Genomic DNA, 230,686 nt, shown 5'->3' with positions numbered 1-230,686 from the left:
GAAAATAGCGTTGTGCCATCGGCAAAACGTTTGCCGGTTCGCTGGTAATCAGTTCGCCATCAATACGCACCTCGTAGGTCTGAGCATCGACGGTGATATTGGGTTGCAGGTCGTTGTGGATCATGTTGGCCTTTTTCACTGTTCTGCAGCCTTTAACGACGGCGATGGCGCTTTGCAGGTTGAGCTGCTGCGCGATGTTTTGCGCATCAGCGGCCTGCGAAATAAAGGTCAGCCGGGTGTGATGCCGCGCTGCGCCAAGTGCGCCGAACATCATGCGGTAATGCACCGGCTGTGGGGTGGGAATCGAGGCATTGATGTCGCCCATCGGCGCACAGACGATCATCCCGCCTTTAACGATCGTCGCCGGTTTTACGCCAAAGAATGCCGGTGACCACAACACCAGATCGGCCAGTTTGCCAGGTTCAACGGAGCCGACTTCATGGGCGATACCGTGGGTTAGCGCCGGATTGATGGTGTATTTGGCGACGTAACGTTTAACGCGCAGGTTGTCGTTGTCACCGGTTTCTTCTGCCAACGGGCCACGCTGAACCTTCATGCGGTGCGCCACCTGCCAGGTACGCAGGATCACTTCGCCCACGCGCCCCATTGCCTGCGAATCGGACGAGGTCAGGGAAAAGGCGCCAATGTCATGCAGCACATCTTCGGCAGCGATCGTTTCCCGGCGAATGCGTGATTCGGCAAAGGCTACGTCTTCGGCGATATCTGGATCGAGATGGTGGCAAACCATCAGCATATCGAGATGCTCGTCGATGGTGTTGATGGTATAGGGCAGCGTCGGGTTCGTAGAGGAGGGCAGGATATTCGGATGTGCGCAGGCGGTGATGATATCCGGCGCATGACCGCCGCCCGCGCCTTCGGTGTGAAAAGTATGAATGGTGCGATCGCCAATCGCCGCCAGCGTATCTTCCACGAAACCGGACTCATTGAGCGTGTCGCTGTGCAGCGCTACCTGGATGTCCATTTCGTCGGCCACGGTCAGCGCGCAGTCGATAGCGGCGGGTGTGGCGCCCCAGTCTTCATGGATTTTCAGGCCAATTGCGCCTGCAGTGATTTGCTCGCGCAAGGCGTCAGGATTTGAGCCGTTACCTTTGCCCAGTAAACCGATGTTAACCGGTAACGTGTCTGCCGCCTGCAGCATGCGTGCGATGTACCACGGACCCGGCGTACAGGTGGTGGCGTGAGTGCCCGCGGCCGGACCGGTACCGCCGCCGATCATCGTCGTCACGCCGGAAACCAGCGCCTCTTGCGCCTGCTGTGGGCAGATCCAGTGAATATGCGTATCCACGCCGCCTGCGGTGACGATCTTGCCTTCCCCGGCGATGACTTCAGTTCCCACGCCTATCGGGATCGTAACGTTGGGCTGAATATCGGGATTACCTGCCTTTCCGATGGCGAAGATCCTGCCGGCTTTGATACCAATATCCGCTTTCACGATCCCCCAGTGATCGACGATCAGCGCGTTGGTTATCACCAGATCCACACATGCATCGGCGCGCATTTGCCCCTGGCCCATGCCGTCGCGGATCACTTTTCCGCCGCCGAATTTGACCTCTTCGCCGTAGGTGGTGAAGTCTTTTTCCACTTCGATCCACAGGTCGGTATCCGCCAGGCGCACTTTATCGCCAGTGGTTGGGCCAAACATGTCGGCGTACGCCTGCCGGGAAATGTCACTCATTATCTGCCTCCAGCGCGCCCATCACTTCGCTACGAAAACCCACGATCCTTTGTGCGCCAGCAACGCGCACCAGTTCGACTTCGCGTTTTTGTCCTGGCTCAAAACGCACCGCTGTGCCCGCAGCAATGTTCAGACGAAAGCCGCGTGCGGCCAGCCTGTCAAAGCGCAGCGCCGGGTTCACTTCGAAAAAGTGATAGTGCGATCCCACCTGGATGGGCCTGTCGCCATGATTTTCCACCACGATCGTGCAGATCTCTCGCCCCTGATTAAGTGCGATACTGCCTTTTTCGATCTGATATTCACCTGGGATCATTGTCGCTCCTTAGACGATCGGGTTGTGGACAGTGACCAGCTTCGATCCGTCCGGAAACGTGGCTTCAACCTGAATATCCGGGATCATTTCCGGTACGCCTTCCATCACCTGATCGCGGCGCAGGACGTGACGCCCGTCCTCCATCAGCGCGGCTACAGTTTGCCCGTCGCGCGCCCCTTCCATGATGAAAGCGCTAATCAGCGCCACCGATTCCGGGTAGTTCAGCTTCAGCCCGCGGGCCAGGCGACGTTCCGCCACCAGCGCGGCGGTAAACAGCAACAACTTATCTTTTTCTCTGGGGGTCAGTTCCATAAGGGTTCTCTTAGGTTTGCCAGATTCTCGGTAGTACAGGCGTTTTATGTGTCAGCAGCGGGCGCAAAAATTGCCAGATGTCACGCATAACGCGCTGAACAACCAGGTTGTCGTTAGCAAGAAAACGGATTGTCAGCAGCGAGTCGTTAAGTGTTGCCCCGGCGTAATCGCCAAGCGCCATAAGCCGCTCCCGCGTGCCCTCCAGCATGTGTTCGTTGGCCGGATAACACAGCAACGTGCCGACCCAGGGATGATGCGCGACGCCGCTCAGATTCCCCTCCTGCAATATCAAGCGTTCTATCAGCAGCGGCTGCCCATCTCGCCACACTTCCAGGCGATTTTGCAGCATGCCGTGGCTGAAAGTTTCCTGCATAACCGGTCGGCCAAGACACAGCAGATCCCAGGCCAGCAGGCGACTTGCGGATGTCAGATGAAAGACGGTCTGAATAGCGGCGTTGGCGCCGGGAAAGAGGATCGTATCCTGCGGCAGCCACTCCAGCGTGGCGTGCGAGGCGAGGGTAAAATGCTGGCGCAGCAGCGCTTGTGGCCCTCGGCTGCGATAAAACTTGCCCGCGCCGGGCTGGGTGATTAACGCATGGCTGTTTTCGTCGAGTGTGACGGCAATATGAAGCTCATCCCCGCCAACGATCCCCGCAGGTGGATGCAGCAAATAGAGGTGGCAGACGTCCTCTTCCGGGTAAAACGGGCGCTGAACCGTCAATGGACCATGATGACGCGCCGAGGCGAGCACCGTTTTGTGCCCGGTACAGGAAAAATGCAGTTCCAGTTCGGCCTGCCAGCCTCGTGTGAGTGTCTCGTGCGCAACCGTGTCCAGAGCGTTTCCCCTATCAGCATGAGGGTGTTTGCATACAAAAAAGTATGCCTCAGCGCATCGGGAAATCGATCATATGAGAAGCTTATGGATTAAGGGGCGACAATATGCCGCCCAAGGGAGATTACAGTAAAACGAGGGGCATCCAGATCAGACCGGTGATCACCAGCAGCACGAGGAAAATCAGGCCAAAAATAGCGCCGAGTCGCCAGTAATCCACCGTTGGCAAATAACCGCTGCCGTAGTAGATAGGGCTAGGACCGGTGGCGTACGGGGTCAGAATGCTGCCCAGACCAATGGCGGCGCCGACCATCAGGCAGAAGACCGGTAGCGGGATTTCCGGCATTGCCAGCGCGGCGGCAATCATCATCGGCGCGAGGGCAGAGGTATACGCCGTGGCGCTGGCAAAGAAGTAGCGCAGCAGATAGAACACCACGATCAGCGCCACCATCACCATCATCGGCGAATAGCCGCTCAGTCCTCCCGCCAGCAGCTTGCCGAACCAGGTAATAAAACCGGTGTTATTGAGCCCGGTGGCGAGCGTTATCAGCGAGGCCAGCCAGAAAAAGACGTTCCATGCGGCTTTATTGCTGACGATGTCATCCCAGCTAATGATGCGTAGTACCAGCATCAACGCCACCACGCTGTATCCGACCATTGCGGCGTCAATGTAGTCGCCGCCGAAGATCCACAGCACTAACGCGCCGACCATCAGTACCAGCATCTTTTTCTCGCGAGCGCAGAGCGGTCCCATCGCTTTTAGCTCTGTATCCGCCCAACGTGGAACCTGATCGCCGGATTTCAGTACCGGTGGATACAGCAGGTACGCCAGCCACGGCACGATCAGCACCAGTAAAATGCTCAGCGGCAGCATGCCTAAGAACCAGTCGCCCCAGCTCAGCGCGGTGTGGGACGCGCCTTTCATCAGGCCGATCAACAGCAGATTCGGTGCCATCGCCGTTAAGAAAATAGCGCTGGTAACGCAGTCAGCGACAATGCCCATCCACATGATGTACGAGCCAATGGAGCGTGAACTGGCGCTATTGGGCTGCGAGTTATACAGCGGCGGCAGGTTGCGGATAATCGGGTAGATTATTCCGGCTCCGCGCGCGGAGTTGGAAGGCGTGACGGGAGCGAGGATAAGTTCGGAGAACATCACCGCATAGCCGAGAAATAACGTCCGGTGCCCCATCTTTTTCACCAGCATCAGCGCGATTCGCCGACCAAGGCCGGTTTTCTCATAGCCAGTACCAAACATAAAGGCCGCGAAGATCAGCCAGATGACCGAGTTTGAGAATCCAGATACCGCCCACGACAGCGATTTGGCGGTAAATTTAAAACCGTCCTGCGCGAGTTGCTCCGGACTGAACAGCAGCCACGGTGAAAGGACGGCGATGATCGAAATGCCAATCATCGCCACCACCGCGCCCGGTACAGGTTCCAGAATAAGCCCGACAATCACACCGGTAAAGACGGCAAAATAGAGCCAGGTGTGACTCTCAAGACCGGTGGGGACGGGCAGAACAGCAATAATGGCGATGACCACCAGCGGAGCCAGGTATCGCCACCAACCAGCTAAAGGTGCCATTGTTGTATCCCTGCGAAGAGGGAGAGGCGTTACGCCCCTCCGGGAGGGTTATTTGATGTAGTGCACGTGCTCGCAGATTTCTTCGACGATAGGATCGCGACGTTCAGCGAACAGCTTTTTGTTTTCGGCAATCAGGTTATTACCGTGAGTATCGATGGACACAATCAGCGGGCCGAACTCTTTTACCCGGCATACCCACAGAGATTCCGGCATGCCGAGTTCGGTCCAGTGTACCTCTTCAATTTCTTCAACCTGAGTAGCCGCCACGACCGCACAGCCAGCCGGGAAGATGACGTGCAGCGCTTTGAACTGTTTGCAGCCTTCTTCCGTCAGCGGCCCCATGCCGCCTTTGCCGACCACCAGCTTGACGCCCGTCTGCTCGATAAAGTCTTTCTCAAACGCTTCCATACGCATGCTGGTAGTTGGGCCGACGGAGACCATCTCCCATTTTTCACCGTTCTTACGGACGATCGGGCCCGCATGGAAAATGGCTTTGCCGTTCAGGTCATAAGGAATCGGGCGCTTCAGTTCGATCAGGCGACGGTGGCAAACGTCGCGGCAGGTCACCAGCGTGCCGGTCAGGTAAATGACATCGCCAACGCGAATGTCTGCCAGATCTTCGGCTTTGATCGGGGTTGTGAGGATCTTTTTCATAACGCGCTCCGGGTGTGAGACAGGTTTTCGAAGGAGAGGTCGGCATGAACCAACAGCGTGCCGCGACGATGCGCCCAGCAGCCGGTAGAGACTGCAACGCCGATAGTCGACGGGTGGCGCGCGGCGGATTCGATATGTACGCCCATCACTGAGCTATTCCCGGTCAACCCTTGCGGCCCAATGCCCAGACGGTTAAGTCCTTCTTCCAGGCGCAGTTCCAGTTCTGCCGCTTTTGGGTTTGGATGGCGTGATCCGATTGGGCGCAGCACCGCTTTACGAGAAAGCACGGCAGCGGTTTCGACAGAGGTGGCAATACCCACGCCCACCAGCACCGGAGGACAGGCGTTAACTGCCAGCGTGGAGATATTTTCGAAGACAAATTTCACCACGCCTTCATAGCCTTCAGAAGGCATTAACACTTTCGAGCGCCCCGGCAGCGTACAGCCGCCGCCTGCCATGTAGACTTCGATTTCCGCGTCATCGTTATCAGGGATGATGTCCCAGGTGACCCACGGCACACCGGTACCGGTATTTTTTCCGGTATTCACTTCGTCAAAAATCTCAACCGCGTTATGGCGCAGCGGCGCTTTTACCGTGGCATCTTCAACAGCCTGCTTCAGAATGCTTTGCAGTTCGCCAAGTAGCGGAAAACGGGAACCGACCTTCACGAAGAACATAATCTCCCCGGTGTCCTGACAGGCAGGGCGGTTCAGGTCGATAGCTTTCTGCATGTTGTCAAACATGGTGTGGTAGATGATTTTACCCATCGGCGAGGTTTCGCCTTCACGCAGCTGTTTTAATTTATCCACAACATCGTCAGGCATGCGGGTAGAAATCATGGCGGTAAAGTCGGCGACAATGTTCGTCAGCGTAGTTATCGCATGTTGGTTATTTTGATTGCTCATCTTATTAACTCCAGTTCTTTTATTTGTCTGGAAATAAATTCTCCGCCACAAACTACCACTAAAAATGTGGTTTTATATTATTTGGCACTGTGAATATCTAATTAACAGTTCGTGAATGATGTCCAGATAAGGCAATAAAAATTGCGCCAGGGCAGGGTTTAATACGTATGGGAGAATTACACTGCGGTTAATCACATTACGGATTACCGATCATGCTGAATACGTATCCCCTGGCGAAAGACCTACAGGTGCTGGTTGAAATTGTTCATAGCGGCAGCTTTAGCGCCGCCGCTGCGACGCTGGGTCAGACGCCCGCGTTTGTGACGAAGCGCATTCAGATCCTCGAGTCCACGCTAGGGGCTACGTTGCTAAGCCGCTCGGCGCGTGGCGTGGCGCTAACGGAGAGTGGTCAACGTTGCTATGAACACGCGCAGGCGATCCTCGCAGGTTATCAACATCTGGTCGATGACGTTACGCAACTCAAAACGCGTCCGGCAGGGATGATTCGTATCGGCTGTAGCTTTGGTTTTGGGCGCAGTTATATTGCACCGGCAATTACAGAATTGATGCACAGCTATCCTGAATTACAGGTACATTTTGAACTTTACGATCGGCAAATTGATTTGGCGCAGGATAATATCGATTTGGATATTCGTATCAATGATGAAATTCCTGATTATTATATTGCTCATTTGTTAACGAAAAATAAAAGGATATTATGCGCAGCACCGACGTATTTAAAAAAATACGGTGAGCCGACGACGTTACAGGAATTAATTCGGCATGATTGTCTGGTCACCAAAGAACGGGATATGACTCACGGGGTGTGGGAACTGGATAACGGTCAGGAGAAAAAGTCGGTTAAGGTGGCGGGACATCTTTCTTCTAACAGCGGTGAGATTGTGCTGCAGTGGGCGCTACAGGGAAAAGGGATCATGCTGCGTTCTGAATGGGACGTACAACCGTTTCTGGCCAGCGGTGAACTGGAGCGGGTGCTGCCGGACTATGCGCAGAGCGCTAATATCTGGGCGGTTTATCAGGAGCCGCTGTATCGCAGCGTGAAGCTTCGCGTGTGCGTGGAGTTTCTGGCGACGTGGTGTCAGAACCGATTAGGCAAACCGGTGGAGGGGTATCACATCCCCCAAGCCGGATAAGACGCCGACGCGTCGCTATCCGACAATAAAATCACTCGGGGTCTTTTTCGCGTTTTTTCTTTAGCTTGGTCCAGATCTTCGGCTCCTGACGACGCCACAGACGCTGAATGTTGTCATGGTGACGAAGCAGAATTAAGCACGACAACATGGACACCGGGAAAGTGAACTGGGGATTGAACCACCAGACGTAAAAAGGGGCGATCAGCGCACTGACGATAGCGCCTAACGATGAATAGCCGCTTAACAGGACGGTTAGTAGCCAGGTTCCGGCCATCACGCCGGTTAAGTCCCAGCCAATCGGCGCAATTGCGCCAAAGGCGGTGGCAACGCCTTTTCCACCTTTAAAGCCGAAAAATACCGGCCAAATGTGTCCCAGACAGGCGGCGATTGCGATCAATCCCAGCCAGAAGGGGCTGACGCCTAGCGCATAGGCACCCCAGACGGGTAACATACCTTTCAGGACGTCGAAAATCAGTACCGCGACGGCGGCTCCCTTGCCACCGATGCGCAGCACGTTTGTCGCGCCCGGATTCCCAGAGCCGCTGTCGCGCGGGTCCGGCAATCCAGCAAGGCGGCATACCAGAATAGCACTGGAAATTGAGCCACAGAGGTACGCGAAGATAATCATTCCAGGCGCGATTGCACTCATAAGCTGTTCCGTTTTGAAAATGTCGTGTAAAACGCTACTTCTGTGGATAATACGCATATTTCGCCGGAAGTGGTATCCGGGTTAGCCAAAAAGCAGGCAGGTCGTGATGGATATTGTATTTATAGAGCAACTTTCTGTAATCACCACTATTGGTGTTTACGACTGGGAACAAACGATCGAACAACGGTTGGTGTTCGATATCGAAATGGCATGGGATAACCGCAAATCAGCTAAAAGCGATGATGTGGCTGATTGCCTGAGCTATGCTGATATTGCTCAAACGGTTGTTAATCATGTGGAAGGTGGGCGTTTTGCGCTGGTAGAACGTGTAGCGGAAGAGGTGGCGGATTTGCTACTTAACCGCTTTAATTCACCGTGGGTGCGGATCAAACTCAGCAAACCTGGCGCGGTAGCCCGTGCGGCAAACGTCGGGGTCGTCATTGAGCGTGGCAATAATCTGAAAGAAAATAATTAATTTAATAATTTCTAAATCAAACGGGTATAAAAGAGTCCTTTCGTCGGCTCTTTTTTGCCGTGTTTTCTCTATCTAGGGGTTTATTAATGAGTGATATGCACTCGCTGCTGGTGGCGGCAATTTTGGGTGTGGTCGAAGGATTGACGGAATTTTTACCCGTTTCCAGTACCGGCCATATGATTATTGTTGGCCACCTGTTGGGTTTTGAGGGTGATACCGCAAAAACATTCGAGGTGGTGATCCAATTGGGGTCTATTCTGGCAGTGGTGGTGATGTTCTGGCGACGTTTGTTTGGCCTGATAGGCATTCACTTCGGCAAGGCTCCGCATGAAGGTACTGGCAAAGGTCGGCTGACGCTGGGGCATATCCTGTTGGGGATGATTCCGGCGGTTGTACTGGGACTGGTGTTCCACGACACCATCAAGTCGCTGTTTAACCCGATCAACGTGATGTATGCGCTAGTGGTGGGTGGTGTACTGCTGATTGCCGCAGAATGCCTGAAGCCGAAAGAGCCGCGCGCGCCGGGTCTGGATGATATGACCTATCGCCAGGCATTTATGATTGGCTGTTTCCAGTGTCTGGCGCTGTGGCCGGGTTTTTCTCGCTCAGGGGCGACGATTTCTGGCGGCATGCTGATGGGCGTGAGCCGTTATGCGGCTTCTGAGTTTTCATTCCTGCTGGCGGTGCCGATGATGATGGGCGCGACGGCGCTGGATCTCTACAAGAGCTGGTCGTTCCTTAGCGCATCAGATTTACCGATGTTTGCAGTCGGTTTTGTGACGGCGTTTATCGTGGCGCTGGTCGCGATCAAAACCTTCCTGCAGCTGATTAAGCGTATCTCGTTCATTCCGTTTGCGATTTACCGCTTTGTTGTGGCGGCTGCCGTCTATGTGGTTTTTTTCTGATCGCCACTAAATGCCGGATGGCGCTGCGCTTATCCGGCCTACGGGCGTAATATGTAGGCCGGATAAGGCATTTATGCCGCCATCCGGCAACGTCAGTTTAATGGGCAGGTTTAGGACACCGCTTCTCCTTCCAGTTGGCCACCGCCGCAATGCGACGCCGGGTCAGTTCTTCACGAATTGCCTGACCTTTGAATCCCGCTTCCACGACATCTTTCGTGGGAACCGCCTGTGCAACCAGCCAGGCTTCACGCAACAGCCTGCCTTGCGGGTAATCCGCCGCTTCAAAACCGGTTCGCCCACGCACGTCGGCCTCGCTGGTGAGGGCGATTTGCTCCACGCGCTGCGGTTTGCGCCATGCATCGATGGAATCAAACAGCTTAACGATGGTTTTCGGTTGCAGGATCGGGAAGGTATGAATCAGGTCGTGGAACTCGGCCACCAGTTTGGCTAAATCACGGATGTCATTCGGCACGCGCAGGCGCTGACACAGTTGCTCGACCAGCTTAACGCCCGCCGGACCGTGGCCATGATGGCGCGGCCATAGCGCTTTAGGCGTTAATGCTTTGCCAAGATCGTGGCACAGCGTGGCGAAACGCACGTCGACCTCCGGGCTTAACATGGCTGCCATCGACAGCGTCATCAGCGTGTGAATACCGGTATCAATTTCCGGGTGCCACTGCGCGGGCGCGGGAACGCCGAACAGAGCATCCACTTCAGGAAACAGAACGTGCAGTGCGCCGCAGTCGCGCAGGACCTGAAAAAATACCTGTGGGTTGCGGGTGGTTAAGGCGCCTTCCGTTTCTTTCCACACGCGCTCTGGCGTCAAGTGTTCCAGTTCGCCAGCGGCGTTCATATCGCGCATCAGCGTCATGGTTTCGTCGGCAATACGAAAGCCAAGGTGCGCATAGCGGGCAGCAAAGCGTGCTACGCGCAGCACGCGCAGTGGATCTTCGCTAAAAGCCGGGGAAACATGACGCAGCAGGCGGTTTTCCAGATCATCGCGTCCGTTATACGGGTCGATAATCTCCCCGTTGTCATCGCGGGCCATTGCGTTGATGGTCAGGTCGCGCCGCTGAAGATCGGCCTCCAGCGTCACATCTGGCGCGGCGTAGCAGGTGAATCCGGTATATCCCGAACCTGATTTGCGTTCAGTACGCGCCAACGCATACTCTTCCCGGGTTTGCGGATGCAGAAACACGGGAAAATCGCGGCCTACCTGTTGGTAACCCGCGTCGAGCATTCCTTGCGGCGTGGCGCCGACAACGACCCAATCTTTATCTTTAATCGGTAGCCCTAATAACGCATCCCGAACAGCACCACCGACCAGATAAATCTTCACGCCACTTTCCTTTTGAAAAAAATATCCCTTAATCATATGTCAGTGTGGCGGAGAAGGCGATTCAGTTCATCCAGCGATCTTTGCGTTTACGGCTTGGGATCATGTGTGGCAGAACCAGACCGAGCAGCAGACCAAGACCCAGCACGCCGCCGCCATACATAAACCATTGCATGATGATAGTACGCTGCTTGTCATCAAGCTGAAGGTTGGCTGCGCTCACCTTCTTTTGCGCCACGATAAGTTCGTTCTTCAGCTTCTGGTTTTCTTGTTTCAGCCCGTCAATAACGCTGTCGCTCTGCGCTACCTTTTGCTGCATGTCGGCGGTACGCTGATTCCATGTGGTATCGATATTATTGAGCTTATCGGTCAAGATCTTAACCTGGTTTTCCAGGTCGGGAACGCGGGTACGCAGGCTCGGCGTACTGTTCAGCTCTTTCAGTGGGATCCAGGCGGTACGTCCGGTGCTGTCTTTCACCTGGGCGTAATTAGTATTGGCATCGGTCTGTAATAGCGTGACTTCCTCGCCGGCGTTAACCGTACCCACGAGGCGATAATTATCTCCCGGACCGCTGCGGACCCAGGTGTTCAGTTCGTCAGAGACATAGCGCTTTTCTTCGGCATGAGAGACTGCAGTGGCGCTAAGTGCGAGTAAAGTTAATCCAATCAGGCGTAATTTTGGCATCAGGCTGTCGTTATTGTCATAGAAAGTGGAACGATAGTAGTGGCATCAGTGTCTCTACGCAAAGCATTCGACATCAATCGGAATCATCTGTGTCCTTTTTGCCACCACTCGAAACTTTTACGCCCGTCAAATTGCTCGTTGCATGGCAATTTGGCGCAAAATACTATCTACTGACCATAAAGAACGAACTTAGTTCGCAGTCAGTTTTCTCAACTGTGACATAACCCATAAGTACAAGACCATGGCCCAGGAAATCGAATTAAAATTTATCGTTAATAGTGACGCTGTCGATGCGCTACGTGAACGTCTGAATACGCTGGGGGGAGAGCATCATGCGCCCAGCCAGTTGCTGAATATTTACTACGAAACGCCGGATGCGTGGTTGCGTGGTCACGATATGGGGCTGCGTATTCGCGGTGAAAACGGTCATTACGAAATGACCATGAAAATTGCCGGACGCGTGACGGGCGGCCTGCATCAGCGACCGGAATTTAACGTTGCGCTGGACGCGCCTGAGCTGGATCTCGCCTTGTTCCCAACGGAAGCCTGGCCTGATGGCAAACTGCCCGCTGAACTTGCTTCTCAAGTGCAGCCGTTGTTCAGCACCGATTTTTTCCGTGAGAAATGGTTGGTTGATGTTGATGGCAGCCGGATTGAAATGGCCCTCGATGTGGGGGAAGTGAAAGCGGGCGAGTTTGCAGAACCTATCTGTGAGCTTGAACTTGAACTGCTAAGCGGCGATACCCGTGCGGTACTGAAGCTGGCAAACCAGCTGGTTTCGCAAACCGGTTTACGCCAGGGCAGTTTGAGCAAAGCCGCGCGCGGTTATCATTTGGCCCTGGGGAATGCGCCGCGCGAACTCAAACCGACGCGGATTTTGAAGGTTCCGGCGAAGGCAAGCATTGAGCAGGGGTTGGAAGCGGCGCTGGAGCTGGCATTATCACAGTGGCAGTACCACGAAGAACTGTGGGTACGCGGCGTTAAAGGGGCGAAAGCCGAGGTGCTGGCGGCAATGGGGCTGGTGCGTCACATTCTGATGTTGTTTGGCGGTAATGTGCCACGAAAAGCGAGCGCTCACTTACGTGATTTGCTGACCCAATCGGAAGCGATCATTGCGTCGGACGTTTCTGCTATTTCGGCGGTTTACAGTACGCAAACGGCAATGGCCAAGCTGGCGCTGACCGAATGGCTGGTGACCAAAGGATGGCAGCCATTCCTGGATGCGAAGGCGCAGGGCAAAATTGCCGACTCCTTTAAGCGCTTCTCTGATACCCATCTTTCACGCCATGCCGCTGAGCTGAAAACCGCTTTTGCGCAGCCGTTGGGCGATCAGTACGCCGATCAGCTTCCACGTTTGACGCGCAACATTGATAGCATGCTGATGCTGGCGGGATACTACGACGAAAATGTCGCATCGGAATGGATCGCTACTTGGCAGGGCTTACGTCGCGCCATTGCGGCCAACCAATATATTGAAATTGAACACTTCCGTAACGAGGCGATTGCACTGGAACCGTTCTGGCTGCACAGCGGAAAACGATAATCAGGGCCGAGGCCGGGATGCCTGATGGCGCTGCGCTTATCAGGCCTACGCGATGTGTGTAACTGTCATGTAGGTCGGATAAAGCGAAAAGACGCATCCGGCACCATTCAAAGGATAACCCGTAAATGAAGCAGCTCTCTTCACCGTTACAGCAGTACTGGCCGACCGTTGTTGAGCGGCTGCCAGCAGCAATATCTGAGTCCTCACTTAGCGTTCAGGCGAAGTCAGTACTTACATTCAGTGATTTTGTCCGTGACAGCATTATTGCCCATCCCGAATGGCTGGCTGAGCTGGAAAGCGCTCCACCCCTGGCGGATGAATGGCAACACTATGCCAACTGGTTACAGCAAGCATTGGCTGATGTTAGTGACGAAAACACACTGATGCGTGAGTTACGCCTGTTTCGCCGTCGCATTATGGTGCGTATCGCCTGGGCACAGACGCTGTCGCTGGTGACGGAAGAGAGTATTTTGCAGCAGTTAAGCCATCTGGCTGAAACGCTGATTATTGCCGCTCGAGACTGGTTGTATGACGCCTGCTGTCGTGAGTGGGGAACGCCGTGTAATCCTGAAGGTGTTGCGCAGCCGCTGCTGATTTTAGGCATGGGGAAACTGGGCGGTGGCGAGCTGAATTTTTCCTCCGATATCGACCTGATTTTTGCCTGGCCGGAACACGGCAGCACACAGGGTGGGCGCCGCGAGCTGGATAACGCCCAGTTCTTTACCCGTATGGGCCAGCGGCTTATCAAAGTGCTGGATCAGCCCACAATGGATGGGTTTGTCTATCGGGTGGATATGCGTTTACGCCCGTTTGGCGACAGCGGCCCGCTGGTGCTGAGCTTCTCCGCGCTGGAGGATTATTACCAGGAACAAGGGCGCGACTGGGAACGCTATGCGATGGTTAAAGCCCGCATTATGGGCGATGCCGACGGCACTTACGTCAATGAACTCCGTGCCATGCTGCGGCCTTTTGTCTTCCGTCGCTATATTGATTTCAGCGTGATCCAGTCGCTGCGTAACATGAAAGGGATGATTGCGCGTGAAGTGCGCCGTCGTGGCCTGAAAGACAACATCAAGCTGGGGGCGGGCGGCATTCGTGAAATCGAATTTATCGTGCAGGTATTCCAGCTGATTCGCGGTGGGCGCGAGCCATCGCTGCAATCCCGCTCGCTGTTACCGACGCTTAGCTCCATCAATGCGCTGCACTTGCTGTCTGATACCGACGCGGAACAACTGCGCGCAGCCTATCTCTATTTACGCCGCCTGGAAAACCTGCTGCAAAGCATCAATGATGAGCAGACCCAAACGCTGCCAGGCGATGAACTGAATCGCGCGCGGCTGGCGTGGGGGATGAACGTTGATGACTGGCAGCAGTTAACCGATGTGCTGACCAATCATATGGACAACGTACGCCGGGTATTTAACGAGCTGATTGGCGATGACGAGGCCGAAACCCAGGAAGAGTCGCTCTCAGAACAGTGGCGCGAATTGTGGCAGGATGCCTTACAGGAAGATGACACCACGCCAGTGCTGACACATCTGGCGGATGAAGATCGGCGGCGCGTGCTGTCTCTGATTGCTGATTTCCGCAAAGAGCTGGATAAACGCACCATTGGCCCACGCGGACGACAGGTGCTGGATCATTTAATGCCGCATCTGTTGAGCGATGTCTGTACGCGTGACGATGCCTCAGTCCCGCTGTCACGCATTACACCGCTGCTGGTGGGTATTGTGACTCGCACGACCTATCTGGAACTGCTGAGCGAATTCCCCGGGGCGCTGAAGCATTTGATTTCGCTCTGTGCGGCCTCGCCGATGGTCGCCAGCCAGCTGGCGCGGTATCCGTTGTTGCTTGATGAACTGTTGGATCCGAATACCCTGTATCAACCTACCGCGACGGACGCCTACCGTGATGAGCTGCGCCAGTATTTGCTGCGCGTGCCGGAAGATGACGAAGAGCAGCAACTGGAGGCACTGCGCCAGTTTAAGCAAACGCAGCTACTGCGTATTGCCGCGGCTGATATCGCCGGTACGCTGCCGGTGATGAAGGTGAGCGACCATTTAACCTGGCTGGCGGAAGCGATTATTGATGCGGTAGTCCAGCAGGCGTGGACGCAGATGGTTGCTCGCTACGGGCAACCTACCCATCTTGGCGAACGTGAGGGGCGCGGTTTTGCCGTCGTCGGCTATGGCAAACTGGGTGGCTGGGAACTGGGTTACAGTTCGGATCTTGATTTGATCTTCCTGCATGATTGCCCGATGGATGTGATGACGGACGGTGAGCGTGAGATTGACGGGCGACAGTTCTATCTGCGTCTGTCGCAGCGCATTATGCACCTTTTCAGCACCCGCACCTCGTCCGGTATTTTGTACGAAGTGGATGCGCGGCTGCGTCCATCCGGCGCGGCGGGAATGCTGGTGACATCAACCGACGCTTTCGCCGATTACCAGCGCAACGAAGCCTGGACGTGGGAGCATCAGGCGCTGGTGCGTGCTCGTGTGGTATATGGTGACCCGCAGTTGACCTCTCAGTTTGATGCGATTCGTCGCGATATCATGACCCTCGTCCGTGATGGGAAAACCTTGCAGACCGATGTGCGTGAAATGCGTGAGAAAATGCGCGCCCATTTGGGCAATAAGCATCGGGATCGTTTTGATATTAAAGCGGATGAGGGTGGCATCACAGACATTGAGTTTATTACGCAGTATCTGGTGTTGCGCTATGCGCATGAAAAACCGAAGCTGACGCGCTGGTCGGATAATGTGCGCATTCTGGAATTACTGGCGCAAAACGACATTATGGACGAGCAGGAAGCGCTGGCACTTACCCGTGCTTATACGACGTTGCGTGATGAACTTCACCATCTTGCGTTGCAGGAACTTCCGGGCCATGTGGCGCTGGAGCACTTTGACGCTGAACGTACGCTAGTGCGTGACAGCTGGCAGAAGTGGCTGGTTGCCGAGTGAAGTGTGCTATTATCGCGCGCAAATTTTAAGACCCTCAGAGAATCTCTCAGGAGACAGGAATGAAAGTAACGCTGCCAGAGTTTGAACGTGCAGGAGTCATGGTTGTCGGTGATGTGATGCTGGATCGCTACTGGTACGGCCCTACCAGCCGTATTTCACCTGAAGCGCCGGTTCCGGTGGTGAAGGTCGATACCATCGAAGAACGTCCCGGTGGCGCAGCAAACGTGGCGATGAACATTGCCTCTCTGGGCGCAAATTCCCGTCTGGTGGGTTTGACCGGTATCGACGACGCGGCGCGTGCGCTGAGCAAAACGCTGGCGGATGTGAACGTAAAATGCGACTTCGTTTCCGTGCCGACGCATCCGACAATCACCAAACTGCGCGTGCTTTCCCGCAACCAGCAGTTGATTCGTCTGGATTTTGAAGAAGGTTTTGAAGGCGTGGATCCGCAGCCGCTGCACGAGCGTATTAATCAGGCGCTGGGTTCTATTGGCGCTCTGGTGCTTTCCGACTACGCCAAAGGCGCGCTGGCAAGCGTGCAGCAGATGATTGCGTTGGCGCGTAAGGCTGGCGTGCCGGTACTTATCGATCCGAAAGGGACCGATTTTGAACGTTACCGCGGCGCAACGCTGCTAACGCCGAACTTGTCTGAGTTTGAAGCGGTAGTGGGTAAATGCAAAAGCGAAGATGAACTGGTTGAGCGCGGCATGAAATTGATTGCTGATTTCGACCTTTCCGCACTGCTGATTACCCGTTCAGAACAGGGGATGACGTTGCTGCAACCGGGCAAATCGCCACTGCATATGCCGACGCAGGCGCAGGAAGTGTATGACGTGACCGGTGCGGGCGATACGGTAATTGGCGTGCTGGCGGCGACGCTGGCGGCGGGTAACACACTGGAAGAGGCGTGCTATTTTGCCAACGCTGCAGCCGGTGTTGTGGTTGGTAAACTGGGAACCTCCACCGTTTCTCCGATTGAACTGGAAAACGCGGTGCGTGGTCGGGCTGATACTGGTTTTGGCGTGATGAGCGAATCTGAGCTGAAACAGGCCGTTGCCAGCGCCCGCAAGCGCGGTGAGAAAGTGGTGATGACTAACGGCGTGTTCGACATCCTGCATGCGGGCCACGTTTCCTATCTGGCAAATGCGCGCAAGCTGGGCGATCGCCTGATCGTGGCGGTAAACAGCGATGCGTCGACCAAACGTCTGAAAGGCGAAACGCGTCCGGTCAACCCGCTGGAACAGCGCATGATCGTGCTGGGCGCGCTGGAATCCGTCGACTGGGTGGTCTCTTTTGAAGAAGATACACCGCAGCGTCTGATCGCCGGCATCCTGCCGGATCTGCTGGTCAAAGGCGGTGACTATAAGCCAGAAGATATTGCGGGTAGCAAAGAGGTATGGGCGAACGGCGGTGAAGTGCTGGTGCTGAACTTCGAAGATGGCTGCTCAACGACCAATATCATCAAGAAGATCCAGAAAGACAGCGATAAATAACAATTGGAATGTTTGTCGGATGGCGGTGTCCGGCCTACGAGGTTGTAGGCCGGATAAAACGCGTAAGCGTTGCCATCCGGCATTTCTGTTTCTTATTCTTCAGTCGTTTTCTCAACAGGCTGTGGACTGTTTTTCAGCGGATCGGCCAGTGCCGACAGCGAACCGCCGGACAAACCAATTTCATTTAACAGCGAGTCAATCAGCGGCGCTTGTGTACGATAGGCAAGGGCGGCGGATAATGCCTGCTCAGCCAGATTCCCTCCGGTTACGTTACCTGCGGTCACTTCACCGACGGCGCCGCCACGATTCAGACCATCAACCTGGATAATCTTGATCCCATCGATAGATTTCATTGGCTCAACGGATTTCTCAATGACTGCTGGCAGGGACTGCAGCAGGGCCAGCTTAAATTTCAGACTGGTCTGTTCGTCGGAAAGCACGTTGATGGCATCGTTCAGCGCACGCTGGGCTTCGGCTTCCGCCAGACCTTTTTTCCGCGTGGCTTCGGCCAGTTCCACAATTGCCGCCGCCTGCAATTCTGCGGCTTCTTTTTCCGCTTTTGCCCGGACGGTCAGTTCAACCGCCTGGGTTTCTGCATCCTGAGCTGCGGCAATCAACGCCACCTGTTTGGCACGATCCGCTTCTGCGGTCTGGCGGGTGGTTTCTACGTTCTGCTGAGCGCGAACCGCTTCGGCCAGCGCATCGTTAGCGCGTGCTTCAGCCTGAGACTGCTGTTCGGACTTGGCGGCAATGGCGATAGATTTTGTCTGATTAGCAATCTCCGTTACCTGCTGTTGTTCGATTTCTTTAATGCGAACTTCACGCTCGGCCTCGACTTTTCTGGATCGCACCGCCTGTTCGCGCTCGATTTCTGTTTCCTGAATCTGGCGTTCTGCAAGAATGCGCGTCTGCTCAGCTTCACGATGACGTTCGGCTTCGAAGGCGGCAATTTTGGCGTTTTGCTCGGCCGTGCGGGTCTTCACCTGCTGCTCCTGCTCGAGAGTCATGAAGGCTTCCTGCTGTTCGATTTCCAGCTTGCGTGCCAGCGCATCACGGTTTTTCTCACGAACGGCAACTTCTACGTCCTGCTCGACTTCGTTACGTTCGCGACGACGGCGTTCTGTTTCCTGGGTCAGCTTGGTCAGACCCTCGGCATCAAAGGCGTTATTCGGGTTGAAATGGACTTTTTCGGTCTGGTTAAAGTTGGTGAGTGAAACGCTCTCCAGTTCCAGGCCGTTTTTGGACAGGTCTTCCGCGACGGTATTTTGTACGCCCTGAACGAAGTTTTCACGCGTATCCTGCAGTTCATGCATGGTCATCTGCGACGCAGTGGCACGTAGGGCATCAACAAACTTATCTTCTATTAGCACACGTAAATCCTCTGGTGACAGCGTCCGCTGTCCCAGCGTCTGTGCGGCGGTAGCAATCCCTTCAACAGACGGTTTTACACGTACGAAAAAGGCAACGACGACATCCACGCGCATACGGTCTTTGGTGATGAGACTGTCGACAGTTGAACGGCTCACCTCAAGTTTGAGGGTGTTCATGTTGATAGGAATAATTTCGTGGAAGATAGGCATGACAATTGCGCCGCCGCTCATCACCACTTTTTGTCCGCCAAGGCCGGTACGCACAAACGCCTGTTCAGCAGATGCGCGGCGATACAGGCGGGCAAAAATAATCCCGATAATTACTAAGACGACCACCGCCACAATGGCGGTAAACATCCATGAAGGTAACATGCCAAAAACATCATCCATCTATAAGATCCCTCTGTATAAAATTATAAAACAGTCGGCCAGGGGTTTAGCTCGGCCAGGTAACGCGTTGCGGAGAGTCGGCAGATAATCAGCACCTTGTCTCCTTTTTTGAATTCTTTGCCCGCTTCAGGCTCCAGCAGCACATAGTGAGTCTGCCCGAACTTATCGGTAAATTTGCCTTCGCAGGGGGTTCCGGCACTTGCGGAATGTCCGGTAATAATCGCCATGCTGCCGATAAATTCATCTTCAGCGAGGGCGGTGGTTTCATCCCGCGGCAGCCAGGGAGCAATGATTTTTCCGCTGTAATGCACGGCGAAGACGGCAAGAATAAAACTCACCGGAGCAAGCAGCAGGTTGCTGAGCGGTGCTTGCCACAGCGTGACCCAGCCATGCTGAAGGAGGATGCCGAAGAGTCCAAAGAAGCCAGCGAGTAAGCACAGTACGATCAGTGCCGGGATCCGCCCGATATTGAGATAGTGAAGCGCCTGGCCGATATTGCCGGAAGTCAGGGCATCGTAATGTTCGAGGTGAGCATCAAGCGCACCTGAAAGAAAATGGCCAAAAATAAGAGAGATGATTTCCAGTAGGCCAATCAACAGTACAAATGAAATAGCAAACAGGTAGGGGCTGTTGTAATCCGTGAATAATACCAAGTTGTTTCCTCCTGTTACTGCGTTCCCTGTCCGTGTCAAAAGTAATGGTTTTACCTCTTACTTTTACATGACGTTACAATAACATGCGTTACCCTGGTCTTTAATCCGAAAAGGGGCTCATCCCCCTCTTAGATTTCGTAGGAAACTGTGAAGCAGGCGGTTTTTTTGCGCACAATATGTACAGAATAACTTCGTATCCAGGGAAATACTGAAATTAGAAAAAGCATATGGCCTTAGCAGATATTCAATAACTGGAGGGTATGCTCATGAACAGCAACATGTATTCAATGAACAATTTCGATTTCCTGGCCCGTAGTTTTGCCAGAATGCAGGCTGAGGGCCATCCCGTTGATATCCAGGCGATAACCGGGAACATGGATGAAGAACATCGTAGCTGGTTTTGCAAACGCTATGCGCTGTACTGCCAGCAGGCGACGGAAGCCAGGAAGCTAGAACTGGAACACTAACAGAAAAACGGGCCTTGCGGCCCGTTGTCGTTTTACTCTTGCGGATCGACTGACGGGATCGCGGGGGCAGGTTTAACTTCTGCCGTTTTTTCACGCGATTCCAGCTCAGTCAGACGTTGCTCAAGCAGCGCCAGCTTTTCACGTGTGCGCAATAAAACCTGAGTCTGTACATCGAATTCTTCACGGCTTACCAGATCCAGACGGGTCAGCTGTGACTGCAGCGTTTGACGAATTTTCTTCTCGACGTCTTCGCCAAACTCGCGGATCCCTTTCGGCATCGACTCGTGAACCTGACGAGCAATCTGCTCAATTTTTTTCGGGTCAATCATTGTGGTTTCCCTGAACTGGTACGTGTTGCTGCCTATTGTAGTGCGAACTGGCACAGGCATAAACCAGAATTGTGTGAAGCTAAGACGAGTAAAGGCGTTGATGAAGGTAATCAATAGCGTTATAGTTAACCCGCTTATTCTCAGGGCGGGGCGAAATTCCCCACCGGCGGTAAATCAACTGATGTTGAAAGCCCGCGAGCGCTTTTTGTTACGGCAAAAAGGTCAGCAGATCCGGTGTAATTCCGGGGCCGACGGTTAGAGTCCGGATGGGAGAGAGTAACGATCCAGTCGGGCATGGACCCGCTCACGTTATTTTTTTGCCGCTTAGACGGTACTCCTAAGACTGCCCTGATTCTGGTAACCATAATTTTAGTGAGGTTTTTTTACCATGAATCAGACGCTACTTTCCTCTTTTGGTACGCCTTTCGAACGTGTTGAACATGCGCTGTCTGCGCTGCGTGAAGGACGCGGTGTGATGGTGCTTGACGATGAAGATCGCGAAAACGAAGGCGATATGATTTTCCCGGCAGAGACCATGACCGTAGAACAGATGGCGCTGACCATCCGTCACGGTAGCGGTATTGTATGCCTGTGCATCACTGAAGACCGACGCAAACAGCTCGATCTGCCAATGATGGTGGAAAATAATACCAGCGCTTACGGCACCGGTTTTACCGTGACCATTGAAGCAGCAGAGGGCGTGACCACCGGTGTTTCCGCTGCGGACCGTGTGACTACGGTGCGTGCGGCAATTAAGGATGGCGCCAAACCTTCCGATCTTAACCGTCCGGGGCACGTTTTCCCGCTGCGTGCTCAGGCTGGCGGCGTGTTGACCCGCGGTGGTCATACTGAAGCGACCATCGACCTGATGACGCTGGCAGGGTTTAAACCGGCAGGCGTGCTGTGCGAACTGACCAACGACGATGGCACCATGGCGCGAGCGCCAGAGTGCATCGAATTTGCCGGCAAGCATAATATGGCGGTGGTGACTATCGAAGACCTGGTGGCTTACCGTCAGGCGCACGAGCGCAAAGCCAGCTAATCGTACAGTGCCATGGTGAAGAAAAGCCGATGCAATGCCATCGGCTTTTTTTGTTTAGTTGTAGTTAATTTTAAATAACACTACCGTTTCAAATGGTCCGGTCTGAACGGCCTCGCCAGCGACTTGACTTAACTCTGCTTGATAACTTTTCTCTCTGGTCAATAATTCCGTATCAAATTCGGCATACTCTGCGTACGCGTTGTAGGTGGAGAGTGTATTATCTTCCATATTACGGATTTTTAATTGCAAGCCATTCCCTATTCTCAGTGAAGTATCATCTTCTGCTAATTCTTCAGTAGTATAGAATGAAGATGAAACTTTGAATGTATCAGTACATCCACTGTCTGCATTTAAATTCTTTATAGTCTTGATGGAGAAACTTTTGGTCATGGTTTTGGCATTGATTTCCATATTATTAAAGGTGCCAAAGTCAATGGTCTGATTTTCCGGATAAATGTTGAATTTTACGCTACAGTCCAGTACTCGAATTTGATCTAATCCAGTGACATGATATTTCAGGTTAGCGGCATCCGGGCTGACGTTGATACCACCAACACCATCAAACTGCACAAGAATATAATCACCGATGCTACTGGCGTAGTCGTGGGGGGGCATCGAAATCACTTTTACGTACAGGCGCATGCGGGCAATAAACGTTCTTGAATAGTGCGTATCTTCTGCATTACCTGAACAGAGATAATGTTCCCAACCGCTGGCTTTGATTTGCGCGGGGGTATAGATCTTAAGCTTCTGATTATCAATGCACTGATGTGTATCAATATTGACCGCACCTTGCGTGGCGTCATAATCAACGCCTTCATAGGTGACGCCCAGTTGATAATAGGTATCGTTGACTGAGGTGTAGGGGTTGACCCATGCGTAGACGTTTTCGCTGCTATAAGCATTTTCGGAGGTTGCGTTATCGCAGTAGACGGGGATTTTTATATCGTTGCTTTCCCAGATTTTGTCCCCGGGTTTGGCGTTGTTAGGGACTGCAAACGGCTCGATAGCGGTATAACCTTCAACAGGACCTCCGGTGGCTCCCAGATAGCAGTGAACCGCCAGCGCTGAACGAAAAGGGAGCGCGATGAATATTAACAGCAGAAATAACCGTAGCGTGCGGATCATTTTCTGGCCTCCGGCACGATAAGATCGCATTGACCATGGCATTTCACGTTCAGCATGCGCAGTCCGCCATAATCATCCATATATCCTAGTGCGAACGCATTTCCGTTATAACCGCCGGCATTTAATGTGACAGAGGAAAAAGGGGCAATCATCTTACTGCTAAAGCCTGACAATTGGCTTTTGCTGTCTTTGCCAAAAAAAGCCAACGTAATGTAGTAGGCGGTAGGATTATTAACCAACAGCGTATTTCCCTGTTGGCTAACTTTGAGCTGAAGTTCAACTTCAGTACCCGGCTTTTTCTTCAAAGCCGCTGGACGCCAGAACAATTTCAATCGAGATTGCAGGGCCATCTGCACAATGGCATTGCTTCCCTTATTTTCTGGCGCAGGCGGAATTTCACGGACATTAAAATAGAACAGCGTTTCCCGATCCTGAGGTAGTGAGCGAGCTTTATCCTGCTTAACGATCCTCACTTGTGAAATTGCGCTGGGATTTAAGCGTTGGATTGGAGGCAGGGCAACCAGAAAGGTGTCGTCCTTATTACCTTTTTCATCTTCAATCCATGAATAGGCCAGATAGGGCAGCTGCTTGCTTTGGTTTTCGATTTTCAGGCTGCTGGCCTTTTCGTTGCCGTTAAATATTATCCGCGTTCTGTCAGGTTGAATTGCCGCCTGAGAGGTGAGTGATAAGGCGAGTAGTACTATTGGCATTTTTTTAAATAATGTCATTTTTCATCCTTAATTAATGACAAGGTAAAATAAGGTTTTGCGTGGTGATATCCAATGTGTCTGGTAATGCGAAGGTGCATGTCTTTTTATCACCCCATTGAACTGTAAAGTGTTGCCCACTGTCGACACCACCAAGCCAGGCATGACCTTCTTCACTGACCATTCCTACTTCGGTATTGCTGGCAATATGCCGAACGATCGCGCCAAGTGGCGGGTAGTCTCCATTTTCCATTCTGATGGTGACGGTAATATTTTTGCCTGCACGGGATATCAGCGCTTTGTAACCGATAGCTCCTTCCGTCCAGGTTTGGCGGGTGATCGTTTCATCAACGGTAACGCCGTCAGGGAGATCGTTCATATTGACGGCGATGGTTGAGGGCTGATAACTGGATATCATCGGCACAACCGCAAAGCCGAAACTGTTGGTGCGGTTGATGTCACCCTGAACAGGGATATCGGCAATGCCATCGGCACCGATCATGACTCTGGGTTCATTGCCAAAGCTGCGACGGTGCAACGCTATACCGTTACGTGTTGCAGTCATTGAACCGCTCCAACTGGCGCTGACAGAGGTGTAGTCGCTGGCAGCATAGCTTCCGGAGAACTGTAGTTCGCCCGCAGGGGTAGTATGCTGGTAGTTGCCCCTGAATTGCGCGCCGTTATCTGGCTTGTCGGTGGCGGTTCCTGCGGAAACGTCCCAGGTATTACGGGGATCGGAGGAATCATTCCATGAGAGAGTGTTAGTGGTGTTGCTGCTATTGCGCATGTCGTAATTCAACCGCCGACCAAAGTCGAAGGGAACGGAGAACGAAACGTAAATCTGCTTATCGTTATCACTCTCTTCGTAATGCGTTGTGCTGAAGGATGTCGATAGCGATAAACCTTTCCAGTCACCGATATCGAAATTAAATCCGGCAGTTACGGATGCGGTAGTAGAGCTGTCGCCATCCCACCATTGCTGGCGTAGTGCGCTGACGTACAAATTCATCCGCAAAGGATCGATCGGCTGGTTGAAGGCGATGCTTACGGTCTGCTTTTCGTCCTGCGTATCAGCATTGTTGTACTGATGGGCGATAAAGTTGGCATAGCTATGAAATTCACGTTCGGAGAAACGATATGCCGCAAGTGAAATCTGGCTGTTTGTCGCATCAAAGCGTTTGCTGTAGTTCAGTCGGTAACTGAGACCGTTTTCTTGATGACCATCATCGAAAGTGCTGCTGGCACGTGTAACGTCAAATGAAAGTGCGCCCAGCCATAGCATATTCTGCCCAATGCCGAGTGCCGCAGAGCGATAATCGCTGCCTCCTGCGAGGATCCCGCCATACAGCGAGGTATTGGACAATACTCCCCACGAGGCTTCTCCACTGGCAAAGGTCTCATCGATCACATGATGCGAGATGTCCGGACGTGCACGGCCTGCCGCGATTTTGTAACGGACCTGCCCCTCGCGGGTCAAGAAGGGCGTGGATGCTGCAGAAACCTGAAATGTATTGGTTCTGCCATCTTCCTCGGTGATTTTAACATCTAGCGTACCCTGTACCGATTGGTTGAGATCGGTAATGACAAAGGGGCCAGGGGCAACCTTTGTTTGATAAATAACGCGACCGGAGTGGCTGACGGTGACGGTCGCATTGGTTTGTGCGATACCGCTGATTTGTGGGGCATAGCCACGTAATTCCCACGGCAGCATGCGATCGTCGCTTGCCAGTGCAGCGCCATTATAGGAAAAACCGTCGAAGATATTGGAACTTAGATCAGTTTCTCCCAGTGTGAGTTTGGCGCCCAGAGAAGGGAGAGGGCGAAAAAGATAGGTACGCGAAATGCTCCGTGTCGTTTGGGTGTTTTTTTCATTGCGGTTCTGACTGATTTGGTAATCGCTACGTAAGCGCCACGCGCCCATATTCAGACCCGAAGTACCGTATGAGTTTATATTTTCTGTACTTGCGCCCTGATCGGGGCGATAAGTGCTGGCAAATAAGTTGTAGTCGAAGAGCAAGCCATTTACGCCGTGATCCCAGGTGGATGGCGGCATCCAGCTCTCTGATTTCCATGCCATTAATACTTGCGGAATACTAATATCCAGGTGTTGATTCGCAATGTCTAGCGTAAACGCAATGTCGGCGTATGCGGTGAAATCTACGCAATTGTTCTGCATTGGCAGGGAACGTAAAATTTTCTCTTTTAACCCCAATTGCTCGGCAAGATCGGTAGGAATACAGACTGCAACACCTTCACCTTTTTTCCCCCAGCTCAGTTGGCGGCCAGAGGAGATTTGGTTTTTATTCACAGCAATTGTGACAAAGTAGTTCCCAGGGGCAATTGAGAGATCATCTTTTAGTAGTGAGAGATCCACACTGCTACGCATGGATTTATCCAGTACATTCAGGTTGAATTCGACGGCCAGAGTGGAAAATGACAACAGTAGCCCACATCCATAGGCCACGACCTTGCAGGTATTCATGGCAATCCTTACCTATACCCAAGCGTTGCAAGTGTTATAGGGTGGCCATCCGGCCACCATAATGTGACTACTTATAGGTAAGTCTGTAGGTTGCCGTCGCGGCGACAGCGCCCACGGTGACATCCGTTGCGCCAATTTTTTCCATATAGGCTTGGAATGGAAGGATTTGAGTCGCTGATCCTGCACTTAGATCAATGGTTTTTGCGGTCCCCAGAGTAATCTTCGTGCTTGTTTTGTCCAGAAGGCGTACGCCAACATTTGTTGCACCACTGGCAAAAGTATTGCTAAGCAGGCTGGTATCTTCAGCTGTAACGCTGTCACTGTTAAATGTGACATCAACTTTGGACACAGGTACATCGCTGCCATTATTTGAGTGTGGCAGATCGCAATTGACTAAGTGAAGGCTGGAGTCAACCGCATCAGAATGTCCGTTAGTATTGATATAGCTGGCAGGAACTTCACCCAGCTCAACCTGCTTGTCAATATCGTCAGGTTCAATGGCGCAAGGGGCATTAATAATGGTACCCGTGAAGGTTATTTTGCCGCTACCACCGTCAACATCGGCGAAGGCACTGGTGGTAGTTAATGTGGCGATAGCCACGGCTAATAACGTTTCTTTGCCTAGTTTCATACAATCATTCCTTTAGTAATATACAATATCCTTTATGCTTAAGTCGAAATAATAGGTTTTTTAAAATATTATATCACCAGGATATTTTGTTTTTGCGTGATATTCGGAATTTGACCCGGTATTGATTAAGTTTGGTGTATATATATTTCGATGTTGCAATTTGCATTGCATTTGATGAGAGAATGAATGGTGTTTTATTATTATTTTTCGTGGTGTTGACTCTAAGGTGATTATTGTAAAGCTGTGATTTAGATGAGGTTTTTTTCTGAAAATCAGAATATATAAATATTGATTTATTATTGTTTGCGCCAAATAATTTGCGTTTTGTATGATTTTAACCGAAGGGAAGCAAGCAGCAGGATTGTATAACCATCGTAAAAAAAGCAGAAATCTGAATACAGACTTCTGCTTTGGTTTTTCCATTCAGGTTATTTGGCCCTGGCCAGTTTCAATGCCCATGCGCCGCTCATTATCACCAACAGCAATAAACATAAGCCAAAGGCTAGCAGGCATGCCTGCGCCATGTTCATAAATTGCCACGGTGGAAGCAGATACCAGCCTTCAGACTGTTGGTATAGATCGATAAACCACTTTTGCGTACTGCTGAGTGCCACGCCATCAGGCACTATGGGGGCATCATAGCCGCAATCTCCAGTGGGTTTAAACCACTCCGGAGCCCAGTTTGCCAGCGGCAAATTGAAAGGGAATGTCGGATCGGTGGAACACCCCTGGACGCCAAACAGCGAATCCGGGCTATGTACCGCATGATGAATATCATTGAGTTTGAGCGAGAACTTAATGCCCATGATGCTGCCGTAAAATGCCGCAATGCAGCCAATAAGCTTCAGAACAACATTTTTAGGGTTTATTGCCGCGATCAATCCACCGAAAACCATCACAAACATGGCAAAGCGAATGTAGACACACTGCTCGCAGGGGGCCATATAGAGATAGATTTGGAAAAACGAGTGGGCCAATATTATTAACCCGCCCATCGCGCAGGCCATCAGTAGCCACAGAAAGCGCCGTTCCTGCCATCTCACCAGCGTATCAACCGGCGTGGTACGTAAGTCCCGCCACAATCCTTTTATGAAAACCATAGCCTCGTCCCTGTTTATTTTGTTGCCAGCTCTCTGACAAGCTCAGCCATGGAGTCAATGGATTTGATACTCTTGGTGTAGATCAGGTATTTACCGTTAACGACGTAAGCCGGAACCCCCTGAATTTTGGCGACGTTGTATGCCGCTTTCCATTTCTCCAGCGTTTGCTGAACGGTGGGATCTTGCAGCGCGGCGTCAAAATCTGCCTGGCTCATGCCTGCAGCATCCAGGCCTGTTTTAATGAATGCGGCCGGATCTTTACCATCTGACCAGCGCTCTTTCTTGTCGTGGTAAGCAGCGTAATAAGCGAATTTCGCTTTTTTGAACTGTGATTTGGCATCAAATAATGAAATCCCTGCTGCCTGATCTTTAGCAATCATTACTGCAAAAACTTCACTGGCCTGTTTACCATATTCCCCTTTGGTTTCCAGATGAAATGGTGTGAAGGTGACGAGATCGGCAACTTTTTCAGAAACCGGGCCAGTCACGGCTTTATCATATTTGTAACAGAACGGACAGGCGTAGCTGAATACTTTTATTAACGTCTTATCAGCATTAGGAATCGGTTTCTCTAAAACCATATAATCAGTGCCTTCTGTAAAAGCGGAGGCGGCAAACGACGAGGCAAGTGCGGCGGTTAATATCACGCTTTTAAATAATGAAGTAATCCATTTAGATGACATAATTAATCCTTAATCTAACGCGATTATTTAAACATGTGTTGTGGGCGGACCAGTAATGCACGGTAGTGCGTTTGGTTCGGCTTATCTGAAAGAACATCAATCTCAACTTTGACTTCTTTGGTCTTATAATCAATTTCGTTGATCTTGCCGATGGTTGGTTGTCCAACGTCAAATAAATTAATTGAGCCACCAAAGCCAAACATGGTGTCACGGTCTTTCTGATATTCGATAACCGAGGTGATGGGACTATAGAAATCGTAGCCGCGTTCTTTTCCGTATTCCCAAATTTGCTGAACGGTTCCTTTTTTCTCGTCAACTTTATATTCGACGAAACGGGAATATTTCATCGTCGGCAATGCCGGTTGTTCGAGCCCACGACCATCGCCGTTGTCAAAGATGGTTAATGTCCCTTTGCTCGAGAGCCATGCGGTGTGTTGGGTGTAGGTAAAATCGAAATCAGTATTCTCGCACTTACCGTTTTCGTCACATTTTAGCGCGTTGCCCTTATCATCAACCGGTTTTAACAGCTTGCTTGCCAGCGCCTTATTCCAGCCTTTCGACGGTGCCAGAATCCACTTCACCTGTTTATCGCGACCGATTTTGACAACACCCTGATGGCGGGAAGAGATAATAATGGAGTCATCTTTGGCATCATAGGCAATGGAGTTAACGTGCGCCCAGTTACGACCAGCACCCACTCCGAGGGCGTCACCGTAAGGAGTATCTGGCTCCAGTTTCGCCTGTTGACCGGCATGAGCGAGGTCAACGTTGACGCATACCGCGCCTGCGTCCAGTGCACCCAAAAGCGCATCACGCATCGGATCGAGTATCTTTGTCAGATCCCACACATCAACCACACGACCGGACTTGTCTACTTCAATTATCTGATCGCGGATGGTTTGCACATGGATGCCATCTTCTTTGCGATAATCGCGTTTGCCCACGCGAAGCAACACGGTGTCGTTGATTGTTTCGATCGATTCATGCGACGCGTCGAGGAAGCCGCGCGGTAGCTTATGATCGGCCAGAATCTGCCCCATCATATCGAATTCGTACCAATGCTGACCCTGAACGGCTGTGAAGGTGCCGCGCGGCGTTTCCCGGATACCCATCAAGTAACCGCGCTTATTGATATCCATGTCATGGCCATCGTAAAAGGTATCTTGATCCAGCCACCAACGATATTCACCTTCCGTATCGACGACAAAGGTAAAGGGTGCGATATCAAAAGGTAATGCGCCACCGGCTGGACCTGCATCCAGGATGCCGGCATTTTTGTCTTTTTCACCATGCCAGTGGAATTCTGCTCCCTGTGGGGTGAAAGTATGGGTATTCACCAGATAGAGACGGTCTTCAAAGCCAGGCGCTACCTTAATAACTTTCGTTTGCTGTAAATCGGAAATAGAACGGTTATCCATGTAGTGATTAACGATGGCGGACGTTTGCACCACATAATCATCCTTCATGGCTTTGCCATTTTCTTTATATTCAACGGTGACCTTATTGGCAAACTTTTGATAAAGGCCAAAAATAGGTATGCCATCGTAGGTAGCGAGTGACTCTTTGCCCACGGCATATGTCACAGGAATCCCTTTTTCACCTTTACCATGAACGGTGACTTTGACATCTGAAATAACGTGACTATCTAATTCAACCAGTGCGGTAAGCGGGGCGTTTCCGTATGGGTCAACCACTATTGCCCCCAGTTTTCCCGCAGGTTGAGCGGGTTGAAAACCTGCGGCAAACGAATTTCCAGCGGTTAATCCAAACGTCAGTGCGAGTGTGCCAGCGAGAAGTGTTTTTCGGTATTGTCTAAACATGGATATATCTCCTTATATTAACTTTAAATATAATTTCACTGAATATATTATGTTTTTACGATATGGCTAAAAATGAAAATGGTACTACTGATGTCACTTTTATTGTGGGTATATAAATATTGATGAAGTGTATTATTCTACAAAATCTAATTTTTATTGTTTTCTGGATAGTATGAGTGAGGTATTTTAAGGACAATGTTTATTATTGCTTAGTGTGATCTCGTCGACAGAGTTTTATTTTTTTATAACTGTTTTAGCTATTGGCATAGCTGCTGGTTTATATGATCGAAATCATATATTTGTTTCTGAAATATGCCACTATAGGGGTATGTCAGAATAAGTTTATGTAAAATTTTAACGTTAAATGTTTAATGATGTTAAATGTTAAGGGTAAAAGAATGTTTATTGCCTGGTATTGGATCGTATTAATTGCACTCGTTGCATTGGGTTATTATTGCCATATGAAGCGTTATTGTCGGGCATTCCGACAAGACAGAGACGCATTGCTTGAGGCGCGAAACAAACTCTTCCGACGTTCTGGTGAAGATAACAGCGTGATTAAGGAACAGGAATAGTCCTTCACGTTCTGCTATGGATGAGCGGATGCTGTAAAATAGCAGGGTGGCATCCGCCCTCTGGATTATCCGATTCCCATGGACTGGAGGATGACGAGACTTAACCCCATCATCGACATTCCGCACAGGACCCCATAGCTGGGATTATTATTTGGGTCGATCTCTTTTGCCAGTGGCATCAATTCATCGACTGACAGCGCCACCATAATACCCGCGACTGCCGCCATTATTGCCGCCATCACCACAGGCGAGATGAGACTCCCCAGAATTAACCACGCCAGTACGCCGCCCAGTATTTCTGCCATGCCCGAGATCCCGGCCCAGAATATCGCCGTACGTTTGGAGCCCGTTGCTGCATAGACCGGACCTGCAACGGCTAATCCTTCAGGAATATTGTGTAATGCGACGGCAAGCGCAATACCAAAGCCCAGCTCGAGGTTGCTGCTGGCGGTAACAAACGTCGCAATCCCTTCCGGAAAATTGTGCAGGCTGATGCCGAGCGTTAATAAGATCGCGGTACGTTTAATGGATCCGGGTAGAGGCTGCGTTGTTTTTTGTACCAGATCCTGAGGGTGCGCGTGCGGCAATAGACGGTCCAGGCCAAAGTAGCCCAGCAAGCCGACGATAAACATTCCGTAGCCCAGAACTGGCGACATGCCTTCAGCGGCCAGCGCAGCAGGTAGCATTTCCATTAGAGAGATCAGTAGCATAATCCCGGCAGCGAAGCCTAAAGAAAAGGCGAGAACGCGGTTGGAAGGCTTTTGCCCTAACACGCCGAGAAATGCGCCGATAAACGTGGCGGCACCTGCCAGTAAAGTCAGAAGTAAAGGTACTGACATCGACAAATAAAACTCCTTATCAATCTGCTTTCCGGACTGGATCGTCAAAATAACTGATGATCTTCATCATGGTTATCTGAGTTCTTCATCAACCGAATAAGCGTATTGTAATGGTATCAAAATGACTCCCTCAGTAAGGATATCATCATGTCTTCAACTCGTATGCCAGCATTGTTTTTGGGCCACGGTAGCCCGATGAATGTTCTGGAAGATAACGTTTATACCCGTGCCTGGCAGCAACTGGGGGAAACGTTGCCGCGTCCGAAAGCCATTGTGGTGGTCTCGGCGCACTGGTTCACCCGTGGAACGGGTGTGACAGCGATGGAAGCGCCTAAAACGATCCACGATTTCGGCGGTTTTCCGCAAGCGCTGTATGACACCCATTACCCAGCGCCCGGTTCGCCTGAACTGGCGCAGCACCTGGTTGATTTACTTGCTCCTGTACCCGTCGCGTTAGACAAAGAGGCGTGGGGTTTTGACCACGGTTCCTGGGGCGTACTGATCAAGATGTACCCGAATGCCGACATCCCGATGGTGCAGTTAAGCATCGATAGTACAAAACCGGCGGCCTGGCATTTTGAGATGGGCCGCAAGCTGGCGGCACTGCGTGATGAGGGTATTATGCTGGTGGCCAGTGGTAACGTGGTGCATAACCTGCGTACTGCGCGTTGGCACGGTGAGAACACGCCATATCCGTGGGCAACCTCATTCAATGATTATGTTAAGGCTAACCTGACCTGGCAGGGACCGGTTGAGCAGCACCCGCTGGTGAACTATCTCGATCATGAAGGTGGATCGTTGTCGAACCCGACGCCAGATCACTATCTGCCGCTGCTGTATGTTCTCGGGGCATGGGATGGTAAAGAGTCTGTTACGATCCCTGTAGATGGTATCGAGATGGGAAGTTTAAGTATGTTGTCGGTGCAGGTTGGGTGATGAACGCCCGATGGCGCTACGCTTATCGGGCATTAAGTTCGTGCCGTAGGCCGGGTAAGGCGGAGCCGCCACCCGGCACTCTCAATCATTCGACAAAAATATGCGGATAGAAACGTGACAGATCCTGCGTGATCAACGCACGGTCTTCACGAATGCCGATCCCGGCTGGTTGATCGTTGATCAGCCAGCTGCCGATCAGCATGTAGCTGTCGCCAAACTTCGGCAGCTGATGGAACTGCTGCACGATCATGCCTTCTTCACCGTACGGGCCTTCCACCGCTTCGATCGTTTTACCGTTCTCAACGATCGACACGTTAGCGCCTTCACGCGAGAAGATCGGTTTGACAACGAATTTATCCATCTGTGGGTAGTCGTCTTCGGCGAAATACGCTGGCAGCAGGTTCGGATGATTCGGGAACATTTCCCATAACAGCGGTAACAGTGCTTTATTGGAAATAATGCTCTTCCAGGCGGGTTCCAGCCAGCGAACGCCAGCGTCTTCCAGCTTGGTGGAGAACATTTCACGCAGCATGAATTCCCACGGATAGAGCTTGAACAGGTTAGCGATCACCTGATCCTGCATATCGGTGAATTGGCCTTTTTCACCAAGACCAATATCTTCTACATAGAGGAATTCTGTAGCGATCTCAGCTTCGGCCGCGCAATCCTGCAGATACTGGATCGTACCGCGATCTTCCACCGTATCACGACAGCAGGTCAGATGTAGCAGTTGAAAACCATACTGTTCACGCAGCTCGGTGAAACGCTCGATAAGCTTTTCCTGCAGACTGTTGAACTGATCGCTGCCTTCCGGCAGGTTGCCCGCATTGAGCTGATCTTCCAGCCAGATCCACTGGAAAAACGCGGCTTCGTACAGCGAGGTTGGCGTATCAGCGTTATTTTCCAGCAGTTTGGGTTCACCGGTTCCATCCCACGCCAGATCGAGACGTGAATAGAGCGACGGTTGCTGTGTCAGCCAGGACTGGCGGACAAAACCCCAGGTATGCTTCGGAATGCGAAACTTGGTCATCAGCTCATCGCTGGCAATGACCTTTTCCACCACTTTGAGGCACATCTGATGCAGCTCTGCGGTGACCTCTTCCAGCTTTTCAACCTGAGCAAGGGTGAGTTTGTAGTACGCGTCTTCACACCAGTACGGCTCGCCGTACATAGTGTGAAAATTAAAACCGTATTCGGTGGCTTTATCGCGCCAGTCCGGGCGCTCAACAATACTGACTCTTTCCATGACGATCAGCCACCCATTGAACGTGTGGTGGTGCCGCTTGCGCTACGCTGCATGGTGCTCTGTTTGGCCACAGACTCACCAAATCCGCCGCGGGTTACGGTAGAGGTGGTGGCTGGTTTCGGTGCCATAGCGGTTTTCGGTACGGTCATGGTGCGACCCGGCGTTGCTGCGCCGTAGTTTTTACCGCTGGCATCTGTGTATTTGCCGTAAGCCGGGCTGGCTGGGTTTTTCGAGCTAAACAGCGGTTGCTGAGCGCCCATTCCGCCACCCATCAGTCGGCCCATCATGTAGCCTGCCATCAGTGGCATCCAGAAGCTGCCGCTGCTTTGATTCTGCGCCTGAGCCTGACCTTCACCGGTCGGCGCCATACCTGCTTGCGCAGGAGCCTGCTGGCACTGGCCTTCGCCGAATTCAGCGATACAGTCTTCACGAGTGGCGTATTTTGGCGCGGTACGTTCAGCTTCTTTCAGCGCATTGTTAAACGCGGTAGTACATTCGGCGCTTTTACCTGGATTCGCTGCAGAGCAGTCGTCAGCGTTCTGATAAAGCGAAACCGTTTCGTCACTCTTTTCACAGCCCGCGAGCATAAACACTGCGGTAACTGCCAGGGCGACAGGAGTCAGATGGCGCGCGCTCCAGCTTTTGCGGAACGAGGCGTGATGTATAGATTTTGTCCGTTTCATTTTTGTCTTCCAGGACCCAGTGGTAAACACAGTAAATAATGCTCAGGATAGAGGATGACTGGTCGAAATTGAAGCGGGAAGAGGCGAGAATGCGCAGGAAGGGGCGGATCTTTACGTTGTCTTACGTTCAGACGGGGCCGAAGCCCCGTCATCAGCATCAGTTACGGAACGGGTTGTTGCCGTTGCTGCTGGTTGAACGTGCTGCTGTCGGCTGAGCCGCAGGCAAATTGCCAGTGCCGTTAAAGTCATTCACGGCGGCATCTTGTTGTGGATTTTGCGGTGCTACGGTATCCGGCGTTGTGGATACCGGTTTACCCAGCGTATTGTTCAGTGCCACCAAATCCTGCTCGTTCAGCGTACCGAGCGCAGATTTGACGTTTAACTGATTGATAAGATAGGTATAACGCGCATTTGCCAGTTGCTGTTTGGCGTTGTACAGCGTGGTGGTGGCATCCAACACATCCACAATGGTACGTGTACCTACGGAATAACCGGCTTCCATCGCATCCAATGAGCTTTGAGCAGAGACAACCGCTTGTTTGTACGCGTTAATGCTACTAATAGAAGCATTAATGTTGTTGAATGAAGAACGAACGGTCTGCACCACGCTACGGTGTGCGCTTTCCAGTTGTTCACTCGCGCCAACAAAGTTGTACTGCGCTTGTTTCACCTGCGAGTTAACCATCCCGCCCTGGTACAGCGGCAGCGAGAAGCTCAGACCGATTTTGTTCTGGCCCATGTTGCTGTCGTCATACTGGGAGCTGTTGGTTTTAGATCCGCTGTACGAGGTGTCAGATACCCCGGTAGAGGCGGTTAAATCCAGCGTTGGTAAGTGACCATCCTGTGCCTGACGAATCTGCTCACGCGCCAGATCCTGGCTTAAACGCGCCTGCAACAAAGTCAGGTTGCGGTTTTCCGCTTCTTTCAGTAGCGCATTCACCGCCTGCGGTTTGTTGGTTTTGAAACCATCAACATTCAGCGAAGCCAGTTCCGGGTAATAGTTACCGGTCACCTGACGCAGCTGTTCTACCGCGTTATCCAGATTGTTACGCGCGGTCACTTCGTTCGCCAGCACGGTGTCGTATTGTGAACGGGCGTTCTGCACGTCAGTGATGGCGACCAGACCAACGTTAAAACGCTGAGTGGTCTGATCTAACTGACGATAAACCGCATCTTTCTGTGCCTGGGTGTAAGACAGCACATCAATCGCGTTCAGTACGTTAAAATAGGCCGTAGCGGTATTCAGGATCAGCGTTTGCTGATCGGTCTGATACGTTACGTCCTGGATGCCCGCTGATTTTTCTTGCAGCGTCAGGGCACGCCATTTAGACATGTCGAACAGCGTCTGAGTCAATTGTAATGACGCGCTGGTGGCATTGGAGTTGACGCCGTTTGCATCACGGTAGCCATTGCTGTAGGTGTAATCGGCACCTAAACCCAGTTGCGGCAGTAATGGACTACGCGCTTCGTTAATTTTTTCGAATGCAGCATCGCGATCGGCGGCGGATTTACGCAATTCCGGGTTGCTCAGGCGTGCTTGCTGATAAACCTGCATCAGGTTTTCTGCCTGGCTCAAAGTACTGAACCCCGACAGGCTCAGGCCGATAAGGATGGGGAGCAATTTCTTCATTTGCATTCCTTGTTGTGAAGCAGTATTTAGCGCTGATCAAATTGTAAAAATATTTGCTGATTCTAGCAGAATCCGCCACTGCAAAAAGTTGGCGTTACGTGCCATACGGCGTTAATTTGCATCAATTTAACACAAGGGCGTTCAAACATCAGTCAAACGACCTTGAAATTCACATTTTAATCACTATTGGTTTCAGGACAGCACAATGCGTAAACCAGACAACTTGCCAATGACTTTCACTAAAAATGATGTAGAAATTATTGCACGAGAAACGCTATACCGCGGTTTTTTTTCACTGGATCTTTATCGGTTCCGCCATCGCCTGTTTAACGGTGGTATGAGCGGTGAGGTAAAGCGCGAAATTTTTGAGCGCGGACACGCGGCAGTCTTGCTACCCTTTGACCCTGAGCGGGACGAAGTTGTACTGGTCGAGCAGATCCGTATCGCGGCGTTTGATACCAGCGAAAGCCCGTGGCTACTGGAAATGGTAGCCGGAATGATCGAAGAGGGCGAAACCGTTGAAGATGTGGCCCGTCGTGAAGCGATGGAAGAAGCCGGACTGGACGTTAAACGTACGAAACCCGTTCTGAGCTATCTGGCAAGCCCTGGCGGCACCAGTGAGCGCCTGTCTATTTTAGTTGGCGAAGTGGACGCTACGACCGCGAGCGGAATTCATGGTCTGGCTGATGAAAACGAAGATATTCGTGTTCATGTGGTGAGCCGGGAGCAGGCTTATCAATGGGTAGAAGAGGGGAAAATCGACAACGCGGCTTCTGTCATCGCCTTGCAATGGTTACAGCTGCACTATCAAGAGTTAAAAACTGAGTGGAAAAAATGAAGCGTTACACACCTGACTTCCCTGAAATGATGCGCCTGTGCGAAACCAACTATTCGCAATTGCGCCGCCTGCTGCCACGTAATGATGCAGCCGGTGAAACAGTGAGCTATCAGGTAGCAAACGCACAATATCGGTTAACGATCGTTGAATCGACCCGATACACTACGCTTGTCGCGATCGAACAAACGGCGCCGGCTGTCACATACTGGAGCCTGCCGTCATTGACCGTGCGCCTGTATCATGACGCGAGGGTGGCTGAAGTGTGTTCAAGTCAGCAGATCTTTCGCTTCAAAGCGCGGTATGATTATCCAAATAAAAAGTTGCATCAACGCGACGAAAAGCATCAAATTAATCAGTTTCTGGCCGACTGGCTACGGTACTGTTTAGCACATGGAGCGATGGCGATTCCGGTTTATTAGCGTCGTGAAACCTAAGGACACCATTTGGAAAGCCTGTTAACCCTTCCTTTGGCTGGTGAGGCCAGAGTCAGGATCTTACAAATTACAGACACTCACCTGTTTGCCGAAAAGCATGAAACGCTGCTGGGTGTGAATACCTGGGACAGTTATCAATCCGTACTGGATGCCATACATGCAGAGTCGCCTGAGTACGATCTGATCGTCGCGACGGGTGATTTGGCGCAGGATCAATCCGCTGCGGCCTATCAGCATTTTGCTGAGGGCATCGCAAGCTTTCGTGCGCCCTGCGTTTGGCTACCGGGCAATCACGATTTTCAGCCGGCAATGTACAGCGCGCTGCAGGATGCGGGAATTTCCCCTGCCAAGCGTGTTTTCATCGGCGAACAGTGGCAAATTTTGCTGCTCGACAGCCAGGTGTTCGGCGTTCCCCACGGTGAATTAAGTGAATTCCAGCTCGAATGGCTGGAGCGTAAACTTGCTGATGCACCAGAGCGTAATACCTTGCTGCTTCTGCATCATCATCCTCTGCCTGCGGGTTGTAGCTGGCTCGATCAGCATAGCCTGCGCAATGCCGCTGAGCTGGATAACGTGCTGGTGAACTATCCACGCGTGAAGTATCTGCTGTGCGGGCATATTCATCAGGAACTGGATCTGGACTGGAACGGACGCCGCCTGCTGGCGACGCCGTCGACCTGCGTGCAGTTTAAGCCGCACTGTTCCAACTTCACATTGGATACCATCAGCCCCGGCTGGCGGACGCTGGAGCTTTTTGCTGACGGGACGTTGCAGACTCAGGTACGTCGTCTGCAGGGTAATCGGTTCCACCCTGATACCGCTTCAGAAGGCTACTGATGTCTACGCTTCTCTATCTTCACGGATTTAATAGCTCTCCTCGTTCGGCGAAGGCGTGTTTGCTGAAAAGCTGGCTGGCGGAGCACCATCCGCACGTTGAGATGATCGTACCGCAGCTGCCGCCGTATCCGGCCCAGGCCGCAGAGATGCTGGAATCGATCATTCTTGAACATGGCGGAGAGTCGTTGGGGATTGTCGGATCCTCATTAGGTGGTTATTACGCCACCTGGCTGTCGCAATGTTTTATGCTGCCGGCAGTGGTGGTGAACCCTGCTGTACGGCCTTATGAACTGCTGGTCGACTATCTCGGTCAAAACGAGAACCCCTACACGGGGCAGCAATATGTGCTAGAGTCACGCCATATTTACGATCTTAAAGTCATGCAGATTGACCCGCTGGAAGCGCCGGATTTGATCTGGCTGCTCCAACAAACGGGCGATGAAGTGTTGGACTACCGCCAGGCGGTGGCGTATTACGCCTCCTGCCGTCAGACAGTTATTGAGGGCGGAAACCACGCATTCACGGGCTTCGAAGATTATTTCAACCCGATTGTCGATTTCCTTGGACTGCACAGTTTCTGACGATCAATTCGAATTGCTTATTTAAACCATGACGCAAACTTATAACGCTGATGCCATTGAGGTACTCACTGGGCTTGAGCCGGTACGCCGTCGCCCTGGGATGTACACCGATACGACCCGTCCGAACCATCTTGGACAGGAAGTGATTGATAACAGTGTGGATGAAGCACTGGCGGGCCACGCGAAACGCGTGGACGTGATCTTACATGCCGACCAGTCTCTGGAAGTCATTGATGACGGACGCGGCATGCCAGTAGACATTCACCCTGAAGAGGGCGTTCCGGCGGTTGAGCTGATCCTCTGTCGTCTGCACGCGGGCGGCAAGTTCTCCAACAAGAACTACCAGTTCTCCGGTGGTCTGCACGGTGTGGGGATCTCCGTTGTTAACGCCCTGTCCAAACGTGTGGAAGTGAACGTACGCCGCGATGGGCAGGTATACAACATCGCGTTTGAGAATGGCGATAAAGTGCAGGATTTACAGGTTGTCGGTACCTGCGGCAAACGCAACACCGGGACCAGCGTGCACTTCTGGCCGGATGAAAGCTTCTTTGACAGCCCGCGTTTTTCTGTTTCGCGCTTAACGCACGTACTGAAAGCCAAAGCGGTACTGTGCCCGGGCGTTGAAATCACCTTCAAGGATGAGGTTAACAACAGCGAACAGCGTTGGTGCTACCAGGATGGTCTGAATGACTATCTGAGCGAAGCGGTGAATGGCCTACCGACGCTGCCGGAAAAACCGTTTATCGGTAATTTCAGCGGTGAGACGGAGACGGTGGACTGGGCGCTGCTCTGGCTGCCGGAAGGCGGTGAGCTGCTGACCGAAAGCTATGTGAACCTGATCCCAACTATGCAGGGCGGGACGCACGTCAACGGTCTGCGTCAGGGTCTGCTGGACGCGATGCGCGAGTTCTGCGAATACCGCAATATTTTGCCGCGCGGCGTGAAGCTGTCGGCGGAAGATATCTGGGATCGCTGTGCTTACGTGCTGTCGGTAAAAATGCAGGATCCGCAGTTTGCCGGACAAACCAAAGAACGCCTCTCTTCGCGTCAGTGTGCGGCGTTTGTTTCTGGCGTGGTGAAAGATGCCTTCAGCCTGTGGCTGAACCAGAACGTACAGTCAGCTGAACTGCTGGCTGAGATGGCAATTTCCAGCGCCCAGCGTCGTCTGCGTGCGGCGAAAAAAGTGGTGCGTAAAAAGCTGACCAGCGGTCCGGCGCTGCCGGGTAAACTGGCGGACTGTACTGCACAGGATCTTAACCGCACCGAACTGTTTCTCGTCGAAGGTGACTCCGCAGGTGGTTCCGCCAAACAGGCGCGCGATCGTGAATATCAGGCGATCATGCCGCTCAAAGGTAAGATCCTCAATACCTGGGAAGTCTCTTCCGATGAAGTGCTGGCTTCGCAGGAAGTGCACGATATTTCGGTGGCGATCGGTATCGATCCGGACAGCGACGATCTGAGCCAGTTGCGTTACGGTAAGATCTGTATCCTGGCGGATGCGGACTCCGATGGTCTGCACATCGCCACGCTGCTGTGCGCACTGTTTGTGAAACACTTCCGCACGCTGGTGAAACACGGTCACGTGTACGTGGCGCTGCCGCCGTTATACCGTATCGACCTCGGTAAAGAGGTGTATTACGCGCTGACGGAAGAAGAGAAAGCGGGCGTACTGGAGCAGTTAAAGCGCAAGAAAGGTAAGCCGAACGTGCAGCGCTTTAAAGGACTGGGTGAAATGAACCCGATGCAGCTTCGTGAAACCACGCTGGATCCGAACACCCGTCGCCTGGTGCAGCTCATTATCGATGATGAAGACGATCAGCGTACCAACGCAATGATGGATATGCTGCTGGCCAAGAAGCGTTCTGAAGACCGTCGTAACTGGTTGCAAGAGAAAGGCGACCTGGCGGATCTCGAAGGGTAAGCATGATGTTAAATGCCGGATGGCGCTTCGCTTATCCGGCCTACATTCGCATTGTGCCCGTAGGCCTGATAAGACGCATCAGCGTCGCCATCAGGCGTTACAGCTTATGCCGCTTGCGATACTGCAACGGCGTCTCGCCAATGCCTTTACCGAAGGCGCTGATGAAGTATGTTACCTCTGAAAATCCCACCTTTTGAGCAATCTCCCGCACGCTGATTTCACTGTGTAACAGCGCTTCACAGGCTTTGCGTAACCGCAGCGTATTGAGATAGTCGAGAATGCTCTCGCCCGTTTCCATCTGGAAGCGGCGGGATACATAGCTTTTGGATTTATCCAGTTCCTGCGCCAGCGCCGCCAGACTAAATTTGTGGGTGTAATGCTCATCCAGCCAGAACATCACCTGACTGGCAATTCCGCTGCTAATTTCCGGCATATTGCCATTATCGTCAGGTAACAGGCTGAATAAATTGACTAACAGACAGGCAACCTGCTCAGTGCTCAGCGGTTTCTGAGCGGCCATTTTTTCATAACGGCTGAAGAGAAAATCAACATGTGGATGAACATTCGCCGCGTCGACGACCCATGCTTCACTGCCGCGAATGCTCAGATTTTGCAGATGCTGTTGAGTATGCGGCAAGTCGCGCAACACCTTCAGTACCGCATGTTGATCGAGATGAATAATGGTACGTCGATAACCATCCCGCGCCTGCTCATCGACCCAGATCTTGTGTAGGGTAAACGGTGGGAAAAAGAACATTCGTCCCGGTCGCATGGTGTATTGCTTATGGTCAACCGTAACCACGCCAAAGCCTTCTTCCACATACAGCACTTCCAGACACTGATGCCAGTGGTGATAACGCACCGTATTGGCGAATAAACGGCTGAACGATGCAACCGCATCATTAAGGGCGATCAGCTCCAGACGTTCTTGCGGTGAGGATAAAGTCATAGTGCAATAGATTTAAATTTTTGCCGCCGAATGGTAATTTATAAACCCTATTTTTAAATTTTCTCAATCACTGTTTTACTTTAATTCTGGTGCTGTGATTGACGTAACATTTCTGCTGCTCTGCGATTCACTATTCTTTAGCCACTTAATTCAGAGGGGCAGATTATGTGGTCAGCAACTGAAGAAAAATCAAATCCATTGTCATCACGCGAAGACGTAACGTGTGCGGTTAACGCCATTTTACGTGCGCTGGATCGGCAGTTTCCGGCGGGACAGGCTCAGTTTTCTCTTGGCAATACCTGTGCTCACTACAGCGCGGATATTGCCTGTATGGAAGGGCTTTCCCGGGCGTTGTGGGGGCTATTTCCTCTGATGGCAGGCGGGGCTAAAGTGCCGTTTGCCGAAAAGTACATTCAGGCGATAAAACTCGGTACTGACCCACAAAGCCCACATTACTGGGGAGACACCGGTCCTTACGATCAGCGTCTGGTTGAGATGGCTGCTTATGGCCTGGGTCTGGCATTGTTACAGACGCAATTAACGCAGCATTTCTCCCTGAGCGAACGCGAGAATCTGCACCGCTGGCTGAATCAGATAACCGACTCGCAAATGCCGGACAGCAACTGGAACTACTTTGCGATTATCGTTCAGCTTGGTTTCAAGCGTGCGGGTCTGCCTTACGATCAGGCGGCTATCGATCGCCGCTTTGAGCTGATGGAAGCCTACTATCTTGGTGACGGTTGGTATTCCGATGGTCCCGGTCGACCGAAAGATTACTACATCTCAATGGCTTTTCACTTCTACGGCCTGTTGTATGCCACCCTCAGCCCGGATGACACCGAACGCGCTGTCGTTCTGCGTGAACGTTCGCGCTTGTTTGCCGAAGATTTTATTTACCTGTCCGCCGCTGACGGCGCATCGGTGCCGTTTGGCCGCAGCCTGACCTACCGCTTTGCCATGGTTGCCTTCTGGAGCGCGGTGGCGTTTGCCGAACTGGATGTTCTTTCGCCAGGCATAATCAAAGGGGTGATTCTGCGTCATTTGCGCTGGTGGCAGAAGCAGCCGATTTTCGATCGTGATGGCATTCTGACGCTGGGGTTTGCCTACCCGAATCTGGCGATGTGTGAAGACTACAACTCGCCGGGATCGCCTTATTGGGCATTGAAGGTTTTTTTGATTCTTGCACTGCCGGAGGATCATCCATTCTGGCAGGCTGAAGAGCTGGCGCTACCGCAACTGGTTGAAAAACGTGTTATCCCCCATGCTGCGCAGATCCTGCAGCATAGTGAGCATTCTGAGCATGTCATGATGTTGACCTCAGGCCAGCTTGAACTGAACAACTACGTTAATACCGAAGCCAAATACACCAAATTTGCCTACTCCAGCCGCTTTGGTTTCACCATTGAGCGCGGCCGTTACGGCATCAAACATGCAGCCTGTGACTCTATGCTGCTGTTGGCGGACGGCGATGGCTACTATCGTGGCCGTCGTCAGTGCGACGAGGTTCGGGTCGATGAGAATTTTATCTGGTCCCGCTGGGCTCCCTGGCATGACGTGATGATTGAGACCTGGCTTGTCCCGTTTGGCGAATGGCATCTTCGCCTGCACCGTATTAACAGTGCGCGAACGCTGCAAACGGTGGAAGGGGGATTTGCGGTGATGAAAGCCGAGCCTCGGTTATGTGAGTGTGGATGCCTCCTTGCGGCATGCAACGGAACCAGCGTTATCGTTGATCTGTCGCCGTCCATAGTTCGCCAGCCAGACAGCGTGGTCACGCCGCCGAACAGTAGCATCATGTTCCCTGAATGTGCGTCGATTCCTGTGTTGACCAGCGAAATCCCGCAGGGCGAAAGCTGGCTTTGCTGCGCCGTGAGTGCCAGCGGGCAGCAAAGACAGTACTCCGCCGTTCCGCAGCTATCTATCAACAATAACCAGGTTGTTATTCAGCAACCTGAAAGTGCACGCCAGTTGTCGTTCTTTTTATAGCGAGGGTGGTATGAAAAATAATTCAACGGGAAATCGGACTGAATATTATAAAATAAGCAGTTTTATATTCCTTTATTTCTTTACCTGGTCCGCAAGTATTGGTTTGTTGGCTATCTGGTTGGGGCAAAAAGCGCAGTTGAGCGGTACAGTGATTGGCACCGTATTTGCTGTGAATGGTATTTTCTCGGTTATTCTGAAGCCTATTTATGGTTATATCCTCGATAAAATAGGTATGAGCAAATATCTGCTCTATTTCGTCGTAGTGATGTCAGCGTTAATGGCACCGTTTTTTATTTATATCTATCAGCCATTATTACTCTCCAATACCATGCTGGGTATTATAGTTGGCGCGATTTACTTGAGCTTTGCGTGGTATGCCGGGGTGGCGGCCTGTGAATCTTATTCTGACCGCTACAGCCGTCTGAACGGCATGGAGTTTGGGCAGATCCGTATGTGGGGGTCGCTTGGCTGGGCGGTGGCGTCATCGTTCTCTGGCCTGCTGTTTAACCTCTCACCGGCCTATAACTTTATGCTCGGCAGCCTGACGTCAGTGGTGATGCTGGTTGTTCTGGTGAGTCTGAAAGTCAATGTCAATGCGGCCAACGCCTCGGAGGTGATAACTAAAGAGAAAATCTCCCCGACGGATGTTTACGCCCTGCTGCGTAATCGCAAATTTTGGGCATTCTGCCTGTACGTTGCGGGCGTGGCGTGGATGATGTTTATCGCGGAGCAGCAGTTCTCCCGCTACTTCGTCACTTTCTTTGCCGATGTACATGAAGGGAACGCCGTCTTTGGTTATCTGGGCACCGTGCAGTCGGGAATGGAATTTGTCATGTACATGGTCATTCCGCTATTCGTCAATTATATTGGCGCGAAGCGTGGTCTGCTGATTGTTGGGGCGCTGGTGGGCGCGCGATTGGTGATATCTGGGCTATGTGACTCTCATTTATTAATTTCTGTGCTGAAGCCGCTATACGGTCTGGAGATCTGTTTATTACTGGTTTCCGTCTTCAAATATATTGCCGAGCATTTTGATAAACGTGTCAATGCGACCATGTATTTACTGGGTTATCAGGCGATGCTGTATGTCGGTAACGTGGTGGTTTCCTCTCCTGCCGGATTAATGTACGACCGGATAGGCTTTGAGAAGACATATATCATTATGGGCATTGTGGCGCTGACCTTTACATTGATATCGGCATTTACTTTATCAGCCTGTCAGAGCAAACGTGGCAAAAATATCGCTCTCGATATTGCTGAAAATACCCCTGCAAAATAATTTACGTCATAAGGAACCGAAATATGTTAAATCATATCGTTGAGGAATCGTTGCGCGTATTTCCTGGCAGTCCGGTTAATCCCGGCAGTTTTCAGGATCAAATAAGTTGCGCCCGAGAAGATGTCCTCGAATTGATTAGCCGTCATTTAACGGAATTCGGTGAACAATTTCCTGCCGAAACCTGTGTGCAAGGTTATTACCCACTGACAGAGAATGTGGAATGGACGACCAGCTTCTGGACCGGGCAATTATGGCTGGCGTGGGAAATGAGTGGTGAGAGCAAATTTCGTGAGATGGCGGAGAAGCATGTGCGTTCGTTTGGCATGCGTATTGCCGGACGCCACGATACCAACACCCACGACCTGGGATTCCTCTACACGCTTTCCTGTGTGGCGGCCTGGCGATTGACCGGCAATCGCGATGCTCGAGTTTTTTCCCTGATGGCGGCAGAAGCGCTGTTGGAGCGTTTTCATGAAAAGGCGCAGATCATCCAGGCGTGGGGCGATCTTCGCGATCCCGATCAGGCAGGACGGATGATCATTGACTGCAATATGAATCTGCCGCTGCTGTACTGGGCTAGCGAGCAAACGGGCGATCCGCGTTTTGCGAATGCGGCGAAGGCCCACGTTGCGCAGGCAGCCAAATATCTGATCCGCCAGGATGCGTCGACCTTCCACACCTACTATATGGACGTGCAAACCGGCGCACCGCGTTACGGTAATACGCAGCAGGGCTATGCTGATGATTCTTGCTGGTCGCGTGGGCAGGCATGGGGGATTTATGGTTTTCTGCTGAGCTATATTTACACTGGCGATACACAAATGGTGCAGCTGTCGAAAAAGCTGGCCAACTACTTTCTTAATCGCCTGCCGGAAGATGCCGTTTGCCACTGGGATCTGGCATTAGTCGGAACCGATGTGCTGCGCGATTCATCTTCGGCGGCGATTGCCGTCTGTGGTCTGCTGGAGCTGATTAAACATCTGCCGGTGACCGATCCGGATCGCGAGTGCTACCAGCAGTGGGCGATGGGGATCATGTCTTCGCTGACCAGGCATTATCTGATGGGTAAAGATGAACAGGGGAACGGGCTACTGAAACACTCGGTGTATCACCTGTCGAGCAACAAAGGGGTCGATGAGTGTGCAAGTTGGGGGGATTATTTCTACGTTGAAGCGTTAATGCGCTTCACTCAGAGCTGGAAGCTCTACTGGTAAGGAGTGCCCGGTGGCGCTGCGGTTGAATGCCGGATGGTGGCCTAAAACGCCTCATCCGGCAAATCGACAACCTTAAATACCCGACTCCAGAATTCGAATATTCATGTCCAGCACGTCACCTTTCACGGCTTCGCTGTAGGCTTTCATATGCGGGGTCTGCAAATGCGCTTCAAGATGCGCGATGCTTTCCCACTGCTCAACCATCACGATTGAATCTGGCGCTGTGGTCTGAAAACTCACACCTGCGGCATGATCCACCATCGGCGCATAGCCGTGGCAGCCTTCTTCTTTCAGTACGGTCGGAACGATTTTAGCAAACTGATCCAGTACCGCCTGGCGGTGATGTTGACCTGGACGTGTACGGATTTCTGCAATAACGGTAAGCATGGTTAACTCCTTCTAATTCCAGGTTACCAGTTAACCAAAAATTTCGGTCAGATGCTTGCGATATTCTGCGATATAGCGCGGGACGTCCGGCATTTTAATCACATCATTGGTGATAAAGGTCGGCAGCGCTTCCATTCCCAGGAACTGGTTTGCTTTATGGAACGGGAGATAGACGCCATCAACACCAACGCCATGGAAGAACTGGTCTTTTTCAGTGAAGGCTTCCATCGGTGCGTTCCAGGTCAGGGACAGCATGTATTTTTTGCCCTGAATCAGCCCGCCGGAGCCATATTTTTTAGAGGCATCTGAACGTGTGCGGCCATCGCTGGCGTACAGCGTGCCGTGACCTTCGGTAAACACGTCATCGATGTATTTTTTCACGGTCCACGGTGCGCCCATCCACCAGCCTGGCATCTGCCAGATAACCGCATCGGCCCAGACGAAATTCTGCACTTCTGTTTTTACGTCATAATCGCTGTCCGCGCGTACGACTTTAACATCATGCCCGAGGTCGCGCAGGATACCGTCCGCGACCTCGGTCAGGGTGTCATTCAGTTGGCCATTAGAATGGCCGAATTTTTTCGCCCCGTTGATAATCAGAATGTTGCTCATTTTGTGTCCTCAAGGAAATACGTTTGAGGACGATTTTACCCCCACCAGCGGTGCGGTGAAATTAGCAAAATGTGCAAAGTCTTTTGCGTTTATAGCAATAATTTTTTGCGAGCCAAGAGTGATTAGCTGAGTATAAGGCTAAATGAATTCTGAAATGTGTGTAACTGATAGGGGGAGAGATTTTTTATCCTAGTGAAGGAATAAAATGCTGTGGCTAGTTTTCCAAAAACATCAACATACTGGGGGATAACAATGGCCAATATTATATATGCGACTGTTACCGGTGAAAAGCAGGGCATGATTTCTGCTGGTTGTGGAACATCTGCTTCTATTGGTAATAAATACCAAATAAATCACACTGATGAAATTTTTGTCCTTCAATTCGATCATTCTATTAGTCGAGAGCATAATGTTTTACATCATCCTGTGAAATTTTATAAACCGATAGATAAGTCATCACCCTTGTTAAGTGCTGCGATATCTGAAAATGAAAAATTATCGGTTGTATTTGACTTTTATAGAACCGCCTCCGGTGGTGGTATTGAAAGATTTTACTCTATTGAGTTACAGGAAGTTTATTTGTCTAACATCTCATCCTGCTATCCTCATGGGCTAACTCATGTTGGTAATCAACCAGAGGAAATTGTTATGCTGAGTTATAAAAATATTACATGGAAACATCTTATTGCCGGTACTGAATCATATAGCTTATGGGATGAAAGGATTTTTTGACAATGAAAACTGATTTTGTGTTGAAAAACCGTTTCTGTACTATCCCACAGACAAAATTTCGGAAATGGGATGAAATTGATGTTTTATTTTGGAAGTTGGGTAGAAATGATGCGCGTGGTCGTTCAGGAGTTTTTTATTTGAATGCCTATAAAGATGCATATGTACAATACAACAGAGATAAAATCATTAATCATGCTAATGCTGCGGGGATACGCTCTGACCTGCTTGGTGCAGTAGCATGGATTGAATCAGGCGGAATGCCTGAAAATTTTAAATTTCAAGTTTTTGAAGCTAAAAGAATGATCGGGTTGGCGAATAAGCCTATAGATAAAACATCATTTGGTTCGGTAGCAGCACAGATACGCGTTGCGGCTGTTACATTTGGTCTTGATCCTTCGGAACTGACTACCAGGGATCAGTTGGAGTTAGCAACTTGTCTCATGGAGGATGATTTTAACTTGCGTGTTACAGCAAATTATTTGAGAGATCTTATTCTCTATGATTATCCTGATGTAGCAACACTTTATATGACCGATGAGCAATACATAATGGCAGGTGTGAGGTATAATCGGGGAGTTCAAAGGCGTTTAGACGATTTCATCCGATTAATAAGAAATCTACCCAAACGAGGTACAGAAGACTATAACTATATATCCTATGGTATGAGATTGCTGGAAATAAGAGAACATATCAGAACATTACTTAGAGAGTAATTATATATGTTAAAAGAAAAAATAATATCCATACTTGAAGTGTTTATATACATAGTCCTTGCATATTGGTTAACCGACACATTTTTTGCCTTCAATAAATACAGTTGGATGTTTGAACTGGATGACTCAATTTGTAGTATACCTGTCGTGTCAAACGATAACCGCAGTTTGCAGGCTGCCGTTGCAGCCTTTTTTTTGCTTACACCGCTTATCATTATCCTCATCAGAAAACTCTATGTCCGAAGAATGTTTGATTTCTGGTTATCTTGTCTCGCGATAGCCACCTGCCTTTTCTTCGGCTGGTGGCTTTTTTGGGGGCGTTATTTAAATTGCCACTAAGTCTGGTCTACCAACTGATCTTAGCTTCAAACCCGCCTTCCGGTGCGTTGCCAAACGAGGCTGACATTCCATGCAGTGTTGCGATACGGCGGACAATTGACAGGCCGAGACCGCTGCCGGTCACGCTTTGTCCCGGTGGACGATAAAAACGTTCACCGATGTGTGTAAGTACCTCCGGCGCAACGCCAGGACCATTATCTTTGACGCTGAAATTGCGGGCGTTGAGCGTCACTTCCACAATGCTCCCCTGCGGACTGTAGCGAATGGCATTATCCAGCAGATTTCGTACCATCAGGCTCAGCAACAGCGGCTGTCCTGTGCGCATAATATTGTGTGCGTTAATCTGCAAACGTACGTCAATGTGCGCCTGCTGGGCCGGGTGGTAGATATCCATCACCGCGGATTGCAGTAGCTCCTCCAATGAAATTTCCGCCACATCCTGAAGATTATCGAGGGAGTCGAGGCGCGAAAGCGTCAGGAGCTGATCGACCAGTCGGGTGGCGCGTTCAATTCCCGCATGTAGCTGCGCCAGCGCTTTTTCCCGCGTTTGCGGGTCGTCGTCTGACAGTTGCACCACTTCGGTTTGCACCTTCAGCGCGGTCAACGGACTGCGCAGCTCATGGGCGGCATCAGAAGTGAAGCGGCGTTCACGCACCATCATTGAGTGGATGCGGGTAAACAGCTGATTTAGCGATTCAACCAGCGGGCGCACTTCGCTTGGCACACCTTTCGGGTCGAGCGGCTCTTCTGATTCCGGGGCGCGCCAGCGCAGAGCTTGCGCCAGTTTTTTTAGCGGCTTGAGTTCGCGACTCAGCATGACCACCAGGATCAGCAACATCAGCGGCAGCGCAACCAGCCACGGGGTTAATTGTGCAGTAAGGATCGACAGCGCCATATCCTCCCGATATTCCCACTCCTGGCCCACCACAATGCGATATTTTCCATCAGCGGAATTCAGCCACAGGAAGCGCCAGGAATCGCTGTCGCCCCTGAGTTGGCCGTCGCTAAACCCTTCCCGGCTGTAGGTGTAGGGAATATCCTGGCCATTATCGCCATCGTGTAGCACCATTTTGCCGTCGGTGGAGTAGATGGCAAACGCCAGTGCGTCGTCATCAATATGGCCATGCTTCAGTTTCTTTGGCGTGCGGGCCATATTGCTTGAGGTGGTGACATCGCTGATATCCAGCGTGCTAAGCCGCTTGGCGAACAGCATCAGTTGGGTATCAAACAGCTCATCGACATTATCGGTAGTCTGCCTCCAGGCCACAAAACTGGATACGGCCCAGGTGGCTGATGCCAGAATCAGAAAAATAAGCGTTAGCCTGACGCGCAGGCTGAGGCGTTGTGTGAGTTTCATGCGTCACCCAGGGTGTAGCCAATGCCATGCACGGTACGGATAAAGTCGCTGCCGAGCTTACGGCGTAAGTGATGAACGTGGACCTCAACCGCATTGCTGGAGACATTTTCGTCCCAGGTATACAGTTTTTCTTCAATCAGTTTGCGGGGCAGGACGCGACCTTTGTTGCGCATCAGCAGTTCCAGCAGCGCGAACTCTTTAGGTTTGAGTGACAAAGGTTCACCCGCCGCCGTGGCGACCAATGCGCCAGGATCGAGCGTTACCTGGCCATGGCGCAATGTGTTGCTGGCCTGGCCGCTGGCACGACGCACCAGCGCCTCCAGTCTGGCAGCAACTTCGATTAGCGCAAAGGGTTTACACAGATAGTCATCTGCGCCCAGGCGCAGGCCTTCAACGCGTTCCGCCAGCGCGTCGCGAGCGGTCAGAATCAGTACCGGCTCCTGCTTCCCGTTAGCTCGCCATTCGCGCAAAATGTCCCGTCCGTCTATGCCTGGCAGTGTCAGGTCGAGGATTACCGCATCATAAGGTGCGCTGTAGAGTGCTTCTTTCCCCTGGCGGCCTTCGGTAAACCAGTCAATGCTGAAACCCATTTTACTCAGACCTGTTTTCAGGCCATCGCCAATCAACGTGTCATCTTCGATCAGTAAAATACGCATATGTTCTTCCCTGCGATAACTCATTTGCAGTCAGTAAACCTGTGGCTACAGTCTCTGTACAGTAAAAAAAGTATCTTTTTTTGCCTTAAGAACTTGTTAAGGATTAACTTATTTAATAGTCGTAAACCAACATGAAAGGGAGACATGACGATGAAAAAATTAGCTGCAATGGTTGCCGTAATGGCACTGTGTTCCGCACCTGTTCTGGCAGCTCAGCAGGGCGGCTTCTCTGGGCCAACGACAACCACTACGCAGAGCCAAAACGGCGGATTTGTCGGCCCTAACGGTAGCAGCACGACAGTAGAAAGCGCCAAATCACTGCGTGATGACACCTGGGTTACCCTGCGCGGGAACATCGTTGAGCGTATTTCCGACGACCTGTATGTGTTTAAAGATGCGACCGGCACAGTGAATGTGGATATCGACCACAAGCGCTGGAACGGCGTAACCGTCACACCGCAGGATGTGGTTGAAATCCAGGGTGAAGTGGATAAAGACTGGAACTCCGTTGAAATCGACGTGAAACAGATTACCAAAGTTGCTAAGTAATCCCCATCAGGGCCGCATTCGCGGCCCTTTTCTTTGTGACTCAACACGCCAGATAGGGTAGTATCTGCGGCAATATTGCCCTTCAATAGAGGGGTACAAAGTTGAGGAACCACGATTAATGAGCGATATGGCAGAGCGCCTGGCGCTGCATGAATTCACGGAAAACGCCTATCTGAACTATTCCATGTACGTCATCATGGATAGGGCGTTGCCGTTTATTGGCGATGGTTTGAAACCCGTTCAGCGTCGCATCGTGTACGCGATGTCCGAACTGGGGCTGAATGCCAGCGCCAAATTTAAAAAATCCGCCCGTACCGTCGGTGACGTGCTGGGTAAATACCATCCGCACGGCGACAGCGCCTGCTATGAAGCGATGGTGCTGATGGCGCAGCCGTTCTCTTACCGTTATCCGCTGGTTGACGGGCAGGGGAACTGGGGGGCGCCGGACGATCCGAAATCCTTCGCGGCGATGCGTTATACCGAATCCCGCCTGTCTAAATATGCGGAAGTCCTGCTGGGTGAGCTTGGTCAGGGCACGTCGGACTGGGTGCCTAACTTCGACGGCACCATGCAGGAGCCGAAGATGCTGCCTGCGCGTCTGCCAAATATTCTGCTCAACGGTACGACCGGTATTGCCGTTGGTATGGCAACGGACATTCCGCCGCACAACCTGCGTGAAGTGGCAAAAGCAGCGATTACTCTGATTGAGCAGCCGAAAACGACGCTGGATCAGTTGCTGGATATCGTGCAGGGGCCGGATTACCCGACCGAAGCGGAGATCATTACCTCGCGCGCGGAGATTCGTAAGATTTACGAAAACGGACGCGGCTCCGTACGTATGCGTGCGGTATGGACGAAAGAAGACGGCGCGGTGGTGATTTCCGCGCTGCCACATCAGGTTTCCGGGGCAAAAGTGCTGGAGCAGATCGCTGCTCAAATGCGCAATAAAAAGCTGCCGATGGTAGACGACCTGCGCGACGAATCGGATCACGAAAACCCGACTCGTCTGGTGATTGTCCCGCGCTCCAATCGCGTGGATATGGAGCAGGTGATGAACCACCTGTTTGCCACCACCGATCTGGAAAAAAGTTACCGCATCAACCTGAACATGATCGGTCTTGATGGTCGTCCGGCGGTGAAAAACCTGCTGGAGATCCTCACCGAATGGCTGGCGTTCCGCCGCGATACCGTGCGCCGCCGCCTGAATTATCGTCTGGAAAAAGTGCTCAAGCGCCTGCACATCCTTGAAGGCTTGCTGGTGGCGTTCCTCAATATTGACGAAGTAATCGAAATTATTCGTCATGAAGATGAACCTAAGCCAGAGCTGATGTCGCGGTTTGGTATTTCTGAAACCCAGGCTGAAGCCATCCTTGAGCTGAAATTGCGCCATCTTGCCAAACTCGAAGAGATGAAAATCCGCGGCGAGCAGGATGAACTGGCGAAAGAGCGCGATCAGTTGCAGGCCATTCTGGCATCTGAACGTAAAATGAATAACCTGCTGAAGAAAGAGCTGCAGGCTGACGCTGAGGCCTATGGCGACGATCGTCGTTCTCCGCTGCAGGAGCGCGAAGAAGCGAAGGCGATGAGCGAGCACGACATGCTGCCGTCTGAGCCGGTGACTATTGTGTTGTCCCAGAGCGGCTGGGTGCGTAGCGCGAAAGGCCACGACATCGATGCGCCGGGATTAAGCTATAAAGCGGGCGACAGCTTTAAGTCGGCAGTGAAGGGTAAGAGCAATCAGCCGGTGGTGTTCGTGGACTCGACCGGCCGCAGCTATGCCATCGATCCGATTACGCTGCCGTCGGCGCGCGGTCAGGGTGAACCGCTGACCGGGAAGCTCACTCTGCCGCCGGGCGCGACGGTTGAGCACATGCTGATGGAAGGCGATGATCAGAAACTGCTGATGGCATCGGATGCGGGCTACGGTTTTGTCTGCACCTTCAATGACCTGGTTGCACGTAACCGTGCAGGTAAGGCATTGATTACGCTGCCAGAGAATGCGCGCGTCATGCAGCCGGTGGTGATTGAAGATGAAACCGATATGCTGCTGGCGATTACTCAGGCTGGTCGCATGTTGATGTTCCCGGTGAGCGATTTACCGCAGTTGTCGAAAGGCAAAGGGAACAAGATCATTAATATCCCTTCAGCGGAAGCGGCGAAAGGCGAGGATGGTCTGGCGCAACTTTACGTGCTGCCGCCGCAGAGCACGCTGACTATCCACGTCGGTAAGCGCAAAATCAAACTGCGTCCCGAAGAGTTGCAGAAAGTGACCGGCGAGCGTGGCCGTCGCGGCACGCTAATGCGTGGTCTGCAGCGTATCGACAGCATTGAGATTGACTCGCCTCGACGCGCCAGTCACGGCGACAGCGAAGAATAACGCTACCGTCCGGCTCTCCCTGTTAAAGCCCAGGGAGAGCCAACGTTAAAAATTCCCGTGAAACCGTTGTTTATTCGTGCGTTGCGATTAACAATACGCTTTTCCAGAGAGCCGCCCTTAACAAAGCCCTAACCTGATACCGCGTGATGAATCAGGTGACGTAAAATGCCAGGCTCTTAGGCCTTAGAGGTTGTTATGCTATATATTTTTCGTTTAATTATTACTGTTATTTACTGCGTTCTGGTCTGTATTTTCGGTTGCATATACTGTCTGTTCAGCCCGCGAAATCCAAAACACGTTGCAACGTTCGGTCATATGTTTGGCCGCCTGGCTCCCCTTTATGGTCTGAAGGTCGAGTGCCGCATGCCGGCAGACGCGCAGAACTATGGTAATGCTATCTATATTTGTAACCATCAGAACAACTATGACATGGTTACTGCTGCGAATATCGTTCAACCGCCGACGGTGACGGTAGGTAAAAAAAGCCTGCTGTGGATCCCTTTCTTCGGGCAGCTGTACTGGTTAACCGGTAACCTGCTGATTGACAGAAATAACCGCGCAAAAGCACACAGCACCATTGCTGCCGTGGTGAATCATTTCAAAAAACGCCGCATTTCTATCTGGATGTTCCCGGAAGGAACGCGTAGCCGCGGTCGCGGTCTGCTTCCGTTTAAAACCGGCGCGTTCCATGCAGCGATTGCTGCTGGTGTCCCGGTCATTCCGGTGTGCGTTTCCACAACCTCGAACAAGATAAAATTAAACAGACTCAATAATGGTCTGGCGATTGTCGAGATGTTGCCGCCGGTGGATATTAGCCACTTTGGCAAAGATCAGGTTCGTGAACTGGCAGCACATTGCCGCACGCTGATGGAACAAAAAATCGCAGAGCTCGATAAAGAAGTTGCTGAGCGGGAAGCCGCCGGTAAGGTTTAATCCGCGCAATTCGGGTTTTTTACAGGAAATGACTTCCTGCGTGTTAATAGCCAGTTTTTTATGGAGTTTATATGTCATTCAGTCGGCGTCAGTTCATTCAGGCATCGGGGATCGCACTGTGTGCAGGTGCTGTTCCGCTGAAGGCTAATGCTGCCGGTCAGCAACAACCGTTACCTGTGCCTCCGCTGCTGGAATCCCGCCGGGGGCAGCCGCTATTTATGACGCTGCAACGTGCGCACTGGTCCTTTACACAAGGCACGCGCGCACCTGTCTGGGGAATTAACGGCCGCTACCTGGGACCGACAATTCGCGTCTGGAAAGGGGATGACGTCAAGCTTATCTACAGCAACCGTCTGACTGAGAATGTCTCGATGACCGTCGCCGGGTTACAGGTACCAGGCCCACTGATGGGCGGCCCGGCGCGCATGATGTCCCCGAATGCTGACTGGGCGCCGGTGCTACCGATTCGCCAGAATGCCGCCACGTTGTGGTATCACGCCAATACGCCAAATCGTACTGCTCAGCAGGTCTATAACGGCCTTGCCGGGATGTGGCTGGTTGAAGATGAAGTGAGTAAATCACTGTCTATTCCCAACCACTATGGCGTGGATGATTTTCCGGTCATTATCCAGGACAAGCGGCTGGACAACTTTGGCACGCCGGAATACAGCGAGCCCGGCAGCGGTGGCTTTGTCGGTGATACGCTGCTGGTCAATGGGGCGCAAAGCCCGTATGTCGAAGTCTCCCGCGGCTGGGTGCGCTTGCGTTTACTGAACGCTTCAAACTCGCGTCGTTACCAGCTGCAAATGAGCGATGGCCGTGCACTGCATGTGATTTCCAGCGATCAGGGTTTTTTACCTGCACCCGTTTCGGTGAAGCAGCTCTCGCTGGCGCCTGGCGAGCGTCGTGAGATCCTGGTGGATATGACGAACGGTAATGAGGTCTCTATCACCTGTGGCGAGGCAGCCAGTATTGTCGACAGAATCCGCGGGTTCTTTGAGCCTTCCAGTATTCTCATCTCCACGCTGGTGCTGACTCTGCGTCCAACGGGGCTTCTGCCGCTGGTGACTGACAGCCTGCCAATGCGCCTGCTGCCAACGGAAATCCTCAGCGGTTCGCCGATTCGCAGCCGTGATATCAGCCTGGACGATGACCCTGGCATCAACGGTCAGCTGTGGGACGTCAATCGTATGGATATTACCGCGCAGCAGGGCTCCTGGGAGCGCTGGACGGTGCGGGCGGATATGCCCCAGTCCTTCCATATTGAAGGCGTCTCGTTCCTAATCCGTAATGTGAATGGCGCGATGCCGTTCCCGGAAGACAGAGGCTGGAAAGATACCGTCTGGGTTGACGGCCAGGTTGAATTACTGGTTTATTACGGACAGCCTTCCTGGGCCCATTTCCCGTTCTACTTTAATAGCCAGACGCTGGAAATGGCAGATCGTGGCTCAATCGGACAGATGTTGGTGAACCCGGCGCCGTAATGCGCCGGGATTTCCGTTATGCCCGCCAGAACATGCGCGAGAACAGGATCAGAATGGGGTAAATCTCCAGACGCCCCATGATCATGGCCGCGCACATCAGTAGCTTTGCTTCCTCATTTAAGGTGCCAAATGTCGTGGCGGTGACGCCAAATCCTAGCCCCATATTGTTGATGCAGGCGGCGACGGTGGCAAAAGAGGAGAAGAGATCGTAGCCCATCAGATTGAGCGCCCAGATAAAAAAGCTGGTGAACAAAACGTAGAGAAAGAAAAAGCTCCATACCGAACGCACCACCCGGTCGCTTACCACGCTATTGCCCACTTTAATGTTCAGCAGGGCACGGGGATGCGCGAGCTGGTGTAACTCCTGACGGCACTGCTTGAACATAATCAAAAAACGCAGCACCTTAATCCCCCCGCAGGTCGATCCCACACAACCGCCGAAGAAACTGGCGCTGAGCAGCATGAAGATCGTGTGCGAAGGCCACTGCGCATAATCCGCCGTCGACAGGCCATTATCTGTCAGCATCGAACTTGCCAGAAAAAAAGCATGCACCAGGCTGTCCGTTAATCCATACATGCCTGCCCGCCAAACTTGCCAGGTGGCGATCAGAGTGACAACCAACGCAATAAGCAAAAAGAAACGCAGTTCGGCATTACGACGAAAGGGTTTGAAGGTACGTTTCGCGATAGCCACGTACCAGAGGGTGAAGTTAAACGCAGACAACAGGGAAAATACCCCAGCGACCAGCTCGATCGCATGGCTGTTATAGAAGCCGATGCTTTCACTGCGAGTGGAAAATCCGCCGAGAGAAACCGTCGACAGCCCGTGGCATAAGGCATCGAAGAACGACATCCCGGCAGCCCAGTAGGCCAGAGTACAGATTAGACCCAGAATGACATAGGTCAGCCACAGCGTACGTGCAGTATCGGCAAGCCTTGGAGTGAGCCGTTCTTCTTTGAAGGGACCCGGCATTTCAGACTGATACAGCTTCATGCCGCCGATACCCAAAAGCGGTAATACCGCCACGGCGAGGACAATAACACCCAGGCCACCAATAAAATTGAGCTGAGCCCGATAGTAGAGATACGACTTCGGCATGGCGCTGACGTCGCCAATTACCGTTGCGCCCGTGGTGGTAATCCCGGAAACCCCTTCAAACAGGGCATCCGCAAAGGAGAGGTTTAAGCCATCGTCCATCCACATCGGCATCGCGCTGATAAACGAAAACAACAGCCAGAACAGGACGATAATAACGAAACCATCCCGTGTTCGCAGTTGAATACCCGCATGTTTGGTTGCCAGCCACGCCCCGCCGCCGAGGGTGAAGAAAGTCATAAATGTGCTGAAAAAAGCGAACAAGCTCCGCTCTTTGTTTAACAAAGCGATGGTCATCGGTGGCAGCATAGAAAAGCTGTAGAGAAGAACCAGAAACCCACACAGGTGAACAACAACCCGTAGCTGGGAAATATGCAGTGAATCGTTGAGTCGCAATGAAAAATCCCCCGCCGAAAAAGAGTTATCTCAGCTGGCCGGCATGGTGTTAATTATGATTGATAAAAATGAGCGTCGTAAAATTTAACAATTTATATAACTTTCTACTGCCCTGGTTCAGACTCCACTTCATTTCTTGTCGACATACAGCGTATAATCCCCGGCCTTTGATTATTTTTTTACCATTTTTGGAAGCATTATGAGCGCAATATCCCTGATCCAGCCGGACAGAGACCTTTTCTCCTGGCCGCAGTACTGGGCTGCCTGTTTTGGCCCGGCACCGTTTTTGCCGATGTCACGCGACGAAATGGACCAACTAGGCTGGGATAGCTGCGACATCATTCTGGTTACCGGCGATGCATACGTCGATCATCCCAGCTTTGGCATGGCAATATGCGGCCGTATGCTGGAAGCGCAGGGCTTTCGTGTAGGGATTATCGCCCAGCCGGAGTGGAACAACAAAGACGATTTTATGCGTTTGGGTAAACCGAACCTGTTCTTTGGTGTGACCGCAGGCAACATGGACTCGATGATCAACCGTTATACCGCCGATCGCCGACTGCGCCATGACGATGCCTACACACCAGACAACGTAGCAGGTAAACGCCCGGACCGCGCCACGCTGGTCTATACCCAGCGTTGTAAAGAAGCATGGAAAGATGTGCCAGTTATTCTCGGCGGCATTGAGGCCAGCCTGCGCCGTACCGCGCACTATGACTACTGGTCTGATACCGTTCGTCGCTCTGTTCTGGTGGATTCCAAAGCCGACATGCTGATGTTCGGCAACGGCGAACGTCCGCTGGTAGAAGTGGCGCATCGTCTGGCGATGGGCGAAACCATCGATCAGATCCGCGACGTGCGTAACACCGCGATTATGGTTAAAGAAGCGCTGCCGGGCTGGAGTGGGGTGGATTCCACGCGTCTCGACACGCCGGGCAAGATTGATCCGATCCCGCATCCGTACGGCGAAGATCTGCCGTGTGCCGACAACAAACCGGTCGCCCCGAAAAAGCAGGAAGCGAAAGCGGTAACCGTACAGCCGCCGCGTCCGAAACCGTGGGAAAAAACCTACGTGCTGCTGCCGTCCTTTGAAAAAGTGAAGGGCGATAAAGTGCTGTATGCGCATGCGTCGCGTATCCTGCACCACGAAACCAACCCTGGATGCGCGCGTGCGCTGATGCAAAAGCACGGCGATCGCTACATCTGGATCAACCCGCCAGCTATTCCGCTGTCTACCGAAGAGATGGATAGCGTCTTTGCGCTGCCGTACAAGCGCGTGCCGCACCCGGCGTATGGCGACAGCCGCATTCCGGCCTATGAGATGATCCGTTTCTCGATCAACATTATGCGTGGCTGCTTTGGCGGCTGTTCGTTCTGTTCGATCACCGAGCACGAAGGCCGCATCATCCAGAGCCGCTCTGAAGACTCGATCATCAATGAAATCGAAGCCATTCGCGACACCGTTCCGGGCTTTACCGGCGTGATTTCCGACCTCGGCGGCCCAACGGCGAACATGTATATGCTGCGCTGTAAGTCACCGCGTGCGGAGCAGACCTGCCGTCGTCTGTCATGCGTCTACCCGGATATCTGTCCGCATATGGACACCAACCACGAACCGACGATTAACCTTTATCGCCGGGCGCGTGATTTGAAAGGCATTAAAAAGATCCTCATTGCTTCCGGTGTGCGCTATGACATCGCGGTTGAAGATCCGCGCTATATCAAAGAGCTGGCGACCCACCACGTTGGCGGCTATCTGAAGATTGCGCCAGAGCATACTGAAGAAGGCCCGCTGTCGAAGATGATGAAGCCGGGGATGGGCAGCTACGATCGCTTTAAGGAGTTGTTCGATACCTACTCTAAACAGGCGGGTAAAGAACAGTACCTGATCCCGTACTTCATCTCCGCGCACCCGGGTACGCGTGACGAGGATATGGTGAATCTGGCGCTGTGGCTGAAACAACGTCGTTTCCGTCTGGATCAGGTACAGAACTTTTATCCATCGCCGCTGGCGAACTCCACAACCATGTATTACACCGGGAAAAACCCGCTGGGTAAAATTGGTTATAAGAGTGAAGACGTGGTGGTGCCGAAAGGTGATAAGCAGCGCCGTTTGCATAAAGCCCTGCTGCGTTACCACGATCCAGCTAACTGGCCGTTAATCCGCCAGGCGCTGGAAGACATGGGTAAAAAGCATCTGATCGGCGGTCGTCGTGAATGTCTGGTTCCGGCGCCTACGCTGGAAGAGATGCGCGAAGCACGTCGCCAGAACCGTCATACCCGTCCGGCGTTGACCAAGCACACCCCGGTGGCGCACCAGCGCCAGACCCCTGCCGCAAACAAAAAACGCGGGAAAGTAGCGGGACGTTAATTTGCTTTGCCCGGTGGTGAAATGCTTATCAGGCCTACGAGCAGCACAGTTTTGTAGGCCGGATAAGGTGCTTGCACCGCCATCCGGCAGAAGTGCTCAGTATTTATGCCTCACGAATTCTGGCCGCTAATGCGGCCAGTTTTGCATCATCCGCCCGTTCATGATCGTGTGATGACAGATACCCTTCATATTGCTCGAAAAATTTGGTCTGCCGCGACTCAATCGGTTTCCAGTGAGTTAGATCGCCAGTGCCGTGCATGGGGCTTAATTTGCTGTGCACATGGTCTACGCCGAAACCTTCGAAGAACATCCCCGTACGACTGACATCCGGGAAAGCCTTATCCAGTTTCTTAGCCACTTTTTGGGTTGCCATCATCAGGTCAGCCAACGCCTGCGGCGGCATATCGAAGGCATAGCTGGGGTAATGCTTTTTCGGGATCACCACGGTAAAACCGTCGGTGTTCGGGAAAATCGATAGAAAAGCCAGATGGTGCTCGTCTTCCCAGACCTTATGGCAGGGTGCTTTACCTTCAACAATTTGACAGAAAATACAGGTCATTCCTTTTCTCCGCAGGTAAGGTGATTCGTCAGGGCGCAGTTAGTTTAGTACAGACCCAACACCTTCCACCACATCAGACCTACGGTGATAAACACCGCCTGGTTAAACAAGCTAATGATAAATCCTGTGCGCCACCAGACGCCCGTTGGAACGTACCCGGCACCAAACAGGATTGGACCGCGAGCGTGGGTGTACTGGGTGAGCGAGCAGTACAAACTGCTGGTGAAGGCCAGCATTAACGCCGTGGGGGCTGCGGGGATATTCAGATGCAGTCCGACGCCGAGGAAAACGGCGTACAGCGCGGCAATCTGTGCATTACCGCTGGCAAAAAAGTAGTGGGTATAGAAGTAGGCGGCATTCAGCAGCAACAGGACGATCACCCAACTGGTACCGTGCATAGTACTGCTCAGGCTATCGCCGATCAGATTGCCAAACCAGGTAGTGAAACCTAGTTTTTTCAGCTGGTTCGCCATCATCAGCAGTGCGGCAAACCAAATCAGCGTGTCCCATGCGCCTTTCTCGCTTTTCACATCTTCCCAGCTCAGAACGCCGCTTAGCAATAAAATGGACAGTCCCACGAACGAGGCTGTAGTGGCGTCGACGCCTAACGTATCGCCAAAAATCCACAGCACCAGCAGTACGCCGACGGTAACCAGCATCAGCCATTCGCCGCGAGACATACTGCCCATTTCCGCCAGCTCTTTGCGCGCCAGGTTCGGGGCATCCGGCGTGTGCTTTATTTCCGGGCGCACGATCCAGTAGACCAGCAGTGGAACCAGCAGTAAGGACACAAGGCATGGCAGCAGCGCCGCCATAAACCAACTGCCCCAGGTCAGCGTGACGCCCGCATTGGCCGCCAACTTCACCGCCAACAAGTTGCCGGTATAGCCGGTCATAAAGAGCGCGGCGGTGACGTCGTTGACGTTGCCAATGCAGGTGATAAGAAAGGTACCGATTTTACTGCGGGACTCATCTTCCGGGTTCGAATGGAAACTGCGTGCCAGAGAGTCGGCAATCGGATAGATGACACCGCCGCAGCGTGCCGTATTACTCGGCATTGCCGGGGAGAGGATCAGATCGGCAAAGGCCAGACCGTAGGCGAGTCCGAGTGTGCGCTTGCCAAGCAGACGGATCATCTGCAGCGCAATGCGTCGTCCGAGGCCAGTTTTGATAAACCCACGGGCAATCATAAAAGCCACGACGATAAGCCAGATAAGCGAACTGTTCAGCTCGCTTAGCGCCGTGGTGATAGCGCCGCTGGCGGTTTTATCCCCGGCCGCATAGGCGAGTGCAAAAACCGTAATCCCAATAATGCCGACCGCGCCGATGGGTAAAACTTTTGCCACGATAGAAGCAATCGTCGCAACGAAGATAATTGCTGAATGCCAGGCTGGCGCACTTAACCCGGATGGAGGGGGAAGTTGCCACAGCCCGGCAGAAATGAATGTTATAAGAATTAATGGGAGCCATTTGACTCCGCTACCTTTTTTCTCAGTCACGGTTACGCACCTATGGATATGGTGAATATATTCATCAAATAAATATATTTATATGATAATTAACAGGTTATGTTGCGCAATGCTGCTCCAGTGACTGCAAGAAATACAACAATATATGTGCGTGAATTGTTTCCTGATATTTCAAATCAGTAAAGGCCCGACGAGAGTGTCGGGCTGGAGGGAAGGGGTTAACCGCCGAACTGGTCCGGGTCTGGCCCCAGACGCTTGCCCTGATCGAGTTTCGCGATTTCGCCTAATTCATCTTTATCCAGGCGGAAGTCCCAGACGTTAAAGTTTTCTGCGATACGCGCAGGGGTGACCGATTTCGGAATCACCACCAGGCCGCTATCCAGATGCCAGCGGATGACAATCTGCGCCGGTGATTTGCCATATTTCTCTGCGAGGTCACGGATTATCTTTTGATCGAAGACGTCTTTGCCGCCCTGCGCCAGCGGGCTCCAGGATTCGGTCTGGATTTTATGTGTGGCGTTCCAGGCGTGCAGCTGGCGCTGCTGCATGAGCGGGTGAAGTTCTATCTGATTAATCACCGGAGGTACGCCGGTTTCATCCATCAGCCGCTGGAGATGGTTGATCTGAAAGTTGCACACGCCGATGCTCTTAATCAGCCCTTCTTTTTGCAGGTTGATCATGTTTTCCCACGCTTCAACGTAGTGGTCGATCGCCGGAACTGGCCAGTGCATCAGGTACAGATCGAGGTAATCAAGCTGGAGTTTCTCCATGCTTTCGAGCAAGGCTTCCCGGGGGCGTTTCTGGTCATCATTCCACAGCTTGGTGGTAATGAATAACTCTTCCCGTGGCACGCCTGCGTCACGTATTGCTTTGCCGACACCTTCTTCGTTTTTGTACGCTGCTGCGGTATCAATTGAGCGATACCCCACTTCCAGCGCTTTATGAATGGCAGTGATGACTTCTTCGTTGCTTGCCTTCCAGACCCCCAGGCCCAGTTGCGGCATGACGTTACCATCCTGTAGTTTGATAATGGTTGGAGTGGTCATAATTCCTCCCCTTAATTACTGTCACCGGAACATACTCCGGTGACATAGGTGTGACTTAAGTCTGGTATAAATACCCAAAAACGAAAGGCGGAGGTTAAAAAACCTTAGCGAGCAGCTTCGTAAATCCGACGGCTGACCTCAAGCGTAATGTCCTGATGTTCGCCCAGTTTCGTACCGCCATGCGCTTGCAGTTTTTCCAGCAGCGCCGGGATGGAGCTACCGTCCAGACCGTAGTCAGAGAGGCGAGTCGGTACGCCCATTTGTTCGAAGAAAGCGCGGGTTGCGGCAATGGCGGCGTCGATGCGCTGGTCATCGCTTCCTTCGGTGATATTCCAGATACGCTCTGCGTATTGCAGCAGTTTGGCACGCTTGGTATCACGTTTTTCATTCCACAGCGCTGGCAGAACGATGGCCAGTGTTTGAGCATGATCCAGACCGTGCATTGCAGTCAGTTCATGGCCCAGCATATGCGTTGCCCAGTCCTGCGGTACCCCTGCGCCAATCAGACCGTTCAGCGCCTGGGTTGCCGCCCACATGACGTTCGCACGCACGTTGTAGTTTTCCGGTTCCTGCAAGGCTTTCGGACCTTCTTCTACCAGTGTGAGCAGAATGCCTTCGGCAAAGCGATCCTGAATTTTCCCGTCGACCGGATAAGTCACATACTGCTCAACGGTATGAACGAACGCATCCACGACGCCGTTTGCAACCTGACGTGGCGGCAGGGTGTAGGTGTAAACCGGATCCAGTACGGCAAATACTGGCTGCACAAACGGGGTCATAAAGGCCAGTTTATCGCCGGTGGTTTTACGCGAAATTACCGCGCCGGAGTTAGATTCAGAGCCGGTTGCGGGCAGGGTTAATACGGAGCCCATCGGGATGGCGCTTGTTACGTCGTTGCCGTGGGTTTCCAGAATGCGCCATGGATCGATGCCGTCAGCGTACTGTGCAGCAGCCGCGATGAATTTGGTGCCGTCCAGCACGGAACCGCCGCCTACTGCCAGCAGAAACGTCACTTTCTCATCACGCACGATTTTTACCGCGTTCATCAGCGTTTCATAAGATGGGTTTGGCTCGATACCGCCAAACTCCAGCACGTCCAGACCTTTCAGCGCGTCCTGAACTTGTGCCAGGACACCTGTTTTTTTCACGCTGCCGCCGCCGTAAGTAACCAGTACGCGAGCGTCCTGAGGAATTTGATCGCGCAGCTCAGCAATCGCGCCTTTACCAAACAAAATACGTGTTGGGGTATGGAGATTAAAGTTGTTCATTGCTCGTTCCCTTTGGTGGGTAATAAAAGAGGGCAGGAGAGTGTCTGCCGGATGATGAACATTGTGGTCGCCCGCCGCGCTGCTCTCAATGCTCATTTCTGCCGATGTCTTGCCCATTTCTACAGACTGCTGGAGAAAACGGATAAATCTGCGCATTATGTCAGGGTCGAAAAACGATAATGAAATGGTGCCCCATGAACCGTGATGAGATCTGCCTTCTGCTGACAGATAAAATTAAGCATCTGAAAAACAATGAAAATAAACTTAGCGAACTGCTGCCAGATGTCCGCCTGCTACACGGTACGGAGCCGGCGGCGCGTACACCAGTCATGTATCAGCCAGGCATCATATTTCTCTTTTCGGGACATAAAATTGGTTACATTAATGAGCGCGTATTTCGCTATGACGCCAACGAATACCTGCTGCTAACCGTACCTTTACCCTTCGAATGTGAAACGTATGCGACGCCGGAGGTTCCTCTGGCCGGTATTTACCTGAATGTCGATATCCTGCAATTGCAGGAGCTGTTGATGGACATTGGGGAAGACGAGCTGTTCCAGCCCGCTATGGCTGCCAGTGGGATTAACTCTGCGATGCTCTCAGACGAAATTCTCTGTGCTGCTGAGCGCCTGCTGGATGTGATGGAGCGACCGCTGGATGCGCGTATTCTGGGTAAACAGATCATTCGCGAAATCCTCTACCATGTGCTGACCGGGCCGCGTGGTGGCGCGTTACTTGCGCTGGTAAGTCGCCAGACGCATTTCAGTTTGATAAGCCGGGTACTCAAGCGGATTGAAACCAAATACACCGAAAACCTCAATGTAGAACAGCTGGCGGCAGAGGCGAACATGAGCGTATCGGCGTTTCATCATAATTTTAAAGCGGTGACCAGTACCTCGCCGCTGCAATATCTGAAGAGCTATCGCCTGCATAAAGCACGGATGATGATGATCCACGATGGAATGAAGGCCAGTGCGGCTGCAATGCGCGTCGGCTATGAGAGCGCATCGCAATTCAGTCGGGAGTTCAAACGTTTCTTTGGCGTAACGCCGGGGGAAGATGCGGCAAGAATTCGTATGATGCAGGGGAGTTGATTTCTTGTCGGCTTTAAAGCTAGCTGTGCGCCATCAATGAAATGCCGGAGTGACTCCGGCATACGGCTAATACTCAGGCGCTACAGTATTTTTTTTTAATCACCACGAACAGCGTTCCCAACAGACCTGCGGTTAACAGGGCAATTGGCAGGATCATTAAAAAGGTCATCACCTGATCTTCATGACGTTTGACGAACGGGATCATACTCAGCGCATAGCCGAAACTGGTAACGACGGTGACCCACAGCAGTCCGCTCAGCCAGTTAAAAAACTGGAACCGACGGTTAGGAAGCCCTGAAATGCCCGCCATCGTTGGCAGCAAGGTACGGACGAACGCCAGGAAACGCCCGGCAAGCAGCGCCATCAACCCGTGTTGGTCAAACATGCAGGTAGCGCGTTGATGGTATTTTTCAGGTAATTGCGCCAGCCAGCCTTTCACCGTGCGCGTGTTGCCCAGCCAGCGTCCCTGAATGTAGCTCAGCCAGCAGCCCAGACTGGCTGCGGCAGTCAGAATAGCTATGGTAGGTAAAAAACTCATCACGTCCTGAGCGATCAGCGCTCCTGCCAGTAATAACAGGCTGTCTCCGGGTAAAAAGGAGGCGGGCAGCAGGCCATTTTCTAAAAACAGTGTGGCGAACATGACGAAGTACACCACGCTCACAACGTGCGGATCCGCCAGTGCGGCAAAATCGTGTTGCCAGAGCGCGGAGACAATATCTTGAATGACTACCATGGACTTTCCTGTGGAACAGCGTTTATATGTGGATTGTACTCCTGAATTGCCCGGGATGCCTTGATCCCGGACGCAACAATTGCAGACTTTTCCACCAGAAGTGTCTGCATATATGTCCATCTGTGGCAATTTTACTCGATTCGGGCAAATCCTGCGGCCAAATCGGCAATCAGATCGTCAACATTCTCTAAACCAATATGCAAACGGATGAGCGTTCCGCTGAAGTCCACCTCGCCTTGCGGACGGATTGCCGCAATGTGTTCCGGTTGGTTGGCGAGAATCAGCGACTCAAAACCGCCCCAGGAGTAGGCCATGCTGAACAGGCTGAAGTGATCCAGATACGCGGCCAGCTCCTCATTATTGAGTTTCTTATTCAATACAAAGGAGAACAGGCCGCTGCTGCCGGTGAAATCACGCTTCCAGAATTCATGCCCTTTACTGCCGGGCAGTGCCGGGTGGTTCACGCGGGCGACCTGCGGATGGCTGGCCAGCCACTCGGCGACCTTTAAGCTGCTTTCATGGTGCTGACGCAGGCGTACACTCAGCGTACGCAGCCCACGACTGGTCATATAGGCGGTATCGGCGTCCAGCATTTGCCCCATCAGATACGCATTTTCGCGAAGTTGATCCCAGCAGCGGGCATTAGATACCGCCGTTCCGACCATGCCGTCGGAATGGCCAATCAGATATTTGGTGCCTGCCTGAATAGAAATATCGATGCCAAAATCCAGCGCTTTGAACAGCACTCCGGCAGCCCAGGTGTTATCAATCATGATGATTGCGTCAGGTGCTACGCTTCTGACGGCGGCAACAATTGCCGGAACATCATGCACTTCCATGGTGACAGAGCCGGGCGACTCCAGAAATACGACTTTGGTGTTCGGCTGCATGTGCTTCACAATATCGGCGCCAATCAGCGGATCGAACCAGCCGGTGGACACGCCAAGCTTGCCGAGAATTTTGGTGCAGAAATCCTGACTGGGTTCATAGGCGGTGTTGGTCATCAGCACATGATCCCCTTGCTCGACAAAAGCGAGGATGGTGTTGGCAACGGCAGCCGCACCGCAAGGGAACAAGGCGCAACCCGCGCCGCCTTCCAGTTCGCACATCGCTTCCTGCAGAGAGAAATGCGTCAGGGTTCCGCGACGTCCATAGAAAAGCGCACCGTTGGCACGGTTGTGTGTGGCCTGCTTTTTGGCCTCCACGGTGTCAAACACCAGCGAAGAAGCGCGCTGGATCACGCTATTTACCGAGCCCAGCGTGTATTTTTTACTGCGTCCTGCGTGAACGAGCTTGGTTTCAAGTTGCTTATCTGCCATGTTGTCTTACCTGTTTTTATACGTCTGGATGTCTAAACTACCATGAATCAAAGATGACGCATCCTGCAGAACGGTCATACAGTAGAAAATAATCTCAAAATGCTTCTGGTGACTTTTTTACTGCGTAAGCGCAAGGAAAAGAAACCAAAGGTGCGGCAATATGTAAATAGTAATGAGAACGACTATCAATTCGACGTCTTTTTGATATCATTACGCTCAGATTTTGTGATTTGCGTCCTGGAGATACAGAGTGGGTAATAATTTGATGCAGACGGATCTTTCCGTCTGGGGTATGTATCAGCACGCCGATATCGTGGTTAAGTGCGTGATGATTGGGCTGATTTTGGCGTCAGTGGTCACCTGGGCTATCTTCTTTAGTAAGAGCCTTGAGTTCTTTACTCAGAAACGCCGCCTTAAGCGTGAACAGCAACTGCTGGCGGAAGCCCGCTCTTTAGATCAGGCAAGTGAGATTGCCGCAGGATTCGATGGCAAAAGCCTGGGCGCACAGTTGATTAACGAAGCGCAAAACGAGCTGGAACTGTCAGAAGGCAGTGACGATAACGAAGGCATTAAAGAGCGTACCGGCTTCCGTCTGGAGCGTCGTGTGGCGGCGGTAGGTCGTCATATGGGACGTGGTAACGGATACCTGGCCACCATCGGGGCTATCTCTCCATTCGTCGGTCTGTTCGGTACCGTATGGGGCATCATGAATAGCTTCATCGGGATTGCACAAACTCAAACGACCAACCTGGCCGTTGTTGCGCCGGGTATCGCAGAAGCGCTGTTAGCGACCGCAATTGGTCTGGTCGCAGCAATTCCAGCGGTTGTTATCTACAACATTTTCGCACGTCAGATTGGCAGCTATAAAGCGATGCTGGGTGATGTCGCGGCACAGGTGCTGTTACTGCAAAGTCGCGATCTGGACCTGAACGCAAGCGCATCCGCGCATCCGGTACGTGCAGCGCAGAAATTACGTGTAGGATAATGTTCCATGGCAATGAGCTTTAATGAAAACCTGGACGATAACGGTGAAATGCATGAAATCAACGTGACGCCGTTTATCGACGTTATGTTGGTTTTATTGATCATTTTTATGGTGGCCGCACCGTTGGCAACGGTGGATGTGAAAGTGAATCTTCCTGCCTCCACCAGCACGCCGCAGCCGCGTCCGGAAAAGCCGGTATACCTATCTGTTAAAGCCGATAAAAGTATGTTTATTGGCAACAATCAGGTGACGGATGACACCATGATTAGCGAGTTAAATGCACTGACAGATGGGAAGAAAGACACCACCATTTTCTTCAGGGCAGATAAAACCGTTGATTATGAGACCATGATGAAGGTTATGGATACGCTGCATCAGGCGGGCTTCCTGAAGATTGGTCTGGTTGGCGAAGAGACTGTGAAAGCGAAGTAATCCTCCTCATTGCCGGGTAATGGTTGCCGCCTTACCCGGCGTGCATCTCCTGATTCAACTCCCTCGCATACCTGTTCTTATCTGTTCTCGTCTAACGCGACCGTGGTTATCCTGGTGGGTTCGTAGTTCCCTTCAGACAGCTTTCGTGTCAGGCGTAAGGTGGCCGTTTCCCGTGCGAGTATATGCTGGTAGGTGCTTTCCAGTCGGGCCATGATTTTGTCCCGCAGTTCTGGTTGCTGCTCCATAATGGCTTCGATCGCGGCACCGTAGATCTCTTCTTTAGCCTGTAGCGTGTAAATTTCACGCCGATTTTGCCATTTCATCCGCACCAGTGCAGCGGGAATAGAGACTATCTCCTGAGCAACGCTTTCCAGCGTCGCGTTTTTATTGGCAATCAACACGGCTAAATTTTGCTTTAAGACAAACTCATCGCTTTTATGGTTATCTAAAGCCAAATAAACATTGTTATCCTCAACATCTTTCATTTTATTTCTCTTCCAGAGAATAAAAAATAGGGTCGCTGGTTTCACGCGTAATTAAATTAAGCCAAATTTTGTTGCCCTGTTCATTTATGATGGCTGTTTTTTGAGTCAAAATTTTACTTAATTCTTGTGCGTTAATATCGCCTTCTGCTTGTAGTGAATTGAGCAGGCGAGAGAATGACTCAATTTTTGCTGCACGAAACAGACGCTCTTTTAAATGACGGTCGCACTCTTCAAATAGCATATTTCGTGATTGACCGGTAGCCGTTGAGCTAATCAAAATATCAGATTCGTAATCGCTTAATGTTCTCTTTCCCTGAGTCAAATTTTCACTATTATCTACGGGATTGGTATTGGTAGCGGGGCTGGATAAGTGAAAGTGCGAGGGAACAAGATGCTCGGGAAGCATGTTGAAATATCCTTTGATGCCAATGATATGTTGTTTTAAATAAACCAGGCCGCGTTGACAATAGCATGGCGTAATTTTAAAATCAAAAAAAATGGAGCCAGTATATGAACAGTATATTTTATTCTGTTATTACCCTGCTATTGCTGACCTGCGGGGTACTTTTGTTAATGCGCAGTGCAAATAAAAACCGACATGCCGAAAATGGGCACTCTGAAAACCAGCCGGAAATGCTGAGTAAAGAAGAAGGCGAGGACCATTTCTCGGTATTGATGAATTCGATTACGCCGGTCTGGTATTGGCGCGTTAATCACGAATATATCGATTTTATCCACTCCACGATCAAGCGGATGACAATGGTGGAGTTGAATGAGACACCTGGATTATTTGATGCGCAGCGGCGTTGTAGCGATCTCAACTCTGCGGTGTATAAATATTACGACAATATTAAAAAGCGCTGTTTGAGCGGTGAGAAGGTCCCGCATGCCGACCTGGACGTGCTCAACCTGCGTCAGTGTTTCAGGGAGTTCAGTCTGGAGGCTTATCCCGCGCTTGTCGCGCTGGTGTGGCCGGAGTATCAACGCCCGGAGATCAAAGCGGAAGAGGTGTGAAGGGGACTGTTTGGCCCGTATTACGTGCCGGGGAGGCTAACGCTGTCACCCGGCACGATGTTACATACGGCTATTTGTCAGATGAGGCCTGCCACAGGTTCAGCTTACCGTCCGCGACGTGCTTATCGATCTGCGCCAGTTCTTCGGTGCTGAACGTCAGGTTCGCCAACGCCTGAACGTTTTCCTCCAGTTGCTCCGGTCGACTGGCGCCAATTAATACCGAAGTCACCCGGTTGTCTTTTAGCAGCCAGCTTAAGGCCATTTGTGCCATCGACTGTCCACGCTGTTGCGCCATCTCATTGAGCAACCGCAGGCTGTTAAGATTTTCTTCCGTCAGCATATTTTCCGTCAGCCCACGAACTTTTTTCCCTTCACGCTGCATGCGTGAACCTTCCGGAATGCCGTTGAGGTATTTCCCCGTCAGCAGTCCCTGAGCCAGTGGCGTAAAGGCGATGCAGCCCATGCCATTGGATTCCAGCGTATCCAGCAGGCCGCTGCTGTCTACCCAGCGGTTAAGCAGGTTGTAAGACGGTTGGTGGATCAGCAGGGGAATTTTCCATTCCCGCATCAGCTCGGCCATTTTCTGCGTACGCTCTGGCGAATAGGATGAGATGCCGACATACAGCGCTTTGCCGCTCTGTACGGCGTGGGCCAGGGCTGAGGCGGTCTCTTCCATTGGCGTATTTTCGTCGACGCGGTGCGAGTAGAAGATATCGACATAGTCGAGGCCCATGCGTTTCAGGCTCTGATCGAGGCTGGCGAGCAGGTATTTGCGCGAACCGCCAGAACCGTATGGCCCTGGCCACATGTCATAGCCTGCCTTGGTGGAGATAATCAGTTCATCGCGATAGTGTGCAAAATCCTCGCGCAGTAATCGGCCAAAATTCTCTTCTGCGCTGCCTGGTGGCGGCCCATAGTTATTGGCTAAATCAAAATGCGTGATGCCTAAATCAAATGCTTTACGCAACAGGGCTCGCTGTGAATCCAGCGCCTGAACGTGCCCAAAACTGTGCCATAAACCCAGCGATAGAGCGGGTAAGCGCAAACCGCTGCGCCCACAGTAGCGATAGAGCATCTGTTCGTAACGTTCAGGATTGGCAAACCAGGCCATGAGATCTCCTTAGTGCAGGTGAATTTCGAAACAACGTTTCTATTCTAGCGGGTTCACGGTGAATATCCCGTTCACCAGGTCACACTGAGATGAAAAACTGGGCAAAAACAGGTCACTGTGCTTTGCTTAAAAAAACATCAATCAGGAGTGCGACGATGCCGCGTTTGACTGCCAAAGATTTTCCGCAAGAACTGCTCGACTACTATGACTATTACGCTCATGGCAAAATAACGAAACGCGAGTTTCTCAATATGGCAGCGAAATATGCAGTGGGTGGCATGACGGCATTGGCCTTATTCAATTTATTGAAACCCAACTACGCTCTCGCAATGCAGGTAGAATTTACCGATCCCGATATTCTGGCGGAATATATTACCTATCCCTCGCCTGAAGGTCATGGTGATGTGCGGGGGTATTTGGTTAAACCAACGAAGGTGACGCGGAAAGTTCCGGCGGTGGTGGTAGTGCATGAGAATCGTGGGCTGAATCCGTATATTGAAGATGTGGCGCGACGGGTGGCGAAGGCGGGCTTTATGGCACTCGCGCCTGATGGGTTAAGTTCGGTAGGGGGATACCCAGGCAATGATGATAAAGGTCGGGAATTGCAGCAGCAGGTTGACCCCGTAAAGTTAATGAACGACTTTTTTGCCGCCATTGAATTTATGCAGCATTATTCAGGGACGACGGGAAAGGTAGGTATCACCGGATTTTGCTATGGTGGTGGTGTGTCGAATGCCGCAGCTGTGGCTTTCCCTGAACTGGCCTGCGCGGTGCCTTTTTATGGGCGTCAGGTTCCTGCATCAGATGTCCCTAAAATAAGCGCGCCTTTATTACTGCACTATGCGCAATTAGATACCCGAATTAATGAGGGATGGCCTGCATATGAAGCGGCGCTAAAGGCGAATAAGAAAGTCTATGAAGCATATATCTACCCCGGTGTTAATCATGGCTTTCACAATGATTCTACCCCTCGTTATGATAAAGCTACCGCTGAATTAGCCTGGGAACGTACCCTTGCGTGGTTTGATAAATATTTGCGATAGAAAACAATAGATTATTTAATGCTTTTAATTAATTACCTGAATAATAATGCTACCTAATTTCATTAGCATTCATATTGATATAGGGTGGAGAGATAGTGGATGTACTTAAGAAAGTAAAAAAATAAAGAACGCATTATATCTTCTCTACTGCCTGCCGATAACAAGGATAAGTATCGCCTGATGGCGAATTCCTCATCAACGGCAAGGAAATTATTATGCGTTTGCTGAAAAACTTCACTATTCGTATTGTCATGTTGGCAATACTGGGACTTTTCTGCCTGCTCTGGTCGGGCGTGGGTTTATTCAGTCTTCATTCGTTATCAAAAATATCTGAAGGCAATGATATTGACCGCCATCTTGTCCATCAGATGACGGTTCTCAGTCAGGGTAACGATCAGTACTTTCGCTTCGTAACGCGCTTAAGTCGCGCCATGGATGTCAAAATGAGCGGCGGAACGCCTGATTTTGCGCCGGCGCAGCAGTCCCTGGAGAATATGAGTAAAAAACTCCAGGAGATGAAAACATTGTCTCCAGGCCCCATGGATCCGGAAGTTGCCGCGGCGGTACTGACGAAGTGGCAGGCGCTGCTGGACAATGGCGTGATCCCGCAAATGCAGTTGGCAAAGCAGGGCACGCTCACGGCCTTTGCGGAACATGCCAGTACCGTTACGCCAGCGTTGAGCCGTGAATTTGGCGCCAGTGCCGAGCGTTTTAACGCCACGGCAGGAGAGCGGCTTGATACCACCCGCGTGATGGTCGATGGCAAAACGTCTATCATCCGAACGTTAATTATTACTGCTGTTATCCTCGGTATTGCCCTACTGTTCTTTACCGACCGTTACCTCGTCGCCATGATGGTGAAACCTCTGGGACGCATCCGTCAGCAGTTCCAGCAGATTGCGCAGGGCGATCTCAGCCATCCCATTGAAGATTTTGGTCGTAACTGTGTGGGTCAACTGGTGCCGTTACTGTGCGCGATGCAGGACAGCCTGCGCGAAGCCGTCAGTACCATCCGTTCAGGTAGTGACAACATCTGGCGAGGGGCGACGGAAATTTCCACCGGTAATAACGATCTCTCCTCACGTACTGAAGAGCAGGCCGCGGCGCTGGAAGAGACCGCTGCCAGCATGGAGCAACTGACCGCAACGGTAAAACTGAACGCTGAAAATGCGCGTGAAGCCAGCCAGCTTGCCGATACGGCCACAGAAACGGCAGGTAAAGGGAGCACGCTGGTTTCAGAAGTGGTTGAGACGATGGATGGTATTGCCGCCAGCTCTAAACAGATCGCGGAAATCACGTCAGTTATTAATAGTATTGCTTTCCAGACCAATATTCTGGCGCTGAACGCCGCAGTTGAAGCTGCCAGGGCAGGCGAGCAGGGGCGCGGTTTTGCCGTCGTTGCCGGTGAAGTACGCAACCTTGCCAGTCGCAGCGCCGGAGCGGCGAAAGAGATTGAGACGCTAATTGGCGAGTCATCGCGTCGTGTCGACCAGGGGGCTCGTCTGGTTAAAGAAACGGGATTAACCATGGAGGCAATTCTGCGCGGTGCCACCGAAGTGACGGTCATCATGAAGCAAATTGCCTCAGCCTCGGAAGAACAAAATAAGGGCATCTCGCAGGTGAGCGTCGCGATCACACAGATGGACAGCGTAACGCAACAGAACGCTGCATTGGTAGAGCAAGTCTCCGCCGCTGCCGTGGCGTTGGAACGACAAACAGAGGAATTGCAACGCTCGGTGCAACAGTTCCGCCTCTCAGCGAATGATGTGCAATACGCCGCTGCTAATACTGCTTCCCCTTCAGCAGACAACAAAACGTCTGCGGCAGCTAAAACGGATGAATGGGTGTCCTTTTAAGCTGGCATAAAAAGTTCGTGATACCTCTGGTCTTTGCTTAAAAAATCGCTATATAATTTATTATATAGCGATTGGAGGTTATGCATGGACAACCATTTTGGAAAAGGCCTGATGGCCGGATTAAACGCCTCAAGTGCGGACAGCGCACGCTCAGTGGCGAATTTTTGTGCGGATTATAAGCGTGGTTTTGTGTTGGGATTTTCACATCGCATGTTTGAAAAAACGGGCGATCGACAGCTTAGCGCGTGGGAAGCGGGCATCCTCACGCGTCGCTATGGACTGGATAAAGAGATGGTTATGGATTTCTTTAGAGAGAATCAATCCAGTACAACAATTCGTTTTTTCATGGCTGGCTATCGACTCGAAGCTTGATCCGAAAGGGGTATTATCTTGCTTTAATTAATTACACTATTGACCTACGCCTTCGTTTTGTTGCTCCGTCGAAGTATTATAATGCACATAACCATATAAAAAGTGTGGTAATGGCGCGCCGATCGCAATATGCAACATGCGAATGGTGCAAAATAAAAGCCAGGTCTTCGCAACGGAATAACTATAAAATGACTGGAGATAACTCTCTCATCAATTCGAGCGGCATTAATCGCCGTGATTTCATGAAGCTTTGTGCAGCACTGGCCGCTACCATGGGGCTCAGTAGCAAAGCCGCCGCAGAAATGGCCGAATCAGTTTCTCGTCCTCAGCGCCCACCGGTTATCTGGATTGGTGCCCAGGAGTGTACGGGTTGTACTGAATCGCTGCTTCGCGCGACACACCCTACAGTGGAAAACCTCGTTCTGGAGACAATCTCTCTGGAATACCATGAGGTGCTCTCTGCCGCCTTCGGCCATCAGGTTGAAGAGAACAAACATAACGCTCTGGAGAAGTACAAAGGGCAATATGTTCTGGTAGTAGATGGATCTATCCCACTGAAAGATAATGGTATTTACTGCATGGTTGCCGGTGAGCCGATCGTGGATCACATCCGCCGGGCCGCAGAGGGCGCAGCCGCTATCATTGCCATCGGCTCTTGCGCCGCGTGGGGTGGTGTTGCTGCCGCTGGCGTTAACCCAACGGGTGCCGTCGGCCTGCAAGAAGTTCTGCCAGGCAAAACCATCATCAACATCCCCGGCTGTCCGCCGAACCCGCATAACTTCCTCGCAACGGTCGCGCATATCATCACTTACGGTAAGCCGCCGAAGCTGGATACCAAAAACCGTCCGACATTCGCCTATGGCCGTTTGATTCACGAGCACTGCGAACGTCGCCCGCACTTCGATGCTGGTCGTTTTGCGAAAGAGTTTGGCGATGAAGGCCACCGTGAAGGTTGGTGCCTCTACCATCTGGGCTGTAAAGGGCCAGAAACCTACGGCAACTGTTCAACGCTGCAATTCTGCGACGTTGGCGGCGTGTGGCCGGTGGCTATTGGTCACCCTTGCTACGGCTGTAACGAAGAAGGCGTCGGTTTCCATAAAGGTATTCACCAGCTTGCTCATGTGGAAAACCAAACGCCGCGTTCCGAGAAGCCTGACGTCAATATGAAAGAAGGCGGTAATGTATCTGCCGGAGCGATTGGACTGCTGGGTGGCGTAGTAGGACTGGTTGCCGGCGTCAGCGTGATGGCGGTACGTGAACTGGGGCGTCAGCAAAAGAAAGATAACGCTGACTCACGGGGAGAATAACCGTGAACAGACGTAACTTTATTAAAGCAGCCTCCAGCGGGGCATTGCTGTTGGGCGCAGCGCCGTCCATCAGTCATGCGGCTGCAGAAAACCGTCCGCCGATCCCGGGTTCTCTTGGGATGCTCTATGACTCGACGCTGTGCGTAGGCTGCCAGGCCTGTGTCACCAAGTGTCAGGATATCAACTTCCCGGCCCGTAACCCGGAAGGCGAGCAAACCTGGTCGAACAACGACAAACTGTCTCCGTATACCAATAACATCATCCAGGTGTGGCGTAGCGGAACAGGCGTGAACAAAGACCAGGAAGAAAATGGCTACGCATACATCAAGAAACAGTGCATGCACTGTGTTGATCCGAACTGCGTTTCCGTTTGCCCGGTCTCCGCGCTGAAGAAAGATCCGAAAACCGGCATCGTCCATTATGACAAAGACGTCTGCACGGGCTGTCGTTACTGCATGGTCGCCTGCCCGTACAACGTGCCTAAGTACGACTACAACAACCCGTTTGGTGCGCTTCACAAATGTGAACTGTGTAACCAGAAAGGCGTTGAGCGTCTGGACAAAGGCGGTTTGCCGGGTTGTGTTGAAGTGTGCCCAGCCGGTGCGGTGATTTTTGGTACCCGTGAAGAGTTGATGGCTGAGGCGAAAAAACGTCTCGCGCTGAAGCCTGGCAGCGAATACCACTATCCGCGTCAAACGGTGAAAGCAGGCGATACCTATCTGCATACGGTACCGAAGTACTACCCACACCTGTACGGTGAGAAAGAAGGTGGTGGTACACAGGTTATGGTGCTGACGGGTGTTCCTTACGAGGATTTGGATCTGCCGAAGCTGGATGATCTTTCAACTGGTGCGCGTTCCGAACATGTTCAACATTCCCTGTACAAGGGCATGATATTACCCCTGGCTGCGCTGGCGGGCTTAACCGTGCTGGTTCGTCGTAACACGAAAAACGACCATCACGATGGAGGAGACGATCATGAGTCATGATCCTAAACCGTTGGGCGGAAAAATAATCAGCAAACCGGTCATTATTTTTGGGCCGCTTATCGTCCTGTGTATGCTCCTGATCGTGAAACGTCTGGTCTTCGGATTGGGCTCAGTCTCCGATCTGAACGGCGGTTTCCCATGGGGTGTATGGATCGCGTTTGACCTGTTGATTGGTACTGGCTTTGCGTGCGGCGGTTGGGCGCTGGCGTGGGCGGTGTATGTTTTCAACAGAGGACAATACCATCCGCTGGTACGTCCGGCGCTGTTGGCGAGCCTGTTTGGCTACTCGCTGGGTGGTCTGTCAATCACCATCGACGTCGGTCGTTACTGGAACCTGCCGTATTTCTACATTCCGGGTCACTTCAACGTGAATTCGGTACTGTTCGAAACGGCGGTCTGTATGACCATCTATATCGGCATCATGGCGCTGGAATTTGCTCCGGCTCTGTTTGAACGTCTGGGGTGGAAAGTTTCTCTCAAGCGTTTGAATAAAGTGATGTTCTTTGTTATTGCCCTCGGCGCGCTGCTGCCAACCATGCACCAGTCTTCAATGGGTTCATTGATGATTTCTGCGGGTTATAAGGTGCATCCGCTTTGGCAAGCTTATGAAATGTTGCCGCTTTTCTCGGTATTAACCGCCTTTATTATGGGCTTCTCGATCGTCATCTTTGAAGGCTCACTGGTACAAGCGGGTCTGAAAGGTAACGGTCCGGACGAGAAAAGTTTGTTCATCAAGCTGACGAACACCATCAGCGTGCTGCTGGCGATTTTCGTGATTCTGCGCTTTGGCGAACTGATCTATCGCGACAAGCTGTCGTATGCGTTTGCAGGCGATTTCTACTCAGCCATGTTCTGGCTTGAGGTCGTGCTGATGGTCTTCCCGCTGGTGGTGCTGCGCGTCACTAAGCTGCGTAATGATTCGCGCATGCTGTATCTGTCTGCGCTGAGCGCATTGCTGGGTTGTGCAACATGGCGTCTGTCCTATTCGCTGGTGGCGTTCAATCCTGGTGGTGGCTACCACTACTTCCCGACCTGGGAAGAACTGTTGATTTCTATTGGTTTTGTGGCTATTGAGATTTGTGCATACATCGTACTCATTCGTCTACTGCCGATACTTCCTCCTTTAAAACAAAACGATCAAAATCGTCATGAGGCGAGCAAAGCATGAGCCAGAGAATTACTATTGATCCGGTAACCCGTATTGAGGGTCATTTACGCATCGACTGCGAAATCGAAAATGGCGTGGTATCTAAAGCATGGGCTTCCGGTACCATGTGGCGCGGCATGGAAGAGATCGTGAAAAACCGCGATCCGCGCGATGCCTGGATGATTGTGCAGCGTATCTGTGGCGTTTGTACGACCACTCACGCTATCTCTTCCGTTCGTGCAGCAGAAAGTGCGCTGAATATTGATGTTCCGGTGAACGCACAGTATATCCGTAACATCATTCTGGCCGCGCACACCACGCATGACCACATTGTTCACTTCTATCAGCTGTCTGCGCTGGACTGGGTGGATATCACCTCTGCCCTGAAAGCTGACCCAGCGAAAGCATCTGCCATGTTGAACAGCGTGTCCTCCTGGCACCTGAACAGCGCAGAAGAGTTCACCAAGGTTCAGAACAAGATCAAAGATCTTGTTGCCAGCGGTCAGTTAGGCATTTTTGCTAACGGTTGCTGGGGGCACCCGGCAATGCAGCTGCCGCCGGAAGTGAACCTGATTGCGGTCGCTCACTATCTGCAGGCGCTGGAATGCCAGCGTGATGCCAACCGCGTTGTGGCGCTGTTGGGTGGTAAAACGCCGCACATCCAGAACCTGGCGGTAGGTGGGGTTGCTAACCCGATTAACCTCGACGGTCTTGGCGTGCTGAACCTTGAGCGTCTGATGTACATCAAGTCATTCATTGATAAGCTGAGCGACTTCGTTGAGCAGGTTTACAAGGTTGATACCGCGGTCATTGCTGCGTTCTACCCTGAATGGCTGGAACGTGGTCAGGGCGCGGTTAACTACCTGAGCGCGCCGGAATTCCCTACTGACGGTAAAAACGGCAGCTTCCTGTTCCCGGGTGGTTACATTACTAATGAAGATCTGTCGACCTATCGTCCGATCACCTCTCACTCCGATGAGTACCTGATCAAAGGGATTCAGGAGAGCGCGAAACACGCGTGGTACAAAGACGAAGCGCCGCAGGCTCCGTGGGAAGGCACAACGGTTCCTGATTACACCGGTTGGTCAGATGACGGCAAGTACTCCTGGGTTAAAGCACCGACCTTCTACGGTAAAACGGTTGAAGTGGGTCCGCTGGCCAACATGCTGTGTAAACTGGCGGCCAAACGCGAGTCTACTCATGCCAAGCTGAATGAAATCATCGCGATTTACACCAAGCTGACCGGTAAAACTATCGAAGTGTCTCAGCTGCACTCTACGCTGGGTCGTATTATTGGCCGTACCGTTCACTGCTGTGAACTGCAGAACGTTCTGCAGGATCAGTACAACGCGCTGATCGTGAACATCGGTAAAGGCGACCATACCACCTTCGTGAAACCGGATATTCCGGCAACGGGCGAATTCAAAGGTGTTGGTTTCCTCGAAGCGCCGCGCGGTATGCTGTCTCACTGGATGGTGATTAAAGATGGCATTATCAGCAACTACCAGGCGGTTGTACCGTCAACCTGGAACTCTGGCCCACGTAACTTTAATGATGAAGTGGGACCGTATGAGCGCTCGCTGGTAGGAACGCCGATTGCCGATCCAAACAAACCGCTGGAAGTGGTTCGTACCATTCACTCCTTCGATCCTTGTATGTCATGTGCGGTGCATGTGGTGGACGTTGACGGGAACGAAGTGGTCTCAGTTAAGGTTCTGTAATGCGGATATTAGTCTTAGGGGTCGGCAATATTTTGCTGACCGACGAAGCCATCGGAGTACGTATCGTTGAGGCATTAGAGCAACGGTACATCCTGCCAGACTTTGTTGATGTTCTGGACGGTGGTACGGCTGGGATGGAGCTTCTCGGCGATATGGCGAACAGAGATCATCTGATCATTGCTGACGCCATTGTGTCGAAGAAAAACACGCCAGGAACGATGATGGTCCTGCGGGATGAAGAGATCCCGGCGCTGTTTACCAACAAAATCTCACCGCACCAGCTTGGCCTGGCCGACGTTTTGTCGGCCCTGCGTTTCACCGGAGAGTTTCCGAAAAAGCTGACGTTAGTCGGCATTATTCCGGAATCACTGGAGCCGCATATCGGGCTAACGCCAACGGTCGAAGCGATGATTGAACCTGCGCTTGAGCAGGTTCTTGCTGCGCTTCGCGAATCAGGTGTTGAAGCGATCCCTCGGGAGGCGGCTCATGTCTGAGGAGTTTGTCGGTTTTCAGACGGCCCCGAAGATGCAGATTCAGGCAGCGTTTGAAGAGGTTGCCCGGCGTTCGATGCACGATCTCTCTTTCTTGCATCCGAATATGCCGGTATATATCTCTGATTTTACGCTGTTTGAAGGGCAGTGGACGGGGTGTGTTATCACACCCTGGATGCTCAGCGCACTGATTTTCCCTGGACCAGACCAGGTCTGGCCGGTACGTAAAGTCAGCGAAAAAATCGGGCTGCGTCTGCCGTATGGCGAGATGACCTTTACCGTTGGTGAACTGGAGGGCGTATCACAATACCTTTCCTGTTCACTGATGTCGCCGCTTTCGCACAATATGTCGGCGCAAGAAGGTGTGCGCCTGACTGACGATTGTGCGCGAATGCTGTTATCGCTGCCGGTGAGCGATCCAAATGCGCCGCAGCTCAATCGCCGCGCGCTGCTGCTGGGTCGTCGGAACTGCGAAAATGCATGAGCTGTCCCTTTGTCAGAGCGCGGTTGAGATTGTTCAACAGCAGGCAGAGCAGCACGGTGTCAAACGTGTAACCGGCGTTTGGCTGGAAATCGGGGCGCTCTCCTGCGTTGAAGAGAGCGCCGTGCGTTTCAGTTTCGACATCGTCTGTCAGGGGACGCTGGCGCAAGGGTGTGAGCTGCATATTGATTACAAGCCAGCCCAGGCATGGTGCTGGGATTGCAGTCAGGTTGTGGAAATCACCCAGCATGATGCGCAGTGTCCACATTGTCAGGGGGATCGTCTGCGAGTTGATGCGGGCGATTCACTGAAAGTGAAAAGTATTGAAGTCGAATAACCCATAGGTTGCTATGGGGCGGAGTCAGATATGTGTATTGGAGTCCCTGGTCAGGTTCTGGCCGTTGGTGAAGATATTCACCAGCTTGCGCAGGTTGAAGTGTGCGGCATCAAACGTGATGTCAATATTGCCCTGATTTGTGAAGGTGATACGGCTGAGCTGGTCGGGCAATGGGTGCTGGTGCACGTAGGGTTCGCCATGAGCATCATTGATGAAGATGAAGCTAAAGCCACGTTAGACGCACTTCGCCGTATGGAGTACGACGTCACCAGCGCGTGATTTTGTGCCGGATGGCGGCGCAAACGCCTTATCCGACCTACGGCATGACATCTTTGTAGGCCTGATAAGACGCCCCGGCGTCGCCATCAGGCATTTTAAGCCTGGCGCTTATCTTCGGTATTGGTATCGAAGTCGCTGGCGTCATGGCGTTCATGAAGCTGCTCGTTCAGCGGTCCGTTGGTACGGTTAACAATACGACCACGCTTAACCGCCGGACGCGACGCAATCTCTTTTGCCCAGCGCTGCACGTGCTTGTAGCTTCCTGCATCAAGGAACTCTGCCGCGTCGTACACGTTACCCAGAACCACATTGCCAAACCACGGCCAGACTGCCATATCGGCAATGGTGTATTCATCTCCGGCGACAAACTGATGCTGCGCTAACTGTTTATCCAACACGTCAAGTAAACGCTTGGCTTCCATGGTGAAGCGATTAATCGCGTATTCAATTTTAACCGGCGCATAATTATAGAAGTGACCAAAGCCACCGCCAAGGAACGGGGCAGCACCCTGTAACCAGAACAACCAGTTTAGCGTTTCAGTACGTTTTGCCAAATCCTGCGGCAAGAAATAACCATATTTTTCCGCCAGATAGAGTAGGATTGCGCCAGATTCAAATACGCGAACCGGTGGGTTTTGCGAGTGGTCACGCAGTGCCGGGATCTTCGAGTTCGGATTCACCTCAACAAAGCCGCTGGAAAACTGATCTCCATCGCCGATGCGGATAATCCAGGCATCGTATTCCGCGCCCTTCACGCCCTGCGCCAGCAACTCCTCCAGCATAATCGTCACTTTCTGCCCGTTTGGCGTACCCAGCGAATAGAGCTGCAGCGGATGCTTGCCAACCGGCAGCGTTTTCTCGTGTGTAGCGCCGGAAACAGGGCGGTTGATATTGGCGAATGCGCCGCTGTTCGATTTTTCCCACGTCCAGACTTTCGCGGGCTGATAGGTATTGTCTGACATAGTGACCTGCCTTCTGAGTGGTTGTTTGATGCAGTGTAGCAGCCAGGTAGAACTGAATTTAACAGATTGGGACTTTATGCCGTTTTGTGCTGAAAGGGGAAGATAAATCTAACCCGTTCATTGTACCTGGCCCGTACTCCATGAAGAGGAAATCATTGTTGCACGGAAATTGCTACCGTATTCGCCATCAAAAATTGGCGGTGAATAAGCAGTAATAATGAAAAAGGGTGTTCCAGGAGTAAGCGGTTATCAGGGCCCGGCGGGTGGGTGGGGCGCGGTAAAAGCCGTCACTGCTTCGCTGTTTTCGCAAAAGGCTGTCGCCCGCGACATTATCGCGATGTTTAAAATGAACCAGGTGAAAGGATTCGACTGTCCGGGCTGTGCATGGCCGGATCCTGGCCATCGGGCACCGATGGAGCTGTGCGAAAATGGCGTTAAGGCGGTCTCCTGGGAGACAACCAACAAGAAAGCGTCACCGGAATTTTTCAGCCGTCATCCGGTTTCTACACTCTGGCATTACAGCGATTATGAACTGGAAAACATTGGTCGTTTGACGCATCCAATGAAATACGATGCCGCATCAGATACCTGGCAGGCGGTGGATTGGGATATCGCCTTCCAGGAAATCGGGGAGCGTCTGCGCAGTTATGATTCAGCCCAGCAGGTTGAGTTTTACACCTCCGGCAGAACGTCAAATGAGGCAGCGTTCCTGTATCAGCTGTTTGCCCGCGAATATGGCAGCAGCAACTTCCCTGATTGCTCAAACATGTGTCACGGACCGACCAGCGCAGGGCTAACGCCGGCCATTGGCCTTGGAAAAGGAACCGTTGAACTTGAGGACTTTGACCACTGCGATCTGGTGATTTGTATCGGGCATAACCCTGGCACTAACCATCCGCGCATGCTGACCACCTTACGCGACGTTGCCAAACGCGGGGCTAAAATTATCTCCATTAATCCGCTGAACGAAAGGGGGCTTGAGCGCTTTAGCTTCCCGCAAAGCGCGAAAGAGATGTTCACCGGTCAGGCGACGGCGCTGAGCAACGACTACTACCAGGTAAAAATGGGCGGTGACGCTTCGCTGCTCAAAGGCATCATGAAAGCGCTAATCGAAATGGACGAAGCGCGGATCTTATTGGATCAGCAGCCGACGCTCGATCATGCGTTTATCGAAGAGCATACCGCTGGATATGCCGCGTTGTATGATGACTTACGCCAGCGTAGCTGGGCGGAGCTGGAACAGGACTCGGGTCTGACGCGCAGTCAGATGGAAGATCTGGCGCACAGCTACAGTAAATCCCGCGCCACGATTGTTTGTTACGGCCTGGGCATCACCCAGCATAAAAACGGCACTGAGAACGTCCAGCAACTGGTAAACCTGCTGCTGCTGAAAGGCAATATAGGTAAGCCTGGGGCGGGGATCTGCCCGTTGCGCGGTCATTCTAATGTGCAGGGCGATCGTTCTGTGGGAATCAACGAAGCGGCGTCCGAAGATTTCCTGCAACGCCTTGAGACGTATTTTTCTATCCGTGTTCCGCGCAAACATGGTCGTTCCAGCGTGGAGAGTATTCGGGCCATCGAGCGGGGCGATGCAAAAGCACTCATCTGCATGGGTGGCAATCTGGCGGTGGCGATGCCCCAGCCGCAGCGTACCTTTGCGGCGATGAAAAATCTGGATCTGCAGGTCCATGTGGCGACCAAACTGAACAGATCGCACCTGCTGCTGGCAAAACACAACTATTTGCTCCCCGCGTTGGGTAGAACCGAGCGCGATCTGCAAGCTACGGGCATTCAGTCTGTGACCGTCGAAGACTCAATGTCGATGGTTCACGCGTCCTGTGGCGCGCTGAAACCGGCTTCCCGCTGGCTAAAATCAGAGCCCGCGATTGTGGCGGGCATGGCGCGCGCCACGCTGCCGCTTTCGCCGGTAAACTGGGAAGCGTTGACCGGGGACTACGCGCTGATCCGTAATGCCATTGAAGCCGTGATCCCGGCGTTCCACGACTACAACGCCCGTATTGCTGAACCGGGCGGGTTTCGTATGGATACGCCTGCTTCGCGCCGTGAATGGCGAACGGAGAATGGCAAAGCCAACTTTATCGTCAGCCATCAGCGGGCGGTAGAGCGGGAAAATCAGCCTGCCGATACGCTGATATTGGCGACGCTACGCAGCCACGATCAGTACAACACCACGATTTATGGTATGAACGATCGCTATCGTGGCATTACCGGTCGTCGGGATGTGGTGTTTTTAAGCGTCGAAGAAGCGATGAGCCGCGGTCTGAGCCAGGGTGATGTGGTCAACGTTCAGGCGCTGGACGACAACGGTCAGCCCTGCGCGGATCGCATCATGTACGGCTTAACGGTGGTGATTTACAACATGGCGGCGGGCTCAATTGGCGCGTATCTACCTGAAGCGAATGTCCTGCTCTCGTTGGACGCGGTGGATACACAAAGTTTGACTCCGGCCTATAAAAGCGTACCGGTAATCCTTACCCAGGTGTAGTTCCTGTTGTGAATTTTTCGCCTCTGAGCGCCAGTCGCTGCGTTGAGGTGTATGATGATGTCGACCTCTGTCCGGTTAGTGTCGCAGAGCAGGCAATCAGAGCGAAAAATTCACGCCAACCTGCTCAGGCTGTATTGTTTTGAGGTAAGGTGCATGAGCAAAGGAACGACCAGTCAGGATGCCCCATTCGGGACATTATTGGGCTACGCCCCAGGTGGCGTAGCAATCTACTCTTCAGATTACAGCTCCCTCGACCCACGGGACTACGACGATGATGCGGCATTTCGCAGCTATATCGACGACGAATACATGGGCCACAAATGGCAGTGCGTGGAATTCGCACGCCGCTTTCTGTTCCTTAACTATGGTGTGGTCTTCACCGATGTAGGCATGGCCTGGGAGATCTTCTCCTTACGCTTCCTGCGTGAAGTGGTGAATGACAATATCCTGCCGTTACAGGCATTTCCCAATGGTTCACCCCGCGCACCGGTAGCAGGCGCGTTGCTTATCTGGCAAAAAGGCGGCGAATTTAAAGATACCGGGCATGTGGCGGTCGTTACCCAGTTGCTGGAAAACAAAATCCGTATTGCCGAACAGAACGTGCTCCATACGCCGCTGCCTCCCGGACAGCAGTGGACCCGCGAGCTGGAGATGGTGGTTGAAAACGGTTGCTACACCCTGCAGGATACCTTTGACGACACCACCATCCTTGGCTGGATGATCCAGACCGAGGATACTCGTTACAGCCTGCCGCAGCCGGAGATCGCCAGTGACTCGCTGAAAATTGGCGGCGCGCGACTGGAAGATAACGGGCAGTTTGACGGTAAATGGCTGGATGAACAGGATCCGCTGCAAAAAGCCTACGTGCTGGCGAATGGGCATGTGATTAATCAGGATCCGCATCAGTACTTCACCATTACCGAAAGTGCCGAGCAGGAGCTGATCAAAGCCACTAACGAGCTGCACCTGATGTACTTGCACGCGACCGACAAGGTGCTGAAAGACGATAACTTGCTGGCACTGTTCGATATTCCGAAAATCCTCTGGCCGCGCTTGCGCCTTTCCTGGCAGCGTCGTCGGCATCATATGATTACGGGTCGTATGGATTTCTGTATGGATGAACGTGGACTGAAGGTGTATGAGTACAACGCCGATTCCGCCTCGTGCCATACCGAAGCTGGCTTGATTCTCGAAAGATGGGCCGAGCGTGGCTACACAGGGCAGGGACACAACCCGGCTGAAGGGTTGATCAACGAACTGGCGGGTGCCTGGAAGCACAGCCGCGCACGTCCGTTTGTCCACATCATGCAGGATAAGGATATCGAAGAAAACTATCACGCGCAGTTTATGCAGCAGGCGCTGCGTCAGGCCGGGTTTGACAGCAAAATTCTGCGTGGCCTCGATGAGCTATGTTGGGATGATGCCGGTCAACTGATTGACGGTGACGGCCGCCTGGTGAACTGTGTCTGGAAAACCTGGGCGTGGGAAACCGCGATTGAGCAGGTGCGAGAGGTCAGCGAAACAGAGTACGCCGCGGTACCAATTCGTACCGGGCATACGAATCAGGAAGTGCGTTTAATCGACGTGTTGCTGCGCCCGGAAGTGCTGGTCTTCGAACCTCTGTGGACGGTGATCCCAGGCAACAAAGCGATATTGCCAATCCTCTGGCAGCTTTTCCCGCACCACCGCTATCTGCTTGATACCGATTTCACTGTTAATGAAGAGCTGGCACAAACCGGTTATGCGGTGAAACCCATTGCAGGACGTTGTGGCAGCAACATCGATCTGGTGAGTCATCAGGAAGAGCTACTGGATAAAACCAGCGGTAAGTTTGCCGAGCAGAAGAACATTTATCAGCAGCTTTGGTGTCTGCCAAACATTGCCGGTAAATATATTCAGGTTTGTACCTTCACCGTAGGCGGTAACTACGGCGGTACCTGCCTGCGCGGCGATGAATCACTGGTGATTAAAAAAGAGAGCGATATCGAACCGCTGATTGTGGTGAAGGAATAATCGCAACCCCCTGTGGTGGTGATGTTGCTATCACGGGGTTATTTGATGGGAATAATTTTAGAAATACTCCAAAGCAAAAACCCGCCTTTTGGGCGGGTTCTTTTAATAGTGGTGCCCGGACTCGGAATCGAACCAAGGACACGGGGATTTTCAATCCCCTGCTCTACCGACTGAGCTATCCGGGCAACGAGGCGCATTAAACCCGATTCACTTCGTTTCGTCAACGAAATTTCTTCAAATCAATGCAGACTGCACAATCTATCACCACATTGTTGCTATTGCACGCATTCTCAGGCAAAAAAAGCCGTCCACGCTGCGGAAAGCGGCATTGCCAGTAGAAGGGCAGGAAGCATATTCACCACCGCAAACATTTTAATGCCGCAAATCCGCAAACCGGTTGCAAGTAGCAACAGTCCGCCTACAGCGCTGAAATCGGCCATCATGGCTGGGGTTGTCAGCGGTAAAATCAGAGCCGCACAGGTGGCAAGCGTCAACTGAATTGCCAGCATCGGTATGAAAATGGCAGACACGGCGATCCCTAGCGAGCAGACGAAGATAATAGCGGTGAAGAAATCGAGAAATGACTTGGCGATTAAAATATTAGGATCGCCGGTCATCCCTTCATGGATCGCCCCAAATATCCCGGTCCCGCTGGCGCAAAACAACACGATGATCGCCACATAGCTTTGGATAAAGGATTCGTGTGTTGCATTGACATCCGATTTGGTGAAAAGCTGTTGCGCTTTGGCAACCGCGGCATTGATTCCTTTTTCCAGATGGCAGAATTCGCCAATTAATGCACCGATCAGTGTCGCCAGAACCATCACCGGCAAGTTAACGCATTTGATAACCAACAAGATACCAATTCCCAACGAGCACAACCCGAATATTGAGGTCATTGAGATCCGAATACGTTCGGGTAAGTGCTGACTGAGCAGCGCGCCGAGAACACCGCCTAATAAAATGGCGCTGGCATTAATAAAGGGTCCGATTACCACGTTTGCTCCTGCATACCCATTATCGTCTTGATGTTAAAGGCAACTGTTTGGGTGAAATTATGTTTCAGATTGCATTATTATGCCGCTATTTTCAGACGAAATGCTTGTTTATCTGTGAGGTTTAAGCACAGGATTTTATCTTGCGCCTATAGGTGAAAGGTGCCATGATTGCGCGAATTTTCTCCTGTCTGAATGAGGCTGCCTGGGATGATCTTACTCCCCCTACATCGCCTTCAATATCGCCTTTTTGCGCGACGTTCGCCCCTTCCTGCGACTTATCTTCACGCTCCCACCATGCGGTGAGGGCAGCGTACGCTCACTGCAGGATAACAGTAAGATCAGAGGCTATCTGCTTTTACTGATGTCTGGCGGTCGGGGCTGGTAACCAGTTTGACCCGTCATTTCGTGGGCAAAGCAATGCGGCTTTGCCCGGGACTTTTGATTTTCCCGAAACGGGTTATTGTGCTTATGAAATCAATGAAAATTGCCGCCAGTGGTGAACTGGCTTCTCGTCTTTCCAGCCATCGCCAGGTGGTTGCGCTGGACAGCACCGATTTTACTGACGTCGCGGCAGTCGTCATTACCGTTGCGGACAGCCGCAGTGGGATCCTGGCTTTGCTGAAACGCACTGGTTTTCATATACCGGTGTTTTTGTTCGCAGAGTCTGATGTCGATGTACCTGCGGGCGTTAACGCGGTGATTTGCGGTCAGGCTCAGGACTGGCTGGAGCTGGAGTCTGCTGCCTGCCAGTATGAGGAAGAGTTGCTGCCGCCGTTCTATGACACCCTTACCCAGTATGTCGAAATGGGGAACAGCACGTTTGCCTGCCCGGGGCACCAGCACGGTGAGTTTTTTAAGAAGCATCCGGCGGGCCGACATTTCTATGAGTTCTTTGGCGAGAACCTGTTCCGCGCGGATATGTGCAACGCTGACGTTAAGCTGGGCGATCTGCTGATTCATGAGGGATCAGCGAAACATGCGCAGAAATTTGCCGCGAAAGTTTTTCACGCGGATAAAACCTACTTTGTGCTGAACGGAACCTCTGCGGCGAATAAAGTGGTCACCAACGCGCTGCTGACGCGCGGCGATCTGGTGCTGTTTGACCGCAACAACCATAAGTCCAACCACCACGGTGCGCTGATCCAGGCAGGCGCGACGCCGGTTTATCTGGAAGCGGCGCGTAATCCGTTTGGCTTTATTGGCGGTATTGACGAGCACTGCTTTGATGAGGCGTATCTGCGCCAGCAACTGCGTGACGTTGCGCCGCACAAGGCTGACCAGCCGCGCCCGTTCCGTCTTGCAATCATTCAGCTTGGTACCTATGACGGTACGATCTACAACGCCCGGCAGGTGATCGACAAGATCGGTAGCCTGTGCGATTACATCCTGTTTGATTCTGCCTGGGTTGGCTACGAGCAATTTATTCCGATGATGGCCGATGGGTCACCGCTGCTACTGGAGCTCAATGCTGACGATCCGGGGATCTTTGTCACCCAGTCGGTACACAAACAGCAGGCCGGATTCTCGCAAACCTCGCAGATCCACAAAAAGGATAACCATATTCGCGGTCAGGCGCGGTTCTGTCCGCATAAGCGTCTGAACAATGCATTTATGCTGCATGCTTCCACTAGTCCGTTTTACCCGCTGTTTGCGGCGCTGGATGTTAACGCCAAAATCCATGAAGGCGAGAGTGGGCGTCGGCTATGGGCGGAGTGTGTAGCGCTGGGCATTGAGGCCCGTAAAGCGATTCTTACCCACTGTAAGATGATTCAGCCGTTTATTCCTCCGGTAGTTGATGGTAAGCCGTGGGAAAGCTATCCGACGCAGGTGATTGCCAGCGAGCGCCGCTTCTTTAGCTTTGAACCGGGTGCTAAATGGCATGGTTTTTCCGGCTACGCGCGCGACCAGTACTTCGTTGATCCCTGCAAGCTGTTGTTAACTACTCCGGGCATTGATGCGCAAACCGGGCAATATACTGAGTTTGGTATTCCGGCGACGATTCTGGCGCATTACCTGCGTGAAAACGGCATTGTTCCGGAGAAATGCGACCTTAACTCGATTCTGTTCCTGCTGACCCCGGCAGAAAGCACCGAGAAACTGGCGCAACTGGTGGCGATGCTGGCGCAGTTTGAGCAGCATATTGAGGACGATACGCCGCTGGCAGATGTGCTGCCCACCATCTTCAACAAGTATCCGGTACGCTATCGGGATTACACGCTGCGTGAACTGTGTCAGGAGATGCACGATTTATACGTCAGCTTTGATGTGAAGGATCTGCAAAAAGCGATGTTCCGACAGGAGAGTTTGCCTGCCGTGGCGATGAACCCGCAGGATGCCAACAGCGCCTTTATCCGTGGTGATGTCGAACTGGTGCGTATTTGTGATGCCGCAGGTCGCGTTGCGGCAGAAGGTGCGCTGCCTTATCCTCCGGGCGTGCTGTGCGTGGTACCGGGTGAAATCTGGGGCGGGGCGGTGCAACGTTATTTCCTGGCGCTGGAAGAGGGTGTAAATCTGCTGCCGGGCTTTTCGCCGGAGTTGCAAGGTGTTTACAGCGAAACGGATGCAGATGGTATTAAGCGTCTGTATGGATATGTTGTGAAGTAAGCGCAAAAAAAGCGGGTTACCTTTTGGCAACCCGCTTTTCTCTGCGTAAACGTTAGTGCGCGATAGTCTGGGTTCCTGCCGGAACGCGTACGTGTTTATATTTAAACAGCGCCACGAAGGCAAAAGCCAGAACCAGCGAGTAACCTGCGAAGATCAGCCACACGGTCTGCCAGTCGGTAATACCGTTCAGCGTATAGTGTTCAACTACTTTACCGCTCACCAGTCCGCCCAGAATACAACCGAAGCCGTTGGTCATCATCAGGAACATACCCTGTGCGCTAGCGCGGATTTCAGGGCGAACTTCTTTCTCCACGAATACCGAGCCAGAGATGTTGAAGAAGTCGAAGGCGCAGCCGTAAACAATCATCGACAGAACCAGCAGCACGGTACCGAACGGTGTCGGATCGCCGTAGGCAAACAGGCCGAAACGCAGCATCCACGCCACAATACTGATAAGCATTACATTCTTAATACCGTAACGGCTCAAGAAGAACGGGATGGTCAGGATAAACAGCGTCTCGGAAATCTGCGAGATCGACATCATCACCGAGGCGTGTTCAACGATGAAGCTACCGGAGAACAGCGGGTTGTTATCGAAACTGTGCAGGAAGGTATTACCGAACATATTGGTAATCTGCAGTTCCGCGCCCAGCATCATTGAGAAGATGAAGAAAATCGCCATGCGCTTGTTTTTAAACAGCGCGAAAGCATCCAGGCCCAGCATGGACGACCAGCTCTGGTTTTTCTGCTGGTTAGCCACCGGAATATGCGGCAGCGTCAGCGTGAACAGCGCCAAAACAACGGACAGCGTTGCACCGATATACAGCTGCATATGACTCAGCTCGAAGCCGGAGAAGCTCACGCCCCACATCGCCATGATAAAGCCGATAGTGCCCCAGATACGGATTGGCGGGAAGTCCGTTACGATATCCATCCCGGCTGACTGCAGGCGATAGTAAGAAATGGTGTTGATTAACCCCAGCGTTGGCATATAGGCCAAAGAGTTAAGCAAGATCACAAAGAACATCGCGCCTGGGGTGGTGACTTCGGCTGCGGCGAACAGCGTTGCTGCACCGACCAGGTGACAAATGGCGTACACCCATTTCGCACTGATCCATTTGTCGGCCACGATCCCTAACAGCGTAGGCATAAACACGGCGGCGATCCCCAGCGAGCTATACACTGCGCCAATGGATGCACCATCGAATTTTAGGGTGACAAACATATAGGAGCCGAGGGTAGTGAGCCAACTACCCCATAAGCAGAACTGCAGAAACGAGAGCACTTTCAGCTGCAGCTTAAGATTCATGTTAATTTCCTCACACCGTAATGCGGATGAATGTTTTAAAAGGCACATTTGCCGGGGCTTGATGATGTGATTCTATCAACGAGGGACACTCTTTTTTTGTTACCTGTGACAAATATTTGCAAACAATTTCTGATTGCAAAGCAAAAGAGTGATGGAGTTAACACTTTACCCTCTTCCGGGCCCCGTTTACCGGGGCAGAAGAGGGGATATATTAGCGGCGTCGATATGATTTTTGTGCGGAATTGACCTTGTAAAGGTATCGGCGTGATTCAGCCGACGGATGTCGGGTAGTCAGCGTTTGATAAACGTCCCCCGGGGTCATGCTGTTGATAATATTCGCTGCCTGGATTTTATCGTTCGAGAAAACGCGCAGCACGCTGCCCGCACCGCCGTTATATGCCGTGATCACCGCGTAGCGACGGGACGTTGGATTATCAATGCCGCCTAAATAGACATTGTTGAGCATAGCCAGATAGGCGGTACCGGTATCAATGTTGCTGGCCGGGTCAAACAGGAAGCTACGGCTCGGTGTGCCGGAGCGCCCTTGCGAGCGAAACACATCTTTCCCGGCGCTGTGCTGTACCACCTGCATCAGTCCCAGCGCATCGGCATGGCTGACCGCATATGGGTTAAATGAGGATTCGGTTTGCATGATGGCCAGAATCAGCGACTCATCGACGCCATACTTACGCGAAGCCTGACGCACCATGCCGACGTATTTATGCGCGCGCTTATCAAGGTGGTTCGGTACCAGGTTGATCGTCACGCTATAGATGATGCGAATACCATTGCTGCGGCTTTTCAGGCGTGTTTTCAGCAGATAGTCAGCGAAATTGGTGGCACGCCCCTCCCAACGAATGGGCTGGCCGGTATTATCGACCACCTGCCCGTACAGGAACGGCTCTTTGGAAATCTTAATGTCGTCGACATCGGAATAGAGATCGATAGAACCCGGATCATCGCCCATCAGCAATGTCTTGATAATCGCCCGACGCAGGTGTCCGGCGGGATCTGTCCCGGCAATGGTCTCGACGGTTATCGTACCGTCATCAAAGTTGATATGGCTGCGGGTTTGATACTGATCGGTATACTTTACGTAGTCCTTTGGACCCGCAATCAGCACTTCCTTAAATCCCCACAAATTCTCAATGTTATGGGCAAATTGCCCCATCAGAATATCAAAACCGTTGGTATCCTTGACCCAGGCTTCGTTATAGGAATCGCCTTTTTTGGTCGAACTGGAACAGGAGATGAGCAACGGCGCAATAACGGCAAGCGCGAGAAATTTTTTCATCATTCCGGGAGTGCGTGTTGTGTTTGTTATTTGCAAGGACCAGAGTAAATCGTAGGCCGGATAAGCGCAGCGCCATCCGGCAACGGTTCTTAAGACTCTGGTGTATAGCCTTCAATATGCACGTCTTTGCCTTCAAACAGGAAGTTGATCATCTCCTGCTCAAGCAGTTTACGATGCTCAACGTTCATCATATTGAGCTTCTTCTCGTTAATCAGCATGGTTTGCTTATGCTGCCATTGCGCCCATGCTTCTTTAGAAATCTCGTTGTAGATGCGTTTCCCCAGATCGCCCGGGTACAGCTGAAAATCCTGGCCTTCTGCTTCGCGTTGCAGGAAAGTGCAAAAAATCGTTCTGCTCATAAAAAATCCTCTCTATCGACCGGTACGTTAAACGTGTGTACCGGCACGTAATTGCTGTAACAAACGCTCCACGGGAGCCGCCAGTCCGACCGACGGCGGTTGCGCTAAGTTATACCAGAGCGCGTTGCCTTCATCCATGCATGAGCCGAATGAAGACACAGGAAGCCACATAGGCACAATGTCTAAGTGGAAATGGCTAAAGGTATGGCGAAACGCATTAAGTTGGGTCAGATTATCTGCGTTAATTTGCCGTTGCGCCAGCCAGTTGCGCAGTCCATCTTCGTCGTCAAACTGTGGAAAACAGTATAAACCACCCCATAAGCCGCTGGGCGGTCGCTGTGCGAGCAGCACTTCGTCATCATGCTGCATCAGTAAAAAATAGCCCGTTCGTTCCGGCAGCGTTTGCTTGGGTTTTTTACCCGGGTACAACGCCCAGCTTGCATTGGCGCTGGCCACACAGCCATTTTCCAACGGACACAGCGAACATTTAGGTTTTGAGCGCGTACAGACCATGGCGCCTAAATCCATCATCGCCTGATTAAAACGCTCAACGCCATGGGCGGGCGTCACCTGCTCGCTCAACTCCCACAGCTTCTTTTCGACCTCTTTTTTACCCGGCCAGCCGCTTACAGCATAACAGCGAGCCAGCACGCGTTTGACGTTACCGTCGAGAATCGGAAAATGCTGACCCAGAGAGAGGGAAAGGATCGCGCCTGCGGTTGAGCGACCGACGCCAGGTAGGGCGGCCACCTCATCAAAAGTTTGCGGAAATATACCGCTATGCAGCGTGACAACCTGCTGCGCGGCTTTATGCAGATTACGCGCTCGGGCGTAATAACCCAGCCCGGTCCACAAATGCAGAACCTCATCCAGCGGCGCATGGGCTAAATCCGTTACCGTTGGGAAGCGCGCCATAAAGCGCTCAAAATAAGGGATAACGGTCGCAACCTGAGTTTGTTGCAGCATTACCTCAGAGAGCCATACTTTGTAAGGCGTCTTATCAATTTGCCAGGGCAGCGTTTTCCGCCCGTATTTGTCGTACCAGCTCAAAACTTGAGCCGAGAATTGAGACGCTTGCATGATTACCGTTTCATTATTGCCGGGGGCAAGATTGCAGCACAGCGGCAACGGGGTGTAAACCGGAACTTTCCGCTGCTCACTTTCTTCCTTTACTTGCATCCGGCAACTAACTTTGGATAATGCCCGTTTTCAGAACTCAAACACAGCAGACTAAACTTTTATGAAGAACGACGTCATTTCACCGGAATTTGATGAAAACGGCCGCCCTCTGCGCCGGATTCGTAGTTTTGTTCGTCGCCAGGGGCGACTGACGAAAGGGCAGGAGCACGCGCTGGAAAACTACTGGCCGGTGATGGGCGTTGAGTTCAGCGAAGAGCCTGTAAATTTCGCAGAACTGTTTGGCCGTGATGCGCCAGTCACGCTGGAAATCGGTTTTGGTATGGGAGCGTCGCTGGTCGCAATGGCGAAAGCGCGTCCGGAACAGAATTTCCTTGGCATTGAGGTTCACTCGCCGGGCGTTGGTGCGTGTCTGGCTTCAGCCCATGAAGAGGGTGTCGAGAACCTGCGCGTCATGTGCCATGATGCCGTTGAAGTCCTGCATAAAATGATTCCTGACAATTCTTTATCTATGGTTCAGTTGTTTTTCCCTGACCCGTGGCATAAAGCACGTCATAATAAACGCCGTATCGTTCAGGTACCGTTTGCTGAGCATATCTTAAGTAAGCTGAAGCTGGGCGGCGTATTCCACATGGCAACCGACTGGGAAGCTTATGCGGAACATATGCTGGAAGTGATGTCCTCCATTGACGGGTATAAAAACCAGTCCGAGAGTAACGATTATGTACCGCGCCCACAATCGCGCCCGGTAACCAAATTTGAACAACGTGGTCATCGTCTTGGCCACGGCGTATGGGACTTAATGTTCGAGAGGGTGAAATAATGGCAAAGAACCGTAGCCGTCGTCTGCGTAAAAAGATGCACATCGAAGAGTTCCAGGAAGTAGGATTTTCGGTTGCATGGCGTTTCCCGGAAGGTACATCTGGAGAGCAGGTCGATCAAATCGTTGATGACTTTATCAATGAAGTTATCGAACCGAACAAGCTGGCTTTTGACGGCAGCGGCTATCTGGCCTGGGAAGGTCTGATCTGTCTGCAGGAAATCGGCAAATGCACCGAAGAACACCAGGCAATCGTGCGTAAGTGGCTGGAAGAGCACAAACTAGAAGAAGTGCGTACCAGCGAACTTTTCGATATTTGGTGGGACTAAGTAGCACAGGGTCGGCAAATGCCGGCCCGATTTGTCTTGAGGGAAAGATATGATGCGCAAAACGCTGCTGGCGGCAGTCCTAACGTTCACGGCGATGGCCGCACATGCAGATTACCAGTGCAGCGTCACCCCGCGTGACGATGTGATTTTGAGCCCACAAACGGTGCAGGTGAAGGGCGAGAACGGCGACCTGATTATTACCCAGACCGGCGATGTCACCTTCAACGGTAAACAGTACAGCCTGAACGCCGCACAGCGTGAGCAGGCCAAAGATTATCAGGCGGCGTTGCGTAGCAGCCTGCCGTGGATTGACGAAGGTGCCAGAGCGCGCGTAGAGAAAGGTCGCGTGGCGCTGGATAAAATCATCGCCAAAGAGGTCGGTGAAAGCAGCAACATGCGTGGCCGCTTAACCAAGCTGGATGCGCAATTGAAAGAGCAGATGAACCGTATCATCGAGCATCGAACTGATGGCCTGACCTTCCATTATAAGGCGATTGATCAAGTTCGCGCGGACGGACAACAGCTGGTTAATCAGGCGATGGGCGGTATTTTGCAGGACAGCATCAACGAAATGGGTGCCAAAGCCGTACTCAAAGGTGGTGGTAATCCGTTGCAGGGCGTGCTCGGTAGCCTTGGTGGCTTGCAAACTTCAATTCAAAACGAATGGAAGAATCAGGAACAAGACTTCCAACAGTTTGGCAAAGATGTTTGTGCCCGCGTCGTGACGCTGGAAAACGATCGTAAAACGCTGGTTAGCACTCTGAAATAATCTTCACCTCTTTTTAACGGCGCAGAAACATTCTGCGCCGTTTTATTTTGTACTTTTCTGTTTTTTTGATATCCATCTCTAAGAATGGCAATTTGATGGAGATATAAATCTGGTTAATTGGAACTCGTCACATTATTCATCTGTAGGATAGACATAATGCTGCAAATTCAAGTAACTGGAGAAATAACATGGAGTTTTTCAAGAAAACGGCGCTTGCCGCACTGGTTATGGGTTTCAGCGGCGCGGCGCTTGCACTGCCAAATATCACTATTTTAGCGACCGGCGGGACGATTGCTGGTGGCGGTGATTCCGCGACAAAATCTAACTACACGGCAGGCAAGGTTGGCGTAGAAAATCTGGTTGAGGCCGTTCCTCAGTTGAAAGATATCGCTGTCGTTAAAGGCGAGCAGGTGGTGAACATCGGCTCCCAGGATATGAATGACGAAGTCTGGTTAACGCTGGCCAAAAAGATTAATACCGAGTGTGATAAAACCGACGGCTTCGTGGTGACACATGGTACGGATACCATGGAAGAAACCGCCTATTTCCTCGACCTGACCGTCAAGTGCAACAAGCCGGTCGTGCTGGTCGGCGCCATGCGTCCATCTACGGGTATGAGTGCTGATGGCCCGTTCAACCTGTATAACGCAGTGGTAACTGCCGCAGACAAAGCCTCTGCCAACCGCGGAGTGCTGGTGGTGATGAACGACACCGTTATGGATGGTCGCGACGTGACTAAAACCAACACTACCGACGTTGCTACCTTCAAATCCGTTAACTACGGCCCGTTGGGTTACATTCATAACGGTAAAATCGACTACCAGCGTACGCCTGCGCGTAAGCACACCACGTCTACTCCGTTCGATGTTTCTAAGCTGACCGAGTTGCCGAAAGTTGGGATTGTTTACAACTATGCTAACGCCTCCGATCTGCCGGCAAAAGCACTGGTAGATGCGGGTTACGCAGGGATCGTTAGTGCAGGTGTAGGTAACGGTAACTTGTATAAAACCATTTTCGATACGCTGGCAACCGCCGCGCATAAAGGTACCGTTGTGGTGCGTTCATCTCGTGTACCAACGGGTGCCACCACGCAGGACGCAGAAGTTGATGATGCAAAATACGGATTTGTGGCTTCAGGTTCCCTGAACCCGCAAAAAGCACGTGTTCTGCTGCAGCTTGCGCTGACTCAAACCAAGGATCCTAAACAGATCCAGGAAATGTTTAATCAGTATTAATGACTGAAGGTGGCTGCGCTCATCGACCTAACCCTGTAGGCCTGATAAGCGCAGCGCCATCAGGCAATTTGCCGGATGCGGCTCAAGGCCTTATCCGGCCTACATCGTTACCGTATTACTCCGCCAGAAACAGCTCCAACAGAGAGTTCAAAAACAGCTTACCGTGTTGAGTAATCTGCCAGTATTCATCGCATTCACTCAGGTAGCCCTGGGAAATAGCCTCATCGATCTGTCGACGAATAACGTCCTCGGTAAGCCCGGTATATTGTCTGAACTCCGCGCGAGGCGCGGCCTCAAGCAACCGGAAACGGTTCATAAAGAACTCGAACGGCTTATCGGCTTCGGCGACATCACGCTGGCTTTCGAGATAACGCCCTTGCATGTAGCCACGCGGATGCCGCGTTTTGGTGGTACGCAGAATGCGCCCGTCCGGGAACGTAATTTTGCCATGCGCGCCGCAGCCAATACCGAGATAGTCGCCAAAACGCCAGTAATTAAGGTTGTGCTGACACTGATAGCCCGGCTTCGCATAGGCTGAGGTTTCGTACTGTTGATACCCGGCGGCGGTCAGCAACTGGTGGCCTTGCTCAAAAATATCCCACAGCGCATCATCGTCTGGTAAAACAGGCGGTCGGGAACCGAACAGCGTGTTGGGTTCGATGGTCAACTGATACCAGGAAAGATGCGGTGGGTTGAGCGCGATGGCCTGCTGTAAATCGCCCAGCGCCTCTTCCAGCGTCTGATCTGGCAAACCATGCATCAGGTCGAGGTTAAAGCTGCGTAGCCCCAGACCGCTCGCCAGGTGTGCTGCTCGTTTGGCTTCTTCCGGCCCGTGAATACGTCCCAGACGCTCGAGTTTGGCGGAGCTAAAGCTCTGTACGCCAATTGAGATACGGTTTACGCCAGCGCGTTGATAATCAACAAAGCGATCGGCTTCCACCGTCCCGGGATTCGCCTCCATTGTGATTTCTGCATCTGCGGCCAGATTCAGCCGTGCACGCACGCCGTCGAGCAGCGTTTGCATTGCCGGGCCAGAAAGCAGGCTCGGCGTACCACCACCGATAAAAATTGTCTTTACTTCCCGCCCCTGGGCGTGGGCCACCTCAGTATCCAGATCGCTCAGCAGGTGCTGAACATAGTCGTCATGAGGAACCTCGCCCTTAAGCGCATGCGAGTTAAAGTCGCAGTACGGGCATTTCTGCACGCACCAGGGGATGTGAATATAAAGACTTAGCGGCGGAAGGTTAACCATTGCGCAGGGCATCCAGCAGCAGCTTCAGTGCCTGTCCGCGGTGAGAAATCGCACTTTTTTCTTCGCGGGTCAGCTCAGCAGCTGTTTTTCCTTCGGACGGCACAAAAAAGATTGGGTCGTAACCAAAACCACCGTTTCCGGCCGGTTCACGGGTAATCACGCCCGGCCAGCTTCCGTGGCACACTAAAGGCGTGGGATCGTCCGCATGGCGCATATACACCAGCACGCAGTGGAATTGCGCCTGACGCTGGTCATCCGGGACATCCCGCAGGGTGTGCAGCAGTTTTTCCAGGTTCTGCTGATCGGTCGCATCTTCGCCGGAATAGCGGGCTGAATAGATACCCGGCGCGCCGCCAAGGGCATTTACTGCCAGGCCGGAGTCATCAGCAATGGCTGGCAAACCCGTAATTTGCGCGGCATGACGCGCCTTCAGAATGGCGTTCTCAATAAACGTCAGTCCGGTCTCTTCTGCAGAATCAACTCCCAGATCCGTTTGGGCAACAACATCAAGACCGAAATCACTCAGAAGAGAGGCGAGTTCACGCACTTTACCGGCATTGCCGGTCGCGAGGACAACTTTTTGCATGGGATACCTAATCAGTTAGCGCCGCAATTTCGGGCGGGATCTGTTGCGGATGAATAATTTTAACCTGTTTGTGACGACCAAGCTCGCCCTTCTCAATAACGACCTGGCTTTTCGCTACGCGGAACTGTTTGCCGAGAAACTTCACCAGATGGCTGTTGGCTTGTCCATCGACCGGCGGGGCGGTAATGGCGACTTTAACTTCGTCGCCATGTAAACCCACAATACTGTCACGGCTGGCTTTCGGCTGAATATAGAGCCGTAAAACCAGACCGTCGTCGCAGGGTGTAACGGCACTCATAGCGCCATCCACAGCCCCGGCAGCAGCATGTTGCCTGTCGCCTGCAACACTTCCGCGATACCCATGTTAATGACATAGAGCAGCAGAACCAGAATCATTGGGGAGAAATCGATCCCGCCCATGCCTGGAAGTATGCGACGGATAGGACGCAACAGCGGATCCGCCAGTTGAATCAGCACGTACTCCACCGGGCTGCGACCCTGGCTGACCCAGCTCATAATCGCCATTACCAGCAGCACCCAGAAAATCAGCAGCCCAATGGTCTTCAGGACAATCAGCACGGCGGCGATCCAGATGATCGGCTGGAACGTGACCACCTTAAATAGCACGATGGCTTTGATAAAGCTGAGAACGAGCGCGACTAATGCTGATGCGCTGTCAATGGGCCCCATTGGCGGAATAATACGGCGTAACGGCCCAATAATGGGCTGAGTGATTTTCACAATAAACTGCGAGAACGGGTTGTAGAAATCGCAGCGAGACCATTGCATCCACACGCGCAGCAGCAGCGCCATGGTATACAGCTCAATTACCGTTGAGAGCAGGAAGGTCAACGTATTCATGGTGTTCCTTAATTTTCCTTATTTTTTAGTGTAATCACGAGCACCAAAAATGGCAGTGCCGATGCGCACCATCGTGCTACCCGCCGCGATAGCGGCATCCATATCATCAGACATCCCCAGCGAGAGCGTATCGATATTTGGATAGCGTGTTTTCAACCCGGCAAATGCTACAGCCATTTGCTGTGCAACTTCAAACTGCCTTACATAATCTGACTCAGGAGCGGGAATAGCCATCAAACCACGCAGGGTAATGCGCGGCAGCGCATCGACTTCAGCGGCCAAGGCATCAAGCTCTGCCAGCGGAATCCCTGACTTACTGTTCTCATCGCTGATATTAATCTGGATCAGCACATTCAGCGGCTGCAGGTCTGCCGGGCGCTGTTCGCTCAGACGGGCAGCGATACGTAGACGGTCGATCGTATGGCACCAGTCAAAGTGCTCGGCGACCAGACGACTTTTGTTGGACTGCAGCGGGCCGATAAAGTGCCACTGCAGATCGTTGACGCCTTTTTCCTGAAAGTAGCGGATTTTATCCACCCCTTCCTGGACATAGTTTTCACCGAAGGCACGCTGCCCTGCGGTAATGGCTTCTTCGATGGCGCTCGCAGGTTTGGTTTTGCTGACTGCAAGCAACATAACTTCTTCTGAAGACCGCCCGCAACGCGTCGCGGCGGCTGAGATTTTGTCCCGGACATGTGCCAGGTTATGCGCGATATCGTTCATTTTCCGAGGATGTTCATATGAATATGGAAGAAATAGTGGCCCTTAGTGTAAAGCATAACGTGTCGGATCTACACCTGTGCAATGCATGGCCCGCGCGTTGGCGCAGGCGTGGAAAAGTCGAAAGCGCACCGTTTACCACGCCTGACGTAGAGAATCTGCTGATGTGCTGGCTCAGTGAGCAACAACAGGTACAGTTGCAGGAGCAAGGGCAGATTGATTTTGCCGTTACCCTGACGGACTCCCGGCGGCTGCGCGCCAGCGCATTTGTCCATCAGCAGGGAACCTCGCTGGCGCTAAGACTGCTACCGCTGGATTGTCCTCATTTAGACGATCTTCAGCCTCCCGCGGTCATACCTGAACTGCTTCACAGTGAAAATGGGTTGATTCTGGTGACAGGCGCTACCGGCAGCGGTAAATCTACGACCCTGGCGGCGATGGTGGAGTATCTTAATCAGCATATTGAGGGGCACATTCTGACGCTGGAAGATCCTATTGAATATCGCTACACCAGCCGACGTTGTCTGATTCAACAGCGGGAGGTGGGCGCACACTGCGCCTCTTTCGCCACCGGTTTGCGCGGTGTGCTACGCGAAGATCCCGACGTTATTTTGCTGGGCGAGCTGCGCGACGTGGAAACCATTCGGCTGGCATTAACGGCGGCGGAAACCGGACATCTGGTGCTGGCAACGTTACATACGCGAGGTGCGGCGCAGGCCATCGCGCGGCTGGTGGATTCCTTTGCAGCAACAGAGAAAGATCCTGTGCGTAACCAACTGGCAGACAGCCTGCGGGCGGTTCTTTCGCAAAAACTGGAGGAGGATAAGCAGGGGGGACGCGTGGCGCTATTCGAACTACTCGTCAACACGCCCGCCGTGGGCAATTTGATCCGCGAAGGGAAAACGCATCAGCTACCCGGCGTGATTCAAACCGGGCAGCAGACAGGTATGCAGACATTTGCACAAAGTTTGCAGCAGCGACAGGCGCAGGGGCGGCTTTAATAGCCCTGCTCGAAATAGCTTTCCAGGATAATAACGGCAGAAGCGGAGTCCACTTTGCCTTTATTCAACGCCCGGTAACCGCCTTGCTCAAACAGGCCTGAGCGGGCTTCGACGGTGCTCAAACGTTCATCGTGCAGCGTTACGGTTACGCCAAAGCGACCATGAATGCGATTAGCGAATTTACGTGCGCGTGCGGTAAGGGGCTGCTCGGTGCCATCCATGTTGAGCGGCAGGCCGACAATGATTTCATCCGGTTGCCACTCTTTCAGCAGGCGTTCAATCAAATTCCAGTCTGGCGTACCGTCCTGTGCTTTGATGGCGGGCAATGGCCTGGCCGTACCGGTAATGCGCTGACCCACGGCGACGCCGATACTTTTCGTACCAAAATCAAAAGAGAGTAATGTTCCGCTCATCATGCGTGTCCCGCCACGCCGGGCATGGTCTGAATATCTATCCCGATAAGCTTCGCCGCATCGCGCCAGCGGTCGGCAATCGGTGTTTTGAATAAGATGTTGAGATCGGCAGGGGCCGTAAGCCAGGCGTTATCCAGTAACTCTTGTTCCAGTTGGCCCTTTTCCCATGATGAATAACCCAGCGCAACCAGCACTTCGGACGGTTGTTCCTGCGTACCCAGGGTTTCTAATACATCGCGGGAGGTTGTGATGATGGTGTTATCAGAAATGCGAATACTGGACGCAAAGCGCGACGGTGGGGTATGAAGTATAAATCCACGGTCTTCTGCCAGCGGGCCGCCGAGCATCACGGGCTTATCCAGACGAATGGCCGGATCGCGTTCTTCTGGAGTAATCTTCAGCTTTTCCAGAATCCCTTCAATTTGTAAGTTTTCCAGAGGCTTATTGACGATAATCCCCATTGCTCCGTTCTCATTATGTTCGCAGATATACACCACGGAACGGCGGAAAATTGGATCCTGGAGAGCAGGCATGGCAATTAGAAAGTGATGCTGTAAATTCATTGTCAGAGGTTCTGTTTCCTGGTTCAAAAAAGCAACAGCGCCCAGTATGTGGGCAAAGTGCGAAGATGTCACCCTCTGAAAATAGCTTGCCGGATGTCGGCTTTGCCTAATCCGGCCTACGGGGTGCAATTGTAGGCCGGATTAGACGCGAAATCGTCGCCATCCGGCAACGTATTTACTTCTGCAGACGGGCCTCAATGGCATCCATCAGCATACCGGTAATCGAAACCGGGAACTCCGCTTCAATTTCACGAATACAGGTTGGGCTGGTGACGTTAATTTCCGTCAGACGATCGCCAATGATATCCAGACCGACAAAAATCAAACCTTTCGCTTTCAGCGTTGGCCCAATGCGACGGGCAATTTCCCAGTCACTGTCGGTTAATGGACGCGGCTCGCCACGACCACCTGCGGCCAGGTTGCCACGGGTTTCGCCGCCCTGCGGAATACGCGCCAGGCAGTAAGGAACGGGTTCGCCATCGACCACCAGCACGCGTTTATCGCCGTCTTTAATGGCTGGCAGATAGTTCTGCGCCATGCAGTAGCGGGTACCGTGCTCGGTCAGCGTTTCCGCAATAACGCCGAGGTTCGGATCGCCTTCCTTCACGCGGAAAATAGAGGCCCCGCCCATGCCGTCCAGCGGTTTGAGAATGATGTCGCTGTGTTTTTGCCAGAAGGCTTTCAGCTGCGCTTTATTACGCGTGACCAGAGTTTCCGGCGTCAGATCGGCAAACCATGCGGTGAACAACTTTTCGTTGCAGTCGCGCAGGCTCTGCGGTTTGTTGACGATCAGCGTTCCTTTCTCTTCTGCACGTTCCAGAATATAGGTCGCGTAGATGAACTCGGTATCAAACGGCGGATCCTTACGCATCAGAATAACGTCCAGGTCTGCCAGCGGGAGATCCTGTTCGCTCTTAAATTCATACCATTTGTCGTAGTTCTGCTCTACGCTCAGGGTACGCGTATGGGCGCGGGCTTCACCGTTGATCAGATAAAGATCGGCCATCTCCATATAATGAATTTCGTAACCGCGGCGTTGCGCTTCCAGCAGCATTGCGAAGCTGGAATCTTTCTTGATGTTGATGCTTGCGATGGGATCCATCACGATGCCGAGCTTGATCATGTTCTTCTCCGTTTATGCCTTAGCCCAGATCGCCAAAACGCACCTGAAGCGCGGTAATGGCGGTGAGCGCAGTTGTCTCAGTACGCAGAACGCGAGGTCCTAACAGAATATCAGTAAACTGATACCGTGCGGTCATGGCAATTTCATCTGCCGACAACCCACCTTCCGGGCCAATCAGCAATCGGATGCGCTCCACCGGGAGCGGCAGCGTGTTAATGCTGGCGCTGGCGCGAGGATGCAGATTGAGCTTCAGTCCTTCGTCCTGTTCTGCGCACCATGCTTCCAGATCCATTGCCGGGCGAATTTCAGGCACCCGATTACGACCGCACTGTTCGCAGGCGGCAATAGCTATTTTCTGCCACTGCTGGAGCTTCTTGTTCAGGCGTTCATTGTCCAGTTTAACGCCGCAACGCTCAGAAAAAAGTGGCGTAATGAGGCTTACACCCAGTTCAATCGATTTCTGGATAGTAAATTCCATTTTTTCACCGCGCGACATTACCTGGCCCAGGTGGATATGCAACGGTGATTCCCGATCGTCGAGTTCAGCGTTAAGCACTTTCACTTCCACGCTTTTCTTACTGGCATGGGTAATTTCGGCGTCGAATACTTGATTGCTGCCATCAAACAGCTGTAGCGGCTGGCCTGGCCCCATACGTAGTACACGGCCGATATGGTTGGCAGCATCTTCACACAGTGAAATTTGGCTACCGGAAGCGAGTGGCTCTGGGTGATAAATGCGAGGAATGCGCATAGTTAAACATCCGCGTCATGGCCCTGGGCTGCAACAGGCCAGGGCATGGTTAAAAATATTGCCGCTAGTGTAGGTTAGCTCTTTTGCGCCTGGCAAGCGCGTTGCACATAGGGGTTATGATTCCCCTGTACCTTCGCGATGCGTTCGTCGCGCTCACACTCCCAGTCGGTGACCGGATACTGCTTATTCCAGGCATTAAAAAGCTGGGTTTGCTGGCGAGAGAGCGTCAGGTTGTATTGGTCGCGCATATAAAAATAGGTACGCGCGATGGCGCCACGGGCGCGGGCAGGCGGCTCGGCAACTTTCTCTTTGAAATCAACCTTCATCGCGCACTGTCCATACTGGCCTTCGCCACCGTTCCACTGGCTGTACATGAAGTTAGCGCGATCGCCATTCACTTCACCTACCGCAGGCTGCAGGTTATGCATATCGCTTTCCATTTTGCGATAGACCGGATCTTTAGCGCAGTTTTTACGCCCTCCGTCCTGCCAGCACTGCCGCTGATGACCAAACTGCCAGGCGGGGACAACGTGCTCCCATTCAATTCGACTGGCGCGGTTTTCGTTTTTTCGCACTTTATAGCCGCAGGATTCGAGGTCCACGACCCCTTTTTTGCCTTGCCAGTTAATTTTACAACCGCAGTAGAAATCGCCTGGCGCATCGGCGTCAACTTTGACGCCCGCCGCTTTTGCCTGAGAAAAACTGTTGATGCCTTCGGCTAAAGCCGGGCCTGAAAATGCTGCGGCTAACAGGGCCGCAGCAAAGGAAAAATTACGGTACATCACGAACTCCGTGTTAAAACGAGCCCGCAACGTAGCGAAAGTCATTCCTGTATGCAATCAGTTAGATCAGAAAAGTTCCTGATAATTCTGAAGATTATTCTGCAATCAGTGGTTCGCCGCAGTGAACGCAGCGGTAGGTGGCTTCGCCGCGTATCACGCGGTTATGGCGGCGTACGGTCAATTGGTGTTCCTGACACTTGCAGCGGTAAGTAAAGGTCTTACGCTGCACGGATTGCAGTTCGAACTGATGCGTGCGTCGGGCTGGCACGCCCAGCACGCTTTCCATCATCCATTTCCACTCTTTGCCGTGCGGCGGCACGCGGCCAAAGTATTTCCACACCAGTAAATGCGCCAGTTCATGGGGCACCACTTCGTTAACGAACGCGTCAACGTTCTCAATCAGCAGGACGGGATTAAGGCGAATTTCATAGGTTTGTAGCCACGCGGTACCCGCGGCGGTTCCGCGCTGTTGGTAAACCAGCGTTGGCTCCGGGTAATTGCGTTCGAGCTTGAGGTTGGCCTGAGCGAGCTTTTCCCGCAGGCTGCGCATAACGGCTTGCTGGATGGCGATAGGGAGACGGGAGGTTTTCATAGCGCCAGAGGATAGTGCGACAGGGAAGGGACTGCAAGAGGAAGGCTTCCTCCCGCGGGGGAGGAAGCTTTTCGTGATTAGTCGTGTGCGCCAATTTCGCGCAGTTTACGACCTTTCATCAGGTTACGTTCAATGTGTTCCAGAGAGACATTTTTAGTTTCAGGTATCAGCCACAGGGTCAGGAAGATGAACAGGACGTTCAAACCACCGTAGACCCAGAAAGTATTGGCGCTGCCCAGCGAGTTCAGCATCGTCAGGAAGGTTGCACCGACGATCATATTGGCAATCCAGTTGGTTGCGGTAGAGCAGGTGATACCGAAATCGCGGCCTTTCAGCGGTTGGATTTCAGAGCACAGAACCCAAATCAGCGGACCGGCGCTCATGGCAAAGCCAACGATAAACATCAGCAGCATCAGTACAGCGAAGTATTGCGCGGCCGCCGAGTGAATACCCACGTGCATCATCGTACCCAGCACGCCCATACCGACGGCCATGACGATAAAGCCGAGGATCAGCGTAGGCTTGCGGCCCCAACGGTCAACCAGGCCAATGGCGATAAAGGTTGCCAGCACGTTGGTCAGACCGACGATAACAGTCCCCCACATCTGCTCGGTGGTGTTGGTGTAGCCCGCCAGCTCAAAGATTTTCGGTGCGTAATACATAATGACGTTCATCCCGGTGAACTGCTGCATCACCTGTAACAGGACGCCAAGGAATACCGCGCGGCGGAAGTTGCTGTTTTCTTTAAACAGCGCCCAGCCGCTCTGCTTCACCTGCAGACTTTCACGAATTTCATCCAGCTCGCGTTTGGCTTCTGCGCTGGTATCACGCAAACGCAACAGAACACGTTCAGCATCGACGAAACGACGTTTAGCAGCAAACCAGCGTGGGCTGTCCGGCAGGAAGATAACGCCAACCAGCAGCAGCAGGGCAGGGATGATGATCACGCCCAGCATCCAGCGCCATGCGCCGCTGTAGCTAAACGCCGTATCGGAAAGATACGCACCCAAAATACCGATGGTGATCATCAACTGATACATAGAGATCATGCTGCCACGAATTTTTTCCGGGGCAATTTCAGACAGGTAAAGCGGCGCGGTATAAGACGCAACGCCTACCGCAAGGCCGAGCAGCACGCGGGAAACCAACAGCACTTCAACGTTTGGTGCCGCGGCGGAGAACAGTGAACCGGCAACAAACAGGATTGCGCCGATCATCAAACTCTTTTTACGCCCCAGTTTGAAGGAGAGCCAACCGCTGCCGACTGCACCCACGGCAGCACCAAACATCATCGAACTCACCACCCATTCCTGAGTGTGGGGGGTAATTTGGAACTCATCGGTGATGAAGGGTAAAGCACCGGCAATAACACCGATATCCAGGCCAAAAAGTAATCCAGCCAGGGCTGCAAGAAAGCAGACAAAAAATGTCATGGCTTTGTTGGAACGCCCCGTTTTTTTATTGTCAGGCATGATGCCCTCCGGTTGGGTAGCTAGTTTTGTTGATGTTAAGGGTAGGTGAGTACGGGGTAAAAAAATGAGAATCACATCACATTAGTGTAATCGGTTACACTGGCATTCACATGGATTATCAGTTATTTCATTGAAAAATAACGCTATTCATTTAGCGTGAATAAAGTTAATTGTCTGAATTTAAGATAATGCTGAAATATAATGTAACACTGATGCAATCATAGGGGCGAAGAGAAGTTAATTCAGTTTGGGTTGAGGTACTGTGATATGTAATCGCTTTCATTTGTTGTTTACAACAAGGGAGGTTAGCGTAGCTTTGGCTATGGGGTACGGAAGAGAAAAGGACATAAAAAAGACCAGCGCGAGGCTGGTCTTCATAAGCGTTGAACCGTGAGGGAATTACTTCAGACCGGCAGCTTCACGCAGCAGAGCGGCTTTGTCGGTTTTTTCCCATGGGAAATGTTCGCGACCAAAGTGACCGTAAGCAGCGGTTTCTTTGTAAATCGGGTGCAGCAGATCCAGCATCTGAATCAGGCCATACGGGCGCAGGTCGAAGAACTCGCGCACCAGCAGGGTCAGTTGCTCAGAAGGCACTTTTTCAGTACCGAACGTTTCCACCATGATAGAGGTCGGTTCAGCCACGCCGATTGCGTAGGAAACCTGAATCTCACAACGGTCAGCCAGACCAGCGGCAACAATGTTTTTCGCGACGTAACGGGCTGCATAGGCTGCGGAACGGTCAACTTTAGACGGATCCTTACCAGAGAATGCACCGCCGCCGTGACGCGCCATGCCGCCGTAGGTATCAACGATGATTTTACGACCTGTCAGTCCACAGTCGCCCATTGGACCGCCGATTACGAAACGACCGGTTGGGTTGATGAAGAACTTGGTCGAAGCAGTCAGCCATTCAGTCGGCAGTACCGGCTTGATGATCTCTTCCATAACGGCTTCTTGCAGCGATTTCTGATCGATGTCTTCAGAGTGCTGAGTCGACAGAACAACCGCATCAATACCGACGATTTTGCCGTCGTCATACTGGAAGGTAACCTGGCTTTTTGCATCCGGACGCAGCCAGGATAAGGTGCCGTTTTTACGCACTTCAGCCTGACGCTGCACCAGACGGTGAGCATAGGTAATTGGAGCTGGCATCAGCACGTCGGTTTCGTTGGTTGCATAACCAAACATCAGACCCTGGTCGCCTGCACCCTGTTCCAGCGGATCGGCGCGGTCAACACCCTGGTTGATGTCCGGAGACTGTTTACCAATCGCGCTCAGTACCGCACAAGAGTTGGCGTCAAAGCCCATGTCGGAATGCACATAGCCAATTTCGCGAACCGTATTACGGGTGATCTCTTCGATATCAACCCATGCGCTGGTGGTGATCTCACCGCCAACTAAAACCATACCGGTTTTGACGTAGGTTTCGCAGGCAACGCGTGCTTTCGGATCCTGCTCGAGGATTGCGTCCAGTACGGCGTCAGAGATTTGGTCAGCGATTTTGTCAGGATGCCCTTCTGATACGGACTCGGACGTAAAAAGGTGTTTTGCCATATTTAATTTCACCTAAGGAGAATTTGGTTAGCTCAAACTGTCGAGTGGAATAGCCATGTGTAGAAGATTCTACCATGAGTCTGCAGATGACGGACACTGGCAGTCTGAGTGTTAATCGGTATAGATGGATTAACATCTGGACGGCTATTTTAGGACAGTTCTTCGCCTGATTTCCAGCTTTTTTTGATTGAGGTCGCATTGTACTGAAAATGTAACTGGAAATTTTTCCTGACGGTGCTGGCAATGCGCGCATTTATCTTTTGCTTTTTGACTTCCTTATGGGTATAAAACGCGGCGCGCGGCTCATACAAAAGCACACGACGTTTTCATCGTGTTGCCACTTCCAGCCGGGTTAAGACTTTAGCTTTGGCTTGTGGGTTCGTTCCGTCAGGAGCAACCGTGGAGGTGATACGAGATAATGAACCGTTGTATTCTGCTGAATCTGTCGCACCGTTCTGGTGTACATATGTTCCCCGCAATCTGCATCTTGCATACCTGCCGATGTTATACCCATCTCGGCGCTTCTCAGGACTCCAGGGCCGGTAACGGTCACTAAGAACTGAACAAGGGCGCTCTTGGTAAACAAGAGTTTTCTCGTGGTTTCGCCGAACCGTCAGCATTAAGTTCGGTTACGTGTTTACATTGATATGAAAAAGAAACCGGTCGCACAGTCGGAGCGTCAGCACTATCTGCTGCAAATTCTGCCTGTATTTGGGTTGTTATCGCGTCTTCGGATTGCGATAGTAGTCAACTGTTTTACACTTGTTAATAAAATTTGAGGTTCGCTATGTCTGACGACATTTCTTTGGGTTCGCCTTCGTCAGCAGGCGAACACGGTGTACTACGCTCCATGCAGGAGGTTGCAATGAGTTCCCAGGAAGCCAGCAAGATGCTGCGTACTTACAATATTGCCTGGTGGGGTAATAACTACTACGACGTCAATGAACTGGGCCACATCAGCGTGTGCCCGGATCCGGACGTACCCGAAGCGCGCGTTGACCTTGCTGAGTTGGTGAAAGCCCGTGAAGCGCAGGGCCAGCGTCTGCCTGCATTGTTCTGCTTCCCGCAGATCCTGCAACATCGTTTGCGTTCGATTAACGCCGCGTTTAAACGCGCCCGTGAATCCTACGGCTACAACGGTGACTATTTCCTCGTTTACCCGATCAAGGTCAACCAGCATCGTCGCGTGATTGAATCGCTGATCCACTCCGGCGAACCTCTGGGGCTGGAAGCTGGTTCCAAAGCTGAATTGATGGCCGTTCTGGCCCATGCCGGAATGACCCGTAGCGTGATCGTGTGTAACGGTTATAAAGACCGCGAATATATCCGTCTGGCACTGATTGGCGAGAAGATGGGCCATAAGGTCTATCTGGTCATCGAAAAGATGTCTGAAATCGCTATCGTGCTGGATGAAGCTGAACGCCTGAATGTCGTTCCGCGTCTGGGCGTGCGTGCGCGTCTGGCGTCGCAGGGCTCTGGCAAGTGGCAGTCCTCCGGCGGTGAGAAATCAAAATTCGGCCTGGCGGCAAACCAGGTGCTGCAACTGGTAGAAATTCTGCGCGAGCGTGGTCGTCTGGACAGCATCCAGTTGCTGCACTTCCATCTCGGCTCCCAAATGGCGAACATTCGTGATATCGCCACCGGCGTACGTGAATCGGCGCGTTTCTACGTTGAGCTGCACAAGCTTGGCGTCAATATCCAGTGCTTCGACGTGGGCGGTGGTCTGGGCGTGGATTACGAAGGTACCCGTTCGCAGTCTGACTGTTCCGTAAACTACGGTTTGAACGAATACGCCAACAACATCATCTGGGCTATTGGCGACGCCTGTGAAGAACACGGTCTGCCGCATCCGACGGTAATCACCGAGTCTGGCCGTGCGGTTACCGCGCACCATACCGTGCTGGTATCTAACATCATTGGCGTTGAGCGTAGCGAAATCACCGAAGCGACGCCTCCGGCAGACAACGCGCCACGTTCCCTGCAAAGCATGTGGGAAACCTGGCAAGAGATGCATGAACCGGGAACCCGTCGTTCGCTGCGTGAATGGCTGCACGACAGCCAGATGGATCTGCACGATATTCACGTTGGGTACTCTTCAGGCACCTTTAGCCTGCAGGAGCGTGCGTGGGCAGAGCAGCTGTATCTGAACATGTGCCATGAAGTGCAGAAACAACTCGACCCGAGCAACCGTGCGCACCGTCCGATTATCGACGAGCTGCAGGAACGTATGGCGGATAAGATTTACGTCAACTTCTCGCTGTTCCAGTCGATGCCGGATGCGTGGGGGATCGATCAGCTGTTCCCGGTAATGCCGCTGGAAGGGTTGAATCAGGTGCCTGAACGCCGTGCGGTGCTGTTGGATATCACCTGTGACTCTGATGGCGCTATCGACCACTACGTTGACGGTGATGGCATTGCGACCACCATGCCGATGCCGGAATACGACCCTGAGAACCCGCCGATGCTGGGCTTCTTTATGGTGGGTGCGTACCAGGAGATCCTCGGCAACATGCACAACTTGTTTGGTGATACCGAAGCGGTTGACGTGTTCGTCTTCCCTGACGGCAGCGTAGAAGTTGAGCTGTCCGACGAAGGGGATACCGTGGCGGATATGCTGCAATACGTGCAGCTGGATCCGAACACCCTGCTGACGCAGTTCCGTGACCAGGTGAAAAACACCGATCTGGACGCTGAGCTGCAACAGCAGTTCCTCGAAGAGTTTGAAGCCGGTCTGTACGGTTATACTTATCTGGAAGATGAGTAACGATAAATGCCAGGTGGCGCTGCGCTTACCGTTCCTACGAAAGTAGGCCGGATAAGGCGAAGCCGCCATCCGGCAGTCGGAATCCGCGGGGGCAGCATTTGTGGCACTCACTTGAATCCGTACAAAATAACGGCGATAATTTGCCGTAAATATGCAGTTACCAAATCAATCCCTTCCTCGTCGGGCTTAACGACGCGGAGGGGATTTTTTTTCATCGATTTTTAAAGAGGTCAGTACATGAGCACCTTAGGTCATCAATACGACAACTCCCTGGTTTCTAACGCCTTTGGTTTTTTACGTCTGCCGATGAACTTCATGCCGTACGACAGCGACGCCGACTGGGTGATCACCGGTGTACCGTTTGATATGGCAACGTCTGGTCGTGCGGGCGGGCGTCATGGTCCGGCGGCAATCCGTCAGGTTTCCACCAACCTGGCCTGGGAGCACAACCGCTTCCCGTGGAACTTCGATATGCGCGAGCGCCTGAACGTGGTGGACTGCGGCGATCTGGTTTATGCGTTCGGGGATGCGCGTGAAATGAGTGAAAAACTGCAGGCGCATGCTGAGAAGCTGCTGTCTGCCGGTAAGCGCATGCTCTCCTTTGGCGGCGACCACTTCGTCACGCTGCCGCTGCTGCGCGCGCATGCCAAGCACTTTGGTAAAATGGCGCTGGTGCACTTTGATGCCCACACCGACACCTACGCTAACGGCTGCGAATTCGACCACGGCACCATGTTCTACACTGCGCCGAACGAAGGTCTGATCGATCCGAATCACTCTGTGCAGATCGGTATTCGTACCGAGTTCGACAAAGACAACGGCTTTACCGTGCTGGATGCGTGCCAGGTTAACGACCGCAGCGTTGATGACATTATCGCTCAGGTTAAGCAGATTGTCGGTGATATGCCGGTATACCTGACTTTTGATATCGACTGTCTGGACCCGGCGTTTGCACCAGGAACCGGTACGCCAGTGATCGGCGGTCTGACTTCCGATCGTGCTATTAAACTGGTACGTGGTCTGAAAGATCTGAACATCGTCGGGATGGATGTTGTTGAAGTGGCTCCGGCCTACGATCAGTCAGAGATCACCGCACTGGCGGCGGCAACGTTAGCGTTGGAGATGCTCTATATCCAGGCGGCGAAAAAAGGCGAGTAACGGTTTCGGGCTATTTTACTCGCCATTTTGAACCCGGGCAGTGCTCGCCATCCTCACGTACTACGTGTACGCTCCGGTGGCTGTGCGCTGTCCGGTCTCAAACTGGCTTCGCCAATAACGCCCGATCGCTGGACTAAATTTGTAATTCTGTAGGCCGGATAAGGCGTTCACGCCGCCATCCGGCACTGTTCGAAGATTATTTGATCCCGTCTGCGCTCATGCGATCGCGAATATGTTGCGCACGTTCTGCGGATGCCGGATGATCGTCAAACATTGAGCTTTGACGTCCTGCTTCCAGTTTTGCCAGTTTCTCAAAACTGGTGGCTAAGCCAGCCGGGTTGATCCCACGTTTGCGCAACAGATCATACGAGTAATCATCCGCCTCGGATTCCTGACGCTGGGAGAACTGCGAGTTCACCAGTTTCTCGCCAAGATCGCCCAATTGCGATTGCGACAGGCTGCCGACAATCCCGCCAGCGGAAGCCGCAGCTGCCCGCACGGCGTTCGTACCCAGCGCAACCTGCATCCCTTTTTTCACGTGACCCAGCGCAACGTGACCCATTTCGTGGCCGATCACCGCTTCGACTTCGTTGTCGGTCATCATATCCATCAGGCCGCTGTATACGCGGATACAGCCGTTCGCCATGGCAAAGGCATTTACATCTTTCGCCATATAGACTTTGTAGTTCACCGGCTGGCCGTTAATGTTATCGCCAAGCGCGGCGGCGATTTTGCCAAGACGCGTTGCATACTCGCTGCCAGCCGGGGCGATGGTAGCTTTGCTGTCCATATCCTTACAGGCCTGATCGCTCAGCGCTTTTACCTGCGCATCGCTCAGACTGTAGGCCTGAAAAGCCTCTGCGCCTGAGGAAAGCAGTCCGTTTGAGTCCATGTTCTGGCAGCCGGTCAATGCCGCCGCCATGCTCGTAGCAAGCAGTAAAGCGCGAATTTTCATTTTTTCTCTTCCGCACAAAGTCAGGATTATTCTAAAAAATGCGTCGTTTGCAGGTGAACCGACGCTCGGCATAAGTATAAAGAAAAGAACAATAAGCGGGCGAGAAGATTGCGCAACTTGCGCGCATGATCCAGAGATTTCTGAAGCGGTAAAAGGATGCTCCATGTACATGACACGCGGCTTGGGTTACATTGTTGGCACTTTTTTCCGGCGTAGCCCAAAACGCGCTGTCGTCAAGTCGTTTAGGGCGTGGCCTTCATTATCCGATCTGGAGTCAAAATGTCCTCACGTAAAGAGCTTGCCAATGCTATTCGTGCGCTGAGCATGGACGCAGTACAGAAAGCCAAATCCGGTCACCCGGGTGCCCCGATGGGTATGGCTGACATTGCCGAAGTCCTGTGGCGTGATTTCCTGAACCACAACCCGACTAACCCGTCCTGGGCTGACCGTGACCGTTTCGTGCTGTCTAACGGCCACGGTTCAATGCTGATTTACAGCCTGCTGCACCTCACCGGCTATGATCTGCCTATGTCCGAGCTGCAGAACTTCCGTCAGCTGCACTCCAAAACGCCGGGTCACCCGGAAGTGGGTTACACCGCGGGTGTTGAAACCACGACCGGTCCTTTGGGTCAGGGCATTGCGAATGCAGTGGGTATGGCTATCGCTGAAAAAACGCTGGCGGCGCAGTTTAACCGTCCTGGTCACGACATCGTTGACCACTTCACCTATGCTTTCATGGGCGACGGCTGCATGATGGAAGGTATCTCTCACGAGGTATGTTCCCTGGCCGGTACGCTGAAACTGGGTAAACTGGTTGCGTTCTACGATGACAACGGCATCTCTATCGATGGCCACGTTGAAGGCTGGTTCACCGATGACACCGCGAAGCGTTTCGAAGCTTACGGCTGGCACGTGATTCGTGGTGTAGATGGTCACGATGCTGACGCGATTAAACGCGCTGTTGAAGAAGCACGCGCAGTGACCGACAAACCGTCCCTGCTGATGTGCAAAACCATCATCGGTTTCGGTTCTCCGAACAAAGCCGGTACCCACGACTCTCACGGTGCACCGCTGGGCGATGCAGAAATCGCACTGACCCGCGAACAGCTGGGCTGGAAATACGCGCCGTTCGAAATCCCGTCTGAAATCTACGCGCAGTGGGATGCGAAAGAAGCCGGCCAGGCAAAAGAAGCCGCATGGAACGAGAAGTTCGCTGCTTATGCCAAAGCTTTCCCGCAGGAAGCTGCTGAATTCACCCGTCGTATGAAAGGTGAAATGCCGTCTGACTTCGACGCGAAAGCCAACGAGTTCATTGCTAAGCTGCAGGCTAACCCGGCGAAAATCGCCAGCCGTAAAGCTTCTCAGAACGCGATTGAAGCCTTCGGTCCTCTGCTGCCTGAATTCCTCGGCGGCTCTGCTGACCTCGCGCCATCTAACCTGACTCTGTGGTCTGGTTCTAAGGCCATCAACGAAGATACTGCCGGTAACTACATCCATTACGGTGTACGTGAATTCGGTATGACCGCTATCGCAAATGGTATTTCCCTGCATGGTGGTTTCCTGCCGTACACCTCCACCTTCCTGATGTTCGTGGAATATGCCCGTAACGCGGTGCGTATGGCTGCGCTGATGAAACAGCGTCAGGTGATGGTCTATACTCACGACTCCATCGGTCTGGGTGAAGATGGCCCGACTCACCAGCCGGTAGAGCAGGTTGCTTCTCTGCGTGTGACCCCGAACATGAGCACATGGCGTCCGTGTGACCAGGTTGAATCCGCAGTAGCATGGAAATACGGTGTTGAGCGTCAGGACGGCCCGACCGCGCTGATCCTCTCCCGTCAGAACCTGGCACAGCAGGAACGTACTGCAGAGCAACTGGCGAACATCGCTCGCGGTGGCTACGTGCTGAAAGATTGCGCGGGTCAGCCGGAGTTGATCTTCATCGCCACCGGTTCTGAAGTTGAACTTGCCGTGGCTGCCTGGGACAAACTGACCGCTGAAGGCGTGAAAGCGCGCGTGGTTTCCATGCCGTCTACCGATGCATTCGACAAGCAGGATGCGGCTTACCGTGAATCCGTACTGCCGAAAGCCGTCTCTGCTCGCGTCGCTATCGAAGCTGGCATTGCTGACTACTGGTTCAAATACGTGGGTCTGAACGGCGCTATTGTCGGTATGACTACCTTTGGTGAGTCTGCACCGGCAGAACTGCTGTTTGAAGAATTCGGCTTCACAGTAGACAACGTGGTCGCGAAAGCAAAAGAACTGCTGTAATTTCGATTACAGGTGAAAACGGGTCGCTCAGGCGGCCCGTTTTTTGCTTCTCAGGGGAGTTACGTGCGTAGCTGACCTGCTTCAAGACGTACTACGCGCGAAAAATGGCGCTGCGTAAATGCAGCGTCATGACTGATCGCTACAACGCTGGTGCCACGTGTACGACACACTGCCAGCCAGTTTTCGAAGACGCCAAGCCAGTGCGCATCAAAGTCCCGGCTGGGCTCATCCAGCAGTAGAATAGCGGGTTTGAGGGCTTCCAGACTGGCGACGGCAACCATACGTCGTTGTGCAGTATGCAGATCGAGCGGGTGCGCGTCGGCGACATCCTCTAACTGACATAATCGCAGCGCCGCCATCGTGCGTTGCGCAATTTCAGTCGCCGGAAGCTTCTGTAGCCGTAATCCGAAGGCCACTTCCTCTGCAACCTTGCTGTGAAAGATTTGATTCTCCGCTTCCTGAAACAGTACGCCGAGCACCCTGGCGCGCTCCCGGTTTTTCAGTTGCGCAATCGCACGATTTTGAACGGTTATTGTGCCGGATGAGGGCGTCAGTAGCCCGGCCATGATGCGCAAAAGCGTGGATTTTCCTGCGCCATTATCGCCCGTTAGCGCCAGCCATTCCCCCTCCTGGAGTTCCAGCGAAATATTGCGTAAACAGTCATCGGCGGCGTTCGGCCAGCGATAGCTGATCTGGTTTAGCGTCAGCATAGTGATGACAATGCTCCGTCGCGCAGCTGCCATGCCTGCTGGCAGTAGCTGAGAAAAGGTGAAGGGTTGCGTTCGAAAAATATCACCAAAGCATGCTGTTCCTGTGCCCACTGTTGCAGTCGCGCCAGCAGCATTGCCGTGGCTTGCGCCGTCAGGCGACTGAACGCTTCATCCAGAATCAATATTTTCGGCTGCATGGCGAGTGCGCTGGCAATGACTACCCGCTGGGTTTCCCCGCCGGAAAGGGTGCCGGGATGACGATGGCGCAGAGGCTGACATTCCGTCAGCGTAAGGGCGACATCTATGCGCTGCATAATTTCAGTCTCGGTAAGGCAGAGATTTTCCGGGCCAAACGCCACTTCTTCCTCCACGCTGAAAGTACAACCTGAAAGCTGCAGGTAAGGTGACTGCTGCACAAGCTGGATGGTACTCGACTGCTCGACCAGCGATAGTTGCCCGATGGGATTACCCAGTAGCGTGCCTGTGCCCTCAATTTCTCCCGGAAGGAAGTCGGGGTACCAGCCAGCCATCAGCTGTGCCAGCGTACTTTTCCCGCTGCCGTTCTCACCAAAAATAGCCACCATACCAGGCCTGGCGTAATGGAAATCGTAACAGGCGGATGGCCGCATAGCGTGCGTCGGAATATAGCGAAACTGCTCTAACGTAACCATATCCAGATTCCTGTCTCAACTGCCATCAGAACCACCATACCGTAGCGGGCCAGACGTTGTAAGGTGCTGTCTGGCGGCGCCCATAGCGTGGTGCGAGTGCGATGCAGGCGAAATCCCCGCATATCGAGCGCTGCACCGCGAACAGCCAAGTCATTGAGCGCGTTATGGGTGAGCGGCACAATTAATGCCGGCATAGCGCGTAAACGTTGGTACCAGGACTCATCCAGCGGTACGCCGCGTGCGCGCTGTGCCTCGTGAATAATCGCCAATTGGTGTTTGAGCTGTTCAACCACCAGCAGCGGGCCTGCGAACAGATAGGCAACGCCTGGCGGCAGGCGTGAAGCAAACAGGGCGCGCATAAAGCGCGCAACCGGCACGTACTGCATCCACATCTGCGATGTCGACACAATGGCCAGGATCCGTAGCCAGAGCGTAGCGGCATCGGCCCAGCGTTCTGGTGCGCGCGGCTGCCCGCTAATCCACTCGGTAAGCCATCCGCCGTGTACCAGCCATAGCCCCAGTCCTAAGGGGATCATCAGCCAGAGTACGTATTTCGCCCGCGACCGCGTAGCCTTCATACATAGCAAACCGACAAACGTCGCGGCGCTATACAAGCTGAGCGGCACTCCGGCTGGCAGCAGGAGCGTGGAGCAGGCGGCAAGCGCCCACAGAGTTAACGACGTAAACGGATGCATTTAGCGCACGGCAGACATCGTAGGGAAATGGCGCGTGGTGCGCAGCGGAAGTTGTCGCAGCAGCACCCAGACGATGATTGCCGTGAGGATTTTATCGACCAGATTCGCACCGATGACGGTGATGGCGACGGACTCCACCAGGTTCTGACCGACCGAGTGCATCCAGGCGACAAAAAGATCCGCGCCGCTGCCAGTGACACCACCGAACAGAGTCGTGCGAATCGGCACGGCAACGAGGGTCACGGCAAGCGTGATAATTACGCCGCTGACCACGACTTTAGGTAAGGTGCGAAACCATCCCGCCCGTGCCAGCCAACCGGCGACCAGTCCAATAACCATGGCAACGGGCGCAAAGGCGGCGGCGATCGGATCGGTCAGCAACCCCCACAACAGGTTAGTGAGTAATCCGGTTAGCATCCCCACAACCGGACCTAACAGCACCGCGCTGATCAACGTGCCAATCGAGTCGAGAAAAATAGGTAATTTCAACATGCTGATAAGCTGCCCACCGACCATGTTGATGGCGATAGCAATGACAATAAGAACCAGAGACTGGCTGGAAAATTGGCGACGCGCCATAAAAGACCTCGTATAAGTGAAGCGTTAGCGGGATGAAATAACCAGTTCGTCATAACCGGAAACTGCGCAGGGCTGACGGCTGAATGCCAGAGACGTCAACTCGCCAATCACCAGTTCCAGCGTGGTTCGCACGGTACAGCCCGGCATCATGTGTCCGCCCAGCATCGCGCCGTGTGGGTCAGCAACCGCCAGATGAAGATGCTCGCCGGTAAGTTCCAGCGTGCCGTTCAGAGAGATAATTTCCCACGTACCCGTAAGTAATGTGGTTTCTTCACGTCCGGCGAAGCGCAGAGCAATGTTGGTCAAACTGCCGGTGCAACCCGCTATCCAGGCTGCCTGTAGTTGATGCTGCTGGATAAAAGCGTGTAGCGCTGAAAAGACTTCCTGGCCCGGTAATAAACGCAGCGCATGAAAGCGAGCTTCAGATGGTTGGGGATAGAATGTTGCCATAGTTGAGGGACTCCGAGACTCGGACGTTGCGCTGATAATATAGACACGGGTTAGGGAGCTTTCTGATATAAATCAGGATTTGTGACATGGCAACGAAATAATCTTGCTACGGTTATTCGTAATTCTGGAATATGGAATAAAAGTTGCGTTGAAGGACGTTAAAATGTGACGTAAGTCAGATAACTGTGTTCTGTTGCTGGACAATCATTCCTTTTATTCCGCGTTTCGCTTATTCTAGCTGAAGCGTTTCAGTCGATTAAATGTTCGACAATTAACCAATTAGTCGCAGTTTGCGACAGGTAAGGTTTCCCTGAGCGATTTGCTGCATTACTCTGTCTGCCACATCGTTTCTGAGAAATCCTTGCAGGAGACCTATGACCGTACGCGTAGCGATTAATGGTTTCGGTCGCATCGGACGCAACGTGGTTCGTGCTTTGTATGAATCCGGGCGTCGGGCGGAAATCACCGTGGTGGCAATCAACGAACTGGCGGATGCTGCAGGCATGGCGCATTTGTTGAAATATGACACCAGCCATGGGCGTTTTGCCTGGGATGTTCGTCAGGAACGAGACCAGCTCATCGTTGGCGATGACGCGATCCGCATTCTGCATGAGCGAACGCTCGATGCGCTTCCGTGGCGCGAGCTGGGTGTCGACGTTGTGCTGGATTGTACGGGGGTCTTCGGCAGTCGCGAACACGGCGAGGCGCATATTGCCGCCGGCGCAAAGAAAGTGCTCTTTTCACATCCTGGTAGTCACGACATCGACGCAACCGTTGTGTTTGGCGTTAATCAGGATCAGCTGCGCGCTGAGCACCGGATCGTTTCTAATGCCTCCTGCACCACGAATTGCATAATACCCGTCATTAAATTGCTGGATGATGCTTACGGCATTGAGTCTGGTACCGTCACCACGATCCACTCCGCGATGCACGATCAGCAGGTTATTGATGCTTATCATCCTGACCTGCGTCGCACGCGAGCGGCCAGCCAGTCGATCATTCCGGTTGATACCAAACTGGCGGCGGGCATCACGCGAATTTTCCCGCAGTTTAACGATCGTTTTGAAGCGATAGCGGTGCGTGTACCGACCATAAATGTGACGGCGATCGACTTAAGCGTGACGGTGAAAAAACCAGTAAAAGCCAGTGAAGTCAACCAGTTGCTGCAAAAAGCAGCACAAGGTGCATTTCATGGTATAGTTGACTATACGGAATTACCGTTGGTCTCAGTAGATTTTAACCACGACCCGCACAGCGCCATCGTTGATGGTACGCAAACGCGCGTGAGTGGCGCTCACCTGATCAAAACGCTGGTCTGGTGTGATAATGAATGGGGCTTTGCTAACCGTATGCTCGATACGACGTTAGCGATGGCTGCTATTGGTTTCAGGCTCGACGCTTGAGCGTCGACAAAACTTTATGAATCAACGAGAGGATTCACCATGTCTGTAATTAAGATGACCGATCTGGATCTGGCTGGTAAACGCGTTTTTATCCGTGCGGACCTGAACGTACCAGTTAAAGAAGGGAAAGTAACCAGCGATGCGCGTATCCGTGCTTCCCTGCCAACCATCGAACTGGCCCTGAAACAGGGTGCTAAAGTGATGGTAACTTCCCACCTGGGTCGTCCTACCGAAGGCGAGTACAACGAAGAATTCTCTCTGCTGCCGGTTGTTAACTACCTGAAAGACAAACTGTCTGCTCCGGTTCGCCTGGTAAAAGATTACCTGGACGGCGTTGAAGTCGCTGCCGGTGAACTGGTTGTTCTGGAAAACGTTCGCTTCAACAAAGGCGAGAAGAAAGACGACGAAGCGCTGTCCAAAAAATATGCTGCTCTGTGCGACGTATTCGTTATGGACGCTTTCGGTACTGCTCACCGTGCGCAGGCGTCTACTCACGGTATCGGTAAATTCGCCGATGTCGCTTGTGCTGGTCCGCTGCTCGCTGCCGAGCTGGATGCACTGGGTAAAGCACTGAAAGAACCTGCTCGTCCGATGGTTGCTATCGTTGGTGGTTCTAAAGTTTCTACCAAACTGACCGTTCTTGATTCTCTGTCAAAAATCGCTGACCAACTGATTGTTGGCGGTGGTATCGCGAACACCTTCGTTGCTGCTCAAGGTCACAACGTGGGTAAATCCCTGTACGAAGCTGACCTGGTTGACGAAGCTAAGCGTCTGCTGACTACTTGCGACATCCCGGTCCCAACCGACGTTCGCGTTGCGACTGAATTCTCTGAAACCGCACCGGCTACCCTGAAATCCGTTAGCGATGTAAAAGAAGACGAGCAGATCCTGGATATCGGCGACGCTTCTGCACAGCAACTGGCTGACATTCTGAAGAATGCGAAAACCATTCTGTGGAACGGCCCGGTTGGCGTGTTCGAATTCCCGAACTTCCGCAAAGGTACTGAAATCGTTGCTAATGCCATCGCAGACAGCGAAGCATTCTCTATCGCAGGCGGCGGTGACACCCTGGCAGCAATCGACCTGTTCGGCATTGCTGACAAAATCTCCTACATCTCTACTGGCGGCGGCGCGTTCCTCGAATTCGTGGAAGGCAAAGTACTGCCAGCAGTAGCCATGCTCGAAGAGCGTGCTAAAAAGTAAGAATTTAATGGGCAGGGAAACCTGCCCTTATTTTAGCGCGCTTTAGGGCGCGCGCCCTTTCCAAGGCCGAAGATACAGGACTCGTAAAATGTCTAAAATTTTTGATTTCGTAAAACCAGGCGTAATCACTGGTGATGACGTACAGAAAGTTTTCCAGGTAGCTAAAGAAAACAACTTTGCTCTGCCAGCTGTTAACTGCGTGGGTACCGACTCCATCAACGCCGTTTTGGAAACTGCTGCAAAAGTTAAAGCGCCGGTAATCGTACAATTCTCCAACGGTGGTGCTTCTTTCATCGCTGGTAAAGGCGTGAAGTCCGACGTTCCTCAGGGCGCTGCAATCCTGGGTGCTATCTCTGGCGCGCATCACGTTCACCAGATGGCTGAACACTACGGTGTTCCGGTTATCCTGCACACTGACCACTGCGCGAAGAAATTGCTGCCGTGGATCGACGGTCTGCTGGACGCGGGCGAAAAACACTTCGCAGCAACCGGCAAACCGCTGTTCTCTTCTCACATGATCGACCTGTCTGAAGAGTCTCTGGAAGAGAACATCGAAATCTGCTCCAAATACCTGGCGCGCATGTCCAAAATGGGCATGACTCTGGAAATCGAACTGGGTTGCACCGGTGGCGAAGAAGATGGCGTGGACAACAGCCACATGGACGCTTCTGCACTGTACACCCAGCCGGAAGACGTTGATTACGCATACACCGAGCTGAGCAAGATCAGCCCGCGTTTCACCATCGCAGCTTCCTTCGGTAACGTACACGGCGTTTACAAGCCGGGTAACGTCGTTCTGACCCCGACCATCCTGCGCGACTCTCAGGACTATGTTTCTAAGAAACATAACCTGCCGCACAACAGCCTGAACTTCGTCTTCCACGGCGGTTCCGGTTCTACTGCTCAGGAAATCAAAGACTCCGTAAGCTACGGCGTAGTGAAAATGAACATCGATACCGATACCCAATGGGCTACCTGGGAAGGCGTTCTGAACTACTACAAAGCAAACGAAGCTTACCTGCAGGGCCAGTTGGGTAACCCGAAAGGCGAAGATCAGCCGAACAAGAAATACTACGATCCGCGCGTATGGCTGCGTGCTGGTCAGGCAACCATGATCACCCGTCTGGAACAGGCTTTCAAAGAACTGAACGCGGTTGACGTTCTGTAATTTACGCCGTTCCACGTGACATGAGGCCCGCAAATGCGGGCCTTTTTTATTGCTATGTCAACGTTCTGTTGGCAGAGAATTCTGTGATCTGTTTGGCAAAATCCAGGTTTATTGTTTACCCTTGTCAGGTTGCCAGTCCCGTCAGGGCGGCTTTATTTCTCCCGTTTGGGTAAGCAAAAAAGGAATATTGAATGGAAGATTTGAATGTTGTCGACAGCATAAACGGTGCGGGCACCTGGCTGGTGCGCAACCAGGAACTGCTGTTGAGCTATGCCGTCAACATCGTTGCGGCCATCGCGATTGTCATTATCGGTATGATCGTGGCGCGCATTGTATCAAATACCGTTAACCGCCTGATGCTGGCGCGTAAAATTGATGCCACTGTTGCCGACTTCCTCTCTGCACTGGTGCGTTACGGTATTATCGCTTTCACGCTGATTGCCGCTCTGGGCCGCGTTGGGGTGCAAACAGCCTCCGTGATCGCCGTTCTCGGTGCCGCAGGTTTAGCCGTCGGTCTGGCGCTGCAAGGTTCGCTGTCCAACCTCGCCGCAGGTGTCCTGCTGGTAATGTTCCGTCCGTTCCGTGCGGGTGAGTATGTCGATCTCGGCGGCGTGGCTGGAACCGTGCTCAACGTGCAGATTTTCTCCACCACCATGCGTACCGTTGACGGTAAGATTGTAGTGATCCCGAACGGTAAAATTATTGCCGGGAACATCATTAACTTCTCTCGTGAGCCGGTTCGTCGTAACGAATTTATTATCGGCGTGGCTTACGACTCCGATATCGATCAGGTGAAAAAAATCCTCACTGATATCATTCAGTCGGAAGATCGCATTCTTAAAGACCGTGAAATGACGGTACGCCTGAATGAGCTGGGGGCTTCCTCAATTAATTTTGTGGTACGCGTCTGGAGCAACAGCAGCGATCTGCAAAGCGTCTACTGGGATGTGCTGGAACGCATTAAGCGCGAGTTCGATGCCAACGGCATCAGCTTCCCGTATCCGCAGATGGATGTAAACTTCAAGCGTGTGAAAGAGCGCGCGGCAGAGTAATTACGCGTCCGGAGGCGCTATCGCTTTCCGGGCCGATAAAAACTTTCTTTCCATTAATTTCCCTAATCTACGATTAAAATTATCCATTTCCGCTAATGTTTTCCCCGCGCTATAGTCTGCTCCTAAGAGAAACAGTTCGGGATGATTAACGTGTTATCGTATTACTTTCAAGGGCTTGCACTTGGTGCGGCCATGATTCTTCCGCTTGGTCCGCAAAACGCCTTCGTGATGAACCAGGGCATTCGCCGCCAGTATCACATCATGATTGCTTTACTCTGTGCTATCAGCGATTTAGTGCTGATTTGTGCGGGGATCTTTGGCGGTAGCGCCTTGCTGATGCAGTCACCATGGCTGATGGCGCTGGTCACCTGGGGTGGGGTGGCTTTTTTACTCTGGTACGGTTTCGGGGCGTTAAAAACGGCGATGAGCAGTAACCTGGAACTGGCCAGTGCCGAGGTGATGAAGCAGGGGCGCTGGAAAATCATTGCTACTATGCTGGCGGTGACATGGCTCAATCCCCATGTTTACCTGGATACCTTTGTGGTGCTGGGGAGTCTGGGGGGGCAACTGGACGTTGAGCCGAAGCGCTGGTTTGCGCTGGGAACCGTCAGCGCTTCGTTCCTGTGGTTTTTCGGTCTGGCATTGCTGGCGGCCTGGCTGGCTCCGCGTCTGCGCACTGCTAAAGCGCAGCGCATCATCAATACGCTGGTAGGATTAGTGATGTGGTTTATTGCTTTTCAACTGGCAAAAGAAGGTGTTGCGCACGTTCATGCGTTGTTCAACTAAGTGTTGTCTGATGGACAACGCAGCGAGATCGTCTAAGCTTGCCTGCATGTGCCCTGAGTTTCGGGGTAATTATTGAAACATGGAGGAACGACCGTGAAGTTCAAAATAATGGCCCTGGCGGCATTAGTCGGATTCAGCGCACTATCGGTACAGGCAAATGAGCTGCCAAATGGACCGCACATCGTGACTTCCGGAACAGCAAGCGTGGATGCGACACCAGACATCGCTACGCTGGCAATTGAAGTGAACGTTGCTGCCAAGGATGCGGCTTCAGCGAAGAAGCAGGCCGATGAGCGCGTGGCGCAATATCTGTCCTTCCTTGAACAGAACCAGATAGCGAAGAAAGACATTAGCGCGGCCAACCTGCGTACCCAGCCGGATTACGACTACCAGAACGGTAAAAGTATCCTCAAAGGGTATCGTGCGGTGCGCACCGTTGAAGTCACGCTGCGTCAGTTGGACAAACTTAACGCTCTGCTCGATGGCGCGCTGAAGGCTGGTCTGAATGAGATCCGTTCGGTATCGCTTGGTGTTGCCCAACCGGATGCTTACAAAGATAAAGCGCGTAAAGCGGCAATTGATGATGCTATTCATCAGGCAGAACAACTGGCTGCGGGCTTCAATAGCAAACTTGGCCCGGTGTACAGCGTGCGCTACCACGTTTCCAATTATCAGCCTAGCCCGATGGTACGGATGATGAAAGCAGATGCCGCACCTGCTGCTTCTGCTCAGGAAACCTACGAACAGCCGGTTATTCAGTTTGACGATCAGGTTGATGTCGTCTTCCAGATTGAGCCGACGGCGGGGCAACCAGCCGCAACGCCAGCCAAAACTCAGTAATTGTTGCAGACCCGGCTTTCCAGCCGGGTTTTTTCTGTGAGCAACTGTAAAAATGAGACTTCACATCCGGTCTTTTTTTTCGCCGTAATGAGGATAGGCCATAGCGATTTTTAAGGGGACGCTATGGATATTTTTATCTCGAAAAAGATGCGTAATTTCATTCTGCTGGCGCAAACCAATAACATCGCCAGAGCGGCAGAAAAAATACATATGACCGCATCGCCCTTCGGTAAAAGCATTGCTGCACTGGAAGATCAAATCGGCTATACGCTGTTTACCCGCAAAGATAACAACATCAGCCTGAATAAAGCAGGACAAGAGCTGTATCAGAAGCTGTTTCCCGTTTATCAGCGCCTCTCTGCCATTGATAACGAAATCCATAACGCCTCTCGCCGCTCGCGGGAAATTGTTATCGGCATCGACAATACCTACCCAACGATTATTTTTGACCAGTTGATTAGCCTTGGTGACAAGTATGACGGTGTGACGGCTCAGGCCGTTGAATTCAGCGAGAATGGGGTGATTGATAACCTGTTCGATCGCAAACTGGATTTTATTATCTCGCCGCAGCACGTTTCCCCCCGCGTGCAGGAGCTGGAAAATCTGGCGATCAGCGAACTGCCTCCGCTGCGTCTGGGGTTTCTCGTTTCCCGACGCTATGAAGAAAAACAGCCGCAGGATCTGCTGCGCGAGCTGCCCTGGCTGCAAATGCGCTTCCAGAATCGCGCCAACTTTGAGGCGATGCTGGATGCATACATGCGACCCTGCGGGATCAACCCGACGATTATCTATCGTCCGTACAGCTTTATGGCGAAGATTAGCGCGGTGGAGCGCGGGCAGTTTTTGACGGTGATCCCTCACTTCGCCTGGCGGCTGGTGAACCCGTCGACGCTGAAATATTTCGACGCGCCCGGCAGTCCCATGTATATGCAGGAGTTTCTTTATTCGCTGAAAAATCATCGCTATACCGCCACCATGCTCCAGCATATTGCTGAAGATCGTGACGGTAGTGCAAGTTAACCTAGCATCGAGCCTGTTTCGAGAAGGTTGCGATGCAGATCGAACGCATGGCTGAGATCGTGATGGATATGCCCGCCGGGTGCTTTCTCCAGATAGCGGTGCAAGTAATCTCTGTAAAGCGGATGCGCACAGTTATTGATAATCGTGTGCGCCCGCTGCATCGGAGATAACCCACGCAGATCGGCAATCCCTTGTTCGGTCACGATCACTTTAACGCTATGTTCGCTGTGGTCGACATGGCTGCACATCGGTACGATGGTTGAGATTTTCCCGCCTTTGGCAATCGACGGCGCCATAAAGATAGACAGGTAGGCGTTGCGCTCGAAATCTCCGCTGCCGCCGATGCCATTCATCAGGTTCACCCCCGCAACGTGCGTGGAATTGGCATGACCGTAGATATCAAACTCCAGACCGACGTTGAGCGCAATAACCCCCAGCCGACGAATGATTTCCGGGTTATTGGAGATCTCCTGCGGGCGCAATACAATCCGGCTGGAGAAGAAGTCCATGTTGTCGTAAATCTTCTGTAGCGACGGGGCTGAAATGGTCAGGCTGGAGGCGCTGGCACCGCTTATCTTGCCCGTTTCCAGCAGATGCACCACCGACTCCTGCAACACCTCCGAATACATCATAAAGGGCGGGATATCCGGGTTCTCGCCCAGTCGAGCCATTACCGCGTTGTTGATATTGCCCACCCCGCTTTGTAAGGGCAGAAACTCAGCTGGAATGCGTTTGTGCGCCATTTCTGCCAGCAGAAAAGAGACTACGTTATCGGCAATTTGTTGGCTGACCGGATTGGTTTTATCCGATGCATTTCCTGCATCGGGCAGTTCGGTATCCACCACCGCAACCACCTTTTTGGGGTCTATCTGTACGCACTGACTGCCTACGCGATCCATGGTATGAAAAATGGGTACGCTGTTACGCCGCGGCGGCGCACCGGGTATCACGATGTCGGCAAACTCCGCCACACGCGGATTATGGTAATGATTCAATTCAATGATCACTTTTTTCGCCCGCAGCAGCCAGGTGGGGGCATTACCGATACCGCTGGACAGCCAAATCCGGCCATCCGGCGCGATGGCTGAGGCTTCAATGACGGCAACATCGATCTCGCCAAAAAAGCCGTAATTAACCATTTGCGCCACTTCGCTCAAATGGAGATCGACAAACCTCACCTGGCCCTGATTAATTTTGTCGCGCAGGCCCGATGACGTTTGATAAGGCGCACGCCAGGAAACGGCATCTGCCGCGGATAGTACATCATCAGCGGCGGCGCCAATTGATGCTCCGGTCAGCAGGCGGATCTGAAAAGGCTGTCCGTTCTGATGCTGTTCGCAGGCGCGTTGGGCAATTGCGGTGGGTAACGCTTTTGGCGAACCCGCGGGGGTAAAGCCGCTAAACGCCACCATATCATCGTGCTGGATAATTTCTGCCGCCTGTTCGGCGCTCATCCGTTTCATGGCCGTCTCCTTCCTCAGACGTGATTAATGGCCGACAAAATTAGGTTTACGTTTTTCCATAAACGCGTTCATCCCTTCCTGATAATCCTCGCTGTCGTACACCGCGCGGCGCATGCCCTGAATGCGCTCGAACTCATCGGAATTCATGGTGTGCGCTTCACCCAGCACGCGCAGCTCTTCTTTAATGACTGCGATCGCTAGTGGTGCTTTCTCCGAGATGTGGTGCGCCATTTGCAGAGTGAAATCCTCCAGTTCGTCTACAGGAACCACATGGTTGAGGATCCCGACGGCCATCGCACGCTGAGCGGTAATCGGTGAGGCGGTAAAGATCAGCTCTTTCACGATGTGAAAACCGGCGTCGCGAGTCAGGTTGTGGATGCCGACCAGGTTATACGGCACGCCGAGGTTGACCGGGGTCATCGAGAAGGTGGATGTTTCAGCGGCGATGATCAGATCGGAACTCATGATCATCTCAAATGCGCCGCCCCAGACGCTGCCTTCAACCATAGAGATCACCGGTTTTGGATATTTTTGGATCATGCGGGTTATCTGACGCAGCGGATCGTCATAGGAGAGCGGATCGCGACGTCCGGTAGGGAGTTCATGAATATCATGCCCGGCGGAGAAAACTTTGGCTCCACTCGGAGCGCGCAGAATGATGCAGCGAATGTCCGCACGATTGAGATCGCTCAGCGCCTGCATCAGATCGTCAATAAACACTTTACTCAGGGCATTGAGCTTGCGGGCGTAATTGAACTCAATAACCGCGACTTTCTGGATGATGACCACGTTGACGTATTGATAAGACATAATGTTCTCTTTATTGAAAGTAATGATGCTGGATAAATTCGCTGATGTGCCGCAGACCGGTGCGCGGCGACAGATCGTTATTTTTGACGGCCTGTAGCGTCTGCTGGAAATAGCGGTTGAAATCAGTCCGCGCAAACAGCAGATGTAGGGCTTCTTCTTCAGCCTGCTGGTGTAACCAGTCCACCGCCTGCTGCTGGCGGACTTTTTCCAGTCGACCGCTGGCGGTAAGGCACGTTTTAAAGTCGGTTATTGCCTGCCAGACCTCCTCAATACCGCGTTTTTCCAGGGCGCTACAGGTCAGAACCAGCGGCTGCCACTCGTCATATTTGCGGCGCAGAATATGCAGGGCGGATTCGTACATATGGCGGGCGATGGCCACGCTGGCATGGTTCTCACCGTCGTCCTTGTTGATGACGACCAGATCCGCCATTTCCATCAGACCTTTCTTGATGCCTTGCAAGTCGTCGCCACCGCCAGCGATTTGCAGGGAGATAAAGCAATCCACCATGCCTGCGACTTCGGTTTCTGACTGCCCAACGCCGACGGTTTCTACAATCACCACGTCAAAGCCAGCCGCCTCGCACAACAGCATTAATTCGCGGGCGCGGTGGCTGGCTCCGCCTAAATGACCGCTGGAAGGGACCGGGCGAATAAACGCAGATTCGGCGCGAGACAGCTCCGTCATGCGGGTTTTATCGCCAAGAATGCTGCCGCCGCTGACCGGGCTGCTGGGATCGACGGCGATCACCGCCACCCGTAATCCGTGACGGATTAACAGCATGCCGAAGGCTTCCAGAAAGGTGCTTTTGCCCGCGCCCGGCGTACCGGTTATCCCCAAACGCAGGGCGTTACCGGTGAACGGCATAATTGCGTCCAGCAACTGCGTACTCAGCGGCTGGTGGCGCGGGTGGCTGCTTTCGACCAGCGTCATCGCCTGGGCGAGCGTAGCCCGCTCGCCAAGCCGCAAGCGGCGGACGGTATCCTCAAGCGTGGCGGCGTTAATCATGATGCTGACTGATACGGATTAACACATCGCGGACGCTGTCGAGCATTGGCGTGCCGGGGCCATAAATGGCAGCCACACCATGCTCGTGCAGGAAGGCGTAATCCTGTGGCGGAATAACGCCTCCTGCTACCACGCAGATATCTTCACGCCCCCATTTTTTGAGCGCGGTAACCAGTTCCGGGATCAGCGTTTTATGACCTGCCGCCAGTGACGATGCGCCTATTACATGCACATCGTTTTCTACCGCCAGACGGGCAATTTCCTCCGGAGTGGAGAACATCGGACTGAGGTCAACATCGAAGCCGAGATCGGAGTAGGCGCTGGCGATCACTTTCGCGCCGCGATCGTGACCATCCTGGCCCATCTTGGCGATCAGGATCCTCGGTCGGCGACCATTTTCCGCGAGGAACTGTTCGGTTTGCGCAACAATGGCGTCGAACTCATCGGCGGATTTGTCGGACTGGTGATAGCTTTGCGCAATCACGCCGGTTACGCACTGGCTGGGAACCAGATAGCGGTCAAAAGCGGTTTCCAGCGCGTCGGAGATCTCACCAAGCGTGGCGCGAACGCGGGCTGCGTTAACGGCGGCGGCCAGTAGATTTTCATTATGCTGCGCGGCGTGGGTCAGCGCCGCGAGTGCGGCATTGACGGCATCTGTGTCGCGAGTTGCACGGATATGCTGCAACGAGGCAATTTGCTCGTTGCGTACCTTCACGTTGTCGATTTCCAGTACCGACGTTTCGTCTTCTTTATCCAGCTTGTACTTATTCACACCGACGATAACGCGTTTACCCTGGTCGATCAGCGACTGCTCGCGCGCGGAAGCTTCTTCGATCATCCGTTTAGGGAGCCCGGCTTCGATCGCTTTCGCCATGCCGCCTGCCTCATCAATTTGTTTGATGATCGTGCGCGCCTGCTTCACGATTTGATCGGTGAGTGACTCGACGTAATACGATCCGGCCAGCGGATCGACGGTGCGGCAGATCTCTGACTCTTCCTGAATGATGATCTGTGTATTACGCGCGATGCGGGCGGAGAAATCGGTGGGTAGCCCGAGCGCCTCATCAAAGGCGTTGGTATGCAGAGACTGGGTGCCGCCAAGCGTAGCGCCGAGCGCTTCAATGGTCGTGCGGATCACGTTGTTGTAAGGATCCTGCTCGGTCAGACTCCAGCCGGAGGTCTGGCAGTGGGTACGCAGAGCGAGAGATTTCGGGTTGTTTGCGCCAAAACCGCTGACTGCTTCACTCCACAAATAGCGAGCCGCGCGCAGCATGGCGACGTTCATAAACAGATCCATGCCGATGCCGAAGAAGAATGACAGGCGCGGCGCGAAGTCATCAATTTTCAGCCCGGCAGACAGCGCGGCTTTGATGTACTCAATGCCGTCAGCTAGCGTAAACGCCACCTGCTGGACGCAGTTCGCCCCGGCTTCCCCCATGTGATAACCGCTGATACTGATGGTGTTATAGCGCGGCATATTGGCGGAACACCAGGCGATGATGTCGGCGATGATGCGCATTGAAGGTTTTGGCGGGTAAATGTAGGTGTTGCGGCACAGGTACTCTTTCAGAATATCGTTCTGAATGGTCCCGGTGAGTTGCTCCGGCGTTACGCCTTGTTCTTCTGCAGCGACGATATAAAACGCCAGTACCGGCAGCACCGCGCCGTTCATGGTCATTGATACCGACATCTTATCCAGCGGAATCTGGTCGAACAGCACCTTCATATCTTCTACAGTATCGATCGCCACGCCCGCTTTGCCGACGTCACCTGCCACGCGCGGGTTGTCAGAGTCATAGCCGCGATGGGTGGCAAGGTCAAAGGCGACGGAAAGTCCTTTTTGCCCGGCGGCGAGGTTGCGGCGGTAAAAGGCGTTGGACTCTTTGGCGGTAGAGAAACCAGCGTACTGGCGAATGGTCCACGGCTGCGCGGTATACATGGTGGCGCGCGGGCCACGCACGTAAGGCGGTAGGCCGGGAAGAGTGCCCGTGACTTCCAGATTATCGAGGTCCGCTTCAGTGTACAGCGGCTTGATGGCAATTCCTTCCGCCGTCTGTCTTTCCAGCGATTCGACGGTTTTTTCCCGTCGACTGAGTTCTTTATTAGCGAGTGTTTGCCACTCCTGCACGTTTGCCATTTTTTGCTCCGTATTACGCAATAAGTTGAATCTTTGCGGATACGGTGAGCTTTTTCATTTGGCTTGTCGCCAGCAAAAAATAGCCAACAGGGCGTCGTTTTTTGCCGCATGGCGTGTTTGATTTTGTGATTTATTTCAAAGACGTGGCGGGAATAGCATGAATAGAGGGTAAAGGCTTGTCGGCCGGATAAGGCGTTACGCCGCCATCCGGCACTCTGGAGCAATAAACGGTTTAATCCTGACGCAACACCTTGTGCCCGTATTCCAGCAGCGCGTCGGTGACGTTGCGCATCATGCGGCTTTCCGGCGCAAAACGGTGCCAGTACAGCATCCGACGCTGGAACAGACCTGGCGTTAAGTCGATCAGCTCGCCGCTTTCCAGCTCTTTCTCAATCTGTAAGTGCGGGATCATGCAGCAGGTGGTGCCCTGACGGGCCAACTGGACGAAGGCTTCAGACGAGTTAACGATGTGGCACGGCACGCTGCCCGGCGGCAGGTCGAAGTTTTGTTGCAGGAACGCCTGGTGCATATCATCAAGATGGTCAAACGCTACCGCCGGGGCTTTCAGCAGGGCGGAGCGGGTGACGCCGTTAGGGAAATAACGTTCGGCGAAAGGTTTGGAGCCAACAAACAGGTAGTCCAGCGCGCCAAGTTTATCCACCAGACAGCTTGGCAGCGCCTGATGTTGGATACTCACCGCACCGACCACTTCACCACGACGCAGACGTTCCTGGGTGCGCGTTTCATCCTCAACCTGCAGATTCAGCCGAATCGGTGAATTGGCCAGTACCGGGGCTAACGCCGGAAGCAACCAGGTCGCCAGACTGTCGGCGTTCACTGCCAGTGAGAGCAGCAGCGGCGTCGATCCGGTTTGTTCATCACCCAGCCACTCGTCTTCCAGCAGTTCAACCTGACGCAAAAGTGCCAGTAGTTTCTGCCCCTGTTCGGTTGGGCGTGGTGGTACGGTACGCACCAGCAGCGGTTGTCCGAACATATTCTCAAGCTGTTTTATGCGCTGTGAAACCGCGGATTGCGTGATGCACAGCTTTTGCGCCGCGCGCTCAAATCCTCGTTCACGAATAACCGCATCCAGTGCTTGTAGTGTTCTGTAGTCCGGACGTTTCATTGCTTTGACGCACTCCTGAAAATTTTGCTTGTTCTGCACTATGACACAAATTTAGGTTGGGTAAAGACGAAATCCGCCGCTTGCGAGCGGGTGTGGGGACATTTTTCTGCACAATGTTCTATAATGCGCGTGAATTTTCCCACCATATTCACACCACAGGCGAAACGATCATGACGCAGGATGAACTGAAAAAAGCAGTAGGATGGGCGGCACTTCAGTATGTACAGCCCGGTACCATTGTGGGCGTAGGTACAGGTTCAACAGCCGCACACTTTATTGATGCGCTGGGCACAATGAAAGGTCAGATTGAAGGTGCTGTGTCCAGTTCGGACGCTTCAACCGAAAAACTCAAAAGCCTTGGCATCCACGTGTTCGATCTTAACGAAGTTGATAGTCTCGGCGTATACGTTGACGGCGCGGATGAAATCAACGGCCATATGCAGATGATCAAGGGCGGCGGTGCAGCGTTGACCCGTGAAAAAATCATTGCTTCCGTGGCGAAGAAATTTATCTGCATCGCGGATGCGTCCAAAGAAGTCGACATTCTCGGCAACTTCCCGCTGCCGGTTGAAGTGATCCCAATGGCGCGCAGCGCTGTGGCTCGCCAGTTGGTGAAGCTGGGCGGTCGTCCTGAATACCGTCAGGGCGTAGTGACGGACAACGGCAACGTGATCCTTGATGTACACGGTCTGGAGATCCTTGACGCCGTGGCCATGGAAAACGCCATCAATGCGATTCCGGGCGTGGTAACCGTCGGTCTGTTTGCCAACCGTGGTGCGGATGTCGCGCTGATCGGTACCCCAGACGGCGTGAAAACTATCGTAAAATGATCTGATGGGAGTGTCTTCTCCCGTTAAAAAAATTTTGGCAGGGCAAATTTGGTGACTTGTGTCACGTTTATAATATTGTCCTGCCGATCTCTCCAAAGAAAAAGTTATCGCCAGTATTTTCCTCTGACATTTCTCTCTGAATGACATTTCTTCAGCACGGCGACGCAAACGTTCATATTGCCGCAATATTATTTTTTGATATGTTGAAGAGGCGGATGAAAATCCCACACACAACACATCAGTTTGAACAAAAAAAGACAGGGTCGGGGAAATGGCAAAGGTATCACTGGAGAAAGATAAGATTAAATTTCTGCTGGTAGAAGGCGTGCATCAAAAAGCACTCGAAAGCCTTCGTGCAGCAGGTTATACCAACATCGAGTTTCACAAAGGTGCTCTGGACACTGAACAACTGAAAGAGTCCATCCGTGATGCCCACTTCATTGGCCTGCGATCCCGTACCCATCTGACTGAAGATGTGATTGACGCCGCAGAGAAACTGGTCGCGATTGGCTGCTTCTGTATCGGCACCAACCAGGTTGATCTGACCGCTGCGGCAAAGCGCGGGATCCCCGTGTTTAACGCGCCATTCTCTAACACGCGTTCCGTTGCGGAACTGGTGATTGGCGAACTGCTTCTCCTGCTACGCGGTGTACCCGAAGCGAACGCCAAAGCACACCGCGGCGTGTGGAACAAACTGGCTACCGGCTCCTTTGAAGCGCGTGGCAAAAAACTGGGGATCATCGGCTACGGCCACATTGGTACTCAGCTAGGCATTCTGGCGGAATCGCTGGGGATGCATGTCTATTTCTATGATATAGAAAATAAACTCCCACTCGGCAACGCCACGCAGGTGCAGCATCTTTCCGACCTGCTCAATATGAGCGACGTGGTCAGTTTGCACGTACCGGAAAATGCCTCCACCAAAAATCTGATGGGCGCGCGTGAGATTGCGTTGATGAAACCAGGCGCGCTGCTGATTAACGCCGCACGTGGTACGGTTGTTGATATTCCTGCGCTGTGCGACGCGTTAGCGACCAAGCACCTGGCAGGGGCGGCAATCGACGTATTCCCAACCGAGCCGGCAACCAACAGCGATCCTTTCACTTCGCCGCTGTGTGATTTCGACAACGTGATCCTGACGCCGCACATTGGTGGTTCAACGCTGGAAGCGCAGGAAAACATCGGTCTGGAAGTGGCTGGGAAACTGACCAAGTATTCCGATAACGGCTCTACGCTGTCTGCAGTTAACTTCCCGGAAGTTTCGCTGCCGCTACACGGCGGTCGTCGTCTGATGCACATTCACGAAAACCGTCCGGGCGTACTGACCGCGCTGAACCAGATTTTTGCCGAGCAGGGCGTCAACATTGCCGCACAGTATCTGCAGACTTCCGCACAGGTAGGTTACGTGGTTATTGATATTGAAGCGGATGAAGATGTGGCAGAGAAAGCGTTGCTGGCGATGAAAGCCCTCCCGGGTACTATTCGTGCTCGTCTGCTGTACTGATTTCCTCTACATGGGCAGGCGGTTGACCTGCCCATCTTTCCTCTGATTTTCCTGCCTTACTATCTCTTTGTGTAACGCATGCATTCCGTTTTCGACCCTTGCCGCAATTGGTAATTAAAGGCTGCGCTCTGCGTTGTACATCAATAAAAGGAATTTACGATAGGGGCTCAGCATCGTGCTGAAACGGGAAAGCCCCAACCGAAGCAGGGGCTTTAAAAAGGAAAGGGACGATGATGAGATACGTCATCATGCTGCTGATCCTGTTAATCATCGCTTCGCCAGCATATTAACAGAGAGTACGCAGGAGGGAGGCTCGCCTCCCTCACCCTTCGCCGAGAAAGTTAGTTTAAAAAAACGGCGCTGTCAATCGACAAAAAAGCTACCATTCCCATACTTTTGATGGCGTCACCACCGCAGGTAGCGGGATATCCCATTCTTCAACAGGCAGCTTTTCTACTCGCTGACAATCGTGCGCGTAGCCTACGGGCTGGATCTTATGCTGCTGCCAGTTTTGTAGCGTGCGGTCATAAAATCCGCCGCCCATGCCCAGGCGTTGCCCATATTCATCAAACGCCACTAACGGCGTAATCAGTACATCCAGCTGTGACAGCGGTAATACGTCACGTACATCAAGTCGTGGTTCCTGGATCTTTAAGCGATTGGTTACCAGGTCGCTATGCGGATGATAGTGCAGGAACAGCAAATTACCGGCGCTGAAGGGATGAAGAACCGGAAGATAAACGCGCTTGCCCGCTCGCCACAGCTGATCTATTAGCGGCTGGGTATCGAGTTCGCCATCGAACGAGAGGAATACTGCCACCGTATGAGCGAGTACAACAGGGGGAAAGCTGAGCATTCGGGTCGCGGCTTGCTGACCGTATTGTCGTTGCTGTTCGGAGGTAAGCGCACGACGACGCTGCCGAATCAGTTGACGAATTTCTTGCCGGGATAAAGGGAGTTCAGAAAGTAATGTCATGGCTGTTGCCAGGTAGAAGGGAATCTCCGAGATGCCGCCGCAGGCTGTAACCCTTGAACCCTTGGTTCAAGGTGAATGTGTCGTCACAGTTTTAAGGCTTCTCGGACGGGCCGAGCATGCTCACCAACCGTGGAGCGCCACATTCTTGTGGTATGAAATATCGGCTCAGGGGACTGGCCCGCTTGCAAACATCTCAGAGAAATTTTGTCTTCACGGTCACTCTACCACAGTAAACCGAAAAGTGTTATTCAAAGTTTTGGCCCGTTTTTTCGGTTATGCGACCCTGATCAAGCAACGCCTGTTCGATGGTCTGTTGTAGCATCCGAATACGTTGTTCCATGCTCGCCGCGTACTCACGCGTCTTCGCTTTTTCCTGAGTTAATTCATAGCTGATGTTCAACGCGGCGATGAAAACCAACTGCTCAGTATTTGTGACTCTAGTGCGAACTTTCAGATCTTGCAATCGCTGATTGAGATCGTCCGCAGCCTGATTCAACGCATCCCTTTGTTCAGGCGGGCAATTCACTCGCAGTGAACGGCCAAATATTTGGATATCGACGGGTTGTGCAGACATGCCACCTTCCTGCTGATTGACTGCGCTGCCTTCGTCTCCAGACCGTGGGTCCGCGAAGGGGCGACACTATAGCTACCCTGGTATCAAGATACAAGCCCTTTTCTGGTCCACCAGGGTCCAAAGTGGTAGCATACCATGAATATTCCTCCCTTTGATGACGAATGCTTATGTCTATACAGAACGAAATGCCTGGTTACAACGAAGTTAGCCAGTTTTTGAACCAACAAGGGGCTGGATTAACCCCGGCCGAAATGCACGGCTTGATAAGCGGAATGATTTGCGGTGGAAACAACGACAGCTCATGGCAGCCGCTGTTGCACGACCTGACGAACGAAGGTCTGGCCTTTGGTCACGAGCTGGCTCAGGCGCTGCTGAAAATGCACTCTGCCACCAGCGATGCCCTCGAAGACGACGGCTTCCTTTTTCAGCTTTATCTGCCTGAAGGGGATGACGTCAGCGTGTTCGATCGCGCCGATGCGCTGGCGGGATGGGTAAACCACTTTTTGCTGGGCCTTGGCGTCACGCAGCCGAAGCTCGACAAAGTAACCGGCGAAACCGGGGAAGCGATTGACGACCTGCGCAATATCGCGCAGTTAGGGTATGACGAAGACGAAGATCAGGAAGAGCTGGAAATGTCGCTCGAAGAGATCATCGAATACGTGCGCGTAGCCGCTTTGCTGTGTCATGACACGTTTACGCGTCAGCAGCCGACTGCGCCGGAAGTTCGTAAACCGACTCTGCACTAAGAACGAAACGCAAAGGAGAGTGTGATGAGCGAGATATCTCAGCAAGAATTCCAGCGTCGTCGCCAGGCTTTACTGGCACAAATGCAGCCCGGCAGCGCCGCGCTGATTTTTGCCGCGCCTGAAGCGACGCGCAGCGCGGACAGTGAATACCCGTACCGCCAAAGCAGTGATTTCTGGTACTTCACCGGTTTTAACGAACCTGAAGCCGTGCTGGTGCTGATTAAAAGCGATGACACTCATAACCATAGCGTTTTGTTCAATCGGGTTCGCGATCTGACGGCGGAGATCTGGTTTGGTCGCCGTCTGGGCCAGGATGCTGCCCCGGAAAAACTTGGCGTTGACCGGGCGCTGGCCTTCAGTGAAATCAACCAACAGCTGCACCTGTTGCTCAATGGCCTGGACGCGGTCTACCACGCACAGGGCGAATATGCCTGGGCCGACGAGATTGTGTGCACGGCACTGGATAAACTGCGTAAAGGCTCCAGACAAAATCTGCACGCACCTGCCGCGATTATCGACTGGCGTCCAATGGTGCATGAGATGCGCCTGTTCAAATCACCGGAAGAGATTGCGGTCATGCGTCGTGCCGGAGAAATCACCGCGCTGGCGCATACCCGTGCGATGGAAAAATGCCGTCCGGGAATGTTTGAATACCAGTTAGAAGGGGAGATTCACCACGAATTTACCCGCCATGGTGCGCGTTATCCGTCCTATAACACGATTGTCGGCAGCGGTGAAAACGGCTGTATCCTGCATTACACCGAAAATGAAAGTGAAATGCGCGATGGTGATTTGGTGCTGATCGACGCTGGCTGTGAATACAAAGGCTATGCGGGCGACATTACGCGCACCTTCCCGGTGAACGGTAAATTTACTCCAGCACAGCGTGAAATCTACGATATCGTGCTGGAATCCTTAGAGACCAGCCTGCGTCTGTATCGTCCCGGAACGTCCATTCAGGAAGTCACTGGCGAAGTGGTGCGCATCATGATTACGGGTCTGGTGAAACTCGGTATTTTGCACGGTGATGTCGATCAGTTGATTACCGAAAATGCACATCGCCCATTCTTTATGCATGGTCTAAGCCACTGGCTTGGGCTGGATGTGCACGACGTCGGCGTTTATGGTCAGGACCGCTCACGTATTCTTGAGCCGGGAATGGTGCTCACCGTCGAGCCGGGACTGTATATCGCGCCAGACGCCGATGTACCGCCGGCTTATCGTGGTATCGGCATTCGTATTGAGGATGACATCCTCATCACCGAGGACGGCAATGAAAACCTGACCGCCAGCGTAGTGAAGAAAGCGGATGACATTGAAGCCTTAATGGCTGCGGCGCGACTGCAATGAGCGTGATTATCGTTGGTGGTGGTATGGTTGGCGCGACGCTGGCGTTGGCCATTTCTCAGCTCAGCCATGGGACTCTGCCGGTTCATCTGATAGAAGCGAGCGAACCTGAAACTGACCGCCATCCCGGGTTTGATGCCAGGGCGATCGCTCTGGCGGCAGGAACCTGCCAACAACTGGCGCGAATTGGCGTATGGCAGGCGATTGCCGATTGCGCAACGGCCATTAAAACGGTTCACGTCAGCGATCGCGGTCATGCCGGATTTGTGACGCTGGATGCGCAGGAATACCGTATTCCGGCTCTGGGCCAGGTGGTAGAACTGCACGACGTCGGGCTGCGTCTGTTTGCGCTGCTGCGCAAAGCACCGGGCGTCACATTGCACTGCCCCGATCGCGTAGCCAGCGTGTCGCGCACGCAGGAGCGCGTAGAAGTTACGCTGGAAAATGGCGAAATGATTGATGGTCGCCTGCTGGTGGCCGCCGACGGTACGCGCTCCGCACTGGCTACCGCCTGCGGTGTTGACTGGCTGCAACAGCCTTATGAGCAACTGGCGGTAATTGCCAACGTCATGACCTCTGTACCGCACGACGGGCGAGCGTTTGAACGCTTCACGCAATATGGTCCGCTGGCAATGCTGCCGATGTCTGACGGTCGCTGCTCGTTGGTGTGGTGCCATCCGCTGGAGCAGCGTGATGAGATTATGGCCTGGTCCGACGAACAGTTTTGCCGTGAACTACAAACCGCTTTTGGCTGGCGACTGGGACGTATTACCCAGGCCGGTAAACGCAGCGCCTACCCGCTTTCGTTAACTACAACGCTGAAGGCGATTACCCATCGTACCGTGCTGGTAGGAAACGCCGCCCAGACGCTGCATCCCATTGCCGGGCAAGGTTTCAACCTGGGCCTGCGTGACGTAATGAGCCTGGCTGAGACGTTGACGCAGGCGGAAAACGGCGCGGAAGATGTGGGTGATTATGCGGTGCTGGCACGCTATCAGCAGCGCCGCGAAAGCGATCGTGATACGACGATTGGTGTGACCAATAATTTAGTGTATTTGTTTGCCAATCACTGGGCCCCGCTGGTTGTTGGGCGTAATGCCGGGCTGATGGCGATGGAATTATTCCCCCCTGCGCGCGATGCGCTGGCGGAGCGGACCCTGGGCTGGGTTGCGCGCTAAATATAATCTGTAGGCCGAATTAAAGAAGTAGGCCTGATAAGCGCAGCGCCATCAGGCAATGTCGCGGAATTGATGCCGGATGGCGGCTTTGCCTTATCCGGCCTACGGTTTTTGATTGTCCTATTTTCAGGAGCAAACAGTGCAAAGTGTTGATGTAGCAATTGTTGGTGGCGGCATGGTAGGACTGGCGGTTGCCTGCGGCTTACAGGGCAGCGGGTTGCGCGTTGCTGTATTAGAACAACATGTTCCGCAGCCGTTGGCGGCGGATGCACCTCCTCAGCTTCGTGTTTCGGCCATTAATGCCGCCAGCGAAAAACTGCTTACCCGTCTTGGCGTCTGGTCCGACATTGTTGCCCGTCGCGCTTGCTGCTACCACGGCATGGAAGTCTGGGACAAAGACAGCTTTGGGCGTATTGCGTTTGATGACCAGAGCATGGGCTACAGCCATTTGGGGCACATTGTCGAAAACTCAGAGATTCATTATGCGCTGTGGCAAAAGGCGCAGCGTTCAGCGGATATTACGCTGATGGCACCTGCTGAATTACAGCAGGTGGCCTGGGGTGAGAACGAAGCATTTCTGACCCTGAAAGATGGCGCAATGCTGACGGCCCGCCTGGTCGTCGGTGCTGATGGTGCTAACTCCTGGCTGCGCAACAAAGCGGATATTCCGCTCACCTTCTGGGATTATCGTCATCATGCGCTGGTGGCGACTATCCGTACGCAGGAAGCGCACGGTGCGGTTGCGCGTCAGGCGTTTCACGGCGAGGGGATCCTGGCATTCCTGCCGCTCAGCGATCCACACCTGTGTTCTATCGTCTGGTCGCTCTCGCCGCAGGAAGCAGAATGTATGCAGCAGGCAAGCATTGACGAGTTTAATCAGGCGCTGAATATCGCTTTTGATAATCGTCTGGGGCTGTGCAGCCTTGAAAGCGAACGTCAGGCGTTTCCGCTGACGGGACGTTATGCCCGTCAGTTCGCCGCCCATCGTCTGGTGCTGGTGGGGGATGCGGCGCATACCATCCACCCGCTGGCGGGTCAGGGGGTTAACCTTGGCTTTATGGATGCGGCGGAGCTGATCGATGAACTTAAGCGGCTACAGCGTCAGGGTAAAGATATTGGTCAGTATCTTTATTTACGCCGCTACGAACGCAGCCGTAAGCACAGCGCAGCGCTGATGCTGGCAGGGATGCAGGGTTTCCGTGAACTGTTTGCAGGCGAGAATCCGGCGAAAAAACTGCTACGCGATATTGGGCTGAAACTGGCCGATACCCTCCCGGGCGTAAAACCACAACTCATCCGTCAGGCGATGGGACTGAACGATCTTCCCGAGTGGTTACGTTAGTGTCCGTAAGGACAATCTTAAGAGTTTGAGACCCGTCACACTTTCCTCTCCCGGCCTGCGCGCCGGGGTGCTTCTCTCATTTGAAATAATCTAATTCCACGCCTTTTTTCGCATTAGTTTTTTTAATATCACGTTTTTTTCATAACGCCATTTTTGACATTTTTTCCACATTTAATGTGGATTGGTGCTGTAAGTTTGCGCTTATCTTTGTTTGTTATTCTGGTTTATTACTACATACGTGGAGTTTTATTCTGTTGGCGATCAGGCTGTTTTTCGCCATAAGCTAATGTGATGGTTAATTTTGACTTATGGTTTAGCGTCTGTTTCGGTGGTAAGTTCAGGACAAAGAGAACGTTTGCGTCGTAGCCCCTGGAGCGGCTGCGGTGCTGGGTTTCGTGGCGAAAATTTCACCGCGAAAGAGTTGGTAGCCCCGCTTATTCAACGAGGAAAAGATGGCTCAACAGACTCCTTTGTACGAACAACACACGCTATGTGGCGCGCGCATGGTCGATTTCCATGGCTGGATGATGCCACTGCATTACGGTTCTCAGCTCGATGAACACCATGCTGTTCGCACCGATGCCGGAATGTTTGATGTGTCGCATATGACCATCGTCGACCTGCGCGGTAGCCGCACCCGGGAGTTCTTGCGTTATCTGCTGGCAAACGACGTCGCAAAGCTAACGAAGACGGGTAAAGCCCTCTACTCCGGTATGCTTAACGCTTCGGGCGGCGTGATAGATGACCTGATTGTCTACTACTTCACTGAAGACTTCTTCCGCCTCGTTGTAAACTCCGCCACCCGCGAAAAAGACCTCTCCTGGATTACCCAACACGCTGAACCATACGCTATCGACATCACCGTTCGTGATGATCTGTCGCTGATTGCGGTACAGGGTCCAATCGCACAGGAAAAAGCAGCTACGTTGTTTACTGACGAGCAGCGTCAGGCGGTAGCAGGCATGAAGCCGTTCTTCGGCGTTCAGGCGGGCGACTTGTTTATCGCAACCACCGGTTATACCGGCGAAGCAGGCTATGAAATTGCCATGCCGAATGAAAAAGCGGCAGATTTCTGGCGTGCGCTGGTACAGGCTGGTGTCAAACCCTGCGGTCTCGGCGCACGTGACACGCTGCGTCTGGAAGCCGGTATGAACCTGTACGGTCAGGAGATGGACGAAGGCATTTCTCCGCTGGCGGCCAACATGGGCTGGACCATCGCATGGGAACCGGCTGACCGCGACTTTATCGGTCGTGAAGCGTTGGAAATGCAGCGTGAAAAAGGCCACGAACAACTGGTCGGGCTGGTGATGACCGAGAAAGGCGTGCTGCGTAATGAACTGCCGGTGCGCTTCACCGATGCTTCCGGCAACCAGCAGGAAGGCATTATCACCAGCGGGACATTCTCCCCAACTCTTGGTTACAGCATCGCGTTGGCGCGAGTCCCTGCGGGTATCGGCGAAACTGCGATCGTGCAGATCCGTAACCGCGAAATGCCGGTAAAAGTGACTAAACCTGTTTTTGTGCGTAACGGCAAAGCCGTCGCGTAATTCATCCTTTTTTGGAGATTGATTGATGAGCAACGTACCTGCAGAACTGAAATACAGCAAAGAACACGAATGGCTGCGCAAAGAAGCTGACGGCTCTTACACCGTTGGTATCACCGAACACGCTCAGGAGCTGTTAGGTGACATGGTTTTCGTTGACCTGCCAGAAGTTGGCGCAACCGTCAGCGCGGGCGATGATTGTGCCGTTGCGGAGTCCGTAAAAGCGGCATCCGATATCTATGCGCCAGTAGGTGGTGAGATTGTGGCGGTTAACGACGCGCTTAGCGACTCCCCGGAACTGGTCAACAGCGAGCCATATGCGGGCGGCTGGATTTTCAAAATCAAAGCCAGCGATGAAAGCGAAATTGAATCGCTGCTGGATGCGGCCGCATATGAAGCATTGTTAGAAGACGAGTAAATACGCTTTTGCCGGATGGCGCTGCGCTTATCCGGCCTACAAAGCATGCGTAGACCCGGTAAGCGCTAGCGCAGCCGGGCTCGTAGACAGAGACAATCACGATTCACTGCACGTTTCAGGAACCATCGCCCATGACACAGACGTTAAGCCAGCTTGAAAACAGCGGCGCTTTCATTGAACGCCACATCGGACCGGACGCCGCGCAGCAGCAAGAGATGCTGAATGCGGTTGGCGCCGAGTCGTTAAACGCGCTGATCGGCCAGATTGTGCCGAAAGACATTCAGCTCGCAACCCCGCCGCAGGTGGGCGAGGCGGCGACCGAATACGCTGCGCTGGCTGAATTAAAAGCCATCGCTGGGCGTAACAAGCGCTTCACGTCCTACATTGGCATGGGCTACACCGCCGTGCAGTTGCCACCGGTTATCCTGCGCAACATGCTGGAAAACCCGGGCTGGTACACTGCGTATACGCCGTATCAGCCAGAAGTTTCTCAGGGGCGCCTGGAAGCGCTGCTCAACTTCCAGCAGGTGACGCTGGATCTGACCGGTCTGGACATGGCCTCCGCCTCTCTGCTGGATGAAGCCACCGCGGCGGCTGAAGCGATGGCGATGGCAAAACGCGTCAGCAAACTGAAAAACGCCAACCGCTTCTTTGTGGCTGCTGATGTTCATCCGCAAACGCTGGATGTTGTGCGTACTCGTGCACAAACCTTTGGTTTTGACGTCATTGTTGATGACGCGGCGAAAGCACTGGATCACCAGGATGTGTTTGGCGTGCTGTTGCAGCAGGTTGGCACCACCGGTGAAGTGCATGACTACAGCAAACTGATTACCGAGCTGAAATCCCGTAAAGTTGTGGTCAGTGTCGCTGCCGACTTTATGGCGCTGGTACTGCTGACTGCTCCGGGCAAACAGGGCGCGGATATCGTTTTCGGTTCTGCACAACGCTTCGGCGTACCGATGGGTTACGGTGGCCCACACGCGGCATTCTTCGCCGCGAAAGACGAATTCAAACGCTCCATGCCAGGCCGTATTATCGGCGTCTCCAAAGATGCGGCGGGCAATACCGCACTGCGCATGGCGATGCAGACTCGTGAGCAGCATATCCGCCGCGAGAAAGCGAACTCCAACATTTGTACCTCGCAGGTCCTGCTGGCCAACATCGCCAGCCTGTATGCCGTTTATCATGGTCCGGTTGGCCTGAAACGCATTGCTAATCGCATCCACCGCCTGACTGATATCCTGGCAGCCGGTCTGCAACAGAAAGGATTGAAGCTGCGTCATGCGCATTACTTCGACACCCTGTGCGTTGAAGTAGCCGATAAGGCCGCAGTGCTGGCGCGTGCCGAAGCGGCAGAAATCAACCTGCGTAGCGATATCCATAACGCGGTAGGTATTACGCTCGATGAAACCACCACCCGTGAAAACGTGGTGCAGTTGTTCAATGTACTGCTGGGCGACAGTCACGCTCTGAACATCGATACGCTGGATAAAGACGTGGCGCTCGACAGCCGTTCTATTCAGGAAAGCATGCTGCGTGACGATGTGATCCTCAGCCATCCGGTGTTCAACCGCTATCACAGCGAAACCGAGATGATGCGCTACATGCACTCACTGGAGCGTAAAGATCTGGCGCTGAATCAGGCAATGATCCCGCTGGGTTCCTGCACTATGAAGCTCAACGCCGCTGCCGAGATGATCCCTATCACCTGGCCTGAATTCGCTGAGCTGCATCCGTTCTGCCCGCCAGAGCAGGCTGAAGGTTATCACCAGATGATCGGCCAGCTTTCCGAGTGGCTGGTAAAACTGACCGGTTATGATGCCGTCTGCATGCAGCCGAACTCCGGCGCGCAGGGCGAGTATGCGGGTCTGCTGGCGATTCGTCATTATCACGAAAGCCGTAACGAAGGTCATCGCGATATCTGCTTGATCCCGGCTTCTGCCCACGGTACCAACCCGGCGTCTGCACAGATGGCGGGTATGCAGGTAGTGGTTGTCGCCTGTGATAAGAATGGCAACATCGATCTGGACGATCTGCGAGCAAAAGCAGAACAACATGCCGACAACCTTTCTTGCATCATGGTGACCTATCCATCCACCCACGGCGTTTATGAAGAAACGATCCGTGAAGTGTGCGACGTTGTGCACCAGTTCGGCGGCCAGGTTTACCTTGATGGCGCGAACATGAACGCTCAGGTTGGGATCACCACGCCGGGCTTTATTGGCGCAGATGTCTCGCACCTCAACCTGCATAAAACATTCTGCATTCCGCACGGCGGCGGCGGCCCAGGTATGGGACCGATCGGCGTGAAATCACATCTGGCGCCGTTTGTACCGGGCCACAGCGTAGTGCAGATTGAAGGGATGCTGACCCGCCAGGGCGCAGTTTCTGCGGCGCCGTTCGGTAGCGCATCCATTTTGCCAATCAGCTGGATGTACATCCGTATGATGGGCGCAGAAGGTCTGAAGCAGGCAAGCCAGGTGGCGATTCTTAACGCTAACTACATTGCCAGCCGTCTGAAAGATGCTTATCCGGTACTGTATACCGGTCGCGATGGTCGCGTGGCGCATGAATGTATTCTCGACATTCGCCCACTGAAAGAAGAGACCGGCATCAGCGAACTGGATATTGCCAAGCGCCTAATCGATTACGGTTTCCATGCGCCGACTATGTCATTCCCGGTCGCGGGTACCCTGATGGTTGAACCGACTGAATCTGAAAGCAAAGTGGAACTGGATCGCTTTATCAATGCGATGCTGGCAATCCGCGCTGAGATCGATCGCGTGAAAGCCGGTGAATGGTCACTGGAAGATAACCCGCTGGTTAACTCACCGCACACGCAAAACGAGCTGGTCGCGGAGTGGAATCACGGTTATAGCCGCGAAATCGCCGTCTTCCCGGCGGGTGTGGCGAACAAATACTGGCCAACCGTGAAACGCCTTGATGACGTTTACGGTGACCGTAACCTGTTCTGCTCCTGTGTACCGATGAGCGAATATCAGTAATCTGCTGATTCAACTATCTTTTAAAGGCGCTTCGGCGCCTTTATTTTTTAGGAGAAACGTTATGGCTATAGCATTGGTGACGGGCGGCAGTCGTGGCATTGGTCGAGCAACCGCGCTGCAACTGGCGCAAGAGGGTTACACGGTCGCCGTGAATTTTCATCACCATATTCGTGCGGCAACCGAGGTGGTGAACAACATCGTCGCTGCAGGCGGTAAAGCATTTGCTTTGCGTGCGGATATCAGTGATGAAAGCCAGGTGGTGGCAATGTTTGAGTCTATTGACCGTGAAGGCGAGCAACTGACTGCCCTGGTGAATAATGCCGGGATCTTGTTTGAGCAAAGCACGGTCGAAAACTTAACCGCCGAACGAATTAATCGCGTACTGGCAACCAACGTTACCGGCTATTTTCTGTGCTGTCGGGAAGCGGTAAAGCGCATGTCGTTCAAGCACGGCGGTCAGGGTGGATCGATTGTAAATGTCTCTTCGGCGGCATCGCGGCTTGGTGCGCCATTCGAATATGTTGATTACGCGGCCTCGAAAGGCGCTGTGGACACGCTCACCACCGGCCTGGCGCTGGAGGTTGCGGCGCAAGGGATCCGCGTAAACTGCGTGCGACCAGGTCTTATCTACACTGAAATGCACGCATCAGGCGGCGAGCCGGGAAGAGTCGATCGCGTGAAATCACTGTTGCCTATGCAGCGTGGCGGGCAGCCGGAAGAAGTCGCGCAGGCAATTACCTGGCTGTTGAGCGAGAAGGCATCTTACGTAACGGGCAGTTTTCTGGAACTGGCAGGCGGGAAGTAGGGATTTAATTGCCGGATAGCGCTGCGTTTATCCAGCCTACGGGAGTATAACCTGTAGGCTGGATAAGGCGTTTACGCCGCCATCCGGCAAAAAATTACAGATTCTCGCCGTTGCTGGCAATCACCGCTTTATACCACTCAAAACTCTTCTTTCGTGAACGCGACATATCGCCGGTGCCGTCGTCATGTTTGTTCACGTAGATAAAGCCGTAACGTTTGCTGTACTGACCGGTGGTAAACGATACGCAGTCGATGCAGCCCCATGGCGTGTAGCCCATCAGGTCTACGCCATCATAGGTCACCGCTTTCATCATTTCTTCGATGTGGGCGCGCAGATAGTCGATGCGATAGTCGTCGTTGATGCTGCCGTCTTCTTCTACTTTGTCATAAGCGCCAAACCCGTTTTCAACGATAAACAGCGGCTTCTGGTAGCGTTCATACAGCTCACATAAGGCATAGCGTAGACCGACGGGGTCAATCTGCCAGCCCCAGTCGGAGGCTTTTACGTGCGGGTTCGGTACGCTGCCCTCAAAACCAGAAATGGCATCGCCGCTGCCGCCTTCCGCTTTTACCGCGTTGGTCATGTAGTAACTGAATCCGAGATAGTCACAGGTGCCTTCACGCAGGATTTGCTCATCGCCGGCTTCTATTTGGATGTTGAATTCGCGGCGTTCCCACTCGTTCAGTACATATGATGGATAGTAGCCGCGCAGCTGAACGTCAGTGAAAACGTAGCGCTCACGCATCGATTCCTGCGCGAACATTACATCCTCAGGCTTACAGGAGAACGGATACAGTGGCACCATCGCCAGCATGCAGCCGACTTTCATTTCCGGGTTGATGCGACGTGCCGCCTTTACCGCCAGCGCGCTGGCCACGAACTGGTGATGCAGCACCTGGTACATAGTCTCTTCAGGGTTTTCATGCTCGGTATACACCACGCCGGAGCAGCAATAGCCAAACAGCGGCGCGCGCCAGTTACGCTGGTTGTTGATCTCATTGAAGGTCATCCAGTATTTGACCTTGTGCTTATAGCGCTCAAAAACGACTTCAGCAAAACGGACAAAGAAATCGACGACTTTACGATTGGTCCAGCTACCGTACTGTTGAACCAGGTGCAGCGGCATTTCAAAGTGGGAAAGGGTGATGACTGGTTCAATGTTGTACTTCAGCAGTTCATCGAACATGTCGTCGTAGAACTTTAGCCCTTCTTCATTCGGTTGGATTTCGTCCCCTTTGGGGAAGATACGGGTCCAGGCGATGGAGGTACGGAAGCATTTGAACCCCATCTCGGCAAACAGCTTGATGTCTTCTTTGTAATGACTGTAAAAATCGACAGCTTCGTGGTTGGGGTAGTACTTACCGGGCTCAACTTCCTGAGTGATTTCTCGCGGAACACCGTGTGCCCCTCCGGTCAGTACGTCGCAAATGCTGGGGCCTTTGCCACCTTTGTTCCAGCCGCCTTCAACCTGGTGCGCCGCAACCGCGCCGCCCCATAAAAAATCGTTTGGTAAGGTAAGTTTTTTCATCTGCGCTCAGTCTCAAATTAATACAATCTGATTTTGAGTCTAACAAAGGAAAGATAAATGTCACGATATAACAAAATAGCGTAAATGTGATTTGTTACATCAAAAAAACAGATTGTTTTTTTACGCTATTCTTTTCGCCAGCTTGCGACCGAGTGATTCCAGAATATAAATAACGGGGATCTGCGTGGTTATATCGTATACCCCGGCAATACGTGTTTGTGGAACATGCCAGGAGAGGTTAAAGTCGGCGAGTTTCGCCAGGCGAGAGTGTTCATGGCTGGTGACCGACAGAACCTTACAGTTGTGCAGACTGAACTGGCTGGCAAAGCGCAGGATCTCTTCTGTTTCACCAGATACGGAAAGCACGATCGCCAGCGCGTTTCTGGCCATGTCGTTAGTGACCGGGAAATAAGGATCGTCAATGTGATTACTGAATTTACCGACGTTTGAGAAAAAACGTGCGCCATATTTTGCCAGCGCTCCAGACGTTCCCGCTCCGACGAATATAATACGTTCGGACGATAATATAATATCAACAGCCTGATCGAGCAGTTTATCGAATTCGTCGTTATTGACGCCTTTAAAGAAACTGATAATTTCGCTGGCACCGAAATTAGCCTGTTGCGGTTCATTCTGCTCTAAATATAATTTGAAGCGCACGCGAAATTCTGAGTAACCCTCACATTTAAGCTTGCGGCAAAAGCGCAGTACGGTGGTAGTGGAAACACCCACGGCATCGGCCAGTTCGCGAATGGTCATGTACATGACTTTGTCACGGTTTTTGATGACATAGTTGTAGACCAGCATCTCAAGATTGTTGAGACTGGCGATGGCAGCGTGGGAGAACATACTCACAATGGCAAAACTCACTCATCAGACTTCATCTACAGGGAATAATAACATGCAGCCAAATGACATCACTTTTTTTCAGCGTTTCCAGGATGACATTCTGGCCGGACGCAAGACCATCACCATTCGTGACGAGTCCGAATCACACTTCAAAGCCGGGGACATTTTACGGGTTGGGCGCTTCGAAGATGACGGTTACTTCTGCACGATTGAGGTTGTTGGCACCTCAACCGTCACGCTGGATACGCTAACGGATAAACATGCCCAGCAGGAAAACATGACGCTTGAAGAACTTAAACATGTGATTGCCGAGATTTACCCGAATCAGACGCAATTTTATGTGATTGATTTTAAATGTCTTTGATTTAAAGAAACATCTGTTAGTTGAAAAATCACTTACAACACAATGATTTTAAAGGATTAATATTAATGTGATATTTATTTTAGCTAACAGGTGTTCACTGGAACCATTCTCAGTTACGCTAGAGGCGCAATAACGAAAGTGTTCGTTTCTGGGGAGTAACTTATGGTTCAGAAGCCATTAATCGCGCAGGGATATTCGTTGGCAGAGGAAATAGCCAATAGCATCAGTCACGGTATCGGGCTGGTGTTTGGGATTGTCGGACTGGTGTTATTACTGGTCCAGGCAGTAGATACCAACGCCAGCGCTATGGCCATTACCAGCTATAGCCTGTACGGCGGCAGCATGATCCTGCTGTTCCTCGCCTCAACCTTGTATCACGCGATCCCCCATCAGAGAGCGAAAGTCTGGCTGAAAAAATTTGACCACTGTGCGATTTATCTGCTGATTGCCGGGACCTACACGCCATTCCTGCTGGTGGGGCTTGATTCGCCGCTGGCACGTGGACTGATGATTGTTATCTGGAGCCTGGCGCTGATCGGTATTTTATTCAAACTGACCATTGCGCACCGATTTAAGGTTCTGTCGCTGGTAACCTACCTGACAATGGGCTGGCTATCGCTGATTGTGGTGTATCAACTGGCGGTTAAGTTGGCAGCGGGAGGCGTGACGTTGCTGGCTGTTGGCGGTGTGGTGTATTCCCTGGGCGTTATTTTCTACGTCTGTAAGCGCATTCCTTACAACCATGCGATCTGGCACGGCTTTGTGCTGGGCGGCAGCGTTTGCCACTTCCTGGCGATCTATCTCTACGTTGGTCAGGCGTAATCATTGACGCCGGATGGAGGCTAGCGCCTTATCCGGCCTACAAAACAAAAGCCAGCATGCCTGATAGACGCATCGCAATCAGGCATTATTCATTTACTCTTCCAGCGAATACGGCAGCGGTACGATTTGCAGCGTTTTTGCGTCGTCACGAACGCGGAACACGCTGTCGGCCTCCATGTCGTTATTCATCACAACCTGCACCAGTACCTGACCATCGGCCAGTTTTACTGCGGCAAGTACGGTACCGGTACGACGCCAGTTCTCGCCCATTTTTAATTCAAGGTCTTCGCCAGCTTCCGGTACTCGACCGGCGGCACCCGCCAAAGTCCACATGGCGCGTTTATTGGCTCCGCGGAATTTTGCACGAGCAACCATTTCCTGACCGGTGTAGCAGCCTTTTTTAAAGCTGATCCCGCCCAGAGCCTGCAGATTGGTAGCCTGTGGAATAAACTGTGCACTGTTGGCTGTATCAATAACGGGGATACCCGCTTCGATATCCAGCGCCAGCCACTGCTGGCTGTTATTTAACTCTGCTTCGCCACGCAGCTTTTCAACCAAGGTTTCTGCTGTGGTGGCATCAACGATCAGCAGAAAACGTTCAGCAGGGTGTTCGAACCACAATACCGTGGAGGCACCTTCGGTAATGACCTGCTTATCACTGTTCGGTAATTCGCTAAAGAGATTGGCCAGCGCTGCACGTGCCTGGAATCCCGCTACGCCCAGCAGGACACGCTCGTCATCCGGAGCAATCGCCACCTTCGAGAAGACCGCGTATTTTTTCAGCTCGGTGAGCTGCGCATCACGCAGGCTACGGCGCTCAAGCCATGCAAAACCGTCACCCTGTCGGAACAGACGCAGGTTGCTCCACATTTTACCTTTGGCGTCACAATGTGCAGCTAACAGGTGCTGATTCTCGGTCATCTGGCTGACATCCGCCGTGACCTGACCCTGAATATACTTCTCACTGTCGACACCGGTGATGGTGGCGAGCGCCCAGTCATCGAGCGTCATTAGCGTCAGAGGCAAACGCGTTGACGCGAAAGGCTGGCGAGGAGGAAAAGATGTAAAAGCCATAATAATGTCCTGATTTGCTTAACGCAGTGATAATGACTAATGGTAAAAGAGCTATGGCCCATTGCAAGCGGTTTAAACAGGCTATTTGTGCCATATATTGCGCTTTGCGAGGAAACATCAAAAAATGGTGAATCCTTTGGCTTAATAAGGTTTTATTTAGCGAGCGAGCTTCAGTTTACTGATATTCCCGTAAAAGAGCGGGAAAAACACGTTACAATAGCGGGATACTTCGTTTTCGCGAGACAGGGAGAAGAACATGGATATTAACAACAAAGCACGTATTCATTGGGCATGCCGCCGCGGTATGCGCGAGCTGGACATCTCGATCATGCCGTTTTTCGAACATGAATATGACAGCTTAAGTGACGAAGAAAAACGTATCTTTATCCGTCTGCTAGAATGTGATGATCCAGATTTATTTAACTGGTTGATGAATCATGGGAAACCAGCTGATGCTGAGCTGGAGCAGATGGTGCGACTTATCCAGACACGGAATCGGGAACGTGGTCCAGTGGCAATCTGATTTACGCGTATCATGGCGCGCGCAGTGGCTTTCACTGCTAATTCATGGGCTGGTCGCGGTGTTTATTTTATTGATGCCCTGGCCATTGAGCTACACCCCATTATGGCTGGTTTTGCTCTCTCTGGTGGTATTCGATAGCGTTCGCAGTCAGCGTCGAATCAACGCTTGTCAGGGTGAGATTCGGCTGTTGATGGATGGTCGTCTGCGCTGGCAAGGGCAAGAGTGGTCTATCGTTAGCGCCCCCTGGATGGTTAAAACAGGCATGATGCTGCGTTTGCGCTCTGATGCCGGAAAACGTCAACATTTGTGGCTGGCGGCAGACAGTATGGATGATGCTGAGTGGCGGGATTTACGGCGGTTGATGCTGCAAAAGGCGAAGCAGAAGTAGTACTGACGGTAAGGTTGCGACCTTAGCCGTCAGTCGGCAGAAATTCAGGACCAGTGCTCGGCCATTTCGCCAAGAATTTGCTCGCACCAGGCCTGAATGCGTTCATCGCTGAGATCGTACTGGTTCGTTTCATCCAGCGCCAAACCAACAAACAGCTGTCCATCGGCAATGACGGGTTTATCGCTGGTGAATTCGTAGCCTTCGGTGGGCCAGTAGCCGACAAACTTTACACCTTTGGTGATCAGTTTATCGTGCAACATACCCAGCGCATCCAGGAACCATTCACCGTATCCCAACTGATCGCCCATACCGTAAAGTGCGACAATCTTTCCTTCCAGGTTGAGGTCGTCCAGTTGCTCCCAGACAGCTTCCCAGTCCTCCTGAATTTCACCGAAATCCCAGGTTGGGATGCCCAAAATGAGCACGTCATACTGCTCCATTAGGGTCGGGGAATCGTCTTTGAGGTTGTGCAGTGTCACCAGTTCGGGACCCAGGATATCGCGGATTTTTTCTGCTGCCATTTCGGTGTAGCAGGTGCTGGAACCGTAAAAAAGACCCATGTTCATGACGTAAACATCTCAATTCTGCTGTAGCGTTGCGGGTAGTGTAACAGAATCGCCGCAATCCCGGCACAATGAGGCATAATGCATCAAAAAATGAGAGTGGAATAAGGGGCGCGAGTGGAACAGGATCTGGCGCGCATCGAGCAGTTTCTTGATGCCCTGTGGCTGGAACGAAATCTGGCGGAAAACACATTAAGTGCGTATCGTCGCGATCTGACCATGCTTGTGGAATGGTTACATCACCGCGGCGCTTCGCTTGCGACCGCGCAAAGTGATGATCTGCAAGCCTTGCTGGCTGAGCGGATGGATGGAGGGTATAAAGCCACCAGTTCTGCACGTTTGCTCAGTGCGACGCGACGTTTTTTTCAGCATATGTACCGCGAAAAATATCGCGAAGATGACCCCAGCGCCTCGCTTGCATCACCTAAACTTCCGCAGCGTCTGCCCAAAGATCTCAGCGAAGCGCAGGTAGAACGACTGCTGCAGGCGCCGCTTATCGATCAACCGCTGGAGCTACGCGACAAAGCCATGCTGGAAGTGTTGTATGCAACGGGCCTGCGCGTGTCTGAACTGGTAGGACTGACGATGAGTGACGTCAGCCTGCGTCAGGGCGTGGTACGGGTGATCGGTAAAGGTAACAAAGAGCGCCTTGTCCCGTTGGGTGAGGAGGCAGTGTACTGGCTGGAAACATACCTGGAGCATGGGCGTCCATGGTTGCTCAACGGCGTATCGATTGATGTGCTGTTTCCTAGTCAGCGGGCGCAACAGATGACCCGTCAGACCTTCTGGCATCGTATCAAACACTATGCTGTGTTGGCGGGAATCGACAGCGAAAAGCTGTCACCGCACGTCCTGCGGCACGCATTTGCCACGCATCTGCTCAACCATGGCGCAGATCTGCGCGTGGTGCAGATGCTACTGGGGCATAGCGATCTCTCGACAACGCAAATTTATACTCATGTCGCAACGGAGCGCTTGCGGCAACTACATCAACAGCATCACCCGCGAGCGTGAGTGCTGACAGGATAGGATAGGCTATGAAAAAACGTTTTATGATGTTCACCCTGCTGGCGACGGCGTTTTCCGGCATGGTACATGCAGACGACGCGGCAATTCGCCAGTCATTAGCAAAGCTGGGTGTGCAGAGCACCGAGATTCAACCTGCTCCGGTTGCGGGCATGAAAACCGTACTGACCAATAGCGGCGTGCTGTACGTAACTGAAGACGGTAAACATATTATTCAGGGACCGATGTATGACGTGAGCGGCGCAAGTCCGGTGAACGTCACCAACCAACTGCTGATGAAGCATCTGAACGCGCTGGAAAAAGAGATGATCATCTACAAAGCGCCGCAGGAAAAACACGTCATTACCGTTTTCACCGACATCACTTGTGGTTACTGCCACAAGCTGCATGAAGAGATGAAAGATTACAATGCGTTGGGGATCACCGTACGTTATCTGGCCTTCCCACGTCAGGGGCTGGACAGCCAGGCTGAGCAGGACATGAAGTCTATCTGGTGTGCTAAGGACAAAAACAAAGCCTTTGACGACGCGATGACTGGCAAGGGTGTAAAAGCGGCGACCTGTGATGTGGATATCGCTAACCACTATGCGCTGGGCGTACAGTTTGGCGTCAGCGGTACACCGGCGATTGTGCTGAGCAATGGCTATGTCGTACCTGGCTATCAGGGCCCGAAAGAGATGAAAGAATTCCTCGACGCACATGCAAAACAAACCAGCGGTAAATAATTCGCGTGAAACAACAGATACAACTTCGTCGGCGTGAGGCCGACGAGACCGCCGAGCTACCTGCAGACTTGCCGCCACTGCTGCGCCGTTTATACGCCAGCCGTGGTGTACGTAGCGCGCAGGAGCTTGAGCGTAGCGTGAAAGGCATGCTGCCGTGGCAGCATTTGAACGGCGTCGAAAAAGCGGTTGAGATCCTCTACAACGCCTTTCGCGAAGGAACCCGAATCATCGTTGTCGGCGATTTTGACGCTGATGGTGCGACCAGCACGGCGCTAAGCATCCTGGCGATGCGCGCGTTGGGCTGCAGTAACGTTGACTACCTGGTGCCAAATCGTTTTGAAGACGGTTATGGTTTAAGCCCGGAAGTCGTTGATCAGGCCCATGCCCGGGGCGCTCAGCTGATTGTCACCGTAGACAACGGCATCTCGTCTCACGCGGGTGTCGAACATGCCAGAACGTTGGGGATCCCGGTCGTTGTGACCGATCACCACCTGCCAGGGGATACGCTGCCGGGCGCAGAGGCAATCATTAATCCTAACCTGCCCGACTGTGAGTTCCCGTCGAAATCGCTGGCAGGCGTTGGTGTAGCCTTCTATCTGATGCTGGCGCTGCGTACTTTCCTGCGTGACAAAGGCTGGTTTGATGAACGCGGCATTGCACCGCCGAACCTGGCGGATTTGCTCGATCTGGTTGCACTTGGCACGGTGGCGGACGTGGTCCCGCTGGATGCCAATAACCGTATTCTGACGTGGCAAGGCTTAAGCCGCATTCGTGCCGGAAAGTGTCGCCCTGGTATTAAAGCGCTGCTGGAGATTTCCAATCGCGACCCCCTAAAGCTGGCAGCCAGTGATTTAGGTTTTGCCCTCGGGCCACGGCTGAATGCGGCGGGCCGTCTGGACGATATGTCCGTTGGTGTGGCGCTGTTGCTGTGCGACAACATTGGCGAAGCGCGTGTGCTGGCCAATGAGCTTGATGCGCTCAACCAGACGCGCAAAGAGATCGAGCAGGGTATGCAGGCCGAAGCACTGACTTTGTGTGAAAAGCTGGAACGCAGTAGCGATACACTACCGGGCGGCCTGGCAATGTATCATCCTGAGTGGCATCAGGGCGTTGTGGGGATTCTGGCATCGCGTATTAAAGAGCGATTCCATCGCCCAGTAATAGCGTTTGCCCCGGCAGGTGACGGTACTCTCAAAGGATCCGGGCGTTCGATTCAGGGGCTGCACATGCGCGATGCGCTGGAGCGCCTGGACACCCTTTATCCGGGCATGATCCTCAAGTTTGGCGGTCACGCCATGGCGGCGGGTTTATCGCTTGAAGAGGCGCAGTTTGAGCGTTTCCAGCAGCGTTTTGGCGAGCTGGTAACCGAGTGGCTGGATCCTGCCTTACTGCAAGGTGAAGTGGTGTCGGATGGCCCACTGAGCGCGGCGGAGATGACCATGGAGATCGCACAAATGCTGCGTGATGCCGGACCGTGGGGGCAAATGTTCCCGGAACCGCTGTTTGACGGGCATTTCCGTTTGCTCCAGCAGCGTCTGGTCGGTGAGCGTCATCTGAAGGTGATGGTCGAGCCCGTGGGCGGTGGTCCGCTGCTGGACGGTATTGCGTTTAATGTCGATACCACCTGCTGGCCGGACAACGGCGTGCGCGAAGTTCAGCTTGCCTACAAACTGGATATTAACGAGTTTCGCGGCAACCGCAGCTTGCAGATTATAATCGACAATATCTGGCCACTTTAGCGTCACTAATCGCTATAAAAAAGGGCGTGGATTAGTTACAATCCCGCTCTTATCACCGCATTTTGACTAGTCCAATAAAAGAAATCAGACAATGTTTGAAATTAATCCGGTAAATAACCGCATTCAGGACCTCACGGAGCGCTCTGACGTTCTTAGGGGGTATCTTTGACTATGATGCCAAGAAAGAGCGTCTGGAAGAAGTAAACGCCGAGCTGGAACAGCCGGACGTGTGGAACGAACCCGAACGCGCTCAGGCGCTGGGCAAAGAGCGTTCCTCCCTTGAGGCCATCGTTGATACGCTCGATCAGATGAGCCAGGGCCTGGAAGATGTCTCCGGCCTGCTGGAACTGGCTGTAGAAGCCGACGACGAAGAAACCTTTAACGAAGCCGTAGCAGAACTCGATACGCTGGAAGATAAGCTGGCCCAGCTGGAATTTCGTCGTATGTTCTCCGGTGAATATGACAGCGCGGATTGCTATCTCGATATTCAGGCAGGTTCTGGCGGTACGGAAGCGCAGGACTGGGCAAGCATGCTGATGCGCATGTATCTGCGTTGGGCTGAAGCGCGCGGCTTTAAGACTGAAATCATTGAAGAGTCTGAAGGTGAAGTCGCGGGTATTAAATCCGTGACCATCAGAATTGCTGGTGAATATGCGTATGGTTGGCTGCGTACTGAAACCGGCGTACACCGCCTGGTACGTAAGAGTCCGTTCGACTCCGGCGGACGTCGCCATACGTCGTTCAGTTCGGCGTTTGTTTATCCGGAAGTTGACGATGATATTGATATCGATATCAACCCGGCGGACCTGCGTATCGACGTTTACCGTGCCTCCGGTGCAGGCGGTCAGCACGTTAACCGTACGGAATCTGCGGTGCGTATTACCCACATCCCGACCGGGATTGTGACGCAGTGTCAGAACGACCGTTCCCAGCACAAGAACAAAGACCAGGCCATGAAGCAGATGAAAGCGAAGCTTTATGAACTGGAAATGCAGAAGAAGAATGCCGAGAAACAGGCGATGGAAGACACCAAGTCAGATATCGGCTGGGGTAGCCAGATTCGTTCTTATGTCCTTGATGACTCCCGCATCAAAGATCTGCGTACCGGGGTTGAAACCCGTAACACGCAGGCGGTGCTGGATGGCAGCCTGGATCAATTTATCGAAGCAAGTTTGAAAGCAGGGTTATGAGGAACCAACATGTCTGAACAACACGTACAGGGCGCTGACGCGGTAGCCGACCTTAACAATGAACTGAAAACGCGCCGTGAGAAGCTGGCGAGCCTGCGTGAGCAGGGGATCCCGTTCCCGAACGATTTCCGTCGCGATCATACCTCAGACCAACTGCATGCTGACTTCGACGCGAAAGAAAACGAAGAGCTGGAAGCGCTGAACATTGAGGTATCCGTTGCTGGCCGTATGATGACCCGTCGTATTATGGGTAAAGCATCATTCGTTACGCTGCAGGACGTTGGCGGCCGTATTCAGCTGTACGTTGCTCGCGATGACCTGCCGGAAGGCGTCTACAACGAGCAGTTCAAAAAATGGGATCTGGGCGATATCCTCGGCGCGAAAGGTAAGTTGTTCAAGACCAAGACCGGTGAGCTGTCTATCCACTGCACCGAACTGCGTCTGCTGACCAAAGCGCTGCGCCCGCTGCCGGACAAATTCCACGGTCTGCAGGATCAGGAAGCACGCTATCGTCAACGTTACCTGGATCTCATCTCTAACGATGAATCCCGCAATACCTTTAAAGTGCGTTCACAGATTATGGCTGGCATCCGTCAGTTCATGGTTGCTCGCGGCTTTATGGAAGTAGAAACCCCGATGATGCAGGTGATCCCAGGCGGTGCGGCAGCGCGTCCGTTTATCACTCATCATAACGCGCTGGATCTGGACATGTACCTGCGTATCGCGCCGGAACTTTACCTCAAGCGTCTGGTGGTTGGCGGCTTCGAACGCGTATTCGAAATTAACCGTAACTTCCGTAACGAAGGCATCTCTGTTCGCCATAACCCAGAGTTCACCATGATGGAACTCTACATGGCTTATGCGGACTACAAAGATCTCATCGAACTGACTGAATCTCTGTTCCGTACGTTGGCGCAGAACGTTCTGGGAACGACTGAAGTGCCTTACGGTGAAGAAGTCTTCGACTTCGGTAAGCCGTTTGAAAAACTGACCATGCGCGAAGCGATTCAGAAATACCGTCCGGAAACCAACATGGCCGATCTGGATAACTTCGACTCTGCAAAAGCGATTGCTGAATCTATCGGCATCAAAGTTGAGAAGAGCTGGGGTCTGGGTCGTATCGTGACCGAGATCTTTGAAGAAGTTGCAGAAGCGCACCTGATTCAACCAACCTTCATTACCGAGTATCCGGCAGAAGTTTCTCCGCTGGCGCGTCGTAATGACGAAAACCCGGAAATCACCGATCGCTTCGAATTCTTCATCGGCGGACGTGAGATCGGTAACGGCTTCAGCGAGCTGAACGATGCCGAAGATCAGGCGCAGCGTTTCCAGGATCAGGTTAACGCCAAAGATGCGGGTGATGACGAAGCGATGTTCTACGACGAAGACTACGTTACCGCTCTGGAACACGGTCTGCCGCCGACTGCGGGTCTGGGCATTGGTATCGACCGTATGGTTATGCTGTTCACCAACAGCCACACCATCCGTGACGTGATCCTGTTCCCGGCGATGCGCCCGGTTAAGTAAGATGTGAAATGCCGGATGGCGGCTGACGCCTTATCCGGCCTACGATTCGTTATGTAGGCCAGATAAACGTAGCGCCATCAGGCAATAATTTGTTGGCAGTAATTCTGCAACAGCGCACGCGCTTCTTTGTTTGCAACCTGCATTACCATCCACGGACTGAAAGCCCACGGCGTCGCGTCAATCCCGCTTAAGACATCCTCAAGATTGCTCCACTGGCAATCCATCACTTCATCTGGGTTTAGCTGTAGCTCACTGACGATATGTGCGGCATAAACCGGACATACTTCGTTTTCAACTATCCCACTCGGGTCTGTGGCGCGATAACGAAAATCAGCGTATACGGGGGTTAGCAAGTTGATATCTGCACCCAGTTCGAAGCGAGCCCGGCGGACAATAGCCGCTTCGTTGGTTTCGCCCAACTGCGGGTGACCGCAGACAGAGTTGGTCCAGACACCTGGCCAGGCTTTTTTGTGCAGCGAGCGGCGGGTGACCAGCAGTTGGCCCTGCTCGTTAAATATCCAGCACGAGAAAGCGGAGTGCAGGGGGGTTGTGGCGGTATGCGCCGCATACTTTTCCAGCGTTCCGCAGGGTTGGTCCTGCTCATTCAATAAAATGACATGTTCCTGTCGCATAGCGTCCACCATCAATCTTAAGCACTCACATTATATGCTTAATTAAGTCAGAGTGATTAACAGAGGGTGTGAAATGCCAGAGCCGCCGGTTCGTTGCGCGATATGATTTGGCATCCGGTTTCTGGCTGCTATGATAAAGCGTCTGAAAATGTTGCGAGGTATTGTTTTGAGTGCAGGACGCCTGAAGAAAAATGGCCTGGGTATCGTGATGCTGCTGTGTGTCGGTCTGCTGTTAGCGGGCTGTTCCGGGAGCAAGTCGTCTGATACAGGAAGTTATTCCGGCTCCGTGTATACCGTGAAGCGGGGAGATACGCTATACCGTATTTCGCGCGCCACCGGTACCAGCGTGAAAGAGATCGCTCGCCTGAATAATATTTCACCGCCCTATACCATTGAAGTGGGGCAAAAGCTGAAGGTCAGCGGCGGCGCGAAAACCAGTTCTGGAGCTGGCAAAACAACCAAGAAATCCTCAACCAAAACGGCGGCGGTCAGACCATCTTCTTCTGTGCCGCAGTCGTCCTGGCCACCAGTAGGGCAACGTTGCTGGCAGTGGCCTGCCAGCGGTAAGGTGATCCTACCTTATTCTACGGCGGACGGCGGCAATAAGGGCATCGATATCTCGGCTGCGCGCGGTACGCCGATTTATGCGGCCGGAGCAGGGAAGGTGGTTTATGTCGGTAATCAGCTGCGGGGCTACGGTAATCTCATCATGATTAAGCACAGTGAGGACTACATCACTGCGTATGCGCATAATGACACCATGCTGGTGAACAACGGTCAAAACGTGAAGGCCGGGCAGAAGATAGCGACGATGGGCAGCTCGGATGCGACGACGGTGCGCCTGCATTTCCAAATCCGCTACCGGGCAACGGCTATCGATCCGCTGCGTTATTTACCGCCGCAGGGGAGTAAGCCAAAATGCTGACGGTGAATTAATCGCCAGTCAGTCGGTTAGTCCCTTGCCAAGAAGAGCGTAAGGTTTATAATCCCTTACGCGCTTCAATGCGGGCGTAGTTCAATGGTAGAACGAGAGCTTCCCAAGCTCTATACGAGGGTTCGATTCCCTTCGCCCGCTCCAAAACTCTCTCCTGTAGTTATTCTTTATAAATGTTAAATAGCGACACCGAAATCCGGTGGCAGTGTGCTGTTACCTTCACCCAGATTACGTTGTAGCAATACCGTGTCGAGCCATAGTCCATGTTTGAAGCCAATGTTTTTCAGTGTGCCGATTTCCGTAAATCCGGCCTGCTGATGGACTTTTAACGATCCCTGATTATTGCTGTCGCCGACGATGGCAATCAGTTGCCGATAGCCCTGTGCTTCAGCCCAGCCGATCACATGACGCAGTAAAGCTTTTCCTACACCCTGACGCTGAGCCGTTGGAGCAATATAAATCGAATCCTCAAGGGTATAGCGGTAGGCATAACGCTCGCGATAGCGGGTGAGGTAGCAATACCCGATGACCTTATCTTCCTGTAGCGCGACGACCCACGGCAGCCCGAGGCTGCGGATTTTTTCCAGACGAGCAAACATCTGGTGAGCATCCGGCGGGTCGGTTTCAAAGCTGCCGGTACCGTGAAGAACATGATGTGCATAAATATCGCGTATGGCGGGGATGTGCTTTTCTTCTGCGTTAACGATTTTCATTGACCGGCTCCCATTGGCGTCTTTGCCCAGATTACCTGAAAGACTGAGGGGAAGGTAAGTGCAAAAAATTATGCTTCGAACAGTTGCTTGCAATGCTAATAGGCTTTCATATTGTAAGGGGAAATAATTGATTGTGGTTGATGTTGTCAATAATACGCAAGGTTGGTAAATACATTAACTTGTAGAGTAATACACAATTATTCGTGCATGTTTTCGAGCGTGTATCCAAATGCCAATTATGGTAGGTTTCGAAAAATGATGAAGAAAGTTATTTGATTTCAATGTGTTGTTTCTGTATCTAATTCTTCTTGCGCCTGTACCCTTATTTTCATTTCATTGGCCCTGTTTGAGCCCTAAAAATTAAGTTATATTTTGTTGTTAGCAGAGAGCCTATTATCAGATTTTTCTCTATTCATCTCTCAAAATAGTTACCATGCAAACAGTTGCGCGGTGTAGCTATGCTAACCAGCAATAGTAAGCATCGTCACATTATGTCACCGGGCAAACTTTGTTTAAATCCAGAATTCAATCCCAAGAGTATTAGGATTATTTAGTCTAAAATACTTTTTTGACTAAGACTTTTCTTATTACGTAGCCATGAACTACATGGAGTGATAAAATTCCCGAGTTTATGCCTCCTGCTCAACGATTAGAGGACGCGGTGCGGGTAGTCAATAAGACGAAAGAATTAATTGCTTTATAACCCTATTACGAAATAAGCGGCAGTGCATCTTACATGGTCGGCAATCGTCAGGGATTGACCTTAACTTATTGAAAACGCTTATTTTTACTCTGATGTAAGATATAAGGGCAGATATGTTCAGTATGCGTCGACATGCCAACTTCATTAAACGTTTTAAGTCCGTAAGCTGTTTATTTACGGCCAGCATTCTTTTCCCTATGCAAATCTCTGCTGCGGTATCTGATTATGATGCTTTGGTTATTGAAGCGCGGGGGGGGAATAGTGCGCCGCTATTGCGCTACCTTGAGGATCAGGGAAAGAAAAGCGCGCTAACGCCAAACCAGGTTGCCGACTGGCTGCAAGTTTCCAGTTGGGTTGAGAACAACGATAAAACAACAATTGAAATCTGGCAGCGGTATCGTGGGCAGATGGATGTACCTGCACGGGGAAAAGTCGCCGCAGCGCGTGCGTATCGTAACCAGAAAAACTGGAATGATTCATTGGCGGTGTGGGAAAGCGTTTTACAGCAAGAACCTGATAACGTTGATGTACGCACCGGCTGGATAATGACGCTGGCAGATGCGCGCTACAATCAGCAAGCCCTTACCGAAGCGAATAAATGGACTCAGGCACATCCGGGCGCAGATTCCGACGCATTGCTTGCCTATGTATATCATTCTCAGGGGAAAAATTGGGATGCACTGTTGGTTGCCAGCCAGGCGGATGACGTCGATCCTGGCAACAAAAATGCAAAATCCACGCTGTTGTCTGCGCTGTCAGCGAACCGTGTTTCCGGACCAGCCTTAAATATGGCGGAAGTCGTACCCACGGCAGATCCGGTGAAGCGTCGCCTTGAGCTTGATGCGGCGGCTGAAATGGTCCGATCCTCTTATACGTCCGCACGTAATGAAGAAGAACGTTTTATCGTAGCAGATAAAGCGCTGGCCCGTTATGACCAGTTGTTGGCGGCCTGGAAAGATGAGCCGTCTGCGCAGAATGATGTCCGTCGGGCGAGAATAGACCGTATGGGTGCCCTGTTGGTGCGTAAACGTACTGCCGAAGTGATCGAGGAATATGAGTCCCTTTCCGCAAGCGGCGAAGTACCAAACTACGCAAAACGTTGGGTGGCATCAGCATGGTTAAGCGAGCGTCAGCCGGAAAAAACCGAAGCGATGTTGGCGAGCATCTACTACCCGAATGGGCCTATTCCGGTGACGCCGCTCAGTCCAGAGGATCAACAAGATCTGTTCTATGCACACATTGATAATGAAAACTTCGATGCTGCCAAAAAACAAGTCGATTATTTGATCAAAGAGAGTCCGTATCTGCGGCGTATCTATGGCTCGCCAACGCCGCAACCTAACGATAACTGGCTGCTCGGACAGTCGCTGCTGACGCAATATCATATCGCTGCCAATGAACTGCCAGAGGCAGAAAAGCTCGCAGAGCATCTGGCACGAACAGGCTCCGGTAACCAGGGACTGCGCATTTCCTATGCCTCTGTGCTTGAAGCGCGTGGATTGCCGCATGCGGCGGAGAAAGAGCTTAAGCTGGCGGAAGTGATTGAGCCAAGCAACCTGGAGCTGGAGCGTCAGCAGGCTTACGTTGCGCTGGATCTCCAGGAATGGAAGCAGGCCGATGAACTGACGGATGACGTTATTGCCCGTAGCCCGGATGATGAAGCGACGCTGCGCCTTGCGCGTATTCGTGATGTCCACAAAATGTCGGAAGTGCGCATTAGCGGCACGCAGGGGATCTCGTCCGATAGCCCGGTCAGCGGTAAGAATGACTTCAACATCAACACGGCTATTTACAGTCCGCCGATTAATGACAACTGGCGACTGTTTACTGGATTCAACTTCGCTACCGGTGAATTTGAGGAAGGGAAGGGCATCAGCCGCGATCTGGCGGCGGGTGCAGAATGGACTTCCCGTGATTACTGGGCGGAAATGGAAGTGTCTGGCCGAAATTATGGCGATGGTCAGAAGATTGGTGGGCGTCTATCCGGCTGGCATGACTTTAATGACAACTGGCGCGTAGGCGGTTCGGCCGAGCGCTTGTCGCGTAATACGCCATTGCGCGCGCTGCGTAGCGGTGTGTATGCCAACGGCGGCGATATGTTCGTTCGCTGGTATCAAAACGAGCGACGTGAATATCAACTGTCGTTTGCTGCATCACATTTCTCAGACGGTAACGATCGCATCGAATACGGACTCAGCGGAAAAGAGCGCATCTGGACCACGCCTCGCTTCACGCTGGACTTTACGCCGGGCATTGGCGGGAGCACCAACACCAAAGAGAATGTGCCGTATTACAACCCGAAGAGTGATTTTTCGGTTGTCCCTGGCCTGAGCGCAGAGCAGGTTCTTTACCGCCACTATGATACCGTCTGGACGCAGCAAGGTCTGGCAGGCGTAGGTGGCTACTGGCAGCAAGGTGAAGATGCAGGCGCTATCGTCCAGGTCGGATACGGACAACGGCTTAAATGGAACAACGTCGTAGATGGCGGGGTGATGCTGATTTGGGATAAACGCCCCTATGACGGTAAACGTGAGCGGAATATCTCCCTCGCTTTCGATTTAAATGTCAGGTTTTAAGGATTGTTCATGCTGAAAAGATGCCTGTGGCTTAGCGCATTAATCGCTGGCTGGTTGATGATTACCGCGTGCAGCAGCGCGCACAATACAACGCCTCGCTATGTTCCTCCTGGGGAGAGAACGCCGCTGACGGCGGATCATCAGTGGCCGAAAAATAGTTTTCTGGTACTGGGTTATCACGATGTTGAAGATGGTGCTGCCGACCAGCGTTACCTCTCTGTGCGTACCAGCGCGTTGAGCGACCAAATGGCCTGGCTGCGTGATAATGGCTATCAGCCGATCAGCGTGCAGCAAATTCTGGATGCCCATGACGGTAAAATTGTACTGCCGGAAAAAGCGGTATTACTCACCTTTGATGACGGGTATAGCAGTTTTTATACCCGCGTCTGGCCATTGCTGAAAGCCTACAACTGGCCTGCGCTCTGGGCGCCAGTAGGCAGTTGGGTTGATGCGCCAGCCAACAAAAAAGTCGATTTTGGCGGCTTAATGACAGCGCGAGATAAATTCGCCACCTGGAAAATGGTCGAAGAAATGGGGAAATCGCCGTTGGTGGAAGTCGGTGCGCACACCTGGAACTCGCACTTTGGCGCTGAGGCCAATCCGCAGGGGAGTAAAGAGCCAGCGGTAGCGAACCGCCTGTATGATAAGAAAACCGGCACTTACGAAACGGACGAACAGTACACGCGACGTATAAACACGGATATTTCTCTGATCACTAACAAGATCAAATCGGTGACAGGGAAATCGCCGCGCGCGTGGGTATGGCCGTACGGCGCAGCCAACGGCACGACGTTAAACCTGGCCAAAGAGCATGGCTATAAGATGGCCTTTACGCTTAATGAAGGGTTGGCGAATGCCGCGTTTCTCGATGATATTCCGCGCGTGCTGATCTCTGATAACCCATCCCTTAAGCGCTTTGCCAGTCAGGTCGCTCAGGTCCGTGAGCCACAGACAATGCGCGTGATGCATGTCGATCTGGATTACGTGTATGACAAGGACCCTGCTCAGCAGAAGCGAAATATCGATAAGCTGATCCAGCGCGTTTATGACATGCGTATTTCTCATGTCTTCCTGCAGGCGTATGCCGACCCTAAAGGTGACGGGAATATTCGTGAGGTCTATTTCCCCAACCGCTGGCTGCCGATGCGTGCCGATCTCTTTAACTATATCTCCTGGCAATTACAAACGCGGGCAGGGGTGACGGTATATGCCTGGATGCCGGTTCTGGCGTTCGATCTCGACGCGTCTATTCCACGCGTAACCGCATGGGATCCGAAAACGGGACGTACTGCTATCAATCACGAGAACTATGTCCGCCTTTCACCCTGGAGCAGCGAAGCGCGTCAGCGCATCACTGAAATCTATGAAGACCTGGCGAAGCACGCCAGTTTCAAAGGTATTTTGTTTCATGACGATGCTTTCCTGACGGACTTTGAAGATGCGTCACCGGATGCGTTAGCCGCCTACCGTGCCGCAGGGCTTCCGGGCAGTATCGAGCAAATACGTAATAATCCTCAGGCGTTCGAGCGCTGGACGCGCCTGAAAAGTAAGATGCTGATCGACTTCACCAAACAGCTGACCCAGTCTGTGCGTAATATTCGCGGTCCACAGGTGCAAACTGCGCGCAATATTTACGCCATGCCGGTACTGGAGCCTGAAAGTGAAGCCTGGTTTGCACAAAACCTGAATGATTTCCTCAATACCTATGACTGGACGGCGCCGATGGCGATGCCATTCATGGAACAGATCCCGGCCAATGATGCCAACGCATGGCTTGACCGACTGGTGAATGCCGTTGCACAAAACCCTGGGGCGCTGGATAAAACCGTGTTTGAACTGCAGGCACGAGACTGGCGTAAATCCGGGGATCAGGCTGAAATCAGCGGAAAACAAATAGCCGAATGGATGCGCCAGCTGAAGTTAAGCGGTGCAGGTAACTACGGCTATTACCCGGATGATTTCATCAGCGACAAACCTGAGATGTCAGAGATTCGCTCGACGTTCTCCTCATACTGGTATCCGCAAAAATGACCGATCGCATTATTGCTTTCCTGATACTTTGCCTGATGTTCAGCCTGCCGTTTGGCGTGGCTGTCATCTTTACAGGTGAAGTGATGTTGAACTTCGTCTTCTTCTGGCCTTTGTTCATGTCTGCTTTGTGGATAAGCGGCGGAGTCTATTTCTGGTTTTACCGTGAACGTCACTGGAAATGGGGAGATGACACGCCACCACCGACCCTGCCGGGGAATCCACTGGTTTCCATTCTGATCCCCTGTTTTAACGAAGGGATCAACGCGCGTGAAACCATTGAGGCCGCACTGGCACAGCGATATAAGAATATCGAAGTGATTGCCATCAACGATGGTTCAACGGATGACACTCACGACGTGCTGGAACAACTGGCAGTGGAATACCCCAGCCTGCGGGTGATTCATCTGGCTGAAAACCAGGGCAAAGCGCTGGCGCTCAAGACTGGTGCGGCCGCGGCGCGCAGCGATTACCTGGTGTGCATTGATGGCGATGCGTTACTGGATCGTGATGCCGTTGCCTATATTGTGGCTCCGCTGATCCAGTTCCCGCGCGTTGGTGCGGTGACGGGGAATCCGCGTATTCGAACCCGCTCTACGTTAATCGGCCGTGTGCAGGTCGGTGAGTTCTCTTCCATTATCGGTTTAATTAAGCGTACTCAGCGAGTCTATGGGCAGATCTTTACCGTTTCAGGCGTAGTTGCGGCGTTTCGTCGTCGCGCGCTGGCCGAGGTCGGTTACTGGAGCCCGGACATGATCACTGAAGATATCGATATCAGTTGGAAGCTGCAATTGCGCCACTGGTCGGTATTCTTTGAGCCGCGCGCACTGTGTTGGATCCTGATGCCTGAAACGTTAAAAGGGCTGTGGAAGCAGCGTTTGCGCTGGGCGCAGGGTGGTGCAGAGGTGTTTATCGTTAACATGCGTCGTCTCTGGTCGTGGGAGTTCCGTCGCATGTGGCCGCTGTTTCTTGAGTTTTGTTTTTCTACCGCCTGGTCGTTTGCCTATGCGATCAGTATCGTGCTGTTCCTGTTAGGGCTGATGATCCCGATGCCGGACTCGCTGTATGTGCAGCATCTGTTCCCGCCAGCCTTTACCGGACTTATCCTCGGCGTGGTGTGCTTGCTGCAGTTTGCGGTGAGCCTGATGATTGAACGACGTTATGAAAAAGGCATTGGCGCCTCGTTGTTCTGGATTATCTGGTTCCCGGTGGTGTACTGGATGCTAAGCCTGTTCACCACGCTGGTCGCGTTCCCGAAAGTGATGCTTAAACGCAAACGCGGCAGAGCGCGTTGGGTGAGTCCTGACCGTGGAATTGGGAGGATCGAATCGTGAATCAGCCACTGATCTTTACGGAGCGGCGTCTGCTGCCTCGCATTATCGATGTGTTGTTGACGCTCATCGCCTGGGTTGGTTTCTTATACCTGATCTATAAAGGATTGATCACGGCCCTGGCGCATTCACCGTATATGGGGGTGCGACCCTTTTTCACCACGCTGGATACGGTCACGTTTTATATCCTTGTCGCCCTGGTCAACGGCCTGGTGTTGATTGGCTGGGCTAAGTACAACCAGTTTCGTTTTCGGGTGGAACGCCGCAGTCGCAGACCCGGGCTGGAAGACCATGAGCTGGCAGAAAGTTTGCGTATTACCCGGGAGCTGGTTACGGAACTGAACAAGGCGAGGGTGCTGACGGTCCACCATCATGAGAATGGCGAAATCAGTCATATCGATGTGGATAGGGATATTGCCGATAACCGCCTCCCGCCGCCAACGCCTGCGATGCTGGAGTATTTGCCACCAGAGCAGCAGCCGTTGTTGCAGAAAAGGCCCGAGTGATATTTCTGCTTTCAGCAGCTTCCTTCAGCCTCGCATAGGTCTATGATTAGACCCAGACAATAAAAAAATGTGAGGCAATGTCGTGGATAAGGAACTACTGGATGCAGGTTACCGGGCCTATACCGGCGAGAAGATTGACGTCTATTTCAACACGGCGATATGTCAGCATTCGGGCAATTGCGTGCGGGGAAGCGCGAAACTGTTTAACCTGAAACGTAAACCGTGGATCATTCCGGATGAAGTGGATGTCGAGACGGTCATCAAGGTCATCGATACCTGTCCGAGCGGTGCGCTGAAATATCGCCAGAAATGAGTGAGGGGACCATGGAAATTCTTGCAGGCCACAACAAGTTTTATGTCAATGATGCTGAGGGCAACCAGGTTGCCGAGATTGTATTTGTGCCGACGGGCGAGCATCTGAGCATCATTGAACATACCGATGTCGACCCCAGCCTGAAAGGTCAGGGCGTCGGCAAACAGCTGGTGGCGAAAGTGGTAGAGAAGATGCGCGCTGAAAACCGCAAAGTTATTCCGCTGTGCCCGTTTGCCAAACATGAATTTGATAAAACCCGCGAGTACGACGATATCCGCGCCTGATCATCTTATGTGTACCGGAAGGTATAACAGCCATCCGGTTCATCACTCCCGATGCAGCAGATCCTGATAAATCCCCGTCAGTATCCCTTGTGGCCCAAACTCTTTTTTAATCCACTGAGTTACACGACCGGTTGCCGAATGCTGGGTGGCCAACAGCATTCGTGAATCCTGACGCGGGTTGTGGATCTGCCGCGTCACCAGCAACGACTTTTCCATCGCCTCGCGCACCATGTAGTCCGGCAGAAAACCGATGCCTTCACCCAGGATCTGGCACTGGCACTTGGTATTAAAATCGGGAACCAGAATCGACTCCTGTCCGTGTAACAGCCAGCCGACCTTCTTGTTGATGGTGTGTGCGGTGTCTTCCACCATGATGTTCGGGTACAGGCGTAACTGGCTCTCAGAAATGGGTTCCGGCATAAAGGCGAGGGGATGATCCGGGGCAATCGCAAACGACCAACGGATCGCGCCGATCTCGGTGTAATCAATTCCGCCGCCATCCAGTAACGTATCGGGCGCGCCAATGGCGATATTAGCCAGGTTGTTGATGATCGAATCCCAGACGCCGTTATACACCTCGGTGGTGACGGTTATCTGGCAGGTTGGAAACTGTTTCTTGAGTACCTGCAGCAGCCGCGCTGTATGTTGAGGGGTATACAACAGCTGGTTAATGCAGATGCGTACCCGGGCTTCAATGCCCTGAGCGATGGTATCAATGCTGCGCTTGATGGCGTGGAAATCGTTGAGCAGGTCGGTCGCCTTGCGAAACAGGTAGCGCCCGGACTCGGTCAGTTCAATGCTGCGAGTACTGCGGGTAAACAGCACCACGTCGAGACCCATTTCCATGCGCTTAATGGTGTAACTAATTGCAGATGTGGTTAAGCCAAGCTCTTCAGCCGCCTTGCTAAAGCTGCTGTAGCGGGCTGCCATCGTAAACGCCAGCAGGTTTTCCTCGGTAAATATTGAATTCATCTTTCTCCCCTCCGGCGACAATGCGCATCCGCAACACGATGATTGTTGAATGTATTTGTAATCCTTATACAGAGCAATCAGTTTTGAACAAAATTTAACACTAGTTTTACATTTGATTTGAAGGCAATCACACTTCTGTATTTTAATTGCAGGCCGCTATCCGTGCAGCATACCGCCTGATTCACCGGACTACTGATTAGTGGCTAAAAGGGCCCCAGCCATAAGGGAAAGATTGCACTACAGCACGTTTTGTTCTCATTGTTAAAATTGATTCAATAATCGATGCGCTAACGATGAATGAAATTTAAGCGGATGTTATTCTCTGCACTCTGTTGCTATTCTCAGGTTATCGGATATTTAAAAAGTCTAAAAAACTGCAGGAGAGCGATTATGTCAGAGAAAGAACTCATTACTGAATTTCTGCTGGCGGCAGAACAGGGCAATGCCGATGGATTAAAATCCTGTCTGGCAAAAAATGTGGATATTAATGCCACTAACCGCCAGGGGCGTACTGCCATTATTATTGCCAGCCTGAATAAACATTATGACTGTGTTTCTTTATTGATTGCTGAGGGTGCCGATATTAATAAACAAGATAAAACTTGTTTTAACCCCTTCCTGATTAGCTGCTTGACGAATGATTTAACGCTGTTGCGTACGGTATTACCGGCTAACCCTGACCTTAATTGTCTGAGCCGTTTTGGCGGTGTCGGTATTACGCCAGCCAGCGAAAAAGGTCATGTTGAGATCGTGCGTGAGCTGCTGCTGCGTACCGATATCAATGTCAACCATACTAATTTTGTTGGCTGGACGCCGCTCCTGGAAGCCATCGTACTTAATGACGGTGGCGCGAAGCAGCAGGAGATCGTTAAGCTGCTGCTCGACCATGGCGCAAATCCGCACATGACGGATAAATACGGTAAAACCCCGCTGGAACTGGCGCGAGAGAAAGGGTACCACGAGATTGCCGAGCTGCTGATTGCGGCCGGAGCCTGACACAGGAGCGCCATTATCGCTACGCCATCACGGCGATGCGTACGGGCGCTAACCGCAGACAGCGCGTTTCTCACTTTCCGGGGAACGGGGCGGGTTGAACAGGTTTTTTCCCACGCGGTAAACCTGTTGATACCTGAACAGCAGCGGTTGCTGACGTTACTGAGTGAAGATTGTGATAACGCACCTAACAGCTGTCGGCTGGCGCTGACGCATTGTGAAGACCTGTTTCATCCCGGTGAGCTGGTCAATTTTAGCGGATCGGGAATAGTTGTTGGCAATGATAAATGGATAGAAACCGCCGGTTGTCTGCTGTGGCGAATACCACGGTGGACATCTGATGCAGCAAGTCTTGCCGCAGTCGGCTGGCAGCATTGGGAAGAGGTTATCCGCCAACAGCTAAGAAGCGACGACACATTATTTCTGTATCAGGGTGACAATCCGTTTTTTCAGGAAATCACCCGTCAATTACACAACCGCCGACAAACATTACTGACGGCGTTGCGTACAGGAGAAAATATCTCTACAGCGGTCAGCCATTTAATTGGTCTGGGGATTGGTCTGACGCCCTCATCGGATGATTATTTAGTGGGCTTAAGCACTATTCTATTTATTCCCGGACATCCGTTGAGGAAATATCGTGAAGATTTTTTAGCAGCTTTACAATATGCCGGAAATAATACGACGCTACTCAGCAAAATAACGTTAGAGGAAGCTTTTCATCAGCGTTATCGGGAAAGCGTTGGACGGCTGCTGAACCAATTTATTACTGAGCAAAAACCCGTTTCTACGCAATATATTACTGACATTAAAAATATTGGCTCAAGTTCTGGCTGCGACATGCTGTATGGCATGGCGGATGCCTGCGCCCTGAGCCACAGGTCTGGAGGGAATTATGTCGATCAGGATAGTTGTTAAAAAGAACACGTATTTTGATTCTGTCTCACTGATGTCTATCTCCACGCGCGCAAATAAGCTCGATGGTGTTGAGCAGGCGTTCGTGGCTATGGCGACAGAAATGAATAAGGGCGTGCTGAAGAATCTCGGCCTGCTCACGCCTGAGCTGGAAGAGGCGAAGAGTGGCGATCTGATGATTGTCATTAAAGGCGCGAGCGACGAAGCAAACGCGCAAACGCTGGTGGCGATTGACGATCTGTTTACGCATAAAGAGCAGGGTGGCCAGCACGAAGCGCGCTATGCCACGCTCGCCAGCGCGAAGAAGCACGTTCCCGACAGTAACCTGGCGGTGATCTCGGTCAATGGCCTGTTTGCCGCGCGTGAAGCGCGTCAGGCGCTGCAAAATAACCTCAACGTGATGTTGTTCTCTGACAACGTCTCTCTTGAAGACGAGCTGACGCTTAAGCAACTGGCGCACGAAAAAGGACTGTTGATGATGGGGCCAGACTGCGGAACCGCCATCATTAACGGCGCGGCGCTGTGTTTTGGCAACGCAGTGCGTCGCGGCAACATCGGAATTATTGGTGCGTCCGGTACCGGTAGCCAGGAGCTGAGCGTACGCATTCACGAGTTTGGCGGCGGAATTTCTCAACTGATTGGCACCGGTGGACGCGATCTGAGTGAGAAGATTGGCGGCCTGATGATGCTTGACGCGATTGGCATGCTGGAGGCCGATCCGCAAACTGAGATCATCGCGCTTATCTCCAAACCTCCTGCGCCAGCGGTGGCGCGCAAGGTGCTGGAACGTGCGCGCGCCTGTTATAAGCCCGTGGTGGTGTGTTTCCTCGGACGTGAAGCCGCGCCTGCGGATGAAAAAGGCCTACAGTTTGCCCGCGGTACTAAAGAGGCGGCGTTGAAAGCGGTACTGCTGACCGGCGTGAAAAAAGAGAGCCTGGATCTGCATCCGCTCAACTGGCCGCTGATTGAAGAGGTTCGCGCCCGTCTGACCCCGCAACAAAAGTACATCCGTGGCTTGTTCTGCGGTGGCACGTTGTGCGATGAGGCGATGTTTGCTGCCATGGAAAAACATGCCGAAGTTTACAGCAACATTCATCCGGATCCGGCGTTCCGCCTGCAAGATCTCAACCGCAGCGTGGCGCATACCTTCCTCGATTTCGGTGATGACGATTTTACCAACGGTAAACCGCACCCGATGATCGATCCCACCAACCGCATTAGTCGTCTGTTGCAGGAAGCGCGCGATCCTGAAGTCGGCGTGATCGTGATGGACTTCGTCCTTGGTTTTGGATCGCATGAAGATCCAGTTGGCGTGATGCTCGACGCGATCGTTGAAGCCAAAGCGATCGCCGCCTCAGATGGTCGTCCGCTTGAGATTCTCGGCTATGTGCTGGGAACCGATCTTGATACGCCGTCGCTGGAAAAACAATGTCAGATGCTGACTGATGCGGGCGTTATCTGGGCGAGCAGTAGCACCAACACCGGATTGCTGGCGCGTGAATTTATCTGTAAAGGGGAGGAAGCCTGATGAGCCAGACACTGTTTAACCAGCCGCTGAATGTGATTAATGTCGGTATCGCGATGTTCAGCGATGACCTGAAAAAGCAGAACGTTCCCGTGACCCAGCTCGACTGGACGCCGCCGGGCCAGGGCAACATGCAGGTGGTTGCTGCACTGGACGAGATTGCCGATTCGCCGCTGGCAGACAAAATCGCTGCCGCTAACCAGCAGGCGCTGGAACGTATTATCCAGTCGCATCCGGTGCTGATTGGCTATGACCAGGCAATCAATGTCGTGCCGGGGATGACCCGCAACACCATCCTGCATGCCGGGCCGCCGATCCGCTGGGAAAAAATGTGCGGTGCAATGAAGGGCGCGGTAACCGGGGCGCTGGTGTTTGAAGGACTGGCGAAAGATCTGGATGAAGCTGCCGAACTGGCCGCCTCGGGTGAAATTATCTTCTCACCATGTCACGAGCATGACTGCGTTGGCTCGATGGCGGGTGTGACGTCAGCGTCGATGTTTATGCACATCGTTGAGAACAAAACCTACGGCAACCGCGCATATACCAATATGAGCGAGCAGATGGCGAAGATCCTGCGTATGGGCGCGAACGATCAGAGCGTTATTGATCGTCTGAACTGGATGCGTGATGTGCTGGGACCGATGCTGCGCGACGCCATGAAGCTGGCGGGAGAAATAGACTTGCGCCTGATGCTGGCGCAGGCGCTGCACATGGGCGATGAGTGTCATAACCGCAATAACGCCGGGACGGCGCTGCTGATTCAGGCGCTGACGCCGTGGATTATTCAGACCGGCTATCCGGTTGAGCAGCAGCGTGAGGTGTTCGAGTTCGTCCTCAGCAGCGATTACTTCTCCGGACCGACCTGGATGGCGATGTGTAAAGCCGCAATGGACGCTGCACACGGCATTGAATACAGCACCGTGGTGACGACGATGGCGCGTAACGGCGTTGAGTTTGGTCTGCGCATCAGCGGCTTACCGGGTCAGTGGTTTACCGGTCCGGCGCAGCAGGTGATTGGCCCGATGTTTGCGGGCTACAAGCCGGAAGATTCCGGACGTGATATTGGCGATAGCGCGATCACCGAAACCTACGGCATTGGCGGTTTCGCCATGGCGACGGCGCCGGCCATCGTGGCACTGGTGGGTGGTACGGTCGAAGAGGCCGTTGATTTCTCTCGCCAGATGCGTGAAATCACTCTCGGCGAAAACCCCAACGTCACCATTCCGCTGCTTGGTTTTATGGGCGTACCGACCGCTATCGATATTACGCGCGTGGGCAGCACCGGCATTCTGCCGGTGATTAACACCGCAATTGCGCACAAAGATGCGGGGATCGGCATGATCGGCGCCGGAATAGTCCACCCGCCGTTCGCCTGTTTTGAAAAGGCGATCCTCAACTGGCGCGACCGCTACTGCCAATAACAACAATCGGGGCTAACGCGGTTAGCCCCACAGTAGCGAAGCGAAAAACGTTGCTTACCTGCAGGGCTGGGCGATCTCCGCGATCGCAAACGATGCTTAACCTGTTAAGGATATTCCATGAACAGCATAAAACTAGAATGGAAACGTGGTGACTGGGCAGCTTACTTTGGGCTGATGACCAACAACCTGACTAACCTGCTGACAATGATGGGGCTGCTCATTTTTGTTGTCGGGATCCCTACCGAAATTGTCTATGGTCGCATTGCGCCTGCCTTTGGTCTGGCGGTGCTGGTGGCCAGCGTCTGCTACGCCTGGTTTGGCCTGCAGATGGCAAAACACACCGGGCGTAAAGATGTGACGGCGCTGCCGTCCGGACCGAGCGCACCGTCAATCTTTACCGTAACCTTCCTGGTACTGATGCCGGTTTATCAGCAAACCAAAGATGCCAACTTTGCTATCCAAATAGCCCTGGTGTGGTGCTTTGTCGAAGCGTTGATCCTGGTCGGCGGCTCCTTCCTGGGCGAGACCATCCGCAAGATGATTCCACGTACGGTACTGCTTTCTTGTCTGTCCGGCCTGGGACTGTTGCTGCTGGCGATGAACCCGATGCTGCAGGCATTCGAAGCGCCGACCGTCTCCTTCATCGTCCTGTTGCTGATCTTCATTAACTGGTTCGGTAAGAAGCCGATTTTTGCCCGCATTCCTACCGGCTTGCTGCTGCTGATTGCCGGTACGGCCCTGGCGTGGATCTCCGGTTTACAAAGCCCGGAGGCCATTAAAGCGTCGATGTCTTCCTTTGGCTTCAACCCGCCGGAAATTCATGTCGACAGCTTCCTGCAAGGTTTGCCACATGCACTGCCGTATCTGGCTTCTGCGGTTCCTCTGGGTCTGGCGAACTACATTTTCGACCTTGAGAACATTGAAAGTGCGCACGCGGCGGGGGATGAGTACAACACCCGTAAGGTGATGATGGCGAACGGCTTTGCCTCCATGCTTGGCTGCATGCTGGGCAACCCGTTCCCGGTGACCGTGTATGTTGGGCATGCTGGCTGGAAAGCGATGGGCGCCAGCATCGGCTATACCCTCGCTTCAGGCATCACCATGTTCCTGGTACCGCTGTTTGGCCTGGGCGCGTTTATGCTCGCCATTATTCCGATGACTGCGATAGTGCCGATTCTGGTGTTTATCGGTGTGGTGACCGCCAACCAGGTGGTGCGAGAAACGCCCAAAGTCGAGGTTCCTGTCATCTTCATCTGCCTGTTCCCGTGGATCGCTAACTGGGCATTGACCATCGTTAACAGCGTGATGGGCGCCGCCGGAACATCCGCGGGGAAACTGGGTAGCGACTTACTGCACAGCAAAGGTGTCTATTACGACGGACTGGTGCATCTGGGAAGCGGTGCGCCGCTGGCCAGCATGCTGTGGGGCTGCGTCGCTATCTTCGCCATTATGAATAAGCCGCTGCGCGGGGCGATTGCCGCAGCCTTTGGGGCACTGTTATCGCTGTTTGGCGTGATCCACTCCCCGGCAGTTGGCTTTGCTGAGGGCAGCTCGATGATGTTTGTTGTGGCCTACCTGATGATGAGCGGCATGTTTGTCCTCAAGCATGTTCTTGATAGCCGTGAAGCGGTGACTGCGCCTGAGCAGGAACCGACGAAAACGACCTGAATCGCCTGTAAGCGGAAGATAACACTATGAAAGAACTTGTGGTCGTTGCCATTGGCGGCAACAGCATTATCAAAGATAACGCCAGCCAGTCGATTGAGCACCAGGCTGAAGCGGTGAAGGCGGTGGCGGATACGGTGCTGGAGATGTTGGCATCGGACTACAACATTGTGCTGACGCACGGTAACGGGCCGCAGGTGGGGCTGGATCTCCGACGTGCGGAAATCGCGCACGAGCGTGAAGGGTTGCCGCTTACCCCGCTGGCAAACTGCGTCGCCGATACGCAGGGGGGCATCGGCTATTTGATCCAACAGGCGCTGAACAACCGTCTGGCACGACGCGGCGAGCAGAAGGCGGTCACGGTGGTCACGCAGGTGGAGGTCGACAAAAACGATCCCGGTTTTGCTAACCCGACCAAGCCTATCGGGGCGTTCTTTAGTGCAGCGCAGCGCGATGAGTTGCTGCGGGTCAATCCAGGCTGGCGCTTTGTTGAGGATTCGGGGCGTGGCTACCGCCGGGTTGTGGCTTCCCCTGAACCAAAACGTATTGTTGAAGCAGAGGCGATCAAAACGCTGACCCAGCAGGGGTTTGTAGTGATTGGTGCGGGTGGTGGTGGCATCCCGGTGGTGCGTAGCGATCAGGGGGATTACCAGAGCGTGGATGCGGTGATTGATAAAGATCTCTCCACGGCGTTGCTGGCACAGGAAATCCGTGCCGACATTCTGGTGATCACCACCGGCGTCGAGCAGGTCTGTATTCATTTTGGCAAACCTAACCAGCAGGCGCTGGATACGGTGGATGTCGCCACGATGACCCGTTACATGCAGGAGGGACATTTCCCGCCGGGCAGCATGTTACCCAAGATTGTTGCCAGCCTGGCGTTTCTGGAGCGTGGCGGTAAACGAGTGATCATCACCACGCCGGAATGCCTGCCCGCCGCACTGCGCGGCGAAACGGGCACCCATATTGTCCATTCCTGAGAGGAGATGCGAATGAAGGAAAGTAACAGCCGCCGTGAATTTTTAAGCCAGAGCGGAAAAATGGTCACTGCTGCCGCGCTGTTTGGCGCAGTCGCCCCGGTCGCGTATGCTGCTAATCCTGTCGGGAACACCTGCGGGTCGAAGAGCACAATGACGATTAACGATAAGCACTATTACCTGGATAACGTCCTGCTGGAAGCGGGGTTTGATTACGAAAACTCAGTGGTGGTGCACACCCGTACCGCGCTGCAAACCGTTGAAATCCAGAACGGGAAAATAGTTGCGCTGCGCGAGAATAAGCAGCATCCGGATGCGACGCTGCCGCACTACGATGCGGGTGGAAAGCTGATGCTGCCCGCCATGCGCGACATGCATATCCATCTGGATAAAACCTTTTACGGCGGTCCCTGGCGTTCGCTGAACCGTCCGGCGGGCACCACCATTCAGGATATGATCCGCCTGGAACAAAAGCTGCTGCCTGAACTCCAGCCTTACACCCAGGAGCGGGCGGAAAAGCTGATCGATTTGCTGCAATCAAAAGGCACCTCGATTGCCCGCAGCCACTGCAACATAGAACCGGTTTCCGGACTGAAAAACCTGGAGAACCTGCAGGCGGTGCTGGCGCGTCGCCAGCCGGGTTTTGCCTGTGAAATTGTGGCATTTCCACAGCATGGTCTGCTGTTATCAAAATCTGAACCGCTAATGCGTGAAGCGATGCAGGCGGGAGCGCATTATGTCGGCGGTCTGGACCCAACCAGCGTGGATGGGGCGATGGAAAAATCACTCGATACCATGTTCCAGATTGCGCTCGATTACAACAAAGGCGTGGATATCCATCTGCATGAAACCAGTCCGGCGGGCGTGGCGGCGGTGAATTACATGGTAGAAACGGTGGAGAAAACGCCGCAGTTAAAGGGCAAACTGACCATCAGCCACGCGTTTGCGCTGTCTACGCTGAACGAACAGCAGGTGGATGAACTCGCAACCCGCATGGCGGCGCAGCAGATTACCATTGCCTCGACGGTGCCGATTGGCACGATGCACATGCCGCTAAAACAGCTGCGCGACAAAGGCGTGGAAGTGATTACCGGGACCGACAGCGTGATTGACCACTGGTCGCCGTACGGCCTGGGAGACATGCTGGAGAAGGCGAATCTGTACGCGCAGCTCTATATTCGCCCGAATGAACTCAACCTGTCGCGGGCGCTGTTCCTCGCTACCGGTGATGTGCTGCCGCTTAACGATAAAGGTGAGCGCGTCTGGCCGAAAGCGCAGGATGAAGCCAGCTTTGTGCTGGTAGATGCCTCATGCTCAGCGGAAGCGGTCGCGCGAATCTCCCCACGCACTGCGACCTTCCATAAAGGGCAACTGGTGTGGGGGAATGTCGCAAGCTAGTTTGGTTTTCCGCGCAGCGGCTATCGCTGCTGCGCTCTCATATATTAACCGACGATCCCCATATAGCCGTGAATCCCCATATATAAGCCGACCATTGCAATGAGCACGCTGGAAAAATAGGGCGCTTTGCGTGCCAGCGTGTTAAATCCGCTCCAACGCTTGGCCGCCTGCTGCACGCTGATTGCCGCACCCACGCCCACAGTTACCAGTGTCAGCGCCAGCCCGAGGCTGAAGCACAGCACCATGGTGGCGCCCAGCGTGAAGGCTTTGAGCTGGATGCATATCAGTAGCACCGTAATGGCAGCTGGGCACGGGATCAGCCCGCCAGTCAGACCGAACAGTAATATTTGGCCGTTGGTGACCTCTTTGCCCGCAAAGCGGCGCTGAATATCGGTGGCATGCGCCCGTTCGTGGGCATCCTGATACTCTTTCGAACCCTCGCTCAGTCCTGCTAACGCGGCATGGTTATGATCGTGGTCGTGGTCATGATGATGGTGATGATCGTCATCGTGATCATGATGATGGTGGTGATGGTCGTCATGATCATGGTGATGGTGATGCCCGTGATCGTGGTCGTGATGCGTCTGGGCCAGCCAGTTCTGCTCTCCCTGCCAGGTTCGCCAGAACATCCAGAATGCGGTCCCGAGAATAATTATCGCCGAGACAAATTGCAGCCAGGGCTCAACGGCCTGGGCGGTAAACGCTTTACTGATATACATCCCACCGAGCGCAATCAGCCATACTACGGCGGTATGCGACAGCGTTGCTGCCAGCCCCAGCATCACCGCCTGTTTGATGGTCCCCTTAATAGCAATAATAAAGGCCGCCATCATCGTCTTGGAATGCCCTGGTTCCAGACCGTGCAACACACCTAATAGAATCGCGCTGGGAATGAAAAACCAGGCGTTGCCTTGCTGAAGAAGCGTAGAAAACTCACCCATGAGAATGATTCTTAGTTGTTTAATTTCGCCTGATTCTACTCCCCCCCAGTATCAAATACTACCCCCCAGTAGAATGTCGATGGTATTGTCCCTACAGCCAGACGTTAAAAAGGTAAAGTTATGTCACATACGATCCGCGACAAACAAAAGCTGAAAGCCCGAACCAGCAAGATTCAGGGGCAGGTAGCGGCGTTGAAAACCATGCTGGATGAACCGCATGAATGCGCGGCGGTATTGCAGCAAATAGCGGCGATCCGCGGGGCGGTAAATGGATTAATGCGCGAAGTGATTAAAGGTCATCTGACCGAGCACATTGTGCATCAGGGCGATGAAATAAAGCGCGAAGAAGATTTGGATGTGATTCTGAAAGTACTGGATTCGTACATCAAATAAGCCAGTTTAACGGCTCATCCACACACTGATGAATGAGCCGTTGATAACGTCATTTAGCCAAAAAACATCACAGATACGCACAGCAGACCGACAATCAGGGTGATCAAGTTACCCACTGAACGGTATGGCTTCAGCGCCGGGATCAGATAGGTAGACAATGTCGGCATGATAAACAGAATCATGGCAATCAGCGGCCCACTAATCGCGTAAATCATTGAAATAGCATTAGGATTAATGCAGCAGATGATAAACGTGATAGCCGAGACCAGCATGATGGACAGGGCGCGGTTAAAGGCCCGGCTTTTCTTCACACCCACCTGATGCAACGATGTTTTTACTACCTCCGTTGCCCCTTCAATCACGCCAAAGTAGGTGCCAAGGAACGATTTTGACATCGCCACGACGGCAACGATGATCCCTGAAATCGACAGCCATGCCGGTGCGTTAGGCATCATCGATAGTGCTGACAGAATGGTCACGCCTTCATTTTTTGCATCCTCGATATAGTTTGTCGGAATCGAAAGCAAACAGCTGAAAACGAAAAACAGCACGCTCAGGCAGATGATGACGTAGGCTACCTTCATGATTTTTTTGCATTTACCCATGGCCTGCTCGCCATATTTCTCACGTCGATCAATGGCAAACGTGGAGATAATTGGCGTATGGCTAAAAGCGAAAACCATCACGGGAATAGATATCCAAACCTGATGAAGCGTGTGCTGATCGACAGACATCTGGCCGGTGAGTAACGTTGGCTGCCAGCTTCCGGTCAGGTAGAGCGAAAGGAATAAAAAATACGCGATGAGCGGGAACACCAGAAAGCCCATCACCCGGATGGTGGCTTGTCGACCCATCAGAAAAATTAAATTCAGCACCAGTACCACGCCCAGACTGACCAGCATACGCACGCGAAGATCTATCTCGATATGTTTTGCCAGCTGTTCGGTGAGTGAGTTGGTTATCGCCACGGCGTAGATCAGTACCACCACAAAGAAGGCAATAAAATAGAGGGTGGTGATCAGGCTGCCAATCTTCTTGCCGTAGTAGTGTGTAACCGCGCCAGTGATCCCCTCACCAGCCGACGTTTTTGAAGACAGGATAAACTGGCACAGCGCCTTGTGCGGCCAGTAGGTTAAAGGCCAGGCGACGAGAGCGGTGATAAACAATACCACCGCGCCTGCAGAACCCAGCTGTATGGGGAGGAAGAGGGTTCCTGCGCCGACGGCAGTCCCATATAGTGCGAAGCTCCAGAGAGTCTCTTCTTTTGACCAAAATTTCGACATTATTTGAACGTATCAACTATAAAATAAACAAAAAGAAGCGCAATTTACCACAAATGGCAGGGGCTGGGGGAGGTGTGAACAAGCGGGCTGGTGAATGGATGAATAGCCGGAACCGAGAAAATTCCGACTATTATTTTAATTATCAGGCAGTAACGCGCTGCTGGCGACGCTTCATAACACGCTCGCGTAACGTGTCATAAGCCCAGTTATAGAACATGGTATACGGCAGGAAGAACAGGAAGAAACCTATTTCCAGCGTGAATGCCTGAAACAGGCTGACGTTCAGCACATACGCCACGATGCTCACCCCAATCACAATAAAACCACTCTCAAAACCTAAGGCGTGAAATGCTCGCACTTTTGCCGTACGTTTTACCAGGTGCGACGGCCACAGACGGTCAAACAGGGCGTTATAAATGATATTCCAGATCATCGCTGTAGTGGCGAGAAGAATGGTCAGTCCGCCCATTTCCAGCACCGAGCGCTGCATCAACCATGCGGTGGTTGGTGCGAGAACAGCGGTGGCAATGCCTTCAAAGCAGACGGCATGAAAAATACGCTCTACTAACGAGCGGCGTTGGACTGTATCGTGTTGCATAACCTAAAACCTTCTTTGATGCCCGGATAACGGAATGGTGGCAATTTTATCGTTTAATGTGATATCTAAAAGATAGTACCCATCGATAAAGTAGATAGTTCATGCGTTACTCTCCTGAAGCGTTAACGGCATTTGTGGAGACCGTTTCCTGCGGTTCATTTTCTGCGGCGGCCCGGCGGCTGCGCAAAAGCCAGTCCACCATCAGTACGGCCATTGCGCATCTGGAAGCCGACCTTGGTTTTGCGCTGTTTGACCGTTCATCACGCCAGCCAACGCTGACCGAAGAAGGTAAGCGGGTGCTGGGTTATGTGCAGGCGATTCTGACGGCCAGCGAACGACTGGATGAAGCGGCGATCTCGCTGTCGGGTGAAACGGAAGCGCGTCTGACCTTCGTGTTGTCAGACACGCTGCATCCGGATGTGCTGGAAGAGTTGATGGTGCAGTTTGATCGCAAGTTTCCCCATACTGAGTTTGAATGTCTGATTGGCGAAGACGAGGACGTGATCGATCTGCTGCAAAAAGGACGTGCTCAGGTGGGGTTGATCGAAGCGCGGGAGGATTACCCGACCGACATGGGCGTTACGCGTCTGCCGATGCAAACCTGGATGGGATTATACGTGGCGGTATCGCATCCTTTGGCGGCTCAAGAAAAACTGCAGTGGGAACAGCTGCATACCTGGCGCGAGCTGCGTCTGAATACCTATCTGGAAAGCGGGACTAACGTGGCGCGCGGTCCCGTCTGGTCGGCTCCTAACTACCTGTTATTGCTAAGTATGGCTGTTCAGGGATTCGGCTGGTGCGCGCTCCCGTGTGCGCTGGTGGAGGAGTTTGCGGCAGAAAAACCATTGGTTCAATTAAAGCTGCCCGGCTGGCCAAAGGCTATCTCTATCGATCTGTTGTGGAATAAGAAATCACCGCCTGGCGTGGCGGGAAGTTGGCTGCGCGACCATTTACAGCAGAGTGGCGTTCAGATGACCAATAAATGATACGAATTTCCTTTGTGATAAAAATCACCGTTTTTAAACAACCTTGATAACTCTTTTTAACAATCATCTACTATTGCGGTGTTATTTTGCGCTGAGGTGGTGATGAAAGAGGTTGTGATAGTCGGGGCGTTAAGGACACCGATTGGTTGCTTCCAGGGGACGCTGGCGCGCCATTCTGCCGTTGAATTAGGCAGCATGGTGGTCAGGGCTTTACTGGAACGCACAGGCGTGGACGTTCATGCTGTGGATGAAGTGATCCTCGGTCAGGTGCTTACCGCAGGTGCCGGGCAGAATCCGGCGCGTCAGTCTGCCATCAATGGTGGGCTACCCAATACCGTTTCCGCCATCACCATTAACGATGTCTGCGGTTCGGGCCTGAAAGCGCTGCATCTGGCGACCCAGGCTATCCAGTGCGGCGAAGCCGACATTGTGATTGCGGGCGGGCAAGAGAATATGAGCCGTGCCCCGCATGTCCTTACCGATAGCCGCACCGGCGCACAGCTGGGGAACAGCCAACTGGTCGACAGCCTGGTACATGACGGTCTGTGGGATGCCTTCAACGATTATCACATGGGCGTTACCGCGGAAAACCTGGCGCGAGAATACGGCATTAGCCGCGAATTGCAGGATGCCTACGCGCTGCACTCGCAGCACAAAGCGCGGATGGCAATTGATGCTGGACGCTTTAAAGATGAAATCGTGCCGGTGGTAACACAGCGTAATGGGCAATCATTGGTGGTGGATACCGACGAGCAGCCCCGTACCGATGCCAGCGCCGAAGGGCTGGCGCGTCTGGATCCTACCTTTGACAGGCTCGGTTCGGTAACGGCAGGTAACGCGTCATCCATCAATGACGGCGCCGCTGCGGTGATGATGATGAGCGAGGCCAAGGCGCAAGAGTTGAACTTACCTGTACTGGCCCGTATTCGCGCCTTTGCCAGCGTCGGGGTCGACCCTGCGCTCATGGGGATTGCGCCAGTGTATGCGACGCGCCGCTGCCTTGAGCGTGTGGGCTGGCAACTGGCAGATGTTGATCTTATCGAAGCTAATGAGGCCTTCGCCGCGCAGGCATTATCCGTTGGGAAAATGCTGGAGTGGGATGAACGGCGGGTGAATGTTAACGGCGGAGCCATTGCGCTCGGTCACCCGATTGGCGCATCTGGCTGCCGAATTCTGGTTTCGCTGGTGCATGAAATGGTGAAGCGTCGGGCGCATAAGGGCCTGGCAACGCTGTGTATCGGTGGTGGTCAGGGGGTGGCGCTCGCTATCGAACGAGATTAACGATCTTACATTTACCGTCTTAAACGCCTTTCTAAGTGTTTTCCCTGCACCTGTAAAAAAGCCCTCCAGCAGGAGGGCAAGGCCAGTTACAGAAACATACACTCTAAACACAGTCAACTTATCAAAACATTGTTTCATTTCATGTGATTAACTGCGCACTTTGTTAGAAAAGGTGTCTTTTCGACTGATCATCTCGGCTGAATTTTCCATTTTTTATCCCTGCCCCTAATGAATAAATAAATTTATCGTATTGTTATTCAATCATTTTATTAAGGTCCATTTCGCTATTCATACGCGCTAGCGTGATCGCACTTACACTTTTGATAATAAGATGCGAAAAAAGTGAAACATCGTTTTATTTATAATTGAAAACACATTCAGGGAGGAATATCATGAGTGCATAAGATAAAACGGAACAGCGTTTTGCTATTCGTTTAAGCATTCACGGTCAATTTATCACTGGAGGTAAATGTGGACGTAAGACAAAGCATCCATAGTGCGCATGCGAAAACCCTGGACACTCAGGGGCTGCGTAATGAGTTTTTGGTCGAAGAAGTATTTGTCGCAGATGAATACACCATGGTCTACAGCCACATCGACCGCATCATTGTTGGCGGCATTATGCCAGTGGCCAAAACCGTCTCTGTGGGTGGCGAAGTCGGCAAACAGCTGGGCGTAACCTATTTCCTCGAACGTCGTGAGCTGGGTGTGATCAATATCGGCGGCCCGGGCACGATTACCGTTGACGGTCAGTGCTATGAAATTGGCCATCGCGACGCGCTGTACGTCGGAAAAGGGGCAAAAGAAGTGGTATTCGCCAGTATTGATACGACAAAACCGGCGAAGTTTTACTACAACTGCGCGCCGGCCCACACGACTTACCCAACTAAGAAAGTCACGCCTGCAGACGTTGCGCCAGTGACGCTGGGCGATAACCTCACCAGTAACCGTCGTACCATCAACAAATACTTTGTGCCGGATGTTCTGGAAACCTGCCAGTTGAGCATGGGTCTGACTGAACTGGCACCGGGTAACCTGTGGAACACCATGCCGTGTCATACCCATGAACGTCGTATGGAAGTCTATTTCTACTTCAATATGGAAGAAGATACCTGCGTATTCCACATGATGGGGCAGCCTCAGGAAACGCGTCATATTGTGATGCACAACGAGCAGGCGGTGATTTCTCCAAGCTGGTCTATTCACTCCGGTGTCGGCACAAAAGCGTATACGTTCATTTGGGGCATGGTCGGCGAAAACCAGGTCTTTGATGATATGGACCATGTTGCAGTAAAAGATCTGCGCTAGTTGCGGGCGACTGCCGTGCCTGCTGCGGCGGGCATTATAAAAAATTAAGGATTTACAATGATTTTGAATGCATTCTCTCTTGAAGGTAAAGTCGCCGTTGTGACCGGTTGTGATACCGGTTTGGGTCAGGGTATGGCGCTGGGCCTGGCTGAAGCGGGCTGCGATATCGTCGGTATCAACATTGTTGAACCGACAGAAACCATCGAACGTGTGACCGCACTGGGCCGCCGTTTTTTAAGCCTGACCGCCGATCTGCGTCAAATCGACGGTATTCCGGCGCTGCTGGAGCGCGCAGTGGCAGAATTCGGCCATATCGATATTCTGGTCAACAACGCGGGTCTTATCCGTCGTGACGATGCGATCGACTTCAGCGAAAAAGACTGGGATGACGTGATGAACCTGAACATTAAGAGCGTGTTCTTTATGTCTCAGGCCGCGGCGAAGCACTTTATCGCCCAGGGTAACGGCGGTAAAATTATCAACATTGCCTCTATGCTTTCCTTCCAGGGCGGGATCCGCGTGCCGTCTTACACCGCGTCTAAAAGCGGCGTAATGGGTGTTACCCGTCTGATGGCGAACGAGTGGGCAAAACATAACATCAACGTCAACGCGATTGCACCGGGTTACATGGCGACGAATAACACTCAACAGCTGCGTGCTGATGAGCAGCGTAGCGCAGAAATCCTCGATCGTATTCCGGCGGGGCGTTGGGGTCTGCCGAGCGACCTGATGGGGCCTGTCGTGTTCCTGGCGTCCAGCGCATCTGACTATATCAACGGCTATACCGTTGCGGTAGACGGCGGCTGGCTGGCGCGTTAATTGCTTTCCAGAGCCAACAAACCCTGCTAAATGGCAGGGTTTTTTTTACTTTTGAATCATTAAAATCCATATTGTGGTTATAAATTATTCCATATTAAATTTCATACGTATCACTTTATTGTTTTTAATATTCTTTAATATCAATAAATTAAATTTAATTGAGTGATTGTCGGTAAATTTTAAAATTGGAATATCCATCACATAACGATGTGGTGTAGCTATTTAATCCATGTTTTTGCCGTTTCCCGCCTGACGCTTCCTGCAAGGGATCCCTTACTTTCAATGGCATGGTTACTCTGTATCTGGCAGGAAAAAATGGTCTCAATAAATAATGATGCTGCTTTAGCGTCGCGCCCAGTGCGCGATACGCGACGTATGAATATGTTTGTTTCTATCTCTGCGGCTGTCGCAGGGTTGTTATTCGGCCTGGATATTGGCGTGATTGCCGGGGCGTTGCCTTTCATCACCGATCACTTTGTGTTGACCAGCCGCCTGCAGGAGTGGGTGGTCAGCAGCATGATGCTGGGCGCGGCAATTGGTGCGCTGTTTAACGGTTGGCTGTCATTCCGCCTGGGACGTAAATACAGTCTGATGGCGGGGGCGATCCTTTTCGTCGTCGGATCTCTGGGCTCGGCGTTTGCCTCCAGCGTAGAAATGCTCATTTTTGCCCGCGTGGTACTGGGCGTTGCGGTGGGGATCGCCTCTTACACCGCACCGCTCTATCTCTCTGAAATGGCCAGCGAAAACGTGCGTGGCAAGATGATCAGTATGTATCAGCTGATGGTGACGTTGGGCATCGTTCTGGCCTTTTTGTCTGATACCGCGTTCAGCTACAGCGGTAACTGGCGCGCTATGCTGGGCGTGCTGGCTCTTCCGGCTGTATTGCTGATTATTCTGGTTGTGTTCCTGCCCAACAGCCCGCGCTGGCTGGCGGAAAAAGGTCGCCACATTGAAGCAGAAGAAGTATTGCGCATGCTGCGCGATACGTCAGAAAAGGCCCGCGATGAGCTGAACGAAATCCGTGAAAGCTTGAAGCTGAAGCAGGGTGGTTGGGCGCTGTTTAAAATTAACCGTAACGTGCGCCGCGCAGTTTTTCTTGGGATGTTACTGCAGGCGATGCAGCAGTTCACCGGGATGAACATCATCATGTATTACGCGCCGCGCATTTTCAAAATGGCGGGTTTTACCACCACAGAGCAGCAGATGATTGCCACGCTGGTGGTTGGCTTAACGTTTATGTTCGCTACCTTTATTGCCGTCTTCACGGTCGACAAAGCAGGACGTAAACCGGCGCTGAAAATTGGTTTCAGCGTAATGGCCATCGGGACGCTGGTGCTCGGATATTGCCTGATGCAGTTTGATAACGGCACGGCTTCCAGTGGACTATCCTGGCTGTCAGTTGGCATGACGATGATGTGTATTGCAGGCTATGCGATGAGCGCCGCGCCGGTGGTGTGGATCCTGTGTTCGGAAATTCAGCCGCTGAAATGCCGTGATTTTGGTATTACCTGCTCCACCACCACCAACTGGGTGTCGAACATGATCATTGGTGCAACGTTCCTGACGCTGCTCGATAGCATTGGCGCCGCCGGTACGTTCTGGCTATATACTGCGCTGAACGTCGTGTTTATCGGTATTACGTTCTGGCTGATTCCAGAAACCAAAAACGTCACGCTTGAGCATATCGAACGTAAGCTGATGGCAGGTGAGAAGTTAAGAGATATTGGGGTGTAAATGTTGACACGGAGTGTCGGATGACGTCTCATGTAAGCCGGGTAAGCGATACCCGGCTTTTTTATTTAGCGCTTTACCCGTGTAGAAAATCTTCGCGTATGGGCGTAAAGGTATCCAGCAGCGTTCCCGGTTTTAAACAGACGCAGCCATGCATAATGTTGGGTTGTTTATACAGGGTATCGCCCGCCCTAACGACATGCTTTTCTTCGCCGATGGTAAATTCAAACTCACCGGACAACACGTAAGTCAGCTGCTCGTGCGGATGATTGTGCATCGGGCCTATCGCGCCTTGCTCGAAGTTCACCTCAACCGCCATCATGTTACCGTCGTGAGCAAGAATGCGCCGGGTAACGCCATTGCCCAGATCGTCAAGTGTGGTCTCTTTATGAAAAATAAACATCCGGCCTTCCTGTAATTAATTAAAACAATGTTTCATTAAACCTATATCAGAAAATTAAAAAAAGAAATGCACGCCAACATATGTGGAAAGTTGATCACATCTTTGGTTCACTGGAGAGACAACAACGAGTCAGGGGAAATGATGAAAACGATCGGTCTGTTAGGCGGTATGAGCTGGGAATCTACCATTCCTTATTATCGACTCATTAATGAAGGGGTAAAACAGCGCCTGGGCGGCCTGCATTCAGCGCAGATCCTGCTGCACAGCGTGGATTTTCATGAGATTGAGTTGTGCCAGAGTCGCGGTGAGTGGGATAAAGCAGGCGATATTCTGGCGCAGGCGGCGCTGGGGTTACAGCAGGCGGGTGCGGAAGGGATTGTGCTGTGTACCAACACTATGCACAAGGTTGCTGAGGCGATTGAAGCCGCCTGTGATGTGCCATTCCTGCATATTGCCGATGCGACGGGTCGGGCGATACAAAAGCAGCAGATGCGCAATGTGGCGCTACTGGGCACGCGTTACACCATGGAGCAGGATTTTTATCGCGGGCGTTTACAGACTGAATTTGGCATTAGCACGCTGATTCCTGACGCTGATGACCGTCAGAAAATAAACCAAATTATTTTCGATGAGCTGTGTCTCGGTGAATTCAGCGAGTCCTCCCGCGACTATTACCTGAGCGTCATTAACCAGTTAGCGAAACAGGGGGCGCAAGGGGTGATATTTGGCTGTACCGAGATTGGTCTGCTGGTTCCCACCGAGCGAAGCCCACTACCGGTTTTCGACACCGCGGCAATCCATGCGCAAGATGCGGTGGCATTTATGCTTTCGGTTGTGGATGCAAAATAGCCTCCAGCGGGTCAATAAGACTTGGTAGATGGTCCTGAAGATGCGCCGTAAAAGCATCAACCAGCGCCGAGGCGGGGCGATGAAGTGGGTGAATCAGGCTGACCGTAAAGGGTACCGAAATACTGAAGCGGCGGATGACGACCCCGCTACTGGCGTAATCCAGCGCGGTCAGTGGGTTTACCACCGAGATCCCCACGCCTGCCCGCACCATTGCACAAATTGAAGCGGCGCTATGGGTTTCAATCACCATACGGCGCTTCACCTGGTGCTCATTAAACAGGCTATCCAGTAGCTGACGGTAACTGTCGGTCCGTGACAGGCTGATGTAGTTTTCCCCCTGAAAATCCTGCGGCGTTAACACCGCTTTCTTAGTCAGCGGATGCCCCTGGGGCAGCACACACACTTCATCCAGCGCCAGCAATTCGGTGCGTTTTGTTCCGGCAGGCGTATGCAGCGTTTCCGTTAACCCCAGATCGTGGCGCTGAGCCGACAGCCACTCTTCCAGTAGCGGTGACTCCTGCGGCACTATCTGAATATTGACCTGCGGATAGCGTGCGAGGAATGGCTGCAGTAGTGGCGGTAAAAAGGACTGTGAGAATACCGGCAGGCAAACAATCGACAATTCGCCCTGGCGGAACTCGCGCAGGCTTTCGGCGGCGCTCACAATTCTGTCCAGGCCATACCACGAACGTTGCACCTCTTCAAACAGACGTAACCCTTGCACGGTTGGGTGCAGCCGGCCACGCGTGCGTTCAAACAGCGTTAATCCCAGTACTTTCTCGAATCGGGCCAGTTCCCGACTGACGGTGGGCTGCGAGGTATGTAGCATGCGCGCGGCTTCCGTCAGATTGCCTGCCGTCATGATGGCGTGAAAAATTTCGATGTGTCGCAGGTTAACGGCGGGCATGGGCAATCCTCGAATGAACCAATCCATATCATTTTTGCATAGACTCACGATAAAACGATATTTTTTATTCTTTTCGGGCTGTGGCGTAATCATAAAAAAGCCAATACTGGAGCACACCATGCCACGCCCACTCAACAACACAGACACTGACCTGACCACCGACAACCTGCTGCGCCTGCCTGCCGAATTCGGCTGCCCGGTGTGGGTCTATGATGCGCAGATTATCCGCGCGCAGATTGCCAAACTGAGCCAGTTTGACGTGGTGCGTTTTGCCCAGAAGGCATGCTCGAATATTCATATTCTGCGCCTGATGCGCGAGCAGGGCGTGAAGGTGGATTCCGTCTCGCTGGGCGAAATTGAACGTGCACTGGCTGCGGGCTTTGAGCCAGGAAAAGATGAGATAGTCTTTACCGCCGATATGATCGATGACGCGACGCTCGCCCGGGTGCATGAATTGCGCATTCCGGTAAATGCCGGGTCGGTGGATATGCTGGAACAACTGGGTCAGGTCTCGCCGGGCCATCGCGTGTGGCTACGCGTAAACCCTGGCTTTGGGCATGGACACAGTCAGAAAACCAATACCGGCGGCGAAAACAGCAAGCACGGGATCTGGTATAGCGATCTTCCCGCGGCGCTGGAGGTGATTCAGCGCTACAAGCTGAAGCTGGTGGGGATTCATATGCATATTGGTTCTGGTGTGGACTACGCGCATCTGGAGCAGGTGTGTGGTGCGATGGTGCGTCAGGTAATTGAATTTGATCAGGATCTGGAGGCGATCTCTGCGGGCGGCGGTTTATCAATCCCGTATTGCGAAGGTGAAGAGGCGATCGATACCAATCACTACTTTGGATTGTGGAACGCTGCGCGTGAGCAGATTGCTAAACACCTGGGGCACCCAGTAACGCTTGAGATAGAGCCGGGTCGTTTTCTGGTCGCGGAAGCCGGCGTGCTGGTAGCACAGGTACGCAGCGTAAAAGAGATGGGTAGCCGTCACTTTGTGCTGATCGATGCGGGCTTCAACGATCTGATGCGCCCGGCGATGTACGGCAGCTATCACCATATCTCCGCGCTGGCTGGGGATGGTCGGTCTCTGGAACACGCCCCGCAACGGGAAACCGTGGTGGCCGGGCCGCTGTGCGAATCTGGCGACGTGTTTACCCAGCAGGAGGGCGGAAATGTGGAAACCCGTCTGTTGCCTGCGGTGGTGCCGGGTGATTATCTGGTCTTGCACGATACCGGGGCGTACGGCGCGTCTATGTCGTCAAACTACAATAGCCGTCCTCTGCTGCCGGAGGTTTTGTTCGATAACGGCGTGGCGCGGCTGATTCGCCGTCGCCAGACCATTAATGAGCTGTTAGCGCTGGAATTAATCTGATTACAGCGTGGTGAAATGCCGGATGGCGCTACGTTTATCCGGCCTACGAAATTAACTGTGGGCGCTGTTGGCCGGATAAGGCACTTGTGCCGCCATCCGGCATTTAATTACTTAAAATACGGCCCGAGCGTTACTGAGTCACGTAGTACCAGTTTGCCGGTAAACGGTGGGATTGGCTCGACGCTCTCGCCGTTGGCCAGCCGGATAGCCTGGTCGATTGCCGTGGTTATCATGGTATCAATCGGCAGATAAACGGTAGACAGCCCCGGCTCCAGCCATTTGGCGCTGGGTGCATCATCAAAACCAAACAGTGAGACGTCCGTTGGGATCCTCAGCCCGGCCTGATGTAACGCTTTTGATGCGCCCAATGCCATGTCATCGTTACAGGCGAACAGTGCGCTGAATTTCACCCCTTCCTCCAGCAGTTCACGACAGGCTTCATAGCCTCGTGTCATCGTGGAGTCGCCGTATTTGACCTTGTCGGGATCCCAGGGAATACCGTTTTTTTCCAGCGCTTTACGATACCCCATCAGGCGGGATTTACCGGTCGGGGTATGGCCTGGCACAGTGATACAAGCAATATCGCTATGGCCCTGGGAGATAAGATAATTGACCGCCTGATAGGCCGCGTCTTCCTGTTCAAAGAAAATCGCGCGATCGCGGGCCTGGCTGACATCACGGTTGATGACCAGCAAGGGCATAGCGATACTGTTCATCAGCGACATTATCTCTTTTTCACTCATATAGCGGGTATAGAGAATAATGGCGTCGCACTGTCTGTCCGCCAGCATTTGCACGGCTTCCTGCTCACGCTCTGGTGTGTCGTGTCCGTCGGTGACGATCAACTGCTTGCCGTGAGATTCCGTCTGGCGTGAAGCCTGTTGCAGCAGCCGGCCAAAGTAGAATCCATCAAATGTAGAAACCACCAGACCAATGCTGTTGCTGGTGCGGTTTGCCAAAGATCGCGCTAAAAAATTAGGCCGATAATCAAGTGCCTGCATGGCCTTAAACACTTTCTGGCGCGTGCTCTCTTTTACCTGACCCGTGCCATTCAGTACGCGCGAAACGGTCGCTTTTGAGACGCCTGCGTGTCGTGAAACGTCCAACATCGTAGTCATAACGCTATCCTGGTTAATCGTTTGACGATGAATTCCCCGGCTCTGTCAGCGTCGAAACGGAATGGCGACGCACCAGAGTTGGGTTAAAAACGTGGGTAATTTCAGGCACGGGGCGCTTCTCCGCCAGCGCGAGCGCCAGTTCGGCAGCCTGGGTTGCCATCGTCACGATCGGATAGCGTACCGTGGTCAGACGCGGGCGCACGTAGCGGGAAACCAGCACATCATCAAAACCAATCAGCGAGATTTCTCCCGGTACATCAATGCCGTTATCATTTAATACGCCCATGGCACCAGCCGCCATTGAGTCGTTGTAGCAGGCTACCGCAGTGAAGTTTTTGCCACGACCAAGTAACTCGGTCATCGCCTGTTCACCGCCGCTTTCATCCGGTTCACCAAACGTTACCAGGCGATCGCTGACCGGTATATTGCTCTCTGCCAGCGCGTCGTAATAGCCTTGCAGACGATCTTCCGCATCTGAGATTGTGTGATTGGAGCACAGATAGCCAATGCGCGTATGGCCCTGTTGAATGAGGTGGCGGGTCGCCAGCCATGCGCCGAAACGGTCATCAAGGGCAACGCAGCGTTGTTCGAATCCTGGCAGAATTCGGTTAATTAGTACCATGCCGGGGATTTGCTTCATTAGTGATGCCAGCTCAGCATCCGGGATGATTTTTGCGTGGACAACAAGGGCTGCGCAGCGGTGGCGAATGAGCTGTTCAATCGCCTGTCGTTCCTTCTGTTCGTTATGGTAGCCGTTGCCAATCAGTAAAAAATTACCGGTGTTATAGGCCACCTGCTCGACAGCTTTAACCATTGCCCCAAAGAATGGATCGGACACATCACCAACGACCAGACCGATGGTCTCTGTGGATTGTTGTGCCAGCGCACGCGCATTGGCGTTGGGGTGGTAGCTGAGAGATTCCATTGCACTCGTTACAGCCAGGCGCGATGCTTCGCTGGCTTTAGGGGAATCATTAATCACTCGAGAAACGGTGGCGACTGATACACCTGCTAGTCGGGCTACATCCTTTATGGTCGCCATGATAGTACCTGTTGTGGGTAAACGCTTACATTCCGTCAGTGTTACGGAAAATGGCTGGCTGTTCAAGCAGATTGCCCGTCAGAACGTCGCAAATGTGAGCGCACACGAGCGAAGTAAGACAGAAAATAGAAAATGCTAATTTTTGCTTACACTTTGCGATGTGCTGTTGCGATTGTTCGCTGGTGAGGGAACTGAGCAGATTGCTAGAGTTGAGATCCCAGAGGTATTGATAGGTGAAATCAACTTTCGGGTTGATCACTAGAATTACACCAGCCTGCGCAGATGCGCAGGTTTTTTTTTACCTTCAGCCTATCTGTAACAGTAACCGATAATTTACACAACTCGTTGCATTTGGGTTCATTCCTTTGCGTTTTCGCACTGGCGTATCTGGCTGCTGACGACCACAATCAAGATCCCAGAGGTATTGATTGGTGAGATTATTCGGTACGCACTTCGTACCTGTCTCTTGCACCAACCTGCGCGGATGCGCAGGTTTTTTTTCGAATTGTATTTAACAGTTACCTGTCGCGCCTATTCCCCAACTCGTATACTCTCCCACCATTGATGTTTATATAATTAATGGCACAGGGAGTTGAGATGCTATTTGGCTTTTTTCGTAATCTGTTTCGCGTGCTTTTCCGCGTTCGCGTCACGGGCGATGTCAGCGCGCTACAGGGAGAACGCGTTCTAATCACTCCCAACCATGTTTCATTTATAGACGGCATCCTGTTGGCGCTCTTTTTACCGATTCGTCCCGTCTTCGCTGTTTACACCTCGATCAGCCAGCAATGGTATATGCGCTGGCTAACCCCGCTGATTGATTTCGTACCGTTAGATCCAACCAAACCGATGTCGATTAAACATCTGGTTCGTCTGGTCGAACAGGGCCGCCCGGTGGTTATCTTCCCGGAAGGACGTATTTCGACCACTGGTTCGTTGATGAAAATCTATGACGGTGCCGGGTTTGTCGCCGCTAAGTCGGGAGCGACGGTCGTACCTGTGCGCATTGAGGGCGCAGAGCTTTCCCGCTTTAGCCGCCTGAAAGGTTTGGTTAAACAGCGATTCTTCCCGCGCATCCGCTTACACATCCTACCGCCGACACAACTGCCGATGCCGGAAGCACCGCGAGCTCGCGATCGCCGTAAAATCGCCGGAGAGATGCTACATCAAATTATGATGGAAGCACGCATGGCGGTTCGTCCGCGTGAGACGCTCTACGAGTCGCTGCTGGCGGCGAAATACCGTTTTGGCGCAGGCAAAAACTGCATTGAAGATATTAATTTCACTCCGGACAGCTACCGCAAACTGCTGACGAAAACGCTGTTTGTCGCGCGTATTCTGGAAAAATACAGCACCGAGGGTGAAAGAATCGGCCTGATGCTGCCAAATGCGGGAATCAGCGCGGCGGTCATTTTTGGCGCCATTGCGCGTCGACGCATTCCAGCCATGATGAACTACACCGCGGGTGTGAAAGGATTAACCAGCGCCATTACTGCGTCTGAAATAAAAACGATCTTCACATCCCGACAGTTTCTCGATAAAGGCAAACTCTGGCATTTACCGGAACAGCTCACCCAGGTGCGTTGGGTGTATCTGGAAGACTTGAAAGCTGATGTGACCTTTAGCGATAAGCTGTGGATTTTCTCACATCTGCTGGCACCGCATCTGGCGCAGGTGAAGCAGCAGCCGGAAGACGCTGCGGTGATCCTCTTTACCTCCGGTTCAGAAGGCCATCCGAAAGGCGTGGTTCACAGTCATAAAAGCATTCTGGCGAACGTTGAGCAGATTAAAACGATTGCCGATTTCACCGCCGATGACCGCTTTATGTCGGCGCTGCCGCTGTTCCATTCCTTTGGGCTAACGGTGGGATTATTCACGCCGCTACTGACTGGCGCAGAAGTGTTTCTTTATCCCAGCCCGCTGCATTACCGCATTGTGCCAGAGCTGGTATACGACCGGAACTGCACCGTGTTGTTTGGTACGTCAACGTTCCTCGGCAACTACGCGCGTTTCGCGCATCCATACGATTTCCATCGCCTGCGCTATGTGGTTGCGGGAGCGGAAAAACTGCAGGACAGCACAAGGCAACTGTGGCAGGAGAAATTTGGCCTGCGCGTCCTTGAGGGTTATGGGGTGACGGAATGTGCGCCGGTGGTGTCGATTAACGTACCGATGGCGGCAAAATCGGGAACGGTAGGGCGCATCTTGCCTGGTATGGATGCTCGACTGTTGGCCGTTCCGGGAATTGAGGACGGTGGGCGTTTACAGCTGAAAGGCCCTAATATTATGAGCGGCTATTTGCGCGTCGAAAAACCTGGGGTGCTGGAAGTGCCGACGGCAGAGAATGCGCAAGGTGAGATTGAGCGCGGCTGGTATGACACCGGAGACATCGTGCGCTTTGATGAAAACGGCTTTGTACAGATTCAGGGGCGCGCTAAGCGTTTTGCTAAAATTGCCGGAGAGATGGTGTCGCTGGAAATGGTTGAGCAACTGGCGTTGGCGGTATCAGCAGACAAAATGCATGCCACGGCGATCAAGAGCGATGCCAGCAAAGGTGAGGCGCTGGTGCTGTTTACCACCGATAGCGAACTCACGCGTGAAAAACTCCAGCAGTATGCGCGGGCGCACGGCGTACCTGAACTCGCCGTACCGCGTGATATACGCCACCTGAAGCAACTCCCATTACTCGGCAGCGGTAAGCCGGATTTTGTTACGCTGAAAAGCTGGGTCGATGAGCCGGAAAAACAACATGAGTGAGTCAGTGCACACTAACACGTCAATCTGGTCCAAAGGGATGATGTCCGTTATCGCCGCGCAGTTTCTGTCAGCGTTTGGCGATAACGCGTTGCTGTTTGCTACGCTGGCGTTGCTGAAGGAGCAATTTTATCCGGACTGGAGTCAGCCTATCCTGCAAATGGTGTTTGTGGGCGCTTACATTCTGTTTGCGCCGTTTGTTGGACAGGTGGCGGATAGCTTTGCCAAAGGCAGAGTGATGATGTTCGCGAACTCCCTGAAACTGCTGGGTGCGGCAAGTATTTGCTTCGGCATTAATCCGTTTCTCGGGTATACGCTAGTGGGGATTGGCGCGGCGGCGTATTCACCGGCCAAGTATGGCATTCTCGGTGAACTGACCACCGGCGACAAACTGGTGAAAGCCAACGGCCTGATGGAAGCTTCCACCATTGCCGCGATTTTGCTCGGTTCTGTCGCCGGCGGCGTTCTGGCCGACTGGCACGTGATTGCCGCGCTTTCTGCCTGTGCGCTGGCCTATGCTGGCGCAGTGGTCGCTAACCTGTATATCCCGAAACTGGCCGCGGCTCGCCCTGGCCAGTCCTGGCATCTGGGGAAAATGACGCGCAGTTTCTTCTGTGCCGCCTCTTCGCTGTGGCGCAACGGTGAAACACGCTTCTCGTTGGTGGGAACCAGCCTTTTTTGGGGGGCGGGCGTTACGCTGCGTTTTCTGCTGGTACTGTGGGTTCCGGTGGCGCTCGGCATCACCGATAACGCCACGCCGACCTATCTCAATGCCATGGTAGCGATCGGGATTGTCGTCGGCGCGGGGGCGGCTGCGAAGCTGGTGACGCTGGAAACCGTGTCGCGCTGTATGCCTGCGGGGATCCTGATTGGCGTCGTGGTGCTGATTTTTTCTCTTCAACATTCGCTGCTTCCGGCCTACGCATTGCTGATGCTTATCGGCGTGTGTGGTGGGTTCTTTGTGGTGCCGCTGAATGCGTTACTGCAGGAACGGGGTAAGAAAAGCGTCGGCGCAGGTAATGCGATTGCGGTGCAAAACCTGGGTGAAAACAGCGCGATGCTGTTGATGCTGGGTATTTACTCACTGGCGGTGCTGGTGGGGATCCCGGCGGTAGCGATTGGTATTGGGTTCGGTGCGCTGTTTGCGCTGGCGATTGCGGCGCTGTGGATTTGGCAGCGCCGCCATTAGTCTGTTATATGCTGTTGCAACCAGGCCTACAGGGAACGCTGTCTGTAGGCCTGATAAGCGCAGCGCCATCAGGCGCTAACTGTTAAGGTGCAGGATAGGTATACACCTGATGCACCGCTTCAATCTCTGCCAGCACTTCCTCGCTCAACTCCAGATGCAGACTTTCAACGTTGGTTTTTAGCTGCTCCATGGTCGTGGCGCCCAGCAAAGTGCTGGCGACAAACGGCTGACGACGCACGAATGCCAGCGCCATTTGCGCAGGATCCAGATTATGGCGTTTCGCGATATCCACATAGGCCGCAACGGCTTTCTGCGTCTGCTCGCCGCTGTAGCGCGTGAAACGGCTAAACAGCGTATTGCGTGCACCGGCAGGTTTCGCGCCGTTCAGGTATTTCCCGGTTAATGTACCGAAGCCCAGGCAAGAGTAGGCCAGCAGCTCAACGCCTTCATACTGGCTCACTTCTGCCAGTCCAACCTCAAAGCTGCGGTTCAGCAGGCTGTAGGGGTTCTGGATGGTGGCGATGCGTGGCAGATCGTGTTTGTCCGCCAGGTGCAGATAGCGCATCACGCCAAAAGCGGTTTCATTAGAAACGCCGATGTAGCGAATTTTCCCGGCGCGCTGAAACTCTGCCAATGCGTCCAGCGTATCCAGCAGGGAAACGACCGGCGCGGAGTCTGTCCAGCTGTAGCCTAACTTACCAAAGCAGTTGGTCGGGCGCTGCGGCCAGTGAACCTGATACAGATCCAGGTAATCGGTTTGCAGTCTTTTCAGGCTGTCGTGCAGCGCTTCACGGATATTTTTACGATCCAGCGCCTGATTCGGGCGGATGCCGCTGTCGTTGTTGCGTGATGGTCCACTGACCTTAGAAGCGACGATCAGCTTTTCGCGGCTGCCGTGTTTGGCGAGCCAGTTACCTACGTAGGTTTCGGTGAGACCCTGGGTTTCAGGACGCGGCGGTACCGGATACATCTCGGCAACGTCGATCAAATTAATGCCCTGTGCTACGGCATAATCGAGCTGTGCATGTGCGTCGGCTTCGCTGTTTTGTTCACCAAACGTCATTGTGCCCAGCCCCAGTGTACTGACTTCCAGCGAGCTGTGGGGTATACGGTGATATTGCATAGCCGTTTCCTTTTTATAATCACGACATAAGGATTATAAAAATGGCTGAGGGAAGCGAAAAAGGGAAGTAAAATTGTTAAGGCCAGCGCGCTGCTGACCTCAACCATCAGCGTTCAATGATTTGGGACACATCATCGCGGTTAATCTGCATCGCATTGCCCTGCTGGTCGTGATAGCTCACCAGACCGGTATCATCGTCAATTTCTGGTTTTCCATCGGTCAGGATCATTCGACCATCTTTTGTCGCCATTACATAATCGCTGCTGCATCCGGAAACGGCAAAAGCCAGTCCTACGGCGGAAATCAAAACTGCCCATTTTTTCATCTGCTTATCCTCACATGGCCTGCGTCTGACAATAGTTTAGTAATAACGCGAAGTTGTGCAGGGTGAAAGCAGTAAAATCTTAAACTGTGAGAAGGGGTAGGTGTGGTGGGCATTCGCTCCCCTTGCAGGGAGCGATGGATTTCATCAGAGCGGATTTTTTTTATTACGCCACAGGTTCAGGGTCTCTACCGCGATAGAGAAGAACATGGCGAAATAGATATATCCTTTCGGAACGTGGACGTCGAAACTTTCCAGAATCAGCGTAAAACCGACCAGAATCAGAAACGAGAGCGCCAGCATTTTTACTGAAGGGTGGCGATCGACAAACTCACCAATTGGGCGAGCAGCAAACATCATCACGCCTACGGCAATCACTACTGCCGCCATCATGATAAACAGATGATCGGACAAACCAACCGCAGTAATCACGGAATCCAGGCTGAAGATAATGTCTAACAACATGATCTGCACAATTGCACCCAGGAAAGAAGATACGCGGGTTTTTAACCCCTCTTCCTCACCTTCAATGGATTCGTGGATCTCCTTGCTGGCTTTCCAGATCAGGAACAATCCCCCCAGCAGAAGGATCAGGTCGCGTGCTGATATCGCCTCGCCAAACAACTCGAATAGCGGGTTTGTCAGTCGCGTTACCCAGGCGATAGAAGCCAGCAGTGCCAGACGCATGATCATCGCCGCCGCCAGCCCAATACGTCGGGCATGATTGCGTTGCGCTGTCGGGAGTTTGGCTACAACCAGAGAAAGGAAAATAATATTGTCGATCCCAAGAACGATCTCCAGCAGCGTCAGCGTACCGAGCGCAAGCCAGGCGTTAGGATCGGTTATCCATGCAAATAACATCGAACAAAGTCCTGCCAAAAAAAAGAAGCGGTAATTATAGGCTCGTAACGCGGCGGGTGAAAGGCCGGGCGGTGCCTATTGCGCCTGGAACAAGAAATGTCGCTCAAGCAATGCGCGGGTGAAGTTCTTTTTCAGGTAAAAGCCGCGTGGCAGGGTCAGGATGGGCTCGCCGTTGGCACCAATGGCCTCGGTAAGCGCGCGGGCGTTAGCGGCTTTAGGACGCAGTTGCAGTACTTCCCCATGGCGAGCGGTGATGCGTTCGACATGACCTAACACAATCATGTCCATTAATTCTTCCCAGTCCAGACGCAATTGCTGGTCCTCTTCTTCATTCGGGCTCCACAGCAGGGGAGAGCCGACGCGGCGCTCAGCCAGCGGGATGCTGCGTTCGCCTTCTACCGGGATCCACAGAACGCGTTTGAGTTTGTGCCGTACATGGCTGGTTTCCCAGGTGACGCCGGTATTGCCGGTTAACGGTGCCACGCACACAAAGGTGGTTTCCAGCGGTCTGCCAAGACTGTCCACAGGGATCGTTTTCAGCTCCACGCCCAGCGCCGCAAAATCCTGCTCTGGTTTACTGCCCGCGCTGGCACCGAGCCAGATTTCCAGTAGCACGCCAATCCAGCCTTTATCGCGCTTAAGATCCTTCGGCGTAACGATTCCCGCCATTGCCGCTAATTCTCCTAACGCGTAGCCCGAAAGCTGTCGTGCCTGGCTCAGCAACTGGGCTTCAGATTCAGGGGGAGAAAGCAACGGACGGAGTTCTGGCATCGGGTTAACCCTTAGGTGAAAAAATAAGCAATGATTTTATACCGTGTGGACAGAGTTTATCTTTTTCCACATGCTTTATTCAATTATATGATTTATATTGGTTTTTAGATTCACGTTTGCAGAGTTGCGCAACAGCGAAGCGGGTTTTCCAATTCTGGTCACTGACAATGAACAGGATCTTACACCATGTTATCCACAGAAAGATGGGATAACTGTGAAAAACCCCCACTACTGTTTCAATTTACAGCCTTGACGTGCGACGAAAATCGAATTTTCACACAAATTGTGCCTAACTTATTGGCATAATCTGTGGATAAAACCGACGCTGGTCGATCTTTCATCAGCGTGAAGATCGTATGAGTGATGTACATCACATTTCTGTGTGTTTATCTGCGTGGGTCAGTTTTAACTTTATGAATGTATAAGACTATTTTTACTCTGTGACGAATGTCTTATTCGGACTGTTCTGGGTTTTCCCATAGTAATTCCGTACTTCTTCACAACTATATCCACAGAAAAGGTGAATAAAATCGCCTTGCTAGCCCTTCTTCTGTTTATAACTCGGCCTTTAACTGTGAGTTATTCAATTGTTATTAGAATATCGCACCCTTAACAGAGTGGTTTACCGCCCCTCAGGAGTGTGAAACAATCGTTTGTATATAAGGTTTATGTTGAGGTAGTCCGGTGATTGATGACGATGGCTACCGCCCGAATGTAGGGATAGTAATTTGTAACCGCCAGGGGCAGGTCATGTGGGCCCGGCGATTTGGTCAGCACTCCTGGCAATTTCCACAAGGTGGGATCAACGCAGGAGAGACAGCAGAGCAGGCGATGTACCGGGAACTCTTTGAAGAAGTGGGTCTCAGTCGTAAAGATGTACGGATCCTTGCTTCTACTCGTAACTGGTTGCGTTACAAGTTACCGAAACGTTTGGTGCGTTGGGACACGAAGCCGGTTTGTATCGGCCAGAAACAAAAATGGTTTCTTCTGCAATTGGTCAGCAGCGATGCTGAAATCAATATGCAAACCAGCAGTACACCTGAGTTCGACGGCTGGCGCTGGGTGAGTTACTGGTATCCGGTTCGACAGGTGGTGTCATTTAAACGCGATGTCTATCGCAGGGTGATGAAAGAATTCGCAAGTGTTGTCATGGCGCTTCAGGAGAGCACTCCTAAGCCGCAAAGCACACCTGCGTACAGACGTAAAAGAGGTTAAGCTACGCAAATTATGCTCACCCGCCTGCGCGAAATAGTCGAAAAGGTGGCCAGTGCTCCGCGTCTGAATGAAGCGCTGAATATACTGGTTACCGACATCTGTCTTGCGATGGATACAGAGGTCTGTTCGGTTTATCTGGCCGATCACGATCGACGTTGTTATTACCTCATGGCGACCCGGGGACTGAAAAAACCACGTGGTCGCACTGTCGCACTCGCGTTTGATGAAGGTATCGTTGGCCTGGTTGGCAGGCTGGCGGAACCTATCAACCTCGCCGATGCGCAAAAACATCCCAGCTTTAAATACATTCCTTCGGTAAAAGAAGAGCGTTTTCGTGCATTCTTAGGCGTACCGATCATTCAGCGTCGCCAGCTTTTAGGTGTACTGGTGGTGCAGCAGCGTGAACTGCGTCAGTACGATGAAAGTGAAGAGTCTTTCCTCGTCACGCTCGCCACACAAATGGCGGCCATACTTTCGCAGTCGCAGCTAAACGCGCTGTTCGGTCAATACCGGCAAACGCGCATCCGTGCATTGCCTGCCGCCCCCGGCGTGGCAATAGCGGAAGGCTGGCAGGATGCGACGCTACCGCTGATGGAGCAGGTCTATCAGGCTTCAACGCTGGATCCGGTGCTTGAGCGCGAGCGACTGACCGGTGCGTTGGAAGAGGCGGCGAACGAATTCCGCCGCTACAGCAAGCGTTTTACCGCTGGGGCGCAGAAAGAAACGGCGGCGATCTTTGATCTTTACTCGCACTTGCTTTCCGATACCCGTCTGCGCCGCGAGCTGTTTGCGGAAGTGGATAACGGTTCGGTGGCCGAGTGGGCGGTTAAAACGATCATCGAAAAGTTTGCCGAACAATTTGCCGCGCTGAGCGATAACTACCTCAAAGAGCGGGCCGGAGATTTACGCGCGCTCGGCCAACGTCTGCTGTTCCACCTCGACGACTCTATCCAGGGGCCGAATGCCTGGCCGGAACGCTTCGTGCTGGTGGCGGATGAACTTTCGGCGACCACGCTGGCGGAGCTTCCTCAGGACCGGTTAGTCGGCGTGGTTGTCCGGGACGGCGCAGCCAACTCTCATGCGGCAATTATGGTTCGTGCGCTGGGTATCCCTACCGTTATGGGGGCCGATATCCAGCCGTCGGTGCTGCATCGTCGCACGCTGGTGGTGGACGGTTATCGCGGTGAACTGCTGGTCGATCCGGAACCGGTATTGATTCAGGAATACCAGCGTCTTATCAGTGAAGAAATTGAGCTGAGCCGCCTGGCGGAAGACGACGTCAACCAGCCAGCACAGTTGAAAAGCGGCGAGCGCGTGAAGGTGATGCTCAATGCGGGTCTCAGCCCGGAACATGAAGAAAAGCTGGGTAGCAGGATCGATGGTATTGGCCTGTATCGCACCGAAATCCCGTTCATGCTGCAAAGCGGTTTTCCTTCGGAAGAAGAACAGGTTGCGCAGTATCAGGGCATGCTGCAAATGTTTAACGACAAGCCGGTGACCCTACGTACGCTGGATGTCGGTGCCGATAAACAGTTGCCCTACATGCCGATCAGTGAAGAGAACCCGTGCCTTGGCTGGCGAGGGATCCGCATAACGCTCGATCAGCCAGAGATCTTTTTGATCCAGGTTCGCGCCATGCTGCGTGCCAACGCGGCAACCGGCAACCTCAGCATTTTGCTGCCGATGGTAACCAGCATTGATGAAGTGGACGAAGCGCGACGTTTGATTGAACGCGCCGGACGCGAAGTGGAGGAGATGATCGGTTACGAGATCCCGAAACCGCGTATTGGCATCATGCTGGAAGTTCCGTCGATGGTGTTCATGTTGCCGCATCTGACAAACCGGATTGACTTTATCTCAGTCGGAACCAACGATCTTACCCAGTACATACTGGCCGTCGATCGTAACAACACACGGGTAGCCAGCATTTATGACAGTCTGCATCCGGGGATGCTACGTGCGCTGGCGATGATTGCGCAGGAAGCCGAAAGAAGCGGTATCGATTTACGCCTGTGCGGTGAAATGGCGGGCGACCCGATGTGCGTGGCTATTCTGATCGGCCTGGGTTTCCGTCATTTGTCGATGAACGGTCGTTCTGTCGCTCGCGTTAAATATCTGCTGCGTCATATCGATTTTGATGAGGCGCAAACGCTGGCGCAGCGCAGCCTGGAAGCGCAGATGGCGGCTGAGGTACGCCATCAGGTAGCGGCCTTTATGGAGCGCCGCGGCATGGGGGGATTGATTCGCGGAGGATTGTAGGCCTGATAAGCGTAGCGTCATCAGGCATTACGGGGTAAAGATTACTTATACAGATCTTTTACATCTTCCCGGCATCCGCTTCTAACCCCTTGTGCTATCATTCGCACCTTTGGAGCGCCTGCATTATGCAGGCGCGCTTATCAATTGCTGTCTGACTTCAGCGAAATAACAAGAACTTGTGGTGACAGATGACCAGTAGCTATCTGCATTTTCCGGATTTCGATCCGGTCATTTTCTCAATCGGACCCGTCGCGCTTCACTGGTACGGCTTAATGTATTTGGTGGGGTTTATTTTTGCGATGTGGCTGGCGACGCGCCGCGCGAATCGCCCGGGCAGTGGCTGGACCAAAAATGAAGTAGAAAACTTACTGTATGCGGGCTTCCTCGGGGTTTTCCTCGGTGGGCGTATTGGTTACGTACTGTTCTATAACTTCGAGTTATTCCTCGATAATCCCCTGTATCTGTTCCGCGTCTGGGACGGCGGTATGTCCTTCCACGGTGGACTTATCGGTGTGATCCTGGTGATGATTATCTTCGCCAAACGCACCAAACGTTCGTTCTTCCAGGTTTCTGATTTCATTGCCCCGCTGATTCCGTTTGGTCTGGGTGCAGGGCGTCTGGGTAACTTTATCAATGGTGAGCTGTGGGGACGCGTTGACCCGAACTTCAAGTACGCCATGCTGTTCCCGGGCTCCCGTACCGAAGATATTTTACTACTGCAAACTAACCCGCAATGGCAGTCTATTTTTGATACCTACGGCTCGCTGCCGCGCCACGCCTCACAGCTTTATGAGATGGCGCTCGAGGGTGTTGTGCTGTTTATCATTCTCAACCTGTACATTCGTAAGCCGCGTCCAATGGGCTCGGTATCCGGTCTGTTCCTGATTGGTTATGGCGCGTTTCGTATTATCGTTGAATTCTTCCGCCAGCCGGATGCGCAGTTTACTGGCACCTGGGTACAGTACATCAGCATGGGGCAGATCCTCTCTATCCCGATGATTGTCGCAGGCATTATTATGATGGTTTGGGCGTACCGCCGCAGCCCACAGCAACACGTTTCCTGAGGAACCATGAAACAGTATTTAGAACTGATGCAAAAAGTGCTGGATGAAGGCACACAGAAAAACGACCGTACCGGAACCGGAACGCTTTCCATTTTTGGTCATCAGATGCGTTTTAATCTGCAGGAAGGGTTCCCGCTGGTTACGACGAAACGCTGCCATTTACGCTCGATCATTCATGAGCTGCTGTGGTTTTTGCAGGGCGACACTAACGTTGCCTATCTGCATGAAAACAACGTCTCAATCTGGGACGAATGGGCGGATGAAAACGGTAATTTAGGCCCGGTTTATGGTAAACAGTGGCGCGCGTGGCCTACGCCAGATGGTCGCCATATTGACCAGATCACCACCGTGTTAAACCAGCTTAAAAATGACCCGGACTCTCGCCGCATTATCGTTTCTGCATGGAACGTCGGTGAGCTGGATAAAATGGCGCTGGCACCGTGCCATGCGTTCTTCCAGTTTTACGTCGCGGATGGCAAGCTCTCCTGTCAGCTGTATCAGCGTTCGTGCGATGTGTTCCTCGGCCTGCCGTTTAACATTGCCAGCTACGCTTTGCTGGTACACATGATGGCGCAGCAGTGTGATCTGGAAGTGGGTGATTTTGTCTGGACCGGTGGCGACACGCACCTGTACAGCAATCATATGGATCAAACGCATCTGCAGCTTAGCCGTGAACCTCGCGCGTTGCCGAAACTGGTTATCAAACGTAAGCCTGAATCTATCTTTGACTATCGCTTCGAAGACTTTGAAATTGAAGGCTACGATCCGCACCCGGGTATTAAAGCGCCGGTGGCTATCTAACCAGCTTCATGCTGACACAACCGACGCCCGTGAGCGTCGGTTTTTTTTGTCTAAAATCACGTTCTTCGGCGAACATTCCTGAAATAGTGCAACGGTCTGCAACGCGACAAATATTTCCCGTAGCTCGCCGTAGAAACCGAATTTCCCGCTCGTTATTCATTTTCCTCACGCCATACTGGCGACATGAAAAAACAACAAGGTTACACGCTTCTCGAAACCCTGATTGCGATGCTGATCGTCGCGGCGCTTGGTGCATCTGGGCTGTATGGTTGGCAGCGCTGGCAGCAGCAACAGCGGCTGTGGCAGACCGCCTGCCAGGTGCGGGACTACCTGCTGCAACTGCGTGAAGATGCTAACTGGCGCAATCGTGATCACGTCATCAACGTGCTCCGCGAAGGGGGGACATGGTGTCTGGCAAGCTCAGCGACATCACAAGCTTCATGTCAGCCTGTTTCACCGTTGATATTTGCGCCACTCTGGGCTGATGTCGAAATGGCAGATATCACGCCTTCACTGGCTTTTTTTGGACTGCGCAATACGGCATGGGCCGGACATATACGCCTGAAAAATGCGGCAGGGGAATGGCGCGTGGTGGTGTCTGGCTGGGGGCGAATCAGGCTTTGTGAGCGCGATGAGGCCAGATTATGTCAGTAAACGAACGGGGATTTTCACTGCTGGAGGTGCTCATTGCCATGGCGATTAGCAGTATTTTATTACTTAGCTCAGCACGATTTTTACCGGCGCTACAGCGAGAGATTCTGCGTAACACGCGCCAGTTAGCGCTGGAAGATGAAATATGGCAGCGGGCCTACACCGTGGCGAAGCATCTTCAACGGGCGGGATATTGCCGAGGAAACTGTGTCGGAGAGGGACTGGTGATATCGGCTAAGGGGGACTGTGTCATTGCACGCTGGGATGCCAACGGCAACGGCGTTTGGGAGAGCAGTTCCGCGAAAGAGGCTGATGCTATCGGGTTTCGTTTACAGGACAAGGTATTGGAAACCCTGCGTGGAGCCACCGGCTGTACTGGAAAAGGATGGGAGAAAATGACCGATCAGACTACCATCCAGATTGAGGCATTCCAGGTTGAACGGCTGAATTTTAGCGGATATTCCCCGCTTCTTACGCTGCGTTTGCGTGGAGTGAGCAATGACGAACCACAAAAAGTTGTTGAAGCAGTCTACAGCGTTACGGGATTCAACCTGTGAACCGTGAGCGAGGCGTATCCTCTCTGGCAATGGTCCTGTTGCTGCTGGTGCTCGGTAGTCTGCTGCTGCAAGGCGTTAGCAGACAGGAGGCTAGTTTTGCTGCGCGTGTGGTCACACAAAGTCAGGCGCTGCAGCGTCAGGCGGTAGTGCAATCCGCGATGGAATGGGGGCGTATACAACCCTGGCGCTTACAACCCGTCGTACAGTGTCGGCGCGATCCCACGCAGAATGCCGCGGTTTGCCTGCGCCTGCTTACCAATAATTTCGTGCTGCTAATCGCCCACTATGAAGGAGTATTTTTATGGCGTCAGGGGGCGGTTATTGATGGCAACATAGAATTCTCGGCGCATGGCTGGAGCGATTTTTGTCCGCTTAAGGAGCAGACGTTATGCCAGATCCCTTGAACAGTCAGCGTGGCTTTAGTCTGCCGGAAGTTATGCTGGCAATGGTACTGATGATCATGATTGTGACCGCGTTGTCAGGATACCAGCGGGTGCTAATGAACAGCTTTATTATCAGAAACCAGTATCAACAACTCTGGCGTCACGCCTGGCAGCAAAGCCAGCTGTACCAGTTTTCATCGCCTGTGAACTGGCAGGTTAACCGAATGCAGACAACGAGAGCGGGATGTGTCAGCATCAACGTCATAATTTCTTCACCCCTCGGCAGGCAGGGTCAGATGACGCGTCTGCATTGCCCGAATCGTCAGTAGTCAGGAGTCGCTATGTTAAGGGTCTACCACTCCAACCGTCTGGATGTGCTGGAAGCGTTAATGGAGTTTATCGTTGAGCGCGAGCGGCTGGACGACCCCTTTGAGCCTGAGATGATCCTGGTTCAAAGTACCGGTATGGCGCAGTGGTTACAAATGACTCTTGCACAGAAGTTTAGTATTGCCGCCAATATCGATTTTCCACTGCCCGCGAGTTTTATCTGGGATATGTTTGTGCGCGTGCTGCCGGATATCCCGAAAGAGAGCGCGTTCAACAAACAGAGCATGAGCTGGAAGTTGATGACGCTGTTGCCGCAATTACTGGATGGCGATGACTTTGCATTGTTGCGCCACTATCTGACGGACGACACCGATAAACGTAAGCTTTTTCAGCTTTCCTCGCGCGCGGCTGACCTTTTCGACCAGTATTTAGTCTACCGCCCTGACTGGTTGACCCAGTGGGAAGCGGGGCGACTGGTTGAGGGACTCGGCGAGTCTCAGGCCTGGCAGGCACCGTTGTGGAAAGCGCTGGTGGAATACACCGCGGAGTTGGGCCAGCCGCGTTGGCATCGTGCCAATTTATACCAACGATTTATTCAGACGTTGGAAAACGCGTCCGAGTGCCCGCAGGGACTGCCTTCTCGCGTCTTTATTTGCGGCATTTCGGCGCTGCCGCCGGTTTATTTGCAGGCATTGCAAGCGCTGGGTAAGCACATCGATATTCATCTGCTGTTTACCAACCCTTGTCGCTACTACTGGGGAGATATTAAAGATCCTGCCTGGCTGGCGAAGCTGATGGCGCGTCAGCGTCGGCACAGCTTTGAAGAACGGCACCTGCCGCTGTTTCGTGATAACCAGAAAGCCGAAGGATTATTTAACAGCGATGGCGAACAGGATGTGGGCAACCCGATGCTGGCCTCGTGGGGCAAGCTGGGGCGTGATTACATTTATTTGCTTTCGGAGCTGGAAAATAGTCAGGAACTGGATGCGTTTGTCGACATTACGCCTGACAATCTTTTGCATAATATTCAATCGGATATTCTGGAACTCGAAAGTCATGCCGTGGCGGGCGTCACGCTGGAAGAATATTCCCGTAGTGACAATAAACGCCGGCTTGATCTGAACGATACCAGCGTGACTTTCCATGTCTGCCATAGCCCACAGCGCGAGGTGGAAATTCTGCATGATCGGCTGTTGGCCATGCTGGAAGCGGACCCAACGCTGACGCCGCGCGATATTATCGTGATGGTGGCGGACATCGATAGCTACAGCCCATTCATTCAGTCGGTCTTTGGCAGTGCACCAGCCGAGCGTTACTTACCTTATGCGATTTCCGACCGTCGGGCACGCCAGTCTCATCCCGTCTTACAGGCTTTTATTAGTCTGCTGTCTCTACCGGATAGCCGTTTTGTCTCAGAGGATGTCCTGGCGTTACTGGATGTCCCCGTGCTGGCGGCGCGTTTCAACATTGATGAAGAAGGGTTGCGCTATCTTCGCTTATGGGTCAATGAATCCGGGATTCGTTGGGGAATTGACGACGATAACGTGCGTGAACTGGAACTTCCGCCTACAGGTCAGCATACCTGGCAATTTGGTTTAACGCGTATGCTGCTCGGCTACGCGATGGAAAGCGCGCAGGGCGAGTGGCAATCGGTATTGCCTTACGATGAGTCCAGCGGTTTGATTGCCGAGCTGGTAGGGCATCTGGCCTCGTTGCTGATGCAGCTTAATCTCTGGCGTAGAGGGTTAGCGCAGGAACGACCGCTGGAAGAGTGGCTACCTGTTTGTCGGGAAATGCTTAATGATTTCTTCCTGCCGGACGCGGATACCGAAGCGGCGATGACGCTGATTGAACAGCAGTGGCAGGCTATTATCACTGAAGGTTTAGGGGCCGAGTACGGCGATGCTATACCGCTCTCTCTGTTACGTGATGAGCTGGCCCAGCGCCTTGATCAGGAACGCATCAGCCAGCGCTTCCTGGCGGGTCCCGTTAACATTTGTACGCTGATGCCGATGCGCTCCATTCCGTTCAAAGTGGTGTGCCTGCTGGGTATGAACGATGGCGTTTATCCACGCCAGCTTGCGCCGCTGGGCTTTGATTTAATGAGTCAAAAACCGATGCGGGGCGATCGCAGCCGTCGTGATGATGACCGCTATCTGTTCCTCGAAGCATTGATTTCGGCACAGCAGACGCTCTACATCAGCTACATTGGCCGCTCGATCCAGGATAACAGCGAGCGCTTCCCGTCGGTGCTGGTGCAAGAACTGATGGACTACATTGGGCAAAGCCATTATCTGCCGGGTGACGAATTGTTGACCTGCGATCAAAGCGAGACAAGGGTAAAAGCGCACATTACCCGTTTGCATACCCGTATGCCCTTTGATGCGCAAAACTATCTACCAGGCGAACAGCAAAGCTATGCCCGGGAATGGCTACCTGCGGCGAGCCTGTCAGGAAAAGCGCACACGGATTTTGTGCAGCCTCTTCCTTTTGAAATGCCAGAAACGCTAACGCTGGAAACACTGCAGCGATTTTGGGCACATCCGGTACGCGCCTTTTTCCAGATGCGTCTGAGGGTCAACTTCCGCTCTGAAGAGAGTGAGATCCCGGACACGGAGCCTTTCACCCTTGAAGGATTAACCCGCTATCAGCTTAATCAGCAATTGCTTAATACACTGGTTGAAGAGAACGACGCTGAACGACTGTTCCGCCGTTTTCGCGCGGCGGGCACGCTACCCTATGGGCCGTTTGGCGAAATTCTGTGGGATACGCAGCGTCAGGAGATGCAGTCGCTGGCTGAGCGTATTATCGCCTGTCGTCAGCCCTGTCAGAGCATGGAAATCGATCTTAACTGTAACGGCGTACAAATCACCGGTTGGTTGCCGCAGGTACAAGAGGACGGTTTGTTGCGCTGGCGCCCATCTTTGATCAGCATTGCGCAGGGCGTGCAACTTTGGCTGGAACATCTTGTCTATTGTGCGAGTGGCGGTACGGGAGAGAGCCGATTATTCCTGCGTAAAGACGGGGAATGGCGTTTTCCGCCGCTGGATGCAGAACAGGCGTTGCTGTATCTGTCGCAACTCATTGAGGGGTATCGGGAAGGCATGTCGTCACCATTGCTGGTATTGCCCGAAAGCGGCGGTGCATGGATAAAAACCTGTTATGACGCCGCAAATGATGCCATGTTAGATGACGATGCAACGTTGCAAAAAGCGCGCAGTAAGTTTCTGCAAGCCTATGAAGGCAACATGATAGTACGTGGCGAAGGTGATGATATCTGGTATCAGCGTCTTTGGCGTCAACTGGATGCTGATACGCTGGAGACTATTGTTTTACAGTCTCAACGCTACCTGTTACCGATTTTTCGCTTCAATCAGTCATGATGGCTGTATAAAAATTGCGCAATTCGATAGCTTCCACTATGATGCGCATTCTGTCACGGACTGATTCTTACAAAGAGAAGATGCTGGCTCGTTCAGCACATAGTCTTGCCCTGTTCAGACCATGTATTTATGCGTGGTTTGTAGTGAACAGGTGAATACGTTAATGATGAGGTTTGTGAATGCCCCGCAGCACCTGGTTCAGCGCATTACTGTTGTTCGTCGCCCTTTGGGTTCCCGTAAGTCAGGCAGATACCGGTTGGCAGCCTTTAGCTGAAACCATCCGTAAAAGCGATAAAGATACCCGTCAGTATCAGGCCGTGCGCCTTGATAACGGCATGGTTGTGCTGCTGGTATCCGATCCTCAGGCCGTGAAATCCCTTTCTGCACTGGTGGTTCCCGTGGGCTCGCTGGAAGATCCGGACGATCATCAGGGGCTGGCGCACTATCTCGAACACATGTGCCTGATGGGCTCGAAAAAATATCCGCAGCCGGACAGCCTGGCTGAATTTCTGAAAATGCACGGCGGTAGCCACAATGCCAGCACTGCGCCTTATCGTACGGCCTTCTATCTTGAAGTCGAAAACGACGCGTTGGTGGGGGCGGTGGATCGCCTGGCGGATGCTATTGCCGATCCATTGTTGGATAAAAAATATGCCGACCGTGAGCGTAACGCGGTTAACTCCGAGCTGACGCTGGCGCGTACCCGAGACGGGATGCGTATGGCGCAGGTGAGCGCTGAGACTATCAACCCGGCGCACCCTGGCTCGCGTTTCTCTGGCGGGAATCTAGAGACATTAAGTGACAAACCGGGCAACCCGGTGGTACAGGCGTTACAAAAATTTCATGAAAAGTACTACTCCGCGAACCTGATGAAGGCGGTGATTTATAGCAATAAACCGCTGCCAGAGCTGGCGCGGATAGCGGCTGACACCTTTGGGCGCGTGCCGAACAGAAATATCGAAAAGCCTGAAATTACCGTACCGGTCGTCACTGACGCGCAAAAGGGCATCATCATCCACTATGTTCCGGCAATGCCGCGTAAAGTATTGCGCGTCGAGTTTCGTATCGATAACAACAGCGCGCAGTTCCGCAGTAAAACCGATGAGCTGGTGACCTACCTGATTGGCAATCGTAGTCCGGGCACATTGTCTGACTGGCTGCAAAAGCAGGGTCTGGTTGAAGGTATTCGCGCAGACTCCGATCCGGTGGTCAACGGGAACAGCGGCGTGTTAGCCATTTCCGCGACGTTAACCGACAAGGGGCTGGCGAATCGCGATGAAGTTGTCGCGGCAATCTTTAGCTACCTCAATTTGTTACGCGAGAAAGGCGTCGATAAACGCTATTTTGACGAGCTGGCGCATGTGCTGGATCTCGATTTCCGTTATCCCTCCATCACCCGTGATATGGACTACGTGGAATGGCTGGCTGATACCATGATCCGCGTTCCCGTCGAGCATACGCTGGATGCGGTGAATATTGCTGACCAGTACGATGCGAAAGCTGTTGAGCAACGTCTGGCAATGATGACGCCGCAGAATGCACGTATCTGGTATATCAGCGCGAAAGAGCCGCATAATAAAACCGCTTATTTTGTCGATGCGCCTTACCAGGTGGATAAAATCAGCGACAAAACCTTTGCCGACTGGCAGCAAAAAGCACAGGGCATTGCGCTGTCGTTACCGGAGGTGAACCCCTACATTCCGGATGATTTCACGCTGATTAAGACGGATAAAAAATACGCTCATCCGGAGCTGATTGTTGATGAGCCGGATTTACGCGTGGTGTATGCCCCGAGCCAGTATTTTGCCAGCGAGCCGAAGGCTGACGTCAGCGTGATCCTGCGTAACCCGAAAGCCATGGACAGCGCCCGCAACCAGGTCTTATTCGCACTTAACGATTATCTGGCGGGGATTGCGCTCGATCAGTTAAGTAACCAGGCATCGGTAGGTGGAATTGGTTTCTCTACCAACGCTAACAATGGGTTGATGCTTAACGCCAACGGCTACACCCAACGTTTGCCGCAGCTTTATCAGGCGCTGCTGAGCGGCTATTTCAGCTATACCTCAACGGATGAACAATTGGAACAGGCGAAATCCTGGTATGCCCAGATGATGGATTCCGCAGAAAAGGGTAAAGCCTACGATCAGGCTATTATGCCGGTGCAGATGCTTTCTCAGGTGCCTTATTTTTCACGTGATGAGCGCCGTCAGTTGCTGCCTTCCATCACCCTGAAAGAGGTGATGACCTACCGCGACGCCTTAAAAACTGGTGCGCGACCTGAATTCCTGGTCATTGGTAATATGAGCGAAGCTCAGACAACGAGCATGGCGCGGGATATCCAAAAACAGCTTGGTGCGAACGGGTCACAGTGGTGTCGCAACAAAGATGTGGTTGTGGACAAGAAGCAGTCCGTCATCTTTGAAAAAGCAGGCAGCAGCACGGATTCAGCACTGGCGGCGGTATTTGTGCCAACCGGATACGATGAATACGCCAGTTCAGCCTACAGCGCCATGTTGGGGCAGATTGTTCAGCCGTGGTTCTACAATCAACTGCGTACTGAAGAACAGTTAGGTTACGCCGTATTTGCTTTCCCGATGAGCGTTGGCCGTCAGTGGGGAATGGGGTTCCTGCTGCAAAGCAGTGATAAGCAGCCGTCTTACCTCTGGGAGCGTTATAAAGCGTTCTTCCCGACGGCGGAAGCGAAGCTGCGGGCGATGAAACCTGAAGAGTTCGCGCAAATTCAGCAGGCGATTATTGCGCAAATGCTGCAGGCGCCGCAAACGCTGGGGGCAGAAGCCTCACAGTTAAGCAAAGATTTTGATCGCGGCAATATGCGCTTCGATTCACGTGATAAAATAGTGGCTCAGATTAAACTGCTGACGCCGCAAAAACTTGCCGACTTCTTCCATCAGGCGGTGGTTGAGCCGCAAGGCATGGCGATATTGTCACAGGTTTCCGGCAGTCAGAACGGGCAAGCAGAATATGTGCACCCGGAAGGCTGGAAAGTGTGGCAGACCGTCAGCGCGTTGCAGCAAACCTTACCCCTGATGAGTGATAAGAATGAATGATGCCGCTGAGTCCCTTGATCCACTGCGTTTGCCCCTGACGGGCGAGCGTCTGATTGAAGCCTCTGCGGGCACCGGTAAAACCTTTACCATCGCCGCCCTGTATTTACGTTTACTGCTTGGACTGGGCGGCTCTGCCGCCTTTCCTCGTCCTCTGACCGTCGAAGAACTGCTGGTAGTCACCTTCACTGAGGCGGCTACCGAAGAGTTGCGCGGTCGAATTCGTAGCAACATTCATGAACTGCGAATTGCCTGCCTGCGTGAAACCACCGACAACCCGCTATATGCCCGTTTGTTAGATGAAATTGCCGATAAAAAACAGGCCTCTCAGTGGCTGTTATTGGCTGAAAGACAGATGGATGAAGCGGCGGTGTTTACCATCCACGGTTTTTGTCAGCGTATGCTCAGCCTTAACGCCTTTGAGTCTGGCATGCTGTTCGAACAGCAACTGATAGAAGATGAATCGCTGCTGCGCTATCAGGCCTGCGCGGACTTCTGGCGTCGGCACTGCTACCCGCTGCCCCGCGACATTGCGCAGGTGGTTTTTGAAACGTGGAAAGGACCGCAGGCGCTGCTGAGAGATATCGATCGCTATCTGCAAGGGGAAGCACCGGTTATCAAGGCTCCTCCGCCCGATGACGAAACACTGGCCTCCCGGCATGAACAAATTCTTGCACGCATTAACCAGATCAAGCAGCAATGGCGTGATTCTGTTGATGAGCTGGATGGTCTGCTGGAAGCCTCCGGGATCGATCGGCGTAAATTTAATCGCGCTAACCAGGGTAAGTGGATCGAAAAGATCAGCGCGTGGGCGCAGGAAGAAACTCAAAGCTATCAGCTGCCTGATGCGTTGGAGAAATTCTCCCAGCGCTTTTTAGAAGAGCGAACCAAAGCGGGCGGGATAACTCCTCAGCACCCGCTTTTCGTCGCTATTGATGAACTGCTTAGCGAACCGTTAACCCTGCGCGATCTGGTGATCACCCGGGCGCTGGCGGAGATCCGCGCGGCGGTTGCCGAGGAGAAACGCCGCCGCGGCGAGCTGGGTTTTGACGATATGCTCAGCCGTCTGGATGCAGCGTTGCGCAGTGAAAGCGGCGATGCGCTGGCGACGGCTATTCGCACCCGTTTTCCGGTTGCCATGATCGATGAATTCCAGGATACCGATCCGCAGCAGTACCGTATTTTTCGTCGGATCTGGCAGCATCAGCCGGATACCGCACTTCTGCTGATTGGCGATCCAAAACAGGCGATTTACGCGTTTCGCGGCGCGGATATCTTCACCTATATGAAGGCGCGCAGCGAAGTCAGCGCACACTATACGCTCGATACTAACTGGCGTTCGGCCCCTGGCATGGTCAATAGCGTGAATACGCTTTTCAGCCAGATGGACGACGCCTTTATGTTCCGCGAAATCCCCTTCAGTCCGGTAAAATTCGCAGAAAAAAACCAGTCGCTTCAGTTTGTTTTACACGGTGAAACGCAGCCAGCCATGAGTATGTGGCTGATGGAAGGGGAAAGCTGTGGCGTAGGCGACTATCAGAACTACATGGCGCAGGTGTGCGCCATGCAAATTCGCGACTGGCTTAAGGCCGGGCATTCTGGCGCTGCGCAACTGGTCAGTGGCAAAGCCTCCAGCCCGGTACGCGCGTCGGACATCAGCGTACTGGTACGTAGCCGCCAGGAGGCGGCGCTGGTCCGCGATGCGCTGACGCAACTGGCCATTCCCTCCGTCTACCTCTCTAACCGTGACAGCGTATTTGAAACGCTGGAAGCGCAGGAGTTGCTGTGGGTGCTGCAGGCGGTGATGACGCCGGAGCGTGAGAACACGCTGCGTAGCGCGCTGGCGACCTCAATGATGGGGCTGAATGCGCAGGATCTTGAAGCGTTAAATAATGACGAAAATGCCTGGGATGCGGTGGTCGAGGAGTTCGATGGTTATCGTCAGATCTGGCATAAACGCGGCGTGATGCCGATGCTGCGCGCGCTGATGGCTGCGCGCCAGATTGCGGAGAACCTGCTGGCGACGGCGGGGGGTGAACGTCGACTGACCGACATTTTACATATCAGCGAACTGTTGCAGGAAGCGGGCTTGCAGCTGGAAAGCGAGCATGCGCTGGTGCGCTGGTTGTCCCAGCATATTCTTGAACCCGACAGCAATGCGTCCAGTCAGCAGCTCAGGCTCGAAAGCGACAAGCATTTGGTTAAAATCGTCACCATCCATAAATCGAAAGGGCTGGAATATCCGCTGGTCTGGCTGCCATTTATCACCAATTTCCGCGTCCAGGATCAGGCTTTCTACCACGATCGCAGCTCCTTTGAAGCGGTGCTGGATCTCAGCGATGCCGAGGAGAGCGTTGAGCTGGCAGAAGCGGAACGTCTGGCGGAAGACCTGCGTTTGCTGTATGTCGCGCTAACCCGTTCGGTATGGCACTGCAGCCTTGGTGTTGCGCCGTTGGTACGACGTCGGGGCGATAAAAAAGGGGATACCGATGTGCATCAGAGCGCCCTTGGTCGCCTGTTGCAAAAAGGCGAGCCGATGGATGCCGCGGGTCTGCGTGGCGCGATTGAAGCGCTGTGCTGCGACGATATTGCCTGCCAGATTCCCGCGCAGCCTGACGGCGAACCCTGGCAGGTTGCGCAGTCTGTTAGCAGTGAACTGAGTGCAAAAATACTGCAGCGTACGCCCGGCGATAGCTGGCGCGTGACCAGTTATTCCGGTCTGCAACAGCGTGGACATGGTATTGCGCAGGATCTGATCCCTCGACTGGATATCGATGCCGCAGGCGTCGGTGAGGTTATTGAAGAATCAGGACTCACACCGCATCAGTTCCCGCGCGGCGCTTCGCCGGGTACGTTCTTGCATAGCCTGTTTGAAAATCTCGATTTTACGCAACCGGTGGATCCGCATTGGGTCGAGGAGCAACTGGCGTTGGGCGGTTATGACGCGCACTGGACGCCGGTTTTGACCGAATGGCTGGACGCCATTTTGCAGGCACCTCTCAACGAGACGGGCGTGAGTTTGAGTCAGCTTTCCGCGCGAGAAAAACAGGTGGAGATGGAGTTTTATCTGCCGATTTCGCAGCCGCTGATGGCCAGCCAACTTGATGCGTTGATTCGTCAGTACGATCCGCTCTCGGCGGGGTGCCCTGCGTTGGACTTTATGCAGGTGTGCGGCATGCTAAAAGGCTTTATTGACCTGGTATTCCGCCATCAGGGGCGCTATTACCTGCTCGATTACAAATCGAACTGGCTGGGTGAAGACAGCTCCGCCTATACGCAGCAGGCGATGGCCTCTGCCATGCAGGCGCATCGCTACGACCTGCAGTATCAACTTTATACCCTGGCGTTGCATCGCTACTTGCGCCATCGCATTGCTGATTACGATTATGAACGCCATTTTGGCGGAGTTATCTATCTCTTCCTGCGTGGCGTTGACCGTGAAAATCCGCAGCAGGGAATTTATGCGACCCGACCTGACGGAGAGTTAATCGCTTTGATGGACGAGTTGTTTGCCGGTGTGCCGCTGGAGGAGATGTCATGACAATCCAGAAACGATTACTGGAAGCCGTTGAGCAAAAGCAGCTCCGCCCTCTGGATGCCCAGTTCGCGCTGGCGGTTGCCGGAAATGATAACCCTGCCGTTGCGCTGGCAGCGGCGTTGCTCAGCCGTGAAGCAGGAGAAGGGCACGTCTGCTTACCGCTTTCGCGTCTATCCCGAAGTGAGGACGCCCATCCTCTGTTAAGCGCCTGGCTCGCTGAAGCGGGAGAGCCCGAAGACTGGGCGGAATGCCTGCTGGCCTCCGGGGCGGTAAGCCGTGGCGAGCAGCCCACACCGCTGGTGCTGTACGGCGATCGTTTGTATCTGAACCGGATGTGGCATAACGAACGCGCGGTGGCGCGCTTTTTCGGCGAAGTTAACTACGCCATTGAGGTGGATGAACAACGGCTGACTCACACGCTGGCAGCGCTGTTTCCGCCCGTTGAAGGCGTTAACTGGCAAAAAGTGGCCGCTGCTGTCGCGCTTACCCGTCGTATATCGGTGATCTCCGGCGGACCGGGGACCGGAAAAACAACAACGGTGGCGAGGCTTCTGGCGGCGTTGATTCAGATGGCGGACGGTGAACGCTGTCGTATTCGTCTGGCGGCGCCCACGGGAAAAGCAGCAGCACGTCTGACCGCCTCGCTGGGCGCGGCGTTGCGTGAACTGCCGCTGACCGATGAGCAAAAGAAGCGCATTCCCGATGATGCCAGTACGCTGCATCGATTATTAGGCGCTCAGCCTGGTAGCCAACGCTTGCGGCATCATGCAGGAAACCCGCTGCATCTTGACGTGCTGGTAGTGGATGAAGCCTCGATGATCGATTTGCCGATGATGTCGCGCCTTATCGATGCGCTACCGCCACACGGGCGGGTGATTTTTCTGGGCGATCGCGACCAGCTCGCTTCTGTTGAAGCGGGGGCGGTACTGGGGGATATCTGTGCTTTCGTCGGTGATGGTTTTACCCCGGAGCGTGCCCGCCAGCTTAGTCGCCTGACTGAAACCACTATTCCAGCTGGTTCGGGAACTCAGGCGGCTGCTCTGCGCGACAGTTTGTGCCTGCTGCAAAAGAGCTACCGTTTCGGTAGCGATTCCGGAATCGGTCAGTTGGCTGCGGCGATTAATCGTGGTGACAAAGCCGCGATAAAAACGGTCTTCCAGCAGGGATTTGGCGACATCGAAAAACGCGCTCTGCACAGCAGCGAAGATTACGCTGCGATGCTGGAGGAAGCGCTGGCGGGTTATGGTCACTATCTGGATTTACTGCGCGAGCGCGCCGAGCCGGATGCTGTCATTCAGGCCTTCAATGAGTATCAGCTATTGTGTGCCCTGCGGGAAGGACCGTTTGGCGTGGGTGGTTTGAATGAACGCATTGAGCAGGTGATGGCGCAAAAACGCAAAATTCACCGTTCGACGCATAGCCGCTGGTATGAGGGAAGGCCAGTGATGATCGCGCGCAATGACAGTTCGCTGGGATTATTTAACGGTGATATTGGCATTGCCCTGGATCGTGGGCAGGGTCTGAGGGTGTGGTTTGCGCTGCCGGGCGGTTCTATCAAATCGGTCCAGCCCAGCCGCTTGCCTGAACATGAAACCACCTGGGCAATGACGGTGCACAAATCGCAGGGATCTGAGTTTGACCACGCGGCGTTGATTTTACCCAACCAGCATTCACCTGTGGTGACTCGCGAGCTGGTCTATACCGCCGTTACCCGCGCACGCCGTCGTTTGTCGCTGTATGCCGATGAGCGGATATTGAGTGGCGCCATTGCCACCCGAACCGAACGCCGCAGCGGATTGTCGGCGTTGTTTAATGATGGCATGATGTAGGCCGGATAAGCGTCAGCGCCATCCGGCTGTGTGCCTGATGGCGACGCTATCGCGTCTGATCAGGCCTACGATCTGCATACCAAAGATGTGCCAGCGAACTTTATGCCGCATCCGGCAACTACTCCTATGCCAAATCCGCCATCAGCACTTTTGACCGCCGCTGATAGTTGTACATCTCTTTTTTGCTTTCCGGCAGCAGGTCGATATCTACCGGCGTGAAGCCTCGCTCCTGAAACCAGTGAATGCTGCGCGTGGTCAGCACGAACAGCTTGCTCAGCCCCATTTGCCGGGCCTGCGCGGCGATCCGTTCCAGCAACACTTCCCCGCGCGACGAGCTACGGTAGTCCGGATGTACCGCTACGCATGCCATTTCGCCAATTCTCTCTTCCGGGAAAGGGTACAGAGCGGCACAGGCGATAGTCAGGTTATCACGCTGAATAATCGTGAATTTGTCGATCTCCATTTCCAACTGCTCGCGCGAGCGGCGGACCAGAATACCTTGCTGTTCCAGCGGACGGATAAGCTCCAGAATCCCGCCGATATCGTTAATGGTAGCGCGACGGATCTGCTCGGCGCTTTCCATCACGATCTGCGTACCGATGCCGTCGCGGGAGAACAGTTCTTGCAGCAATGCACCATCTTCCTGATAGCTGATCAGATGGCAGCGGCGTACGCCACTGCGACAGGCTTTCACTGCTCCGCGCAGGAAGCGCACCGTACCGGAGCTGTAATCGCCTTTCTCTTCCTGCAACTCAACGCGAGCCTGAGCTTCGTTAGGAAACAACTCGGAAATAATATCGCCATCATCGTTGATGACACCCTGAGACGAGCAAAAACCGATCATTTTCTCTGCCTTCAGTTTGATAGCCAGCTGCGTGGCGACCTCTTCTGACGTCAGATTAAAGCTCTCACCAGTGACGGAAACGGCGACCGGGCCCATCAACACAATCGCGCCGCTATCTAACTGGCGGTGAATGGCATCTTCATCGATGCGACGAATACGCCCGCTATGGCAGTAATCTACGCCGTCATCAACGCCCAGCGGCTGGGAGATAATAAAATTACCGCTGACCACATTGATGTGTGCACCCTGCAATGGCGTATTATTCAGGCTCATCGACAGGCGGGCGGTAATATCAAGCTGAAGTAGCCCCGCAGCCTGTTTGACCAGCTCCAGCGTTTTCGCATCGGTGACGCGCGTGTTTTTGTGGTACACCGGCTCATGATGATGCGCCGCAAGATTGGCATCAATCTGCGGTCGAGCGCCATAGACCACGACCAGGCGGATGCCGAGGCTATGAAGAAGACCAATGTCATTGACGATACTGGAAAAGTTTTCATGCTCGATGGCTTCACCGCCCAGCATAATGACAAACGTTTTTCCCCGATGGGTATTGATATAGGGAACAGAATGGCGGAATCCCTGTACCAGTTCGGTTCTACGCTCCTTCACCACGGCACACCCTCATTGCATGATTATTCGTAATTTGTGTATTTTTATTCTGTTTTGGTTCTGTGCGCAAGCGTAATTTTTACCCATGCTGAAGATTTTTATCAGTAATACCGTGAATATAAAAAGAATGTTTACCCTTTTATAGATGACAGATTATGCGTCATTCGCTAAAGTTTCCGGTCAATTCGGACGTTTTACGTATTACTCATTACAGATTTCTTTTGCTCGGGAGAAGCATGTCGGGATCCAACTCAGCAATCAGTCGCCGCCGTTTACTGAAAGGTGCGGGTGCTATGTGGCTTTTAAGCGTCAGCCAGGTGGGTCTGGCTGCCGCGAGTCAGGTCGTTGCCGTACGTATCTGGCCTGCGTCCAGCTATACCCGCGTCACGGTAGAATCTAACCGTCTGCTGAAATACAAACAGTTTGCCCTGAGTAATCCTGAGCGTGTGGTTGTGGATATTGAAGACGTTAATCTGAATTCGGTGCTCAAGGGCATGGGAGCGCAGATTCGTCCTGACGATCCGTATATTAAGTCGGCGCGCGTTGGCCAGTTTGATCCAAAGACCGTGCGGATGGTGTTCGAGCTGAAACAGAATGTGAAGCCGCAACTTTTTGCCCTGGCACCGGTGGCGGGCTTTAAAGAACGTCTGGTGATGGATCTCTATCCCGCAAATGCCCAGGATGTTCAGGATCCGCTGCTGGCATTGCTGGAAGATTACAACAGGGGCGATCTGGATAAACAGGTACCGCCTGCGCAGAGTGGCCCACAGCCGGGCAAAGCGGGACGCGATCGCCCCATTGTCATTATGTTGGATCCGGGCCACGGCGGGGAAGACTCCGGTGCGGTGGGGAAATACAAGACGCGTGAAAAAGATGTGGTACTGCAGATTGCCCGCCGTCTGCGAGCCCTCATAGAGAAAGAGGGCAACATGAAGGTCTTTATGACACGAAATGAAGATATTTTCATTCCGCTTAAAGTCCGCGTGGCGAAAGCGCAGAAGCAGCGTGCAGACCTGTTTGTCTCTATTCACGCCGATGCCTTTACCAGTCGACAACCCAGCGGTTCTTCGGTGTTTGCGCTCTCGACCAAAGGCGCGACCAGTACCGCAGCGAAATATCTGGCGCAGACCCAGAACGCCTCGGATCTCATTGGTGGCGTCAGTAAGAGCGGTGACCGTTACGTCGACCACACCATGTTTGACATGGTGCAGTCGCTGACCATCGCCGACAGCCTGAAGTTTGGTAAAGCGGTATTGAATAAGCTTGGTAAAATCAACAACCTGCATAAGAACCAAGTTGAACAGGCCGGGTTTGCGGTACTAAAAGCGCCGGATATCCCGTCCATTCTGGTCGAAACGGCATTTATCAGTAACGTTGAGGAAGAGCGCAAACTCAAAACGGCGACCTTCCAGCAGGAAGTTGCAGAGTCGATTCTGGCAGGGATTAAAGCCTATTTTGCCGATGGGGCGACGCTGGCGAGAAGGGGATAACAAAAAAGCGCTGAAAAGCGCTTTTTTTACGGACCGCAGATACAAAAAAACACCCGTCAGGGTGTTCATAATGTTGGTTGCGGGGGCCGGATTTGAACCGACGACCTTCGGGTTATGAGCCCGACGAGCTACCAGGCTGCTCCACCCCGCGTCCGTCTTTACTCTTCATCGAGTAAACTTGTATCAGATTGTATTGGTTGCGGGGGCCGGATTTGAACCGACGACCTTCGGGTTATGAGCCCGACGAGCTACCAGGCTGCTCCACCCCGCGTCCGTCATTACTCTTCCATCGAGTAACGTTACTGCTTCTGATTTTAATTGGTTGCGGGGGCCAGATTTGAACTGACGACCTTCGGGTTATGAGCCCGACGAGCTACCAGGCTGCTCCACCCCGCGTCCGTGGATGCGCACTATACTCTGCTCGCATTTTCATGCAACCCTTTTTTCACCTTGATCACGTTTTTAGGGTGAAAATGAACAAAAACAACGCATTCTGGATTATTTTTTGCTCAAAATTTGCGTTCGGGTATGTATACGCATTTCATTAGGTTCGGGGGTTTGTTATCTTCGTCTCGCATTCAGGCAACATAAGACGAGAACAATGAAAGGACGTTGGGCAAAATATCTTCTGGCGGGAGCAGTAGTCGCGATGCTCGCCGCGTGTTCCTCAAAACCCACCGATCGTGGGCAGCAGTATAAAGACGGGAAATTTACCCAGCCTTTCTCACTGGTGAACCAGCCTGATGCGGTTGGCGCACCAATCAATGCCGGTGATTTCGCCGAGCAGGTTAATCAAATTCGCAGCGCTTCGCCACGTTTGTACGGTAACCAGAGCAACGTCTACAACGCTATCCAGCAATGGTTACGCGCGGGCGGTGATACGCGCAGTATGCGTCAGTTTGGTATTGATGCCTGGCAAATGGAAGGGGCGGACAACTACGGTAACGTCCAGTTTACCGGTTACTACACGCCGGTTATCCAGGCGCGGCATACGCGCCTGGGCGAGTTTCAGTATCCTATCTATCGTATGCCGCCAAAACGTGGGCGCTTACCATCCCGTGCCGAGATCTACGCGGGCGCGCTAAGCGACAATTATATTCTGGCATACAGCAACTCCCTGATGGATAACTTCATTATGGATGTTCAGGGCAGTGGTTACATCGATTTTGGCGATGGCAGCCCGCTCAACTTCTTTAGCTATTCCGGGAAAAACGGCCACGCCTATCGCAGTATCGGTAAAGTGCTTATCGACCGTGGCGAAGTGAAAAAAGAAGATATGTCGATGCAGGCTATTCGTCATTGGGGTGAAACGCACAGCGAAGCCGAAGTGCGTGAGCTGCTGGAGCAGAACCCATCGTTTGTCTTCTTTAAACCACAATCTTTTGCTCCGGTGAAAGGGGCCAGCGCGGTACCGTTGATTGGCCGCGCATCCGTGGCTTCTGACCGCAGTATCATTCCTGCGGGCACAACGTTACTGGCGGAAGTCCCGTTACTGGACAATAACGGCAAGTTTACCGGCCAGTATGAACTGCGTCTGATGGTGGCGTTGGATGTGGGCGGGGCGATAAAAGGACAGCACTTCGACATCTATCAGGGTATTGGCGCAGACGCCGGACACCGTGCCGGGTGGTATAATCACTACGGACGCGTGTGGGTGCTGAAAACCGCGCCGGGTGCGGGTAACGTATTTAGCGGCTAGTTGCCTGATGGCGGCTAGCCTTATCAGGCCTACAAATTAGCGCGTAGGCCGGATAAGCGAAGCGCCATCCGGCAGCCATACTGCGTAGTATTAATGAATTTGAGGTGTTATGTCTGTGGTTATAAGTGATGCCTGGCGTCAGCGTTTTGGCGGTACGGCGCGTCTGTATGGCGAAAATGCGCTGCAACTGTTTGCTCAATCGCACGTTTGCGTGGTTGGGATTGGCGGAGTGGGGTCATGGGCGGCGGAAGCGCTGGCACGAACCGGCATTGGCGCCATCACGCTCATCGATATGGATGATGTGTGTGTCACCAATACTAACCGCCAGATCCATGCTTTACGCGATAACGTCGGCCTGGCAAAAGCTGAAGTGATGGCTGAACGTATCCGCCAGATTAACCCGGAGTGCCGGGTGAACGTGGTCGATGATTTTGTCACGCCGGATAACGTTGCTGAATATATGAGTGCAGGATTTTCGTATGTCATTGATGCGATTGATAGCGTGCGTCCAAAAGCGGCGCTGATCGCGTACTGTCGGCGTAACAAAATTCCGCTGGTGACCACCGGTGGTGCGGGCGGACAGATAGATCCTACGCAGATTCAGGTCGTTGATTTGGCAAAAACCATCCAGGATCCGTTGGCGGCCAAGCTACGTGAACGGCTGAAAAGCGATTTTGGCGTGGTGAAAAACAGCAAAGGCAAGCTGGGCGTGGACTGTGTGTTCTCGACCGAAGCGCTGGTGTACCCGCAGGCAGATGGCTCGGTATGTGCGATGAAAGCGACGGCGGAAGGGCCGAAACGTATGGATTGCGCATCCGGGTTTGGCGCGGCCACGATGGTGACCGCCACCTTTGGTTTTGTTGCCGTCTCCCATGCGCTGAAGAAGATGATGGCCAAAGCGGCGCGCCAGCCCTGATTGTGTCGGATGGCGCTATGCTTATCCGACCTACGGTTTGTGCGGTGTTGTAGGCCGGATAAGATACATCAGCGCCGTCATCCGGCTTTCTGGGCAGCCTCGATAATTGCCTCGTTAAGAGCATGTAGCCCCTGGCTACGCGAGGCGCTGAGCTGCGCGCGTAAACCCAGCTCGTCAAATAATTCCATTGGTGAATGCGCCAGTAACTCGGCGGCCGTTTTACCTTCGACCGCGGTGAGTAATACCGCCAACAGCCCGCGTACTATTCGACCTTCGCTGTCACCAAAGAAATGCAGAGTGCCATTCTCATGAAGAGTATGCCCCAGCCAGACGCGGTTTTCACAACCCGCGATTTCTTTGGCCTGTGCTTTTAGCGCATCCGGAAGTGCCGGCAACTGCTTACCCAGCAGTATCAGCTGACGATATTTATCTTCCCACTGAGTGAGCGGGATAAAGGTATTGCGTAACGTCTCTTCGGTTACGGTTGTGCCAAACGGGTGTCCGGCGAACAGAGGGCTTGTCATTAATCCACCAATATTTCCAGCGCGCGGTCGACGGCTGCGACCAACGCATCCACATCGCTTTGTGTATTATAAGGGGCAAATGAGGCGCGTAGTGTCCCGGATACGCCCAGTTCTGCCAGTAGCGGTTGCGCGCAGTGTTGCCCCGCGCGCAGCGCAATGCCATATTCGGCCAATAGCGTAACCATATCGCTGTGATGAACACCCGAGAAATCAAAGGCTAACAGACTGGAATCCTGGCAGCGGAAGGACCGAAAGCCGGGGCGTTTCGCCAGCGCATCTTCTGCCAGCGTCGCCAGACCCCGGCTCCAGTTTTCGGCCTGTGCAACGTCGACGTCCGCCAGCCATTCGAGCGCTGCGCTTAGCCCGATAACGCCAGCAACGTTAGGCGTACCGGCCTCCAGCTTCCATGGGGCTGCCTGGGTGGTGAAACCGTCGAAGCTGACTTCGCTAATCATCTTTCCGCCGCCGAGCCACGGTGACATAGCTTCCAGTAATCCAGGCTTACCGTACAGCACGCCAATGCCGGTTGGACCATACAGCTTGTGGCCCGAGAACGCATAGAAATCAATATCTAACTGTTGTACGTCGGCAGGAAAATGGACAATCCCCTGGGCACCATCAACCATCACCACCATGCCAGCCGCATGGGCGAGCGTGATGGCGCGGGCCAGATCCGGGCAGCCACCGGTGACGTTCGACATTTGCCCGAGTGCCAGAATGCGGCTGCGCGGGGTAATGAGTTGCGTGAGGCGCTCAACGTCTGGCAATAAATCGGGGGTGAGTGGGAGTTTGACGACCTTAGCCCCCGTTTGCTCCGCGACCATCAGCCAGGGCACGAGGTTGGCGTGATGTTCCGCTGCGCTAACGATAATCTCATCACCCGGCTGAAGGCGTGGACGCGCATAGCTTTGAGCAACCATGTTGATCGCTTCCGTTGTGCCGCGGGTCCAGACGATGGTTTTGTCATCCGGCGCATTAATCAGGCTTGCGACTTTTTCCCGCGCGGCTTCATAGCGTGCGGTCAGGCGCTGGGCTTCAGCAAACTGGCTGCGATGGACGTTTCCGGCGCTCAGGCTATAAAACTGGTGGGTAGCCTCAATCACCGCCTGTGGCTTCAGCGCCGTAGCAGCGCTGTCGAGATAGACGCCAGCATCGTTGAGTGCGGGAAATTGTGCGCGAAACTGCGCGGGGTTAAAAGCGTTCATGGTATTCCTCAGTTCAGTAAACAGATCGTGGCGCAAAAAGGGCATTGATACAAGGGTTGCGCTAACCATCGGAATACTCTGGATATCCTGGCAAAGCCCGCTCAGTGTCTTATGCTAAATAGCGTTAGGCGAGCAATTTTGCCTGTTACGGAGTGTGTTTTTAATAGCATAAATCGCTTTAAGGAGAAGAAGATGAAAAAGACTGCCGCAATTATCTCTGCCTGTATGCTGACTTTTGCCCTGAGCGCCTGTTCCGGTTCGAATTACGTGATGCATACCAACGATGGTCGATCAATCGTAGCTGACGGTAAGCCACAGACCGATAATGAAACGGGGATGATTTCGTATAAAGACGCTAACGGCAACAAACAGCAGATTAACCGCACTGACGTGAAAGAGATGGTAGAACTGGATAACTAACCGGTCATCCATCGACAAAGAGTCGGACAAAAAAAAGCACCGCAATTTGGCGGTGCTACATTAATCACTATGGACAGACAGGGTAAATGTACAGGAAGTGAAAAAGGGTAGCTTTGCTACCATGGTCTGAATCGCAGACCAATTGCAAACACAACAACACAACATCACAACCGTAAGCCAAAAGCCCACCAGAACACGCATTCCGATAAAACTTTTCGTTCCGGCTTCAGGAAGTGCCGCCACTATAGGTATTTGCTGGTAGAACCTCAACGGACAATTTATAATGGCTCAGATAAAAAAAACTAATAGGTTACAGCCTGTTAGCTAATTGTTAAATTCATTTAACATCAAAGCCTAAAAGTCATGTCAAAACGATTACCACCTTTAAATGCGTTGCGTGTTTTTGATGCTGCAGCGCGTCATTTGAGTTTTACTCGCGCAGCAGAAGAGCTTTTTGTGACGCAGGCCGCAGTAAGTCATCAAATCAAGTCTCTTGAGGATTTCCTGGGGCTGAAGCTGTTTCGTCGACGCAATCGATCTTTGCTGTTAACGGAAGAAGGCCAAAGCTACTTCCTCGACATCAAAGAGATTTTTTCGCAATTAACCGACGCGACGCGTAAACTTCAGGCACGTAGTGCAAAAGGTGCACTTACCGTCAGTTTATTGCCCAGTTTTGCGATCCAATGGCTGGTGCCCAGACTCTCTAGCTTTAACTCAGCTTATCCGGGAATCGATGTCAGGATCCAGGCGGTGGACCGTCAGGAAGACAAACTGGCGGACGATGTAGATGTGGCGATTTTCTACGGACGCGGTAACTGGCCGGGTCTGCGCGTTGAAAAATTGTACGCAGAATATTTATTGCCGGTCTGCTCGCCGCTATTACTCACCGGTGATAAACCGTTGAAGACGCCCGACGATCTGGCTAAACACACATTATTGCACGATGCGTCGCGCCGTGACTGGCAAGCCTATACGCGCCAGCTTGGCTTGAATCATATCAACGTACAGCAGGGACCTATCTTCAGCCATAGCGCCATGGTGCTACAGGCTGCTATCCATGGACAGGGGATTGCGCTGGCTAATAACGTCATGGCGCAGTCCGAAATAGAAGCCGGACGTCTGGTCTGTCCGTTTAACGATGTTCTGGTCAGCAAAAACGCATTTTATCTGGTTTGTCATGACAGTCAGGCAGAACTGGGTAAAATAGCCGCCTTCCGTCAGTGGATTTTGGCTAAAGCGGCCACGGAACAAGAAAAATTCCGCTTTCGTTATGAACAATAATTTACGTAGGGTATTCACATGACCAGCCGTT

213 protein-coding genes, 5 tRNA genes, 1 other RNA gene and 1 riboswitch (2 of these 220 only partly in view) are annotated in these 230,686 nt (G+C 52.8%); of the genes, 122 read left to right on the top strand and 97 right to left on the bottom strand.

The features are described 5' to 3' along the window. The 7 genes from ureC to ttdA form a co-directional block, all read right to left on the bottom strand. Positions 1–1,696: the 5' portion of an urease subunit alpha gene (gene ureC / locus OGV98_RS02215; protein ID WP_003846283.1), read on the bottom strand. The gene continues 8 nt to the left of window position 1, outside the view; 1,696 of the gene's 1,704 nt are visible here — the first part of the coding sequence; the start codon lies at positions 1,694–1,696; its stop codon lies off the left edge, out of view. Continuing rightward, entirely contained in the window at positions 1,689–2,009 is a 321-nt protein-coding gene (locus OGV98_RS02210; protein ID WP_061549552.1) for an urease subunit beta, read from the bottom strand. Before OGV98_RS02210 ends, ureC begins: the two co-directional genes overlap by 8 nt. 9 nt (positions 2,010–2,018) lie before the next feature. Next, positions 2,019–2,321, bottom strand: a complete 303-nt coding sequence (locus OGV98_RS02205; RefSeq protein WP_003024678.1) for an urease subunit gamma — start codon at positions 2,319–2,321, stop codon at positions 2,019–2,021. Between the two features lie 10 nt (positions 2,322–2,331). Next, positions 2,332–3,156 carry an urease accessory protein UreD gene (locus tag OGV98_RS02200; RefSeq protein WP_202581315.1) on the bottom strand — a complete coding sequence of 275 codons (825 nt, stop codon included), beginning with the start codon at positions 3,154–3,156 and terminating at the stop codon, positions 2,332–2,334. A gap of 121 nt (positions 3,157–3,277) precedes the next feature. Beyond that, positions 3,278–4,741 carry an anion permease gene (locus OGV98_RS02195; RefSeq protein WP_032937357.1) on the bottom strand — a complete coding sequence of 488 codons (1,464 nt, stop codon included), beginning with the start codon at positions 4,739–4,741 and terminating at the stop codon, positions 3,278–3,280. 48 nt (positions 4,742–4,789) lie between these two features. After that, positions 4,790–5,395: a L(+)-tartrate dehydratase subunit beta gene (gene ttdB, locus OGV98_RS02190; RefSeq protein ID WP_032937359.1), complete on the bottom strand. Its 606-nt coding sequence runs from the start codon at positions 5,393–5,395 to the stop codon at positions 4,790–4,792. Then, positions 5,392–6,300, bottom strand: a complete 909-nt coding sequence (ttdA, locus tag OGV98_RS02185; RefSeq protein WP_016150995.1) for a L(+)-tartrate dehydratase subunit alpha — start codon at positions 6,298–6,300, stop codon at positions 5,392–5,394. Before ttdA ends, ttdB begins: the two co-directional genes overlap by 4 nt. Positions 6,301–6,512: 212 nt before the next feature. Here ttdA and ttdR point away from each other — a divergent pair, with 212 nt between their 5' ends. After that, entirely contained in the window at positions 6,513–7,454 is a 942-nt protein-coding gene (gene ttdR / locus OGV98_RS02180) for an L-tartrate utilization transcriptional activator TtdR (RefSeq protein ID WP_193339017.1), read from the top strand. A gap of 31 nt (positions 7,455–7,485) precedes the next feature. On the opposite strand, the gene plsY is transcribed toward ttdR, so the two are convergent. Beyond that, a complete protein-coding gene (plsY, locus tag OGV98_RS02175) occupies positions 7,486–8,103 on the bottom strand; it encodes a glycerol-3-phosphate 1-O-acyltransferase PlsY (protein ID WP_003024662.1) in 618 nt (205 codons plus the stop codon). Between the two features lie 106 nt (positions 8,104–8,209). Between plsY and folB the strand changes: the two genes are divergently transcribed. Beyond that, the gene (gene folB / locus OGV98_RS02170; protein ID WP_003838117.1) at positions 8,210–8,578 is read left to right on the top strand and encodes a bifunctional dihydroneopterin aldolase/7,8-dihydroneopterin epimerase; all 369 of its coding nucleotides are present in this window, start codon (positions 8,210–8,212) and stop codon (positions 8,576–8,578) included. Positions 8,579–8,664: 86 nt separating this feature from the next. Further along, positions 8,665–9,483, top strand: coding sequence for an undecaprenyl-diphosphate phosphatase (bacA, locus tag OGV98_RS02165; protein ID WP_003838118.1), 819 nt, complete (start codon positions 8,665–8,667; stop codon positions 9,481–9,483). A gap of 97 nt (positions 9,484–9,580) precedes the next feature. Here bacA and OGV98_RS02160 read toward each other — a convergent pair whose 3' ends face one another. Beyond that, entirely contained in the window at positions 9,581–10,822 is a 1,242-nt protein-coding gene (locus OGV98_RS02160; protein ID WP_044713693.1) for a multifunctional CCA addition/repair protein, read from the bottom strand. A 61-nt stretch (positions 10,823–10,883) separates the two neighbouring features. Further along, entirely contained in the window at positions 10,884–11,504 is a 621-nt protein-coding gene (locus OGV98_RS02155; protein ID WP_003024650.1) for a TIGR04211 family SH3 domain-containing protein, read from the bottom strand. Between the two features lie 241 nt (positions 11,505–11,745). Here OGV98_RS02155 and OGV98_RS02150 point away from each other — a divergent pair, with 241 nt between their 5' ends. From OGV98_RS02150 to hldE, 3 genes are all read left to right on the top strand, one after another. Next, positions 11,746–13,047 (top strand): CYTH domain-containing protein, encoded by a 1,302-nt coding sequence (locus tag OGV98_RS02150; protein ID WP_003838121.1) that lies wholly within the window; start codon positions 11,746–11,748, stop codon positions 13,045–13,047. A gap of 125 nt (positions 13,048–13,172) precedes the next feature. Beyond that, positions 13,173–16,013 carry a bifunctional [glutamate--ammonia ligase]-adenylyl-L-tyrosine phosphorylase/[glutamate--ammonia-ligase] adenylyltransferase gene (gene glnE / locus OGV98_RS02145; protein WP_202580992.1) on the top strand — a complete coding sequence of 947 codons (2,841 nt, stop codon included), beginning with the start codon at positions 13,173–13,175 and terminating at the stop codon, positions 16,011–16,013. A 59-nt stretch (positions 16,014–16,072) separates the two neighbouring features. Further along, the gene (gene hldE / locus OGV98_RS02140) at positions 16,073–17,506 is read left to right on the top strand and encodes a bifunctional D-glycero-beta-D-manno-heptose-7-phosphate kinase/D-glycero-beta-D-manno-heptose 1-phosphate adenylyltransferase HldE (protein ID WP_003838125.1); all 1,434 of its coding nucleotides are present in this window, start codon (positions 16,073–16,075) and stop codon (positions 17,504–17,506) included. Positions 17,507–17,598: 92 nt separating this feature from the next. Here the strand turns inward: hldE and OGV98_RS02135 are convergent, their stop codons facing one another. Together OGV98_RS02135 and OGV98_RS02130 are read right to left on the bottom strand one after the other, a co-directional pair. Beyond that, a complete protein-coding gene (locus OGV98_RS02135) occupies positions 17,599–19,266 on the bottom strand; it encodes a flotillin family protein (RefSeq protein WP_003838127.1) in 1,668 nt (555 codons plus the stop codon). A gap of 23 nt (positions 19,267–19,289) precedes the next feature. After that, entirely contained in the window at positions 19,290–19,919 is a 630-nt protein-coding gene (locus tag OGV98_RS02130; protein WP_003024624.1) for an OB-fold-containig protein, read from the bottom strand. A 260-nt stretch (positions 19,920–20,179) separates the two neighbouring features. On the opposite strand from OGV98_RS02130, the gene glgS reads away from it, so the two are divergent. Continuing rightward, a complete protein-coding gene (gene glgS / locus OGV98_RS02125) occupies positions 20,180–20,386 on the top strand; it encodes a cell surface composition regulator GlgS (RefSeq protein WP_019077704.1) in 207 nt (68 codons plus the stop codon). 32 nt (positions 20,387–20,418) lie between these two features. Here the strand turns inward: glgS and ubiK are convergent, their stop codons facing one another. Next, positions 20,419–20,715 carry a ubiquinone biosynthesis accessory factor UbiK gene (gene ubiK / locus OGV98_RS02120; protein ID WP_003024618.1) on the bottom strand — a complete coding sequence of 99 codons (297 nt, stop codon included), beginning with the start codon at positions 20,713–20,715 and terminating at the stop codon, positions 20,419–20,421. 132 nt (positions 20,716–20,847) lie between these two features. Beyond that, positions 20,848–20,997: riboswitch (FMN riboswitch) on the top strand. A 106-nt stretch (positions 20,998–21,103) separates the two neighbouring features. Between ubiK and ribB the strand changes: the two genes are divergently transcribed. Beyond that, a complete protein-coding gene (gene ribB, locus OGV98_RS02115; RefSeq protein WP_003828424.1) occupies positions 21,104–21,757 on the top strand; it encodes a 3,4-dihydroxy-2-butanone-4-phosphate synthase in 654 nt (217 codons plus the stop codon). 54 nt (positions 21,758–21,811) lie between these two features. On the opposite strand, the gene OGV98_RS02110 is transcribed toward ribB, so the two are convergent. From OGV98_RS02110 to zupT, 8 genes are all read right to left on the bottom strand, one after another. Continuing rightward, the gene (locus OGV98_RS02110) at positions 21,812–22,885 is read right to left on the bottom strand and encodes a fimbrial protein (RefSeq protein WP_044713706.1); all 1,074 of its coding nucleotides are present in this window, start codon (positions 22,883–22,885) and stop codon (positions 21,812–21,814) included. After that, positions 22,882–23,613, bottom strand: a complete 732-nt coding sequence (locus OGV98_RS02105) for a fimbrial biogenesis chaperone (protein WP_202580993.1) — start codon at positions 23,611–23,613, stop codon at positions 22,882–22,884. The genes OGV98_RS02110 and OGV98_RS02105 overlap by 4 nt, the downstream gene beginning before the upstream one ends. Positions 23,614–23,626: 13 nt before the next feature. Further along, complete coding sequence (locus OGV98_RS02100; RefSeq protein ID WP_202580994.1) at positions 23,627–26,074, bottom strand: fimbria/pilus outer membrane usher protein; 2,448 nt, start codon at positions 26,072–26,074, stop codon at positions 23,627–23,629. 67 nt (positions 26,075–26,141) lie between these two features. After that, positions 26,142–26,705: a fimbrial protein gene (locus tag OGV98_RS02095; protein ID WP_044713712.1), complete on the bottom strand. Its 564-nt coding sequence runs from the start codon at positions 26,703–26,705 to the stop codon at positions 26,142–26,144. A 428-nt stretch (positions 26,706–27,133) separates the two neighbouring features. Then, positions 27,134–27,805 (bottom strand): protein-disulfide oxidoreductase DsbI, encoded by a 672-nt coding sequence (gene dsbI, locus OGV98_RS02090; RefSeq protein WP_003838131.1) that lies wholly within the window; start codon positions 27,803–27,805, stop codon positions 27,134–27,136. A 14-nt stretch (positions 27,806–27,819) separates the two neighbouring features. Next, entirely contained in the window at positions 27,820–28,488 is a 669-nt protein-coding gene (locus tag OGV98_RS02085) for a thiol:disulfide interchange protein DsbA/DsbL (protein WP_202580996.1), read from the bottom strand. A gap of 23 nt (positions 28,489–28,511) precedes the next feature. Next, positions 28,512–30,308 carry an arylsulfate sulfotransferase AssT gene (assT, locus tag OGV98_RS02080; RefSeq protein WP_096889910.1) on the bottom strand — a complete coding sequence of 599 codons (1,797 nt, stop codon included), beginning with the start codon at positions 30,306–30,308 and terminating at the stop codon, positions 28,512–28,514. 640 nt (positions 30,309–30,948) lie between these two features. Beyond that, positions 30,949–31,722: a zinc transporter ZupT gene (gene zupT, locus OGV98_RS02070; RefSeq protein ID WP_286550985.1), complete on the bottom strand. Its 774-nt coding sequence runs from the start codon at positions 31,720–31,722 to the stop codon at positions 30,949–30,951. Between the two features lie 147 nt (positions 31,723–31,869). On the opposite strand from zupT, the gene ygiD reads away from it, so the two are divergent. Beyond that, complete coding sequence (gene ygiD, locus OGV98_RS02065) at positions 31,870–32,658, top strand: 4,5-DOPA-extradiol-dioxygenase (RefSeq protein WP_003846311.1); 789 nt, start codon at positions 31,870–31,872, stop codon at positions 32,656–32,658. A gap of 85 nt (positions 32,659–32,743) precedes the next feature. Here the strand turns inward: ygiD and OGV98_RS02060 are convergent, their stop codons facing one another. The 3 genes from OGV98_RS02060 to tolC all read right to left on the bottom strand — a co-directional run bounded on the left by OGV98_RS02060 (position 32,744) and on the right by tolC (position 36,223). Beyond that, positions 32,744–33,904, bottom strand: coding sequence for a glutathionylspermidine synthase family protein (locus tag OGV98_RS02060; protein WP_016150989.1), 1,161 nt, complete (start codon positions 33,902–33,904; stop codon positions 32,744–32,746). Between the two features lie 5 nt (positions 33,905–33,909). Further along, on the bottom strand, positions 33,910–34,587 hold the full coding sequence (locus OGV98_RS02055) for a DUF1190 family protein (protein ID WP_003024591.1): 678 nt from the start codon (positions 34,585–34,587) through the stop codon (positions 33,910–33,912). A gap of 157 nt (positions 34,588–34,744) precedes the next feature. Beyond that, a complete protein-coding gene (gene tolC, locus OGV98_RS02050) occupies positions 34,745–36,223 on the bottom strand; it encodes an outer membrane channel protein TolC (protein WP_085951568.1) in 1,479 nt (492 codons plus the stop codon). Between the two features lie 199 nt (positions 36,224–36,422). On the opposite strand from tolC, the gene nudF reads away from it, so the two are divergent. From nudF to parE, 5 genes are read left to right on the top strand one after another with little or no spacing between them, the layout of a single operon-like run. Beyond that, positions 36,423–37,055, top strand: a complete 633-nt coding sequence (nudF, locus tag OGV98_RS02045) for an ADP-ribose diphosphatase (protein WP_003024585.1) — start codon at positions 36,423–36,425, stop codon at positions 37,053–37,055. Beyond that, the gene (locus OGV98_RS02040) at positions 37,052–37,474 is read left to right on the top strand and encodes a DUF1249 family protein (RefSeq protein ID WP_003024582.1); all 423 of its coding nucleotides are present in this window, start codon (positions 37,052–37,054) and stop codon (positions 37,472–37,474) included. The genes nudF and OGV98_RS02040 overlap by 4 nt, the downstream gene beginning before the upstream one ends. Positions 37,475–37,498: 24 nt before the next feature. Further along, entirely contained in the window at positions 37,499–38,326 is an 828-nt protein-coding gene (gene cpdA / locus OGV98_RS02035; RefSeq protein ID WP_003838143.1) for a 3',5'-cyclic-AMP phosphodiesterase, read from the top strand. Then, positions 38,326–38,907: an esterase YqiA gene (gene yqiA, locus OGV98_RS02030; RefSeq protein WP_003846314.1), complete on the top strand. Its 582-nt coding sequence runs from the start codon at positions 38,326–38,328 to the stop codon at positions 38,905–38,907. Before cpdA ends, yqiA begins: the two co-directional genes overlap by 1 nt. Positions 38,908–38,935: 28 nt before the next feature. Next, a complete protein-coding gene (gene parE, locus OGV98_RS02025) occupies positions 38,936–40,828 on the top strand; it encodes a DNA topoisomerase IV subunit B (protein WP_003024571.1) in 1,893 nt (630 codons plus the stop codon). A gap of 97 nt (positions 40,829–40,925) precedes the next feature. Here the strand turns inward: parE and OGV98_RS02020 are convergent, their stop codons facing one another. After that, complete coding sequence (locus OGV98_RS02020; protein ID WP_203398657.1) at positions 40,926–41,777, bottom strand: helix-turn-helix transcriptional regulator; 852 nt, start codon at positions 41,775–41,777, stop codon at positions 40,926–40,928. 165 nt (positions 41,778–41,942) lie between these two features. Here OGV98_RS02020 and OGV98_RS02015 point away from each other — a divergent pair, with 165 nt between their 5' ends. From OGV98_RS02015 to OGV98_RS02005, 3 genes are read left to right on the top strand one after another with little or no spacing between them, the layout of a single operon-like run. Beyond that, positions 41,943–43,763 carry a DUF2264 domain-containing protein gene (locus OGV98_RS02015; protein WP_048232797.1) on the top strand — a complete coding sequence of 607 codons (1,821 nt, stop codon included), beginning with the start codon at positions 41,943–41,945 and terminating at the stop codon, positions 43,761–43,763. A gap of 10 nt (positions 43,764–43,773) precedes the next feature. After that, entirely contained in the window at positions 43,774–45,042 is a 1,269-nt protein-coding gene (locus tag OGV98_RS02010) for an oligosaccharide MFS transporter (RefSeq protein WP_003838149.1), read from the top strand. A gap of 23 nt (positions 45,043–45,065) precedes the next feature. Further along, on the top strand, positions 45,066–46,256 hold the full coding sequence (locus tag OGV98_RS02005) for a glycoside hydrolase family 88 protein (protein WP_202580998.1): 1,191 nt from the start codon (positions 45,066–45,068) through the stop codon (positions 46,254–46,256). A gap of 72 nt (positions 46,257–46,328) precedes the next feature. Here OGV98_RS02005 and OGV98_RS02000 read toward each other — a convergent pair whose 3' ends face one another. Together OGV98_RS02000 and OGV98_RS01995 are read right to left on the bottom strand one after the other, a co-directional pair. Beyond that, on the bottom strand, positions 46,329–46,643 hold the full coding sequence (locus tag OGV98_RS02000) for a putative quinol monooxygenase (RefSeq protein ID WP_003024557.1): 315 nt from the start codon (positions 46,641–46,643) through the stop codon (positions 46,329–46,331). A 30-nt stretch (positions 46,644–46,673) separates the two neighbouring features. Next, entirely contained in the window at positions 46,674–47,255 is a 582-nt protein-coding gene (locus OGV98_RS01995; RefSeq protein WP_003838153.1) for an NAD(P)H-dependent oxidoreductase, read from the bottom strand. Between the two features lie 252 nt (positions 47,256–47,507). On the opposite strand from OGV98_RS01995, the gene OGV98_RS01990 reads away from it, so the two are divergent. The 3 genes from OGV98_RS01990 to OGV98_RS01980 are packed head-to-tail and all read left to right on the top strand — an operon-like array spanning position 47,508 to position 49,039. Continuing rightward, positions 47,508–47,987 carry an Hcp family type VI secretion system effector gene (locus tag OGV98_RS01990; protein WP_237665921.1) on the top strand — a complete coding sequence of 160 codons (480 nt, stop codon included), beginning with the start codon at positions 47,508–47,510 and terminating at the stop codon, positions 47,985–47,987. A 2-nt stretch (positions 47,988–47,989) separates the two neighbouring features. Next, positions 47,990–48,700: a hypothetical protein gene (locus OGV98_RS01985; protein WP_048232789.1), complete on the top strand. Its 711-nt coding sequence runs from the start codon at positions 47,990–47,992 to the stop codon at positions 48,698–48,700. Between the two features lie 6 nt (positions 48,701–48,706). After that, positions 48,707–49,039, top strand: coding sequence for a DUF2645 family protein (locus tag OGV98_RS01980; RefSeq protein ID WP_202580999.1), 333 nt, complete (start codon positions 48,707–48,709; stop codon positions 49,037–49,039). A gap of 7 nt (positions 49,040–49,046) precedes the next feature. Here OGV98_RS01980 and qseC read toward each other — a convergent pair whose 3' ends face one another. Then, positions 49,047–50,396, bottom strand: a complete 1,350-nt coding sequence (gene qseC, locus OGV98_RS01975) for a quorum sensing histidine kinase QseC (protein WP_044713728.1) — start codon at positions 50,394–50,396, stop codon at positions 49,047–49,049. Continuing rightward, positions 50,393–51,052 (bottom strand): quorum sensing response regulator transcription factor QseB, encoded by a 660-nt coding sequence (qseB, locus tag OGV98_RS01970; RefSeq protein ID WP_003024547.1) that lies wholly within the window; start codon positions 51,050–51,052, stop codon positions 50,393–50,395. The genes qseC and qseB overlap by 4 nt, the downstream gene beginning before the upstream one ends. Before the next feature lie 150 nt (positions 51,053–51,202). On the opposite strand from qseB, the gene OGV98_RS01965 reads away from it, so the two are divergent. The 4 genes from OGV98_RS01965 (at position 51,203) to ftsP (ending at position 56,395) form a co-directional block, all read left to right on the top strand. After that, positions 51,203–51,601, top strand: coding sequence for a YgiW/YdeI family stress tolerance OB fold protein (locus tag OGV98_RS01965; RefSeq protein ID WP_003024544.1), 399 nt, complete (start codon positions 51,203–51,205; stop codon positions 51,599–51,601). Between the two features lie 118 nt (positions 51,602–51,719). After that, positions 51,720–53,978 carry a DNA topoisomerase IV subunit A gene (gene parC / locus OGV98_RS01960; RefSeq protein WP_003024543.1) on the top strand — a complete coding sequence of 753 codons (2,259 nt, stop codon included), beginning with the start codon at positions 51,720–51,722 and terminating at the stop codon, positions 53,976–53,978. Between the two features lie 195 nt (positions 53,979–54,173). Further along, entirely contained in the window at positions 54,174–54,911 is a 738-nt protein-coding gene (gene plsC, locus OGV98_RS01955) for a 1-acylglycerol-3-phosphate O-acyltransferase (protein ID WP_003024540.1), read from the top strand. 71 nt (positions 54,912–54,982) lie between these two features. Then, entirely contained in the window at positions 54,983–56,395 is a 1,413-nt protein-coding gene (ftsP, locus tag OGV98_RS01950) for a cell division protein FtsP (RefSeq protein ID WP_003024538.1), read from the top strand. Between the two features lie 16 nt (positions 56,396–56,411). Here ftsP and OGV98_RS01945 read toward each other — a convergent pair whose 3' ends face one another. After that, positions 56,412–57,887, bottom strand: coding sequence for a TrkH family potassium uptake protein (locus tag OGV98_RS01945; protein ID WP_048232785.1), 1,476 nt, complete (start codon positions 57,885–57,887; stop codon positions 56,412–56,414). 199 nt (positions 57,888–58,086) lie between these two features. On the opposite strand from OGV98_RS01945, the gene OGV98_RS01940 reads away from it, so the two are divergent. After that, positions 58,087–60,258, top strand: a complete 2,172-nt coding sequence (locus OGV98_RS01940; RefSeq protein WP_003024532.1) for a YgiQ family radical SAM protein — start codon at positions 58,087–58,089, stop codon at positions 60,256–60,258. A 103-nt stretch (positions 60,259–60,361) separates the two neighbouring features. On the opposite strand, the gene OGV98_RS01935 is transcribed toward OGV98_RS01940, so the two are convergent. From OGV98_RS01935 to yqhD, 4 genes are all read right to left on the bottom strand, one after another. Next, the gene (locus OGV98_RS01935; RefSeq protein WP_003024529.1) at positions 60,362–60,817 is read right to left on the bottom strand and encodes an HIT family protein; all 456 of its coding nucleotides are present in this window, start codon (positions 60,815–60,817) and stop codon (positions 60,362–60,364) included. 44 nt (positions 60,818–60,861) lie between these two features. Continuing rightward, on the bottom strand, positions 60,862–62,316 hold the full coding sequence (locus OGV98_RS01930; RefSeq protein ID WP_003024523.1) for a DASS family sodium-coupled anion symporter: 1,455 nt from the start codon (positions 62,314–62,316) through the stop codon (positions 60,862–60,864). Between the two features lie 188 nt (positions 62,317–62,504). Next, positions 62,505–63,332, bottom strand: coding sequence for a 2,5-didehydrogluconate reductase DkgA (dkgA, locus tag OGV98_RS01925; RefSeq protein WP_044713733.1), 828 nt, complete (start codon positions 63,330–63,332; stop codon positions 62,505–62,507). A 104-nt stretch (positions 63,333–63,436) separates the two neighbouring features. Continuing rightward, positions 63,437–64,600, bottom strand: a complete 1,164-nt coding sequence (yqhD, locus tag OGV98_RS01920) for an alcohol dehydrogenase (RefSeq protein ID WP_003838168.1) — start codon at positions 64,598–64,600, stop codon at positions 63,437–63,439. A gap of 194 nt (positions 64,601–64,794) precedes the next feature. Here yqhD and OGV98_RS01915 point away from each other — a divergent pair, with 194 nt between their 5' ends. Then, positions 64,795–65,694 carry an AraC family transcriptional regulator gene (locus OGV98_RS01915; RefSeq protein ID WP_048217163.1) on the top strand — a complete coding sequence of 300 codons (900 nt, stop codon included), beginning with the start codon at positions 64,795–64,797 and terminating at the stop codon, positions 65,692–65,694. Positions 65,695–65,767: 73 nt separating this feature from the next. Here OGV98_RS01915 and yghB read toward each other — a convergent pair whose 3' ends face one another. Then, entirely contained in the window at positions 65,768–66,427 is a 660-nt protein-coding gene (gene yghB, locus OGV98_RS01910; RefSeq protein WP_003024510.1) for a DedA family general envelope maintenance protein YghB, read from the bottom strand. A 131-nt stretch (positions 66,428–66,558) separates the two neighbouring features. Next, positions 66,559–67,746: a cystathionine beta-lyase gene (gene metC / locus OGV98_RS01905; protein WP_003024509.1), complete on the bottom strand. Its 1,188-nt coding sequence runs from the start codon at positions 67,744–67,746 to the stop codon at positions 66,559–66,561. Between the two features lie 250 nt (positions 67,747–67,996). On the opposite strand from metC, the gene exbB reads away from it, so the two are divergent. Next, positions 67,997–68,731: a tol-pal system-associated acyl-CoA thioesterase gene (exbB, locus tag OGV98_RS01900; RefSeq protein ID WP_003024507.1), complete on the top strand. Its 735-nt coding sequence runs from the start codon at positions 67,997–67,999 to the stop codon at positions 68,729–68,731. Between the two features lie 6 nt (positions 68,732–68,737). Next, positions 68,738–69,163, top strand: a complete 426-nt coding sequence (exbD, locus tag OGV98_RS01895) for a TonB system transport protein ExbD (protein ID WP_003024505.1) — start codon at positions 68,738–68,740, stop codon at positions 69,161–69,163. 77 nt (positions 69,164–69,240) lie between these two features. On the opposite strand, the gene OGV98_RS01890 is transcribed toward exbD, so the two are convergent. Together OGV98_RS01890 and OGV98_RS01885 are read right to left on the bottom strand one after the other, a co-directional pair. Further along, positions 69,241–69,648 carry a hypothetical protein gene (locus tag OGV98_RS01890; RefSeq protein ID WP_003838178.1) on the bottom strand — a complete coding sequence of 136 codons (408 nt, stop codon included), beginning with the start codon at positions 69,646–69,648 and terminating at the stop codon, positions 69,241–69,243. 1 nt (position 69,649) lies between these two features. Further along, positions 69,650–70,054, bottom strand: a complete 405-nt coding sequence (locus tag OGV98_RS01885; protein ID WP_003024501.1) for a hypothetical protein — start codon at positions 70,052–70,054, stop codon at positions 69,650–69,652. A 104-nt stretch (positions 70,055–70,158) separates the two neighbouring features. On the opposite strand from OGV98_RS01885, the gene OGV98_RS01880 reads away from it, so the two are divergent. Next, entirely contained in the window at positions 70,159–70,662 is a 504-nt protein-coding gene (locus tag OGV98_RS01880) for an ESA_00282 family adhesion-associated protein (protein ID WP_003024499.1), read from the top strand. Between the two features lie 70 nt (positions 70,663–70,732). On the opposite strand, the gene OGV98_RS01875 is transcribed toward OGV98_RS01880, so the two are convergent. Then, positions 70,733–71,773, bottom strand: a complete 1,041-nt coding sequence (locus tag OGV98_RS01875; RefSeq protein WP_003024497.1) for an aldo/keto reductase — start codon at positions 71,771–71,773, stop codon at positions 70,733–70,735. 155 nt (positions 71,774–71,928) lie between these two features. On the opposite strand from OGV98_RS01875, the gene yghX reads away from it, so the two are divergent. The 11 genes from yghX (at position 71,929) to hybG (ending at position 81,796) form a co-directional block, all read left to right on the top strand. Continuing rightward, positions 71,929–72,816, top strand: a complete 888-nt coding sequence (yghX, locus tag OGV98_RS01870) for a YghX family hydrolase (protein ID WP_032937394.1) — start codon at positions 71,929–71,931, stop codon at positions 72,814–72,816. A 215-nt stretch (positions 72,817–73,031) separates the two neighbouring features. Continuing rightward, positions 73,032–74,672: a methyl-accepting chemotaxis protein gene (locus OGV98_RS01865; protein WP_044713738.1), complete on the top strand. Its 1,641-nt coding sequence runs from the start codon at positions 73,032–73,034 to the stop codon at positions 74,670–74,672. 84 nt (positions 74,673–74,756) lie between these two features. Further along, positions 74,757–75,044 (top strand): DUF2623 family protein, encoded by a 288-nt coding sequence (locus OGV98_RS01860; protein WP_003838189.1) that lies wholly within the window; start codon positions 74,757–74,759, stop codon positions 75,042–75,044. A gap of 188 nt (positions 75,045–75,232) precedes the next feature. Beyond that, positions 75,233–76,351: a hydrogenase 2 small subunit gene (hybO, locus tag OGV98_RS01855; protein WP_003024486.1), complete on the top strand. Its 1,119-nt coding sequence runs from the start codon at positions 75,233–75,235 to the stop codon at positions 76,349–76,351. 2 nt (positions 76,352–76,353) lie between these two features. Further along, positions 76,354–77,340 (top strand): hydrogenase 2 operon protein HybA, encoded by a 987-nt coding sequence (hybA, locus tag OGV98_RS01850; protein WP_003828357.1) that lies wholly within the window; start codon positions 76,354–76,356, stop codon positions 77,338–77,340. After that, positions 77,330–78,508 carry a Ni/Fe-hydrogenase cytochrome b subunit gene (hybB, locus tag OGV98_RS01845; RefSeq protein WP_003838191.1) on the top strand — a complete coding sequence of 393 codons (1,179 nt, stop codon included), beginning with the start codon at positions 77,330–77,332 and terminating at the stop codon, positions 78,506–78,508. The genes hybA and hybB overlap by 11 nt, the downstream gene beginning before the upstream one ends. Next, positions 78,505–80,208 (top strand): hydrogenase 2 large subunit, encoded by a 1,704-nt coding sequence (gene hybC, locus OGV98_RS01840; RefSeq protein WP_286550982.1) that lies wholly within the window; start codon positions 78,505–78,507, stop codon positions 80,206–80,208. The genes hybB and hybC overlap by 4 nt, the downstream gene beginning before the upstream one ends. Beyond that, positions 80,208–80,702: a HyaD/HybD family hydrogenase maturation endopeptidase gene (locus tag OGV98_RS01835; RefSeq protein WP_003024473.1), complete on the top strand. Its 495-nt coding sequence runs from the start codon at positions 80,208–80,210 to the stop codon at positions 80,700–80,702. The genes hybC and OGV98_RS01835 overlap by 1 nt, the downstream gene beginning before the upstream one ends. Continuing rightward, on the top strand, positions 80,695–81,183 hold the full coding sequence (gene hybE, locus OGV98_RS01830; RefSeq protein WP_202581001.1) for a hydrogenase-2 assembly chaperone: 489 nt from the start codon (positions 80,695–80,697) through the stop codon (positions 81,181–81,183). The genes OGV98_RS01835 and hybE overlap by 8 nt, the downstream gene beginning before the upstream one ends. Next, complete coding sequence (gene hypA / locus OGV98_RS01825; RefSeq protein WP_003024462.1) at positions 81,176–81,517, top strand: hydrogenase maturation nickel metallochaperone HypA; 342 nt, start codon at positions 81,176–81,178, stop codon at positions 81,515–81,517. The genes hybE and hypA overlap by 8 nt, the downstream gene beginning before the upstream one ends. A 30-nt stretch (positions 81,518–81,547) precedes the next feature. Then, positions 81,548–81,796, top strand: coding sequence for a hydrogenase maturation factor HybG (hybG, locus tag OGV98_RS01820; RefSeq protein ID WP_003024459.1), 249 nt, complete (start codon positions 81,548–81,550; stop codon positions 81,794–81,796). Positions 81,797–81,891: 95 nt separating this feature from the next. Here the strand turns inward: hybG and yghU are convergent, their stop codons facing one another. Next, on the bottom strand, positions 81,892–82,758 hold the full coding sequence (yghU, locus tag OGV98_RS01815) for a glutathione-dependent disulfide-bond oxidoreductase (RefSeq protein WP_202581002.1): 867 nt from the start codon (positions 82,756–82,758) through the stop codon (positions 81,892–81,894). 217 nt (positions 82,759–82,975) lie between these two features. Here yghU and OGV98_RS01810 point away from each other — a divergent pair, with 217 nt between their 5' ends. Together OGV98_RS01810 and gss are read left to right on the top strand one after the other, a co-directional pair. Next, entirely contained in the window at positions 82,976–85,264 is a 2,289-nt protein-coding gene (locus tag OGV98_RS01810) for an FdhF/YdeP family oxidoreductase (protein WP_057102139.1), read from the top strand. A 153-nt stretch (positions 85,265–85,417) separates the two neighbouring features. Further along, on the top strand, positions 85,418–87,277 hold the full coding sequence (gss, locus tag OGV98_RS01805) for a bifunctional glutathionylspermidine amidase/synthase (RefSeq protein WP_102190593.1): 1,860 nt from the start codon (positions 85,418–85,420) through the stop codon (positions 87,275–87,277). 109 nt (positions 87,278–87,386) lie between these two features. On the opposite strand, the gene OGV98_RS01800 is transcribed toward gss, so the two are convergent. Further along, positions 87,387–87,462: transfer RNA gene (locus tag OGV98_RS01800), tRNA-Phe, on the bottom strand. Positions 87,463–87,567: 105 nt separating this feature from the next. Beyond that, on the bottom strand, positions 87,568–88,275 hold the full coding sequence (locus OGV98_RS01795; protein ID WP_286550977.1) for a DUF554 domain-containing protein: 708 nt from the start codon (positions 88,273–88,275) through the stop codon (positions 87,568–87,570). 468 nt (positions 88,276–88,743) lie between these two features. On the opposite strand from OGV98_RS01795, the gene OGV98_RS01790 reads away from it, so the two are divergent. Next, the gene (locus OGV98_RS01790; protein ID WP_003838203.1) at positions 88,744–90,879 is read left to right on the top strand and encodes an ornithine decarboxylase; all 2,136 of its coding nucleotides are present in this window, start codon (positions 88,744–88,746) and stop codon (positions 90,877–90,879) included. 52 nt (positions 90,880–90,931) lie between these two features. On the opposite strand, the gene OGV98_RS01785 is transcribed toward OGV98_RS01790, so the two are convergent. From OGV98_RS01785 to mutY, 4 genes are all read right to left on the bottom strand, one after another. Further along, positions 90,932–92,188 (bottom strand): nucleoside permease, encoded by a 1,257-nt coding sequence (locus OGV98_RS01785; RefSeq protein WP_003027130.1) that lies wholly within the window; start codon positions 92,186–92,188, stop codon positions 90,932–90,934. A 211-nt stretch (positions 92,189–92,399) separates the two neighbouring features. Then, positions 92,400–93,485 (bottom strand): membrane-bound lytic murein transglycosylase MltC, encoded by a 1,086-nt coding sequence (gene mltC / locus OGV98_RS01780; RefSeq protein WP_049001609.1) that lies wholly within the window; start codon positions 93,483–93,485, stop codon positions 92,400–92,402. 86 nt (positions 93,486–93,571) lie between these two features. Continuing rightward, entirely contained in the window at positions 93,572–93,841 is a 270-nt protein-coding gene (locus tag OGV98_RS01775) for an oxidative damage protection protein (RefSeq protein ID WP_003027126.1), read from the bottom strand. Between the two features lie 27 nt (positions 93,842–93,868). Further along, on the bottom strand, positions 93,869–94,921 hold the full coding sequence (gene mutY / locus OGV98_RS01770) for an A/G-specific adenine glycosylase (protein ID WP_032937473.1): 1,053 nt from the start codon (positions 94,919–94,921) through the stop codon (positions 93,869–93,871). 160 nt (positions 94,922–95,081) lie between these two features. Between mutY and trmB the strand changes: the two genes are divergently transcribed. The 4 genes from trmB to ansB all read left to right on the top strand — a co-directional run bounded on the left by trmB (position 95,082) and on the right by ansB (position 98,131). Next, positions 95,082–95,801 (top strand): tRNA (guanosine(46)-N7)-methyltransferase TrmB, encoded by a 720-nt coding sequence (trmB, locus tag OGV98_RS01765; RefSeq protein WP_003027117.1) that lies wholly within the window; start codon positions 95,082–95,084, stop codon positions 95,799–95,801. Then, entirely contained in the window at positions 95,801–96,127 is a 327-nt protein-coding gene (locus OGV98_RS01760; RefSeq protein ID WP_003027115.1) for a YggL family protein, read from the top strand. The genes trmB and OGV98_RS01760 overlap by 1 nt, the downstream gene beginning before the upstream one ends. Positions 96,128–96,176: 49 nt before the next feature. Continuing rightward, positions 96,177–96,896, top strand: coding sequence for a YggN family protein (locus OGV98_RS01755; RefSeq protein WP_032950065.1), 720 nt, complete (start codon positions 96,177–96,179; stop codon positions 96,894–96,896). 188 nt (positions 96,897–97,084) lie between these two features. Next, on the top strand, positions 97,085–98,131 hold the full coding sequence (gene ansB / locus OGV98_RS01750) for an L-asparaginase 2 (RefSeq protein WP_003027108.1): 1,047 nt from the start codon (positions 97,085–97,087) through the stop codon (positions 98,129–98,131). Positions 98,132–98,246: 115 nt separating this feature from the next. On the opposite strand, the gene hemW is transcribed toward ansB, so the two are convergent. From hemW to OGV98_RS01725, 5 genes are read right to left on the bottom strand one after another with little or no spacing between them, the layout of a single operon-like run. Continuing rightward, the gene (hemW, locus tag OGV98_RS01745; RefSeq protein ID WP_032937402.1) at positions 98,247–99,383 is read right to left on the bottom strand and encodes a radical SAM family heme chaperone HemW; all 1,137 of its coding nucleotides are present in this window, start codon (positions 99,381–99,383) and stop codon (positions 98,247–98,249) included. Next, entirely contained in the window at positions 99,376–99,969 is a 594-nt protein-coding gene (locus OGV98_RS01740; protein WP_003027104.1) for an XTP/dITP diphosphatase, read from the bottom strand. Before OGV98_RS01740 ends, hemW begins: the two co-directional genes overlap by 8 nt. Positions 99,970–99,976: 7 nt before the next feature. Next, complete coding sequence (gene yggU, locus OGV98_RS01735; protein WP_003027101.1) at positions 99,977–100,267, bottom strand: DUF167 family protein YggU; 291 nt, start codon at positions 100,265–100,267, stop codon at positions 99,977–99,979. Next, entirely contained in the window at positions 100,264–100,830 is a 567-nt protein-coding gene (locus OGV98_RS01730; protein ID WP_003825417.1) for a YggT family protein, read from the bottom strand. The genes yggU and OGV98_RS01730 overlap by 4 nt, the downstream gene beginning before the upstream one ends. 18 nt (positions 100,831–100,848) lie before the next feature. Then, a complete protein-coding gene (locus tag OGV98_RS01725; protein WP_049015284.1) occupies positions 100,849–101,553 on the bottom strand; it encodes a YggS family pyridoxal phosphate-dependent enzyme in 705 nt (234 codons plus the stop codon). A 17-nt stretch (positions 101,554–101,570) separates the two neighbouring features. On the opposite strand from OGV98_RS01725, the gene OGV98_RS01720 reads away from it, so the two are divergent. Continuing rightward, positions 101,571–102,551, top strand: a complete 981-nt coding sequence (locus OGV98_RS01720; protein WP_200011500.1) for a type IV pilus twitching motility protein PilT — start codon at positions 101,571–101,573, stop codon at positions 102,549–102,551. On the opposite strand, the gene ruvX is transcribed toward OGV98_RS01720, so the two are convergent. The 8 genes from ruvX to metK form a co-directional block, all read right to left on the bottom strand. Next, positions 102,548–102,964: a Holliday junction resolvase RuvX gene (gene ruvX, locus OGV98_RS01715; protein WP_006686843.1), complete on the bottom strand. Its 417-nt coding sequence runs from the start codon at positions 102,962–102,964 to the stop codon at positions 102,548–102,550. The two genes, OGV98_RS01720 and ruvX, sit on opposite strands and share 4 nt — an antisense overlap. Beyond that, positions 102,964–103,527, bottom strand: a complete 564-nt coding sequence (locus tag OGV98_RS01710; protein ID WP_003027086.1) for a YqgE/AlgH family protein — start codon at positions 103,525–103,527, stop codon at positions 102,964–102,966. Before OGV98_RS01710 ends, ruvX begins: the two co-directional genes overlap by 1 nt. Positions 103,528–103,702: 175 nt before the next feature. After that, a complete protein-coding gene (gshB, locus tag OGV98_RS01705) occupies positions 103,703–104,650 on the bottom strand; it encodes a glutathione synthase (protein ID WP_003027083.1) in 948 nt (315 codons plus the stop codon). Between the two features lie 19 nt (positions 104,651–104,669). After that, a complete protein-coding gene (rsmE, locus tag OGV98_RS01700; RefSeq protein ID WP_003027080.1) occupies positions 104,670–105,401 on the bottom strand; it encodes a 16S rRNA (uracil(1498)-N(3))-methyltransferase in 732 nt (243 codons plus the stop codon). 74 nt (positions 105,402–105,475) lie between these two features. Further along, positions 105,476–106,183, bottom strand: a complete 708-nt coding sequence (gene endA, locus OGV98_RS01695) for a deoxyribonuclease I (RefSeq protein ID WP_174328941.1) — start codon at positions 106,181–106,183, stop codon at positions 105,476–105,478. 94 nt (positions 106,184–106,277) lie between these two features. Then, entirely contained in the window at positions 106,278–106,775 is a 498-nt protein-coding gene (locus tag OGV98_RS01690; protein WP_202581003.1) for a SprT family zinc-dependent metalloprotease, read from the bottom strand. A gap of 77 nt (positions 106,776–106,852) precedes the next feature. Next, complete coding sequence (gene galP / locus OGV98_RS01685; protein WP_003027074.1) at positions 106,853–108,247, bottom strand: galactose/proton symporter; 1,395 nt, start codon at positions 108,245–108,247, stop codon at positions 106,853–106,855. A gap of 399 nt (positions 108,248–108,646) precedes the next feature. Next, entirely contained in the window at positions 108,647–109,801 is a 1,155-nt protein-coding gene (metK, locus tag OGV98_RS01680) for a methionine adenosyltransferase (protein ID WP_003027071.1), read from the bottom strand. 418 nt (positions 109,802–110,219) lie between these two features. Here metK and yqgG point away from each other — a divergent pair, with 418 nt between their 5' ends. The 4 genes from yqgG (at position 110,220) to speB (ending at position 113,723) form a co-directional block, all read left to right on the top strand. Beyond that, complete coding sequence (yqgG, locus tag OGV98_RS01675; protein ID WP_269147429.1) at positions 110,220–110,357, top strand: small protein YqgG; 138 nt, start codon at positions 110,220–110,222, stop codon at positions 110,355–110,357. A gap of 91 nt (positions 110,358–110,448) precedes the next feature. After that, on the top strand, positions 110,449–110,580 hold the full coding sequence (gene yqgB, locus OGV98_RS01670; protein ID WP_003027062.1) for an acid stress response protein YqgB: 132 nt from the start codon (positions 110,449–110,451) through the stop codon (positions 110,578–110,580). 8 nt (positions 110,581–110,588) lie between these two features. Continuing rightward, positions 110,589–112,565, top strand: a complete 1,977-nt coding sequence (gene speA, locus OGV98_RS01665) for a biosynthetic arginine decarboxylase (protein ID WP_049001594.1) — start codon at positions 110,589–110,591, stop codon at positions 112,563–112,565. Positions 112,566–112,802: 237 nt separating this feature from the next. Next, positions 112,803–113,723, top strand: coding sequence for an agmatinase (speB, locus tag OGV98_RS01660; RefSeq protein ID WP_003027056.1), 921 nt, complete (start codon positions 112,803–112,805; stop codon positions 113,721–113,723). A gap of 196 nt (positions 113,724–113,919) precedes the next feature. On the opposite strand, the gene loiP is transcribed toward speB, so the two are convergent. Beyond that, positions 113,920–114,678: a metalloprotease LoiP gene (gene loiP / locus OGV98_RS01655; protein WP_003027053.1), complete on the bottom strand. Its 759-nt coding sequence runs from the start codon at positions 114,676–114,678 to the stop codon at positions 113,920–113,922. Between the two features lie 279 nt (positions 114,679–114,957). On the opposite strand from loiP, the gene tkt reads away from it, so the two are divergent. Then, entirely contained in the window at positions 114,958–116,949 is a 1,992-nt protein-coding gene (gene tkt / locus OGV98_RS01650; RefSeq protein WP_003027049.1) for a transketolase, read from the top strand. A gap of 59 nt (positions 116,950–117,008) precedes the next feature. Here the strand turns inward: tkt and OGV98_RS01645 are convergent, their stop codons facing one another. The 5 genes from OGV98_RS01645 to OGV98_RS01625 are packed head-to-tail and all read right to left on the bottom strand — an operon-like array spanning position 117,009 to position 120,054. Further along, entirely contained in the window at positions 117,009–117,659 is a 651-nt protein-coding gene (locus tag OGV98_RS01645; protein WP_174328943.1) for an ABC transporter ATP-binding protein, read from the bottom strand. Beyond that, positions 117,653–118,330 (bottom strand): ABC transporter ATP-binding protein, encoded by a 678-nt coding sequence (locus tag OGV98_RS01640; protein WP_202581004.1) that lies wholly within the window; start codon positions 118,328–118,330, stop codon positions 117,653–117,655. The genes OGV98_RS01645 and OGV98_RS01640 overlap by 7 nt, the downstream gene beginning before the upstream one ends. Beyond that, positions 118,318–119,025, bottom strand: a complete 708-nt coding sequence (locus OGV98_RS01635) for an energy-coupling factor transporter transmembrane component T (RefSeq protein WP_202581005.1) — start codon at positions 119,023–119,025, stop codon at positions 118,318–118,320. The genes OGV98_RS01640 and OGV98_RS01635 overlap by 13 nt, the downstream gene beginning before the upstream one ends. After that, positions 119,026–119,604, bottom strand: coding sequence for an ECF transporter S component (locus tag OGV98_RS01630; RefSeq protein ID WP_003027040.1), 579 nt, complete (start codon positions 119,602–119,604; stop codon positions 119,026–119,028). A gap of 24 nt (positions 119,605–119,628) precedes the next feature. Beyond that, the gene (locus OGV98_RS01625; RefSeq protein WP_003027037.1) at positions 119,629–120,054 is read right to left on the bottom strand and encodes a PPC domain-containing DNA-binding protein; all 426 of its coding nucleotides are present in this window, start codon (positions 120,052–120,054) and stop codon (positions 119,629–119,631) included. A gap of 374 nt (positions 120,055–120,428) precedes the next feature. Here OGV98_RS01625 and epd point away from each other — a divergent pair, with 374 nt between their 5' ends. The 7 genes from epd to srsR all read left to right on the top strand — a co-directional run bounded on the left by epd (position 120,429) and on the right by srsR (position 127,526). After that, the gene (gene epd / locus OGV98_RS01620) at positions 120,429–121,457 is read left to right on the top strand and encodes an erythrose-4-phosphate dehydrogenase (protein ID WP_003027035.1); all 1,029 of its coding nucleotides are present in this window, start codon (positions 120,429–120,431) and stop codon (positions 121,455–121,457) included. Positions 121,458–121,496: 39 nt separating this feature from the next. Continuing rightward, on the top strand, positions 121,497–122,660 hold the full coding sequence (pgk, locus tag OGV98_RS01615; RefSeq protein ID WP_003027032.1) for a phosphoglycerate kinase: 1,164 nt from the start codon (positions 121,497–121,499) through the stop codon (positions 122,658–122,660). Positions 122,661–122,748: 88 nt separating this feature from the next. Continuing rightward, positions 122,749–123,828, top strand: coding sequence for a class II fructose-bisphosphate aldolase (fbaA, locus tag OGV98_RS01610; RefSeq protein WP_003027029.1), 1,080 nt, complete (start codon positions 122,749–122,751; stop codon positions 123,826–123,828). 191 nt (positions 123,829–124,019) lie between these two features. Next, positions 124,020–124,880, top strand: coding sequence for a small-conductance mechanosensitive channel MscS (locus OGV98_RS01605; protein WP_003027007.1), 861 nt, complete (start codon positions 124,020–124,022; stop codon positions 124,878–124,880). Positions 124,881–125,030: 150 nt separating this feature from the next. Continuing rightward, positions 125,031–125,666, top strand: coding sequence for an arginine exporter ArgO (gene argO / locus OGV98_RS01600; protein ID WP_003027005.1), 636 nt, complete (start codon positions 125,031–125,033; stop codon positions 125,664–125,666). Positions 125,667–125,759: 93 nt separating this feature from the next. Continuing rightward, on the top strand, positions 125,760–126,506 hold the full coding sequence (locus OGV98_RS01595; RefSeq protein WP_003027002.1) for an oxidative stress defense protein: 747 nt from the start codon (positions 125,760–125,762) through the stop codon (positions 126,504–126,506). A 123-nt stretch (positions 126,507–126,629) separates the two neighbouring features. Next, positions 126,630–127,526 (top strand): LysR family transcriptional regulator SrsR, encoded by an 897-nt coding sequence (srsR, locus tag OGV98_RS01590; RefSeq protein WP_003026999.1) that lies wholly within the window; start codon positions 126,630–126,632, stop codon positions 127,524–127,526. Here the strand turns inward: srsR and scpC are convergent. From scpC to argP, 5 genes are all read right to left on the bottom strand, one after another. Further along, positions 127,523–128,989 carry a succinyl-CoA:acetate CoA-transferase ScpC gene (gene scpC / locus OGV98_RS01585; protein ID WP_138827923.1) on the bottom strand — a complete coding sequence of 489 codons (1,467 nt, stop codon included), beginning with the start codon at positions 128,987–128,989 and terminating at the stop codon, positions 127,523–127,525. The two genes, srsR and scpC, sit on opposite strands and share 4 nt — an antisense overlap. A 24-nt stretch (positions 128,990–129,013) precedes the next feature. Further along, positions 129,014–129,799 carry a methylmalonyl-CoA decarboxylase gene (scpB, locus tag OGV98_RS01580; protein WP_003026994.1) on the bottom strand — a complete coding sequence of 262 codons (786 nt, stop codon included), beginning with the start codon at positions 129,797–129,799 and terminating at the stop codon, positions 129,014–129,016. A 10-nt stretch (positions 129,800–129,809) separates the two neighbouring features. Next, the gene (gene meaB, locus OGV98_RS01575) at positions 129,810–130,805 is read right to left on the bottom strand and encodes a methylmalonyl Co-A mutase-associated GTPase MeaB (RefSeq protein WP_149911307.1); all 996 of its coding nucleotides are present in this window, start codon (positions 130,803–130,805) and stop codon (positions 129,810–129,812) included. Continuing rightward, a complete protein-coding gene (scpA, locus tag OGV98_RS01570) occupies positions 130,798–132,942 on the bottom strand; it encodes a methylmalonyl-CoA mutase (protein ID WP_121572022.1) in 2,145 nt (714 codons plus the stop codon). The genes meaB and scpA overlap by 8 nt, the downstream gene beginning before the upstream one ends. Positions 132,943–133,174: 232 nt before the next feature. Continuing rightward, a complete protein-coding gene (gene argP / locus OGV98_RS01565) occupies positions 133,175–134,068 on the bottom strand; it encodes a DNA-binding transcriptional regulator ArgP (protein WP_003026988.1) in 894 nt (297 codons plus the stop codon). Between the two features lie 170 nt (positions 134,069–134,238). On the opposite strand from argP, the gene rpiA reads away from it, so the two are divergent. Both rpiA and serA read left to right on the top strand, forming a co-directional pair. Next, the gene (gene rpiA / locus OGV98_RS01560; RefSeq protein ID WP_003026986.1) at positions 134,239–134,898 is read left to right on the top strand and encodes a ribose-5-phosphate isomerase RpiA; all 660 of its coding nucleotides are present in this window, start codon (positions 134,239–134,241) and stop codon (positions 134,896–134,898) included. A 271-nt stretch (positions 134,899–135,169) separates the two neighbouring features. Next, the gene (serA, locus tag OGV98_RS01555) at positions 135,170–136,402 is read left to right on the top strand and encodes a phosphoglycerate dehydrogenase (RefSeq protein ID WP_003026984.1); all 1,233 of its coding nucleotides are present in this window, start codon (positions 135,170–135,172) and stop codon (positions 136,400–136,402) included. A gap of 379 nt (positions 136,403–136,781) precedes the next feature. On the opposite strand, the gene OGV98_RS01550 is transcribed toward serA, so the two are convergent. The 3 genes from OGV98_RS01550 to zapA all read right to left on the bottom strand — a co-directional run bounded on the left by OGV98_RS01550 (position 136,782) and on the right by zapA (position 137,952). Further along, a complete protein-coding gene (locus OGV98_RS01550; protein WP_046670315.1) occupies positions 136,782–137,378 on the bottom strand; it encodes a 5-formyltetrahydrofolate cyclo-ligase in 597 nt (198 codons plus the stop codon). A gap of 19 nt (positions 137,379–137,397) precedes the next feature. Further along, a non-coding RNA gene (gene ssrS / locus OGV98_RS01545) (6S RNA) lies at positions 137,398–137,581 on the bottom strand. Positions 137,582–137,622: 41 nt separating this feature from the next. Beyond that, positions 137,623–137,952 (bottom strand): cell division protein ZapA, encoded by a 330-nt coding sequence (gene zapA / locus OGV98_RS01540; RefSeq protein ID WP_003026980.1) that lies wholly within the window; start codon positions 137,950–137,952, stop codon positions 137,623–137,625. A 167-nt stretch (positions 137,953–138,119) separates the two neighbouring features. Between zapA and OGV98_RS01535 the strand changes: the two genes are divergently transcribed. From OGV98_RS01535 to OGV98_RS01500, 8 genes are all read left to right on the top strand, one after another. After that, positions 138,120–138,698 carry a YecA/YgfB family protein gene (locus OGV98_RS01535; RefSeq protein WP_003026978.1) on the top strand — a complete coding sequence of 193 codons (579 nt, stop codon included), beginning with the start codon at positions 138,120–138,122 and terminating at the stop codon, positions 138,696–138,698. Between the two features lie 24 nt (positions 138,699–138,722). After that, positions 138,723–140,048 carry a Xaa-Pro aminopeptidase gene (gene pepP / locus OGV98_RS01530; RefSeq protein ID WP_061549186.1) on the top strand — a complete coding sequence of 442 codons (1,326 nt, stop codon included), beginning with the start codon at positions 138,723–138,725 and terminating at the stop codon, positions 140,046–140,048. Beyond that, complete coding sequence (gene ubiH, locus OGV98_RS01525) at positions 140,045–141,223, top strand: 2-octaprenyl-6-methoxyphenyl hydroxylase (RefSeq protein ID WP_286550963.1); 1,179 nt, start codon at positions 140,045–140,047, stop codon at positions 141,221–141,223. The genes pepP and ubiH overlap by 4 nt, the downstream gene beginning before the upstream one ends. Positions 141,224–141,362: 139 nt before the next feature. Then, positions 141,363–142,565: an FAD-dependent 2-octaprenylphenol hydroxylase gene (ubiI, locus tag OGV98_RS01520; protein ID WP_139935775.1), complete on the top strand. Its 1,203-nt coding sequence runs from the start codon at positions 141,363–141,365 to the stop codon at positions 142,563–142,565. A 452-nt stretch (positions 142,566–143,017) separates the two neighbouring features. Further along, positions 143,018–144,112: a glycine cleavage system aminomethyltransferase GcvT gene (gene gcvT / locus OGV98_RS01515; protein WP_286550961.1), complete on the top strand. Its 1,095-nt coding sequence runs from the start codon at positions 143,018–143,020 to the stop codon at positions 144,110–144,112. A 25-nt stretch (positions 144,113–144,137) separates the two neighbouring features. Further along, entirely contained in the window at positions 144,138–144,527 is a 390-nt protein-coding gene (gene gcvH, locus OGV98_RS01510; RefSeq protein ID WP_003838257.1) for a glycine cleavage system protein GcvH, read from the top strand. A gap of 131 nt (positions 144,528–144,658) precedes the next feature. Next, positions 144,659–147,532, top strand: a complete 2,874-nt coding sequence (gene gcvP / locus OGV98_RS01505) for an aminomethyl-transferring glycine dehydrogenase (protein ID WP_202581008.1) — start codon at positions 144,659–144,661, stop codon at positions 147,530–147,532. A 61-nt stretch (positions 147,533–147,593) separates the two neighbouring features. Further along, a complete protein-coding gene (locus OGV98_RS01500; RefSeq protein ID WP_016150949.1) occupies positions 147,594–148,337 on the top strand; it encodes an SDR family oxidoreductase in 744 nt (247 codons plus the stop codon). A 94-nt stretch (positions 148,338–148,431) separates the two neighbouring features. On the opposite strand, the gene bglA is transcribed toward OGV98_RS01500, so the two are convergent. Then, the gene (gene bglA / locus OGV98_RS01495; protein ID WP_202581009.1) at positions 148,432–149,865 is read right to left on the bottom strand and encodes a 6-phospho-beta-glucosidase BglA; all 1,434 of its coding nucleotides are present in this window, start codon (positions 149,863–149,865) and stop codon (positions 148,432–148,434) included. Positions 149,866–149,985: 120 nt separating this feature from the next. Next, positions 149,986–150,714 (bottom strand): MurR/RpiR family transcriptional regulator, encoded by a 729-nt coding sequence (locus tag OGV98_RS01490; protein ID WP_003838265.1) that lies wholly within the window; start codon positions 150,712–150,714, stop codon positions 149,986–149,988. A gap of 52 nt (positions 150,715–150,766) precedes the next feature. Here OGV98_RS01490 and yqfB point away from each other — a divergent pair, with 52 nt between their 5' ends. Together yqfB and trhA are read left to right on the top strand one after the other, a co-directional pair. Then, complete coding sequence (gene yqfB / locus OGV98_RS01485) at positions 150,767–151,078, top strand: N(4)-acetylcytidine aminohydrolase (protein ID WP_003026949.1); 312 nt, start codon at positions 150,767–150,769, stop codon at positions 151,076–151,078. Positions 151,079–151,240: 162 nt separating this feature from the next. Further along, positions 151,241–151,900, top strand: coding sequence for a PAQR family membrane homeostasis protein TrhA (trhA, locus tag OGV98_RS01480; RefSeq protein WP_003026947.1), 660 nt, complete (start codon positions 151,241–151,243; stop codon positions 151,898–151,900). Positions 151,901–151,993: 93 nt separating this feature from the next. On the opposite strand, the gene ygfZ is transcribed toward trhA, so the two are convergent. Then, positions 151,994–152,974 (bottom strand): tRNA-modifying protein YgfZ, encoded by a 981-nt coding sequence (ygfZ, locus tag OGV98_RS01475; RefSeq protein WP_003838269.1) that lies wholly within the window; start codon positions 152,972–152,974, stop codon positions 151,994–151,996. A 256-nt stretch (positions 152,975–153,230) separates the two neighbouring features. On the opposite strand from ygfZ, the gene sdhE reads away from it, so the two are divergent. Both sdhE and OGV98_RS01465 read left to right on the top strand, forming a co-directional pair. After that, positions 153,231–153,497, top strand: coding sequence for an FAD assembly factor SdhE (gene sdhE, locus OGV98_RS01470; RefSeq protein ID WP_003026938.1), 267 nt, complete (start codon positions 153,231–153,233; stop codon positions 153,495–153,497). Then, positions 153,478–153,885 carry a protein YgfX gene (locus tag OGV98_RS01465; protein ID WP_003026936.1) on the top strand — a complete coding sequence of 136 codons (408 nt, stop codon included), beginning with the start codon at positions 153,478–153,480 and terminating at the stop codon, positions 153,883–153,885. Before sdhE ends, OGV98_RS01465 begins: the two co-directional genes overlap by 20 nt. A 44-nt stretch (positions 153,886–153,929) precedes the next feature. On the opposite strand, the gene fldB is transcribed toward OGV98_RS01465, so the two are convergent. After that, the gene (fldB, locus tag OGV98_RS01460) at positions 153,930–154,451 is read right to left on the bottom strand and encodes a flavodoxin FldB (RefSeq protein WP_003026933.1); all 522 of its coding nucleotides are present in this window, start codon (positions 154,449–154,451) and stop codon (positions 153,930–153,932) included. Positions 154,452–154,565: 114 nt separating this feature from the next. On the opposite strand from fldB, the gene xerD reads away from it, so the two are divergent. The 5 genes from xerD to lysS all read left to right on the top strand — a co-directional run bounded on the left by xerD (position 154,566) and on the right by lysS (position 160,655). Then, positions 154,566–155,462 carry a site-specific tyrosine recombinase XerD gene (gene xerD, locus OGV98_RS01455; protein ID WP_286550958.1) on the top strand — a complete coding sequence of 299 codons (897 nt, stop codon included), beginning with the start codon at positions 154,566–154,568 and terminating at the stop codon, positions 155,460–155,462. A 23-nt stretch (positions 155,463–155,485) separates the two neighbouring features. Next, positions 155,486–156,199: a bifunctional protein-disulfide isomerase/oxidoreductase DsbC gene (gene dsbC, locus OGV98_RS01450; RefSeq protein ID WP_003825520.1), complete on the top strand. Its 714-nt coding sequence runs from the start codon at positions 155,486–155,488 to the stop codon at positions 156,197–156,199. Between the two features lie 5 nt (positions 156,200–156,204). After that, positions 156,205–157,938 carry a single-stranded-DNA-specific exonuclease RecJ gene (gene recJ, locus OGV98_RS01445; RefSeq protein ID WP_016150943.1) on the top strand — a complete coding sequence of 578 codons (1,734 nt, stop codon included), beginning with the start codon at positions 156,205–156,207 and terminating at the stop codon, positions 157,936–157,938. A gap of 91 nt (positions 157,939–158,029) precedes the next feature. After that, positions 158,030–159,128, top strand: a protein-coding gene (gene prfB / locus OGV98_RS01440; RefSeq protein ID WP_096878465.1) for a peptide chain release factor 2 whose coding sequence is annotated in 2 segments (ribosomal slippage) — positions 158,030–158,104 and positions 158,106–159,128 — 1,098 coding nt in all. Because the reading frame shifts where the segments join, the coding sequence is not laid out codon by codon here. A gap of 9 nt (positions 159,129–159,137) precedes the next feature. Then, positions 159,138–160,655, top strand: coding sequence for a lysine--tRNA ligase (gene lysS / locus OGV98_RS01435; protein WP_003026911.1), 1,518 nt, complete (start codon positions 159,138–159,140; stop codon positions 160,653–160,655). Between the two features lie 77 nt (positions 160,656–160,732). On the opposite strand, the gene idi is transcribed toward lysS, so the two are convergent. Continuing rightward, on the bottom strand, positions 160,733–161,287 hold the full coding sequence (idi, locus tag OGV98_RS01430) for an isopentenyl-diphosphate Delta-isomerase (protein ID WP_032948043.1): 555 nt from the start codon (positions 161,285–161,287) through the stop codon (positions 160,733–160,735). 166 nt (positions 161,288–161,453) lie between these two features. Between idi and actS the strand changes: the two genes are divergently transcribed. Next, a complete protein-coding gene (gene actS, locus OGV98_RS01425) occupies positions 161,454–162,212 on the top strand; it encodes an amidase activator ActS (RefSeq protein WP_016150941.1) in 759 nt (252 codons plus the stop codon). 79 nt (positions 162,213–162,291) lie between these two features. Then, positions 162,292–162,365, top strand: a tRNA-Gly gene (locus OGV98_RS01420). 32 nt (positions 162,366–162,397) lie between these two features. On the opposite strand, the gene OGV98_RS01415 is transcribed toward OGV98_RS01420, so the two are convergent. Next, on the bottom strand, positions 162,398–162,934 hold the full coding sequence (locus tag OGV98_RS01415) for a GNAT family N-acetyltransferase (RefSeq protein ID WP_003033852.1): 537 nt from the start codon (positions 162,932–162,934) through the stop codon (positions 162,398–162,400). 816 nt (positions 162,935–163,750) lie between these two features. Here OGV98_RS01415 and pgaA point away from each other — a divergent pair. The 6 genes from pgaA to OGV98_RS01385 all read left to right on the top strand — a co-directional run bounded on the left by pgaA (position 163,751) and on the right by OGV98_RS01385 (position 170,675). Further along, the gene (gene pgaA / locus OGV98_RS01410) at positions 163,751–166,213 is read left to right on the top strand and encodes a poly-beta-1,6 N-acetyl-D-glucosamine export porin PgaA (protein ID WP_202581010.1); all 2,463 of its coding nucleotides are present in this window, start codon (positions 163,751–163,753) and stop codon (positions 166,211–166,213) included. A gap of 9 nt (positions 166,214–166,222) precedes the next feature. Further along, complete coding sequence (pgaB, locus tag OGV98_RS01405; protein ID WP_057102294.1) at positions 166,223–168,244, top strand: poly-beta-1,6-N-acetyl-D-glucosamine N-deacetylase PgaB; 2,022 nt, start codon at positions 166,223–166,225, stop codon at positions 168,242–168,244. After that, on the top strand, positions 168,241–169,575 hold the full coding sequence (gene pgaC, locus OGV98_RS01400) for a poly-beta-1,6-N-acetyl-D-glucosamine synthase (RefSeq protein WP_003033859.1): 1,335 nt from the start codon (positions 168,241–168,243) through the stop codon (positions 169,573–169,575). Before pgaB ends, pgaC begins: the two co-directional genes overlap by 4 nt. Beyond that, the gene (gene pgaD / locus OGV98_RS01395) at positions 169,572–170,078 is read left to right on the top strand and encodes a poly-beta-1,6-N-acetyl-D-glucosamine biosynthesis protein PgaD (protein ID WP_003840995.1); all 507 of its coding nucleotides are present in this window, start codon (positions 169,572–169,574) and stop codon (positions 170,076–170,078) included. The genes pgaC and pgaD overlap by 4 nt, the downstream gene beginning before the upstream one ends. Positions 170,079–170,160: 82 nt before the next feature. After that, the gene (gene yjdI, locus OGV98_RS01390; protein WP_003033864.1) at positions 170,161–170,391 is read left to right on the top strand and encodes a 4Fe-4S mono-cluster protein YjdI; all 231 of its coding nucleotides are present in this window, start codon (positions 170,161–170,163) and stop codon (positions 170,389–170,391) included. Positions 170,392–170,402: 11 nt separating this feature from the next. Beyond that, positions 170,403–170,675, top strand: a complete 273-nt coding sequence (locus OGV98_RS01385; protein ID WP_003033869.1) for a GNAT family N-acetyltransferase — start codon at positions 170,403–170,405, stop codon at positions 170,673–170,675. Positions 170,676–170,717: 42 nt separating this feature from the next. Here the strand turns inward: OGV98_RS01385 and OGV98_RS01380 are convergent, their stop codons facing one another. Continuing rightward, the gene (locus OGV98_RS01380; RefSeq protein WP_003033874.1) at positions 170,718–171,647 is read right to left on the bottom strand and encodes a LysR substrate-binding domain-containing protein; all 930 of its coding nucleotides are present in this window, start codon (positions 171,645–171,647) and stop codon (positions 170,718–170,720) included. Between the two features lie 390 nt (positions 171,648–172,037). Between OGV98_RS01380 and OGV98_RS01375 the strand changes: the two genes are divergently transcribed. The 7 genes from OGV98_RS01375 to OGV98_RS01345 all read left to right on the top strand — a co-directional run bounded on the left by OGV98_RS01375 (position 172,038) and on the right by OGV98_RS01345 (position 180,541). After that, a complete protein-coding gene (locus tag OGV98_RS01375) occupies positions 172,038–172,643 on the top strand; it encodes an ankyrin repeat domain-containing protein (RefSeq protein ID WP_202581011.1) in 606 nt (201 codons plus the stop codon). A 15-nt stretch (positions 172,644–172,658) separates the two neighbouring features. Continuing rightward, the gene (locus tag OGV98_RS01370) at positions 172,659–173,558 is read left to right on the top strand and encodes an oxamate carbamoyltransferase subunit AllH family protein (protein ID WP_491007093.1); all 900 of its coding nucleotides are present in this window, start codon (positions 172,659–172,661) and stop codon (positions 173,556–173,558) included. Beyond that, on the top strand, positions 173,536–175,083 hold the full coding sequence (gene fdrA, locus OGV98_RS01365) for an acyl-CoA synthetase FdrA (protein WP_202581013.1): 1,548 nt from the start codon (positions 173,536–173,538) through the stop codon (positions 175,081–175,083). The genes OGV98_RS01370 and fdrA overlap by 23 nt, the downstream gene beginning before the upstream one ends. Then, positions 175,083–176,501, top strand: a complete 1,419-nt coding sequence (locus OGV98_RS01360; RefSeq protein ID WP_003033887.1) for a YlbE family protein — start codon at positions 175,083–175,085, stop codon at positions 176,499–176,501. The genes fdrA and OGV98_RS01360 overlap by 1 nt, the downstream gene beginning before the upstream one ends. A 117-nt stretch (positions 176,502–176,618) precedes the next feature. After that, positions 176,619–178,169 (top strand): hypothetical protein, encoded by a 1,551-nt coding sequence (locus OGV98_RS01355; RefSeq protein ID WP_003840986.1) that lies wholly within the window; start codon positions 176,619–176,621, stop codon positions 178,167–178,169. Positions 178,170–178,195: 26 nt separating this feature from the next. Then, positions 178,196–179,146, top strand: coding sequence for a carbamate kinase family protein (locus tag OGV98_RS01350; protein ID WP_046670326.1), 951 nt, complete (start codon positions 178,196–178,198; stop codon positions 179,144–179,146). A 12-nt stretch (positions 179,147–179,158) separates the two neighbouring features. Further along, positions 179,159–180,541, top strand: a complete 1,383-nt coding sequence (locus OGV98_RS01345) for an amidohydrolase family protein (protein WP_044713443.1) — start codon at positions 179,159–179,161, stop codon at positions 180,539–180,541. Between the two features lie 44 nt (positions 180,542–180,585). Here OGV98_RS01345 and OGV98_RS01340 read toward each other — a convergent pair whose 3' ends face one another. Then, positions 180,586–181,482 (bottom strand): nickel/cobalt efflux protein RcnA, encoded by an 897-nt coding sequence (locus OGV98_RS01340; RefSeq protein WP_058842585.1) that lies wholly within the window; start codon positions 181,480–181,482, stop codon positions 180,586–180,588. A gap of 120 nt (positions 181,483–181,602) precedes the next feature. Between OGV98_RS01340 and rcnR the strand changes: the two genes are divergently transcribed. After that, positions 181,603–181,875 carry a Ni(II)/Co(II)-binding transcriptional repressor RcnR gene (rcnR, locus tag OGV98_RS01335; RefSeq protein ID WP_003033900.1) on the top strand — a complete coding sequence of 91 codons (273 nt, stop codon included), beginning with the start codon at positions 181,603–181,605 and terminating at the stop codon, positions 181,873–181,875. 53 nt (positions 181,876–181,928) lie between these two features. On the opposite strand, the gene OGV98_RS01330 is transcribed toward rcnR, so the two are convergent. Both OGV98_RS01330 and OGV98_RS01325 read right to left on the bottom strand, forming a co-directional pair. Beyond that, the gene (locus OGV98_RS01330; RefSeq protein WP_003840979.1) at positions 181,929–183,158 is read right to left on the bottom strand and encodes an amino acid permease; all 1,230 of its coding nucleotides are present in this window, start codon (positions 183,156–183,158) and stop codon (positions 181,929–181,931) included. 142 nt (positions 183,159–183,300) lie between these two features. Beyond that, on the bottom strand, positions 183,301–183,756 hold the full coding sequence (locus OGV98_RS01325) for a multidrug/biocide efflux PACE transporter (RefSeq protein ID WP_003840976.1): 456 nt from the start codon (positions 183,754–183,756) through the stop codon (positions 183,301–183,303). 101 nt (positions 183,757–183,857) lie between these two features. Between OGV98_RS01325 and OGV98_RS01320 the strand changes: the two genes are divergently transcribed. The 5 genes from OGV98_RS01320 (at position 183,858) to araE (ending at position 189,884) form a co-directional block, all read left to right on the top strand. Continuing rightward, entirely contained in the window at positions 183,858–184,742 is an 885-nt protein-coding gene (locus OGV98_RS01320; RefSeq protein ID WP_044713439.1) for a LysR family transcriptional regulator, read from the top strand. Between the two features lie 102 nt (positions 184,743–184,844). After that, positions 184,845–186,023, top strand: a complete 1,179-nt coding sequence (locus OGV98_RS01315; RefSeq protein WP_003033912.1) for an acetyl-CoA C-acetyltransferase — start codon at positions 184,845–184,847, stop codon at positions 186,021–186,023. Positions 186,024–186,494: 471 nt separating this feature from the next. Further along, positions 186,495–187,331, top strand: coding sequence for a 5-dehydro-4-deoxy-D-glucuronate isomerase (kduI, locus tag OGV98_RS01310; RefSeq protein WP_003840972.1), 837 nt, complete (start codon positions 186,495–186,497; stop codon positions 187,329–187,331). 57 nt (positions 187,332–187,388) lie between these two features. Beyond that, positions 187,389–188,150: a 2-dehydro-3-deoxy-D-gluconate 5-dehydrogenase KduD gene (gene kduD / locus OGV98_RS01305; RefSeq protein WP_003033923.1), complete on the top strand. Its 762-nt coding sequence runs from the start codon at positions 187,389–187,391 to the stop codon at positions 188,148–188,150. A 315-nt stretch (positions 188,151–188,465) separates the two neighbouring features. Further along, positions 188,466–189,884 (top strand): arabinose-proton symporter AraE, encoded by a 1,419-nt coding sequence (gene araE, locus OGV98_RS01300; protein ID WP_071687441.1) that lies wholly within the window; start codon positions 188,466–188,468, stop codon positions 189,882–189,884. Positions 189,885–189,957: 73 nt separating this feature from the next. Here the strand turns inward: araE and OGV98_RS01295 are convergent, their stop codons facing one another. Then, a complete protein-coding gene (locus OGV98_RS01295) occupies positions 189,958–190,284 on the bottom strand; it encodes a cupin domain-containing protein (protein ID WP_003033932.1) in 327 nt (108 codons plus the stop codon). A gap of 141 nt (positions 190,285–190,425) precedes the next feature. Between OGV98_RS01295 and OGV98_RS01290 the strand changes: the two genes are divergently transcribed. Beyond that, entirely contained in the window at positions 190,426–191,133 is a 708-nt protein-coding gene (locus OGV98_RS01290) for an aspartate/glutamate racemase (RefSeq protein WP_044713437.1), read from the top strand. Here the strand turns inward: OGV98_RS01290 and OGV98_RS01285 are convergent. Further along, positions 191,105–192,040, bottom strand: coding sequence for a LysR family transcriptional regulator (locus tag OGV98_RS01285; protein ID WP_044699798.1), 936 nt, complete (start codon positions 192,038–192,040; stop codon positions 191,105–191,107). The two genes, OGV98_RS01290 and OGV98_RS01285, sit on opposite strands and share 29 nt — an antisense overlap. A gap of 118 nt (positions 192,041–192,158) precedes the next feature. On the opposite strand from OGV98_RS01285, the gene lysA reads away from it, so the two are divergent. Beyond that, positions 192,159–193,415, top strand: coding sequence for a diaminopimelate decarboxylase (lysA, locus tag OGV98_RS01280; RefSeq protein WP_044713435.1), 1,257 nt, complete (start codon positions 192,159–192,161; stop codon positions 193,413–193,415). 107 nt (positions 193,416–193,522) lie between these two features. Here lysA and OGV98_RS01275 read toward each other — a convergent pair whose 3' ends face one another. Both OGV98_RS01275 and galR read right to left on the bottom strand, forming a co-directional pair. Then, on the bottom strand, positions 193,523–194,533 hold the full coding sequence (locus OGV98_RS01275; RefSeq protein WP_003033942.1) for a LacI family DNA-binding transcriptional regulator: 1,011 nt from the start codon (positions 194,531–194,533) through the stop codon (positions 193,523–193,525). Between the two features lie 13 nt (positions 194,534–194,546). Then, positions 194,547–195,575 (bottom strand): HTH-type transcriptional regulator GalR, encoded by a 1,029-nt coding sequence (gene galR, locus OGV98_RS01270; RefSeq protein WP_003033945.1) that lies wholly within the window; start codon positions 195,573–195,575, stop codon positions 194,547–194,549. 597 nt (positions 195,576–196,172) lie between these two features. On the opposite strand from galR, the gene aas reads away from it, so the two are divergent. Together aas and lplT are read left to right on the top strand one after the other, a co-directional pair. Continuing rightward, positions 196,173–198,332 carry a bifunctional acyl-ACP--phospholipid O-acyltransferase/long-chain-fatty-acid--ACP ligase gene (gene aas, locus OGV98_RS01265; protein ID WP_202581014.1) on the top strand — a complete coding sequence of 720 codons (2,160 nt, stop codon included), beginning with the start codon at positions 196,173–196,175 and terminating at the stop codon, positions 198,330–198,332. Then, entirely contained in the window at positions 198,325–199,518 is a 1,194-nt protein-coding gene (lplT, locus tag OGV98_RS01260; protein ID WP_003033951.1) for a lysophospholipid transporter LplT, read from the top strand. Before aas ends, lplT begins: the two co-directional genes overlap by 8 nt. 82 nt (positions 199,519–199,600) lie before the next feature. On the opposite strand, the gene OGV98_RS01255 is transcribed toward lplT, so the two are convergent. The 4 genes from OGV98_RS01255 to mutH all read right to left on the bottom strand — a co-directional run bounded on the left by OGV98_RS01255 (position 199,601) and on the right by mutH (position 202,595). Further along, complete coding sequence (locus tag OGV98_RS01255) at positions 199,601–200,641, bottom strand: NADP(H)-dependent aldo-keto reductase (RefSeq protein ID WP_003033954.1); 1,041 nt, start codon at positions 200,639–200,641, stop codon at positions 199,601–199,603. Between the two features lie 106 nt (positions 200,642–200,747). Further along, entirely contained in the window at positions 200,748–200,966 is a 219-nt protein-coding gene (gene ygdR / locus OGV98_RS01250) for a lipoprotein YgdR (RefSeq protein WP_000758660.1), read from the bottom strand. Between the two features lie 144 nt (positions 200,967–201,110). Then, positions 201,111–201,824: a TerC family protein gene (locus OGV98_RS01245; protein WP_003033961.1), complete on the bottom strand. Its 714-nt coding sequence runs from the start codon at positions 201,822–201,824 to the stop codon at positions 201,111–201,113. A 75-nt stretch (positions 201,825–201,899) separates the two neighbouring features. Then, the gene (gene mutH, locus OGV98_RS01240; protein ID WP_003840955.1) at positions 201,900–202,595 is read right to left on the bottom strand and encodes a DNA mismatch repair endonuclease MutH; all 696 of its coding nucleotides are present in this window, start codon (positions 202,593–202,595) and stop codon (positions 201,900–201,902) included. 684 nt (positions 202,596–203,279) lie between these two features. Between mutH and rppH the strand changes: the two genes are divergently transcribed. From rppH to recD, 12 genes are all read left to right on the top strand, one after another. Next, positions 203,280–203,810 (top strand): RNA pyrophosphohydrolase, encoded by a 531-nt coding sequence (gene rppH, locus OGV98_RS01235; protein ID WP_003033982.1) that lies wholly within the window; start codon positions 203,280–203,282, stop codon positions 203,808–203,810. 12 nt (positions 203,811–203,822) lie between these two features. Beyond that, positions 203,823–206,069 (top strand): phosphoenolpyruvate--protein phosphotransferase, encoded by a 2,247-nt coding sequence (gene ptsP, locus OGV98_RS01230; protein WP_003033984.1) that lies wholly within the window; start codon positions 203,823–203,825, stop codon positions 206,067–206,069. A 188-nt stretch (positions 206,070–206,257) separates the two neighbouring features. Next, a complete protein-coding gene (gene lgt, locus OGV98_RS01225) occupies positions 206,258–207,133 on the top strand; it encodes a prolipoprotein diacylglyceryl transferase (RefSeq protein WP_003846461.1) in 876 nt (291 codons plus the stop codon). A 6-nt stretch (positions 207,134–207,139) separates the two neighbouring features. Beyond that, positions 207,140–207,934 (top strand): thymidylate synthase, encoded by a 795-nt coding sequence (gene thyA / locus OGV98_RS01220; RefSeq protein ID WP_003033990.1) that lies wholly within the window; start codon positions 207,140–207,142, stop codon positions 207,932–207,934. Between the two features lie 183 nt (positions 207,935–208,117). Next, complete coding sequence (locus OGV98_RS01215) at positions 208,118–208,588, top strand: prepilin peptidase-dependent protein (protein ID WP_003033993.1); 471 nt, start codon at positions 208,118–208,120, stop codon at positions 208,586–208,588. Beyond that, complete coding sequence (locus OGV98_RS01210) at positions 208,579–209,142, top strand: prepilin peptidase-dependent protein (RefSeq protein WP_032937461.1); 564 nt, start codon at positions 208,579–208,581, stop codon at positions 209,140–209,142. Before OGV98_RS01215 ends, OGV98_RS01210 begins: the two co-directional genes overlap by 10 nt. Next, positions 209,139–209,546, top strand: a complete 408-nt coding sequence (locus OGV98_RS01205) for a DUF2509 family protein (protein ID WP_044713431.1) — start codon at positions 209,139–209,141, stop codon at positions 209,544–209,546. Before OGV98_RS01210 ends, OGV98_RS01205 begins: the two co-directional genes overlap by 4 nt. Beyond that, complete coding sequence (locus OGV98_RS01200) at positions 209,531–209,854, top strand: prepilin-type N-terminal cleavage/methylation domain-containing protein (protein WP_003846470.1); 324 nt, start codon at positions 209,531–209,533, stop codon at positions 209,852–209,854. The genes OGV98_RS01205 and OGV98_RS01200 overlap by 16 nt, the downstream gene beginning before the upstream one ends. A gap of 12 nt (positions 209,855–209,866) precedes the next feature. Further along, a complete protein-coding gene (gene recC / locus OGV98_RS01195; protein WP_048232726.1) occupies positions 209,867–213,235 on the top strand; it encodes an exodeoxyribonuclease V subunit gamma in 3,369 nt (1,122 codons plus the stop codon). 179 nt (positions 213,236–213,414) lie between these two features. After that, positions 213,415–216,303: a pitrilysin gene (ptrA, locus tag OGV98_RS01190; protein ID WP_202581017.1), complete on the top strand. Its 2,889-nt coding sequence runs from the start codon at positions 213,415–213,417 to the stop codon at positions 216,301–216,303. Next, the gene (gene recB / locus OGV98_RS01185) at positions 216,296–219,841 is read left to right on the top strand and encodes an exodeoxyribonuclease V subunit beta (protein WP_286550952.1); all 3,546 of its coding nucleotides are present in this window, start codon (positions 216,296–216,298) and stop codon (positions 219,839–219,841) included. Before ptrA ends, recB begins: the two co-directional genes overlap by 8 nt. Next, a complete protein-coding gene (recD, locus tag OGV98_RS01180) occupies positions 219,838–221,667 on the top strand; it encodes an exodeoxyribonuclease V subunit alpha (RefSeq protein WP_003034009.1) in 1,830 nt (609 codons plus the stop codon). Before recB ends, recD begins: the two co-directional genes overlap by 4 nt. A 124-nt stretch (positions 221,668–221,791) precedes the next feature. Here the strand turns inward: recD and argA are convergent, their stop codons facing one another. After that, positions 221,792–223,123, bottom strand: coding sequence for an amino-acid N-acetyltransferase (argA, locus tag OGV98_RS01175; RefSeq protein WP_048232722.1), 1,332 nt, complete (start codon positions 223,121–223,123; stop codon positions 221,792–221,794). Positions 223,124–223,356: 233 nt separating this feature from the next. On the opposite strand from argA, the gene amiC reads away from it, so the two are divergent. Continuing rightward, positions 223,357–224,610: an N-acetylmuramoyl-L-alanine amidase AmiC gene (gene amiC / locus OGV98_RS01170; RefSeq protein ID WP_003840937.1), complete on the top strand. Its 1,254-nt coding sequence runs from the start codon at positions 223,357–223,359 to the stop codon at positions 224,608–224,610. 74 nt (positions 224,611–224,684) lie between these two features. Here amiC and OGV98_RS01165 read toward each other — a convergent pair. The 3 genes from OGV98_RS01165 to OGV98_RS01155 form a co-directional block, all read right to left on the bottom strand. Then, positions 224,685–224,761 (bottom strand) — tRNA-Met (locus OGV98_RS01165). A 43-nt stretch (positions 224,762–224,804) separates the two neighbouring features. Next, a tRNA-Met gene (locus OGV98_RS01160) sits at positions 224,805–224,881 on the bottom strand. 48 nt (positions 224,882–224,929) lie between these two features. Next, positions 224,930–225,006: transfer RNA gene (locus OGV98_RS01155), tRNA-Met, on the bottom strand. Positions 225,007–225,211: 205 nt separating this feature from the next. Here OGV98_RS01155 and mltA point away from each other — a divergent pair. Both mltA and tcdA read left to right on the top strand, forming a co-directional pair. Further along, on the top strand, positions 225,212–226,309 hold the full coding sequence (gene mltA, locus OGV98_RS01150; protein WP_130715408.1) for a murein transglycosylase A: 1,098 nt from the start codon (positions 225,212–225,214) through the stop codon (positions 226,307–226,309). Positions 226,310–226,418: 109 nt separating this feature from the next. Beyond that, entirely contained in the window at positions 226,419–227,225 is an 807-nt protein-coding gene (tcdA, locus tag OGV98_RS01145; protein WP_003846496.1) for a tRNA cyclic N6-threonylcarbamoyladenosine(37) synthase TcdA, read from the top strand. Between the two features lie 77 nt (positions 227,226–227,302). On the opposite strand, the gene csdE is transcribed toward tcdA, so the two are convergent. Both csdE and csdA read right to left on the bottom strand, forming a co-directional pair. Then, entirely contained in the window at positions 227,303–227,749 is a 447-nt protein-coding gene (gene csdE, locus OGV98_RS01140; RefSeq protein ID WP_003840390.1) for a cysteine desulfurase sulfur acceptor subunit CsdE, read from the bottom strand. Then, entirely contained in the window at positions 227,749–228,954 is a 1,206-nt protein-coding gene (gene csdA / locus OGV98_RS01135) for a cysteine desulfurase CsdA (protein ID WP_048217196.1), read from the bottom strand. The genes csdE and csdA overlap by 1 nt, the downstream gene beginning before the upstream one ends. 192 nt (positions 228,955–229,146) lie before the next feature. On the opposite strand from csdA, the gene OGV98_RS01130 reads away from it, so the two are divergent. From OGV98_RS01130 to OGV98_RS01120, 3 genes are all read left to right on the top strand, one after another. Next, complete coding sequence (locus OGV98_RS01130) at positions 229,147–229,374, top strand: YgdI/YgdR family lipoprotein (protein WP_003840386.1); 228 nt, start codon at positions 229,147–229,149, stop codon at positions 229,372–229,374. A 363-nt stretch (positions 229,375–229,737) separates the two neighbouring features. Then, entirely contained in the window at positions 229,738–230,655 is a 918-nt protein-coding gene (gene gcvA / locus OGV98_RS01125; RefSeq protein WP_003034035.1) for a glycine cleavage system transcriptional regulator GcvA, read from the top strand. A gap of 18 nt (positions 230,656–230,673) precedes the next feature. Further along, positions 230,674–230,686, top strand: the 5' end (the start) of a protein-coding gene (locus OGV98_RS01120; RefSeq protein ID WP_003034037.1) for a DUF423 domain-containing protein. Its footprint extends 383 nt past the window's final position; the window shows 13 of its 396 coding nt (coding positions 1–13); its start codon is at positions 230,674–230,676; its stop codon lies off the right edge, out of view.

The sequence above is a fragment of the Citrobacter sp. Cf136 genome (assembly GCF_030333815.1).
GTDB classification, from domain to species: domain Bacteria; phylum Pseudomonadota; class Gammaproteobacteria; order Enterobacterales; family Enterobacteriaceae; genus Citrobacter; species Citrobacter freundii.
This window is presented reverse-complemented; position numbering and strand designations above follow the sequence as displayed.

Coding starts and splice junctions, on each gene's coding strand:
- OGV98_RS02210 (WP_061549552.1), bottom strand. CDS start 2,009: ATGATCCCAGGTGAATATCAGATCGAAAAAGGCAGTATCGCACTTAAT.
- OGV98_RS02205 (WP_003024678.1), bottom strand. CDS start 2,321: ATGGAACTGACCCCCAGAGAAAAAGATAAGTTGTTGCTGTTTACCGCC.
- OGV98_RS02195 (WP_032937357.1), bottom strand. CDS start 4,741: ATGGCACCTTTAGCTGGTTGGTGGCGATACCTGGCTCCGCTGGTGGTC.
- ttdB (WP_032937359.1), bottom strand. CDS start 5,395: ATGAAAAAGATCCTCACAACCCCGATCAAAGCCGAAGATCTGGCAGAC.
- ttdA (WP_016150995.1), bottom strand. CDS start 6,300: ATGAGCAATCAAAATAACCAACATGCGATAACTACGCTGACGAACATT.
- ttdR (WP_193339017.1), top strand. CDS start 6,513: ATGCTGAATACGTATCCCCTGGCGAAAGACCTACAGGTGCTGGTTGAA.
- plsY (WP_003024662.1), bottom strand. CDS start 8,103: ATGAGTGCAATCGCGCCTGGAATGATTATCTTCGCGTACCTCTGTGGC.
- folB (WP_003838117.1), top strand. CDS start 8,210: ATGGATATTGTATTTATAGAGCAACTTTCTGTAATCACCACTATTGGT.
- bacA (WP_003838118.1), top strand. CDS start 8,665: ATGAGTGATATGCACTCGCTGCTGGTGGCGGCAATTTTGGGTGTGGTC.
- OGV98_RS02155 (WP_003024650.1), bottom strand. CDS start 11,504: ATGCCAAAATTACGCCTGATTGGATTAACTTTACTCGCACTTAGCGCC.
- OGV98_RS02150 (WP_003838121.1), top strand. CDS start 11,746: ATGGCCCAGGAAATCGAATTAAAATTTATCGTTAATAGTGACGCTGTC.
- glnE (WP_202580992.1), top strand. CDS start 13,173: ATGAAGCAGCTCTCTTCACCGTTACAGCAGTACTGGCCGACCGTTGTT.
- hldE (WP_003838125.1), top strand. CDS start 16,073: ATGAAAGTAACGCTGCCAGAGTTTGAACGTGCAGGAGTCATGGTTGTC.
- OGV98_RS02135 (WP_003838127.1), bottom strand. CDS start 19,266: ATGGATGATGTTTTTGGCATGTTACCTTCATGGATGTTTACCGCCATT.
- glgS (WP_019077704.1), top strand. CDS start 20,180: ATGCTCATGAACAGCAACATGTATTCAATGAACAATTTCGATTTCCTG.
- ubiK (WP_003024618.1), bottom strand. CDS start 20,715: ATGATTGACCCGAAAAAAATTGAGCAGATTGCTCGTCAGGTTCACGAG.
- ribB (WP_003828424.1), top strand. CDS start 21,104: ATGAATCAGACGCTACTTTCCTCTTTTGGTACGCCTTTCGAACGTGTT.
- OGV98_RS02110 (WP_044713706.1), bottom strand. CDS start 22,885: ATGATCCGCACGCTACGGTTATTTCTGCTGTTAATATTCATCGCGCTC.
- OGV98_RS02105 (WP_202580993.1), bottom strand. CDS start 23,613: ATGACATTATTTAAAAAAATGCCAATAGTACTACTCGCCTTATCACTC.
- OGV98_RS02100 (WP_202580994.1), bottom strand. CDS start 26,074: ATGAATACCTGCAAGGTCGTGGCCTATGGATGTGGGCTACTGTTGTCA.
- OGV98_RS02095 (WP_044713712.1), bottom strand. CDS start 26,705: ATGAAACTAGGCAAAGAAACGTTATTAGCCGTGGCTATCGCCACATTA.
- dsbI (WP_003838131.1), bottom strand. CDS start 27,805: ATGGTTTTCATAAAAGGATTGTGGCGGGACTTACGTACCACGCCGGTT.
- OGV98_RS02085 (WP_202580996.1), bottom strand. CDS start 28,488: ATGTCATCTAAATGGATTACTTCATTATTTAAAAGCGTGATATTAACC.
- assT (WP_096889910.1), bottom strand. CDS start 30,308: ATGTTTAGACAATACCGAAAAACACTTCTCGCTGGCACACTCGCACTG.
- zupT (WP_286550985.1), bottom strand. CDS start 31,722: ATGTCAGTACCTTTACTTCTGACTTTACTGGCAGGTGCCGCCACGTTT.
- ygiD (WP_003846311.1), top strand. CDS start 31,870: ATGTCTTCAACTCGTATGCCAGCATTGTTTTTGGGCCACGGTAGCCCG.
- OGV98_RS02060 (WP_016150989.1), bottom strand. CDS start 33,904: ATGGAAAGAGTCAGTATTGTTGAGCGCCCGGACTGGCGCGATAAAGCC.
- OGV98_RS02055 (WP_003024591.1), bottom strand. CDS start 34,587: ATGAAACGGACAAAATCTATACATCACGCCTCGTTCCGCAAAAGCTGG.
- tolC (WP_085951568.1), bottom strand. CDS start 36,223: ATGCAAATGAAGAAATTGCTCCCCATCCTTATCGGCCTGAGCCTGTCG.
- nudF (WP_003024585.1), top strand. CDS start 36,423: ATGCGTAAACCAGACAACTTGCCAATGACTTTCACTAAAAATGATGTA.
- OGV98_RS02040 (WP_003024582.1), top strand. CDS start 37,052: ATGAAGCGTTACACACCTGACTTCCCTGAAATGATGCGCCTGTGCGAA.
- yqiA (WP_003846314.1), top strand. CDS start 38,326: ATGTCTACGCTTCTCTATCTTCACGGATTTAATAGCTCTCCTCGTTCG.
- parE (WP_003024571.1), top strand. CDS start 38,936: ATGACGCAAACTTATAACGCTGATGCCATTGAGGTACTCACTGGGCTT.
- OGV98_RS02020 (WP_203398657.1), bottom strand. CDS start 41,777: ATGACTTTATCCTCACCGCAAGAACGTCTGGAGCTGATCGCCCTTAAT.
- OGV98_RS02015 (WP_048232797.1), top strand. CDS start 41,943: ATGTGGTCAGCAACTGAAGAAAAATCAAATCCATTGTCATCACGCGAA.
- OGV98_RS02010 (WP_003838149.1), top strand. CDS start 43,774: ATGAAAAATAATTCAACGGGAAATCGGACTGAATATTATAAAATAAGC.
- OGV98_RS02005 (WP_202580998.1), top strand. CDS start 45,066: ATGTTAAATCATATCGTTGAGGAATCGTTGCGCGTATTTCCTGGCAGT.
- OGV98_RS02000 (WP_003024557.1), bottom strand. CDS start 46,643: ATGCTTACCGTTATTGCAGAAATCCGTACACGTCCAGGTCAACATCAC.
- OGV98_RS01995 (WP_003838153.1), bottom strand. CDS start 47,255: ATGAGCAACATTCTGATTATCAACGGGGCGAAAAAATTCGGCCATTCT.
- OGV98_RS01990 (WP_237665921.1), top strand. CDS start 47,508: ATGGCCAATATTATATATGCGACTGTTACCGGTGAAAAGCAGGGCATG.
- OGV98_RS01985 (WP_048232789.1), top strand. CDS start 47,990: ATGAAAACTGATTTTGTGTTGAAAAACCGTTTCTGTACTATCCCACAG.
- OGV98_RS01980 (WP_202580999.1), top strand. CDS start 48,707: ATGTTAAAAGAAAAAATAATATCCATACTTGAAGTGTTTATATACATA.
- qseC (WP_044713728.1), bottom strand. CDS start 50,396: ATGAAACTCACACAACGCCTCAGCCTGCGCGTCAGGCTAACGCTTATT.
- qseB (WP_003024547.1), bottom strand. CDS start 51,052: ATGCGTATTTTACTGATCGAAGATGACACGTTGATTGGCGATGGCCTG.
- OGV98_RS01965 (WP_003024544.1), top strand. CDS start 51,203: ATGAAAAAATTAGCTGCAATGGTTGCCGTAATGGCACTGTGTTCCGCA.
- parC (WP_003024543.1), top strand. CDS start 51,720: ATGAGCGATATGGCAGAGCGCCTGGCGCTGCATGAATTCACGGAAAAC.
- plsC (WP_003024540.1), top strand. CDS start 54,174: ATGCTATATATTTTTCGTTTAATTATTACTGTTATTTACTGCGTTCTG.
- ftsP (WP_003024538.1), top strand. CDS start 54,983: ATGTCATTCAGTCGGCGTCAGTTCATTCAGGCATCGGGGATCGCACTG.
- OGV98_RS01940 (WP_003024532.1), top strand. CDS start 58,087: ATGAGCGCAATATCCCTGATCCAGCCGGACAGAGACCTTTTCTCCTGG.
- OGV98_RS01935 (WP_003024529.1), bottom strand. CDS start 60,817: ATGACCTGTATTTTCTGTCAAATTGTTGAAGGTAAAGCACCCTGCCAT.
- dkgA (WP_044713733.1), bottom strand. CDS start 63,332: ATGACCACTCCAACCATTATCAAACTACAGGATGGTAACGTCATGCCG.
- yqhD (WP_003838168.1), bottom strand. CDS start 64,600: ATGAACAACTTTAATCTCCATACCCCAACACGTATTTTGTTTGGTAAA.
- OGV98_RS01915 (WP_048217163.1), top strand. CDS start 64,795: ATGAACCGTGATGAGATCTGCCTTCTGCTGACAGATAAAATTAAGCAT.
- yghB (WP_003024510.1), bottom strand. CDS start 66,427: ATGGTAGTCATTCAAGATATTGTCTCCGCGCTCTGGCAACACGATTTT.
- metC (WP_003024509.1), bottom strand. CDS start 67,746: ATGGCAGATAAGCAACTTGAAACCAAGCTCGTTCACGCAGGACGCAGT.
- exbD (WP_003024505.1), top strand. CDS start 68,738: ATGGCAATGAGCTTTAATGAAAACCTGGACGATAACGGTGAAATGCAT.
- OGV98_RS01890 (WP_003838178.1), bottom strand. CDS start 69,648: ATGAAAGATGTTGAGGATAACAATGTTTATTTGGCTTTAGATAACCAT.
- OGV98_RS01885 (WP_003024501.1), bottom strand. CDS start 70,054: ATGCTTCCCGAGCATCTTGTTCCCTCGCACTTTCACTTATCCAGCCCC.
- OGV98_RS01880 (WP_003024499.1), top strand. CDS start 70,159: ATGAACAGTATATTTTATTCTGTTATTACCCTGCTATTGCTGACCTGC.
- OGV98_RS01875 (WP_003024497.1), bottom strand. CDS start 71,773: ATGGCCTGGTTTGCCAATCCTGAACGTTACGAACAGATGCTCTATCGC.
- yghX (WP_032937394.1), top strand. CDS start 71,929: ATGCCGCGTTTGACTGCCAAAGATTTTCCGCAAGAACTGCTCGACTAC.
- OGV98_RS01865 (WP_044713738.1), top strand. CDS start 73,032: ATGCGTTTGCTGAAAAACTTCACTATTCGTATTGTCATGTTGGCAATA.
- OGV98_RS01860 (WP_003838189.1), top strand. CDS start 74,757: ATGGACAACCATTTTGGAAAAGGCCTGATGGCCGGATTAAACGCCTCA.
- hybO (WP_003024486.1), top strand. CDS start 75,233: ATGACTGGAGATAACTCTCTCATCAATTCGAGCGGCATTAATCGCCGT.
- hybB (WP_003838191.1), top strand. CDS start 77,330: ATGAGTCATGATCCTAAACCGTTGGGCGGAAAAATAATCAGCAAACCG.
- hybC (WP_286550982.1), top strand. CDS start 78,505: ATGAGCCAGAGAATTACTATTGATCCGGTAACCCGTATTGAGGGTCAT.
- OGV98_RS01835 (WP_003024473.1), top strand. CDS start 80,208: ATGCGGATATTAGTCTTAGGGGTCGGCAATATTTTGCTGACCGACGAA.
- hybE (WP_202581001.1), top strand. CDS start 80,695: ATGTCTGAGGAGTTTGTCGGTTTTCAGACGGCCCCGAAGATGCAGATT.
- hypA (WP_003024462.1), top strand. CDS start 81,176: ATGCATGAGCTGTCCCTTTGTCAGAGCGCGGTTGAGATTGTTCAACAG.
- hybG (WP_003024459.1), top strand. CDS start 81,548: ATGTGTATTGGAGTCCCTGGTCAGGTTCTGGCCGTTGGTGAAGATATT.
- yghU (WP_202581002.1), bottom strand. CDS start 82,758: ATGTCAGACAATACCTATCAGCCCGCGAAAGTCTGGACGTGGGAAAAA.
- OGV98_RS01810 (WP_057102139.1), top strand. CDS start 82,976: ATGAAAAAGGGTGTTCCAGGAGTAAGCGGTTATCAGGGCCCGGCGGGT.
- gss (WP_102190593.1), top strand. CDS start 85,418: ATGAGCAAAGGAACGACCAGTCAGGATGCCCCATTCGGGACATTATTG.
- OGV98_RS01790 (WP_003838203.1), top strand. CDS start 88,744: ATGAAATCAATGAAAATTGCCGCCAGTGGTGAACTGGCTTCTCGTCTT.
- OGV98_RS01785 (WP_003027130.1), bottom strand. CDS start 92,188: ATGAATCTTAAGCTGCAGCTGAAAGTGCTCTCGTTTCTGCAGTTCTGC.
- mltC (WP_049001609.1), bottom strand. CDS start 93,485: ATGATGAAAAAATTTCTCGCGCTTGCCGTTATTGCGCCGTTGCTCATC.
- OGV98_RS01775 (WP_003027126.1), bottom strand. CDS start 93,841: ATGAGCAGAACGATTTTTTGCACTTTCCTGCAACGCGAAGCAGAAGGC.
- mutY (WP_032937473.1), bottom strand. CDS start 94,921: ATGCAAGCGTCTCAATTCTCGGCTCAAGTTTTGAGCTGGTACGACAAA.
- trmB (WP_003027117.1), top strand. CDS start 95,082: ATGAAGAACGACGTCATTTCACCGGAATTTGATGAAAACGGCCGCCCT.
- OGV98_RS01760 (WP_003027115.1), top strand. CDS start 95,801: ATGGCAAAGAACCGTAGCCGTCGTCTGCGTAAAAAGATGCACATCGAA.
- OGV98_RS01755 (WP_032950065.1), top strand. CDS start 96,177: ATGATGCGCAAAACGCTGCTGGCGGCAGTCCTAACGTTCACGGCGATG.
- ansB (WP_003027108.1), top strand. CDS start 97,085: ATGGAGTTTTTCAAGAAAACGGCGCTTGCCGCACTGGTTATGGGTTTC.
- hemW (WP_032937402.1), bottom strand. CDS start 99,383: ATGGTTAACCTTCCGCCGCTAAGTCTTTATATTCACATCCCCTGGTGC.
- OGV98_RS01740 (WP_003027104.1), bottom strand. CDS start 99,969: ATGCAAAAAGTTGTCCTCGCGACCGGCAATGCCGGTAAAGTGCGTGAA.
- yggU (WP_003027101.1), bottom strand. CDS start 100,267: ATGAGTGCCGTTACACCCTGCGACGACGGTCTGGTTTTACGGCTCTAT.
- OGV98_RS01730 (WP_003825417.1), bottom strand. CDS start 100,830: ATGAATACGTTGACCTTCCTGCTCTCAACGGTAATTGAGCTGTATACC.
- OGV98_RS01725 (WP_049015284.1), bottom strand. CDS start 101,553: ATGAACGATATCGCGCATAACCTGGCACATGTCCGGGACAAAATCTCA.
- OGV98_RS01720 (WP_200011500.1), top strand. CDS start 101,571: ATGAATATGGAAGAAATAGTGGCCCTTAGTGTAAAGCATAACGTGTCG.
- ruvX (WP_006686843.1), bottom strand. CDS start 102,964: ATGAGCGGAACATTACTCTCTTTTGATTTTGGTACGAAAAGTATCGGC.
- OGV98_RS01710 (WP_003027086.1), bottom strand. CDS start 103,527: ATGAATTTACAGCATCACTTTCTAATTGCCATGCCTGCTCTCCAGGAT.
- gshB (WP_003027083.1), bottom strand. CDS start 104,650: ATGATCAAGCTCGGCATCGTGATGGATCCCATCGCAAGCATCAACATC.
- rsmE (WP_003027080.1), bottom strand. CDS start 105,401: ATGCGCATTCCTCGCATTTATCACCCAGAGCCACTCGCTTCCGGTAGC.
- endA (WP_174328941.1), bottom strand. CDS start 106,183: ATGTACCGTAATTTTTCCTTTGCTGCGGCCCTGTTAGCCGCAGCATTT.
- OGV98_RS01690 (WP_202581003.1), bottom strand. CDS start 106,775: ATGAAAACCTCCCGTCTCCCTATCGCCATCCAGCAAGCCGTTATGCGC.
- galP (WP_003027074.1), bottom strand. CDS start 108,247: ATGCCTGACAATAAAAAAACGGGGCGTTCCAACAAAGCCATGACATTT.
- metK (WP_003027071.1), bottom strand. CDS start 109,801: ATGGCAAAACACCTTTTTACGTCCGAGTCCGTATCAGAAGGGCATCCT.
- yqgG (WP_269147429.1), top strand. CDS start 110,220: ATGAACCGTTGTATTCTGCTGAATCTGTCGCACCGTTCTGGTGTACAT.
- yqgB (WP_003027062.1), top strand. CDS start 110,449: ATGAAAAAGAAACCGGTCGCACAGTCGGAGCGTCAGCACTATCTGCTG.
- speA (WP_049001594.1), top strand. CDS start 110,589: ATGTCTGACGACATTTCTTTGGGTTCGCCTTCGTCAGCAGGCGAACAC.
- speB (WP_003027056.1), top strand. CDS start 112,803: ATGAGCACCTTAGGTCATCAATACGACAACTCCCTGGTTTCTAACGCC.
- loiP (WP_003027053.1), bottom strand. CDS start 114,678: ATGAAAATTCGCGCTTTACTGCTTGCTACGAGCATGGCGGCGGCATTG.
- tkt (WP_003027049.1), top strand. CDS start 114,958: ATGTCCTCACGTAAAGAGCTTGCCAATGCTATTCGTGCGCTGAGCATG.
- OGV98_RS01645 (WP_174328943.1), bottom strand. CDS start 117,659: ATGCTGACGCTAAACCAGATCAGCTATCGCTGGCCGAACGCCGCCGAT.
- OGV98_RS01640 (WP_202581004.1), bottom strand. CDS start 118,330: ATGGTTACGTTAGAGCAGTTTCGCTATATTCCGACGCACGCTATGCGG.
- OGV98_RS01635 (WP_202581005.1), bottom strand. CDS start 119,025: ATGCATCCGTTTACGTCGTTAACTCTGTGGGCGCTTGCCGCCTGCTCC.
- OGV98_RS01630 (WP_003027040.1), bottom strand. CDS start 119,604: ATGGCGCGTCGCCAATTTTCCAGCCAGTCTCTGGTTCTTATTGTCATT.
- OGV98_RS01625 (WP_003027037.1), bottom strand. CDS start 120,054: ATGGCAACATTCTATCCCCAACCATCTGAAGCTCGCTTTCATGCGCTG.
- epd (WP_003027035.1), top strand. CDS start 120,429: ATGACCGTACGCGTAGCGATTAATGGTTTCGGTCGCATCGGACGCAAC.
- pgk (WP_003027032.1), top strand. CDS start 121,497: ATGTCTGTAATTAAGATGACCGATCTGGATCTGGCTGGTAAACGCGTT.
- fbaA (WP_003027029.1), top strand. CDS start 122,749: ATGTCTAAAATTTTTGATTTCGTAAAACCAGGCGTAATCACTGGTGAT.
- OGV98_RS01605 (WP_003027007.1), top strand. CDS start 124,020: ATGGAAGATTTGAATGTTGTCGACAGCATAAACGGTGCGGGCACCTGG.
- srsR (WP_003026999.1), top strand. CDS start 126,630: ATGGATATTTTTATCTCGAAAAAGATGCGTAATTTCATTCTGCTGGCG.
- scpC (WP_138827923.1), bottom strand. CDS start 128,989: ATGAAACGGATGAGCGCCGAACAGGCGGCAGAAATTATCCAGCACGAT.
- scpB (WP_003026994.1), bottom strand. CDS start 129,799: ATGTCTTATCAATACGTCAACGTGGTCATCATCCAGAAAGTCGCGGTT.
- meaB (WP_149911307.1), bottom strand. CDS start 130,805: ATGATTAACGCCGCCACGCTTGAGGATACCGTCCGCCGCTTGCGGCTT.
- scpA (WP_121572022.1), bottom strand. CDS start 132,942: ATGGCAAACGTGCAGGAGTGGCAAACACTCGCTAATAAAGAACTCAGT.
- argP (WP_003026988.1), bottom strand. CDS start 134,068: ATGAAACGTCCGGACTACAGAACACTACAAGCACTGGATGCGGTTATT.
- rpiA (WP_003026986.1), top strand. CDS start 134,239: ATGACGCAGGATGAACTGAAAAAAGCAGTAGGATGGGCGGCACTTCAG.
- serA (WP_003026984.1), top strand. CDS start 135,170: ATGGCAAAGGTATCACTGGAGAAAGATAAGATTAAATTTCTGCTGGTA.
- OGV98_RS01550 (WP_046670315.1), bottom strand. CDS start 137,378: ATGACATTACTTTCTGAACTCCCTTTATCCCGGCAAGAAATTCGTCAA.
- zapA (WP_003026980.1), bottom strand. CDS start 137,952: ATGTCTGCACAACCCGTCGATATCCAAATATTTGGCCGTTCACTGCGA.
- OGV98_RS01535 (WP_003026978.1), top strand. CDS start 138,120: ATGTCTATACAGAACGAAATGCCTGGTTACAACGAAGTTAGCCAGTTT.
- pepP (WP_061549186.1), top strand. CDS start 138,723: ATGAGCGAGATATCTCAGCAAGAATTCCAGCGTCGTCGCCAGGCTTTA.
- ubiH (WP_286550963.1), top strand. CDS start 140,045: ATGAGCGTGATTATCGTTGGTGGTGGTATGGTTGGCGCGACGCTGGCG.
- gcvT (WP_286550961.1), top strand. CDS start 143,018: ATGGCTCAACAGACTCCTTTGTACGAACAACACACGCTATGTGGCGCG.
- gcvH (WP_003838257.1), top strand. CDS start 144,138: ATGAGCAACGTACCTGCAGAACTGAAATACAGCAAAGAACACGAATGG.
- gcvP (WP_202581008.1), top strand. CDS start 144,659: ATGACACAGACGTTAAGCCAGCTTGAAAACAGCGGCGCTTTCATTGAA.
- OGV98_RS01500 (WP_016150949.1), top strand. CDS start 147,594: ATGGCTATAGCATTGGTGACGGGCGGCAGTCGTGGCATTGGTCGAGCA.
- bglA (WP_202581009.1), bottom strand. CDS start 149,865: ATGAAAAAACTTACCTTACCAAACGATTTTTTATGGGGCGGCGCGGTT.
- OGV98_RS01490 (WP_003838265.1), bottom strand. CDS start 150,714: ATGTTCTCCCACGCTGCCATCGCCAGTCTCAACAATCTTGAGATGCTG.
- yqfB (WP_003026949.1), top strand. CDS start 150,767: ATGCAGCCAAATGACATCACTTTTTTTCAGCGTTTCCAGGATGACATT.
- trhA (WP_003026947.1), top strand. CDS start 151,241: ATGGTTCAGAAGCCATTAATCGCGCAGGGATATTCGTTGGCAGAGGAA.
- ygfZ (WP_003838269.1), bottom strand. CDS start 152,974: ATGGCTTTTACATCTTTTCCTCCTCGCCAGCCTTTCGCGTCAACGCGT.
- sdhE (WP_003026938.1), top strand. CDS start 153,231: ATGGATATTAACAACAAAGCACGTATTCATTGGGCATGCCGCCGCGGT.
- fldB (WP_003026933.1), bottom strand. CDS start 154,451: ATGAACATGGGTCTTTTTTACGGTTCCAGCACCTGCTACACCGAAATG.
- dsbC (WP_003825520.1), top strand. CDS start 155,486: ATGAAAAAACGTTTTATGATGTTCACCCTGCTGGCGACGGCGTTTTCC.
- lysS (WP_003026911.1), top strand. CDS start 159,138: ATGTCTGAACAACACGTACAGGGCGCTGACGCGGTAGCCGACCTTAAC.
- idi (WP_032948043.1), bottom strand. CDS start 161,287: ATGCGACAGGAACATGTCATTTTATTGAATGAGCAGGACCAACCCTGC.
- OGV98_RS01415 (WP_003033852.1), bottom strand. CDS start 162,934: ATGAAAATCGTTAACGCAGAAGAAAAGCACATCCCCGCCATACGCGAT.
- pgaA (WP_202581010.1), top strand. CDS start 163,751: ATGTTCAGTATGCGTCGACATGCCAACTTCATTAAACGTTTTAAGTCC.
- pgaB (WP_057102294.1), top strand. CDS start 166,223: ATGCTGAAAAGATGCCTGTGGCTTAGCGCATTAATCGCTGGCTGGTTG.
- pgaC (WP_003033859.1), top strand. CDS start 168,241: ATGACCGATCGCATTATTGCTTTCCTGATACTTTGCCTGATGTTCAGC.
- OGV98_RS01385 (WP_003033869.1), top strand. CDS start 170,403: ATGGAAATTCTTGCAGGCCACAACAAGTTTTATGTCAATGATGCTGAG.
- OGV98_RS01380 (WP_003033874.1), bottom strand. CDS start 171,647: ATGAATTCAATATTTACCGAGGAAAACCTGCTGGCGTTTACGATGGCA.
- OGV98_RS01375 (WP_202581011.1), top strand. CDS start 172,038: ATGTCAGAGAAAGAACTCATTACTGAATTTCTGCTGGCGGCAGAACAG.
- fdrA (WP_202581013.1), top strand. CDS start 173,536: ATGTCGATCAGGATAGTTGTTAAAAAGAACACGTATTTTGATTCTGTC.
- OGV98_RS01360 (WP_003033887.1), top strand. CDS start 175,083: ATGAGCCAGACACTGTTTAACCAGCCGCTGAATGTGATTAATGTCGGT.
- OGV98_RS01355 (WP_003840986.1), top strand. CDS start 176,619: ATGAACAGCATAAAACTAGAATGGAAACGTGGTGACTGGGCAGCTTAC.
- OGV98_RS01350 (WP_046670326.1), top strand. CDS start 178,196: ATGAAAGAACTTGTGGTCGTTGCCATTGGCGGCAACAGCATTATCAAA.
- OGV98_RS01345 (WP_044713443.1), top strand. CDS start 179,159: ATGAAGGAAAGTAACAGCCGCCGTGAATTTTTAAGCCAGAGCGGAAAA.
- OGV98_RS01340 (WP_058842585.1), bottom strand. CDS start 181,482: ATGGGTGAGTTTTCTACGCTTCTTCAGCAAGGCAACGCCTGGTTTTTC.
- rcnR (WP_003033900.1), top strand. CDS start 181,603: ATGTCACATACGATCCGCGACAAACAAAAGCTGAAAGCCCGAACCAGC.
- OGV98_RS01330 (WP_003840979.1), bottom strand. CDS start 183,158: ATGTCGAAATTTTGGTCAAAAGAAGAGACTCTCTGGAGCTTCGCACTA.
- OGV98_RS01325 (WP_003840976.1), bottom strand. CDS start 183,756: ATGCAACACGATACAGTCCAACGCCGCTCGTTAGTAGAGCGTATTTTT.
- OGV98_RS01320 (WP_044713439.1), top strand. CDS start 183,858: ATGCGTTACTCTCCTGAAGCGTTAACGGCATTTGTGGAGACCGTTTCC.
- OGV98_RS01315 (WP_003033912.1), top strand. CDS start 184,845: ATGAAAGAGGTTGTGATAGTCGGGGCGTTAAGGACACCGATTGGTTGC.
- kduD (WP_003033923.1), top strand. CDS start 187,389: ATGATTTTGAATGCATTCTCTCTTGAAGGTAAAGTCGCCGTTGTGACC.
- araE (WP_071687441.1), top strand. CDS start 188,466: ATGGTCTCAATAAATAATGATGCTGCTTTAGCGTCGCGCCCAGTGCGC.
- OGV98_RS01295 (WP_003033932.1), bottom strand. CDS start 190,284: ATGTTTATTTTTCATAAAGAGACCACACTTGACGATCTGGGCAATGGC.
- OGV98_RS01290 (WP_044713437.1), top strand. CDS start 190,426: ATGAAAACGATCGGTCTGTTAGGCGGTATGAGCTGGGAATCTACCATT.
- OGV98_RS01285 (WP_044699798.1), bottom strand. CDS start 192,040: ATGCCCGCCGTTAACCTGCGACACATCGAAATTTTTCACGCCATCATG.
- lysA (WP_044713435.1), top strand. CDS start 192,159: ATGCCACGCCCACTCAACAACACAGACACTGACCTGACCACCGACAAC.
- OGV98_RS01275 (WP_003033942.1), bottom strand. CDS start 194,533: ATGACTACGATGTTGGACGTTTCACGACACGCAGGCGTCTCAAAAGCG.
- galR (WP_003033945.1), bottom strand. CDS start 195,575: ATGGCGACCATAAAGGATGTAGCCCGACTAGCAGGTGTATCAGTCGCC.
- aas (WP_202581014.1), top strand. CDS start 196,173: ATGCTATTTGGCTTTTTTCGTAATCTGTTTCGCGTGCTTTTCCGCGTT.
- lplT (WP_003033951.1), top strand. CDS start 198,325: ATGAGTGAGTCAGTGCACACTAACACGTCAATCTGGTCCAAAGGGATG.
- OGV98_RS01255 (WP_003033954.1), bottom strand. CDS start 200,641: ATGCAATATCACCGTATACCCCACAGCTCGCTGGAAGTCAGTACACTG.
- ygdR (WP_000758660.1), bottom strand. CDS start 200,966: ATGAAAAAATGGGCAGTTTTGATTTCCGCCGTAGGACTGGCTTTTGCC.
- OGV98_RS01245 (WP_003033961.1), bottom strand. CDS start 201,824: ATGTTATTTGCATGGATAACCGATCCTAACGCCTGGCTTGCGCTCGGT.
- mutH (WP_003840955.1), bottom strand. CDS start 202,595: ATGCCAGAACTCCGTCCGTTGCTTTCTCCCCCTGAATCTGAAGCCCAG.
- ptsP (WP_003033984.1), top strand. CDS start 203,823: ATGCTCACCCGCCTGCGCGAAATAGTCGAAAAGGTGGCCAGTGCTCCG.
- lgt (WP_003846461.1), top strand. CDS start 206,258: ATGACCAGTAGCTATCTGCATTTTCCGGATTTCGATCCGGTCATTTTC.
- thyA (WP_003033990.1), top strand. CDS start 207,140: ATGAAACAGTATTTAGAACTGATGCAAAAAGTGCTGGATGAAGGCACA.
- OGV98_RS01215 (WP_003033993.1), top strand. CDS start 208,118: ATGAAAAAACAACAAGGTTACACGCTTCTCGAAACCCTGATTGCGATG.
- OGV98_RS01210 (WP_032937461.1), top strand. CDS start 208,579: ATGTCAGTAAACGAACGGGGATTTTCACTGCTGGAGGTGCTCATTGCC.
- OGV98_RS01200 (WP_003846470.1), top strand. CDS start 209,531: ATGCCAGATCCCTTGAACAGTCAGCGTGGCTTTAGTCTGCCGGAAGTT.
- recC (WP_048232726.1), top strand. CDS start 209,867: ATGTTAAGGGTCTACCACTCCAACCGTCTGGATGTGCTGGAAGCGTTA.
- ptrA (WP_202581017.1), top strand. CDS start 213,415: ATGCCCCGCAGCACCTGGTTCAGCGCATTACTGTTGTTCGTCGCCCTT.
- recB (WP_286550952.1), top strand. CDS start 216,296: ATGAATGATGCCGCTGAGTCCCTTGATCCACTGCGTTTGCCCCTGACG.
- recD (WP_003034009.1), top strand. CDS start 219,838: ATGACAATCCAGAAACGATTACTGGAAGCCGTTGAGCAAAAGCAGCTC.
- amiC (WP_003840937.1), top strand. CDS start 223,357: ATGTCGGGATCCAACTCAGCAATCAGTCGCCGCCGTTTACTGAAAGGT.
- mltA (WP_130715408.1), top strand. CDS start 225,212: ATGAAAGGACGTTGGGCAAAATATCTTCTGGCGGGAGCAGTAGTCGCG.
- tcdA (WP_003846496.1), top strand. CDS start 226,419: ATGTCTGTGGTTATAAGTGATGCCTGGCGTCAGCGTTTTGGCGGTACG.
- csdE (WP_003840390.1), bottom strand. CDS start 227,749: ATGACAAGCCCTCTGTTCGCCGGACACCCGTTTGGCACAACCGTAACC.
- csdA (WP_048217196.1), bottom strand. CDS start 228,954: ATGAACGCTTTTAACCCCGCGCAGTTTCGCGCACAATTTCCCGCACTC.
- OGV98_RS01130 (WP_003840386.1), top strand. CDS start 229,147: ATGAAAAAGACTGCCGCAATTATCTCTGCCTGTATGCTGACTTTTGCC.
- gcvA (WP_003034035.1), top strand. CDS start 229,738: ATGTCAAAACGATTACCACCTTTAAATGCGTTGCGTGTTTTTGATGCT.